The sequence below is a fragment of the Microbulbifer pacificus genome (genome assembly GCF_033723955.1).
In the GTDB taxonomy this organism is placed as follows: Bacteria; Pseudomonadota; Gammaproteobacteria; order Pseudomonadales; family Cellvibrionaceae; genus Microbulbifer; species Microbulbifer pacificus.
Map to the genome: position 1 here is coordinate 745,001 of NZ_CP137555.1, position 230,686 is coordinate 975,686.

At 59.1% G+C, this 230,686-nt stretch carries 208 protein-coding genes, 3 pseudogenes and 1 riboswitch; of the genes and pseudogenes, 79 read left to right on the forward strand and 132 right to left on the reverse strand.

Features of this window, described 5'->3' with window-relative positions:
- Nucleotides 1–187: 187 nt before the first annotated feature.
- The 22 genes from csrA to ffh all read right to left on the reverse strand — a co-directional run bounded on the left by csrA (nt 188) and on the right by ffh (nt 22,051).
- Nucleotides 188–382, reverse strand: a complete 195-nt coding sequence (gene csrA / locus R5R33_RS03360; protein ID WP_318954641.1) for a carbon storage regulator CsrA — start codon at nt 380–382, stop codon at nt 188–190.
- 215 nt (nt 383–597) lie between these two features.
- Nucleotides 598–1,836: an aspartate kinase gene (locus R5R33_RS03365; RefSeq protein WP_318954642.1), complete on the reverse strand. Its 1,239-nt coding sequence runs from the start codon at nt 1,834–1,836 to the stop codon at nt 598–600.
- 157 nt (nt 1,837–1,993) lie between these two features.
- The gene (gene alaS, locus R5R33_RS03370; protein WP_318955687.1) at nt 1,994–4,606 is read right to left on the reverse strand and encodes an alanine--tRNA ligase; all 2,613 of its coding nucleotides are present in this window, start codon (nt 4,604–4,606) and stop codon (nt 1,994–1,996) included.
- Between the two features lie 71 nt (nt 4,607–4,677).
- A complete protein-coding gene (locus tag R5R33_RS03375) occupies nt 4,678–5,040 on the reverse strand; it encodes a histidine triad nucleotide-binding protein (protein ID WP_318954643.1) in 363 nt (120 codons plus the stop codon).
- A 49-nt stretch (nt 5,041–5,089) separates the two neighbouring features.
- On the reverse strand, nt 5,090–5,278 hold the full coding sequence (locus R5R33_RS03380) for a Trm112 family protein (RefSeq protein ID WP_318955688.1): 189 nt from the start codon (nt 5,276–5,278) through the stop codon (nt 5,090–5,092).
- A gap of 137 nt (nt 5,279–5,415) precedes the next feature.
- Nucleotides 5,416–6,276: an alpha/beta hydrolase gene (locus tag R5R33_RS03385; RefSeq protein ID WP_318954644.1), complete on the reverse strand. Its 861-nt coding sequence runs from the start codon at nt 6,274–6,276 to the stop codon at nt 5,416–5,418.
- A gap of 136 nt (nt 6,277–6,412) precedes the next feature.
- A complete protein-coding gene (gene glpK, locus R5R33_RS03390) occupies nt 6,413–7,900 on the reverse strand; it encodes a glycerol kinase GlpK (protein ID WP_318954645.1) in 1,488 nt (495 codons plus the stop codon).
- A gap of 109 nt (nt 7,901–8,009) precedes the next feature.
- Nucleotides 8,010–8,588, reverse strand: coding sequence for a regulatory protein RecX (locus tag R5R33_RS03395; protein WP_318954646.1), 579 nt, complete (start codon nt 8,586–8,588; stop codon nt 8,010–8,012).
- Between the two features lie 2 nt (nt 8,589–8,590).
- Complete coding sequence (gene recA / locus R5R33_RS03400) at nt 8,591–9,622, reverse strand: recombinase RecA (protein ID WP_318954647.1); 1,032 nt, start codon at nt 9,620–9,622, stop codon at nt 8,591–8,593.
- 131 nt (nt 9,623–9,753) lie between these two features.
- Nucleotides 9,754–10,278 carry a CinA family protein gene (locus R5R33_RS03405; protein ID WP_318954648.1) on the reverse strand — a complete coding sequence of 175 codons (525 nt, stop codon included), beginning with the start codon at nt 10,276–10,278 and terminating at the stop codon, nt 9,754–9,756.
- Between the two features lie 30 nt (nt 10,279–10,308).
- Entirely contained in the window at nt 10,309–10,824 is a 516-nt protein-coding gene (locus R5R33_RS03410; RefSeq protein ID WP_318954649.1) for a hypothetical protein, read from the reverse strand.
- A 61-nt stretch (nt 10,825–10,885) separates the two neighbouring features.
- Nucleotides 10,886–11,512, reverse strand: coding sequence for a LysE family translocator (locus R5R33_RS03415; RefSeq protein WP_318954650.1), 627 nt, complete (start codon nt 11,510–11,512; stop codon nt 10,886–10,888).
- A gap of 13 nt (nt 11,513–11,525) precedes the next feature.
- A complete protein-coding gene (locus R5R33_RS03420; RefSeq protein WP_318954651.1) occupies nt 11,526–12,437 on the reverse strand; it encodes a DMT family transporter in 912 nt (303 codons plus the stop codon).
- An 83-nt stretch (nt 12,438–12,520) separates the two neighbouring features.
- Nucleotides 12,521–14,251: a single-stranded-DNA-specific exonuclease RecJ gene (gene recJ, locus R5R33_RS03425; protein ID WP_318954652.1), complete on the reverse strand. Its 1,731-nt coding sequence runs from the start codon at nt 14,249–14,251 to the stop codon at nt 12,521–12,523.
- Nucleotides 14,252–14,338: 87 nt separating this feature from the next.
- Complete coding sequence (gene thrC, locus R5R33_RS03430; protein WP_318954653.1) at nt 14,339–15,730, reverse strand: threonine synthase; 1,392 nt, start codon at nt 15,728–15,730, stop codon at nt 14,339–14,341.
- A 75-nt stretch (nt 15,731–15,805) separates the two neighbouring features.
- The gene (locus R5R33_RS03435; protein WP_404810378.1) at nt 15,806–17,188 is read right to left on the reverse strand and encodes a homoserine dehydrogenase; all 1,383 of its coding nucleotides are present in this window, start codon (nt 17,186–17,188) and stop codon (nt 15,806–15,808) included.
- Nucleotides 17,189–17,409: 221 nt separating this feature from the next.
- Nucleotides 17,410–18,159, reverse strand: a complete 750-nt coding sequence (locus R5R33_RS03440; RefSeq protein WP_318954654.1) for a DsbC family protein — start codon at nt 18,157–18,159, stop codon at nt 17,410–17,412.
- Nucleotides 18,160–18,386: 227 nt separating this feature from the next.
- Complete coding sequence (rplS, locus tag R5R33_RS03445; RefSeq protein ID WP_318954655.1) at nt 18,387–18,737, reverse strand: 50S ribosomal protein L19; 351 nt, start codon at nt 18,735–18,737, stop codon at nt 18,387–18,389.
- 77 nt (nt 18,738–18,814) lie between these two features.
- Nucleotides 18,815–19,582, reverse strand: a complete 768-nt coding sequence (trmD, locus tag R5R33_RS03450; RefSeq protein WP_318954656.1) for a tRNA (guanosine(37)-N1)-methyltransferase TrmD — start codon at nt 19,580–19,582, stop codon at nt 18,815–18,817.
- The gene (rimM, locus tag R5R33_RS03455) at nt 19,582–20,136 is read right to left on the reverse strand and encodes a ribosome maturation factor RimM (RefSeq protein ID WP_318954657.1); all 555 of its coding nucleotides are present in this window, start codon (nt 20,134–20,136) and stop codon (nt 19,582–19,584) included. The genes trmD and rimM overlap by 1 nt, the downstream gene beginning before the upstream one ends.
- Before the next feature lie 36 nt (nt 20,137–20,172).
- A complete protein-coding gene (gene rpsP, locus R5R33_RS03460) occupies nt 20,173–20,412 on the reverse strand; it encodes a 30S ribosomal protein S16 (protein ID WP_318954658.1) in 240 nt (79 codons plus the stop codon).
- 211 nt (nt 20,413–20,623) lie between these two features.
- Nucleotides 20,624–22,051: a signal recognition particle protein gene (gene ffh / locus R5R33_RS03465; protein ID WP_318954659.1), complete on the reverse strand. Its 1,428-nt coding sequence runs from the start codon at nt 22,049–22,051 to the stop codon at nt 20,624–20,626.
- A 150-nt stretch (nt 22,052–22,201) separates the two neighbouring features.
- On the opposite strand from ffh, the gene R5R33_RS03470 reads away from it, so the two are divergent.
- Together R5R33_RS03470 and R5R33_RS03475 are read left to right on the forward strand one after the other, a co-directional pair.
- Nucleotides 22,202–23,005 carry a cytochrome C assembly family protein gene (locus tag R5R33_RS03470; RefSeq protein ID WP_318954660.1) on the forward strand — a complete coding sequence of 268 codons (804 nt, stop codon included), beginning with the start codon at nt 22,202–22,204 and terminating at the stop codon, nt 23,003–23,005.
- Between the two features lie 69 nt (nt 23,006–23,074).
- Entirely contained in the window at nt 23,075–24,346 is a 1,272-nt protein-coding gene (locus R5R33_RS03475) for an HlyC/CorC family transporter (protein ID WP_404810379.1), read from the forward strand.
- Nucleotides 24,347–24,363: 17 nt separating this feature from the next.
- Here the strand turns inward: R5R33_RS03475 and rnhB are convergent, their stop codons facing one another.
- The 15 genes from rnhB to rpsB form a co-directional block, all read right to left on the reverse strand.
- Nucleotides 24,364–24,978 carry a ribonuclease HII gene (gene rnhB / locus R5R33_RS03480; protein ID WP_318954661.1) on the reverse strand — a complete coding sequence of 205 codons (615 nt, stop codon included), beginning with the start codon at nt 24,976–24,978 and terminating at the stop codon, nt 24,364–24,366.
- A 45-nt stretch (nt 24,979–25,023) separates the two neighbouring features.
- On the reverse strand, nt 25,024–26,151 hold the full coding sequence (gene lpxB / locus R5R33_RS03485) for a lipid-A-disaccharide synthase (RefSeq protein ID WP_318955691.1): 1,128 nt from the start codon (nt 26,149–26,151) through the stop codon (nt 25,024–25,026).
- Between the two features lie 38 nt (nt 26,152–26,189).
- A complete protein-coding gene (lpxA, locus tag R5R33_RS03490; protein WP_318954662.1) occupies nt 26,190–26,969 on the reverse strand; it encodes an acyl-ACP--UDP-N-acetylglucosamine O-acyltransferase in 780 nt (259 codons plus the stop codon).
- 85 nt (nt 26,970–27,054) lie between these two features.
- On the reverse strand, nt 27,055–27,492 hold the full coding sequence (fabZ, locus tag R5R33_RS03495) for a 3-hydroxyacyl-ACP dehydratase FabZ (RefSeq protein ID WP_318954663.1): 438 nt from the start codon (nt 27,490–27,492) through the stop codon (nt 27,055–27,057).
- Between the two features lie 91 nt (nt 27,493–27,583).
- The gene (gene lpxD / locus R5R33_RS03500; protein WP_318954664.1) at nt 27,584–28,663 is read right to left on the reverse strand and encodes a UDP-3-O-(3-hydroxymyristoyl)glucosamine N-acyltransferase; all 1,080 of its coding nucleotides are present in this window, start codon (nt 28,661–28,663) and stop codon (nt 27,584–27,586) included.
- Between the two features lie 23 nt (nt 28,664–28,686).
- Nucleotides 28,687–29,202 carry an OmpH family outer membrane protein gene (locus R5R33_RS03505; RefSeq protein ID WP_318954665.1) on the reverse strand — a complete coding sequence of 172 codons (516 nt, stop codon included), beginning with the start codon at nt 29,200–29,202 and terminating at the stop codon, nt 28,687–28,689.
- A 115-nt stretch (nt 29,203–29,317) separates the two neighbouring features.
- On the reverse strand, nt 29,318–31,888 hold the full coding sequence (bamA, locus tag R5R33_RS03510) for an outer membrane protein assembly factor BamA (RefSeq protein WP_318954666.1): 2,571 nt from the start codon (nt 31,886–31,888) through the stop codon (nt 29,318–29,320).
- Between the two features lie 88 nt (nt 31,889–31,976).
- Complete coding sequence (gene rseP, locus R5R33_RS03515) at nt 31,977–33,335, reverse strand: RIP metalloprotease RseP (protein ID WP_318954667.1); 1,359 nt, start codon at nt 33,333–33,335, stop codon at nt 31,977–31,979.
- Between the two features lie 9 nt (nt 33,336–33,344).
- Nucleotides 33,345–34,577: a 1-deoxy-D-xylulose-5-phosphate reductoisomerase gene (ispC, locus tag R5R33_RS03520; protein WP_318954668.1), complete on the reverse strand. Its 1,233-nt coding sequence runs from the start codon at nt 34,575–34,577 to the stop codon at nt 33,345–33,347.
- A gap of 124 nt (nt 34,578–34,701) precedes the next feature.
- Entirely contained in the window at nt 34,702–35,547 is an 846-nt protein-coding gene (locus tag R5R33_RS03525) for a phosphatidate cytidylyltransferase (RefSeq protein ID WP_318954669.1), read from the reverse strand.
- Between the two features lie 90 nt (nt 35,548–35,637).
- Nucleotides 35,638–36,399, reverse strand: a complete 762-nt coding sequence (gene uppS / locus R5R33_RS03530; RefSeq protein ID WP_318954670.1) for a polyprenyl diphosphate synthase — start codon at nt 36,397–36,399, stop codon at nt 35,638–35,640.
- Nucleotides 36,399–36,956: a ribosome recycling factor gene (gene frr / locus R5R33_RS03535; RefSeq protein WP_318954671.1), complete on the reverse strand. Its 558-nt coding sequence runs from the start codon at nt 36,954–36,956 to the stop codon at nt 36,399–36,401. The genes uppS and frr overlap by 1 nt, the downstream gene beginning before the upstream one ends.
- Nucleotides 36,953–37,690, reverse strand: a complete 738-nt coding sequence (pyrH, locus tag R5R33_RS03540; protein ID WP_318954672.1) for a UMP kinase — start codon at nt 37,688–37,690, stop codon at nt 36,953–36,955. Before pyrH ends, frr begins: the two co-directional genes overlap by 4 nt.
- A gap of 290 nt (nt 37,691–37,980) precedes the next feature.
- The gene (gene tsf, locus R5R33_RS03545; protein WP_318954673.1) at nt 37,981–38,844 is read right to left on the reverse strand and encodes a translation elongation factor Ts; all 864 of its coding nucleotides are present in this window, start codon (nt 38,842–38,844) and stop codon (nt 37,981–37,983) included.
- A 121-nt stretch (nt 38,845–38,965) separates the two neighbouring features.
- The gene (rpsB, locus tag R5R33_RS03550) at nt 38,966–39,712 is read right to left on the reverse strand and encodes a 30S ribosomal protein S2 (RefSeq protein WP_318954674.1); all 747 of its coding nucleotides are present in this window, start codon (nt 39,710–39,712) and stop codon (nt 38,966–38,968) included.
- A 445-nt stretch (nt 39,713–40,157) separates the two neighbouring features.
- Here rpsB and map point away from each other — a divergent pair, with 445 nt between their 5' ends.
- From map to R5R33_RS03590, 8 genes are all read left to right on the forward strand, one after another.
- Complete coding sequence (map, locus tag R5R33_RS03555) at nt 40,158–40,928, forward strand: type I methionyl aminopeptidase (protein WP_318954675.1); 771 nt, start codon at nt 40,158–40,160, stop codon at nt 40,926–40,928.
- A gap of 109 nt (nt 40,929–41,037) precedes the next feature.
- The gene (locus tag R5R33_RS03560) at nt 41,038–43,773 is read left to right on the forward strand and encodes a [protein-PII] uridylyltransferase (RefSeq protein WP_318954676.1); all 2,736 of its coding nucleotides are present in this window, start codon (nt 41,038–41,040) and stop codon (nt 43,771–43,773) included.
- A 46-nt stretch (nt 43,774–43,819) separates the two neighbouring features.
- Nucleotides 43,820–44,995 carry a succinyldiaminopimelate transaminase gene (dapC, locus tag R5R33_RS03565; protein WP_318954677.1) on the forward strand — a complete coding sequence of 392 codons (1,176 nt, stop codon included), beginning with the start codon at nt 43,820–43,822 and terminating at the stop codon, nt 44,993–44,995.
- A 34-nt stretch (nt 44,996–45,029) separates the two neighbouring features.
- Nucleotides 45,030–45,698 carry an endonuclease III gene (gene nth / locus R5R33_RS03570; protein ID WP_318954678.1) on the forward strand — a complete coding sequence of 223 codons (669 nt, stop codon included), beginning with the start codon at nt 45,030–45,032 and terminating at the stop codon, nt 45,696–45,698.
- A 36-nt stretch (nt 45,699–45,734) separates the two neighbouring features.
- Nucleotides 45,735–46,082 carry an ArsC family reductase gene (locus R5R33_RS03575; RefSeq protein WP_318954679.1) on the forward strand — a complete coding sequence of 116 codons (348 nt, stop codon included), beginning with the start codon at nt 45,735–45,737 and terminating at the stop codon, nt 46,080–46,082.
- Between the two features lie 53 nt (nt 46,083–46,135).
- On the forward strand, nt 46,136–47,167 hold the full coding sequence (gene dapD, locus R5R33_RS03580; protein ID WP_318954680.1) for a 2,3,4,5-tetrahydropyridine-2,6-dicarboxylate N-succinyltransferase: 1,032 nt from the start codon (nt 46,136–46,138) through the stop codon (nt 47,165–47,167).
- A gap of 82 nt (nt 47,168–47,249) precedes the next feature.
- Nucleotides 47,250–48,380: a succinyl-diaminopimelate desuccinylase gene (gene dapE / locus R5R33_RS03585; protein WP_318954681.1), complete on the forward strand. Its 1,131-nt coding sequence runs from the start codon at nt 47,250–47,252 to the stop codon at nt 48,378–48,380.
- 200 nt (nt 48,381–48,580) lie between these two features.
- The gene (locus R5R33_RS03590; protein ID WP_318954682.1) at nt 48,581–50,068 is read left to right on the forward strand and encodes a DUF4397 domain-containing protein; all 1,488 of its coding nucleotides are present in this window, start codon (nt 48,581–48,583) and stop codon (nt 50,066–50,068) included.
- A gap of 67 nt (nt 50,069–50,135) precedes the next feature.
- Here R5R33_RS03590 and R5R33_RS03595 read toward each other — a convergent pair whose 3' ends face one another.
- The 3 genes from R5R33_RS03595 to R5R33_RS03605 all read right to left on the reverse strand — a co-directional run bounded on the left by R5R33_RS03595 (nt 50,136) and on the right by R5R33_RS03605 (nt 51,858).
- On the reverse strand, nt 50,136–50,513 hold the full coding sequence (locus tag R5R33_RS03595) for a hypothetical protein (protein WP_318954683.1): 378 nt from the start codon (nt 50,511–50,513) through the stop codon (nt 50,136–50,138).
- Nucleotides 50,514–50,520: 7 nt separating this feature from the next.
- Nucleotides 50,521–51,072: a flavodoxin gene (locus R5R33_RS03600; RefSeq protein WP_318954684.1), complete on the reverse strand. Its 552-nt coding sequence runs from the start codon at nt 51,070–51,072 to the stop codon at nt 50,521–50,523.
- A 291-nt stretch (nt 51,073–51,363) separates the two neighbouring features.
- Nucleotides 51,364–51,858, reverse strand: a complete 495-nt coding sequence (locus tag R5R33_RS03605; RefSeq protein ID WP_318954685.1) for a Spy/CpxP family protein refolding chaperone — start codon at nt 51,856–51,858, stop codon at nt 51,364–51,366.
- A gap of 233 nt (nt 51,859–52,091) precedes the next feature.
- On the opposite strand from R5R33_RS03605, the gene R5R33_RS03610 reads away from it, so the two are divergent.
- From R5R33_RS03610 to R5R33_RS03620, 3 genes are all read left to right on the forward strand, one after another.
- Nucleotides 52,092–52,796, forward strand: coding sequence for a response regulator transcription factor (locus tag R5R33_RS03610; RefSeq protein WP_318954686.1), 705 nt, complete (start codon nt 52,092–52,094; stop codon nt 52,794–52,796).
- 4 nt (nt 52,797–52,800) lie between these two features.
- Nucleotides 52,801–54,174, forward strand: a complete 1,374-nt coding sequence (locus R5R33_RS03615; RefSeq protein WP_318954687.1) for an ATP-binding protein — start codon at nt 52,801–52,803, stop codon at nt 54,172–54,174.
- Between the two features lie 170 nt (nt 54,175–54,344).
- Entirely contained in the window at nt 54,345–55,040 is a 696-nt protein-coding gene (locus R5R33_RS03620) for an SRPBCC family protein (RefSeq protein ID WP_318954688.1), read from the forward strand.
- A 311-nt stretch (nt 55,041–55,351) separates the two neighbouring features.
- Here R5R33_RS03620 and rluB read toward each other — a convergent pair.
- The 5 genes and pseudogenes from rluB to R5R33_RS03645 all read right to left on the reverse strand — a co-directional run.
- Nucleotides 55,352–56,197, reverse strand: a pseudogene (gene rluB, locus R5R33_RS03625) (23S rRNA pseudouridine(2605) synthase RluB); the annotation flags it as partial.
- Nucleotides 56,194–57,120 (reverse strand): SMC-Scp complex subunit ScpB, encoded by a 927-nt coding sequence (gene scpB, locus R5R33_RS03630; protein WP_318954689.1) that lies wholly within the window; start codon nt 57,118–57,120, stop codon nt 56,194–56,196. The gene scpB and the pseudogene rluB, both read right to left, overlap by 4 nt.
- 317 nt (nt 57,121–57,437) lie before the next feature.
- Nucleotides 57,438–58,367, reverse strand: a pseudogene (locus R5R33_RS03635) (segregation and condensation protein A); the annotation flags it as partial.
- Between the two features lie 99 nt (nt 58,368–58,466).
- Entirely contained in the window at nt 58,467–59,090 is a 624-nt protein-coding gene (locus R5R33_RS03640) for an L-threonylcarbamoyladenylate synthase (RefSeq protein ID WP_318954690.1), read from the reverse strand.
- A gap of 23 nt (nt 59,091–59,113) precedes the next feature.
- Nucleotides 59,114–60,025 carry a PHP domain-containing protein gene (locus tag R5R33_RS03645; RefSeq protein WP_318954691.1) on the reverse strand — a complete coding sequence of 304 codons (912 nt, stop codon included), beginning with the start codon at nt 60,023–60,025 and terminating at the stop codon, nt 59,114–59,116.
- Nucleotides 60,026–60,334: 309 nt separating this feature from the next.
- On the opposite strand from R5R33_RS03645, the gene R5R33_RS03650 reads away from it, so the two are divergent.
- From R5R33_RS03650 to R5R33_RS03685, 8 genes are all read left to right on the forward strand, one after another.
- On the forward strand, nt 60,335–61,099 hold the full coding sequence (locus tag R5R33_RS03650; RefSeq protein WP_318954692.1) for a VC0807 family protein: 765 nt from the start codon (nt 60,335–60,337) through the stop codon (nt 61,097–61,099).
- A gap of 55 nt (nt 61,100–61,154) precedes the next feature.
- Nucleotides 61,155–61,454: a YciI family protein gene (locus tag R5R33_RS03655; protein WP_318954693.1), complete on the forward strand. Its 300-nt coding sequence runs from the start codon at nt 61,155–61,157 to the stop codon at nt 61,452–61,454.
- Between the two features lie 98 nt (nt 61,455–61,552).
- Nucleotides 61,553–62,236 (forward strand): TIGR04211 family SH3 domain-containing protein, encoded by a 684-nt coding sequence (locus R5R33_RS03660; RefSeq protein ID WP_318954694.1) that lies wholly within the window; start codon nt 61,553–61,555, stop codon nt 62,234–62,236.
- A gap of 150 nt (nt 62,237–62,386) precedes the next feature.
- Entirely contained in the window at nt 62,387–63,022 is a 636-nt protein-coding gene (locus R5R33_RS03665) for a peptidylprolyl isomerase (protein ID WP_404810380.1), read from the forward strand.
- On the forward strand, nt 63,019–63,774 hold the full coding sequence (locus R5R33_RS03670; protein ID WP_318954695.1) for a pyridoxine 5'-phosphate synthase: 756 nt from the start codon (nt 63,019–63,021) through the stop codon (nt 63,772–63,774). Before R5R33_RS03665 ends, R5R33_RS03670 begins: the two co-directional genes overlap by 4 nt.
- Nucleotides 63,775–64,689 carry a Rossmann-like and DUF2520 domain-containing protein gene (locus R5R33_RS03675; RefSeq protein WP_318954696.1) on the forward strand — a complete coding sequence of 305 codons (915 nt, stop codon included), beginning with the start codon at nt 63,775–63,777 and terminating at the stop codon, nt 64,687–64,689.
- Nucleotides 64,686–65,456: a TrmH family RNA methyltransferase gene (locus R5R33_RS03680; protein ID WP_318954697.1), complete on the forward strand. Its 771-nt coding sequence runs from the start codon at nt 64,686–64,688 to the stop codon at nt 65,454–65,456. The genes R5R33_RS03675 and R5R33_RS03680 overlap by 4 nt, the downstream gene beginning before the upstream one ends.
- 318 nt (nt 65,457–65,774) lie before the next feature.
- A complete protein-coding gene (locus R5R33_RS03685; protein ID WP_318954698.1) occupies nt 65,775–66,866 on the forward strand; it encodes an OmpA family protein in 1,092 nt (363 codons plus the stop codon).
- A gap of 596 nt (nt 66,867–67,462) precedes the next feature.
- On the opposite strand, the gene R5R33_RS03690 is transcribed toward R5R33_RS03685, so the two are convergent.
- Genes R5R33_RS03690 through R5R33_RS03705 form a run of 4 tightly spaced genes read right to left on the reverse strand, consistent with a single transcriptional unit; the run spans nt 67,463 to nt 71,935 of the window.
- Complete coding sequence (locus tag R5R33_RS03690; protein WP_318954699.1) at nt 67,463–68,476, reverse strand: ABC transporter ATP-binding protein; 1,014 nt, start codon at nt 68,474–68,476, stop codon at nt 67,463–67,465.
- Entirely contained in the window at nt 68,476–70,011 is a 1,536-nt protein-coding gene (locus R5R33_RS03695; RefSeq protein WP_318954700.1) for an ABC transporter permease, read from the reverse strand. The genes R5R33_RS03690 and R5R33_RS03695 overlap by 1 nt, the downstream gene beginning before the upstream one ends.
- Nucleotides 70,008–71,057: a substrate-binding domain-containing protein gene (locus R5R33_RS03700; protein ID WP_318954701.1), complete on the reverse strand. Its 1,050-nt coding sequence runs from the start codon at nt 71,055–71,057 to the stop codon at nt 70,008–70,010. The genes R5R33_RS03695 and R5R33_RS03700 overlap by 4 nt, the downstream gene beginning before the upstream one ends.
- A gap of 59 nt (nt 71,058–71,116) precedes the next feature.
- Nucleotides 71,117–71,935: a hypothetical protein gene (locus R5R33_RS03705; RefSeq protein ID WP_318954702.1), complete on the reverse strand. Its 819-nt coding sequence runs from the start codon at nt 71,933–71,935 to the stop codon at nt 71,117–71,119.
- A gap of 459 nt (nt 71,936–72,394) precedes the next feature.
- Between R5R33_RS03705 and R5R33_RS03710 the strand changes: the two genes are divergently transcribed.
- Entirely contained in the window at nt 72,395–73,918 is a 1,524-nt protein-coding gene (locus tag R5R33_RS03710) for an adenylate/guanylate cyclase domain-containing protein (protein ID WP_318954703.1), read from the forward strand.
- Nucleotides 73,911–75,005 carry a tetratricopeptide repeat protein gene (locus R5R33_RS03715; RefSeq protein ID WP_318954704.1) on the forward strand — a complete coding sequence of 365 codons (1,095 nt, stop codon included), beginning with the start codon at nt 73,911–73,913 and terminating at the stop codon, nt 75,003–75,005. Before R5R33_RS03710 ends, R5R33_RS03715 begins: the two co-directional genes overlap by 8 nt.
- 21 nt (nt 75,006–75,026) lie before the next feature.
- Here the strand turns inward: R5R33_RS03715 and R5R33_RS03720 are convergent, their stop codons facing one another.
- From R5R33_RS03720 to guaB, 5 genes are all read right to left on the reverse strand, one after another.
- Entirely contained in the window at nt 75,027–77,267 is a 2,241-nt protein-coding gene (locus R5R33_RS03720) for an arginine/lysine/ornithine decarboxylase (RefSeq protein WP_318954705.1), read from the reverse strand.
- A 210-nt stretch (nt 77,268–77,477) separates the two neighbouring features.
- Nucleotides 77,478–78,053 carry an elongation factor P gene (gene efp / locus R5R33_RS03725; RefSeq protein WP_318954706.1) on the reverse strand — a complete coding sequence of 192 codons (576 nt, stop codon included), beginning with the start codon at nt 78,051–78,053 and terminating at the stop codon, nt 77,478–77,480.
- Between the two features lie 34 nt (nt 78,054–78,087).
- On the reverse strand, nt 78,088–79,236 hold the full coding sequence (earP, locus tag R5R33_RS03730; protein ID WP_318954707.1) for an elongation factor P maturation arginine rhamnosyltransferase EarP: 1,149 nt from the start codon (nt 79,234–79,236) through the stop codon (nt 78,088–78,090).
- Nucleotides 79,237–79,267: 31 nt separating this feature from the next.
- The gene (gene guaA / locus R5R33_RS03735; RefSeq protein WP_318954708.1) at nt 79,268–80,845 is read right to left on the reverse strand and encodes a glutamine-hydrolyzing GMP synthase; all 1,578 of its coding nucleotides are present in this window, start codon (nt 80,843–80,845) and stop codon (nt 79,268–79,270) included.
- A 120-nt stretch (nt 80,846–80,965) separates the two neighbouring features.
- The gene (gene guaB, locus R5R33_RS03740) at nt 80,966–82,450 is read right to left on the reverse strand and encodes an IMP dehydrogenase (protein ID WP_318954709.1); all 1,485 of its coding nucleotides are present in this window, start codon (nt 82,448–82,450) and stop codon (nt 80,966–80,968) included.
- 161 nt (nt 82,451–82,611) lie between these two features.
- On the opposite strand from guaB, the gene xseA reads away from it, so the two are divergent.
- Nucleotides 82,612–83,988 (forward strand): exodeoxyribonuclease VII large subunit, encoded by a 1,377-nt coding sequence (gene xseA / locus R5R33_RS03745; RefSeq protein WP_318954710.1) that lies wholly within the window; start codon nt 82,612–82,614, stop codon nt 83,986–83,988.
- 410 nt (nt 83,989–84,398) lie between these two features.
- Nucleotides 84,399–86,069 (forward strand): annotated as a pseudogene (locus R5R33_RS03750) (transporter substrate-binding domain-containing protein); the annotation flags it as partial.
- A 262-nt stretch (nt 86,070–86,331) separates the two neighbouring features.
- On the opposite strand, the gene R5R33_RS03755 reads toward R5R33_RS03750, so the two are convergent.
- Together R5R33_RS03755 and R5R33_RS03760 are read right to left on the reverse strand one after the other, a co-directional pair.
- Nucleotides 86,332–87,309: an NAD(P)H-quinone oxidoreductase gene (locus R5R33_RS03755; protein WP_318955693.1), complete on the reverse strand. Its 978-nt coding sequence runs from the start codon at nt 87,307–87,309 to the stop codon at nt 86,332–86,334.
- Nucleotides 87,310–87,409: 100 nt separating this feature from the next.
- Nucleotides 87,410–89,737, reverse strand: a complete 2,328-nt coding sequence (locus tag R5R33_RS03760; protein WP_318954711.1) for a TonB-dependent receptor — start codon at nt 89,735–89,737, stop codon at nt 87,410–87,412.
- 671 nt (nt 89,738–90,408) lie between these two features.
- Between R5R33_RS03760 and R5R33_RS03765 the strand changes: the two genes are divergently transcribed.
- The gene (locus R5R33_RS03765) at nt 90,409–91,608 is read left to right on the forward strand and encodes an acyl-CoA dehydrogenase family protein (RefSeq protein ID WP_318954712.1); all 1,200 of its coding nucleotides are present in this window, start codon (nt 90,409–90,411) and stop codon (nt 91,606–91,608) included.
- A gap of 15 nt (nt 91,609–91,623) precedes the next feature.
- Nucleotides 91,624–92,733 carry an acyl-CoA dehydrogenase family protein gene (locus R5R33_RS03770; RefSeq protein WP_318954713.1) on the forward strand — a complete coding sequence of 370 codons (1,110 nt, stop codon included), beginning with the start codon at nt 91,624–91,626 and terminating at the stop codon, nt 92,731–92,733.
- A 45-nt stretch (nt 92,734–92,778) separates the two neighbouring features.
- Here R5R33_RS03770 and pdxH read toward each other — a convergent pair whose 3' ends face one another.
- Nucleotides 92,779–93,417, reverse strand: a complete 639-nt coding sequence (gene pdxH, locus R5R33_RS03775; protein ID WP_318955694.1) for a pyridoxamine 5'-phosphate oxidase — start codon at nt 93,415–93,417, stop codon at nt 92,779–92,781.
- A 198-nt stretch (nt 93,418–93,615) separates the two neighbouring features.
- Here pdxH and R5R33_RS03780 point away from each other — a divergent pair, with 198 nt between their 5' ends.
- From R5R33_RS03780 to tdh, 5 genes are all read left to right on the forward strand, one after another.
- The gene (locus R5R33_RS03780) at nt 93,616–95,277 is read left to right on the forward strand and encodes a 5-guanidino-2-oxopentanoate decarboxylase (RefSeq protein ID WP_318954714.1); all 1,662 of its coding nucleotides are present in this window, start codon (nt 93,616–93,618) and stop codon (nt 95,275–95,277) included.
- A 50-nt stretch (nt 95,278–95,327) separates the two neighbouring features.
- Nucleotides 95,328–96,761, forward strand: a complete 1,434-nt coding sequence (locus R5R33_RS03785) for an aldehyde dehydrogenase family protein (protein ID WP_318954715.1) — start codon at nt 95,328–95,330, stop codon at nt 96,759–96,761.
- A gap of 65 nt (nt 96,762–96,826) precedes the next feature.
- A riboswitch (SAM-I-IV-variant riboswitch) is annotated at nt 96,827–96,961 on the forward strand.
- Nucleotides 96,962–97,050: 89 nt separating this feature from the next.
- Nucleotides 97,051–97,266 carry a hypothetical protein gene (locus R5R33_RS03790; protein WP_318954716.1) on the forward strand — a complete coding sequence of 72 codons (216 nt, stop codon included), beginning with the start codon at nt 97,051–97,053 and terminating at the stop codon, nt 97,264–97,266.
- Between the two features lie 73 nt (nt 97,267–97,339).
- On the forward strand, nt 97,340–98,539 hold the full coding sequence (locus R5R33_RS03795) for a glycine C-acetyltransferase (RefSeq protein ID WP_318954717.1): 1,200 nt from the start codon (nt 97,340–97,342) through the stop codon (nt 98,537–98,539).
- A gap of 9 nt (nt 98,540–98,548) precedes the next feature.
- Nucleotides 98,549–99,574, forward strand: coding sequence for an L-threonine 3-dehydrogenase (tdh, locus tag R5R33_RS03800; RefSeq protein ID WP_318954718.1), 1,026 nt, complete (start codon nt 98,549–98,551; stop codon nt 99,572–99,574).
- A 531-nt stretch (nt 99,575–100,105) separates the two neighbouring features.
- On the opposite strand, the gene R5R33_RS03805 is transcribed toward tdh, so the two are convergent.
- Both R5R33_RS03805 and R5R33_RS03810 read right to left on the reverse strand, forming a co-directional pair.
- Nucleotides 100,106–101,347 (reverse strand): cation:proton antiporter, encoded by a 1,242-nt coding sequence (locus R5R33_RS03805; protein WP_318954719.1) that lies wholly within the window; start codon nt 101,345–101,347, stop codon nt 100,106–100,108.
- A 16-nt stretch (nt 101,348–101,363) separates the two neighbouring features.
- The gene (locus R5R33_RS03810; RefSeq protein WP_318954720.1) at nt 101,364–102,908 is read right to left on the reverse strand and encodes an FMN-binding glutamate synthase family protein; all 1,545 of its coding nucleotides are present in this window, start codon (nt 102,906–102,908) and stop codon (nt 101,364–101,366) included.
- A gap of 146 nt (nt 102,909–103,054) precedes the next feature.
- Between R5R33_RS03810 and R5R33_RS03815 the strand changes: the two genes are divergently transcribed.
- A complete protein-coding gene (locus R5R33_RS03815) occupies nt 103,055–104,143 on the forward strand; it encodes a PA0069 family radical SAM protein (RefSeq protein WP_318954721.1) in 1,089 nt (362 codons plus the stop codon).
- Between the two features lie 148 nt (nt 104,144–104,291).
- Here the strand turns inward: R5R33_RS03815 and arsH are convergent, their stop codons facing one another.
- From arsH to R5R33_RS03835, 4 genes are read right to left on the reverse strand one after another with little or no spacing between them, the layout of a single operon-like run.
- The gene (gene arsH, locus R5R33_RS03820; protein ID WP_449843691.1) at nt 104,292–105,008 is read right to left on the reverse strand and encodes an arsenical resistance protein ArsH; all 717 of its coding nucleotides are present in this window, start codon (nt 105,006–105,008) and stop codon (nt 104,292–104,294) included.
- Nucleotides 105,009–105,011: 3 nt separating this feature from the next.
- Nucleotides 105,012–106,031, reverse strand: a complete 1,020-nt coding sequence (gene arsB, locus R5R33_RS03825) for an ACR3 family arsenite efflux transporter (protein WP_318954722.1) — start codon at nt 106,029–106,031, stop codon at nt 105,012–105,014.
- A 2-nt stretch (nt 106,032–106,033) separates the two neighbouring features.
- Nucleotides 106,034–106,507, reverse strand: a complete 474-nt coding sequence (locus tag R5R33_RS03830) for an arsenate reductase ArsC (RefSeq protein ID WP_318954723.1) — start codon at nt 106,505–106,507, stop codon at nt 106,034–106,036.
- 22 nt (nt 106,508–106,529) lie between these two features.
- The gene (locus R5R33_RS03835; protein ID WP_404810393.1) at nt 106,530–106,805 is read right to left on the reverse strand and encodes a metalloregulator ArsR/SmtB family transcription factor; all 276 of its coding nucleotides are present in this window, start codon (nt 106,803–106,805) and stop codon (nt 106,530–106,532) included.
- Between the two features lie 196 nt (nt 106,806–107,001).
- Here R5R33_RS03835 and R5R33_RS03840 point away from each other — a divergent pair, with 196 nt between their 5' ends.
- Nucleotides 107,002–107,283 (forward strand): GIY-YIG nuclease family protein, encoded by a 282-nt coding sequence (locus R5R33_RS03840; protein ID WP_318954724.1) that lies wholly within the window; start codon nt 107,002–107,004, stop codon nt 107,281–107,283.
- Between the two features lie 48 nt (nt 107,284–107,331).
- On the opposite strand, the gene R5R33_RS03845 is transcribed toward R5R33_RS03840, so the two are convergent.
- From R5R33_RS03845 to R5R33_RS03855, 3 genes are read right to left on the reverse strand one after another with little or no spacing between them, the layout of a single operon-like run.
- Complete coding sequence (locus tag R5R33_RS03845) at nt 107,332–108,522, reverse strand: glutathionylspermidine synthase family protein (RefSeq protein ID WP_318954725.1); 1,191 nt, start codon at nt 108,520–108,522, stop codon at nt 107,332–107,334.
- Nucleotides 108,523–108,525: 3 nt separating this feature from the next.
- Nucleotides 108,526–109,122 (reverse strand): DUF1190 domain-containing protein, encoded by a 597-nt coding sequence (locus R5R33_RS03850; RefSeq protein ID WP_318954726.1) that lies wholly within the window; start codon nt 109,120–109,122, stop codon nt 108,526–108,528.
- Nucleotides 109,123–109,141: 19 nt separating this feature from the next.
- A complete protein-coding gene (locus R5R33_RS03855) occupies nt 109,142–109,585 on the reverse strand; it encodes a DUF350 domain-containing protein (RefSeq protein ID WP_318954727.1) in 444 nt (147 codons plus the stop codon).
- Between the two features lie 118 nt (nt 109,586–109,703).
- Here R5R33_RS03855 and R5R33_RS03860 point away from each other — a divergent pair, with 118 nt between their 5' ends.
- From R5R33_RS03860 to R5R33_RS03890, 7 genes are all read left to right on the forward strand, one after another.
- The gene (locus tag R5R33_RS03860) at nt 109,704–110,477 is read left to right on the forward strand and encodes a TSUP family transporter (protein ID WP_318954728.1); all 774 of its coding nucleotides are present in this window, start codon (nt 109,704–109,706) and stop codon (nt 110,475–110,477) included.
- Nucleotides 110,478–110,573: 96 nt separating this feature from the next.
- Entirely contained in the window at nt 110,574–110,894 is a 321-nt protein-coding gene (locus tag R5R33_RS03865) for a DUF3301 domain-containing protein (RefSeq protein ID WP_318954729.1), read from the forward strand.
- A 55-nt stretch (nt 110,895–110,949) separates the two neighbouring features.
- Nucleotides 110,950–111,162, forward strand: a complete 213-nt coding sequence (locus R5R33_RS03870; protein WP_318954730.1) for a DUF1653 domain-containing protein — start codon at nt 110,950–110,952, stop codon at nt 111,160–111,162.
- A gap of 65 nt (nt 111,163–111,227) precedes the next feature.
- Complete coding sequence (locus R5R33_RS03875; RefSeq protein WP_318954731.1) at nt 111,228–112,295, forward strand: saccharopine dehydrogenase family protein; 1,068 nt, start codon at nt 111,228–111,230, stop codon at nt 112,293–112,295.
- A 232-nt stretch (nt 112,296–112,527) separates the two neighbouring features.
- Nucleotides 112,528–113,055: a phosphatase PAP2 family protein gene (locus R5R33_RS03880; protein ID WP_318954732.1), complete on the forward strand. Its 528-nt coding sequence runs from the start codon at nt 112,528–112,530 to the stop codon at nt 113,053–113,055.
- 47 nt (nt 113,056–113,102) lie between these two features.
- The gene (locus R5R33_RS03885) at nt 113,103–114,224 is read left to right on the forward strand and encodes an MJ1255/VC2487 family glycosyltransferase (protein ID WP_318954733.1); all 1,122 of its coding nucleotides are present in this window, start codon (nt 113,103–113,105) and stop codon (nt 114,222–114,224) included.
- 132 nt (nt 114,225–114,356) lie between these two features.
- Complete coding sequence (locus tag R5R33_RS03890; RefSeq protein WP_318954734.1) at nt 114,357–116,165, forward strand: acyl-CoA dehydrogenase; 1,809 nt, start codon at nt 114,357–114,359, stop codon at nt 116,163–116,165.
- 85 nt (nt 116,166–116,250) lie between these two features.
- On the opposite strand, the gene R5R33_RS03895 is transcribed toward R5R33_RS03890, so the two are convergent.
- The gene (locus tag R5R33_RS03895) at nt 116,251–117,762 is read right to left on the reverse strand and encodes a dipeptidase (protein WP_318954735.1); all 1,512 of its coding nucleotides are present in this window, start codon (nt 117,760–117,762) and stop codon (nt 116,251–116,253) included.
- A gap of 266 nt (nt 117,763–118,028) precedes the next feature.
- Between R5R33_RS03895 and R5R33_RS03900 the strand changes: the two genes are divergently transcribed.
- Nucleotides 118,029–118,583: a hypothetical protein gene (locus R5R33_RS03900; protein ID WP_318954736.1), complete on the forward strand. Its 555-nt coding sequence runs from the start codon at nt 118,029–118,031 to the stop codon at nt 118,581–118,583.
- Between the two features lie 579 nt (nt 118,584–119,162).
- On the opposite strand, the gene R5R33_RS03905 is transcribed toward R5R33_RS03900, so the two are convergent.
- From R5R33_RS03905 to R5R33_RS03950, 10 genes are all read right to left on the reverse strand, one after another.
- On the reverse strand, nt 119,163–119,387 hold the full coding sequence (locus tag R5R33_RS03905) for a hypothetical protein (RefSeq protein WP_318954737.1): 225 nt from the start codon (nt 119,385–119,387) through the stop codon (nt 119,163–119,165).
- 147 nt (nt 119,388–119,534) lie between these two features.
- On the reverse strand, nt 119,535–120,035 hold the full coding sequence (locus R5R33_RS03910; protein WP_318954738.1) for a hypothetical protein: 501 nt from the start codon (nt 120,033–120,035) through the stop codon (nt 119,535–119,537).
- An 86-nt stretch (nt 120,036–120,121) separates the two neighbouring features.
- Entirely contained in the window at nt 120,122–120,835 is a 714-nt protein-coding gene (locus R5R33_RS03915) for a polysaccharide deacetylase family protein (RefSeq protein WP_318954739.1), read from the reverse strand.
- 163 nt (nt 120,836–120,998) lie between these two features.
- The gene (locus tag R5R33_RS03920) at nt 120,999–122,378 is read right to left on the reverse strand and encodes an ATP-binding protein (RefSeq protein ID WP_318954740.1); all 1,380 of its coding nucleotides are present in this window, start codon (nt 122,376–122,378) and stop codon (nt 120,999–121,001) included.
- Between the two features lie 4 nt (nt 122,379–122,382).
- Entirely contained in the window at nt 122,383–123,057 is a 675-nt protein-coding gene (locus tag R5R33_RS03925; protein ID WP_318954741.1) for a response regulator transcription factor, read from the reverse strand.
- Nucleotides 123,058–123,103: 46 nt separating this feature from the next.
- Nucleotides 123,104–123,505, reverse strand: a complete 402-nt coding sequence (locus tag R5R33_RS03930; protein WP_318954742.1) for a PepSY domain-containing protein — start codon at nt 123,503–123,505, stop codon at nt 123,104–123,106.
- Between the two features lie 73 nt (nt 123,506–123,578).
- On the reverse strand, nt 123,579–124,160 hold the full coding sequence (locus R5R33_RS03935) for a glycine zipper 2TM domain-containing protein (protein ID WP_318954743.1): 582 nt from the start codon (nt 124,158–124,160) through the stop codon (nt 123,579–123,581).
- 45 nt (nt 124,161–124,205) lie between these two features.
- Nucleotides 124,206–124,463, reverse strand: coding sequence for a cation:dicarboxylate symporter family transporter (locus R5R33_RS03940; RefSeq protein WP_318954744.1), 258 nt, complete (start codon nt 124,461–124,463; stop codon nt 124,206–124,208).
- Between the two features lie 9 nt (nt 124,464–124,472).
- Nucleotides 124,473–124,850 carry a TlpA family protein disulfide reductase gene (locus tag R5R33_RS03945; protein ID WP_318954745.1) on the reverse strand — a complete coding sequence of 126 codons (378 nt, stop codon included), beginning with the start codon at nt 124,848–124,850 and terminating at the stop codon, nt 124,473–124,475.
- 73 nt (nt 124,851–124,923) lie between these two features.
- Nucleotides 124,924–126,285 (reverse strand): YihY family inner membrane protein, encoded by a 1,362-nt coding sequence (locus R5R33_RS03950; protein WP_318954746.1) that lies wholly within the window; start codon nt 126,283–126,285, stop codon nt 124,924–124,926.
- Nucleotides 126,286–126,444: 159 nt separating this feature from the next.
- Here R5R33_RS03950 and arsC point away from each other — a divergent pair, with 159 nt between their 5' ends.
- The 8 genes from arsC to R5R33_RS03990 all read left to right on the forward strand — a co-directional run bounded on the left by arsC (nt 126,445) and on the right by R5R33_RS03990 (nt 134,853).
- Entirely contained in the window at nt 126,445–126,789 is a 345-nt protein-coding gene (gene arsC / locus R5R33_RS03955) for an arsenate reductase (glutaredoxin) (RefSeq protein ID WP_318954747.1), read from the forward strand.
- The gene (gene wrbA / locus R5R33_RS03960; protein WP_318954748.1) at nt 126,789–127,397 is read left to right on the forward strand and encodes an NAD(P)H:quinone oxidoreductase; all 609 of its coding nucleotides are present in this window, start codon (nt 126,789–126,791) and stop codon (nt 127,395–127,397) included. The genes arsC and wrbA overlap by 1 nt, the downstream gene beginning before the upstream one ends.
- 2 nt (nt 127,398–127,399) lie before the next feature.
- Entirely contained in the window at nt 127,400–127,783 is a 384-nt protein-coding gene (locus R5R33_RS03965) for a DUF2069 domain-containing protein (protein ID WP_318954749.1), read from the forward strand.
- A 55-nt stretch (nt 127,784–127,838) separates the two neighbouring features.
- A complete protein-coding gene (gene sppA, locus R5R33_RS03970) occupies nt 127,839–129,707 on the forward strand; it encodes a signal peptide peptidase SppA (RefSeq protein ID WP_318954750.1) in 1,869 nt (622 codons plus the stop codon).
- Between the two features lie 205 nt (nt 129,708–129,912).
- On the forward strand, nt 129,913–130,650 hold the full coding sequence (locus tag R5R33_RS03975) for a glycine zipper 2TM domain-containing protein (RefSeq protein WP_318954751.1): 738 nt from the start codon (nt 129,913–129,915) through the stop codon (nt 130,648–130,650).
- Between the two features lie 282 nt (nt 130,651–130,932).
- Nucleotides 130,933–131,811 carry an HAD-IIB family hydrolase gene (locus R5R33_RS03980; protein ID WP_318954752.1) on the forward strand — a complete coding sequence of 293 codons (879 nt, stop codon included), beginning with the start codon at nt 130,933–130,935 and terminating at the stop codon, nt 131,809–131,811.
- A gap of 10 nt (nt 131,812–131,821) precedes the next feature.
- Nucleotides 131,822–133,045, forward strand: coding sequence for a glycosyltransferase family protein (locus tag R5R33_RS03985; protein ID WP_318954753.1), 1,224 nt, complete (start codon nt 131,822–131,824; stop codon nt 133,043–133,045).
- A 53-nt stretch (nt 133,046–133,098) separates the two neighbouring features.
- Complete coding sequence (locus tag R5R33_RS03990) at nt 133,099–134,853, forward strand: alpha-amylase family glycosyl hydrolase (RefSeq protein WP_318954754.1); 1,755 nt, start codon at nt 133,099–133,101, stop codon at nt 134,851–134,853.
- 4 nt (nt 134,854–134,857) lie between these two features.
- On the opposite strand, the gene R5R33_RS03995 is transcribed toward R5R33_RS03990, so the two are convergent.
- The 21 genes from R5R33_RS03995 to leuC all read right to left on the reverse strand — a co-directional run bounded on the left by R5R33_RS03995 (nt 134,858) and on the right by leuC (nt 161,072).
- A complete protein-coding gene (locus R5R33_RS03995; RefSeq protein WP_318954755.1) occupies nt 134,858–136,051 on the reverse strand; it encodes an MFS transporter in 1,194 nt (397 codons plus the stop codon).
- 41 nt (nt 136,052–136,092) lie between these two features.
- A complete protein-coding gene (locus tag R5R33_RS04000; protein WP_318954756.1) occupies nt 136,093–137,349 on the reverse strand; it encodes an MFS transporter in 1,257 nt (418 codons plus the stop codon).
- Nucleotides 137,350–137,432: 83 nt separating this feature from the next.
- The gene (locus R5R33_RS04005) at nt 137,433–139,502 is read right to left on the reverse strand and encodes a transglutaminase TgpA family protein (RefSeq protein WP_318954757.1); all 2,070 of its coding nucleotides are present in this window, start codon (nt 139,500–139,502) and stop codon (nt 137,433–137,435) included.
- Nucleotides 139,499–140,518, reverse strand: a complete 1,020-nt coding sequence (locus tag R5R33_RS04010) for a DUF58 domain-containing protein (protein WP_318954758.1) — start codon at nt 140,516–140,518, stop codon at nt 139,499–139,501. Before R5R33_RS04010 ends, R5R33_RS04005 begins: the two co-directional genes overlap by 4 nt.
- Before the next feature lie 45 nt (nt 140,519–140,563).
- The gene (locus R5R33_RS04015; RefSeq protein WP_318954759.1) at nt 140,564–141,475 is read right to left on the reverse strand and encodes an AAA family ATPase; all 912 of its coding nucleotides are present in this window, start codon (nt 141,473–141,475) and stop codon (nt 140,564–140,566) included.
- 104 nt (nt 141,476–141,579) lie between these two features.
- Nucleotides 141,580–142,764, reverse strand: a complete 1,185-nt coding sequence (locus tag R5R33_RS04020; RefSeq protein WP_318954760.1) for an O-succinylhomoserine sulfhydrylase — start codon at nt 142,762–142,764, stop codon at nt 141,580–141,582.
- Between the two features lie 143 nt (nt 142,765–142,907).
- The gene (gene purF, locus R5R33_RS04025; protein WP_318954761.1) at nt 142,908–144,395 is read right to left on the reverse strand and encodes an amidophosphoribosyltransferase; all 1,488 of its coding nucleotides are present in this window, start codon (nt 144,393–144,395) and stop codon (nt 142,908–142,910) included.
- 68 nt (nt 144,396–144,463) lie between these two features.
- Complete coding sequence (locus tag R5R33_RS04030; RefSeq protein ID WP_318954762.1) at nt 144,464–144,961, reverse strand: CvpA family protein; 498 nt, start codon at nt 144,959–144,961, stop codon at nt 144,464–144,466.
- Between the two features lie 218 nt (nt 144,962–145,179).
- Nucleotides 145,180–145,893, reverse strand: a complete 714-nt coding sequence (locus R5R33_RS04035; protein WP_318954763.1) for an SPOR domain-containing protein — start codon at nt 145,891–145,893, stop codon at nt 145,180–145,182.
- Nucleotides 145,894–145,929: 36 nt separating this feature from the next.
- Nucleotides 145,930–147,174 (reverse strand): bifunctional tetrahydrofolate synthase/dihydrofolate synthase, encoded by a 1,245-nt coding sequence (gene folC, locus R5R33_RS04040; RefSeq protein WP_318954764.1) that lies wholly within the window; start codon nt 147,172–147,174, stop codon nt 145,930–145,932.
- 102 nt (nt 147,175–147,276) lie between these two features.
- Nucleotides 147,277–148,131 (reverse strand): acetyl-CoA carboxylase, carboxyltransferase subunit beta, encoded by an 855-nt coding sequence (gene accD / locus R5R33_RS04045; RefSeq protein ID WP_318954765.1) that lies wholly within the window; start codon nt 148,129–148,131, stop codon nt 147,277–147,279.
- 201 nt (nt 148,132–148,332) lie between these two features.
- A complete protein-coding gene (trpA, locus tag R5R33_RS04050) occupies nt 148,333–149,142 on the reverse strand; it encodes a tryptophan synthase subunit alpha (RefSeq protein ID WP_318955697.1) in 810 nt (269 codons plus the stop codon).
- 8 nt (nt 149,143–149,150) lie between these two features.
- Nucleotides 149,151–150,371 (reverse strand): tryptophan synthase subunit beta, encoded by a 1,221-nt coding sequence (trpB, locus tag R5R33_RS04055; RefSeq protein ID WP_318954766.1) that lies wholly within the window; start codon nt 150,369–150,371, stop codon nt 149,151–149,153.
- Nucleotides 150,372–150,388: 17 nt separating this feature from the next.
- Nucleotides 150,389–151,024, reverse strand: coding sequence for a phosphoribosylanthranilate isomerase (locus R5R33_RS04060; protein WP_318954767.1), 636 nt, complete (start codon nt 151,022–151,024; stop codon nt 150,389–150,391).
- Nucleotides 151,025–151,173: 149 nt separating this feature from the next.
- A complete protein-coding gene (gene truA / locus R5R33_RS04065; RefSeq protein WP_318954768.1) occupies nt 151,174–152,061 on the reverse strand; it encodes a tRNA pseudouridine(38-40) synthase TruA in 888 nt (295 codons plus the stop codon).
- A gap of 99 nt (nt 152,062–152,160) precedes the next feature.
- Entirely contained in the window at nt 152,161–155,238 is a 3,078-nt protein-coding gene (locus tag R5R33_RS04070; RefSeq protein WP_318954769.1) for a FimV/HubP family polar landmark protein, read from the reverse strand.
- A 299-nt stretch (nt 155,239–155,537) separates the two neighbouring features.
- Nucleotides 155,538–156,533 carry an Asd/ArgC dimerization domain-containing protein gene (locus R5R33_RS04075; protein ID WP_318954770.1) on the reverse strand — a complete coding sequence of 332 codons (996 nt, stop codon included), beginning with the start codon at nt 156,531–156,533 and terminating at the stop codon, nt 155,538–155,540.
- Between the two features lie 146 nt (nt 156,534–156,679).
- On the reverse strand, nt 156,680–157,795 hold the full coding sequence (gene asd / locus R5R33_RS04080) for an aspartate-semialdehyde dehydrogenase (protein WP_318954771.1): 1,116 nt from the start codon (nt 157,793–157,795) through the stop codon (nt 156,680–156,682).
- Nucleotides 157,796–157,874: 79 nt separating this feature from the next.
- On the reverse strand, nt 157,875–158,948 hold the full coding sequence (gene leuB / locus R5R33_RS04085) for a 3-isopropylmalate dehydrogenase (protein ID WP_318954772.1): 1,074 nt from the start codon (nt 158,946–158,948) through the stop codon (nt 157,875–157,877).
- Between the two features lie 28 nt (nt 158,949–158,976).
- The gene (leuD, locus tag R5R33_RS04090; RefSeq protein WP_318954773.1) at nt 158,977–159,624 is read right to left on the reverse strand and encodes a 3-isopropylmalate dehydratase small subunit; all 648 of its coding nucleotides are present in this window, start codon (nt 159,622–159,624) and stop codon (nt 158,977–158,979) included.
- On the reverse strand, nt 159,624–161,072 hold the full coding sequence (gene leuC / locus R5R33_RS04095; protein ID WP_318954774.1) for a 3-isopropylmalate dehydratase large subunit: 1,449 nt from the start codon (nt 161,070–161,072) through the stop codon (nt 159,624–159,626). The genes leuD and leuC overlap by 1 nt, the downstream gene beginning before the upstream one ends.
- 120 nt (nt 161,073–161,192) lie before the next feature.
- Here leuC and R5R33_RS04100 point away from each other — a divergent pair, with 120 nt between their 5' ends.
- The gene (locus tag R5R33_RS04100; RefSeq protein WP_318954775.1) at nt 161,193–162,071 is read left to right on the forward strand and encodes a LysR family transcriptional regulator; all 879 of its coding nucleotides are present in this window, start codon (nt 161,193–161,195) and stop codon (nt 162,069–162,071) included.
- Nucleotides 162,072–162,173: 102 nt separating this feature from the next.
- A complete protein-coding gene (locus tag R5R33_RS04105; protein ID WP_318954776.1) occupies nt 162,174–162,851 on the forward strand; it encodes a TIGR04219 family outer membrane beta-barrel protein in 678 nt (225 codons plus the stop codon).
- A 75-nt stretch (nt 162,852–162,926) separates the two neighbouring features.
- Here R5R33_RS04105 and aroC read toward each other — a convergent pair whose 3' ends face one another.
- A complete protein-coding gene (gene aroC, locus R5R33_RS04110; protein WP_318954777.1) occupies nt 162,927–164,027 on the reverse strand; it encodes a chorismate synthase in 1,101 nt (366 codons plus the stop codon).
- Between the two features lie 138 nt (nt 164,028–164,165).
- On the reverse strand, nt 164,166–165,098 hold the full coding sequence (gene prmB, locus R5R33_RS04115; RefSeq protein WP_318954778.1) for a 50S ribosomal protein L3 N(5)-glutamine methyltransferase: 933 nt from the start codon (nt 165,096–165,098) through the stop codon (nt 164,166–164,168).
- A 183-nt stretch (nt 165,099–165,281) separates the two neighbouring features.
- Between prmB and folE the strand changes: the two genes are divergently transcribed.
- Both folE and R5R33_RS04125 read left to right on the forward strand, forming a co-directional pair.
- Nucleotides 165,282–165,821: a GTP cyclohydrolase I FolE gene (gene folE, locus R5R33_RS04120; protein WP_318954779.1), complete on the forward strand. Its 540-nt coding sequence runs from the start codon at nt 165,282–165,284 to the stop codon at nt 165,819–165,821.
- A gap of 16 nt (nt 165,822–165,837) precedes the next feature.
- Nucleotides 165,838–166,191 (forward strand): 5-carboxymethyl-2-hydroxymuconate Delta-isomerase, encoded by a 354-nt coding sequence (locus R5R33_RS04125; protein WP_318954780.1) that lies wholly within the window; start codon nt 165,838–165,840, stop codon nt 166,189–166,191.
- Between the two features lie 11 nt (nt 166,192–166,202).
- On the opposite strand, the gene R5R33_RS04130 is transcribed toward R5R33_RS04125, so the two are convergent.
- The 8 genes from R5R33_RS04130 to R5R33_RS04165 all read right to left on the reverse strand — a co-directional run bounded on the left by R5R33_RS04130 (nt 166,203) and on the right by R5R33_RS04165 (nt 174,320).
- Nucleotides 166,203–167,066: an alpha/beta fold hydrolase gene (locus R5R33_RS04130; protein ID WP_318954781.1), complete on the reverse strand. Its 864-nt coding sequence runs from the start codon at nt 167,064–167,066 to the stop codon at nt 166,203–166,205.
- A gap of 141 nt (nt 167,067–167,207) precedes the next feature.
- Nucleotides 167,208–167,666 carry a phosphohistidine phosphatase SixA gene (sixA, locus tag R5R33_RS04135; protein ID WP_318954782.1) on the reverse strand — a complete coding sequence of 153 codons (459 nt, stop codon included), beginning with the start codon at nt 167,664–167,666 and terminating at the stop codon, nt 167,208–167,210.
- A 52-nt stretch (nt 167,667–167,718) separates the two neighbouring features.
- Complete coding sequence (locus R5R33_RS04140) at nt 167,719–168,252, reverse strand: DUF4389 domain-containing protein (RefSeq protein ID WP_318954783.1); 534 nt, start codon at nt 168,250–168,252, stop codon at nt 167,719–167,721.
- Nucleotides 168,253–168,359: 107 nt separating this feature from the next.
- Nucleotides 168,360–168,638, reverse strand: a complete 279-nt coding sequence (locus R5R33_RS04145) for a DUF4389 domain-containing protein (RefSeq protein ID WP_318954784.1) — start codon at nt 168,636–168,638, stop codon at nt 168,360–168,362.
- Between the two features lie 14 nt (nt 168,639–168,652).
- Nucleotides 168,653–169,702 carry an NAD(P)H-dependent glycerol-3-phosphate dehydrogenase gene (locus R5R33_RS04150; protein ID WP_318954785.1) on the reverse strand — a complete coding sequence of 350 codons (1,050 nt, stop codon included), beginning with the start codon at nt 169,700–169,702 and terminating at the stop codon, nt 168,653–168,655.
- Between the two features lie 296 nt (nt 169,703–169,998).
- Nucleotides 169,999–171,915, reverse strand: coding sequence for a molecular chaperone HtpG (gene htpG / locus R5R33_RS04155; protein ID WP_318954786.1), 1,917 nt, complete (start codon nt 171,913–171,915; stop codon nt 169,999–170,001).
- Between the two features lie 121 nt (nt 171,916–172,036).
- Nucleotides 172,037–173,299 carry a serine hydrolase domain-containing protein gene (locus tag R5R33_RS04160; RefSeq protein ID WP_318954787.1) on the reverse strand — a complete coding sequence of 421 codons (1,263 nt, stop codon included), beginning with the start codon at nt 173,297–173,299 and terminating at the stop codon, nt 172,037–172,039.
- 418 nt (nt 173,300–173,717) lie between these two features.
- Nucleotides 173,718–174,320 carry a peroxiredoxin gene (locus R5R33_RS04165; RefSeq protein WP_318954788.1) on the reverse strand — a complete coding sequence of 201 codons (603 nt, stop codon included), beginning with the start codon at nt 174,318–174,320 and terminating at the stop codon, nt 173,718–173,720.
- Between the two features lie 371 nt (nt 174,321–174,691).
- On the opposite strand from R5R33_RS04165, the gene R5R33_RS04170 reads away from it, so the two are divergent.
- From R5R33_RS04170 to bfr, 3 genes are all read left to right on the forward strand, one after another.
- Complete coding sequence (locus R5R33_RS04170; protein ID WP_318954789.1) at nt 174,692–174,904, forward strand: bacterioferritin-associated ferredoxin; 213 nt, start codon at nt 174,692–174,694, stop codon at nt 174,902–174,904.
- Between the two features lie 230 nt (nt 174,905–175,134).
- Entirely contained in the window at nt 175,135–176,454 is a 1,320-nt protein-coding gene (locus tag R5R33_RS04175) for a DUF2254 domain-containing protein (RefSeq protein ID WP_318954790.1), read from the forward strand.
- Between the two features lie 300 nt (nt 176,455–176,754).
- On the forward strand, nt 176,755–177,237 hold the full coding sequence (gene bfr / locus R5R33_RS04180) for a bacterioferritin (protein WP_318954791.1): 483 nt from the start codon (nt 176,755–176,757) through the stop codon (nt 177,235–177,237).
- A 103-nt stretch (nt 177,238–177,340) separates the two neighbouring features.
- On the opposite strand, the gene grxD is transcribed toward bfr, so the two are convergent.
- The gene (gene grxD / locus R5R33_RS04185; protein WP_105101507.1) at nt 177,341–177,673 is read right to left on the reverse strand and encodes a Grx4 family monothiol glutaredoxin; all 333 of its coding nucleotides are present in this window, start codon (nt 177,671–177,673) and stop codon (nt 177,341–177,343) included.
- A gap of 232 nt (nt 177,674–177,905) precedes the next feature.
- Between grxD and R5R33_RS04190 the strand changes: the two genes are divergently transcribed.
- From R5R33_RS04190 to R5R33_RS04230, 9 genes are all read left to right on the forward strand, one after another.
- Entirely contained in the window at nt 177,906–179,093 is a 1,188-nt protein-coding gene (locus R5R33_RS04190) for an aspartate aminotransferase family protein (protein ID WP_318954792.1), read from the forward strand.
- A gap of 17 nt (nt 179,094–179,110) precedes the next feature.
- On the forward strand, nt 179,111–180,025 hold the full coding sequence (argF, locus tag R5R33_RS04195; protein ID WP_318954793.1) for an ornithine carbamoyltransferase: 915 nt from the start codon (nt 179,111–179,113) through the stop codon (nt 180,023–180,025).
- 872 nt (nt 180,026–180,897) lie between these two features.
- Nucleotides 180,898–183,846 (forward strand): ribonucleoside-diphosphate reductase subunit alpha, encoded by a 2,949-nt coding sequence (locus R5R33_RS04200; protein WP_318954794.1) that lies wholly within the window; start codon nt 180,898–180,900, stop codon nt 183,844–183,846.
- A 228-nt stretch (nt 183,847–184,074) separates the two neighbouring features.
- Nucleotides 184,075–185,355 carry a ribonucleotide-diphosphate reductase subunit beta gene (locus tag R5R33_RS04205; protein WP_318954795.1) on the forward strand — a complete coding sequence of 427 codons (1,281 nt, stop codon included), beginning with the start codon at nt 184,075–184,077 and terminating at the stop codon, nt 185,353–185,355.
- A 137-nt stretch (nt 185,356–185,492) separates the two neighbouring features.
- Nucleotides 185,493–186,338: a hypothetical protein gene (locus R5R33_RS04210; RefSeq protein WP_318954796.1), complete on the forward strand. Its 846-nt coding sequence runs from the start codon at nt 185,493–185,495 to the stop codon at nt 186,336–186,338.
- Nucleotides 186,339–186,400: 62 nt separating this feature from the next.
- Nucleotides 186,401–187,207 carry an NYN domain-containing protein gene (locus R5R33_RS04215; RefSeq protein WP_318954797.1) on the forward strand — a complete coding sequence of 269 codons (807 nt, stop codon included), beginning with the start codon at nt 186,401–186,403 and terminating at the stop codon, nt 187,205–187,207.
- Nucleotides 187,208–187,616: 409 nt separating this feature from the next.
- On the forward strand, nt 187,617–188,192 hold the full coding sequence (locus R5R33_RS04220) for a hypothetical protein (protein WP_318954798.1): 576 nt from the start codon (nt 187,617–187,619) through the stop codon (nt 188,190–188,192).
- Between the two features lie 88 nt (nt 188,193–188,280).
- Nucleotides 188,281–189,342, forward strand: coding sequence for an oxidoreductase (locus R5R33_RS04225; RefSeq protein ID WP_318954799.1), 1,062 nt, complete (start codon nt 188,281–188,283; stop codon nt 189,340–189,342).
- Between the two features lie 273 nt (nt 189,343–189,615).
- Nucleotides 189,616–190,200, forward strand: a complete 585-nt coding sequence (locus R5R33_RS04230) for a nucleoside deaminase (RefSeq protein WP_318954800.1) — start codon at nt 189,616–189,618, stop codon at nt 190,198–190,200.
- A gap of 91 nt (nt 190,201–190,291) precedes the next feature.
- On the opposite strand, the gene R5R33_RS04235 is transcribed toward R5R33_RS04230, so the two are convergent.
- Nucleotides 190,292–190,900 (reverse strand): MarC family protein, encoded by a 609-nt coding sequence (locus tag R5R33_RS04235; protein ID WP_318955698.1) that lies wholly within the window; start codon nt 190,898–190,900, stop codon nt 190,292–190,294.
- A gap of 189 nt (nt 190,901–191,089) precedes the next feature.
- On the opposite strand from R5R33_RS04235, the gene R5R33_RS04240 reads away from it, so the two are divergent.
- From R5R33_RS04240 to R5R33_RS04265, 6 genes are all read left to right on the forward strand, one after another.
- The gene (locus tag R5R33_RS04240; RefSeq protein WP_318954801.1) at nt 191,090–192,421 is read left to right on the forward strand and encodes an erythromycin esterase family protein; all 1,332 of its coding nucleotides are present in this window, start codon (nt 191,090–191,092) and stop codon (nt 192,419–192,421) included.
- 48 nt (nt 192,422–192,469) lie between these two features.
- A complete protein-coding gene (locus R5R33_RS04245; RefSeq protein ID WP_318954802.1) occupies nt 192,470–193,045 on the forward strand; it encodes a YcxB family protein in 576 nt (191 codons plus the stop codon).
- A 24-nt stretch (nt 193,046–193,069) separates the two neighbouring features.
- The gene (locus R5R33_RS04250) at nt 193,070–193,786 is read left to right on the forward strand and encodes a zinc metallopeptidase (RefSeq protein WP_318954803.1); all 717 of its coding nucleotides are present in this window, start codon (nt 193,070–193,072) and stop codon (nt 193,784–193,786) included.
- A 67-nt stretch (nt 193,787–193,853) separates the two neighbouring features.
- Nucleotides 193,854–194,204 carry a cupin domain-containing protein gene (locus tag R5R33_RS04255; protein ID WP_318954804.1) on the forward strand — a complete coding sequence of 117 codons (351 nt, stop codon included), beginning with the start codon at nt 193,854–193,856 and terminating at the stop codon, nt 194,202–194,204.
- Nucleotides 194,205–194,292: 88 nt separating this feature from the next.
- Nucleotides 194,293–194,829, forward strand: coding sequence for a zf-TFIIB domain-containing protein (locus R5R33_RS04260; protein ID WP_318954805.1), 537 nt, complete (start codon nt 194,293–194,295; stop codon nt 194,827–194,829).
- A gap of 64 nt (nt 194,830–194,893) precedes the next feature.
- Complete coding sequence (locus R5R33_RS04265) at nt 194,894–195,382, forward strand: DinB family protein (RefSeq protein ID WP_318954806.1); 489 nt, start codon at nt 194,894–194,896, stop codon at nt 195,380–195,382.
- 44 nt (nt 195,383–195,426) lie between these two features.
- On the opposite strand, the gene R5R33_RS04270 is transcribed toward R5R33_RS04265, so the two are convergent.
- From R5R33_RS04270 to R5R33_RS04280, 3 genes are all read right to left on the reverse strand, one after another.
- Nucleotides 195,427–195,741 carry an HPF/RaiA family ribosome-associated protein gene (locus tag R5R33_RS04270; RefSeq protein ID WP_318954807.1) on the reverse strand — a complete coding sequence of 105 codons (315 nt, stop codon included), beginning with the start codon at nt 195,739–195,741 and terminating at the stop codon, nt 195,427–195,429.
- Nucleotides 195,742–195,941: 200 nt separating this feature from the next.
- The gene (locus R5R33_RS04275) at nt 195,942–196,460 is read right to left on the reverse strand and encodes a BLUF domain-containing protein (protein WP_318954808.1); all 519 of its coding nucleotides are present in this window, start codon (nt 196,458–196,460) and stop codon (nt 195,942–195,944) included.
- Between the two features lie 87 nt (nt 196,461–196,547).
- The gene (locus tag R5R33_RS04280; protein WP_318954809.1) at nt 196,548–197,462 is read right to left on the reverse strand and encodes a LysR family transcriptional regulator; all 915 of its coding nucleotides are present in this window, start codon (nt 197,460–197,462) and stop codon (nt 196,548–196,550) included.
- Nucleotides 197,463–197,609: 147 nt separating this feature from the next.
- Here R5R33_RS04280 and R5R33_RS04285 point away from each other — a divergent pair, with 147 nt between their 5' ends.
- The 3 genes from R5R33_RS04285 to R5R33_RS04295 all read left to right on the forward strand — a co-directional run bounded on the left by R5R33_RS04285 (nt 197,610) and on the right by R5R33_RS04295 (nt 199,753).
- Nucleotides 197,610–198,101, forward strand: a complete 492-nt coding sequence (locus tag R5R33_RS04285; protein WP_318954810.1) for a DoxX family protein — start codon at nt 197,610–197,612, stop codon at nt 198,099–198,101.
- Nucleotides 198,102–198,164: 63 nt separating this feature from the next.
- Nucleotides 198,165–199,112, forward strand: a complete 948-nt coding sequence (locus R5R33_RS04290) for a glutathione S-transferase family protein (protein ID WP_318954811.1) — start codon at nt 198,165–198,167, stop codon at nt 199,110–199,112.
- A gap of 74 nt (nt 199,113–199,186) precedes the next feature.
- Nucleotides 199,187–199,753 carry an SOUL family heme-binding protein gene (locus R5R33_RS04295; protein WP_318954812.1) on the forward strand — a complete coding sequence of 189 codons (567 nt, stop codon included), beginning with the start codon at nt 199,187–199,189 and terminating at the stop codon, nt 199,751–199,753.
- A 22-nt stretch (nt 199,754–199,775) separates the two neighbouring features.
- Here the strand turns inward: R5R33_RS04295 and R5R33_RS04300 are convergent, their stop codons facing one another.
- Together R5R33_RS04300 and R5R33_RS04305 are read right to left on the reverse strand one after the other, a co-directional pair.
- On the reverse strand, nt 199,776–200,045 hold the full coding sequence (locus R5R33_RS04300; RefSeq protein ID WP_318954813.1) for a high-potential iron-sulfur protein: 270 nt from the start codon (nt 200,043–200,045) through the stop codon (nt 199,776–199,778).
- Between the two features lie 114 nt (nt 200,046–200,159).
- Nucleotides 200,160–200,348, reverse strand: coding sequence for a hypothetical protein (locus R5R33_RS04305; protein WP_318954814.1), 189 nt, complete (start codon nt 200,346–200,348; stop codon nt 200,160–200,162).
- 191 nt (nt 200,349–200,539) lie between these two features.
- Here R5R33_RS04305 and R5R33_RS04310 point away from each other — a divergent pair, with 191 nt between their 5' ends.
- A complete protein-coding gene (locus tag R5R33_RS04310; protein WP_318954815.1) occupies nt 200,540–201,103 on the forward strand; it encodes an NlpC/P60 family protein in 564 nt (187 codons plus the stop codon).
- A gap of 32 nt (nt 201,104–201,135) precedes the next feature.
- Here R5R33_RS04310 and R5R33_RS04315 read toward each other — a convergent pair whose 3' ends face one another.
- Nucleotides 201,136–202,323 carry a PilT/PilU family type 4a pilus ATPase gene (locus tag R5R33_RS04315; protein ID WP_318954816.1) on the reverse strand — a complete coding sequence of 396 codons (1,188 nt, stop codon included), beginning with the start codon at nt 202,321–202,323 and terminating at the stop codon, nt 201,136–201,138.
- 184 nt (nt 202,324–202,507) lie between these two features.
- On the opposite strand from R5R33_RS04315, the gene R5R33_RS04320 reads away from it, so the two are divergent.
- A complete protein-coding gene (locus R5R33_RS04320; protein WP_318954817.1) occupies nt 202,508–203,428 on the forward strand; it encodes a polysaccharide deacetylase family protein in 921 nt (306 codons plus the stop codon).
- Between the two features lie 53 nt (nt 203,429–203,481).
- On the opposite strand, the gene R5R33_RS04325 is transcribed toward R5R33_RS04320, so the two are convergent.
- Nucleotides 203,482–204,306: an alpha/beta fold hydrolase gene (locus R5R33_RS04325; protein WP_318954818.1), complete on the reverse strand. Its 825-nt coding sequence runs from the start codon at nt 204,304–204,306 to the stop codon at nt 203,482–203,484.
- A gap of 185 nt (nt 204,307–204,491) precedes the next feature.
- Between R5R33_RS04325 and R5R33_RS04330 the strand changes: the two genes are divergently transcribed.
- Nucleotides 204,492–204,878, forward strand: a complete 387-nt coding sequence (locus tag R5R33_RS04330; protein WP_318954819.1) for a DUF2750 domain-containing protein — start codon at nt 204,492–204,494, stop codon at nt 204,876–204,878.
- A 53-nt stretch (nt 204,879–204,931) separates the two neighbouring features.
- Here R5R33_RS04330 and R5R33_RS04335 read toward each other — a convergent pair whose 3' ends face one another.
- From R5R33_RS04335 to sdhC, 12 genes are all read right to left on the reverse strand, one after another.
- Nucleotides 204,932–205,897, reverse strand: a complete 966-nt coding sequence (locus tag R5R33_RS04335; RefSeq protein ID WP_318954820.1) for a DUF4862 family protein — start codon at nt 205,895–205,897, stop codon at nt 204,932–204,934.
- Nucleotides 205,898–206,014: 117 nt separating this feature from the next.
- Entirely contained in the window at nt 206,015–206,878 is an 864-nt protein-coding gene (locus R5R33_RS04340; RefSeq protein WP_318954821.1) for a crotonase/enoyl-CoA hydratase family protein, read from the reverse strand.
- Between the two features lie 82 nt (nt 206,879–206,960).
- Complete coding sequence (locus R5R33_RS04345) at nt 206,961–208,004, reverse strand: ChaN family lipoprotein (protein WP_318954822.1); 1,044 nt, start codon at nt 208,002–208,004, stop codon at nt 206,961–206,963.
- A 93-nt stretch (nt 208,005–208,097) separates the two neighbouring features.
- A complete protein-coding gene (gene sucD, locus R5R33_RS04350) occupies nt 208,098–208,970 on the reverse strand; it encodes a succinate--CoA ligase subunit alpha (RefSeq protein WP_318954823.1) in 873 nt (290 codons plus the stop codon).
- Between the two features lie 2 nt (nt 208,971–208,972).
- Nucleotides 208,973–210,139, reverse strand: coding sequence for an ADP-forming succinate--CoA ligase subunit beta (gene sucC, locus R5R33_RS04355; RefSeq protein WP_318954824.1), 1,167 nt, complete (start codon nt 210,137–210,139; stop codon nt 208,973–208,975).
- Between the two features lie 168 nt (nt 210,140–210,307).
- On the reverse strand, nt 210,308–211,750 hold the full coding sequence (gene lpdA / locus R5R33_RS04360; protein WP_318954825.1) for a dihydrolipoyl dehydrogenase: 1,443 nt from the start codon (nt 211,748–211,750) through the stop codon (nt 210,308–210,310).
- A 169-nt stretch (nt 211,751–211,919) separates the two neighbouring features.
- Complete coding sequence (gene odhB, locus R5R33_RS04365; RefSeq protein ID WP_318954826.1) at nt 211,920–213,113, reverse strand: 2-oxoglutarate dehydrogenase complex dihydrolipoyllysine-residue succinyltransferase; 1,194 nt, start codon at nt 213,111–213,113, stop codon at nt 211,920–211,922.
- An 82-nt stretch (nt 213,114–213,195) separates the two neighbouring features.
- Nucleotides 213,196–216,021 (reverse strand): 2-oxoglutarate dehydrogenase E1 component, encoded by a 2,826-nt coding sequence (locus R5R33_RS04370; protein WP_318954827.1) that lies wholly within the window; start codon nt 216,019–216,021, stop codon nt 213,196–213,198.
- A gap of 192 nt (nt 216,022–216,213) precedes the next feature.
- Nucleotides 216,214–216,918 (reverse strand): succinate dehydrogenase iron-sulfur subunit, encoded by a 705-nt coding sequence (locus R5R33_RS04375; RefSeq protein WP_318954828.1) that lies wholly within the window; start codon nt 216,916–216,918, stop codon nt 216,214–216,216.
- A gap of 18 nt (nt 216,919–216,936) precedes the next feature.
- Nucleotides 216,937–218,709 (reverse strand): succinate dehydrogenase flavoprotein subunit, encoded by a 1,773-nt coding sequence (sdhA, locus tag R5R33_RS04380; RefSeq protein WP_318954829.1) that lies wholly within the window; start codon nt 218,707–218,709, stop codon nt 216,937–216,939.
- A gap of 3 nt (nt 218,710–218,712) precedes the next feature.
- The gene (gene sdhD / locus R5R33_RS04385) at nt 218,713–219,081 is read right to left on the reverse strand and encodes a succinate dehydrogenase, hydrophobic membrane anchor protein (protein WP_226705010.1); all 369 of its coding nucleotides are present in this window, start codon (nt 219,079–219,081) and stop codon (nt 218,713–218,715) included.
- Complete coding sequence (gene sdhC, locus R5R33_RS04390; RefSeq protein WP_318954830.1) at nt 219,075–219,449, reverse strand: succinate dehydrogenase, cytochrome b556 subunit; 375 nt, start codon at nt 219,447–219,449, stop codon at nt 219,075–219,077. The genes sdhD and sdhC overlap by 7 nt, the downstream gene beginning before the upstream one ends.
- A gap of 657 nt (nt 219,450–220,106) precedes the next feature.
- On the opposite strand from sdhC, the gene gltA reads away from it, so the two are divergent.
- Complete coding sequence (gene gltA / locus R5R33_RS04395) at nt 220,107–221,396, forward strand: citrate synthase (RefSeq protein WP_318954831.1); 1,290 nt, start codon at nt 220,107–220,109, stop codon at nt 221,394–221,396.
- 138 nt (nt 221,397–221,534) lie between these two features.
- On the opposite strand, the gene R5R33_RS04400 is transcribed toward gltA, so the two are convergent.
- The 3 genes from R5R33_RS04400 to R5R33_RS04410 form a co-directional block, all read right to left on the reverse strand.
- The gene (locus tag R5R33_RS04400) at nt 221,535–225,305 is read right to left on the reverse strand and encodes a S8 family serine peptidase (RefSeq protein ID WP_318954832.1); all 3,771 of its coding nucleotides are present in this window, start codon (nt 225,303–225,305) and stop codon (nt 221,535–221,537) included.
- 406 nt (nt 225,306–225,711) lie between these two features.
- Nucleotides 225,712–227,313 carry a glycosyl hydrolase family 18 protein gene (locus tag R5R33_RS04405; protein ID WP_318954833.1) on the reverse strand — a complete coding sequence of 534 codons (1,602 nt, stop codon included), beginning with the start codon at nt 227,311–227,313 and terminating at the stop codon, nt 225,712–225,714.
- 93 nt (nt 227,314–227,406) lie between these two features.
- On the reverse strand, nt 227,407–230,277 hold the full coding sequence (locus R5R33_RS04410; protein ID WP_318954834.1) for a glycosyl hydrolase family 18 protein: 2,871 nt from the start codon (nt 230,275–230,277) through the stop codon (nt 227,407–227,409).
- Nucleotides 230,278–230,686: the final 409 nt, after the last annotated feature.

The window sequence follows — 230,686 nt, forward strand, 5'->3', positions numbered from 1 at the left end:
GCGATCAAAAACTTTTCTGCTCTTGGCCGCTGAAAGTGGTGGGCATCTTACCAGCGGTCCGACAAAAATCAATGGGGAATCAATAACTTTTTGCAATTTCTTCAGGAGCGACCACAAATTGCACAGACACAAAAAAAGGCCGCCGCAGCGACCTTTTTCTGGATGAGTGCCGCCTAGAAGATCTACTTCAATCGGCGTCACCCTCACTGGGAGTTTGCTTCTCACGCTGAATGCGCTGGTAAATCTCTTCGCGATGAACAGCAACTTCCTTGGGTGCATTGACACCGATCCGCACCTGGTTGCCCTTTACGCCCAACACGGTAACCGTCACATTATCACCAACCATCAGTGTCTCACCGATACGGCGGGTTAAAATCAACATTACCTACTTCTCCTTGATCATCCTGTGATTTGGCACGACCGGTTATCCCTGGCCCGCGCCTGGGGCCATAATAACCCGAGAAAGCTGCAAACCGAGAATCTTGTCCGTCACTTTATTCAGTATTGCCCAGACGTTGAAAATCTCAACAGGTCGCACCAGGCGCCAAACAACCAAATTGCTATGGTCACTGGCACCATCCTTCACTCTAGTTATAGCTATTCCGAAGCCTTGGGCTCAGACAGTTCAAAGGCGCTGTGAAGCGCGCGCACGGCCAACTCCAGGTAGCGCTCGTCGATAATGACTGAAATCTTGATCTCGGAGGTGGTAATCATCTGGATGTTGATGTTGTCATCACCCAGGGCCTCGAACATGCGAGATGCCACATTGGCGTGAGACCGCATACCCACACCCACGATGGAAACCTTGGCGATCTTGTCGTCCGAAACAACTTCGCGGGCGCCCAGCTCCTCGGCCACACGCTCCAGCACCTTGCGCGCCTTGCTTAGATCATTGCGGTGAACGGTAAAGGTGAAGTCAGTGGTACCATCGATCGCGCTGATATTCTGAACAATCACATCCACTTCAATGTTTTCCGCACCGACCGGCGCCAGAATACGACACGCCACTCCGGGGGTATCCGGTACACCGCGGATTGTCAGTTTCGCCTCGTCGCGATTGAAAGCGATGCCGGATACTACTGGCTGTTCCATTTCGTTGTCTTCCTCATCCAGACTAATCAGTGTGCCATCGCCCTCTTCAAACGTAGAGAGCACGCGTAGAGGCACTTTGTACTTCCCGGCAAACTCAACCGCGCGAATCTGCAAAACCTTGGAGCCGAGGCTGGCCATTTCCAGCATTTCCTCAAAGGTGATGCGATCGAGGCGACGAGCGCTATCCACAACCCGGGGATCCGTGGTGTAAACGCCATCGACGTCGGTGTAGATCTGACATTCGGTCGCATTCAATGCTGCTGCCAGAGCAACGCCCGTTGTATCCGAACCTCCGCGACCAAGGGTTGTGATATTGCCCTCATCATCAACCCCCTGGAAACCAGCGACCACAACCACCTTGCCGGAGTCGAGATCGCGACGCATGCGCTCTACATCGATATGCTGAATACGAGCTTTGGTATGGGCGTTATCGGTAAGGATCTTGACCTGTCCGCCAGTGTAAGAGCATGCATCATAGCCGCGCTTCTTCAGCGCCATACTCAGCAGCGCAATGGTTACCTGCTCACCGGTTGAAACCAAGACATCCATCTCGCGAGGATCCGGATGCTCCTGGATCTGTCGCGCCAGGTCGATCAGTCGGTTGGTCTCCCCGCTCATCGCGGAAAGCACCACCACCATATCGTGACCCTGCGCTTTGAAACCGGCCACCTTGTCAGCAACAGCCTCAATGCGCTCAACAGAGCCCACAGAGGTGCCACCATATTTCTGCACGAACAAACTCATCGTTCTAGTGTTCCTTACTACCTAAGTGCGCGGTACCCGACTCGCGCGTGTCGCGCACTTAATCACCAAACCCCGGGCAAATCAACTGCAAAACGGCAATTTACACAGGAGCGAAGCCTGCAATTCCGGGATCGCCAACACAATCGGCTAATTGGTTTCACTTGATATTGTTTTTTACCCATTCGGGCACTGCCTTCAGCAGCTCAGGCAATGCATTGACGTCGACACCGCCACCCTGGGCCATATCCGGACGACCACCGCCCTTACCCCCCAGCTCGCCAGCGGCGAAACGCATCAGATCGCCCGCTGCCAATCGGTCGGTAAGGTCCTTGGTGACCGCGGCAATCAGGGCGACCTTGTCTTCATCGGGAGCAGCCAGTAGCAAAATTCCACTGCCCAGTTTGTTTTTAAGCTGGTCCGCCAGATCTCGCAGCGATTTTGCATCTGCACCTTCAATAGAGGTTGCCAGCAACTTCACGCCGGCAACCTCAACGGCCTGACTCGTTAAATCGCCGCCAGCACCACTGGCGAGCTTGGTTTTCAACTGTGCGAGCTCTTTTTCCAGCTTGCGATTATTGGCAAGCAGCTGCTCCACCTTGTCCGCCAGGTTCTCTGGACGGGCCTTCAATAGAGTTGCCGCGTGATCCAGACGCTGCTGGGCCTGATCGAAAAGCGCCAGTGCGTGAGCACCAGTAACCGCTTCGATTCGGCGCTGCCCGGAAGCAATACCACTCTCTCCAACAATGCGCAGCAAACCGATATCACCGGTGCGCTTTACATGGGTGCCGCCACAAAGCTCAACGGAAAAAGTACCCGCTTCACCACTTTCACCCATCGAGAGTACGCGCACGCTATCGCCATACTTCTCGCCAAACAGTGCCATGGCACCCTTTGCTTTGGCGGTATCGATATCAGTTTCTTCGGTTTCCACCGCTGTATTCGCACGAATCTGGCTATTTACCAGCGCTTCGATCGCGCGCAACTGTTTGATCGTTACCGCTTCGGGATGAGAGAAATCAAAGCGCAGACGCTCGGAATCCACCAGTGACCCTTTCTGGGTGACATGCTCTCCCAGCACCTTGCGCAGTGCTGCATGCAGTAAATGGGTGGCGGAGTGGTTGAGTGCCGTGGACTGACGAACATCCGCGGCCACATCCGCATCGACTTGGTCGCCGACTGCCAGGCTTCCAGAAAGAAGTTTGCCCTGATGCAGGTGGTGGCCGCCGAGCTTGGTGCAGTCGGATACTTCAAAACGGCCGGACGCTGCCTGCAGGTAACCGCTGTCACCTACCTGGCCGCCGGACTCTGCATAAAACGGCGTACGATCCAGAACAACCGCTCCGAACTCCCCTTCCTCAAGACGATCCACCGGCTCCCCGTCTTTGACGATGGCCAGTACTTTGCCAGTGGCAGAAACGCCGTCGTAACCGAGAAACTCGGTTGCGCCCTCAATATTCAGGCTGCCGGTATAGTCCTGCTTGAACTTGCCCGCAGCGCGCGCGCGTTCGCGTTGCGCTTCCATCGCGGTTTCATAGCCAGCCATATCCAGCGTCAGGCCGCGCTCGCGGGCGATATCCTGAGTCAGATCCGTCGGGAAACCGTAGGTATCGTGCAGGGTGAACACCAGATCACCGGGCACTTCGGTGCCTTCGAGGGACTCCAGTGCTTCATCCAGCAGTGCCAGTCCCTTGTCGAGGGTTTTGGCAAATTGCTCTTCTTCTTTGCGCAGGGCGTTTTCAATCACGGATTGCTTCTCGCGCAGTTCCGGGTACGCCTCGCCCATCTCCTGCACCAGCGCCTGCACCAGCTTGTAGAAAAAGATTTCCTGGTGACCGAGCTTGTGTCCGTGGCGAATCGCACGGCGAATAATGCGGCGCAGCACAAATCCGCGACCTTCGTTGGAAGGCATCACGCCATCGGCAATCAGGAAGGAGCAGGAGCGGATGTGGTCGGCAATTACCCGCAGGGATTTTTCTTCGGTATTCGCACAGCCGACAATTTCCCCGGCCGCTTTCAGCAGTGCCTGGAACAGGTCGATTTCGTAGTTGGAATGCACACCCTGCATAACCGCAGCGATACGCTCAAGCCCCATACCGGTATCTACCGAAGGCTTGGGCAGCGGGTGCAATTCGCCATCGGCAGAGCGCTCGAACTGCATGAATACCAGGTTCCAGACCTCGATATAGCGGTCGAGGTCGTCATTATCGGACCCGGGGGGGCCGCCGGGAACATCTTCACCGTGATCGTAGAAAATTTCCGAACTGGGGCCACATGGACCGGTGTCCCCCATTTGCCAGAAGTTGTCTTCATCCAGACGGGAGAAACGGTCGGCGCTGACACCGACTTCTTTCAGCCAGATATCCGCGGCTTCGTCGTCGCTGATATGCACGGTAACCCACAGACGCTCTTCAGGAAGGTTCAGAACCTTGGTCAGAAACTCCCAGGCAAACTGGATAGCTTCGCGCTTGAAATAGTCGCCGAAGCTGAAGTTGCCCAGCATTTCGAAAAAGGTGTGGTGACGTGCGGTGTAGCCGACGTTTTCCAGGTCGTTGTGTTTACCGCCGGCGCGCACACAGCGCTGTGAACTGGTGGCGCGCACATAGGGGCGCGGGTCCTGTCCGAGGAAGGTATCCTTGAACTGCACCATGCCGGCATTGGTGAACAGCAGGGTCGGGTCGTTGCCCGGTACCAGCGAGCTGGAAGCCACCCGGGTGTGCCCCTGCTCGGCAAAGTAGTTGAGAAATGCTTCGCGTATCTGTGCGCTCTTCATCCAGCCAATTTCCACGTCGTCAGTAATAAACACCGGCACCGGTACTCGGTACCATTCATCAAATTCTCTGCTCAGCCCTGCAGATCATCCGCTAGGCCCGCTTCAGGCATCTTGCGCTGAGCCAGCAAATGGATATGCAGGTGGAACACGGTCTGCCCTGCCCCGCGGCCATTGTTGACCACCAGGCGAAAGCCATCTTCCAGCTTGAGTCGCCGCGCCATGTCGGCAGCCACGCACATCAGGTGCCCCAGCAACGGGGCGTGCTCGACGCGCGCGTCAGCGAGGCTGACCAGGGGGGTGCGGGGAATGATCAGCAGGTGCGTCGGCGCCTGGGGCGATCGGTCCTCGATGACGATGCACTGATCGTCTTCATACAACCGCCGTGCCGGCAGCTCGCCGGCCATGATCCGGGTGAACACACTGGCCTCAGCCATCTTCGCCTCCCTGGTGCCGGGCAAGCACCCCGGCAACGTCTCTGCGGAGTTACTTTTCCAGCTTTTCGTCTGCGGTCAGCTGACGCGCTTCAGACTCAAGCATGACCGGGATGCCATCCCGTATCGGATAGGCCAGGCCGCTGGCTTTGCATACCAGTTCCTGGGTTTCTTCGCGGTACTCAAGCGGTGCCTTGCTGACCGGACAGACCAGCAGGCTCAACAGTTTTTTGTCCATGATCCACTCTGCAACGGCCTGAGGCCCGGCAACACCGAGCCTCAGGTCAAAAATGACCGCGTATGGTACAACGCTTTTCGGGGGTTTTCACCGCTGGCGGCAGAATTGCAGCGGCAAGGTAAACAGGGATCTGGCCTGCCTCAAAGGCTGGCCAGATCCCGCAGCGCCGGAGACTCGCGCCGCGACAGGGCATTCAGGTGTCCGACCAGCAGATCGAGCGCCTTGGCGCCATCTTCCGGTTCATTGAATATCTCGTGGTAGGCACCGGGAAAGCTGCACAGACGGTGAACATCGCCCCGCAGGCCATCAAACCAGCGGTAACTGGCGGCTGAATCCACCAGTCTATCCCCTTCCGGCACCAGCAGCAGACAGGGGATTTCAATCGCCTCAGGCTGCGCCAGTAGCTGCTCCCGCATCTGCCGATATCCGGTATACCAGCGGGGCGTTATGCGGCTGTGCACCAGGTCGTCCTTGCGGTATGCGTCGACAACTTCCGAATCGCGACTGATCCACTGCGCTTGCAGACGATTGGACAGCGGCACCCCCGGGCATACTTTCCCCAGCAGGCGCAGCAGGCGCAACTCAAGCCCCGCGGGCTCTTTCGCCCCGACAAAGGCCGGCGCGGACAGCACCAGACTGTCGACCGGGCAGTTCTCCTCCGAGGTCGCGATGCTCGCGCAGGCGATCACTCCCCCCATACTGTGCCCGAGTAAATGAAGTGACAAACCCGCATTCTCGTGCCTGACCAGGCGGATAAACTGGCAGAGGTCCCGGGAGTAATCCGCAAAATCACCAATATCCCCTCGGCGACCGGGGGACTGTCCGTGACCGTAGTGGTCCAGTGCGTAGACACTATAACCGCTGGCATTCAGCGCACTTGCGAACCGCCGGTAGCGACCGCTGTGCTCACCCAGTCCGTGAGACACCACCACCACACCCAACGCATTTTCTACCCACCATCGCCGGTAGTGCAGGCGCAAACCTCTGGACTCAAAATACATGGCGCTCTCCTTTCTTATGGTTATGTACGGATACTGCCACTTCGATGTTATCGAAGTATTTCCGGATCGGTTTTGGGCCAGCCAAACTAAAGGTCAGCCCCTCTCTCATCATTCGTGCTTGCTTTTTCATCCGCCACTAGTCAGGCCGGTAGCTGCGGCAGGCTGCTACTGCCTGGCGCCAGCCATCCAGCAGCCCCCGCCGTTGCAACTCGCCCATTTGCGGCAGGAAATCCTGCTCGATGTCCTGCAACGATGCCGGAAGCTGCTCGCTCCCCCAGATACCGGCCCCGATACCCGCGAGGAGCGCGGCACCTACCGCCGTGGACTCAATCTGCCGAGGCCGCTCGACCCGCAGACGGGAAATATCCGCCTGGAACTGCATAAGGAAATTATTGGCACTGGCGCCACCATCGACACGCAAGCACTGCAACTCCACACCCAATGCCTGCGCCATCAGGCTTGCGAGCTCGTGGCACTGATACGCAATCGACTCCAGGGTTGCCCGCACCAGTTCCGCCCGCCCCGCTCCCCGGGTCAGCCCGAAAACCGACCCGCGCGCGGCCGCATCCCAGTGCGGCGCACCGAGGCCACTGAAGGCCGGCACCAGATAAACACCGCGGGTATCGGGGATGGCCTGGGCGATCTGCTCCGTTTCCGCCGCCTGCTGGATCACGCCCATATCATCCCGCAACCACTGTACCGCCGCGCCACCATTGAATACCGAACCCTCAATCGCGTATTGCGGTTGCCCCGAATGGTCGCAGGCAATGGTTGTCAGTAGCCCCTCGGGTACCAGCGGTCGTCGCTGACCGGCGCTGGCCAGCATAAAGCACCCGGTTCCATAGGTATTCTTAAGGCTGCCGGGGAGGATACAACCCTGACCGAACAGGGCAGCCTGCTGGTCACCGGCAACACCGGCGATGGGCACTTCGGCCCCCAGGAAAGAGTCCGCGGAAGTCTGGGCAAATACACCGGCGGATGGCCTTATTTCCGGCAAAATCGACCGAGGACAATCGAACAGCTCCAGCAGGTCATCGTCCCACTGGCGGCGATCCAGATTGTAGAGCAGGGTTCGACTGGCATTGGTGTGATCGGTGAGGTGCGCTTGACCACCTGTCAGGCGCCAGATCAGCCAACTGTCCACAGTGCCAAAGCAGAGCTGCCCGGCCCTGGCACGGCGGTGCAGCTCCGGCTCGTTGCGAAAAATCCAGTGCAGTTTGCTAGCGGAAAAATACGCGTCGAGCAACAGCCCGGTACTGGCACGCACCATAGACTCGGCACCGGCCTCTTTGAGCCCAGCGCAGATATCCGCGGATCTGCGACACTGCCAGACGATGGCCCGATGTACCGGCAGCCCGGTTTTGCGGTCCCACAACACCGTGGTTTCGCGCTGGTTGGTGATTCCCACTGCCCGCAGGTCTGTCGCGGCAATCCCGGCACGCTGCAGGGCGGCAGCGCAGACTTTGAGCGTAACCTGCCAAATTTCTTCGGCATCGTGCTCAACCCAACCCGGGCGTGGATAGTATTGGGGGAATTCGGAGTAACTGCGGCCGCACAGCCGGCCGTCAGCATCGAAAACAAAGGCGGTGGTACCGGTAGTACCCTGGTCGATAGAGAGGATCATCGCGGCTCGCTTCTGGTTATTCTACAGGCCGGCCATCCCACCTAGGTGGGTGCAAATGGTTCCACGGCCAGTATATACGCTCAACAGAAGCCTGCGTCAGCCCTCTTAACTACCGTTCGCTATGCCGCCCGGCATCCAGCTCCGCTAGTGCATACTGAATCGCATCGGCAAAAAAGCCCCGGTAGGCGAGGTAGCGCTGGCGGCGGGCACGCTCTTTCATCTGTTGCTCCCTCGGCTCGGCCACATCTACAGGTCGGCGGAATTTACGCTGCAGCTGATCCAGAGCAAGCTGAAACCAATCCACTTCCTCCTGTACCTGCTCCATTGCACCCTGTATCAGCGCTGACTCCACACCGCGCAGCTGCAATTCCTGACGGATACGCAGTGGCCCCTGCCCCCGGTGTGCCCGCGAGCGGCAGAATACTTCGGCAAAGCGCCGATCGGACTGGTAATTGAGTTCCTGTAGCCGCGCTAAAAGCCTGTCGAAATCGCCGTTGGGGTACTTGGGCTGCAACTTCCGGCGCAACTCCTGGCAGGAGTGCTCGCGGCGGGAGAGAAGGTCGAGCGCAGCGGTGAACAGCGCCTGGAAGGCTTCGGTGGAACCCACCGGAGATGAAAGACTGGAAGAGGAATCACTCTCCGGCAGCCCGCCATGCGAGCCGCCGGAATCAAACTGCGGAAAAGACAAAATCAGTCTTCCGCGGCTTCCACTGCCGCCGGCTGGGCAGCGCCGGTTTCACCCAGCAGCTGGGCACGCAGCTGGGTTTCGATTTCATTACGGATATCCGTGTTTTCCTTCAGGAATTTGGCCGCATTGGCCTTACCCTGACCAATCTTGTCGCCCTTGTAGCTGTACCAGGCACCGGCTTTATCGATCAGGCCCAGCTTGACGCCATAGTCGATGATCTCGCCCAGCAGGTTGGAACCTTCGCCATACATGATCTGGAACTCCGCCTGTTTAAAGGGCGGCGCCACCTTGTTCTTGACCACTTTTACCCGGGTCTCGTTACCGACGACTTCCTCGCCCTCCTTCACGGAGCCGATGCGACGGATATCGAGGCGCACAGAAGAGTAGAACTTGAGTGCGTTACCACCGGTGGTGGTTTCCGGGGAGCCGAACATCACACCGATCTTCATACGGATCTGGTTAATGAAGATACACAGGGTGTTGGTATTCTTGATGTTACCGGTCAGCTTGCGCAGTGCCTGGGACATCAGGCGCGCCTGCAGACCGACATGGGAGTCGCCCATCTCGCCTTCGATTTCCGCACGCGGGGTCAGCGCCGCCACGGAGTCCACAACCAGCACGTCTACCGCGCCAGAGCGCACCAGCATATCCGCCACTTCCAGCGCCTGTTCACCGGTGTCCGGCTGGGACACGATCAGCTCATCGACATTGACGCCGAGCTTTTCTGCGTAGATCGGGTCCAGCGCGTGTTCCGCATCCACGAAGGCGCAGGTACCACCCTTGCGCTGGGCTTCGGCAATCACCTGCAGGGTGAGCGTGGTTTTACCGGAAGACTCCGGGCCATAGATCTCAACAATACGGCCGCGGGGCAGACCGCCAATACCCAGGGCCACATCCAGGCCCAGTGAGCCGGTGGAAATAGCGGGGATAGGCTCGCGTCCCTTTTCCCCCATGCGCATGACGGTGCCCTTGCCAAACTGGCGCTCGATCTGAGACAGCGCTGCCTGTAATGCCTTGTCTTTGTTGGAATCCATGACCTTTCCCGTGTACGTGAAGATTGGTTATGGGGAGGGAGCTTAGAGAAAAATTACTGTATAAGCAACCAGTAATCCGGAATAGGTGGTTCCCGGTCGGCAAAATCCACCGGGAACGTCTAGAGGGGAAATTATTTGCGATGGGCCTCGGCAATCGACAACAGGCCCCGCAGCGCTTCGGCCACCGTCTGCTCCTGAATCTCACCGCGGGTGCCATGAAAATGCATACAGCGAGCGTCCGCCTGCAACGGCTCCTGCCCCACGCCGTGGGCCCAGGCGATCCAGACGGTTCCCACAGGTTTGTCGTCACTGCCGCCATCCGGCCCGGCAATGCCACTGACGGCAACGGCGAGATTGGCATCCAGTCGGCTCAGCACGCCCACTGCCATCTGCCGCACCACCGGTTCACTGACGGCGCCAAACAGCTCCAGGTCTCGCGGGTCCACCCCGAGAAAATCCCGCTTGATGCGGTCTGCGTATGACACCACGGCCCCATCAAACCAGGCAGATGAACCCGGTACTGACGTGATGGCGGCGGCAACGCCGCCTCCGGTGCAGGACTCCGCAGAGGTCACCCGCCACTTCAGTCGCTGTAACTCACGACCCAACGCTTCTGCCAGACCGTAAATATCGAGATCGAGATCGATATCGACCACCCTATTCCCCCCCGGATCAATCGCTGTGGGTCAGATTTCGCTGCGGCCAGATCCGGTTCCCGGCTTGGGCGCGCAACTGGAAAACTGGTAACTCACATTGCCCACCGGGTCGAACCCCAGTTCCAGCGCGGCATCCAACATGCCCGTGGGTATACGGTGCAGCAGGATGTCACCGGTGGCACCACCGCACACCTGGGGATACATACGATCCGTGCGCACCCCACAGCGGGATTCCACCACCTGGATGCCGCTATCCACCAGCTTGCCGCGGCTCTGCTCAACCGTCAGGCCGCCGCCTTCGCACTGCCTGGTTCCACGGGATTCCATCACCCACAGGGTGTCGGTGACTTGCCCCTGGGGCCCAGCGCTCTGGGGGGATGCCGGCACAGAGGTCTCAGTGCTCACGTCTTCGCTGCTCGAATCTTTGGGCGTCATTTTGCTTTCCACCTTACTCGGCTCCGGGGACCTCGCACCGCGATCATCGCAACCGGTGCAAACCAGTGCAGTGAGTGCCACCATCGCCACCATCCATTTTCCGAAACTCATAGTCTGCTCCTCAGTCTTTTCCCGGTCACCGGCCACTTGCGAAAAATCCGCGCTGGTCCTGTCAGCTTAGCGCGAGCCAAACGCCCACGCCCAGCATCAGGGTTCCAGCCATCCGGTTCATCAACCGCACATTCTCACCCCGATGCAACAGCCGGCTCAAGCTGCGACCACCGCCGGCGTAGATCAGCAGGCAGATGAACTCCAGCAACAAGATAATCGCCAGCAGGATACTCATCTGAGGCAGCAGGGGCTGATCCTGCCGGATAAACGGCGGCAACAGCGCGATAAAAAACGCCCAGCCTTTTGGGTTTGCCACCGCGGTAACAAATCCCTGTGCTATCAGGGAGGTGGCGGACATCACCGGCTGCCCCTGTGCACTCGGCTCTACCAGCACGGCGCGCCCCCTCGCCCGCCACATCTGCACGCCCAGATAGGCGAGATACACGGCGCCGCAATATTTGAACGCCTGGAACGCGGTGGGGTACTTCAGCATAAACGCCGCTATCCCGAGCACCGCTGCGATGGCTACCGTCGCAACGCCGCACAGTTCACCAAGCATCATCCACAGGGTGCGGCGCACCCCGAACGTCATGCCCATGGTGAGCGCCAAGGTCATGCACATCCCCGGGGTGATGGAGACAAAGAAAAACGTGGGAATGAACAGTGCCAGGATGGACCAGTCGATCATAGGTTGTCCGTTTTCAGTGGTGGGCGCCGCTGTGGTTGCCGTAATGACTGACGAACATCCCCGCCAGCATCAATCCGCACCCAATTAGTTCTTTTGCACTCAGCAGCTCATTCAGTAACAGCCACCCTGCGCCGACCGCGAACACCGACTCCAGACTCATGATGACAGTGGCATGGGACGGCGCCGCATTGCGCTGCCCCAGAAGCTGGAAGGTAAAGGCGATGGCAGTGGAAAACACCATCATGTAAGCGATGGGCCAGGCCGCATCCACCGCGGCCTGCAGTGTCGGCTGCTCCACAATCAGTGCGGCCACCGCCGACAGTACACCACATACCAGGAACTGGATCGCCGCCAGGCGCAGCGCATCGTATCGGTGCACCAGATAGTCCGCGGACAATACCTGGATTGCGAACACAAAGGCGCTGGCAAATACCATCAAATCGCCGATCAGCTGCGCCTGCTCGGAAAAATCCGCCAGCCAGTAGAGCCCGAGCAGCGCCAGCGCGACACCACCCCAGGTCCAGCGGTTGGTTTTATGGCCGAGGGACAGGCCAATGATGGGCACCAGCAGCAGGTAAAATCCACTGATAAACCCCGCGCGCCCGGCGGTGGTGTACACCAGGCTCGCCTGCTGCAGTGCCGCTGCGAGGAACAGCCAGAAACCGAGTAGTGCGCCGCCCGGCAAACACTTGCGCCAGCTGTGATGAATGATTGCGCCATCAGACTGCTGCGCTTTCAGGTCCCGCCGGGAAGAAAGCCAGTAGACGATGGGAACCAGCAGCAGTCCGCCGAGGAAAAAGCGCCAGGCATTGAACGCCAGTGGTCCAATATGCTCCATGGCAATTTTCTGCGGAACGAATGCTACGCCCCAGAACAATGCCGCGAGCAGCAACAGTACTTCGGCCTTCGCCTGTTTTTGTTTCATACCGATCATCACCGGCGCACAGAGACACCCTCGCCTCCGTCGCCATTAACAGAAATCCAAAATGGAGGAATCACCGAAATAAATCAGAGCGGAACTATATGGCTGACCATCAATTGCAGTGACTGCCGCCCGCGAAATTCATTGATATCCAGCTTGAACGCCAGCCGCACTCTCTCCACTGGCGCCGGCCAGAATTCCGTGTCGATATTGAAGGCGATGGCATCCAGTGACTGCCGCGGTGCACACGCCGGTGCGACCACCATCTTCAGGTGACGCTCACCCACAATCCGCTGCTGCTGCAACACAAATTCACCATCGAACTCGGGCTCCGGGAAAGCCTGCCCCCAGGGCGCACAGGCCCGCAGCAACGCAGCGGTCTCCATGGTGAACTCCTCTGCGCGCAGCTCGCCATCGGTCTCGATGACCGCTTGCAGCTGCGACGGCGTGAGCCTGCTGCGCACCGCCTGCTCGAAAGCCTCGGTAAAGGCCGGCAGATTTTCCGCGGGAAGACTCAGCCCCGCCGCCATGGCGTGCCCGCCAAATTTGCTGATCAGTTGTGGGTGGGCCGCGGCAACGTCGCTGAGCGCATCGCGAATATGCAAACCTGGAATCGAACGCGCCGAGCCCTTGATCAGGTTGTTGTCACCATCGGCAAAGGCGATCACCGGACGGTGAAATTTTTCCTTGATACGGCTGGCGAGAATACCCACCACCCCCTGGTGCCAGGCCCCGTCGTACAGGCACAGGCTCCAGGGCAGGCCGTCATCTGCCAGTTGCAATTGCTCCAGCGCAGCCATCGCCTCGCGCTGCATACCGGCCTCGATGGCCTTGCGATCGCGGTTGAGCCCGTCCAGCTCCACCGCCAGCTCCCGCGCCTCCTGGGGGTCGCGGGTGAGCAGGCAGCGGATGCCGGTGCTTATATCGTCGAGTCGCCCAGCGGCATTGATCCGCGGGCCGAGGATAAAACCGATATCGGTGGTGGAAAGCCGGCTGCGGTCCCGCCCGGCCACATCCATCAGCGCCTGAATGCCCACCCGGCAGCGGCCGGCGCGAATTCGCGCAATGCCCTGGTGCACCAGTACCCGGTTGTTGTGATCCAGCGGCACCAGGTCGGCAACCGTGCCGAGCGCCACCAGATCCAGATACTCGGCCATATTGGGCGCGGCAATACCGGACTCTTCAAACCAGCCCGATGCCTGCAGCGCGGTCTTGAGCCGGCTGAGCAGGTAGAAAATCACACCCACGCCCGCCAGGTTCTTGCTGGGAAAGTCACAGCCCGGCTGATTCGGATTGACGATGGCATCTGCGTCCGGTAGTTCACTGCCGGGCAGATGGTGATCGGTGACGATGACCTTCAACCCTGCGGCGCGGGCCGCGGCAACACCGTCGATACTGCTGATCCCGTTGTCCACGGTGATCAGCAGCTCCGGCTGATACTCCCGCGCCACCTCGACAATTTCAGGGGTCAGGCCGTAACCGAACTCGAATCGATTCGGCACCAGGAAATCCACTGCTCCGGCGCCGAGCGCGCCCAGCGCGAGTACCGCGAGGGTGCTACTGGTGGCGCCGTCAGCGTCGAAGTCACCCACGATCAGGATTTTTTGCTGCTGACGCACCGCCTCCACCAGTAGGGCGACCGCAGCATCCACCCCGCGCATGGACTCGGGGCTGTGCAGGCGGGCGAGCTGGTGATCGAGCGCCTGGTCGCTATCGACCCCGCGCCCCAACAGTACCCGCTGCAGAATCTCTGGTGTGGAGGAAGTAAAACGGCCAGCGGATAAATCCACTGGCCGTCGTTGAATGATGGTATTCATCGCGTCCGGTCGTTCTCGTTCTTGTCACCGCCGGCGCAGCCGGCAAAGCGCCATTCTAACGCCACACCGGCGCGACTCAACCCGGCCTCAGGCCAGTGCGCGCGAGATGAAATCGTGTACCGCGGAAAGCTCGTTTGGCAGCACTTGCAACCGCTCCTCCCGCTCCAGCAGGTCCTGCATATGGTGGGGCAGCGGCACACTGGTACCCGGCAGCGCCGTGTCGACCGCTTCGGCAAATTTGGCCGGATGCGCGGTGGCGAGGCATACCATCGGCTCGGCATTGGACTTGCGCGCGCGACGCGCAGCTTCCATGCCAATGGCGGTGTGCGGGTCAAGCAGGTACTCGGTGGACTCGAACACCTCGCGGATCACCTCCACCGTGCGCTCGTCGCCAACCCGCTCGGACGAGAACAGGCTGCGGGCCTTTTCCAGGGCGAGTTCATCGAGCTTCATCGGTGCACGGCGATCCGCCAGCAACTCCGCCACCGCAGCGCCGTCGCGGTCATACAGATCAAACAACAGCCGCTCGAAATTACTGGATACCATGATATCCATGCTTGGCGACAGGCTGTGTACCAGCGGTTGTGGCGAGTGGTCGTTGGCACTGATACAGCGGTGCAGGATGTCGTTCGCGTTGGTGGCGATCACCAGCTGGTTGATCGGCAGCCCCATGCCGCGGGCCAGATAGCCGGCGAAGATGTCACCGAAGTTACCGGTGGGTACGGAAAAATTGACCGGGCGGTGCGGACCGCCGAGGCTCAGTGCCGCGTGGAAGTAGTACACGATCTGGGCCATGATTCGCGCCCAGTTGATGGAGTTCACCGCCACAAGGCGTCGGCCATCCGGCAGGAAAGACTGGTCCGCGAAGCTGGCTTTCACCATGTTCTGGCAGTCGTCGAAATTGCCCTCGAGCGCGATATTGAAGACATTGTCCGACAGCACGGTGGTCATCTGCTTGCGCTGCACTTCCGATACCCGGTTGTGCGGGTGCATGATGAAAATGTCGATATTTTCGCAGTGGCGGCAGCCCTCGATCGCCGCAGAACCGGTATCCCCGGATGTCGCTCCGAGCACAACTACCTTTTCCCCGCGCTTTTTCAGCAACAGGTCGAACAGTTGACCGAGAAACTGCAGGGCAAAATCCTTGAACGCCAGCGTCGGCCCCTGAAACAGCTCCATCACCCACTCGTTGTGGCCGGTCTGTACCAGCGGCGCGATGGCGGCGTGACGGAAATTGGCGTAAGCGCGCTCGATGATGCCGCGCATCTCGTCCTCGCTCAGATCCTCAGCGACAAAAGGCCACATGATGCGAAACGCCAGCTCGCAGTAATTCAGGCCCGCCATTTCGGCGATTTCCTGCTGGCTGAATTTGGGCAGGCTTTCCGGCACATACAGGCCGCCATCGCTGGCGAGCCCGGTGAGCACAGTGTCGGCAAAGCTGAGGGACGGCGCGCGGCCGCGAGTACTGATAAATTTCACGGTGACTCTAATTCGACTGGTTCGGAATAAAGGAACACGGCAGGCACATGGCGCCTGCCGTCAGATGACATGCAATCAACCGAGGGATTCGACCCGAATCCGCACGACCGGCGCCTGGATCGTGTCCAGGGCCTCGATCTGGTTGACCGCTTCCTGAAGCTGGGACTCACGGGCGCGACTGGTCAGTAACACCACCGGCACCAGCTCCTCGTCTTCCGCAGGTTCATGCTGGATCAGCGCCTCGATACTGATGCCCTGGTCGCTGCAGATCTTCGCGACCTGGGACATCACCCCCGGCTTGTCGTGGGCCGAGATGCGCATGTAATAACTGGTTTTGGTCTCGCTCATGGGCAGCACGTCGTCCAGGTTGCCCTGGCTGCCCTGAGTCACACCGGCCAGCGGTACCCGCTGATCGGGACGCACATTCAGGGTGCGCGCGACATCCACGATATCCGCGATCACCGCAGAGGCGGTAGCCTCGGCACCGGCACCGGCACCGTAATAAAGGGTGGGACCTACCGCGTCGCCGTAGACCAGCACCGCGTTCATCACCCCATTGACGTTGGCGATAAGACGGCGCTGGGGGATCAGGGTTGGGTGAACCCGCAACTCGACGCCATCTTCGGTGCGACGCGCTATGCCCAAGTGCTTGATGCGATAGCCCAGTTCGTCGGCGTACTGGATGTCTTCCCGGGCAATGCCACTGATACCTTCGGTATACACCTTGTCGAATGCCAGCGGCATACCGAAAGCCAGGGATGCCATGATCACCAGCTTGTGCGCAGCATCTATCCCCTCCACATCGAAGGTGGGATCCGCTTCGGCATAGCCCAGAGCCTGCGCCTGTGACAGTGCCTCCTGGAAGCTGCGGCCCTTCTCGCGCATTTCCGTGAGGATGTAGTTACCGGTGCCATTGATGATCCCCGCCAGCCACTGGATGCGATTGCCAACGAGCCCCTCACGCAGGGATTTGATGATGGGGATACCGCCGGCCACAGCAGCCTCGTAAGCGATCGTCACGCCCTGCTCCGCTGCGGCGGCAAATAGCTCATTGCCGTACTCGGCGATCAGCGCCTTGTTGGCGGTGACCACGTGCTTGCCATTGGCAATTGCGGTCAACACCAGCTCCCTGGCCACAGTGGTCCCGCCGATAAGTTCCACCAGCACATCCACGTCAGGGTTATTTGCCACCTCGAAGATTTCACGGGTGACATCCAGGTGACTGGTATCGCAGTCGGGATTGTCGCGGCGCGCACCAATCTGGACAATTTCGACCTTGCGGCCACAGCGGGCGGCAATTTCTTCGCAATTGCGGGCCATGACGTTGACTGTGCCGCTACCTACGGTCCCCAGACCGCAAATACCGATACGCACTGTGGGCAACGCGCCCTCTATACTGGGTTTTTCCGAGATCTTGGTGGTCGAAGCCTTGGTAGCTTCGTCGGCGAATGCGCTCACAACTTCCCTCCGCGCATGACTGTATTGGAATACTGCGCAATAACTGGCGTATAAATCAAAAAAAGGCCGACAACCATACTGAGATCCTGGGGAAATTGTCAATTAAATTGCGCGCAGCAATCAAACCGACGACCCACCTGCCGATGTCGCGCAAAACTCGCCTGCGACAAATACAAAAAAAGCCGGCAATTGCCGGCCTTTTTCAGGAGTCCGCGAAAGGTTCAGATACCCAATGCCTTGGTCAGGGTATCCGGCGGCAGGTATCCCGGCACTACGGTGCCATCCTCCATAACAATGGTGGGCGTTCCACGAACATCGATGACCTCATTGCCGAGCTTGTACTGGGCAGCCACCGGATTGTCTTTGCACACATTGAGCGGTACATCCTTGCGGTTTTTGAGGTCCGTAAGGGCCTTATTGGGATCATCTGCGCACCAGGCGGTGGCAATCTTTCGATAACCCAGGGAATTCAAGCCGGCGCGAGGGAATGCCAGATAACGCACCTCGATACCGCGGCGATTCAGCTCAGGCACATCGTTGTGCAGCTTACGGCAGTAACCGCAGTCCACATCGGTAAAGACATAGATATGCGCCTTGGTCTCCCCCTTCGGAGAAAACACGATCATATCCTTGAGGTCCTGCTTATCCAGCACTTCCGCGCGCACTCGGCCGCGGCGTTGCTCAGACAGGTTCACCACCTGCTCTGAACCGACCTCAAACAGATCACCAGCGATAAAGTGACCACCATCTTTGGATACGAACAACACGTTTCCGCCATTAACCTCCACCTCGTACAGGCCCGGTACCGGGCTCTCACGCACCTCACCCAGCGCAGCATTGGGGTTTCCAGCGGAGAGCTTGGCCTTGATCTGCTTGGCGACGGCGTCATCCACCGCAGCAAAGGCAACCTGCCCGAGCAACAGGGAGGCCGAGGCAACAAGCGCCGTCAGTGGCTTGGCAAGAAAGGTCATGGTTGGGTGTGCTCCAGATTATTCGATGTTTCGACCGCGACTGCGGATACCAGTTCCAGCCAGTATGGCATCTGCCCCCCGCAATCGGACAACCAAGACGCGTTTTACTACAGACTGGCCCACGGTTCCACACCGGCAGCCAGGCCCGCGCAGCTTTGCCGGCAGCGCCGGTTCCGCGGCATAAAAAAACCGGAGACATGCTCCGGTTTTTCTTGCGCAAGAGAAACTTAGTTGAGCTTCTCTTTGATGCGAGCTGCTTTACCAGTCAGGCTGCGCAGGTAGTACAGCTTGGCCTGGCGAACGTCACCACGACGCTTCACGGCAATGCTCTCTACCAGCGGGCTGTGAGTCTGGAAGGTACGCTCAACGCCAACACCGTGAGAGATTTTGCGCACGGTGAAGGAAGAGTTCAGGCCGCGGTTACGCTTGCCGATTACCACACCTTCAAACGCCTGCAGACGCTCGCGGTTACCTTCTTTAACCTTTACCTGTACCACTACGGTGTCGCCCGGGGCGAACTCAGGCAGCTCGGCTCTCAGCTGTTCTTGTTCCAGCTGCTGGATGATTTTGTTAGTCATTTGGAAGTCTCCAAAAGGGTTTGTGTAGCCTCACGGCTAGATCACCGAATTACTCACGCCTCACGGCGAATCCGATATTAATTCTCGGTCCCGGTCGACGACTCCTGCAGGAACTCATCCAGCAGTTGCGTCTGCTCCGGGGTCAGCGCCAGCTTTTCCAGCAGGTCCGGCCGGCGCTGTTGCGTGCGCCCCAAGGCCTGCTTGAGGCGCCAGCGGCGTATTTTTTCATGGTTGCCGGAAAGCAAAACTTCCGGCACCCGGCTGCCCTGATAGTCTTCAGGACGGGTGTAATGTGGACAGTCCAGCAGCCCCTGAGCGAAGGAATCCTCCACCGCGGACTGGTCGTGCCCAAGAGCCCCGGGAATCAGACGAGTAATGGCATCAACCATCACCATCGCCGCCAGCTCACCACCACTGAGCACATAGTCACCGATCGACCACTCCTCGTCGATCAGGGACTCAACGATGCGCTCGTCGACCCCCTCGTAGCGACCGGCCAGCAATACCAGATTGCCACTTTGCGAAAGGTGCTCCACGCCGCTCTGGTCCAGCTGCCGCCCCTGCGGGGACAGGTAAATCGAACGCGTAGCGCCGGCCTCTTCTGCCCAGCTGCGCGCCTCACGGAGCGCCTGCGACAGAGGTTCCGCCAGCATCACCATACCCGGGCCGCCACCATAGGGGCGATCGTCGACGGTGCGGTGCCTGTCGCAGGTAAAATCCCGCGGGTTCCAGCAGCGCACTTCCAGCAGCCCGTCTTTTACCGCCCGACCACTGATACCGTAATCGGTCAGTGCCGCAAACATCTCCGGAAAGATGCTCACCAGCGCGATACGCTTGGCTGCCATCAAAACTCAGGGTCCCAATCGACGAAAATCACACCGGTTTCAAGATCAACCTTGGTGATGAATTCACCGGGCAGATACGGAATCAGGCGCTCGCGCCCATCCTCACCACCTCGCACCACCATGACATCGTTGGCACCGGTTTCCATCAGCCGCACCACTTCGCCGAAGCGGTATTCGCGACCTTCAAACTGACTGATCACCTGCAGCCCCTGCAGCTGATGCCAGTAATACTCACCGTCTTCCAGTTGTGGCATTTCACTGCCGGCAACCGCGATATCCCGCTGACAGAAAGTGGCCGCGATATCGCGGTCATCCACCCCCTTGATATGCACGACCAGGCCTTTGCCGTGGCGCTTACCCGCATCGATCTCAAGAGGCTGCCAGCTTTCCTGGCCTCCTGCGCCGGGGGCCTGCAGCCACCAGCCGGAAAAATCCAGGATATTCTCCATCGGCTCGGTGTAGGAATGTACCTTCACCCAACCGCGGACACCGTAAACCGCAGTGATACGCCCGACAGTGACCAAATTTTCGTTTACTAGCGAACGCTCAGCCACAGGCATACCCCGGTTTACAGACAGTCAGAATTCGGATCAGGCAGCGTCTTTCAGCAGCTTGCTGACGCGGTCAGACAGCTGAGCGCCCTGGCCTACCCAAAATTCAACGCGCTCGCGATCAACGCGCAGACGCTCTTCCTGACCACGGGCAACCGGGTTGAAGAAGCCAACACGCTCAATGAAACGACCGTCGCGGGATTTGCGGCTGTCAGTCACAGTCAGGTGATAAAAAGGGCGCTTCTTCGCACCGCCACGAGCCAAACGAATGGTTACCATGTAGCTATCCTGTAGTTTCAACACCAACCAGTCACCAGGGGCGACCGGAACATTCCGCCTCACGGCGGTATTACAAATTTTGCCGGGGCAAAAATCTGTTGCTAAATCAATGTTCAGCGACCAAGGGCCAGCTGAAAGGCGGCGTATTCTAATGTACCGATCCCGGTTTGTATAGCGCGAATAAACCCGCCACAGGCCGCCACCCGAACACTTATTTCTTGCGGAAGCCCGGCGGCAGGCCGCCACCGAGACCACCCAATCCACCCATACCGCCGGCGCCACCACCCAGTCCGGGCAGGCCGCCAAGGCCGCCAAGGCCGCGCATCATCTTGCCCATACCGCCGCCCTTCATCTTCTTCATCATCTTGCTCATCTGCTTGTGCTGCTTGAGCAGACGGTTCAGATCCTGAATCTGCGTTCCGGAACCGGCAGTGATACGGCGCTTGCGGGAACCGCTCAACATATCCGGGTTGCGGCGCTCCTCCGGCGTCATAGAGCCAATGATGGCGTCCATGCGGCGAAATTCCTTGCCCATATCCGCCTGCTGCGCCGCCTGGGCGAGACCACCCATTCCGGGAAGCTTGTCCATCAAGGCGCCGAGGCCGCCCATATTCTGCATCTGCTGCAGCTGGTCGCGCAGATCCTCCAGGTCGAAGCCCTTACCCTTCTGCACCTTCTTGACCAGCTTTTCCGCTTTGCTGCGGTCGATTTTCTGCTCCGCCTGCTCGATCAGCGACAGAATGTCGCCCATGCCGAGAATGCGCGATGCAATACGGTCGGGGTGAAAGGTTTCCAGCGCGTCGGTTTTTTCGCCAACACCGATGAATTTGATCGGCTTGCCGGTGACGTGGCGTACCGAGAGCGCAGCACCGCCCCGGGCATCGCCGTCCGCCTTGGTCAACACCACACCGGTCAGCGGCAGCGCATCATTGAAGGCACTGGCGGTATTGACCGCATCCTGGCCGATCATGGCATCGATCACGAACAGTGTTTCCGCCGGCTTCAACTCACTGTGAAGCTCACGAATCTCATCCATCAACTGTTCGTCGATATGCAGGCGACCCGCGGTATCCACGATCAGCACGTCGGCAAACTGCTTGCGAGCGGCGGCGACCGCACCGCGAGCGATATCCACTGGCTTCTGGTCGGGCTCGGAGGGATAGAAAATTGCACCCACCTCACCGGCCAGCGTCTCCAGCTGCTTGATGGCGGCCGGGCGGTAGACGTCCGCACTGACCACCATGACCTTTTTCTTTTCCCGCTCCTGCAAGTATTTCGCGAGCTTGGCCACACTGGTGGTTTTACCGGCACCCTGCAGGCCCGCCATGAGGATGATCGCCGGAGGCTGTACCGCGAGATTCAGCGGCGTGGCCGCCTCCCCCATCACCTTGACCAGCTCGTCCTGCACAATCTTCACGAACTGCTGTCCGGGGTTCAGCGCCTTGCTGACGTCCTGCCCCACCGCTGCAGTGCGCACCTGCTGCACAAAGGCCTTGACCACCGGCAGTGCCACGTCTGCTTCCAGCAGCGCCTTGCGGACCTCCCGTAGTGTGTCGCGGATATTGTCATCCGTCAGGCGCGCCTTGCCCGTAACTTTTTTCAGTGCCGACGACAGACGGTCGCTCAGGTTATCGAACATATCACCTTCTCAAATCGTAAAAGCCTGATGGTCCGGGTGCTACCGGCCCCCAAAAACGCGGCAGTATAGCCCAGCCGGGCTTTCCAGCACAGGCGCGCTGTGACACACTGCCCGCCCGGAACTTCAAGATAAAAACGACGGATCTACCCGATGGCGGCTCTGGCCCACTGGACGGCAATCGCACTTTACATCGCCACTACAGGTGTAGCGGCTGCATCCCTGTCTCGCCAATCCCCGGCTTACCGGCAGCCACTGCTGCTCGTGCTGTTTGCGCTTGCCATCGTCGCCCACGGAGTTTCACTCGCGTTCACCCTCCTTTCTGACCAGGGGTTCCGCTTCGATCTCGCGGCCATGTTGTCGCTGATCACCTGCTGTGTGGCGCTACTGCTGCTGCTCCTTTCGCTGCGACACCGCCTCAACCTGCTGATACTGGCCATCGCCCCGTTGGCGGCACTGGCTGAGATGGCGGCAGTACACGCCTGGGGAGGGGTACCGCCGCGGGCTCAGATTTCTCCAGGCATTGCCGCCCATGCCCTGCTGTCCATTTCCGCCTACTCACTGTTGACGCTGGCCACACTGCAGGCGATCTATCTTTACTGGCTCAACCAGCAGCTGCATAACCACCGCCCGGCGGGCATCAGCCGCATGCTGCCGCCTCTGCAGACCATGGAAAGCCTGCTGTTCGGACTGGTTGCCTTTGGCCAACTGTTGCTCACCGCTTCACTGGTGACCGGTGCATTGTTTGTCGACGATCTGTTCGCGCAGCATCTGGTACACAAAACCATCCTGTCGATCCTCGCCTGGGTTCTCTACAGCATCCTGCTGTGGGGGCACTGGAAAAAAGGCTGGCGCGGCAATACCGCGGTACGCTGGACACTTTCCGCCTTCGCGGTACTGATGCTGGCATTTTTTGGCAGTAAACTCGCACTGGAAGTCATCTTTGCCCGACACTGACCGCGTCAAACTTGCGAGCACTGGCAAACTGTTCCAATATCGCCCTGACCCCATAAAAAGAGTTCTCCCTTGAACGAGATGCCTCCCGGCCTACTGTTTGCACTGATAGGCCTGTTGATAGTTATTTCCGCTTTTTTTTCCAGCTCTGAAACCAGCATGATGGCGCTGAACCGCTACCGCCTGCGCCATCAGGCCAAAAGCGGCCACCGCGGCGCCATGCGCGCCGTGGACATGCTGTCGCGCCCGGACAAATTGATAGGCGCCATCCTGATTGGCAACAATCTGGTCAACATTCTCGCCACAAGTATCACTACAGCACTGTTCATGCGACTCTACGGCGAGGCTGGCGTCGCCTATGCCACCGTAGCCCTTACCTTTGTGGTACTCATATTTGCCGAGGTGACCCCGAAAACCATTGCCGCGCTCCACCCGGAAAAAATCGCATTCCCGGCCAGCGTGATTCTGCGCCCACTGATGTGGCTGATGGCACCTTTCGTATGGTTTGTAGGCAGTATTTCCAACGGTCTCGCACGCCTGGTAGGCGTGGAGGCCGGTAAGGAGTCCGAAGCCGAACACCTGGCACCGGAAGAACTGCGCACCGTGGTATTTGAATCCGGCGCGCTGCTACCCACCAAGCACAAGGGCATGCTGCTGAACGTGCTGGACCTGGATCAGGCCACCGTGGAAGACATCATGATTCCGCGCAACGAGGTTATCGGTATCGACCTCGACAGCTCCGCCGAGCAGATTCTGAAACAGCTGTCGGAGAGCAGTTACACCCGCCTGCCAGTCTACCGCGGTGACATCAATCAAGTGGTGGGCATCCTGCACCTGCGGCGCGCGGCACAGATACTGCGCGACGGACCGGAATCCCTCACCGCGGAAACATTGAAATCCCACCTGGACGAAACCTATTTCGTTCCCGAAGCAACCCCGCTGCCGACACTGCTGATGAACTTTCAGCAGAAGAAGCGCCGCATGGGCCTGGTGGTGGACGAGTATGGCGAAGTGATGGGAATTGTGACCCTGGAAGACCTGCTGGAAGAGATTGTCGGCGACTTTACCGCGAGCTCGGTTCCCAGTGACGACGAGGAAATCGTTGAGCAGGAGGGCGGCTGGTATCTGGTGGACGGCGGCACGTCGATTCGCGAAATCAACCGCACCCTGCACTGGGAACTCCCCACCGACGGCCCAAAAACCTTCAACGGCCTGATCATGGAGCACCTTGAGAGTATTCCAGAGGGCAATATCAGCCTGTATATCCAGAACTATCTGATCGAAATTGTGGAAGTATCCGACAAGATGATTACCAGCGCGCGGATCAGAAAGGCCGGCGGCTGATTCCGAAGAGCCTCTGCTTACACCAGCGCCAGCTGCCGCTGCACCGGCGCAAAACTCTTGCGGTGAATCGGCGTAACCCCCAACTGCGCCAGCGCCTCTATGTGTGCCTTTGTCGGGTAGCCTTTATGGCCGGCAAGGCCATACCCCGGATACTGCTGATCCAATAGCACCATCTCCCGGTCCCGCGTTACCTTGGCAAGAATGGACGCCGCCGCAATTGCGGCCACCCGATCGTCGCCCTTCACCACCGTATCGCAGGCGTAATGCCAGCCGGGCTTGCGATTTCCATCCACCAACACAAATTCAGGTTGCAGCGACAACTGCTCAACCGCACGCTTCATTGCCAACATGCTCGCATGCAGGATATTAATCTGGTCGATTTCCTCAACCGTCGCGCGGGCGATGGCAAAACTCAGCGCTTTTTCGCGGATCTCGTCAAACAAGGCCTCGCGTTTTTTTTCACTGAGTTTTTTCGAGTCCGCCAGCCCCGCAACCGGGTTTTGCGGGTCCAGGATCACCGCCGCGGCCACAACATCACCCGCCAGCGGCCCGCGCCCGACTTCATCGACGCCGGCGAGCAGTGTACCGGTATACGAGCATACGTAAGGAGGCAGTGTAGAGCTGGATTTCATGGGGATTCTATTCGTAACGGGAAAGATAGATTCGTCGGAAAAAAATTAACTATGCAGCAATTTACATACGGCATCCGCGGCTTTTTCCGACGCGTCGCGGCGCAGCTGCTGGTGCAGCTCAGTAAACGCTCTTCTCAGGCGATCACCGAGTAGTGGATCGTCAAAATAATTCAGCAGCGCCGCGCCCAGTGCTTCCGGCGTGGCGTCATTCTGGAGAATTTCCGGTACCAGTTCGCGCTGGGCCAGCAGGTTCGGCAGGGAAACCCAGGGGGTGTGTAGCATGCGCGAGAAAATCGCATAGGTGAGCGACGCCATTTTATAGGCCACCACCATGGGCTTATTCATCAGCATGGTTTCAAGGGTAGCCGTACCGGAAGCAATCAGCACCGCATCTGCGGCAGCCAGCGCCTGCTGGGAATTGCCATCCAGAACGGTTACGGGAAGCGCATCGATACCCGGCAGCTGCGTCAGTTGCTGCTCGATTTGCACCTTGCGATCCGGGCTCGCCGCCGGCAATACGAACTTCAGGTTTGGGCGGCGCTGGTAACACCAGAGTGCCGCCTGTAGAAATAGCGGCCCCAACAACCGGACCTCACCGCCGCGACTGCCCGGCAGCAGCGCCACAACCTCATCCTGCGGGGAGAATCCGAGCGCCTGCCTCGCTGCCAGAACATCCACATCCAGGGGAATCTCATCCGCTAGCGGATGGCCGACGAACGTGACCGGCACCTGGTGCTCGCGATAAAAATCCGCCTCGAACGGCAACAGGGTGAGCATGTGATCCACCGCGCGGGCGATTTTTTTGATGCGCCCCTGTCGCCAGGCCCATACCGATGGGCTGACATAATGCACAGTGGGAATACCGGCAGAGCGCAGCGCCTCTTCCAGCCCCAGATTGAAGTCTGGCGAATCAATGCCGATGAAAACATCGGGCGGGTCCGCGAGAAAATTCTCGCGCAGGGTACGGCGGATCCGCAGCAGCTCCGGCAGCCGCTTCAACGGCTCCACCAGCCCCATGACGGACAGGCGGTCCATCGGGAACATGGATTCTGCACCCAGTGCCTGCATGCGTGGACCGGCAATACCGCGAACTTCCACCGCAGAAAAACGCTTTTTGAGCGCTGCAATCAGGCCCGCACCGAGAATATCTCCCGAAGCTTCGCCCGCCAGCATACCGACACGCAGTGTGCGCGCTTCCACTAACGACGCCCTCAACGAACGATGCCGCGGGTCGAATTTTGCAGGGAGTCGATCCACGGCTGGATTGCCGCCGACTCCTGGCGCAACTGCAGCAGTGACTCCAACGCCTCATCGGTGGTCAAACCGCGGCGGTAAACAATCTTGTAAGCACGGTTGATCAGCGCGATGTCCTCGCGGCTGAATCCCCGACGGCGCAGGCCTTCGGCGTTGATGGTCTTGGCCTCTGCGGGATTGCCAGTCACCATCACATAGGCCGGCACGTCCTTGCCGACACCACAACCCATACCGGTAAACGCGTGTTCGCCGATGCTGCAGTGCTGGTGGACAAGGGTGTATCCACTGAGGATTGCCCAGTCCCCTACCTGCACATGGCCGGCAAGTGCCACGTTGTTGACGAGAATGGTGTTATTGCCGATCACACTGTCGTGGCCGATATGGGCATAAGCCATCAGCAGATTGCCATTGCCGATCGTGGTCTCACCGCGGTCCTGAACCGTACCGCGATGAATCGTGACCCCCTCGCGAATCACATTGTCATCACCAATCACCAGCGTGGTCGGCTCGCCCTGATACTTCTTGTCCGGGGTATCCTGCCCCACAGTGGCAAACTGGTATATGCGGTTGTTTTTACCCAGCCTGGTCGGCCCGCTGAGCACAACGTGAGAGGCGATGTCACAACCATCGCCGATCTCCACACCCGGTCCAATTACGCTGTAAGGGCCGATTTGCACGCCTTCGCCAATTTTTGCCGAGTCATCGACAATGGCGGTCGGGTGAATCCTGGTCTGCATTCCGTGGTTTTCTCCTCACCGGTTCGGGCTACGCAAAGAATTCAGATTACGGTTCATTGCGCCCCCGTCATTCACTCGCTGTGGTTCAGATTTTCTTTACCGCACACAGAATATCCGCGGAGGCTGCGAGCTCACCGTCAACGCTGGCCTTTCCGGCAAACTTCCAGATGCCTCGACGCTCGGAAATCACTTCAGACTCCAGCTGCAGGCGATCACCCGGGACGACCTGGCGCTTGAAACGCACATTGTCGATGCCTGCAAACAGGTACAGGTAACCATCTTCGGGCTTCTGCCCGAGGGTTTTAAAGCCGAGAATACCGGACACCTGGGCCAGCGCCTCCACGATCATCACGCCGGGAAAAATCGGCATTTCCGGAAAGTGGCCATTGAACACCTCCTCATTGATAGAGATGTTCTTATAGCCTTTGATCGACTTACCCTTTTCCAGCTCGACAACGCGGTCCACCAGAAGAAAAGGATAGCGGTGCGGAAGATATTGACGAATTTCCTGTACGTCCATCATGACGAATTGTCCCCAGAAACCACTTCGGGGCGTCGAACGCCCCGAATTTGCTTAAAAAATCTGACTGATTGAAATCGGCAAGGTGCGGAATCTATTCCAGATCACCTCGCGGCGTATTGTCTGTCACCTGTCCAAGACTAGCTGCAAATGCTTTTTCGAGCTCGCTCAGGCGACGGGCCATCTGGTCCAACTGCCCGAAACGCACCGCATTTCGACGCCACGAGCGACTATCGGAAAACGGCGTACCACTGGAGTAGGAACCGGCCTCATCTATGGATTTGGTCACCAGCGAGCGGGCGGTAACGTGACTGCGATCGGCGATGGTGACGTGACCGACAATACCGGCGCCGCCGGCAATGGTGCAGTGTTTGCCGATGACCGCACTGCCAGCCACCGCGGAACAAGCAGCCATGGCTGTATAGTCACCGATTTGCACATTGTGCGCGATTTGCACCATGTTGTCGATCTTGACCCCACGGCCAATTACTGTGTTGCCAAGCGCTCCACGGTCGATGCAAGTACAGGCTCCGATCTCTACCTCGTCGGCAATTTCGACGCCTCCCAGCTGATGGATTTTGGTCCACCGCCCCTGGCTCGGCGCGAAACCGAAGCCATCGGCGCCGATCACCGTGTTGCTGTGCACGCTACAGTCGGCACCGATATAGCAGCCATGATAGATGACGACATTGGGAAAAAGCCGTGAACGAGCACCGATTTCACTGCCCTCGCCCACCACACAGCCAGCTCCGATCACGGCGTGCTCGGCAACCTTGGCATGGGCCTCGATGACAGCAGCGGGGCCGATATACGCCGTAGAGTGTACTTCCGCACTGGGATGCACAGAGGCGCTCGCGTCCACACCGGCGGCATATTGCGGGGTTTTGTCGTAAATCGCAGTCGCAAGGGCAAACGCGTGATACGGATTTGCCACCACCAGCGCGGTTACCGGGCAAGTGGCCGCCAGCTCTTCCGTCACCAGCACGGCACAGGCCCTGGTGTCAGCGAGAAACCGCCGGTAATTGGCGCTGGCGAGAAAACTGACTTCGTTTTCACAGGCGTCCTGCAGGGTGTTGAGACCGGCAGGGACCTGATCACCACGGGCACCAGGCGCCAGGCGCAACTGGGCGCCCAGCGTTTCAGCCAACTGAGCCAGCGTTGGCTGCTCGTTCATGGATTTGGTCACTTTTCGGAAAATTACTTCGCGGCGTTCAGGCGCTTGACCAGCTCTTCGGTCAGGTTGGCATCAGTACCTGCATATACCGCCGCGCTGGCGTCCAGTACCAGATCCAGCTTGCGCTCTTTGATAACAGCTTCCAGCGCTTCCTTGGCCTTCGGCAGCAGGTCTTTTTGCAGATCCTGGACAGCCTGCCCTTCCATTGCGCGCAGCTTTTTCACTGCGGTTTCGAAATCAGAGCGCTTGAAATTCATCTTGCGTTGTTCCTCGGCCTTTTTTTCTTCAGACCAGGTCACGCCATTTTTCTGCGCGTCTTCCGCCATTTTCTGCACTTCCGCGCGGATGCTTTCCGCGCTGTTTTGCAGCTGGGAGTACTCGGAGCTGGTCTTCAGTGCATTGATTTTCGCAGTCGCCTTTTCGGTACTCATGATGGCAGCCTGGATATTCACTACGGCAACTTTGGTTTGCGCAGACGCAGCACCGGCAAACAGCAGACCCGCCAAAATAATTGCAGTGGCTTTAACAAATTTGAACACGTTTATTCTCCGTAACTCGGTAAATTTCAGGTGCCCCTTAAGGCACACATTATTATCAAAAACAGCCTGCCGCCCCGCACAAAACCCCAAACGGGAGCGGCGACATACCCTCTATTTAGAAACTGTTGCCCAGCGAGAACTGGAACACTTCCACATCGTCGTCCTCGTTTTCACGCAGCGCCTTGGAAAGGCTGAAGGTGAGCGGACCAAATCCGGTAATCCAGGTCAGGCCAATACCGGCAGAGACGTTAAGGTAATCGACGTCAATATCGTAACAGTTAAGTTGGGTAGCGCCACAGCTGCTGCTGAAAACGTTACCCGCATCGATAAAGAATGCCGACTGCATTGAGCGCTGATCTTTCACGAACGGAATCGGGAAAATCACTTCCGCACTGCCTTCCACCAGAATATTGCCACCGAATGGATCGGGACGGCGACCGGAGGACTCCGTCACCAGTTCTCCGGTATCGGTATTCAATACATAACACCGCTTGGTGACACTGCCTTCAGCATCCACCGCACAGCTCACGTAGTCATAGAACTCCGCCGGAGTGGAGCGCGGCCCAAGGGTGTTGCGCTCGAAACCGCGCACCGAGCCGAAACCACCGCCGTAGAAGTTTTCAAAGAACGGCAGGACGTCAGTATCGCCATAGCCATCGGCGTAGCCGAGTCGGGTGCGCAGACGCAGAGTGAAATCCTTGGTCAGCGGGCGGAAATACTGTGCGGTATAGATGAATTTGTAGTATTCGAGGTCACCACCGGGCAGCGCGATCTCCATGGATGCTTGCTGCGAAGCACCGCGGGTGGCAAGAATGCCACGGTTAAGCGTCGAGCGCGCGTACGACGTGGTCAGTGACCAGGTATCAAACGCGTCGCCGTACAGATCGACGAAACCATCGTAATTCATATTCAGCAAGTTCGGACCCAACTCGCTGCTCAGATCCAGCGCTTCACCCGCCTCCACGGCTGCAGCAAGCTCTTCAGAAATGGTGGTGAGATCACCGAGATCGACCTCACCAGTCACACCGCTGATCGGACGCGGGCTGGCGATGATTTCCTGAACCGAGCTACTACCGGTGCTCAGCTCCAGATGGTTGAAGCCCACATTCAGGCCAATACGGGAGATTTCAGAAATCGGATAACCGAAGCTCAGTCCCGCACCATAGGTGGTGGTGTTGTAGCTGGACAGGTTGATCTCAGAGTAGTCGCGCTCCTGGTAGAACACGTTGAAACCGCGGCTGACACCGTCCGGCGTGAAGTAAGGATCGGTATAGGAAAAATTCACCACGGTCTGGTAACGGGAGGTATTCACCGCGAAGCCGACGGATTTACCGGTGCCAAGCCAGTTGTTTTCCTGAACGTTGGCGCCCAGTACCAGGCCGCTGCCCTGGGCGTAACCTACGGTACCGCCGATGGAGCCGGAAGGTTGCTCTTCTACGGTGTATTCCACGTCAATCTGGTCGGACGTACCCGGGACCTCAGTGGTTTCCACCTGTACTTCCTTGAAGTATCCGAGACGTTCGAGGCGCACCTTGGACTGCTCGATACGCGCCGAGGATGCCGAGGCGGATTCCATCTGCCGCATTTCCCGGCGCAGTACGTCGTCAGAGGTACGGGTGTTACCGCGGAAATTGATGCGGCGCACATAGGCACGCTTGCCCGGGTCGATAAAGAACGTAACCTTAACGGTTTTGTCTTCTTCATTGGCTTCGGGCATACCGTTCACTTCCGCAAAGGTATAGCCCTCATTCCCCAGTCGCTTGGTAATATAGTCGGAGGTGGTGGTCATCAGGACCTGGGAAAAAGTCTGCCCCTTGCGCACCAGCAACAGGCGGCGGATCTCCTCCTCGGAGACTACCGGATCACCGGCCAGCTCCACATCGGACACCGTGTATACATCACCCTCGGTGATATTGACGGTGATGAAAACGCTTTTCTTGTCCGGGCTCAGCGACACCTGGGTGGAGTCGATCTTGAACTCAAGATAGCCGCGGTCGAGATAATAGGACTCCAACCGCTCGAGGTCGCCGGTCAGTTTCTCGCGGGAGTATTTGTCGTCACTGTTCAGCCACGACAGCCAGCCGGTGGTCTGCAGTTCGAAAATTTCGCCCAGCTCGTCATCGGAAAACGCCTGGTTGCCGACCACGTTGATGTGCTTGATCGCTGCAACAGAGCCCTCGTCCACCACAACTTTCAGTTCAACCTGGTTGCGCGGTAGCTCTTTCACTTCGGTTTTCACACTGGCACCGTAGCGGCCCTGGGCCACGTACTGGCGCTGAAGCTCCTGCGCCAGGCCTTCCAGCGTTGCGCGCTTGAAAATCTGACCTTCGGCAAGACCGTTGTCGTTCATCCCCTTCAACAGGTCTTCGGTCTTGATCGCCTTGTTGCCGGTGATTTCAATCTTGGAGATAGCCGGACGCTCGCGCACGGTGATAACCAGTACACCGTTCTCACGACCGATCTGGATATCCTGAAAGTATCCAGTACGGAACAGCGCACGGGTCGCACTCTGGATTTCCACGCTTTCAACCTGATCGCCCACCCGTACAGGCAGTGCAGCGAACACGGTACCGGCGGAAACCCGCTGCAGGCCCTCTACGCGAATATCGTTGACCACAAACGACTGCGCGTAGGCGGTAATTGGCAGTGCCAGGCCGAGCGAAGCCGCTTTCAGGAAATTTTTCATCTACTAATTCCGAGTTTTTATTCGCAATTCCAGCCGGGCCTCGGGCCCGTTCAATTCTGTTGTGCCGTCAGGCACCCAAATCAGACATCTAAAGTCGAAGAATGTCGTTGTAAAGGGCCAGCGCCATGATCCCCAGCACCATGGCCATTCCCACCTGCAGGCCGATCATCTGCACCCGCTCGGATACCGGCGAGCCCTTGATGGCTTCGATACCGTAGTAAAGCAGGTGCCCGCCATCCAGAACCGGGATGGGCAGCAGGTTCAGCACGCCGAGACTGATACTCAGCAATGCCAGCAATGACAGGAATGACTGCCAACCGGCGTTCGCCGAGGTGCCGGCCACTTTAGCAATGGTGATTGGGCCACTCAAGTTGCGGGTCGAGAGCTGCCCGAACAGCAGTTTTTTCAGGCTGTCGAGAGTGAACAGCGTCTTGCTCCAGGTTTCCTCGAGCCCCTTTTCAAACGCACTCAATACGCCGTAGTGGTAGCGACGCACCTTGTCTTCCGGCCAGGAAGCACCGACCGGCGCCACACCAACGCGACCGATCTGCTCACCGTTGTCCAGTTTGACCAGGTCGGGCGTGACGGTGAGTACCTGCTCCGCTCCGTCCCGCAGTACTGTTATCTGCACCGGCTGCTGCGGGTGCGCCTTGATGTAACCGGTCCAGTCGTCCCAGGTGTCGAATTCGCGCCCGTCGGTCGCCACAATTTCATCGCCGACCTGCAAGCCGCCCTGCTCCGCGGGACTGCCGGGCATAACCTGGGACAGTTTCATACTGGCTTCAGGCACCCACAGTGAAACGCCGATTTCCTCCAGCGGGTCAGGCACCTCCTGGCCCGCCAGCCAGCGGTCGATATCCGCATACATGTGGTATTCCAGGGAAGAATCCGGATAGCGCACGGTAAACTTGATATCGCCGGTATCCCCGAGGCGATTGGCCAGGCGCCAGTTCAGGGCCTGCCAGGTAGGTGTGGAGTGATCATCGACCGAGACAATTTCCTGCCCCTGCTCGAGGCCGGCAACCGCAGCCAGACTACCCGGCTCCACTTTGCCGACCACCGGCACCGGCCCGGAAGTACCACCGAGGAAAACACCCCAGAACAGCACAATCGCGAGAAGAAAGTTGGCAACAGGGCCCGCCGCGGCAATGGCCATACGCGCCCATACACTCTTGCGGTTAAACGCGCGATCCAGCTCTTGCGGCGCCACCACGCCTTCGCGCTCGTCGAGCATCTTGACGTAGCCGCCGAGGGGTATTGCAGAAATAGTGAACTCGGTGCCGTGGCGATCGTAGCGGGAAAACAGGCGACGGCCGAAGCCGACGGAAAAACGCAGCACCTTGACCCCGCACCAGCGCGCCACAATAAAGTGGCCGAACTCGTGAAAGCTCACCAGGACACCGAGGGCTACCAGAGCCCAGACTGCAGTCTGTAAGAAATCTAGCATGGGGTCAGTTTACATTGATCTCGTTTGCGGGCGCGCAGCACCCGTACGGGCGCCATACAGTTCTTCCAACACCTCTACTGCCCGTTCACGAGCACTCTGATCAGCCAGTTCGACTGCATCCAGGCCCGTCAGTTCAACCACTTCCGTGGTTTTCATCACCTTTTCGATGAGCCGGGCGATCCCGGTGAACGGCAATATGCCGGAGAGGAAGGCATCTACGGCAACTTCATTGGCGGCATTCAACGTAGTCGGCGCACTGCCGCCGACTTCCATCGCTTCCCGCGCCAGACGCAGACAAGGAAAACGCGACTCGTCCGGAGCCTCGAAATCGAGCCGCCCCTGAGCAATCAGGTCCAGTGCGGCAACGCCGCTGTCGATACGCTCTGGAAAGGCCAGTGCGTGGGCGATCGGCGTGCGCATATCGGGGTTACCCATTTGCGCCAGCAGCGAGCCATCCCGGTACTGCACCATCGAGTGCACGATACTTTGCGGGTGCACCACCACCTGAATATCCGCCGGTGTGGCGTGGAAAAGATAGCAGGCTTCGATGAACTCCAGTCCCTTGTTCATCATGGTGGCGGAATCCACGGAAATCTTGCGCCCCATGGACCAGTTCGGGTGCTTGCACGCCTGCTCCGGCGTCACCGAATCCAGCGCCGCAAGGTCTGTGGTGCGGAAAGGGCCACCGGAACCGGTCAGCAGTATACGCTCGACCCCCGAGCCGTCCAGGCTTTCGCAGGGATAGGGAAGGCACTGGAAAATGGCGTTGTGTTCGCTGTCGATGGGCAGCAACTGCGCGCCACTTTCCGCCAGCGCGGCCATAAACAGCGGCCCTGCCATCACCAGGGATTCCTTGTTCGCCAACAGCACCTTCTTGCCGGCGTGCACCGCCGCCAGTGTCGGTTTGAGGCCGGCGGCCCCCACGATCGCGGCCATCACTACCGCGACTTCATCGTCCGCCGCCACCCGGCACAGAGCCTCGATACCCCACAGTACCTCGGTGGTGAGATTGTCGGCTTGCAACGCCTGTCGCAGCTGCGCTGCCTTTTCCTGGTCCAGCACCACCGCATAGCGCGGGGAAAAACGCCGACATTGCTGCGCCAGTTCATCGACGCGGTCGCGGGCGGTAAGCGCGAATACAGAATACTTTTGCGGATGACGCGCCAGTACATCCAGGGTACTGACACCGATGGAGCCGGTGGACCCGAGCACACAGACAGGTTGTGGGGTCGTGGAATACATTGAACGAATTACCTCTGCGGCGCCGAAGCACACCGCAGCAAGCGGGTGTCGGAGCCGATTCTCGTCAGCAGTATTGATAGCGGGCGATTGATTGACAATGGATCGCGCGGTTTACGGGTCGTCACTACAGATACTTGTGCAGCTCGCTGGCCAGCGCCGCCATGGTGAATACCGGCAGGGCTGCTGTGAGACTGTCGAGTCGATCCAGGATGCCACCGTGCCCCGGCAAAATCCGGCTGCTGTCCTTGATACCACGGTGGCGCTTGAACATGCTCTCTACCAGGTCACCGATCACCGATGCCAGCGCAGTTACCAGCACACCGACGGTAAACAGCGTGGTGTTTTTCGCTGGCAGTTCAAACGCATAGGAAACCAGCAGCGCCAGAACCAGACAGGCCGCGAGGCCGCCAAAAAATCCCTCCCAGGATTTGCCCGGGCTCACCTCGCGGGCGAGCTTGTGTTTGCCGTACTTGCGGCCGACAAAATAAGCCCCGACATCCGCGGCGACCACGATCGCCACCACGAACAGCACCAACCAGGCGCCGTGTTCGAGCCCCTGCAGGATAACCACCGACAGCCACGCGGGAACCAGTACCACCAGGCCGATCAGGCCGCGGGCCCAGCGATTGCCCCACAGCATCGCACTGGCGGGATACCCCTGCACCCACAAAAATGCGAGCGCCCACCAACCACAGGCCACCACCAGAATCTGGCGCGCGCGGTCAACATCGGGGCTTGAGAAATCAAAATTGAAAACGTAACTGGCAGTGCCGACGAGCGCGGCGCCGAGGGCACCGAGGAATACAAACCGCAGCGCGCGATTCAGATTGGAAAGGTTTGCCCACTCCCAACCACCCAAAAGGATGATCGCCGCCACCACGATGGCGAACCACTGCATGGGCACGAAGAACAGCAGCCCGAGGAACAGAGCAACCAACACCAGCGCGGTAATTATTCTTTGTTTTAGCACCGTTTAACCCTTGATCAGTTCAATCTGGCAACCGGTAGAGCGCACCTGCCGCATCCATCGCAAACGTATGTTTCACATTTGCTATCGCAATCAGGCCTGCGCTTCCAGTCCATCTTCACTGCGGCCACCGTAACGGCGATCGCGCTGGCGGAAAGCCGCTATGGCCTCATCCAGCTCTTCGACCCCGAAATCCGGCCACAGCGTATCGGTAAAATAAAATTCACTATAGGCGGCTTGCCAGAGGATAAAGTTGCTGATGCGTTGCTCCCCACTGGAGCGGATCAGCAGATCCACCGGCGGGAGATCCGCCAGTTGCACCCGCTCTGCAAGCGCCGCCTCGTCTATAGATTCCACGGAGCGGCGACCACTGGCCACCTCTTCTGCCAGCGCGCGGGCAGCCTGGGCGATATCCCATTGGCCGCCGTAATCTGCAGCAATCACCAGCGTGCCCTGCTCGCCGCCCCGGGTCATCGCTTCGGCTTCCGCAATGGCCCGCTGCAGCCGCGGCGAGAACCGGTCGCGACGACCGATCACCCGCAACTCGACCCCTTGCTCCTGCATCCGCCGCGCTTCGCGCCGCAGATAGGAGTGAAACAGGGTCATCAGCAACTCCACCTCTTTCGGTGGACGCTGCCAGTTCTCACTGGAAAATGCGAACAGGGTGAGCGCCTCCACACCGCGCTCTTTGCAGGCCTCGATCAGATCGCGGATCCGCTCGACACCCGCCTTGTGCCCGGCAGACGGCGACAGCCCCTTGCGTGCGGCCCAGCGACCATTGCCATCCATGATTATGGCAATATGGCGCGGTCCCGCAGGTTCCCGTCCCGTCACATCCGTACCGCTCACAGACATCAGATTTCCATCAGATCCTTTTCTTTTGCCGCCAGCGCTTTCTCCACTTCGGCAACGTACTTGTCGGTCAGCTTCTGAATCTCGTCTCCTGCGCGGCGCTCATCGTCCTCGGAGATTTCTTTGTCTTTTTCCAGAGCCTTCACTTCCGCCAGCGCATCGCGGCGCACGTTGCGGATGGCGACACGCGCGTTCTCCGCTTCACCCTTGGCCTGGCGAATGAAGTTTTTGCGGGTCTCTTCCGTCAGCATCGGCATCGGGATACGGATCACACTGCCAGCGGTGCTCGGGTTCAGGCCGAGGTCGGACTTCATGATCGCTTTTTCGATGTCCGGCACCAGGTTCTTTTCCCACGGGGTTACGGACAGGGTACGCGCGTCTTCCACGGTGACGTTGGCCACTTGCGACAGCGGGGTATCTGAGCCGTAGTAGGAAACCATAACACCATCGAGGATGCTCGGGTGTGCGCGGCCGGTACGGATCTTGTTGAAGTTGCTTCCCAGCGCTTCGATGGATTTTTTCATGCGCCCTTCGGCGTCTTTTTTGATGTCGTTGATCACTGATTCACATCCTCTTCAATAAGTGTGCCCTCTTCGCCGCCCACAACGATGTTCAGCAGTGCGCCGGTCTTGTCCATCCGGAATACGCGCACAGGCAGATTGTGTTCGCGGCAGAGGCAGATTGCCGTTAAATCCATAACCCCGAGCTTCTTGTCGAGCACCTCATCGTAGGTGAGGCGGTCGTAGCGGGTGGCATCGGGCACCAGTTTCGGGTCGGCGGAGTAGACGCCGTCCACCTTGGTGGCCTTCAATACCAGCTCGGCGTCAATCTCGATCCCCCGCAGACAGGCGGCGGAGTCGGTAGTGAAAAACGGGTTACCGGTACCGGCGGCAAAAATCAGCACTTCGCCCCGCTCCAGGTAGCGAATGGCGGCGCGACGATCGTAGTGGTCGACAATACCGCTCATCTGGATCGCGGACATGACCCGCGAGGAAATATTCGAGCGCTCCAGTGCATCGCGCAGCGCCAGCGCATTCATGACCGTAGCCAGCATACCCATGTGGTCACCGGTCACACGGTCGAGTCCGGCAGCATTCAGCGCCGCGCCGCGGAACAGGTTGCCACCGCCGACCACCAGGCCGACCTGCACACCTATGCCCACCAGCTGGCCGATCTCCAGCGCCATCTTGTCCAGTACTTTGGGGCTGATTCCAAACCCCTGTTCGCCCATCAGCTCTTCTCCGCTGAGCTTTAACAGGATTCGCTTGTACTTACGGTCTTTAATACCTGGCATCCCTTGTTCCTCAACTGTCACGGGCTAAATTCTGGGTTGAGACGCAAATCCTGTTCCGATTCACGCCCGCCGAACATTACAACAAATTCGGCGCTTTACCTATGGCTTTGCCGAGCGCGCAGGTCACTGAACTTTAGATTCGGCCGCTCGCGCAACCAATCGTTCAATTTGCAACCAGTACATTTACGACAAGCCAGATACCAGCGCGGGGTGTCCCGGTGCCATTCTGATGAACACACCGGGAACACCCCGCTGGTGCCAGCGACTCACAGTCGCCGGCAATCAAGGCATCAGGAGCTGGATTTGACCTGCGCAGCTACTTCCGCTGCGAAGTCCACCACTTCCTTCTCGATACCTTCGCCTACTTCGAAGCGCACAAAGCCCAGAACATCCGCGCCCGCGTCCTTGGCCAGCTTGCCAACGGTCACGTCCGGGTTCTTGACGAAGGGCTGCTCAACCAGGCTGTTTTCCTTCAGGAACTTGTTGATACGGCCGCCCATCATCTTCTCGACGATTTCGGCAGGCTTGCCAGCCATATCCGGCTGCGCCTTGATGATTTCCTTCTCTTTCTCAACCACTTCCGGAGACATGTCTTCCGGCTTCACAACCTGCGGGTTGGACGCGGTTACGTGCATGGCGATGTCGCGCGCGAGCTCCACGTTGGCGCCACTCAGGGCAACCAGAACCGCGAGGCGGTTGTTGGAGTGTACGTAGGCGCCCACAACCGGAGCTTCTACCAGCTGAATGCGACGCACACCGATGTTTTCACCGATTTTCTGTACCAGCGCTTCGCGGTCAGCTTCCAGCGCGCCTTCCATCAGCGCAGCTACGTCCTGCTGACGCTCGGCAAATGCCTTGTCCACAACCTTGGCAACAAAGCCCAGGAAGTTGTCGTCGCGGGCAACGAAGTCGGTTTCGGAGTTCACTTCAACCAGAACACCGTAGCTGCCGTCTTCGGCAACTTTGGCAGCAACAACGCCGTCGGCGGCGGTGCGGCCAGCTTTCTTGGCGGCCTTCAGGCCAGATGCCTTGCGCAGGTCGTCGATCGCTTTTTCGATGTCACCATCGGCTTCGGTCAGTGCTTTTTTGCACTCCATCATCGGCAGACCGGTGCGCTCGCGCAGTTCTTTTACCATTGACGCGGTAATCGCCATGATTCAATCCTCGGGTTCAGATTCAAATTCTTTGATGGATTTGAAAAAAAGGGGCCGGATAAGAGGCCCCTTTTCCCTGCAGCGTAACTCAGATTTGTTACACCGCCAGTAGCCTTGCGGCTTATTGCGCAGCGGCTTGGTCGTCGCCGGCTTCGACGTACTCGCTCGGAGCAGCGTTGCCACCCGCATTCGCAGCACCGGCCAGTACGGCGTCGGCTACGGCAGTGGTGTACAGCTTGATCGCGCGGATGGCGTCGTCGTTACCCGGGATAATGTAGTCAACACCTTCCGGGCTGCTGTTGGTATCCACGATACCAATAACAGGAATACCCAGCTTGTTGGCTTCCTGAATCGCGATGCGCTCGTGGTCAACGTCGATCACGAACAGCGCATCCGGCAGACCGCCCATGTCCTTGATACCACCGATGGAGCGCTCGAGCTTCTCCATGGCACGGGTACGCATCAGAGCTTCTTTCTTGGTCAGCTTCTCGAAGGTGCCGTCCTGGGACTGGGCTTCCAGATCGCGGAAACGCTTGATGGAAGCGCGGATGGTTTTGTAGTTGGTGAGCATACCACCCAGCCAGCGGTTGCTGACGTAAGGCTGACCTGCACGCTCCGCCTGCTCCTGAATGGACTTCTGCGCAGCGCGCTTGGTACCAACGAACAGAACCTTCTTCTTCTGCGCAGCCATACCCTTGATGATCTGCAGCGCTTCGTTGAAGGCCGGAACAGTGTGCTCCAGGTTGATGATGTGAATCTTGTTGCGGGCACCAAAGATGTATTGACCCATCTTCGGGTTCCAGTAGCGAGTCTGGTGACCAAAGTGGACACCAGCCTGCAGCATATCGCGCATGCTGACTTGCGGCATAATAAACCTCAATTTTCAGACGGAAGCGGCGGATTTAACGAAATTCCGGCCATTTCCCGGGTTGCATCCTCCATATACCCCATTCACCAATCCCCGCCAGCAGCCGAAGCCGTGACCGCGGAGACACCCAGGCGAATGTGCCGGTACATGTGCGGCGTTTGTATGGAATCAGGCACCGGGTGCCTATTCCAGATGATAGTTTTCGCTCGGGACATGCCCAAAGCGGCGCGCTTTATACCACATCCCCCCGATCGCTGGAAGCGCAAACACCGCCAGGAACCGTCCGTCGCCCCACGGAATCCAGCCGCTTATACCATAGCAGCGGCGCTCTGATGCCGCCGGGCGGCAATTCCGCTACAATACCGCGCCGCAACCGGCGGCCGGACGCAACGGCCCCGGGCAAGACACATCGACCGAGCAACGAACGAGTTACCTGGAAAGCTTCATGACCAATGCCGTAAAGACACCGGAACAGATCGCCAAAATGCGCACCGCGGGCCGCCTGGCCGCAGAAGTACTGGAGATGATCGGCGAATATGTGGTCCCCGGCGTCACCACCGAGGAGCTTGACCAACGCTGCCATGACTATATCGTCAACGTACAGCAGGCCATCCCCGCCTGCCTCGGCTACCGCGGCTTCCCGAAATCCATCTGCACGTCGGTGAATGAAGTCATCTGCCACGGCATCCCGGCAGAATCCAAGGTGCTGAAGAAGGGCGATATCATCAATATCGATGTGACCGTGATCAAGGATGGCTGGTACGGCGACACCTCCAAGATGTACTTTGTTGGAACCCCCGCCCCCCATGCTGAACGCCTGGTCAAGGTCACCCAGGAGTGCCTGTACAAGGCCATCGAAATCGTGCGCCCCGGTACCACCCTCGGCGATATCGGCCATGTGATCCAGCAGCACGCCGAGAGCAACTATTACTCGGTGGTAAAGGACTTCTGCGGTCACGGTATTGGCGAGGTCTTCCACGAGGACCCGCAGATCCTGCACTACGGCAAGCCCGGTACCGGACAGGTGCTGGAAGAAGGCATGACCTTCACCATCGAACCCATGATCAATGCCGGCAAGCCCGGCAGCCGCGTGCTGCGTGACGGCTGGACTGCCGTGACCGTAGACCGCCGTCTGTCCGCCCAGTGGGAGCACACCATGGTGGTCACCGGCACTGGCGTTGAGATCCTGACCGCGCGCAAGGAGGAGTCTTTCTAAGCCACCTCGCACATCGAGGCGGCACAACCGCGCGAACATGGCCTGAAGCGGCCAGGGAAGGAACAACCGGTACAGTGAAGAGCCCTGTGCCGAACCGGAATCTATATCGATGAATTCCATGCAGCTGGCCCAGATCCCGCATTTTGAAAAGCCCCTGTTTTTCTTCGACCAGTCGCGCTTCCGCCGCGACCTCGAAGAGGGCGCGCGCCCGCGCCTGGAAATCTTCCGCGACGCGGTAGGCGCCGCCAATACCCAGATGGCCAGGCGCTTTCGCGAGGGTGAGGACGTACGCACCCTGGTCTACGAGCGCGCCCTGTTCGTCGACTGCCTGCTGCACTACGCCTGGTACCAGTACCAGTGGCCGCAGAACATCGCCCTGCTGGCGGTGGGCGGCTACGGCCGCGGCGAGCTCCATCCCAAATCCGATATCGATCTGCTGATCCTGAGCGACGACAAGCCAGACGCCGCCGCAATCGACAATATCGAGCGTCTTGTCGCCTTCCTGTGGGACCTGAAACTGGATATCGGCCACTCTGTGCGCACCATCGAGCACTGCGTGGAAATGGCCGCAGCGGATATCACCGTCGCCACCAACCTGCTGGAATGTCGCACTGTGGTCGGCAACCCCGCCCTGTGTGAGGCGCTGACCGAGCGCATGACGCCGGATGACCTGTGGCCGGCGGACAAATTCTTCCAGGCGAAATTTGAAGAGCAGGAGGAGCGCCACCGCAAGCAGCGCGGTGCCGAATACAACCTCGAACCCAATATCAAGAACGCGCCGGGCGGCCTGCGGGATATTCAGACCATTAACTGGGTTGCCAAGCGCTATTTCCAGGTGCGCACCCTGAAGCAGCTGCAGGGCAAGGGCTTTTTCACCGAGCAGGAATTCGCGATCCTGCAGTCCGGTGAAGACTTCCTGTGGCGGGTGCGCTACGGCCTGCACCTGCTGGCGGGCCGCCCGGAAGAGCGGCTGTTGTTTGACTACCAGCGCGAGCTGGCGCGGGAGTTCGGCTACAAGGACAACGAGTCGCACCTTGCGGTCGAGCAGTTCATGCACACCTACTACCGCATCGTGATGGCACTGCGGGAGCTGAATGACGTGCTGCTGCAGTTCCTCGACGAGGTGATCCTGCAACGTGGCAAGCACCTTCCGGTAACCCCCATCAACGAGCGCTTCCAGTTGCGCGGCAACACCATCGAAGCGACGGTGACCCGCACCTTCACCGAGAACCCCTCGGCGCTGATGGAAATCTTCGTGCTGATGGCGAAAAACCCGGAAATTCACGGGGTGCGCGCGTCCACCATCCGCCTGATCCGCGAGCATCGCCACCTGATCGACGACCAGTTCCGCGCCGACCCCACCAACGCGCGCCTGTTTATGCAGCTGCTGCGCAGCCCCCGCGGCCTGTCCACCCAGCTCACACGCATGACCCGCTACGGGATTCTCGGCCGCTACCTGCCGGAGTTCGGCCGCGTCACCGGGCAGATGCAACACGACCTGTTCCATATCTACACCGTGGACGCCCACACCCTGCAGGTGGTGCGCAACATGCGCAGCTTCCGCGGCGATGACGCCTGGGAGAAATTCCCGCTGGCGGCGGAAATCCTGTCGCGCATGCGCAAGCCGGAGCTGCTGTATATCGCCGGCCTGTACCACGATATCGCCAAGGGCCGCGGCGGCGACCACTCCAAACTGGGAGTGGTAGACGCGGAAGCCTTCTGCCAGCGCCACGATCTCTCCGCCCGCGACACTCGCCTGGTGTGCTGGCTGGTGGAAAAACACTTGTTGATGAGTGCGGTGTCGCAGAAGCAGGACATTACCGATCCGGAAGTGGTGCACGCGTTTGCCGCCGAAGTGGGCGACCGCGAGCACCTGGATTACCTCTATGCGCTGACCGTGGCAGACATCAACGCCACCAACCCCGACCTGTGGAACAGCTGGCGCGCCAGCCTGATGCGCCAGCTGTACCAGTACACCCAGCGCGCCCTGCGCCGCGGACTGGAAAACCCAATCGACCGCGACGAAATTTATGAGGAAACCCAGGCCCAGGCGCGCAATATGCTGCGCGCCATGGGGATTCCCAGCAACGCGGTGGAAGACATCTGGTGTGAAATGGGTGAGGACTATTTCGTGCGCGAGAGCGCCGACAACATCACCTGGCACACCGCCGCCATCTACCAGCTGCAGAAAGACCCGCAGCGCGACGCCGACAGCGACACCTTGGTACTGACACGCAACTCCGGGCCGGGCGAGCACGACGGCGCTACCGAAGTGTTCGTCTACACCCCGGACAGGCCCAACGTCTTCGCCGCGGTGGTGACCGGTCTCGACATGCTGAACCTGAACATTCACGATGCGCGCCTGTACAGCTCAGCCGGTGGCTACACCCTGGATACCTTCTACGTGCTGGACGAATACGGGCAGCCGCTGCTGGACGAACCCCAGCGCCTGGAACAGATCCGCAACACCCTGCAGAAAGAGCTGAAGCTGGTGGAGGACTACTCCAAGGTCATCAAGCGCCGCACCCCGCGCCGCCTGAAAATGTTCCACCTGCCGAGCCAGGCCCACATTTCCACCGAGCCGGAAGATACCTACAGCACGCTGGAAATCACCAGTGCCGACCGTCCCGGCCTGCTGGCGCGTATCGCGAGGATTTTTATTACCCACGATCTGCGCCTGCACAACGCCAAGATTTCCACCCTGGGCGAACGGGTCGAGGATATTTTCCATATCACCGATGCCGACGACGAGCCACTCACGGACCCGGCACTGATCGAACTGCTGGAACAGGCCATCTGCCAGGAGCTGGACGCGCATCAGGCGACGCTGCCACCACAACCGTAATTGGCGAGCCGCTAACGAACACAAGCGAATAAACAGACTCAAGATTATGAATCCGAATTTGCAACAGCTGCAGCCCTACCCTTTTGCCAAGCTGGCAAAATTGAAAGCGGGCATTGAGGGCCCGGCGGAGCTCGCCCACATCGCGCTGTCCATCGGCGAGCCCAAGCACACACCGCCAGCCTTTGTGCGCGACGAACTGATCGACAACCTCGACAAGCTCGCCGCCTATCCGCTCACCAAGGGCATAGACCCACTGCGGGAAACCATCGCCCACTGGCTGTGTAATCGCTTTCAGTTGTCAACGCTGTGTGCCGACTCCCAGGTGATCCCGGTCAACGGCACCCGCGAAGCGCTGTTCGCCTTTGCCCAGGCCGTCGTCTCGCCGGGCTCCACGGTGCTGATGCCGAACCCGTTCTACCAGATCTACGAGGGCGCTGCGTTTCTCGCCGGCGCCACGCCGCACTTTATCAACTGCAGTGTGGAAACCGGCTTCAAGCCGGATTTCGCTTCCGTACCGGAATCGGCCTGGGCATCCTGCGACCTGCTCTACCTGTGCACCCCCGGCAATCCCACCGGTGCGCTGCTGGATCTCGACGACCTGAAACAACTGATTGCGCTCGCGGACAAATACGATTTCACCATCGCCTCCGATGAGTGCTATTCCGAGCTTTATTTCGACGAGGGCAACCCGCCTGCGGGCCTGCTGCAGGCCTGCGCGGAACTCGGCCGCCACGACTACCGCCGCTGCGTGGTCTTCCACAGCCTGTCCAAGCGCTCGAACCTGCCGGGGCTGCGCTCTGGTTTCGTCGCCGGCGACGGCGAGATCCTGGAAAACTTCCTGCTGTACCGCACCTACCACGGCTGTGCCATGCCGGTGCCCACCCAGTACGCGTCCATCGCCGCGTGGCAGGACGAGCAGCACGTGAAGGAAAACCGTGAACTCTACCGGCGCAAGTTTGACGCGGTACTGGAGATTCTCGACGGCTGCCTGGATGTCCAGAAACCGGAAGCGAGCTTTTACCTCTGGCCCAAAGTGGGCGACGGCGAGACCTTTGCCCGCGAACTGTTTCGCCAACAGCACATCACCGTACTGCCCGGCGCCTACCTGGCCCGCGAGACCAACGGTGTGAATCCCGGTGCCGAATATGTGCGCATGGCGCTCGTCGCCACCCTGGATGAGTGTATTGAAGCAGCGAAGCGCATCCGCAGCTTCTGTCGGTAACTAATCTGTAGAAGCCTGCCAGCAGGCGAACAATATGATGGTAAAAAACCTACTCAAACAGGAACGGGTGGACTACATCCAGAATCGGCTCGAGGAACTCTATCCGGAGACGCCGGTCCCCCTCGACCACTTCGATGCCTACTCCCTGCTAATAGCGGTTCTGCTGTCCGCGCAGTGTACCGACGAGCGGGTAAACCAGGTGACCCCGGGACTGTGGAAGCTCGCGGATAATCCCCACGACATGGCGCAGGTGCCGGTGGAGAAAATCCGCGAGGCGATCCGCCCCTGCGGCCTGTCGCCGCAAAAATCAAAGGCGATCCAGAAGCTCTCGGAAATTCTGGTGAACCAGTACCACGGCAAGGTACCGGAAAATATGGCGGCACTGGAAACATTGCCGGGCGTGGGACACAAAACCGCGAGCGTGGTGATGTCCCAGGCCTTCGGTCACCCGGCCTTTCCGGTGGACACCCACATCCACCGCCTGGCCCAGCGTTGGGGGCTCACCTCTGGCAAAAACGTGGTGCAGACGGAAAAGGATCTGAAGCGGCTGTTCCCGGAAGACAAGTGGAACAAACTGCACCTGCAGATCATTTTTTACGGCCGTGAATTCTGTTCTGCACGCGGCTGCGATGGCACCGTGTGCGAGATCTGCACCACCTGCTACCCAGCGCGCAAGAATCCGAAAAAAGTCAAAAAGGCCTGATGCGGCCCGCTTACTGAGAACCTCACAGGAAATACGATGATTACCCTTTACGGCATCAAGAACTGCGACACCGTAAAAAAGGCCCGCAAGTGGCTGGATGAACACAAGGTGGAATACGCTTTCCACGACTTCCGCGAAGACGGTATGCACAGTGTGCCGCTGGCGGACTGGCTGAGGGAATTTGGCTGGGAGCAGGTGTTGAACCGCCGCTCCACCAGCTGGCGCGAATTGAGCGAGGCACAGAAAAATGTGCTCGACGATGCAAGCGCCGAAGCCCTGGCCAATGAAACACCCACACTGATCAAACGCCCGGTAATGACCAGGGGCGGAAGCACCCTGTTTGGCTTCAAAGCCGACAGCTACGCTGCGTTCACCAAATCGTAAACGCACCCGAGCGCTTTACCGAAAAAATCCAGATTAAGGAAAAGGAAACCAACATGAGTAACTTGTTCAGCATCGGCTTCGGTGTAGGCACCTGTAATGACAAGGGCGAGTGGCTGGAAGTGTATTTCCCCCAGCCCATGCTTTACCCCTCTGAAGAAGTAGCCAAAGCGGTTACCGGTGTTCTCGACATCACCGGCGGCAACGTCGCCGTGGCGCTGGAAGAAGCGCAGCTGCAACCGCTGGCAAACCAGCTGGAAAACGCGGGCTCTGCCGAACAGGCCGCCATTCTGCGCCAGTTCGCCACCAGCCAGCGCCCGCTGGTTGCGGTGGTACTGCACAGCGACGACGCGCCGCAGTCTGTACCCGAGTCCTACCTGAAACTGCACCTGCTGTCGCACCGTCTGGTAAAACCCCACGGCACCAAGCTGGATGGTATTTTCGGTCAGCTGCCGAACGTCGCCTGGACCAACAAGGGCGCCATCGACCTCGCCGAACTGCCGGCTCGCCAGCTGGAAGCGCGCCTCCAGGGCGAACTGCTGGAAGTTTCCTGCGTGGACAAGTTCCCCAAAATGACCAACTACGTGGTGCCCAAGGGCGTGCGTATCGCGCACACCGCGCGTGTGCGTCTGGGTGCTTACCTGGGCGAAGGCACCACCATCATGCACGAGGGCTTCGTGAACTTTAACGCGGGCACCGAAGGCCCGGGCATGATCGAAGGGCGCATTTCTGCCGGCGTTTTCGTGGGTGCCGGTTCTGACCTCGGCGGCGGCTGCTCCACCATGGGCACCCTGTCCGGCGGCGGCAACATTGTGATCTCCCTCGGCGAAGGCTGCCTGCTCGGTGCCAACTCCGGCACCGGCATTCCGCTGGGCGACCGCTGCACCATTGAATCTGGCCTGTACATCACCGCCGGCACCAAGGTCGCCGTTCTGGATGACAAGGGCGCGGTGGTTGAATCGGTAAAAGCGCGCGATCTGGCGGGCAAGTCAGACCTGCTGTTCCGTCGCAACTCCGCGACCGGCGCGGTTGAGTGCCTGACCAACAAGAGCGCCATTGAATTGAATGCCGAGTTGCACAGCAACTGATTCAATTGCTTACCGGGCCCGCACTTGCAGGGCCCGGCAACCCTCCCAAAAAATTCCGGAACCCCCACCTGGTTATCCCCGCATGACTCCGACAGTAGAACTCACCTGCGACCTGATCCGTCGTCAATCCGTTACTCCCGAAGACGCGGGCTGCATGGAACTGATGCTCGAGCGCCTGGAAAAAATCGGCTTCAAAACCGATCACCTGCGCTTTGGCGATACCGATAACTTCTGGTCCGTACGCGGCGAAGAAGGCCCGCTGTTTGCCTTCGCCGGCCACACCGACGTGGTACCGACCGGCCCCGCAGCCAACTGGCAAAACCCGCCGTTCGAACCCCAAATCATCGACGGTATGCTCTACGGCCGCGGCGCCGCCGACATGAAAGGCTCACTGGCCGCGATGGTTGTGGCTTGCGAAGAATTCGTCGCCGTACACCCGGACCACAAAGGACGCATCGCATTCCTGATCACCAGCGACGAAGAAGGCCCGGCCAAACACGGCACCGTGAAAGTGGTGGAATGGCTGGAAGCGCGCAATGAAAAAATCACCTGGTGCCTGGTCGGTGAGCCCTCGAGCACTACACTCGCCGGCGACGTGATCAAGAACGGGCGCCGCGGATCGCTCGGTCTCGAGCTCACCGTATTCGGTGTTCAGGGCCACGTGGCCTACCCGCATCTGGCGGAAAACCCGGTGCACAAACTCGCTCCCGCACTCGCCGAATTGGTCGCGGAAGAATGGGACCAGGGCAACGACTTTTTCCCGGCCACCAGTTTCCAGGTTTCCAATATCAATGGCGGCACCGGTGCCACGAATGTGATACCCGGGGACGTGAATGTCGTGTGCAACTGGCGTTTCTCCACCGAGACCACCGCCGAAGATCTGGAGCGCCGCGCGCGCGCCATTTTTGACAAGCACGGACTCAAGTACGAAGCCAATTTCAACCTTTCCGGCCAACCTTTTCTCACCGCAGAGGGGCCGCTGGTAGAGTCCGCCCAGGCCGCCATCCGCAAGGTTACCGGCCGCGAAACCGAACTCTCCACCGCCGGCGGCACCTCCGACGGTCGTTTTATCGCACCCACCGGTGCGCAGGTTGTGGAACTCGGTCCGGTAAATGCCACCATCCACAAGGTGGATGAGTGCGTGAAAGCCGAAGACCTGGACCTGGTGAAAGATATGTATCGGGAAATTCTCGCCGGCCTGCTGGCGAAGTAAACCGCCGCTGCAATAGTTTTCAGTACGCCAAAGCCGTCCGACATTTGTTTTTCTGCAAAATCGGACGGCAACTCATCTCTCCCTGCTCCCACCGTCTTTACACACACTTTTAAACAGTCTCAAAACACTTCTTGACGCCTGTTAAGCATATTGACTGCTAGGTTACGCGAGATTTTTTCGCATAATAATCCGGAGAAAATATGCTTTCTGATCACTGGAAAAAACCGTTCCTGGTATATGTGCTTCTTCTGTCGGGGTTGCTCACAGCCTGTTCCGACAGCGGGAGCAGTGATGACGAAGACGATGAGGACTCGGCACAGAATCCCATCATCGGCGCGTTCAATGCTGTACCTGACCTGGACAAAATTACCCTGTTCACTTCTGACGACGATGAGGAATACAGTTGGGGAACACTCTCATACGGTAGCAGCGTTACCTCCAGCACCTCCAAAGGCACACTGGGCGTGCGGGCGGAAGTGATTCTACCGACAGATGACACCACGGCCTGCGCGGGCGATGCGGATGAAAACGGAGTCAAAGACGATGACGAGTGCACGGAAATTGCCTCGACCTCGATTGCCGTCGCCAACGACACCGATTATCTGGTTGCGCTATACGGCAATTACGGAAACATCCAGTTTCTTCAGTACAGTAAACCGCTGCACGTTTTTGACACCGAAGATGAAGACGAAGATGGTGACGCAGAAGACGAAAACCTGGAAATCTGGTTTTTCCATCTGGCACAGGGACTCGGTAAGGTTGATGTATACCTTGAGGCGCCGGGGACCAATCTTTCTCCGGTTCAGGTAAAGGGCACACTCTCCCGTAAAGGTTCCTTCGACGGCCTGGTTGATGAGGGCGACTATGTCATCACCCTGACCGAGGTTGGCAACCCGGAGAACGTACTGTTTATTTCAGACTCGTTCACACTGAGCGCCCAGACTCGCGTTGGCTTTGCCATTCGCGACGGTGCCGGGGAAGGCACTTCCCCGGTTAAAGTCACCCTTTTCCGCGACCAGAACAAAACCCTGATCAATCGCAACGCGACTACAGAATTGCGCTTTGCCCATGCGGTGCCAGAAGGCGAGGATATCGATGTCTACATCGACGACGAATTTGAGCAGACGTTTGTCACTGGCCTGGCCTTCGAAAAAAACTCCGCTTATCGCGAAATCAGTAAAAGCCAGCTCACCAATCTGTCGGTGGATGTAACGCCCACTGCCAACCCCGGTGTATATCTCGCACGCAAAGAACTGGATCTGGCCCAGGGCGACCGCTCAACCTACTACTTCGTTGGCAAGTCTTACGACTGGAATGGTGTGAAGCTGACAGAAAATGTGCGGCGTCTGGCCACCCACGCCAAACTGCGACTGATCAATGGTTCCACCGCGTCCTATGATTACTATCTTGTCGACGGGGATGAAAATATTTCCTCACTTTATGCGGATGAGACTCTGGATTACCGGGAAAACAGCGGCTGGGTGACCTATAACCCGGGAACCTATAATCTGGTGGTCGCCCTGGACGGCACCGACACTGTTGTCTACTCCGCCAACATCCAGCTCGAGGCGAATGGTATTTACAATCTGGTGACCACCATAAATGCGGCAGATCCCAACGCTGCTGATGTGGTTTTCTTTGATGATTTCGCCAGTTCCGAAACTGGAGCCGAAGCTCAGGTTGAGTAAGGGATCAATCCAATAAAAAAACGCGGCTTAGAGCCGCGTTTTTTATCGATCTTTAACTGGTGCAGGATCAGTGCAGCCTGCCGTGGCGTGTCACCGCTGCGGGCGGCTCGTGCACGTCGTAGCCGTGCGCCATCACAAAATAGTACAGCACCTGCTCTTCGCCATCGGCCTCTGCCATCAGGTCGAAGATCACCTCATCTTTATCCCCGGGCGTAATACGCACAGAACTGACCAGATCCGGCTCGATAAACACCTCGCCAACGAGACGCTTGCCCTTTACCAGCTGCACCAGCAGCGTGTTGGGGTTCTCGTGGGTGAAGCGCCAGAAGAAATCGTCGTGGTCATAGAGAATGGAATCCGGCGTACCCGCGCGCAGAATGCAGTTGCAGTGATCCGCGAGCCAGGGCCAGAAGTCCTGCAGTGAAAGGGTATCGGGTTGGGACATGGCGACATCAATCCTCAAGCAGCGCAACACTGTCGGCGCCGCCTTCCAGGCCGAACTCTTCGGCAATCTGCTCGCACCAGTCGTTTAGACGCGCACAGGTCATCTCTTCCTGCTGGTCCTCGTCGATGGCGAGACCGACAAAAATATTCTGCCCGGGTACCTGAGCCTTGGAGGCCTCAAATTCGTAACCCGCGGTGGGCCAATGGCCGACGATGGTGGCTCCGCTGGCGACGATGACGTCGTGCAGCATACCCATGGCATCGAGGAAGTAATCGCCGTAGCCGAACTGGTCTCCCAGCCCAAACAGCGCCACGGTTTTGCCACTGAAATCGATTTCCTTGACGTCTTCCCAGAAATCTTCCCAATCAGACTGGATCTGGCCGAAGTCCCAGGTGGGGATGCCGAATATCAGCTGCTCATAACCCTGGATTTCGAGCTGGGTAACGTCGGCGATATCGTGCAGGTCTACCCGATCCTCGCCCAGGCGGGCAACGATGCGGTGGGCAATGCTTTCTGTGTTGCCTTCGTCACTTCCGTAAAACAGGCCGATCTTGCTCACACTCACTCCTCAACTGTCCGGGGCTTTCTGATCCGGGGCTCACTAAAACGGGTCCGGAGGTGGCCCGGTGGGCGGGCATTTTCCCAACAATAAGCAAGTACAGCAAGGCGCGAGGGAATGAAGCGGTAGGCTGGAAGGTAGGTACAAAAAAGCCCCTGCAAATACAGGGGCATCAAGGGATGGTCAGCCGGCTGTCGGGGTGGGGCCAGGGTTAGCCGCCGGCAGGCCAAGGATTTCTGACGTGAGGGGGAGATGTGCGGCCAGCACATGGTGCTGACCGGATAGACACAATCATTCTTCGCTCTGCTTGTCCTTCCAGCGCTGCATACGCTTCTCGTGACGCGCCTCGCGCTTGGCCTTGAGCTCTTCCAGCTTGGTCTTCTGCTCGGGCGTAAGAATGGCTTCAAACTGCAGACGCTGCTCGTGCATACCCTGCATCTTTTTCACTTCGAGCTGGCCGAGCTTTGTGCCCAGGCTGTCGAGGGTCGCCTGATCGGCACCGGACTCGATAGCATCGCGCAGCTGCTGGTGAACTTCGCGCATCGCTTCGCGATCCGCCTTGCGGGTTTCTTTGTTGGCCTCACGGTTGGCCTTCAGCTGGGCCAGCTGGCCTTCGGTCAGATCCAGCTCATCCGCCAGACGCTCAAACATGGGCCCCTTATCAAAATCGCCCATATGGTGACCGCGAGGGCCGTGGTCGCCATCGGGGAAGGCCATGACCATGCCGGAAGTGGCCAGCGCGCTGCCGATGATCAGACTACCTGCAAGTGCTTTCCATTTGTTCATAACATTCATCCTCTCAGTGATGGTGTATGGAGTTATCGCCAGGCGATAGGCTCTGTTTGGGTGTTTTCCGATTCGGTAAGTGCATACTAGGCTCCCCCACTGTAAACAGGGGATAAGTGCGGTAAACATTTGTTAAGAACGGTAAAACACGCAAAACCTTCCCCCTGTGCAGCATCGCCATGCGCATATAATCCCCTCACACCGAATGCTATGAAATGGATGACGGAGGCCCCATGAGCCATATCCTGCTGGTCGACGACGACACCGAACTCACCGAACTGCTGGAGGAGTTCCTGCGCGGAGAGGGTTTTGACGTAACCGTCGCCAACGACGGCGGCCGCGGCCTGGAGCTCGCTCGCAGCCAACCTTTCGATGCACTGGTCCTGGACGTGATGCTGCCGATCCACAATGGCTTTGATGTGCTGCGCAAGCTGCGGGAGGACGCCGCCAACCCCGGGCACTCGCTGCCGGTGGTGATGCTGACGGCCAAGGGCGATACCGTTGACCGAATTGTCGGCCTGGAAATGGGCGCCGACGATTACCTGCCCAAGCCCTGCAACCCGCGGGAACTGGCGGCGCGGCTGCGAGCCATATTGCGCCGTGGCCGCACCGAGGCGGGCAGCACAGAAGACAATCTCAGCAGTGGCCCGCTGCGCCTGCTGCCCCGTGAGCACCAGTGCCTCTGGGACAATCGGGGAGTAAATCTGACCGGCGCGGAATTTTCCGTACTGAAGGTACTGGTGGAACACGCCGGCGAGGTGGTCAGCAAGGAGGTGCTGACGGAGCAGGCCCTCGGGCGCAAACTCATGCCCTACGACCGCTCCATCGACGTGCATGTCAGCAACATTCGCAAGAAGCTGGCGGAACAGGGCGCCAGCCGTGAACTGATCATCAATATCCGCGGTGCCGGATATATGCTCACCGGCAGTCTGGGCTGAACCCATGAGCAGTCTTTTCGGCAGGGTCTTCCTCGGCGCCTGGCTCACCGCAGTGATCATGGTGCTGGCCGCGGTCTATATCACCCACTTTCGGGAATTCGGCGATCCGCGGCAAAAAGATCGCTGGGACGGCCCAGAGTTATATGGGGAAATTAACCACAACCTGCGGATTGCCCGGCGCACTGGCTCCGAGCACTTCACCCGCTGGCTGGAGCGGCAGCCGGAAAAGGTGCAGCAGCGGATCTACGCCATCGACAGCTATGGAATGGAGATACTTGGACGCCCCATTCCCCGGTCCATGGCCCCCATGTTCGCGTCCCTCAACTTCCGCAACCACGAAACCCGCGGAATGGTGGACAAGAAACCCAGCATAGGTTCCTTTATGCCACTGCGCGGCGGCGAGAGCCTGCGGGTGGTGTTTATCGCCGGCAAGAGCAAGGAAGAAATGTTACTGCGGTTTATCCTGCGCAGTTTCTGGCCGATTCTGGTCCTCACCACCCTGGCATCCGGTCTCGCCTGCTACCTGCTCGCCCGCTACCTGAGCAAGCCTCTGGACAATCTGCGCACCGCCACCAGGCGGGTGGCCGCCGGCGACCTCAGCTACCGGATATCCCCCACTATCGGCGGCCACAGCCGTGAACTGGGTGAGCTGGCAGCGGACTTCGACTCAATGACCGCACAACTGCAGGAATCCATGGCGGAACAGCGCCGTCTGATCAAGGACGTATCCCACGAACTGCGCTCACCGCTGGCGCGGCTGCAGGTGGCGCTGGGTATTGCACGACAGAAGAATATAGAGGCGCTCGACCCGGAGCTGGACAAGATCGGCAAGGCCGCGGATTACCTGGAAGACATCATTGGCGACATATTGTCGCTGCCAGTGAGTGGCGGCGACGAGCGCGCCCTGGACGATGTGGTAGAGATCAACAGCCTGCTCACCGCGCTGACCGACGACCTGAAGGACGAGGCAGCGGAAAAGCAGGTGCGTTTCGACGTGCGCAGCGACGACCACGAGCTGTTGGTGGCCACCCGCGGCAGTTCGCTGACCGCGGCACTGGAAAATATCCTGCGCAATGCCATCAAGTACAGCCCGGCGGGCGGCCACATATCTGTCCATGTGCGTCCGCAGGATCAATGCTGCGAAATACAGGTCACCGACAGTGGCAACGGCGTGCCGGAATCGGAGCTGGAAGCGATTTTCCGCCCCTTCTACCGCACCGACGAGGCGCGCAGTCGTGAAAGTGGCGGCTTCGGCCTTGGCCTCGCCATTGCCCAGCGCACCGTGGCACAGCACAGCGGCCGCATCCGCGCGTTCAACGCAGCCAATGCCGGCCTCGCTGTTTGTGTCACGCTGCCACTGCTGGATGCCAGTTTCTGAGTGGGTCGGACTTTTATCCCATTTTTAACCGCACTGGCGAAGCCACATACCAACAAGTACACTCGATAGCGATGTAAAACCCGGCGCCGGAGCTGCCCGCACAGTTCCGGCCCGCCCTGCCCGCAGGCAGACCGACAATAACGGGGTCATTGCAAAGGGGAACGAGTGCCATGCGCTGGTTACTGTACATTCTGGTTTTTCTCGCACTGCTGGTACTCGCCGGCTTTCTGTTTCCGCGGGTGGCGACCACCGAGCGCAGCGTCTATATCGCCGAGCCGCCGCAAGTGGTGTTTCCGCACCTGAACAACTTCCGCAACTTCAACCAGTGGTCCCCCTGGTACCAGCTGGATCCACAGGCCGAGTACACCTACGAGGGCTTTCCGGAAGGCAATGGCGCGGTGATGAAATGGCACAGCGACAATCCCAGCGTGGGTAATGGTTCCCAGACCATCACCGCCAGCGAACCTTACTCCCATATCGCCATGGATCTGGATTTTGGCGCTCAGGGCAAGGCGAAATCCGAATTCAAGCTGCAACCCCAGGGCAGTGGCACCAACGTGACCTGGTCCTTTTCCTCTGAAATGGGCGGCAGCCCGGTCGCCCGCTGGATGGGACTGTTGGTGGCGAAAATGGTGGGCAAGTCCTACGAAGAGGGGCTGCAGAAACTAAAGACCGTGGTGGAATCGCAAGACGGACCCGCAGGCTCTCCCAGCACCGAAGACGCGGTACCTGCGGGCCCAGGCACCATCGAGCCAGAGGAGATAGATCCGGGGATGGAAAACGAGATCATCGAGGAAGATGAGATCGAGGAACCGGATACGGACGGAGATGCTCTGGAAGAGTTCGAGAAAGAAGAACAGCCCTGAGCGCTAATACAGCGCCGCAACAAATACCCAATCAGAAAAGGCAGCCGCAGCTGCCTTTTCTTTTTTCAGGAAGTGAATTCACGCCGCTACTTGCGCGATCCCGGTCCCTGGCGAGAGCGCCCGCTGGTGCTGCGGGCACCGCCATTTTTCGCTGGTGTACCGCCTTTTGCAGGCCCTTTTTTCACCGGAGCGCCCTTGAGCGGAGCACCTTTAGCCTGTGTACCTTTCGCCGGTACGCCTTTTCCCGGTGCACTTTTTGCCGCTGCACTTTTGCCCGCCGTCGCGGTACCGGCTGCGGGTTTCAGCGGCGCACGGCTGGGCGCCGCCGTTGGCGCCTTGCGCAGCTTGCGCCGCTGACGCTGCAGATTCTCTTTTTCCGCCTGGGTCAGCGGGCGCTGGCCCAGCTTCGGCAATCCGGCGGTGATGCACAGATCGTCGATTTCCTTCGGTTCCATTTCGATCCACTGGCCCACACGCACGTGGGAGGGAATGAACACGCTGCCATAGCGCACGCGTTTCAGGCGGCTTACGCGCACCCCCTGGGACTCCCACAGGCGGCGCACCTCCCGGTTGCGCCCTTCCATCACCACACAGTAGAACCAGCGGTTGCTACCCTCACCGCCGCTCTCGACGATATCGGTGAAGCGGGCCTCACCGTCGTCCAGCATCACCCCTTTCACCAGGCGCTTCTTCATCTCATCGTCCACCTGGCCCTGGATACGCACCAGATATTCGCGGTCGATCACCGAAGAAGGATGCATCAGCTTGTTGGCCAGTTCACCGCTGTTGGTAAACAGCAGCAGGCCACTGGTGTTGAAGTCCAGTCGGCCGACGGAAATCCAGCGCCCACTGCCGAGCCGCGGCAGGCTGTCGTACACCGTGGGACGGCCTTCCGGGTCGTGGCGGGAACAGATTTCACCAATGGGTTTGTTGTACAGGATGACCCGCAGGCGGTTCTCATCACCGCCGGCAATGCGTTTGCCGTCGAACTCTACGCGGTCGTCGTCGGTTACCCGCTCGCCCAGTCCGGCCACTTCACCATTGACGGTGACGCGACCTGCTTCGATGGCCCGCTCCATTTCACGGCGCGAACCGAGGCCCGCCCGGGCCAGTACTTTTTGCAGTTTTTCGCCCGCTGGCGCTGCGTCTTGACTCATGAATTGAGATTTTCCGGGGATTTGTTGTCTTCTTCATCCAGGGCTTCAGGCTCTGGATGGTCTGGGGTTGCCAGCGCCGCAGCACCGGTCTCCGGGTCGATGTCGCCCCCATCGCTGTGCGGTTCAGCATCGTCTGCGCTCTCCACAGCTTCCGGGGCTTCAGTTTCTTCAGCGTAGCTTTCCGCCGCTGTATCGACCTCGGCTTCTATTTCAGTCTCTACCAGTTCGTTATCTAGTGCTTCCTTTTCCGATCCCACTTCAGGATCACTTTCGGTTTCCGCGACAGCATCGGCTTCTTCTGAAACCTGCTCCTCTGCGGACGCCTGCTCTGCCCCTTCATCATCGGTACCGCTAGGGTCGATACCCAGATCCAGGGCTGCAGTCAGGCTTTCAATATCGCGGATTTCCGCCAGTGTAGGCAGGTCATCCAGACTCTTCAGGTTGAAATAGTCGAGGAATTCGCGGGTGGTGGCATAGAGCGATGGTTTGCCAGGCACGTCCCGCTGCCCCACCACTTTGATCCAGCCGCGATCGGCGAGGCTGCGTACGATCTGGGAGCTGACCGCAACGCCGCGGATTTCCTCGATATCGCCGCGGGTAATCGGCTGGCGATAGGCAATGATGGCCAGGGTCTCCAGGGTCGCGCGGGAGTACCTCTGCGGTTTCTCTTCCCACAATTTGTTGACCCAGGGGGCCAGGTCTTCCGGTACCTGGAATCGCCAGCCACTGGCGACCTGACGCAGCTCATAGCCGCGCCCCTCACAGCGCTGACTGATCTGCTCCAGCGCTTCGCGCAGCTGGGTGCGCTCCGGCTGCTCATCTTCCTCAAACAGGGCGAGCAGGCGGTCTTCCGACATCGGCTGGGCCGCGGCCAGCAGCGCGCCTTCCACGATCCGGCAGAGTAATTCCGGGGTAATGCTCATGGTCTGGTGTTCACTCGCTTTCAGCTAAACAGCGACGGCGCTGCAGCCGTTTCTGCTTCTGTTTCGTGTTCTGCAGATTCGTGTTCTGCCGGTTCTTGTGGTGATTTCAGAGAGTCGCCCTCCGCGGTCTCGAAGAAATCCGCTTCAGTGCCACTTTTCACCGGCACTTCGCCCTCTTCCTCGCCGCCGAGGTCATCTTCTGCGTCCAAGTCATCGCGATCAAAGGCGGCTTCGTCGGCAAAGTCATCACTGGCAAAGTCGTCATCGCCAAAGTCACCATCGTCGGCAAGGTCGACGTCGTCGGATGGCTTCTGGACTTCCCCGCGGGAGCGCACGTGAATCGCGCCGAAGGCCTCGTTCTGCACCAGTTCCACCAGGGACTCCTTGACCAGCTCCATCACCGCCAGGAACGTCACTACCACACCCAGTCGGCCCTCTTCGACGCGAAACAGGGCGACGAAGGGCACAAACTGACGGTGGCGGATCTTGTCCAGCACCTGAGTCATACGCTCCCGGGTGGAGAGCTTTTCCCGCTCCACCTGGTGGCTTTCGAACATGTCGGCGCGGCGCAGTACGTCGGACAGGGCCAGCAGTACCTCTTTCAGGTCCACTTCCGGCTCCGGTCGAGTGAGCTTGCGATCCGGGCCGGTGGCGCTGGCCTGATGGATATCACGGCCCATGCGCGGCAGTTCGTCCATATCCTCTGCGGCGGTCTTGAAGCGCTCGTACTCCTGCAAACGGCGAATCAGCGCGGCGCGAGGGTCTTCCCCCTCCTCTTCCTCCGCCTCCGGCGGGCGCGGCAGCAACATGCGCGACTTGATCTCCGCCAGCATGGCGGCCATCACCAGATACTCCGCGGCGAGCTCAAAGCGCATGGAGGTCATCATTTCCACGTAGGACATGTACTGGCGGGTGATGTCGGCCACGTTGATCTCGAGGATGTCGAGATTCTGGCGGCGGATCAGGTACAGCAGCAGGTCCAGCGGCCCCTCAAAAGCTTCGAGAATGACTTCGAGGGCGTCCGGCGGGATATACAGATCGCTGGGCAGGTCGGTAAACGCCTTGCCCGCAACCATGGCAAAGGGCATCTCCCCCTGGCGGGGGCCGGCAGCCGCCTCGGCACCAGTGACCTGCTCTTGCGTATCCCCGGTTGCGGCGGGCTCCTCGTCGAGCAATTCCACCGTATAGGTAACGCTCACCGCAGGTGCTGCGTCCAAATCGGTCACAGCCGCTGCAGATTTCTCCACATCGACTTCGCCGGTCGCGACAGCGATCGTTTCTTCTATGTCGTCACTGGACACACTACAGTCCTAAGCCAAAACCAAACGGGCGATTATACATCAGCGTCAGCCGAGAATTTCATCAATTGCACCACAGCCCTGGCGCACCAGTACCGGTTCGTCGCCGGTCAGGTCCACCACGGTGGTGGCCTCAAGGCCACAGAAGCCGCCGTCGATAACCAATTCCACCTGGTGCTCCAGGATGTCGCGGATATCGTAGGGGTCGGTGAGCGGCTGGTCGTCGCCGGGCATAATCAGGCTGCAGCTCATCAATGGCTCGCCAAGAGCACTGATCAGCCCCTGCACGATAGCGTTGTCCGGCACCCGCAGGCCGATGGTCTTGCGCTTGGCATGCGCCAGACGCCGCGGCACTTCCGAGGTCGCGGGCATAATAAAGGTGTAGGGGCCCGGGGTATGGTTCTTCAGCAGGCGGAACATCTGGTTGTCCACCTTGGCGTAGTTGGCGAGCTCCGACAGGTCACGGCACATCAGGGTAAAGTTGTGGTCCTTGTCGAGCTGCCGCAGGACGCGAATGCGCTCCACCGCCATTTTTTCCCCCAGGCGGCAGCCGATGGCGTAGGCGGAGTCCGTAGGGAAAACGATCACGCCGCCGGAAGAAACGATTTCCGCAGCCTGATTGATCAGACGCGCCTGCGGGTTATCCGGATGAATCTGGAAGAACTGCGCCACTCTTACCCCCTGAAACAGATAAATCATTGATCTTGTGTGGCGCCAGTTTGCCACAGATTCCATACTGGCTCGACGCCCGCCGGCAGGCGCGCACTACCCAGTGCACGCCAGGGCTGGTCCGGCTGGTGAAAGTCGCTGCCGAGGGAGGCCAGCAGTCGCCCACCGGTACCTCCGACCTCGCCAACCCGCTCCAGCAGCGAGAGGATTTCCCGGGTCTGCACAGGGTTCTGCTGTCCGCACACCACTTCCACCGCATCGCCGCCCCCATCCTGGAATTCGCCCAACAGCGACTGCAAGCGGGTGCGGGTGAGACCGTACTTGAGGGGGTGAGCCAGCACCGCGGCACCGCCGGCGGCGTGGATACTGGCAATGGTGTCGACCATATCGGGCCACACCACCGCCACATCGCCGGCCTTGCCGGCACCGAGATAGCGCTTGAACGCCTTGGCTTCATCCGGCAGATGCCCGGCCTCCACCAGCCAGCGGGCAAAATGAGGGCGACCGATAACGCCATCTCCGGCATGCTGCCTGGCCCCCTCCAGGGCACCGGAAAAACCGCGTTTTTCCAGCCGCGCGCCGATCTCCACCGCGCGCGCGTGGCGCAACCTGTCGCGTGCCGCAATGGCATCGGCGATGGCGGTGGACGCCGGGTCTATATTGAGCCCGACGATATGCACCACACGCCGCCCCCAGCAGGCCGTGAGTTCGATACCCGGCAACAGGGTTACCCCCTCCTTCACCGCGGCGGCATGCGCTTCCGCGAAGCCCGCAACGGTGTCGTGGTCGGTGAGCGCCAACAGCGTCACACCTGCAGATTTCGCCCTCGACACCAGCGCTTCAGGGCTTAAAATACCGTCCGACGCGGTACTGTGGCAGTGCAGGTCTACCTGACCGGTTACTGTCTCATCGGTCAGCTGGGGTAGCGAGTGTGCCATTTCAGAGTCCATACTCAGCATTCATTGTTGGTTGTCCGCTGATTCGAAAACCGCGTTCTGGAAAGTGCGTAATTAATGGAACATTTCACCTGTTTCCCGGACTGTTTGCCAAAACAGTACCCGGCGATAACATTGAGGGAACTGTCGTGAAAAACCGCTGTCGTAGGTTCGATATTACGATTTCGACAGCCTATTGTTACGCACCGGACCGGCTCACCGGTTTCAGGGATAAGGCCCCGCGAACGGGGAACCACTATCGCCACTGACAGCTGTACCGTCAGCCAGCGGGCATTATCACCGGAACAGACAATGACTGATACCAAGCAAATCCATACCAGCCAGTCGGAGCAGACTCCGTTGGCGGCAGTAGACACCGACAAGTCAGAGACCAAGCCGCAGAAAGAGAGCCTGCTGGCCAATCTGCTGCTCAATATCATTATTCCCACGTTGATCCTGACCAAACTGTCCGGGGATAACTGGCTCGGAACCAAATGGGCCATTGTGGTCGCACTGGCATTTCCGCTGATCTACGGTCTGCGCGACCTGCAGCGCTCCGGCAAGGTGAACTTCTTCTCTGCCCTCGGCATCCTCAGCATCCTGCTGACCGGCGGTATGAGCCTGCTGGAGCTCGAAGCCAAGTACATTGCCATCAAGGAAGCGGCAATTCCGGGCCTGCTGGGCATCGCTACAATCGCCAGTATTTACACCCGCTGGCCACTGGTGCGCACCCTGGTCTACAACGACCGCATTCTCGATACTCGCAAGATTGCCCACAGCCTCGCAGCCCGCGGTACCGAAACCGCGTTTGACCGCACCCTGTTGCAGGCATCGTGGATGATTTCCGGGTCTTTTTTCCTTTCTTCAGCGCTGAATTACATCCTCGCGGAAGTGCTGCTGAAAAGCCCGCCCGGCACCGAAGCCTTCAATGAAGAACTGGGCAAAATGACCGCTCTCAGCTTTCCGGTAATCGCCCTGCCCGCCACCGTCATCCTGATGCTGGTGCTGGTATTCCTGTTTCGCCGCATCGGCAAACTGACGGGGCTGACACTGGAAGAAATCCTGGTACAGCAGTAATCGCGTCCTCACCTTTGAATTCATAAAAACAGAACACAGGAAACAGAATCCGCCTATGTGGTATGCCATCATCAGCCAGGACGTTGAAAACAGTCTGCCCCTGCGCCAGTCCGCCCGCCCGCAACATATCGCGCGTCTTAATGACCTCAAGGACCAGGGTCGCCTGCTGATTGCCGGTCCGCACCCGGCCATCGACAGTGAAGACCCCGGCGAGGCGGGATTTACCGGCAGTCTGGTGGTAGCGGATTTTGCGTCACTGGAGGATGCCAAAGCCTGGGCGGACGCCGACCCCTATGTGGCCGCAGGCGTTTACGCAGCGGTCACGGTCAAGCCCTACAAACTGGTTTTGCCCTGATCCAAATTCCCTGAACCAAAGGTGATACGGCGCTAGTGCCAATCGCCAATCGATTTACCGACACGATAACTATTATCCGTACCGATTTATCCCAGACCATGAACAAACTCTGTAACACCTTCGCCGCCGCCCTGATCGCTCTCGGCGCCAGCCACACCCAAGCCATCAGCTCCGACCGCTACATCACTGACCAGGTGCATGTGCCCATGCGCTCGGGCCAGGGCAATGAATTCCGCATCCTGCACAGCGGACTGCCGAGTGGCACCAAGCTGACCCTGCTGGAAGACTCTCCGGATACCGGTTGGGCCAGGGTGCGCACACCCGGCGGAGAAGAGGGTTGGGTGCGCCGCCAGTATCTCGAGAGCGAGCCGGTAGCGAAAATCAAATTGGCACAGGCAGAAGCGCGCCTGCAACATGTCGAGAGCCTGCAGGGGGATCTCGGCGGAGAAGTGCGCCGCCTGGAAGATACCAACAACAAACTGAGCGCCGATCTGCAGGCCACTCAGGAGCGTGCCGATACCCTGGCGCGGGAACTGAAAGAGCTGAAATCCCTGTCTGCGGATGCCGTGGCCCTTAACCAGCGCCATCAAAAACTGCTCAATCAGCACGAGCTGCTGAAACAACAGCAGACCATGGACAAGGCCGAAATCCAACGCCTGGCCAGCAGCGAAACCCGCAAGTGGTACATGTACGGCGCACTCTCCGTACTGATGGGCGCGTTCCTGGCAATGATTGCGCCGCACTTCCGCCCGCGCAAGCGACACTCCGAGTGGGCCAACTGATTCCCACCCCTATGTTCCCGTCCCCATGAGCAGCGGTTAGAATCCCAAAACCGGCTCACAAGGCCCGGTCAGCGACCGGGCCTTTTTGTTTTGGCGGCCACAAATTCAAAAAATCTGCACAGAAAAAATAGTTATACAGGGATTACCGATATGAAACGCCTGTCGATGCTCCAATCACTCGCCGCCACACTGCTGCTCTGCCTGTCTGGATTTGCTGCAGCCCTCAGTGAAAACCCCCGGGTCGTATTGGAAACCGATCTCGGTAACGTGGAGCTGGTGCTGTACGCGGACAAGGCGCCGAAGACCGTGGAGAATTTCCTCGCCTACATCGACAGCGGCTTTTATAACGGCACCATCTTCCATCGCGTCATTCCCGGCTTTATGGCCCAGGGTGGAGGCTACACCTTCGATTTCCAGGAAAAGCCCACGCTCGAACCGGTGATAAACGAATCGGCCAACGGCCTTTCCAATGCTCGCGGCACCATTGCCATGGCGCGCACCAATGATCCCGACAGCGCCACCTCCCAGTTCTTTATCAATCTGGTGGACAACAGCCGCCTCGACGGCAGCGCCGCAAAACCCGGTTACACCGTATTTGGCAAGGTACTGCTGGGCATGAGTGTGGTGCAGCAGATCGCCGCCGAGCCCCGCGGCCAATATGCCAGCTTCCCCGATGCCCCCAACACCCCAGTGCGTATACTGAAAGCCAGACGGGTTGACGGCGGCAACGACGCTGCCGCCAACGCCAACAGCGAAACCGACAGCACCGGAGGCAACAGCCAGTGATTGCTCTCAGCGTCAATCTCAACAAGATCGCCCTGATCCGCAATTCCCGCGAAGGCAACTACCCGGATGTGGTCGCCCACGGTCGCACCTGCCTCGACGCAGGTGCGCACGGAATCACCGTGCATCCGCGCCCCGACCAGCGGCATATTCGCCCACAGGACGTGCGCGATCTCTCCACCCTGTGCGCCAGCCGCAAGGTCGAATTCAATGTCGAGGGCAACCCTTTTGCGGGCGTCATGGGCAGCTACCCCGGATTGCTGCCACTGGTACTGGAAACCCGCCCACAACAGTGCACCCTGGTGCCGGATAGCGATGACCAGCTCACCTCCGATCACGGCTTTGACCTGACCCGCGACGGTGCGCGACTTGAGCCCATCATCCGCCAACTGCGCGACGCAGGAATTCGCGTCAGCCTGTTTATGGACCCAGACAAGACCCAGATCGGCCTCGCCAAAGAAGTGGGAGCGGATCGCATCGAACTCTACACCGGCCCCTACGCAGAGGCGGTGAGCCGGCAGAGTCCGGAACTGGAAAGCATTTTCGCCGCCCACTGCGCCGCCGCTGAGCACGCCCTGTACCTGGGGCTCGGCGTGAATGCCGGACACGACCTGAACCTGATCAACCTGCCCCGCTATCGCACCCTGCCGGGCCTGCAGGAAGTCTCCATCGGCCACGCACTGACCGTCGACGCCATCAGCATGGGCATGGCCAATGCGGTAGCGGCCTACGTCAACTGCCTGGCGGGCAAGTAATTGCAGGCGCCGGAAATTCCCACCCTGAATATCATTGGCGCCGGCCACCTCGGCCGCACCCTGGCGTGCCTGTGGCACCGACGCGGGGTGTTTGCCATCGGCGGCATCTGCAACCGCAGCGTCGAGAGCAGTGCCGCGGCGCGGGAATTTATTGGCGCCGGTACCGCCGCCGAAAGCCTTGATACCATGCCACCGGCAGGCCTCTGGCTAATCGCGGTGCCCGATGACCAGATTGTCAGCACCGCGCAAAAACTTGCATCGTATTTGCCTTCGGACCGACAAACGCTGGTGTTCCACTGCAGCGGCGCCCTGCCCGCCAGTGCGCTTGCCTCCTGCACACACGCAACCCTTGCGAGCGCGCACCCGGTACACAGTTTTGCCGACCCGCAGCGTTCGCTGGAGGACTTACCGGGTGCAACCGTGGCCCTGGAGGGGGACATTGACGGCATGCAGCGGTTAGAGTCCGCCTTCCGCGCCCTGGATTGCCCCTGCATTCCCCTTAGCCCGGAACAGAAGGTGCTGTACCACACTGGCTCGGTGATGGCCTGCAACTACCTCACCGTATTGCTGGACCTCAGCTTGCAGACGTTCGCCGCCGCCGGCATCGACGGCGCAACCGCAAAGCAGCTGCTGGCGCCCATCGTGTTGCAGACTGCCAACAACAATTTCGCCCTCGGTCCCGAGCGCGCCCTCACCGGCCCACTGGTGCGTGGGGACGTCGAGACCGTGACACGCCAGCTCCAGACCCTGGAAAAACTGGCGCAAATTAACCCCGGTACCGCCGCACTGGCAGAGACCTATCGCACCCTCGGAAAGGCGGCACTGCCACTGGCAAAACGCGCCGGTCTGAGCGACACTGCGCGCCGCCAAATGTCCGACCTCCTCACCGCCAATCCCGACGACAAAGTATCGTGACCGACTCCCCCGAATACCTGAAAAAACGCGCATTCTTTGACAGCCTGCTCACCATCTACGGACGCAAGCCGGTGCTTGAAGCGCTGGAAGACAGCAGCCTGCCAGTGCACAAGCTGCATCTGGCCGACAGCAATCGCAAGGATCAGCTGATCAGCCGTATCGAGCAGCTGGCGGCGGAGCGGCAGATTGAAATCGCGCACTGCGACAGAAAGGCACTCTCGCGCATTTCCAAAAATGCCAAGCAGGATCAGGGCGTGGCGCTGGATCTGGCGCTGCCCAAATACGGTGACGCGGAAACCTTCCTCAAGGAAAACCGCAAACAGCATTATGAATTACTGGCCCTGGACGGCATCACCAACCCGCAGAATCTGGGTATGATCATCCGCTCTGCCTGCGCCGGTGGTATCGACGGCCTGATCCTGCCGCGCAAGGGCTGCGCGCAGATCGACCCGCTGGTGATCAAGGCCAGCGTTGGCACTTTGTTCAAAACCAGAATTCTGCGCTGCGACCAGCTGGCGCCGGTGCTGAAAAAATTCTCTGAACAGGGTGCGCGCGTGTGCGCCCTCTCCTCTCACGCCAGCGATACCCTCCGCACCATCGACGACCGGGAACCGACCATTTTCGTGCTCGGCAACGAAACCCACGGCGTGAGCCCCGCGGTAGAAAACGCGTGCACCCATCGCCTGCGCATCCCGATGCAAAATGGTGTTGAAAGCCTGAACGTCGCCATTACCGCCGCGCTGATCAGTTTTCGACACCAGTACTAAGCGCTGCGCCGGTGGGAATTTCCGCCGCTCAGCCGCTCCTATCGCGACAATCTCAGCAACAGAAAAATTCACGCGCCATTAATTGCATTTTTCGGCGCGCAACCGCTGGAAAAGTCGCCGAGATCAACTAATAAGTAACGGGTATAACAACGGATTATCCAATCCGGTCATGAAAGTTGTGCGCAAGTACCAACTCGGTCAATTCGCTCGCACGAAATTCCAGTTTTTGACACGCGCTTCAGACTCCAAGCTGAAAAATCAAAGCACCGAATGAATAAACCTAAACATCCAAGGATGCTATTTATGCCTTTGAATTCCATGCCAATCAAAATAACACTGGGCGTCGCACTGGCCGCCTCCCTGGTCGCCAGCGCTCAGGTGATGGCACAGGAAGACCGCTACGTCGACGTTATGCCATTCCTCACCCGCGTCGACTCGGAACGCAATACCGAACGCCAGGCCGGCGGCCTGCGCGCACTCTACGGTTTTCAATCCAGCGGCAACTGGTTTACAGAAGTGCAGCTTTTCGGCACCCAGCTGAACGATGACGACAACAACTTCCTGCCACCCGCGACGGTGCCGGACCCCTATGTCTATACCGGCCAGCTGGTCCCCAGCAGTGATAACGACCTGACCGGTCTCGGCGTCGACGTCGTCTACAGCTTTGGTGGGCGCAACGGTTATACACCCTTCGTGCTCGGCGGCTGGGGTGCGTCCAACAACAGCACCAAATTCGACTATGGCCTGCAGGAAACCAATGCCTTCATCAACGTCGGCGCGGGCTTTACCACCGGCGCCATCAGTGAAAGCGGGCTAAAAATCCGCGCGGAAGTGCGCTACCTGCGCGACTTCTTTGCCAATGATTTTAACGACTGGCAATTTGGCTTTGGCCTCAGTATCCCGCTGAGCCAGCCGCCCGCACCCGCCCCGGTGGTAGTGGCTCCACCGCCCGAACCCGAGCCGGAAATAGTAAATAAAGACAGTGATGGTGATGGCGTACTGGATCAGAACGATCGCTGCCCCAATACCCTGGCGGGCGCCAAGGTGGACGAGTATGGCTGTGTGATCAAAGACCAGACCATAACCCTGGAAAACATCCAGTTCGAGTTCAACTCGGCCAAACTTACCCCACGTGCGGAGACCTCCCTGAACAAGGTGGTGCAGTCCCTGCGCGACCAGCCCAACACCCAGGTGGAAGTGGCCGGCCATACCGATAGCCAGGGTAACGACAGCTACAACTTGCGCCTTTCCGGCCTGCGCGCGGAATCTGTGCGACGCTACCTGGTCGAACATGGTATCGACGCCGCCCGCATCACCGCCCGCGGCTACGGGGAAACCCAGCCCGTCGCCTCCAATGCAACGGATGCGGGGCGGGCCCAAAACCGCCGAGTGGAACTCACCTTCCGCTGAGTCAGGCCAATTCTTCCGGAGGTGGTGCCTGCAACGGGCGAAAGTCACTTCCGGAGGGAAAAACCAGAATGACCTGGGGGCAAAAACTCCCGGGTAGCACAAAAGCCGGCACACGCCGGCTTTTTTTATTCACAATCCACAGAATCTGTGGATATGTCTGTGAGCAACCAACGGGAAAACGCCGCCAGCCCCCATCATCTGGTGAGATCTCGGAGTGAAGAAAATTTAACCAAAAACATTTTTTCCTTATAAATCAGAAACTTGCAATTAACTTCAAAACAACCTTGACAAATTTCGGTTGTAACTGAAGCGTAAGATTCGTTCACCCTTCGCTGTGGAAAGCTTTTTCGCATAGCCCTTATGGGCTACTGAATTTAGTGCCAGAAGCAGGAGAAGTGGTGGCAGATGGCGGATTGCACAGCAATAGGACAGGACTTGCACACAGCCTGTGCGTGCGCACTAGCCTGGCGCCCTGGCTGACCAATCAGCCGGAGAACACATCGGCACACCGACGTGAAATTGAACGCGGTAGAGGGGGGCAGGAGCGGGCAATCACAACCCGCTCCGAACAGCTTGCCTGGATGACGGCAGCAGGCTCAGCGCTTGCGGGCAAACGCCGCCAGCGGGTGTGTGGTCGTGATGGCCATCTGTACCCGGTCGCCGGGTTTGCCGTGCACTTCGTGACTGGTCCTTACCCGCAGCTGGGCGCCCCCCTCCACCGTCACCGCGTAGAGGCGGGAGCAGCCCTCGTAGCGCACCCAGTCGATCACGCCATTGCCGATGGCGGACGGCACCAGCGAAAGGTCGTCTGGACGCAAAAGCAGGTCCACCTCTCCTTCGGCAGCATCGATTGGAATTGCGGGCGCCGGGCCGAGTACGGTGGACACCTGGTGCCCGTGCAACTCGCCGGGAAGGAAGCTAGCCTCGCCGAGAAAGCCGGCCACAAAACGGCTGGCGGGCTCGGCGAAACACATTTCGGGGGTATCGAGCTGTTCGAGCACGCCGCCATTGAGGATACCGACGCGATCGCCTACGGAGAGCGCCTCTTCCTGATCGTGGGTCACCCAGATAGCGGGGACACCGGCAGCCTTGAGGGCCTCGCGGATCTCCCAGCGCAGATTGTCTTTGAGAGCCGCGTCCAGGTTCGACAGGGGCTCATCCAACAGCACGAACGCCGGCTCGTGGGCCAGGGTCCGCGCCAGCGCCACCCGCTGTTTCTGCCCGCCGGACAGGCGTGCAGGTTTCGCATGGCGGAACTTGTCCAGCCCCAACAGGTTCAGCCAGTGGTCCGCCAGTGCGGTATTGGTCAGGCGGAAGCAGACGTTCTGCTCTACCGTAAGATGCGGAAACAGTGCGAAGTCCTGGAACACCATGCCCACATTGCGCTTTTCCGGCGGCACTGGTTTTTTCGCGCTGGCACACCAGTTTCCCAGCGCAATCTCCCCCTCGGAAATGGGGATCAGCCCCGCCAGCGCCTGCAGAATCGTAGTTTTGCCACAGCCAGTGGGGCCCACCAGCATCAGGACTTCATCCTCCGCCAGAGCCAGATTCAGATTTTTCACGACGGCGGTGGTGCCGTAATGTACCGACAGATTGCTAACCTTCAGCATCAGGAATGTGGGGTCTCAGTAACATCAAATTCGGCCCGGCGCTCGCCGGACAACATCAGCGCGAGCCCCAGTGCGGACATCAGCACCAGCAGCAAGCCGGGAATGGCGGCGCGACCAAAATACCCCGCTTCGTACACCCGCCACAAGTAGGTGGCCAGGGTTTCAAAACCGGTGGGGCCCAGCATCAAAGTCGCCGGCAGTTCGCGCATGGCTTCGAGAAACACCAGAGCGGCACCGGCCACCATGCCGCGCACCGTGAGCGGCAATGTAATGCGCTGGAAAGCCTCGCGGGGACTCGCCCCCAGAACTCGCGCCGCCCTCACCAGACTCGGGTCCAGCCCCTCAGCCGTGGAACGCACCGAGCTCACCGCCAGCGGCAGGAAACGCAGCACGTAAGCGAGCACCAACAATCCCAGGGTCTGGTACAGGAACGGCAGCTGCAGGCCGACATAAACCAGCGCCGTGCCCATCACGATGCCGGGCACACCAAACCCGAAATAGGTCATGCGCTCCATCAGGCGCCCGGCGCGACCGGCAATCGCCGCGTGCGCCACCGGAACCGCCAGCACCACCGCGAAAATCGCCGCCAGGAATGAGGCGTGCGCGGAATTCCATGCGTAACTAAACTCGAACCCCTCGGTGCCCTCACGGGCCAGCCAGATCCCAAACACGCCCAGCGGCAGCATAATGGCCAGCACCAAAATCGGCACCACCGACAGCGCGATCGCCAATTGCTGCCCCCGCCCCGGCCAGATGGTGAGATGGCGCCCGGGTCTTTCGCGGCTGCCGCGCACCCGGGATTCCAGAAACAGCACCAGGCCGACAATCACCAGTAACTGCAGCGACAGCATCGCCGCCTGGCTCAGGCCAAATGCGTTGTACTCGACAAAAATCACACGGGTGAAAGTATCCAGGCGCATGATTGCCGGGGTACCGAAATCCGACAGGGTGTACAGCGCCACTAACAAACCGCCAGCGGCGATACCGGTAACGACGCGAGGCAGTACCACCCGCCACAGGCTCACGCCGAGGGTCATACCCAGGGTGCGGGCCGCATTTACCAGGCTGGCATCCAGGCTGAGCAGTGAGGCCCGGGTAGTGAGCATCACGAACGGATAGGAATAGAGGATCATCACCAGGGTCGCGCCGGGCAGCCCATCGACGGATGGTACCGGCAGGCCCAGCAAATTCTCGATCTCCCCGCCGCGACCGAATGCCGCGTAGAGGGTAAAGGCACCGATATAGCTGGGAATCGCCAATGGGGCGGCCAGCAGAATCAGCCACAGCCTGCGCCACGGCATCTGCACATAGGCCGTCAGCAGCGCCAGCGGAACACCGATCACAACCGACCCGAGCACGGTGAACAGCATCAACAGCAGCGTGTTGCTGAGAACCGTGAGGTTGTGTGCATCAAACAACTGCACCTCATCCGAGGCGAGACCGAACAGTACACCCACCGGCACCAGCGCCATCAGTGCAATGACCAGGGCCAGCGGATAGGACGCCGGCCAGCGCAGCAGAGAACTTGGCGTCATAGAACGCCGACGCTGCGCATCAGGTTGAGTGTCGGGCGCAGGTCAGCCAACTGGGTGAGATCCACCTTCGGCGGAGAAACACTGCTGAGGGGCACCAGGCCTTCCGGCGGCTTCACGCCACTGACCAGCGGTATTTCAAAGGCTTCGGTAGCGAGGTACGACTGCACTTCCCGGGACAGCAGGTAGCGGATGAAATTGATCGGCAGATCGCCCTGGCTCAGCGCTACCACTCCGCCCGCATTGACCAGGCAGCCGGCGTCGTTTTTGGTGAACGCCAGATCTACCTTGGCATCGGGTTTGCCGCTCTTCAGGCGCAGGGTGTAATAGTGATTGGCGAGGCCAACATCCACTTCGCCCCGCTCCACCCCCATCACCACGCCCAGCTCGCCGGCGTAGGTCTTGGCACGCCGGTTAACACCACGCAGCCAGTCGGCCGTGGCCTTGTCCCCTTCCAGCAGGCGCATGGCCGTCAGGAATGACTGGAAAGCAGCATAAGCGGGCGCCCAGCCCACGGACAGATTGCTGTCGGGCAGCGCCATGATGCTGTCTGGAATCTGATCGGCGGTGAAGCGGCCGGTATAGTAAGGCAGGGTACGAATACGACCGGTGACCGGTGCCCACTGGGGATACTGGAAGCCCGGCATGAGCTGCCCAGTAAGATTTGCCGGCAGCGCGCGCGCGAGCCCCGCATCCGCCACCTGACCGACGGCACCGGAGTCAACCGCCCAGAACAGATCGGCACGGCGCACTCCGGCCTTGGCCTCGGCCACAATGGTATTGGCCAGGGCAGAGGTAACACCGCGGCGGATTTTCAGGTTCAGCTTTGGATTGCGCTTCTCGATTGCCGCGAGGACATTTTCATAGAGCCCTCCCTCCCCGGTTCCCAGATAGAGGGTCAGATCCCCCTCCAGTTTGGGCAATTGCTCTACGGAGACGGCGTTTTCCACGGAGTTGGCCATGGGACTCGCAGCCAGAGCGCGGGCTGCCGGCAGACAACCCAGCGCGCCAACCGCAGCCAAGCTATGCAAAAAAGCTCTGCGCTGCACGGTTATTCCTTACTGAATATAAAGAGCGGAACCGGCAACATACCGATGCCGGCAATTCCTTAAAATACGTCTTTACGTTTCTTTTCTGCTTCCTGCAGCAGGCTTTTCGCCTTGTCCAGTTTGGCCTGCATGGATTCCACCACCTTGCGCACATCGTCCACGCTGGTTTTGCTGTTAAGCGCCTGGGGCAGAGTCACGTTGAAATCTTTTTCCAGGTCTTCCACCAGCGCGGCGTCCTGTTCGATCAGCGCACCTTCAACGCCTTCAAATCGGTGCAGATAGGTGTCGTGCACGATGGAAGTCGCTGCATCTGGCAGTTTTTCCGCGTACTTGGCCACCACGCGATCCAGGCGGTGTTTGATGTCGTCCAGTATCTCCGGCATGGTGGTGGGTTCAACTTCGGTGGTCTGCACCTTGGCCAGCAGTCCCTTTTCCTGATACTGAGAGGCGAGCTTCACCGCCCCCAGTCCCTGCCACAGGGCCTGGTTCAGCTTGGCTTGTTCCTCGCGCACCTTGGCAATGGGGGCGCCGGCTTCAATGGCCTGCTTCACACCGAAGATGCCCTGCCAGATACTGGCGTATACCGGCACATAGTTGGTTTCGATGGCGGAGTGGAAATCAACACCTTCCCAGTATTCCACCATAACTTTGGTGTCGGTGGCCTTCTGCCCTTTCTTCTCGTAGGTGTCGACCACTTCGCCAAATTTTGCGACCAGCCAGTTCACCTCCTCGGAATAAGAATTCAGGTGCCCCTTAAGATCATTCACGTGGTCGCCGATAGCGCCATTGGCGGATACCTGACCGGCCACCAACACTGCACACAGGCCAATAGCGAGGCCCAGCACGCGATGTTTCCGTACACGGTTTAGAGATTGCATAGTCACTCCTGATATCTGACTCACGCAAATGATACTTATTATCAAAAACTAGTAAAGCACCATTGTATTAAGCAGTGTTAACGCCTCGCTATCCACGCCCACATGAGCGTCAGGCCATACAGATACCGCAGGGCTGACGGGAATTTCCGGGAAACTGGATCAGTGGGCTTTTGTTACTGCGAGTGCTGGAGGAAACGATAATCTATTCACCATTTCCAATGCGGCAGGATGCTACCAGTCCGGGGCGGGCATTTCACCTACTTCCGCCCCGTGCCGCCTGCAAAGGCCCATCACCTGGTACTTTGCGGGTCTGTCGAACCATGAATGTGTTGCGCCGGATGGCACAACTACCAGTCCGATGTCTTATACCTGCCCAAGAGCTGGTATAGTCTCCCCTCTATAGTTTCCTTCTCTCACGCCCGACTACCGGTGACTTCTGACCCATGAAGAGCAGCTCCGTTGATCACTAAGGCCAAAGCCAAACTGCGGCACGCAGCCAGCGGTCTACAAGCGTGTGTGATCCGGTTGTTGCCCCGCCATGTCCCCATTGCCTTCAAATTGGCACTGGTCATGACCCTGTTGCTGGTACTGGGGATGGCGAGCCTCGGTCTGTTTATCAGCGACAACCAGAACCAGCTGATCCGCACCCAGCTGCACGACTTCGGCAATACCATGGCGCAGCAGCTGGCGAAACTGGCCAGCGAGCCGATTCTGTCGGAAAACAACCTGAACCTGCGCATGCTGACCACCAACCTGGGCCAGGATGAAAAAATCCTTGGCGCAGGGATCTACGCGCATAACGGAGAATTGCTGTCGAGCACTGGCATCCAGCCGCGCCTGAGCAACACCTTCTTTGAATCGGCGGAGGTTATCGCCAGCCCGTGGTTCCGACATACCGCAGACGGGTCCGCGGAACGCCTGATCAGCTTTATCGCTCCCGCCAATTACCAGGGTGTCCGGGTCGGCTCGGTGGTGGTCACTCTGTCGGCATCGCAAATGGACCAGGCTGCAGCCAGTGCCCGCAACGCCATTGTCTACGCCACCCTGGCGATGACCGTCCTGGCCTCCCTGTTGGCCTATTGGCTGAGCCGCCGCCTGTCACTTCCGATCCATCACTTGATGGAAGCCACCCGCGCTATCGACCGCGGCGACCTGGCGATCCGGATCGATCAGCGACGCAACGACGAAATCGGCTTTTTGTTCGAAGGCTTCAACAACATGGCCGCCGGATTGCTGAAGAAATCCCAGGTCGAACAGGTCTTTTCCCGCTATGTGTCGAAAAGCGTTGCCGACAAGGTACTCGCCAATCTCGACGAGGTTCGATTGGTGGATCGCCCGATTGAGGCGACGGTGTTATTTGCCGATATCACCGGTTTCACCGCGATGTCGGAACAACTGCAACCGAGCCAGGTTTCCGAACTGCTCAACGAATACTTCTCGTACATTTCGCGCGCCTGCTCGCTATACCACGGCGTGGTGGACAAGTTTATCGGCGACTGTGCGATGCTGGTGTTCGGCGTACTGGAAGACGATACCGACCACGCATTCAATGCCGTCAGTTGTGCGGTCTTGATTCAGCAACTGGCCGCGCAGTTGAACGAGCAGCGCCGCGCCGACGGCCGGCCCGAGGTGCATTTCCGCATTGGGATCAATTGCGGCGCCATGTTGGCAGGCAATCTGGGTTCCGACGAGCGGATGGAATACACCGTGGTTGGTGACGCCGTCAATTTGGCCTCCCGTCTGTGTAGTGAGGCGGAGCCGGACCAGATCATTATTCGTCAACAGCTGTTTACCATGCTGCAGCCGCGCATCATCGCGCATGCAGGACAGACACTACCGATCCGCGGCAAATCCGCGCCGATACAGATCTACTCGGTGGAGAACATCCACAGTAGTGATCACCCCCTGCTAGAGGCCAATCTCCGCAAAGTGCTGAGTCCACAGGCCACCCAATCGCCGCAACGAGCCGTCGGGCATGCGTGATCTCCGGTTACCATTTCTGTGGTTTTTGCTGTTGCTACTGCTGCCGGCGTGTAGCGTGATGCCAACACCGCAACCGGCACTGGAAGGTTTTCCAACGGAAACTCTACATCAGGTCCGCCAACAGTCGACGGAACTCGAACGACTGCAAAGCCTGAATGCCGTAACCCCCGCGCAACAGCAACAAATCCAGCAATTGCGCAGTGACTTGCAGCAGTTCGCGCGCAACGTAATCAGCAGCGCAAGCAGCATGGCGCAAAAAGACGACTGGCACGGTGCCGCACAGCTATTGCAAGGTGCCCTGCGCTGGTTGCCAGACAGTCAGTTGCTCACTAACGCGCAGCAGCAACTGGAGGCACAGCGCCAGTTACGCGAAGAGCGGGTGCGAATGGAGCTGGCTATCCACCGCGGTGAGCAGTTGCTGAAAGATGCCGAGGGCTACCGGAAACTGCAGCAGCTACAGGGCCCCGGCCTGATGAATTGGGTGGAAGTGAAAAACTACTACCGCAAACGCAGTGAATCGGCGCAGGCGCTCCAGCAACATTCCCAGCGCGCACTGGCACGGGGGGACTATGCGCTGGCTCAGCGCGCGCTGAAGATTACCCTCGAGCTCTACGGCGACGAACTTCAGCACGATACCGAGCGCCGCGAAAAAATCCAACGCGACCTGGCCATAGCCAGTCGCCGTCTCAGCCAATCGAAAACACAATCCGCAAACACCATCTCCGAAGCCTCCGCCGACAAAGTGGCCGAGGCGCCCTACACGGTAGTGCAACAGGCACTGGACGCCGGCGATCTGACCAGCGCACGGCAACATCTGGATCAATTACGACAGCAGTCGCCACAGGAACCACAATTACCGCACCTGGAAGCGCAGTTCCAGGCGCAGTTGAATAGCCGCATTGAAACCGCGCTCAAGCGGGGGAATGATTTATACAGTCAGGGCAAGATTGAACGGGCCCTGGCCGTCTGGCGCGAAGCCAGTACCCTGGCCCCGGAAAATGTCGAACTGCTGGCCAACATCGCACGGGCAGAAAAGGTTCTGGAAAACCTGCGCGCGCTGTCGGTACCCGCCAGCGCCACACCTTAGGCTCTCCCCCTAGATTCTCCCTCAGTCCTTCACGCAATCCACGCAGTAGCGCGCCTTGCCGTCCTTCATTTCCTTCACCAGCCCGTGGCAATCGGTTTCGAAGCCGGGGAACTGCTCATTGAAGGTACGCGCAAAGCGCAGGTAGTTGACGATGGTGCGGTTAAAGCGCTCACCCGGAATCAGCAGGGGGATGCCGGGCGGGTAAGGGGTCACCAGCATGGCGGTGATACGGCCTTCCAGCTCCTCGATATCCACCCGCTCCACTTCCCGGTGTGCCATTTTTGCCCACGCCTCGCCCGGGCGCATCGCCGGCACCATAGTGCTCAGATACATTTCGGTGGTCAGGCGGGCGACGTCGTGTTGTGCATACACATTGTGAATGGCGTTACACAGATCGCGCAGCCCCCACCCTTCATAGTGTTTGTTCTTGGCCAGAAACTCGGGCATGCAGCGCCACAGCGGGCTGTTGCTGTCGTAACAGTCCTTGAACTGCTGCAGTTCGGTGACCAGAGTGTTCCAGCGGCCCTTGGTAATGCCGATGGTGAACATGATAAAGAACGAGTACAGGCCGCACTTCTCGACGATGATGCCGTGTTCGGACAGGTACTTGGTGAGGATGGCCGCAGGAATACCCCAGTCATCAAAATTGCCGTCCAGGTCCAGCCCGGGGGTGACGATGGTTGCCTTGATCGGGTCGAGCATATTGAAGCCCTCGGCCAGATCGCCGAAACCGTGCCAGTTGTCGCCGGCCCGCAGCATCCAGTCCTCGCGCTCACCCATGCCCTCTTCAGCGATATGGTCCGGGCCCCAGACCTTGAACCACCAGTCGCTGCCCCACTCCTCGTCCACCTTGCGCATGGCGCGGCGGAATTCCATGGCCTCGGTGATGGACTCCTCCACCAGCGCGGTGCCCCCCGGCGGCTCCATCATCGCCGCCGCCACATCGCAGGAGGCGATGATCGCGTACTGCGGCGAGGTGGAGGTGTGCATCAGGTAGGCTTCGTTGAACAGGTCCTTGTCAAGCTGGCGGCTCTCGGAATCCTGCACCAGGATCTGCGACGCCTGGGAAATACCCGCGAGCAGCTTGTGGGTGCTCTGGGTGGAAAACACCAGTGATTCCTTGCAGCGTACGCGGCCCTCACCGATGGCGTGGTAGTCACCGTAGAAATCGTGGAACGCAGCGTGCGGCAGCCAAGCCTCGTCAAAGTGCAGGGTGTCGATCTTGCCGTCCAGCGCGTCCTTGATCTCTTCCACGTTGTACAGGACACCGTCATAGGTGCTCTGGGTAATGGTCAGTACCCGTGGCTTCGCGCCTTTGTCAGTAATAAACGGGTTCTGGGCGATCTTCTGCTGGATATTCTCCCAGTCGAATTCACTGCGCGGAATCGGGCCGATGATGCCGAAGTTGTTGCGGGTCGGCATCAGGAAGATCGGGATAGCCCCGGTCATGATGATGGAGTGCAGGATCGACTTGTGACAGTTGCGGTCGACCACCACGATATCACCGGGCGCCACCGTGGAGTTCCACACAATCTTGTTGGAGGTGGAGGTACCGTTGGTGACGAAAAACAGGTGATCCGCGTGGCTGATACGCGCAGCGTTGCGCTCACTGGCGGCGATCGGTCCGGTGTGGTCCAGCAGCTGGCCCAACTCGTCCACCGCATTACACACGTCGGCGCGCAGCATGTTCTCGCCAAAGAACTGGTGGAACATATGCCCGACCGGGCTCTTCAGGAACGCCACGCCACCGGAGTGGCCCGGGCAGTGCCAGGAATAGGAGCCGTCGGAGGCGTAATGCACCAGCGCGCGGAAAAACGGCGGCGCCAGGTTGTCCAGATAGGCACGGGCCTCACGTACCACGTAGCGGGCGATGAACTCGGGAGTGTCCTCGAACATGTGAATAAAGCCGTGCATCTCCCGCAGGATGTCGTTCGGCAGGTGGTGGGAGGTGCGCGTCTCACCGTAGAGGAAGATCGGGATGTCGGCGTTGCGGAAGCGCAGCTCCGCCACAAACGCGCGCAGCCGGGTCAGGGTTTCTTCCTGGTTGGCTTCGCTGAACTCATCGTCGTCGATGGAGAGGATGTAGCAGGAAGCCCTACTCTGCTGCTGCACAAAAGAAGTCAGGTCGCCGTAACTGGTGACCCCAAGCACCTCCATTCCCTCTGCCTCGATCGCGGTCACCAGCGAGCGGATGCCGAAACCGGACGAATTTTCCGAGCGAAAATCCTCGTCGATTACGATGATGGGGAACTGGAAGCGCATGCGTTCTCTCCGGATGAGATGTTATAGGGGGACTGGCCTCAAATTTTGCGGCGGCACTTTAGTCTTGTGAACTGGTACTGTCTATATGCATTCTGCGACGCCGCCCACATTGTAGTGGGACTTAATCTCCTGCACCTTGCCGAATTTCGCACGAGCAGGCAACAAAAAGCCCGGCGCATGGCCGGGCTTTTTGTGGCAGCGAGGAGGGCCTTAGGCCGTCGGCGCCTGGGTGCGGTTCTTGTAGGAACCGTCGCGGGTGTCGATTTCGATCCAGTCGTCGATTTCGCAGAAGTCTGCCACCTTGACTTCGGTGCCGTTGCGCAGCTTGGCCGGCTTCATGACTTTGCCGGAAGTGTCGCCACGGGCGGAGTTTTCGGTGTAGGTGATCTGGCGCACGATGGTGGTCGGCAGGTCGACGGAAATGACCTTGCCATCGAAGAACACGGCTTCACAGATGTCGCTCATGCCTTCTTCGATGAACGGCAGGACACTTTCCAGGTCTTCGGCACGCAGCTCGTAGGAGTTGTACTCCGGATCCATGAAGACGTAGTCCTCACCGTTGATATAGGAAAGGGTCACTTCCTTGCGGTCGAGGATGACCGGCTCCATCTTGTCGTCGGCCTTGTACACGGTCTCGGTCTTGGAGCCGTTGATCAGGTTCTTCAGCTTCATCTTGACGATGGCGCTGTTGCGGCCGGACTTGGTGAATTCGGCCTTCTGGATCAGCCAGGGGTGGCCGTCGATCAGGGCCACACTGTTGGCCTTCATTTCTTGTGCGGTTTTCATAGGAGTATCCGGAATAGGGATGGGGATACCTTTTTCAGGTGGCGCATGATAGCCATTTTCCGGAAAAACGCACTAGTGCCGATGCAAGATCTGGCCGTAAGACCTGCTCGTCGCACCAGTCACCGGCATAACGGGAATGTTCTTCTATGTGTGCTTGGGCCTGCACCCAAGCCGCACCCATGTCTCCCTGCCCATTCCAGGCGTGCCACAAGCTTTTTTGCGCATCCGCCGCTTGCGGCGAAAGGCCAGCACAGTACAGGTCGAGAAAGGCATCCAGCTTGTCCCAGTGGGCACCTTCCTCCTGCTGGTAGATATGCCAGAGCAGCGGCCGCCCGGCCCATTGCGCCCGCACGAACGAATCCTCGCCGCGCACCGCATTGAAATCACAGCTCCACAGCAACCGGTCGTAATCGTGCTGACTCAGGAATGGCAGCAACTGCACCTGCAGGTTACCGCGCTGCCAGCGACTACCTGGTTCAGTATCCGCGACCCCGAGCCAGCGGCACAGATCGCCCTCGATACGCCCGTGCGGCACCAGCAACAGCGTCGGCCGTGTATCGACCGCCAGGGCGTCAAGCCAATCGGCCAGTGCCGCATTCTCGTAGGCGAACAGGGAAATCAGGCGGGCGTCATCCGCCGGCGTTACGCCTATCTGCGCGAGAAAGTCCCGACGCGCGTTAGGTACTGCCTGGAACGCGCGCCGCCGCGTCAGCAAATCGCGCTCCCGCAACAGGCCGCCGGTACCTTCGGTAAAGCCAGGGAAAAAGAAGAACTTCTGCAGACCACCGGCTTGCGGTGACGGCAGGACGTGGCAGCCGGCGACCCATGCCTCGGCACTGAGGTACTCGAGGTTCAGCCACAAAGGCTTGCGCTCCCCCACTGCCATGGCCTCGATATAACTTGCCGGCAGGTTACAGGCAAAGGCCTCGATCACTACATCAGCCACCTCAACCTGCGGGAAGTCCTGGGACCAGTGGCAAACCTCCACCCCATCGATGCGTTGCGAGGACAAGGAGGCATCGGCGGTCGGACAAAGGCGCAGAAAGGCGGCCGGCTCATCGACCCACAAGCGCACCGCCTGGTCGTGCTCGGCAGCCAGTTGCCGAGCCAAGCGCCAGGTCACCCCGATATCGCCGTAGTTGTCGACGACGCAGCAGAAAATGTCCCAGCGTTTGCTCATCATCGGCAAAAGCCGAAATACCAGCTAGTGCGGATTATTCCCACTCAATGGTGGCAGGCGGCTTGCTGGAAACGTCGTAAGTCACCCGCGAAATGTGTTCGATCTCGTTGATGATGCGGTTGGAGACCTTCTCGATCAGATCGTAGGGCAGATGCGCCCAGCGTGCGGTCATGAAGTCCACGGTTTCCACCGCACGCAATGCCACCACGTACTCATAGCGACGGCCGTCGCCCACCACGCCCACGGATTTGACCGGCAGGAACACCACAAACGCCTGGCTGGTTTTGTGGTACCAGTCCGCTTTGTGCAGCTCCTCGATAAAGATCGCATCCGCTTCGCGCAGGATATCCGCGTACTCTTTTTTCACTTCGCCGAGGATGCGCACGCCGAGGCCCGGGCCCGGGAAGGGGTGGCGGTAGACCATGTCGTAGGGCAGGCCCAGCTCGAGGCCGATCTTGCGCACTTCGTCCTTGAACAGTTCACGCAGCGGCTCCACCAGTTCAAACGCCATGTCTTCCGGCAGGCCACCCACATTGTGGTGAGACTTGATCACGTGTGCCTTGCCGGTCTTGGCGGCGGCGGACTCGATCACGTCCGGGTAGATGGTGCCCTGGGCCAGAAATTTAACGTTCTGCAGGGCGGAGGCTTCCTTGTCGAAAATTTCGATAAAGGTGTTGCCGATAATCTTGCGCTTGGCTTCCGGCTCGTCGACACCGGCGAGGCGGGACAGGAATGCCTCTTCCGCATCAGAACGAATCACGCGCACACCCATGTTGTCGGCGAACATCTGCATGACCTGGTCGCCTTCGTTTTTGCGCAGCAGGCCGTTGTCCACGAATACACAGGTCAGCTGGTCACCGATCGCCCGGTGCAGCAGTGCCGCTACCACGGAGCTGTCGACACCGCCGGACAGGCCCAGCAGTACTTTGGAGCTGCCTACCTGCGCGCGCACCTTGGCGATGGAGTCCTCGATGATGTTTTCCGGGGTCCACAGCTTTTCACAGCCGCACAGCTCGATGACGAAGTGTTCGTAAATGCGGGTGCCCTGCAGGGTGTGGGTTACTTCCGGATGGAACTGCACACCGAAGAAATTCTTTTCCGCGTGGTACATGCCGGCGATCGGGCAGGACGGGGTGGAAGCCATCAGCTCGAAGCCCTGCGGCATTTTCACCACCTTGTCGCCGTGGCTCATCCACACGTCCAGCAGCGCCTTGCCGCTATCGTCCAGGTGGTCCTTGATGTCGTGCAGCAGCGCGGATTTCCCTTCCACGGTGACCTGCGCGTAACCGAATTCGCGCACGTTGCTGCCCTCCACTGCGCCACCCAGCTGGTGCGCCATGGTCTGCATGCCGTAGCAGATACCCAATACTGGTACGCCCAGCTCGAACACCGCCTGCGGCGCGCGCGGGGAGCCCTCTTCCGGCACGGATTCCGGGCCACCGGCAAGGATGATGCCCTTGGGCGCGTACTCGCGGATTTCCTCGTCGCTCATGTCGAAGGCGCGGATTTCGGAAAATACCCCCAGTTCGCGCACGCGGCGGGCGATCAGCTGGGTGTACTGGGAACCGAAGTCGAGGATCAGGATTCGGCTGGAATGGATATCTTGGCTCATGGCTTACTCGTAACGGTTTTATAAACGGCAAACGGACCATGAGAGGTCCGTTTGCGGTTCACTTTAAAGTGCACTTCTAGTCTTTTGGCCGGGACAGGGTCCCGGCAGGGAGTCGTTCTATCAGCGGCCGCCCACGGGGTAGTTCGGCGCTTCCTTGGTGATCTGCACGTCGTGTACGTGGGACTCGCCCATACCCGCGGCGGTTACCCGTACAAACTGCGGTTTGGTGCGCATGGTTTCCATGTCCAGGCTACCGGTGTAACCCATGGCGGAGCGCAGGCCACCCATCATCTGATGCACGATGGCGGAAATCGGGCCCTTGTAAGGCACGCGACCTTCGATACCTTCCGGTACCAGTTTTTCCGCGCCCTTGCTGGCGTCCTGGAAATAGCGGTCGGAAGAGCCCTGGGTGCGGGACATGGCACCGAGGGAGCCCATACCGCGGTAGGACTTGTAGGTACGGCCCTGATACAACTCGACTTCACCCGGCGCCTCTTCGGTACCGGCGAACATGGAGCCCATCATCACAGCGTAGGCACCGGCGGCAACCGCCTTGGAAATATCGCCCGAGAAGCGGATACCACCGTCGGCAATCAGCGGCACGCCTGTGCCTTCCAGCGCCTTCGCCACTTCGGCAATGGCGGAAACCTGGGGTACACCGATACCGGTCACGATACGGGTGGTACAGATGGAACCGGGGCCGATGCCCACTTTGACCGCATCCGCACCGGCTTCCGCCAGGGCAATCGCGGCTTCGCCGGTGGCGATGTTGCCGCCGATCACGTCCACCTGCGGGTGCATTTCCTTGATGCGACGCACGCGGTCGATCACATTCTTGCTGTGGCCGTGAGCGGTATCCACCACCAGTACGTCCACGCCAGCTTCCACCAGCGCCGCAACGCGATCGTCGGTGTCCGGGCTGGTGCCGACTGACGCGCCCACACGCAGGCGGCCGTCACTGTCTTTGCAGGAGTTCGGGTACTTTTCGGCCTTGTTGTAGTCCTTGACGGTAATCAGGCCCTTGAGGTCGAAATTGTCGTTCACCACCAGCACTTTTTCGATGCGGTGCTTGTGCAGCAGTTCGCGCACTTCTGACGGGGCAGCACCTTCATCACAGGTCACCAGGCGCTCTTTCGGCGTCATAATGCTGGCCACGGAAACGTCCAGATTGGTCTGGAAGCGCACGTCGCGGCTGGTGACGATGCCCACCAGGCTACCTTTATCCATCACCGGCACGCCGGAAATATTGTGGTGGGTGGTGAGCGCGATCAGCTCGCGCACGGTGGCGTCGGCTTCGATGGTAATGGGATCTTTCACCACACCGGCCTCGAATTTTTTCACCGCACGCACTTCCAGAGCCTGTTCCTCGATGGACATGCTCTTGTGGATAATGCCGATACCGCCTTCCTGCGCCAGCGCAATGGCCAGGCGCGACTCGGTCACGGTATCCATCGCAGCGGACACCAGCGGAATATTCAGGGTGATATTGCGAGACAACTTGGTCTTCAGGGAAACATCCTTGGCCGTGACCTCGGAGTAACCGGGCACAAGCAGGACGTCATCAAAGGTGAGGGCTTCGCGCGCAATGCGCAGGGATTCAGACATGGACACTCAAACCTCAAACTGAGCGGGAATGGGTATCGGCGCGATTATAGCCGCATCGTTCTCGGAAACAAAAGACTATTTACTCAGGATTGGCAAATCTCTTTACCTCCGCCGGCTTCCCTGCAATATTGGCCGCCCAGATCGCACTGCATGAGAACGAAATGCCTGATTTCCCGCCCGGAGCATACTCCCCACCCTCCTCCCCGCAGTCGCCGCTGCCCACCGACGGCAGGCCCGTTCTCTCCGTCAGCGAACTCAACCGGGAAGTTAAGCACCTGCTGGAAGGCAGTGTGCCGCTGCTGTGGGTGAGCGGGGAAATCTCCAACTTTGCCGCACCCAGTTCCGGGCACTGGTATTTCACCCTGAAGGACGCCCGCGCCCAGGTGCGCTGCGCCATGTTCCGCGGCCGCAACCAGATGGTCAGATTCAGACCAGCCAACGGTCGCGAAGTGCTGGCGCGCGCTCGCGTCAGTCTTTATGAAGGCCGCGGCGAGTTCCAGCTGATCATCGAACACCTCGAGGAGGCCGGATTCGGCGCCCTGATGCGCCAGCTGGAGGAGCTGAAAGCCAAACTGCAGGCGGAGGGACTGTTCGACCTGGCACGCAAGAAGCCCCTGCCCCATCTGCCCGCCACCATTGGCATCATCACGTCTCCCACCGGCGCCGCGGTGCGGGACATGATCCAGGTGCTGGGACGGCGCTATCCCGCCGCCAAGATCGAATTGATCCCGGTCGCGGTACAGGGCCAGGGTTCCGCACAGCAGATCGCACGCGCCATCGAGCTAGCCGGCCGCCTGCAGCGCCACGACCTGCTGATTGTGGGGCGCGGTGGCGGCTCGCTGGAAGATTTGTGGTCCTTCAATGAAGAGATCGTCGCGCGCGCGCTGGCCGCCTGCCCCATCCCCACTATCTCCGCAGTGGGCCACGAAACCGATACCACCATCGCCGACCTGGTGGCGGATGTGCGCGCGCCGACCCCCTCCGCCGCGGCGGAAATCGCCAGCGCCAACGCCGCGGCGCTAACCGAAGAAATAGACACTATCCGCTCGCGCCTGACCCGCGCCATGCATCTGCAGTTGCGCCACCTGCGCCAGCAGGTCCAGTTGGTAGGCAATCGCATCCGTCACCCACGGGAGCAACTGCAGAACCGCGCCCAGCGCCTCGACCACCTGGAAATGCGTTTGCACAGTGCCATACGCACTCGCACCACAGGCAATGCCCAGCGCCTCGCCCAACTGGAGCGCGCACTTGCCCAGGTTCACCCCCGCCACCGCATCGAGCGCGCACAGGTGCAACTCGCACAGCAGACCCAGCGCCTGCAGAAATCCGCGCTGGCGCTGCTGCAGCACAAGCGGGAGCAGGTGGCGCACGCCGGCCAGCTGTTGCACAGCGTCAGTCCGCTGGCGGTACTGGAGCGCGGCTATGCCATTGTCCAGGATGACAGGAAACAGGTCATCCGGCGCGCTCAGGACACCCGGTCGGGGCAAAGGATCCATGCCAGGCTCGCCGAAGGGGAAATTACCGCGGTTATCGAATAAATACCGCACATTTTTCCCTGCACCACCAACCCGCCCGCCTGCACCCTAGGATTGCGCAATCGCTTTTTGCGCAGCGAGCGGAGTAATCCATGGTCGAAAATCGCTCCAGGCTGTTCCTGCTGTCCACCGCCATCCTCGCTGCACTCGCGCTGTTTTTCAGCGCTGGGTGCGACAAAAAACAGGAAGAAATGAAACCGGATGAAATGGGCACCGGCAGAACTGAACAAGCCGCACCCAAGGAATCACCGAAGGAATACAGAAAAGAGCGCGACGTCCGCTTCGAGAATTACTCCGAATCCGGTGATCTAAAGGCACTCAGAAAACGCGGTATCATTCGCTTTGTCACCCTCGCCACCAGTGAAGACGATCTGCTCCCCCGCGCCACCATCGTCACCCAGCTGCACTATGAAATGGCACAAGACCTGGCCGAAACACTCAAGCTCGAACCCCACTGGATAGCCGCAGCCTCACCCGAACAAGCGCTGCAACTGATCAAGGACGGGCGTGCCGATATATTCACCGGCAACCTAACTCGCACCGAGGAGCGCGCCCAGAATTTTGATTTAACCGAGACGATCACCAAGTCCCGCCAACAACTGGCAACCGGGGTAGACGGACCCGACATCGACCATCCGAACAAGCTCAGCGATATTGTCATTGTCATTATGGAGGGAAGCACTTACGTAGCTACCGCCAAGGCGCTACAGGAAAAAATTCCCAACGCCACAATAGAAATGCGGGCACTGCGACCTGACGATTCCATTGACCGACTGATTGACAACATCAACCAGCGCAAGAACGTCATCACCATCATTGACAGTTCTATTTTGCAAGGGTTGCTGAACTACCGCAGCGATATGAAATCCGGCGCCTTTGTCAGCGATGAAGAAGACATCGTGTGGGCCATGCGCAAGGACTCGCCGGAACTCAAACTGCGTGTCAACAATTTTCTCACCAAGAAAATGGTTTCCGCACCTGTCGACAGAAAATCCGACTGGGCATCGATCAAAAAATCCAAGGTAATCCGCTTTCTTACCTACAACGGCCCCACCAGCTACTTCATGTGGAAGGGAACGCTGATGGGGTTTGATTACGACCTGGCAAAAAAATTTGCCGCCAAGCACGACCTTGAACTGCAACTGATTGTAGTGCCTCACGACCAGACATTGATCGAGTGGCTCAAGGCCGGGCGCGGTGATTTTGCCGGAGCGTCCATCACCATTACCGACGAGCGCAAGGCTCAGGGTGTGGAATTCAGCACACCGTATATGGAAGTGGCGGAACAGGTACTGAGCAACAGCGGCAAGCCGCCCATCAAGAGCCTGCAGGATCTGAATGGGCGCACCCTGACACTGCGCGCCTTCTCGATTTTCGAAGAAATCGCCAAAGGTCTGCAGCAGAGTGGTATTCAGGTAAAAATCGAGCTCGCGGCGCCCGAAATAAGTTATGGGCGCATCATCAACATGGTTGCCGAGGGTGAAGCCGAAGCCACCATCGTGGATGCCAGTGCGGCGGAGATGGGCGCGGCACTGCGCGAAGAACTGGTACTGGGCCCTGTGGTCAGCGACCCACTTCCCCAGGGGTGGATGGTGCTGAGGGGCAATGAATCGCTGCTGAAAAAAATCAACGATTTTTTAACCGACTTTAAAAATTCGGATGGGTACACCAAGAAAGTCGATTTCTATTTCAAGCCGAATAAGAGGGTCAGTGACAAGTTGCTGGCGCGACTAAAACCCGGGAAGGACATTTCACCGTATGACAAACTGGTCAAAGATTCCGCCAGAAAACACGAATTCGACTGGCGACTGATCGTGGCCCAGATGTGGCAGGAAAGCAGCTTTAATCCGAAAGCGGAATCCCCGGTGGGCGCCCAGGGGCTGCTACAGGTAATGCCGCGCACGGCGGAAGAAATCGGCTATCCGCCACCGCTGTTTGAACCGCAACGCGGGATTGAAGCCGGCGTTAAATACCTGGGCTGGATTCGCGAGCGTTTTTCCCCGGATGTCAGCCTGCAAAACCGACTGTGGTTTTCCCTCGCCGCCTACAACGCCGGTATCGGCCACCTGTACGACGCGCAAAGGGTGGCAAAAAAACTCGGGCTCAATCCCGATATCTGGTTTGACAATGTGGAAGTGGGCATGCTCCGGCTATCGGAGCCGAACTATTTCAAGCACGCGCGCTATGGCTTTGCGCGCGGTGCGGAACCGGTGCAGTATGTTCGCAACATCAGCAAACTGTATCGCGCCTACACCGATATCGCGTCCGGGGAGGTAGCATTGCTGCGTCTGCTATACCATCCGCAGACCGCAAAGCTCATACACAACAATGCACCGGTTCCGCCCTTCAGACCTCCAGTACAATCTTGCCAATATGGCTACTGGACTCCATCAGACGGTGCGCCGCCGCAACCTCTGCCAGTGGAAACGTTGCCGCAATCTGCGGACGGATTTTGCCCGCCACAATAAGGGGCCACACCTGCGCCTCCAGATCCTGTGCTATCGCCGCCTTCACTTCCGCTGGCTGCGGGCGCAGGGTGGAACCGGTCAGCGTCAGGCGCTTCAGCATTACCGGCAGCATATTGACCTCGACCTTGGCGCCGGCGAGGAATGCGATATTGACGATGCGGCCATCGCGGGCCGCGCACTGGATGTTGCGGTCGACATAGTCGCCGCCGACCATGTCGAGAATCACATCCGCGCCCTTGCCGTTGGTGGCCGCCAGCACCTCCGCCACAAAATCCTGTTCGCGATAATTGATCGCGCGCTCGGCGCCGAGCGTTTCGCAGGCCGCGCATTTTTCCGCGCTGCCGGCTGTGGCAAATACCCGCACCCCCAAGTTTGCGGCGATCTGGATGGCCGCGGTTCCAATACCGGAGGAGCCGCCGTGTACCAGCAACACCTCGCCCTGCTTGAGGCGCGCGCGGTGCACCAGGTTACTCCACACGGTGAAAAACGTTTCCGGCAGCGCTGCTGCCTCCACGGCATTCAACCCTTGCGGTATCGGCAGGCACTGGCCTGCGGGAGCGAGCGCGAATTCCGCATAGCCTCCGCCATTGGTCAGCGCACACACCCGGTCCCCCACCTGCCAGCGACTTACACCCTCGCCCACCGCGACAATTTCACCGGCTACTTCGAGCCCGAGTACCGGTGACGCCCCCGGCGGCGGCGGGTAAAAACCCGCGCGCTGCACCACATCCGGGCGATTCACCCCGGCGGCGGCGACGCGGATCAGAACCTCACCGGTACCGGCCACTGGCGCATCGCCCTCAGCGAGTTGCATTTTTTCCGGGCCACCGTATTCCGGCAGGTCGATGTAGCGCATGGTGTTCCACCTTCTTTCCATGTTTTGAAGTGCTGAATCCTACAACAAAAAAGGCCCGGCAGAGCCGGGCCAATCAAGACTGGCGGAGGTGATTTAACGTTTAGATTTCGTAGTTCAGTTCGATACCGACGATGCGCCCGCGGTTGAGCGGGGTAAAGCTGGCGCCTGGCCCCATCACGAACGGACCGAGTGCGGTCGGCAGCTGGGTATCGTTGCCCTCACTGACCTCATCCAGCATGTTCTTGCCAAACAGTGCAACGCGATAGTTGCCGCCGTCCGGCTCGATACCGATGCTGAAGTCCACCATTTCCACTTCACTCAGCATGCCGCGGTTGTTGTCGGTATAGGCGGAGGCATCGCGATGGTTGTAGTTGATGCGCGATGTTAGTGCGCCCCAGCTGCCAATTTGCAGGTCGTGTACCATGCCCACACCGTAGGTCCAGGGCGCGAGACGCGGGATCTCCAGCGCGTAATCCGCACTGTCCACCACGCCATCACCGCTGATATCCAGCCACACATCATCGTATTCGCCATCTACGTAGCCCACATTCATGGTCAGCAGCAGGTTGTCGGTGGCCGCCGCCATCATCTCGAACTCGGCGCCGCGGATGGTGGCGTTGGCGGTGTTGCGGATCAGCTGTGCCACACCGGCGGTTTCGCTCGGCAGGTTCACCTCACGCTGCATATCGTCAATGGTGTTGTGGAATAGCGCCATATTGGTTTTCACGCGTCCATCCAGCCACTGCATCTTGGCGCCCAGCTCGAAGCTGTTCTGCTCTTCCTGGTCGGTCGGGCCCGGCTCTTCCCCGGGTACGGTGTTACGCATGTTGTAACCACCGCTGCGGAAGCCCTTGGTCCACACCGCATAAGTCTGGGCAGTATCGCTCATTACCCACTGCAGGCCGACTTTCGGGGTGAATGCACTCCACTTTTCACTGTCATTGAATTCGTAGGTACCACAGCCGCTCATGTCGCAACCATTGTTTTGCTGGATCGCGGCGATCTGTACGTCCTTCTCCTCCCAGGAGTAGCGCCCGCCCAGGGTCAGTACCCAGGCTTCATTCAGGTCGATATCCGCCTGGGTGAAAACGCCCTTGGCCTCGTGATCCTGCATGCCGCCGCCAATATGCATCTGCGGGAACAGCTGATCGTAGGGAGGACCGAGAGCAGCCAGCGCGCCGAGAATCTGGCGTCCTTCCATGTATTCCAGATCCTGGCTGAACCAGTACAGGCCGGAAGTGACGGAAGTGGAGCCGAAACGACCGGAATAGCGCAGTTCGTTACTGATCTGGCTCTGGTCAATCACACTGCTGGAGTGGAACAGTGGCAGCGGCGTGGAATCGATGTCGCCGTCACCGGCGGTCTCATAATCCCGCCACGCCAGCACGTTGGTGATGGTGCCGTTGCCGAAAGCCACTTCCCGGTTGTATTCGGCGATGGCCTGGCTCCAGTCGGTTTCCGCATAGCCCTCTTCGTCGATGGCGATCTCGAAGGAACCCTTGCTATTGTCCCAGTCGGTCACACCAACGGATGCCGCCAGCGCCTTGGCGCCTTCACCATGGTTGATACCGGTAATACCATCCGCATCCACATGACCTTTTTCCAGGCGCACGATCAGATCGGCGCTCTCACCCAGGTCGACGGTGAAGCTCGGGCGTACAAACCAGGTGGTGGAAGCACCGAAGTTGTCATTGCCGGTTGCCTTGTTTTCGAACCAGCCCTGGTCGTCGCTGTAGTAGGCAGTCAGGCGTCCGTTGACGCTATCGCTGATCTTGCCGGAGACGGTGCCCGCCAGATTCGACTCTTTCTGCGCGGTGGTGGAGAAGCGCACCTTGCTGGTGAACTCCTCGGTGGGCTTGGCGGTTTTCACCACGACCGCGCCACCGGTGACGTTGCGGCCAAACAGCAGTCCCTGCGGACCGCGCAGCACCTCGATGCCCTCCAGATCAAACAGATCCAGAATCACACCGGCGTTGATACCCATGTACATCCCGTCCACAAAAACGCCCACTGTGGGGTCGATGGAGGGAATGGAGCTGTTTACACCGAGACCGCGCACGGTGAAGTTGGCGGTGCTTTTGATGGTACCGGCATCGTCCATTTGCACATTGGGCATTTTGAACGCCAGGCTTTCCAGATCGCGGGTCTGCAGGGCTTCCAGCTGGTCGCCGGAATAGGCCGTGGCGGCGACAGGAACATCCTGCAGACGCTCCGCATCGCCCCGCTTGCGGGCAACTACCTGCACCTCTTCCAGCAGGGTGTTAATGGAATTTTCCGATTTTTCCGCAGCCTGGGCCGAGCCCACGCCGCAGGCCAGCGACATGGCAGCGACGGAGCAGGCTGAGGCCAGCAACAGATTCCGGCCCTTGCCATTGGCGTTAATCAGTCGAAAGGATTTAGGGGTGAAAGCGTCAGTTGGGCTTCCCATGTTTTCTCTCCATTGCACCGAGTTATTTTTATGTATTTTCCAGCAACAGAACTTTCGCTATCGGTACGGCTTTCTCGCAACGTCGAACCCACTTACTGTTCAGCGATGATCCGATCAGCAACCGCGCTGTCTTGCGTCGACCCCCCATGTCTGGTGTCGACGGTGGAAAGACTACTAGAGGTTTTTCCGTTACAAAAGTTTATTTTTTGAGTAATTCATTCTAGTAATCCCCGAAGCGGTAAACCGAAGCCGCGGAAATATTCCAGAAATAAATGACTCCGACGTCAGGCTGGAGGATACAGCAAATCTGTTTCCAAAATTCTCCGCTTCCCCGCCGCAGTAGCAGTCTCGGGAACCAGTGATTCCATTGGTAACAGCCTTCCTGAGCTTGTCACGTTGCACCAAGAAAGAACCACTATTGGCTACGCAAATGGGCCTCTAGCTGATTGCCAGTGTGTGGCTCCCGCCTACCCCGCGCCATAACCTCTTCGGTAATGTTGCAGTTATCTGTCAGACACCTTTCATCCCCACGCCATTTCCCTGCCCCTCTGGCGCTCGCCCGGCATTACCTCGGCGGTAGTGGCGCGCCCCCACTACCGGGCGCACCCTCGTCCGGATCGAGTATCAAAAAAGTCAGTATCGAATCGATAGTAAACGGGGGTAATCCGATCGTGAATAACGAGTACACGCAGGCAGAACAGGCGTTCAGGGACGAGGTCAGGCAGTTTCTCAGCGAGAACTTGCCAGAAGATATTCGCAGGAAGGTTCTGCTGGGAATGCACCTGACGAAAGAAGACTGTGTGCGCTGGCAAAAAATTCTCTACCGCAGAGGCTGGGCTGCAGCGAACTGGCCGACGAAGCACGGCGGCACAGGCTGGAGCGCCACCCAGAAAAGTATTTTTGAAACCGAGTGCGCCCTGGCCGGCGCTCCGGAAGTGGTGCCCTTTGGATTGAAGATGGTGGCTCCGGTCATCTTTACCTTTGGCAGCGAACAACAGAAACAGCGCTTTTTGCCGGATATTCTGGCCAGCAACGTATGGTGGTGCCAGGGCTATTCAGAACCCAACGCGGGGTCCGATCTGGCCTCGCTTAAGACTACTGCCTACCGCGATGGCGATCACTACGTGGTGAACGGCACCAAGACCTGGACGACGCTGGCTCACTACGCGGACTGGATTTTCTGCCTGGTGCGCACCGGTGGCTCACAGGGAAAAAACCAGACCGCCATCAGCTTCCTGTTGATCGATATGCACACCCCGGGAATTACCCTGTCGCCGATCCTGACCCTGGACGGCTACCGTGAGGTGAACGAGGTGCACTTCGACAATGTGCGCGTACCGGTGGAAAACCGTATCGGCGAAGAGGGCCAGGGCTGGACCTATGCCAAGGTGCTACTCACCCACGAGCGCACCAACATTGCCCGCGTGGCCCACTCCCGCTGCCAGCTGCAGCGCGCCCGGGAACTTGCCGGTGCAACACCGGATGGCGACACCACCCTGATGGAGAACCCGGTATTCGCACATAAGTTCGCCGAGATCGAGATTGAGCTCCTGGCCCTGGAGTACACGGAGCTGCGCACCCTCGACGCCGTGCGCACCGGACAGGCCCCGGGGCCGGAGTCCTCCATCCTCAAGATCAGGGGCACGGAGCTCGCACAGAGTATTGACGAGTTGCATGCGGAGATCGCCGCCTGCGGCGGACTGCCGTACCTTCCCTGGCAACTGGAAGAAGATTTTGACGGTGAAAGGGTAGCAACAGACGCCGCGATCAACAGCTGGTTGCGCTACTTCAACAACCGCAAATCATCCATTTACGGTGGCAGTAACGAAATCCAGAAAAACATTATCTGCAAGGCCGTACTGGGCCTGTAACCGGAGGACGTAGAGATGGACTTTTCCTTCAGCGAGGAACAACAACTGCTGCGCGACAGCGTGACCCGGTTTATCCGACAGGACTACGACTTCGACACACGCCGGAAAACCGTCACCAGCAGCGACCCCTTCAATCGCCAGTACTGGCAGACATTTGCCGAACTTGGCTGGCTGCTGGTGCCATTTTGCGAGGAGGACGGCGGCCTCGGCGGCTCGGCGGTCGACCTCATGGTGGTGATGGAGGAATTCGGAAAGGGCATGGTGGTAGAGCCGCTGCTGGCGAGCGCCATTCTCGCCGGCGGACTGATCGCCGAAACCGGCAGTGCCCCGCAGAAAAGCGACTGGCTGCTTCCGCTGATGGAAGGAAATTTGCAGCTGGCCTTTGCATTTTCCGAAGCTCAGGGTCGCTATGATCTGGGCAATCTGGCCACAGCGGCTGAAGACCACGGAGACAGCTTCATCCTGCGCGGCCACAAGACCGTGGTGCTCAACGGCGGCGCCGCCGAGTTACTGGCAGTTTCCGTGCGGACGACCGGAGGGGTGAGCCTGCTGATGGTGGACGCCAGCACACCCGGAATCACCCGCAACAGCTACAAAACCGTAGATGGCCATAACGCGGCAGAAATTTATTTCGACAGCGTACAGGTGCCCCGCGCCAACCTGCTGGGCGGCGAAGGTGAAGCCCTGCCGGCGATCGAAAAAATCGTCGACCGCGCAACCTTCGCCATCTGCGCCGAAGCGGTGGGCGCAATGGAAAGCGCGCTGCATAAGACGGTGGAGTACACCAAGACCCGCAAGCAGTTCGGAGTTCCCATCTCCAGCTTTCAGGCGCTACAGCACCGCATGGCGGATATGTTTATCGAGTGCCAGCAGGCGCGCTCGATTTTAATGATGGCGGCGATGCAGCTGGATGCGGGCAACGGTGTTGCCCCGAAAGCGGTTTCTGCGGCCAAAAGCCGCATCGGCAAGGCCGCCCGCAAGGTGGGACAGGAAGCGGTGCAGATTCACGGTGGCATCGGTGTCACCGACGAACTGGATGTGGCGCACCTGTTCAAACGTCTTACCAGTATCCAGTATCTGTTCGGCAGTACCGACTACCACACCCAGCGGTTTATGCGTGCCTGAACCCGCCTGCGCCTTTGGCGACCGAAGGGCAGAGCCGTCAGCGGCTTAAGGACTAAGCCGCTCGATTTGCCATTCGCCATCGCCCATGTCGCGGTAGACGAAGCGGTCGTGCAGCCGTGAGGCCCTGCCCTGCCAGAACTCTACCGCGTGAGGAACAACCCGGTAGCCGCCCCAGAATTCCGGCCGCGGTACATCCTGGCCTTCAAAATTTTTACTAAACGCCTCGAAACTGTCTTCCAGCACCTGGCGGGAGGTGATGGCGTCGCTCTGGTGCGAGGCCCAGGCGGCGATCTGGCTATCCCGGGGACGGGTGCTGAAATAGGCATCCGCCTCCGCATCCTCCACCTGCTGCGCCTCGCCGCGCACAATTACCTGTCGCTCCAGAAAGTGCCAGGGAAACAGCAGGGAAACCTTGGGATTGGCCGTGATGTCCCACGCCTTCTGGCTTTTCAGATTGGTGAAAAAAACAAATCCGCGCTCATCGAATCCTTTCAACAGCACGATGCGCTGTGACGGTTGGCCACTCGCATCCGCGGTGCTGAGGCACATGGCACTGGGATCGGAGACATCCGCCTTCACCAGCTCTTCCAGCCAAACGTGAAACTGGCGGATAGGGTCTGCCGCCAGGTCACTGCGCTGCAGGCCACCCTGCAGATACTCCCGTCGCCACTGGTCAATTTCCATCGCTGTCATACCACGGTTTCCTTTCAAAACGTCATCTTTCGATATTACGCGCAAGTTTACGCAGTTGCGTGCCAATTCCCAATTCGCGCAATTTTCTCTTTTTCGGCCCGCAACTACACTCAATTTTCCGGCGTATTTCCGCCTTGAGACGCAGAGTCTGCTGGCGCTTGCAGCCGCGGATAGCCGCGGATAGGCTCCGTGCAAATTTCAATAACGCTCAAAGGTTTTGCCGCCATGCAAGTTACGCAACCGCAACACCCGAACCCAAGCTGCGCGCAGGTACTGATGCACCTGTTGCGCCAGTATCAAGTCGACACGGTATTCGGCATTCCCGGCGTACACACCATCGAACTCTACCGCGGTCTGCCGGGCAGCGGCCTGATCCATATCACGCCGCGCCACGAACAGGGCGCCGCATTTATGGCGGATGGCTACGCCCGCGCCAGTGGCAAACCGGGCGTTTGCTTCCTGATCACCGGGCCTGGTGTCACCAACGCCGCTACCGCCATGGCGCAGGCATTTTCCGATTCGATCCCCATGCTGGTGATCAGTGCGGTAAACCGCCGCGAGGATCTCGGCACCGGCCGTGGTCGCCTGCACGAACTGCCACACCAGCAGGATGTGACACGCGGCTTCTGTGTGTGGCAGCACTCACTGACCTGCGCCGAACAACTGCCGGAAGTACTGGCGCGCGCATTTCAGGTGATGCACGCACCGCGTCCGGGGCCGGTGCATATCGAAATCCCCATCGACCTGTTCCCCGCCCCCATGCAGAAACCACTTGCGGACTACCGCGCGGTCAAGCCCGCCACCCTGCCTGCCGCCCCGGCTGACACCATTGCCACCGCAGCCAGGTGGCTGGCGGAAGCGAAGTCCCCGGTGATCCTGCTGGGTGGCGGCGCCCAGGCCGCGGGTAAAGAGGTGACGGCACTGGCGGAACAACTGGCGGCGCCGGTATTCCTGTCCCTCGCCGCCAAGGGCATCGTCGACGAGCGCCACCCTCTGTGCGGCGGTGCCAACCTCAGCTTTACCAATGTGCGCGAGCGCGTTGAAATCGCAGACGTGGTACTGGCCGTCGCCACGGAACTGGCGGAAACCGATCGCAACCTGGTGCGCGAGAACTACCATTTCAACGGCAAACTGATCCGCGTGGATCTGGACCCGGCGCAACTGGTGTGCAATGCGAATCCCGACCTCGCGATCTGTGCCGACGCAAAAGCCACCCTCGGGCAGCTCGTGGATGCGCTGCCGGCAGCAAATAGTGAGCGCCAGCGGCACACCGCCGCGGAAGTAGAAGACCTGTTGCGCGGCTGCCGCAGTGAGTGGTGGCCCGGCTCCGAAGGCCGCTTCCCCTGGGTGCGGGCACTGCGCGAGGCATTGCCGGAAAACGGGATTCTCGTCAGTGACTCCACCCAGCTCGCATACAACACCAACCATGCCCTGGGGCTGTACCAGCCGCGCAGCCATATCACCTGCACCACCGGTTACGGCACCCTGGGCTTCGCCCTGCCCGCCGCCATTGGTGCCGCACTGGCGAGCAAGCGCCCGGTAGTCGGCCTGATTGGCGATGGCGGCATCATGTTCACCCTCGGTGAACTGGCGGCGGCGGTGGAGCAGCGACTGCCGCTGCCGATTCTGGTGTGGAACAACAGCGGCTACGGTGAGATCCGGGATTTCATGGATCAGGCCGCCGTGGCGCGGGAAGGCGTCAATCTGCGCGCGCCAGACTTCGTCGCCCTCGCCCGCGCCTTCGGCGCCGACGGCTGCCGCATCGACAAGCCGGAGCAACTGGGACCGGCAGTGGCCGAGGCGTTCGCGCGCCAGGGACCGACCCTGATCGAAATTACCGCACCGGCATAAACTGACATTTCACTTTAATAAACGACAACGAATAACACGGCGGAGCAACCATGACAGACCTGAAATCCCTGCCCACACACAAGCTCTATATCAATGGCGAGTGGCGCGACTCCAAAGGCGGCAACCTGCACGCGGTCATCAATCCGGCCACCGAGGAAGTCGTGTGCGAAGTGATTCAGGGCACCCTGGAGGACGTGGACGACGCGGTGGCCGCGGCAAAATCCGCGTTCAAGGAATGGCGCCACAGCCGCGCCGCCAAACGCCAGGCCCTGCTGCACGCCATTGCCGACGGTATGGAAGCGCGCAAGCCGGACCTGATCGCCGCGGTATCCCAGGCGCTCGGCTGCCCGCCCCACATCACCGAGTGGCTGCATATCGATGGTCCCATCTATGCCATGCGCTACTTCGCGGACCGCGCCGCGGTCATGGAAGAGACCGAGACGGCCGGCCACTCGCTGGTGCTGAAAGAGCCCGTCGGCGTGTGCGGGTTTATCACCCCCTGGAACTACCCCCTGCACCAGTTTGTGGGCAAGGTGGCACCGGCACTGGCGGCGGGTTGCACCATGGTCCAGAAGCCATCGGAAATCACTCCGCTGCAGGACTATGTCATGGCGGAAATCATCGACGCCGCCGGCCTGCCGCCAGGAGTGTTCAATCTGGTCCCGGGGGCCGGCCCGGTTGTCGGCGCCGCACTCTCCAGTCACGTGGATATCGATATGGTGTCGTTCACCGGCTCCACCCGTGCCGGTATCGAGGTGGCGAGAGCCGCGGCACCAACGGTCAAACGGGTAACCCAGGAGCTGGGCGGCAAGTCGCCGTTTATCATCACCCCCGAGGCAGACCTGGAGGCCGCAGTGCGCTGGGGCTGCGAGGACGTGTTCATCAATAGCGGACAGACCTGCACAGCGCTCACCCGCATGCTGGTGCCCGCGGAGCGCTACGAGGAAGCGGTTGCCATCGCGAAAAAAGTCGCGGAAGAAGTGGCCATGGGCACCGATGAAAATGCCTTTATGGGCCCGCTCTCCTCTGCCCGCCAGCGCGACATCGTGCGCGGTTATATCAAGAAAGGTATCGACGAAGGCGCTCGCCTGGTCACCGGCGGCGCGGATACACCGGAGGGCTTCACCACAGGCTTTTACGTGAAACCCACGGTATTTGCCGACGTCGACAACGATATGGCCATCGCCCGCGAGGAAATCTTCGGCCCGGTCACCTGCCTGATTCCGTACCGCGACATGAACGAGGCGATCGCCATCGCCAACGACACCCAGTACGGCCTTTCCAGCGGCGTGTGGGCGAAGGATGCCGAAGCGGCGATGCCCATCGTGCGCCTACTGGAGGCGGGGCTCTGCTTCGTCAACGGCGGCGAGTTCAATTACGACGCTCCCTTCGGCGGTGTGAAGCGATCCGGCAATGGGCGCGAATTTGGCAATGCCGGCCTGGACGAGTTTATTGAACTGAAATCCGTGCAGCTCCCCGCATAAAAAACTGACGCGCCGCCTTTATCGGCGGCGCTGTTGACTGCCCGTTCCCCCCTCGCTATCTTTGCCCCCGACATCAAGAGAGTGGCTGACGCCAACGCCAACCTGCCTACCGGGGCAAGGTGGTTTCTCTTCACGGAATGTACATTTTGCGTACAGCTGTGTAGGGGATGGGGCTCTTGCTGGCAACCGAGAATATCGGCCCAGCTGTGCAATCCAACCGGGATGCGATTTGTTTGCAGACAGATCGCCTCTTCCGCCGTCAGCCCTCCACTATTTTTTTGGAGGGAACATGTCCGAATTCAAGCTTTCCAGCACCGACGTTATCGAAATCCAGATTGCCCCCCAGCGCAGCCGTACGGCAGTCCGGGCAGTCAAACGCAGCGATCGACTACTGCTGTGGCAACTCTTGTTCGACTCGACGGAAGATGCGCTGGCCTTCGCCACCCATTGCCGAGCCAGCGACGTACCAGTCACAGCCCACAAAGCCTGTGAACTGGCCGTGTGACCACTAGACTTGTGCCACGAAATGCACCAGTCGAGCAAATCCCCATATCACCAAGGGAGCCAATAACAACGCCATGTCCAAGCCCGAGCAATTCTTCCAGCACCTGCGCGACGAACTGAAACAGATCGAAGCCGACGGCCTCTACAAGCGCGAGCGCATCATCACCTCGCAGCAGGCCGCAGAGATCCAGGTCAACAACGATACCCAGGTGCTGAACTTCTGCGCCAACAACTACCTCGGGCTCGCCAACCACCCGGACCTGATCCAGGCCGCCAAAGAAGGCCTCGATCAGTACGGTTTCGGCATGGCTTCCGTGCGCTTTATCTGCGGCACCCAGGACATCCATAAGGCACTGGAATTCCAGCTGTCGGAATTCCTGCGCACCGAAGACACCATCCTCTATACCTCCTGCTTCGATGCCAACGGCGGCCTGTTCGAAACCCTGCTGGGCCCGGAAGACGCGATCATTTCCGACGCGCTGAACCACGCCTCCATTATTGACGGCGTGCGCCTGTGCAAGGCCAAGCGCTTCCGCTACGCCAACAACGACCTGGCGGACCTGGAAGAACAATTGAAGGCGGCCGATGCCGCTGGCGCCAAAACCAAACTGATTGCCACCGACGGCGTCTTTTCCATGGACGGTGTCATCGCCAACCTGAAAGGCATTTGCGATCTGGCGGACAAATACAATGCGCTGGTAATGGTGGACGACTCCCACGCGGTGGGTTTCCTCGGCGAACACGGCCGCGGCACTCACGAATACTGCGACGTGATCGATCGCGTCGACATTATTACCGGCACCCTGGGCAAGGCCCTCGGCGGTGCTTCCGGCGGCTTCACTTCCGGTCGCAAGGAAGTCATCGATTTGCTGCGCCAGCGTTCACGCCCCTACCTGTTCTCCAACTCGGTGGCGCCTGCGATCGTGACCGCGTCTCTGAAAGTGCTGGACATGCTGATCGAAGGCGGCGAACTGCGCAAACAACTGCAGGACAACTCGGCCTATTTCCGCAAGCGTATGACCGAAGCGGGCTTCACCCTCGCAGGTGCCGACCACGCGATTATTCCGGTGATGATCGGCGATGCCGCGCTTGCGCAGAAGATGGCAAACAAAATGCTGGAAAAAGGTATTTACGTGGTGGGCTTCTTCTACCCGGTAGTACCGAAAGGCCAGGCCCGTATCCGTACCCAGATGTCCGCCGCGCACACCCGTGAGCAACTGGACCGCTGTATTGATGCATTTATTGAAGTCGGCAAAGAGCTGGAAATTATTTAAGTAGTAAACATGAAAGCACTATCCAAACTCCATTCAAAGCCCGGAATCTGGATGACCGATGTCGAGATCCCGGAGCCAGGTCACAACGACCTGCTGATCAAGATCCGCAAGACCGCCATCTGCGGTACCGATATGCACATCTATCACTGGGACGAGTGGTCGCAGAAGACCATTCCGGTACCCATGGTGGTGGGCCACGAGTATGTGGGCGAAGTGGTGGGCATGGGCCAGGAAGTGGCCGGCTTTAAAGTGGGCGATAGGGTTAGTGGCGAAGGCCACATCACCTGCGGCCACTGCCGTAACTGCCGCGCCGGCCGCCGCCACCTGTGCCGCAACACCTACGGTGTTGGCGTAAACCGCCAGGGCTCTTTCGCAGAATACCTGGTAATTCCGGCGCTGAACGCGTTCAAGATCCCGGACAATATTTCCGACGAGCTGGCTTCTATTTTCGACCCGTTCGGCAACGCGGTGCACACCGCACTGTCGTTTGATCTGGTCGGTGAAGATGTGCTGATCACCGGCGCCGGCCCCATCGGCATCATGGCGGCAGCGGTTGCCCGCCACGTGGGCGCGCGCCATGTGGTAATCACTGACATCAACGATTACCGCCTGGAACTGGCCAAGAAAATGGGTGCGACCCGCACCGTAAATGTGGGCCGTGAAAAGCTGCCGGACGTGATGAAAGAAATCGGCATGACCGAAGGTTTCGACGTGGGCCTGGAGATGTCCGGTGTTGCCGTGGCCTTCCGCGATATGCTGTCGTCCATGAACCACGGCGGCAAAATTGCGATGCTGGGCATTCCCCCGGGTGAGATGGCGATCGACTGGAGCCAGGTGATTTTCAAGGGCCTGATCCTGAAAGGCATCTACGGCCGCGAGATGTTCGAGACCTGGTACAAAATGGCGAGCCTGATCCAATCTGGCCTCGACCTCTCTCCGATCATTACCCATCAGTTTTCGGTGGATGATTACCAGAAAGGCTTTGAAACCATGGGTTCCGGTGAGTCAGGCAAGGTTATCCTGAACTGGCAGTGATGGTTACCGCTGGCTTCGGGGTAAAGCTCTGAAGCTGGCATTGTGGCGGACAAGCGCTGGGTATTCGTTTTCAAAACCGCTGTGAATACATCCCTGTACGCTGCGTCAGCGACGTCCCTGTCGCTGACGCTTTTGAAAACGAATCCCCAGCACTCGCCCTTCAACTCAAAGCTTTGCACTCCGATTTGACCGACTATATTCAAGCTTACGAAGCGCTGTTGCCTGATTTTAAGGCTAGGTGCCGGGGGAGGCATTTCGAAAGCGTCGCAAACAGGGACGTTTGCGACGCAGCGTACAGGGATGTATTCACAGCGGTTTCGAAATGCCTCCCCCGGTGGCTGGCCGCCCAAGCTTCAGAACAGAGCACCTCAAAATTCACAGGATTTAAACGAGTGATAAGAGTAATCGGCGTACTCCTCTTCGCCCTGCTGCTGTTGGCAATCGCAGCTCACCTGTTTTACTCCCGCAAAGCGAGAGAAGAAGAAACCGGATGTTTGCCAACATTTCCCATTCACCACGTCGCAAGAACCTTTACGACTCCATCTTCCGGATCAAGCGCGTACTCGTAGTCCCCTGCACCAGCAGCGAAAACAACACCACGCCGAATACCATCGCCTGCACCGTCGACCAGTAAGGCAACTCCGTCGGCAGCGACAGCACCAGCGCCGCTGAAATCACCCCGCGCAATCCACCCCAGCTCAAGATCAACCGCCAGCTGTGAGTGATCGGCGGTCCCACATAGCGTGCCAATGGCGCAACCAGAAACACCGCCAGGCCGCGTGCACCGATCGCCGCAACAATGGCGACAATCATCGCCAGCCAGTGCTGCGCAAACATATCGAATGAAATCACCAGCCCCATGATCACGAAGATCAGTGCGTGAAATAGCAGCCCAAGCCACTCCCAGGTGGGTGCCGCATGGGCGAGATAGGTTTCCTGTTGTTCCCTTAAGCAGGCGCGGGCAACGATCGCACAGATCATCACCGAGAGAATACCGGACACGCCGACCACGTGTTCCGCCAGGTAAAAACTGCCGAAGGCCGCCAGCACCAGCACCACCAGTGCCGCGCCCGCAGAGCGGAGAAACAGAATCACGATGGCGGTCAGCAGACCGCAAATAGTCCCCACCGCCAGACCGCCGAAGAACACCGCGACGAAATACAGTGCAAAACTGCCCGCACCATTGATCGACTCGCCGGTGGCAACCGCCCCTTCCATGGCGCTGTGGGTGGCGATGCCGACAACGAGGGAGAACAGCAGTATCGCCAGCGCATCGTTGAACAGGCTCTCCCCTTCCACCAGCGTGAGTAATTCATCATTGGCTCCGGTCCGGCGCAGGCGGCAAACAATCGCGACCGGATCCGTGGCGGCGAGTATTGAGCCGGTGAGCAGTGCGGCGAGCCAGGGAAAGTCATTGGGCTGGTGCACTCCGAAATACACCAGCGCTGCGGTGATCAGGATGCAAATAGGCACGCCCACCATGGCCAGCAGCAGTGCAGGCCCCAGCCAGCGGAACAGGATATCCGGGTCGATCTTCCACGCGGACTGGAACATCAGTACCGGCAGTATGATGAAAAACACCAGCTGGTGAATATTTTCCGCGCGCAGGCCGGTGTTGTAATCGAACACCGGTAGCAGTATTCCAGCGAGCACACCGGCGATCAGACAGCCGAGGGTGTCATCCCGCTTTAGCAGTCGTGCAATGCCGAGTCCCGCGACGGCGGCCAGGGCCATATACAGCCCCTGCCCTACCAGTGTGGTGACGCCATCCATGGTGCTCTCCCGCCCGTTAGTTAACACCGCGATCGGAAGCGATCACGGATTTGGGTTTGACCTCCGGCACAAGTTCATTGAGCGGCATTGGCACGCCGCGTTCGCTGATCACTTCCACGTGGGCGCGGCGCAGCAGGCGCGGTTCCGGCACGCCACAGGAGTGAGCGATGGTGCCCACCTCGTATTCCATGTTGCGCGCGTAGTGATACACGCGCTCCGCCTTGTCCATCGGATCCAGCCCCTGCTGCAGGTCGGGATTGTGGGTAGTGACACCGGTGGGACAGGTGTTTTTGTTGCACTGCATCGCCTGGATACAGCCGAGGGCAAACATAAAGCCGCGCCCGCAGTTGACGAAGTCCGCGCCCATGGCCAGTGCCCAGGCCACCATGGAAGGGGTCAGCAGTTTGCCGGCGCAGATAATCTTGATGCGCTCGCGCAGGCCGTACTGGGTAATCAGGTCCACCACCAGGGGCAGGCTGCGGTTCAGTGGCAGGCCCATGTAGTCCATCAGGCTCTGCGGCGCCGCGCCGCTGCCGCCGTCGGCGCTGTCGATATTGATAAAGTCCGGCGCGGATTCGATACCGCGCCGCTGGATCGCTTCGCAAAGGTCGTGCAGCCAATCGCTGACGCCGATCACGCACTTGAAGCCTACGGGTTTGCCGGTGACCTCGCGGATATGGTTCACCATATCCAGCAGACCATCCACATCGCGGATTTCCGGGTGCCCATTGGGGCTGATGGAATCCATCCCCGCGGGAATACCGCGCACATGGGCAATTTCCGGCGTGACCTTGATACCCGGCAGTATCCCGCCCTTGCCGGGCTTGGCGCCCTGGGAGAGCTTCAGCTCGAACATTTTCACCTGTTCGAGGGCCGCCACTTCTTTCAGTTTTTCGTCCGACAGGTTGCCCTCGGCGTCCCGCACTCCGTATTTGGCGGTGCCGATCTGGAACACGATGTCGCAACCGCCGGACAGGTGATGGGAGGAGAGACCACCTTCACCGGTGTTCATCCAGATACCCGCCTTGGCCGCCCCCTTCGACAGCGCCGTGACCGCCGGTACCGACAGCGCGCCGAAACTCATGCCGGAAATATTGAAAATGGAGCGGGTGGTATAGGGCTTGCGGGCCACGCCCTCGCCCAGGGTCACTTCCCGCGGCGGCACCGCGTCCTTGCTGAGGGTGGGAAACGGGTGATTGAGGAAGACGATGTCGCCGGGCTGGTTGAGCGGCCTGGTGGAACCAAACGCGACGGTGGAATCCACGTTTTTCGCCGCCCGGTACACCCAACTGCGCTGGGCGCGGTTGAACGGCATCTCCTCACGATCGAGGGAAAAGAAGTACTGGCGAAAAAATTCGCCCAGGTGCTCGAACTGGTAGCGGAAACGCCCCAGCACCGGGAAGTTGCGCCGGATCGCCTGTTTGGTCTGGCTCACGTCTGACAGGTACATGTAGGCGACGTACAGCACCAGCACCACCAGCCCGAAGGCAAACAACATCGAAAACAGCTGCAACACCGTGACCGCAAACCCTTTAATTGCGGCTACTGCCTGAAGATCCATTCCCTAGCCCCTGTTCTGCTCGTTTAAAAGGCGGAGACCAAAACCGAGCAGTCATTGTATGCGCAGGCTCGCGCTATTGCACACTCCCGCCCCCGACAATAAACTGTACAAACATACAGTTACCCAGCCTCCAACAGAGCTTTGCCGTGGCCAATGACGCCCCCACCAATCCCACACGCCTGTACAAGGGCCGCGGCGCCATCAGCAATCTGGCGGGGCGCTTCGTGGATCAGGTCAGCAGCCGCGAGAGCGACGGCTGGGAACTGGAGCTGGAACCGCTGCAACGGATAGAAACCCTGGCGATCGAGGAGAAGGCGAAATCCATTATCGCCACCAACAATTCCCCGGACATTCCGTTCAGCCAGTCCATCAATGCCTACCGCGGCTGTGAGCACGGTTGCATCTACTGCTATGCCCGCCCGGCCCACGCCTATATGGACCTGTCACCGGGACTCGATTTTGAAACCAGGCTGTTTTACAAACCCAATGCTTCTGAGCTGCTGGAACAGGCGCTGCGCAAAAAGGGCTACCAGTGCAGCCCCATCGCCATGGGTACCAATACCGACCCCTACCAGCCGCTGGAAAAAGACAAGCAGATCACCCGCCAGCTACTGGAAACGCTGCAGCGCCACCGCCACCCGCTGACCATCGTCACCAAGAGCCAGCTGATCCTGCGCGACCTGCCGATCCTCGCGGAGATGGCCCAGGACAATCTGGTGCACGTGGCCATCAGTGTGACCACACTCGACAATGACCTGAAACGCAAACTGGAACCGCGCACCGCTGGCCCGGCCGCGCGCCTGCGCACCATCGAGGCGCTGAGCAACGCGGGGATTCCCACCGCGGTGATGGCGGCGCCGATGATTCCCGCGATCAACGATTCAGAACTGGAGAAGATTCTCACAGGCGCCAGTGACGCCGGCGCCATTCAGGCGGCCTACATCCTGCTGCGCCTGCCGTTTGAGGTGGCACCACTGTTCCGCCAGTGGCTGGCCGAGCACTACCCGGAGCGGGCGGCCCATGTGATGAGTCTGGTGCAGCAGAGCCGCGGGGGAAAAGACAACCAGAGCGAATTCGGCGAGCGCCAGCGCGGCACCGGGGTGTTTGCGCAGCTGTTGCGGCAGAGATTCAAGATCCACTGCCGCAAACTGGGGCTGAATGAGAGAAAACTGGCACTGGACTGCAGCCACTTCACCCTGCCGCCCCAAACGGGGGACCAGCAGAGTCTTTTTTAGGGAATTTCTGAAAAGCTACTGCGCGTGAGTCTGGCGGCGTCCGGCGGTGCTCAAAATGCTCATGTATCAAAAATACATTCCGCTTTCTGCGCTCCGGCAGCCACCGCCAGCCTCCCGCTCGTTACGTTTTTCAGAGATCCCCTAGCAATCACATCGAGCGCTGATCGATCCGCTTGCGGAATTCCTCGGCACTTTCCTTGCGCTCGGAGTAGCGGTCCACCAGGTAGTCAGCGCGATCGCGCAGCAGCAGAGTGAACTTCACCAGCTCTTCCATCACATCCACCACCCGATCGTACAGGGACGATGGCTTCATGCGATCGTTGTCGTCGAACTCCAGCCAGGCCTTGGGTATCGAGGACTGGTTGGGGATGGTGAACATCCGCATCCAGCGCCCCAGCACACGCATCTGGTTGACCGCATTGAACGACTGCGAGCCGCCACTGACCTGCATCACCGCCAGAGTCTTGCCCTGGGTGGGGCGGATGCCCTGTATCGCCAGCGGGATCCAGTCTATCTGCGCCTTCATGATACCGGTCATGGCACCGTGACGCTCCGGGCTGCACCACACCATGCCGTCACACCACTGGGCCAGCGCGCGAAGCTCCTGCACCTTGGGATGATCCTCTGCTGCATCGTCCGGCAGCGGCAAACCGCTCGGATTGAAGGTGCGGGTTTCCGCACCAAAGAATTCCAGGATCCGCGCGGCCTCTTCCGCCGCCAGGCGGCTGAACGAGCGCTGTCGCAGGGAGCCATACAGCAACAGGATTTTAGGCGGTGCCGGTGTCCGCTCGACGGAGAAAAGTTTCTGCTCGTCGATCGGTTGCAGGCATTCGGCATCGATGTTCGGCAAATCGTTCAAGGACACAGCTCACTCCTCAAAGTAGTGGCGGGTTTTGTTGGCAAACGCCACCAGGCTCAGCATCACCGGCACTTCCACCAGCACCCCCACCACCGTCGCCAGTGCGGCACCGGAGTTGAGGCCAAACAGGGAAATGGCCACCGCAACCGCCAGCTCGAAAAAATTCGAAGTGGCGATCATGCAACCCGGCGCGGCGATATTGTGCGGCAGCTTCATCGCACGGGCAGCGCCATAGGAAACCGCAAAAATACCGTAGGTCTGGATCAGCAGCGGAATTGCGATCAGCACAATGGCCAGCGGTTTGGTGAGAATGGTTTCCGCCTGGAACCCGAACAGCAGCACCACCGTCGCCAACAGGCCGGCAATGGAAATGGGTTTCACGGTTGCCAAGAAGTGGTTCAGGCGCGAGTGATCCGAGCGTGAGTCCAGATGCGCTCGGGTAAGAATACCGGCAATCAGCGGTATCACCACATACAGCAGCACCGACAGCAACAGCGTATCCCAGGGCACCGTCACGTCACTCACACCCAGCAAAAATGCGGCGAGGGGCGCAAACGCAAAAATCATGATGACGTCGTTCACCGACACCTGCACCAGCGTGTAGTTGGCATCGCCGCGGGTCAGCTGGCTCCACACGAACACCATCGCGGTACACGGGGCGACACCCAGCAGGATCATGCCGGCGATATATTCTGTGGCCGTCTGCGGGTCCACCAGATCGGCAAAAATCACCCGGAAAAACAACCAGCCGAGGGCCGCCATGGTGAAGGGCTTGACCAGCCAGTTCATCACCAGGGTGAGGAACAGACCCTTGGGTTTTTTACGGATGTCGCGGATAGAGGAGAAATCCACCTGCACCATCATCGGGTAGATCATCAACCAGATAAAAATCGCCACGGGGATATTTACATGGGCCACTTCCAGTGAGGCAAACCACTGGAACAATCCCGGGAACACCGTGCCGAGCAGCACACCGGCGACGATGCAAAGCGCCACCCATACGGAAAGATACCGTTCAAAAAGGCCCACGGTTATTGCACCTCTGCGATGTTCATCAATTTTTCCTGTAGCGCTTCCCGTGAAAGATCGTTCAGATCCAGCGACAGCAGCCGTTGCACGCGCCGCTCGATAGTTGTCATCACCGCATAGAACGCATCACGAACCTCTTCTTCGCTGCCGTCCAGTTTAGAGGGATCCGGCAACCCCCAGTGCACCTTAACGGTATCGCCGAACCACACAGGGCAGGTCTCACTGGCGGCACTGTCGCACACCGTCACCACGATATCCGGCTGATCCACTGCAAACGCATCCCAGGACTGGCTGCGCAATCCCGCTGTATCGATTCCCTTTTCCTTGAGGTAACGGAGCGAAAGCGGGTGTACCTCACCACTGGGTTGGCTGCCCGCGCTGAACGCCTGAATACGCCCCTGCCCCAGGTGATTGGTTATCGCCTCGCTCAGGATGCTGCGGCAGCGATTGTGGGTACAGATATACAGAATCTTCATTCATCCATCTCGTGAGTTGTTTTCAGCAACAGGCCGGGCGATCGGGCATCGCCTGGAGGTTATTGCGCAATAAGGTTAATCGCTCGGACTCGGCATTGGCCGCCGCGTTACACGCGGATGCCGCCCACGCTGGCAGCTGCGGGTGAATGGCGTAGTAGACCCACTGGCCACGCCGGGTATCCTGCAGCAGCCCGCAGTTGCGCAACTGCGCCAGATGCCGGGAAATCTTCGGCTGGGACTCCCCCAGCGCCGCCACCAGCTCACATACGCACAGCTCGCCCTCCGCCTGCATCAGCATCACCAGCTGCAGACGGGTCTCGTCCGCCAGACATTTGAACAATTGCACAGGGGTTATCACACGGCCTCCCAGGCATCGGGTTGAGTGGCGGGCATTATATATGGATATGCACATATGTAAATTTAATGGCGCGTTCGTACTGCCCCAGGCTGGTACAATTCGCATTACTGCGATTCCTCCCCAGCAAAGGTGAAAAGTGTCCGACTGGTTTGTCTACCTGATCCGCACCCGCTCCGGCAGTCTCTATACTGGCATCACCCGGGACGTGGCGCGCCGATTCGACGAGCACAGCAGCGGTGGCCCCAAAGCGGCCAAGGCGCTGCGCGGGCGCGGCCCGCTGAAACTGGAATTCCACCAGGCGGTGGCGGGTAAATCAGAAGCGCTGAAACTGGAGCTTGCGATCAAGAAATGGCCGAAGGCACGGAAAGAGGCATTGATTGCAGGCCGGTTCGAGCTGCCAATTGACCAACCGGCGTAAGCGGCAGGGCAGGCTTTTTCCGCCTGCCGTGCTACTTGCTTAACCCCATCAGTCCAGAATGATGTGCGGCAGGAAACGGGAGGAATCCTTGGTAATCAGGGTCGCATCCTCGCGAATGCAGATGCCCGCTGCGCTATCGCCCACCACCCAGCTTCCTATCATGGTGTAGGCATCCGCATTGCGATACTCATCGCGGAATTTTGGCAGCGCATGCAATGCCTGGCGGATATAGCGCCCATCGGCATAGGGACCGGCCGCGGAAATCTGCTCGCCACCCGTGGTGATCAGGTCCACGTTGGCGCCCTCGCGGGAGAACAGGGGTTTGCGCACCCAGCCGGCCGCCATCGGCTCACTGCTGGCGGTTTCAAAAAACGCGGGCAGCAAGTTGGGGTGATCGGGGTAGCGCGCCCACAGCAGCGGCAGAATGCCCTTGTTGGACAACAGCATTTTCCACGCGGGCTCGACCATCTGGGTATTACCGTCGGTAACGGCGCGGGCAAATTCTTCCTGCACCATGAATTCCCAGGGATACAGTTTGAACAGCCCTCTTATTGGCTCGCCGTCCATGTCGACAAACTGTTGACTCCCGTCTTTTGCATCACCAATAACGCCGATATCTTCCAGCGCGATATAGCGCACATTCTTTCCTGCCTGCGCAGCGATATCCATCAGATAATTGACGGTGCCGCGGTCTTCGGCGTTGTCACGTACGCTGGTGAAATAGAACGGGGTCGGTAATTCCAGCTGGATAAACGCCTGCTCGATCTTGTCCTGCAGGGAATTAAACTGATCCGCACGTCCGGGCAAGACGCCGTTGCGGATCTGGTCTTCCAGCCAGACCCACTGGAAAAAACCGGTTTCAAACAGCGATGTCGGGGTGTCGTAATTGAGTTCGAGCAGTTTCGCCGGGCCAGTGCCGTCGTACACCAGATCCATACGGCCGTACAGATGCGGTTCGCCACTATTCCAGGAGTTCCACACATAGCTCCAGTAATCCCGCGGGATATTGAGCTGGGTGAGCATCTCTTCGCTGCGGGTGATATCCCCCACCATATCCATCACCATCTGGTGCAGCTCTTCGGTGGGTGCCTCCAGATCTTCCTCAATCTGCTGCAGACTGAATTGGTAATAGGCGGTTTCATCCCAGTAGGGCTCACCGTCGAAGGTGTGGAAATCGAACCCGACTTCTTCCGCATAGTCGCGCCAGTTAGCGCGCTCGGTAATATTGATGCGCTGCACGGGTTAGCTGCCAAAACTGCTGCGCGTGGCCGCCTGCTGCCCGAAACCACCGCGGCGCACCAACCTGCCGGCCTGGGGTTGAACCTGCGAAGGCTTGAAGGAGACGGGACCAACACCTTTCGCCACCGGTCTGTTGGTGGCGGTACGGAACGTATTGCGGTCATCACGGGATTTATACAGGGGCTGCGTAGGCACGCTGCTGCCCGCACCGGCGGCGGTGGGTTGCTGCATATTCGCTCCCCCCGGTTGCTGCGTATTCGCCCCCCCGCGATTCATCATCTGTCCGGCGAGATACCCCATCATCATCGGCATAAAGAAACTGCCACCGGAGGCGGTCTGCTGCGGCGCGGTCTCACACTTGCCCTCACCGAAATCCGCTTCGCACTCTTGCTTGTTTACGTATTTCGGCGCGACCTGCGGATGCAATGCCTTGGCCGCGGCGAAGTCGGCTTCGCACTGCTCTGTGCTATTCCAGCCGCCGGCACTGCACTCATCCGGATTGCTGTACACCATGCCCTGCACTTCTTTTTCACAACCGGCAATCAGTAGTGTGGCGACAGGAACCGTCAATACCAGAGCGGCTTTTTTACTGCGTTTCATCGTTTGCTTCCTGTAAAAATTAATAGCTCATACATGCGGCGTTGATCAGACCGACCGCGATGGCGACCGTAGCGGCAAAAATGCCGGAGGCCATCTCACCGTTGTCGATGCGTTCGGACAGTTGTTTAAGCACCATTCGCAACACCACAAACGTGAGGGCCTGGACAATCAGTGCAACAGCACCCCAGACGGCGCAATCCAGCAGGGACAGGGAATTGGTAATGGCGCTGGATAGCGGCAAGGCAAAACCGATAATCGCCCCGCCAAACGCCAACGCCGCCGCGGAATTGTTCGCGCGGATCAATGCCATCTCTGCGTGCGGCGTCATCCACGTATAAATACGCACAAAGATAAGCACCAGGACTATCGCCACGGCGAAATAGGCCAGGAAAGGGGGAATACCGTTTAACGATGACAGTGTAGTGGCAAGCATGACCGAGTCCTTGATGAGGTAAGCAGGCAATAGCGAATAAAAAAACCGCCGGATTCTGACATAAAACAGGGGGTGGCTCTATCTGGCGATCCCTGCTGATACAATGCGCGCCACAGCCGTCCTCCCCCCACCCTACACAAGGTACCCCATGGAACTTACCCTCACCCTGCTTCTGGTGTTGTTTGCCGTCGCCATGCTGGCGGGCTGGGTGGATACGCTCGCCGGCGGCGGCGGATTGTTGACCCTGCCGGCACTGCTGCTGACGGGTGTGCCGCCGGTAACGGCGCTGGCGACCAACAAAAGCCAGGCGGTCATCGGTACCCTGACCGCAACCGCCACCCTGTTTGCCAAGGGGCACCTGCGCGAGCGCAAGCTGATCCTGCCGGTTGCCACCGCAGCACTCGGTGCGGCGCTGGGTACCTGGTTGATCCAGCGCGTCGACACCAGCTGGCTCAGCTGGGTAATCCCGGTTCTGCTGCTCGGTGTGGCCCTGTATGTCTGGCTGACGCCGCACATGGGCAAAAGTGACAGTCACCCCAGATTGAGTGAAAAGCAGTGGGCGTGTACCTGTGCCCCGACGGTCGGGTTTTATGACGGCGCCTTCGGGCCGGGTACCGGTACCTTTTTCGCCGCCGCGGGAGTGGCCTTTCGCGGCCAGACACTGCTGACCGCCACCATTCGCGCAAAGCTGTTCAACCTGACCACCAATGTGGTTTCCGTTGCGCTGTTTGCCGCCGCGGGCAAGGTAATCTGGACCATCGCCGCCACCATGATGGCGGGACAGGTCATCGGGGCCTTTATCGGCAGCCACACCATGCTCGCGGGCGGCACCCGGCTGATACGCCCGCTGGTGATCACCATGTGTGTGCTGATGTCCGTGAGCCAGATCGCCCAGCACCTGAATCTGTTGAATCTGTCCTAACCGGCAGACCATCCTCTGGTATTGAGAATCACGCCGGGCATAGCCCCGCCGCTGGTGGTATTCTTGCGCGCTCGACAGAAAACTAACTGAAACCCTATGTATTACTCACTTGGCGACTTGTTCTGGCTGTTCCTGCTGATCCTGGCAGCCTGGTATTTCTGGGCCGGCATGGCTGCCAAGGACCGGGTGCGCCGCATCGTTAAGGCGCACTGTGCCGAGACCGGGGTCCAGCTGCTGGACGATACCGTAATGCTGGTGCGCACCCGTCTGAAGCGGGACAAAAGCGGCCAGGTGCGGCTGCTGCGCCAGTACGAATTTGAGTTCACCTCCACCGGCGAGCGCCGCTACAGCGGCATTGCGGTGTTGCACGGGCAGCGGGTCAACCAGATCCAGCTGTCGCCCTTTCATATGGCCTGACCACCGTGCATCTGGCCTGACTTTTCCCTTCAGGAATACCCATCCAGGAACATCCATGCAGAAAGGCATATACCGTCACTACAAAGGCAACCTTTACCATTTGCTGGAAATCGCCACCCACTCTGAAACCGGGGAACAATTGGCGATCTATCGCGCTCTGTATGATGATTTCGGCGTATGGGCGCGCCCGCTGGCGATGTTCGCAGAAACCGTCGAAAAAGACGGGGTGATCGTGCCCCGTTTCGCGCTGGAAAAGCCGCTTAACTGAATCCCCCTATACAAACTCGGTTCCGGTACAACAAGGTCCCAGAGACCACACAATAAGGACAACAGGTGAACAACAAGCAGATCCTGATTTACGGCGCCTACGGCTATACCGGGGAATTGATTGCCCGCAAGGCGGTGGCCCGGGGCCTGAAACCCATTCTGTCCGGTCGCAGTGCGGCAAAGCTGCAGCCGCTGGCCAATGAGCTGGGGCTCGCCGCTATCGCCATCAGTCTCGACGACGAAGACGTGCTGGCGCGAACCCTGCGGGATGTGGCGGTGGTCATCCACTGTGCCGGCCCCTTCTCCGCCACCGCAGAACCGATGATGCGCGCCTGCATCAAAAGCGGTACCCATTACCAGGACATCACCGGAGAGATGGCGGTGTACCAGCAGGCGCATGCGCTGGATGCAGAGGCGAAAGCCGCAGGGGTGGTGCTCTGCCCCGGTACCGGTTTTGATGTGATCCCCACCGACTGCCTGGCGATGGCACTGCACAAGGCCATGACCAGCGCCACCCACCTGACCCTGGGGTTCGACTCCGACTCGGGACTCAGTCCGGGCACCGCCAAGACGTCCATCGAGAGCCTGGGCGTGGGCGGCGCGGTGCGCCGCAACGGCAAGATCGAGGTGATTCCCCACGGCGAACTGACGCGCAAGATCAACTTCGGCCGCGGTGAAAAGTTTGCCGTGGCCATCCCTTGGGGCGACGTGGCCACCGCCTACTACTCCACCGAGATCCCGAATATCGAGGTCTACATACCCATGAGTCCGCGGCGGGCGAAAAAAATGCAGGGGCTGAACAAGTTTCGCTGGCTGCTGCGCATGCAGTGGATGCAGAAGTGGCTGAAAGGCAAGGTGGACAAGAGTGTGCGCGGGCCGACCGAGAACCAGCGCGCCGAGCAGAAAACCTGGGTGTGGGGCGAGGTGCGCAACGACCGCCGCGGCGAGCGCCGGGTGGGCCGCGTGGTCACGGCCAACGGTTACGATGTGACCGTGTACGGCTCACTGGCGGTCATGGAGTACCTGCTCGATTACAAGGGCGAGGGCGGCTATTTCACCCCATCAAAACTCTGCGGTCACCAGCTGGTGGAAAAACTGCCGGGCTCCGGTGCCATCAAGATCGGAATTGATTAAGCCCGAGTGTGTTCCCTGGCGGCAAGGCGCCAGGGCGAGCACTTCGAATCGCTGTAAATACATCCATGTACGCTCCGTCGGCGACGTCCTGTCGCCGACGGTTCGAATTACTCGCCCTGGCACCTTGCCTTCGCCCAGAACTATCGACACTTAAGCACCCCCAAAATAAGATTTCACGGATCTGACACATTTCGGTCAAGTCCGCGCAACATTGGCTTCGTACTTTTAGGGCATGCGAAGCCTACCTATCACACTTAAAACGGTCGATGTCTCCCTGGTTCTGCGCATGGCGCAGCGGGCGACGCGACCGGCATCGCGCAGGAACTACCTGCTTCTCTCTCGCTCTGCTGACGGCTGGCTGTACCTGCTGTCACCACTGCTGGTGGCGATCATCGACATGGTGGCGGCACTCGAGTTTCTCTACACCTGCGGCGCGGCCTTCGCCGTTGAGCGTTCGCTCTACTGGACCATCAAAAACACCACCAAGCGCAACCGCCCGCCGGATGCCATCCCGGGGCTGCGCTCCATCGTCGTCGCCAACGACCGCTTCAGCCTGCCCTCCGGCCACACCTCCGGCGCCTTCCTGTTCGTGACTATGCTGAGCCAATGCCTGAACCCGCTGTGGGCGCTGGGTTACTTCTGGGCCGCGGGCGTCGGCACGTCGCGGGTGGGACTCGGTGTGCACTTCCCCACCGACGTGTGTGCCGGTGCGCTGCTCGGCACCAGCGTGGGCTTTGCCCTCAGCGGCGCACTGCTGTAAGCGGTCATTCCAATAATTATCTTTCCTCGGCTCTACGGAGAAGCACCTTGAAAATACTCTACGGCGTTCAGGGCACCGGCAACGGCCATATCTCCCGCGCGCGCGCCATGGCCGAGGCCTTCCGGCAGTTTCCGGGGCTGGAAGTCCAGTGGCTGTTCAGCGGCCGTCCACCGGAAAAGCTGTTTGCCATGGAGGCCTTCGGCGAATTCTGGTGGCGCGAGGGCCTGACCTTTGTGCACAGGGCAGGAAAGATCGACCAGATCGCCACCGCAAAGCAGCTGAACCTCAGTCGTTTATTGGAAGATATCCGCGAACTGCCGGTACAGGACTTCGACCTGGTGATCAGCGATTTCGAACCGGTCACCGCCTGGGCGGCGAAGAAGCGCAAGTGCCCGAGCCTGGGACTGGGTCACCAGTACGCGTTCGACTTCGCCATCCCCGCTCCGCGCTTCGGCTGGACCGCACGTGCCATCATGAAAATGTTTGCCCCTGTGCAGGTGAGTCTCGGCATGCACTGGCACCACTTCGGCCACCCGATATTGCCACCGATCGCGCAAGCGCACGGCCAAGCCGATACGGCACAACAGGATCACGTGCTGGTGTACCTGCCGTTTGAACACGCGGAATCACTGCTGCACCAGCTTGCGCAACTACCCCACACCTTCATCGTGTACGGATTGCCAACCGAGCTGCCGGCGGCAGACAACATTGTGTTGAAGGCGCCCTCGGTGCAAGGCTTCCGCGAGGATGTGGCCAGTGCCCGCGCGGTGATCTGCAACAGCGGCTTTGAACTGATCGCGGAAACCCTCACTCTCGGCAAGCCCATCCTATCGCGTCCGCTAAAAGGACAGTTCGAGCAAGAGGCCAATGCCATGGCCCTCACCCAGCTGCAACTGGCCAAAGTCGTGGAAAAGATGGATGCCCTTACCATCGGCCGCTGGCTACAGGAGCAACCGCGCGGCGTGCATATTGACTGGCCGGATGTGGCCGACTCCATCGTGCAGTGGATCGCCGATGACCGGAGCGAAAGTCAACAACAGCTGTCATCGCGCCTGTGGGCCAACGTCATCCCCGGCCGCACGGGTGCCGGCAGTAAAGGCAGCGCCGCCCCTCATCCCATCCGGCCGGCACAGGAAATGGACGGCATCAAGGGTGGCGAGAGCACCTGAAAGCAGCGGACTTTCCCGGCGGTGGTCGCTGCCCAGCAAATTGATCAGTGGCCATTACCTGATAAGTCATTGCCGTCACCACATCCACTGCCTACCCTGATCCGCTTCCTATAAAACTGAGGCGGAGTGGTTATGAGCGAGCAGTATCTGGTAGACCGGGATATCGAATTCCTGCTGTACGAATTTCTCGACACCGAGGCCCTGCTGCAACGCCCCCGCTACCGTGAACATTCCCGGGAAGTCTTCGACGCGACTCTGGGTACTGCAAAGACCATCGCGGAAAAATACTTCGCCAATCACTACACCAAGGGCGATGCCTGTGAGCCCACCTTCGATGGCGAAAACGTCACCCTGGTGGAAGAAACCCACAAGGCCTGGAACGCTTTTGCCGAGGCCGGCTTCCTCGCCGCCCACTACGATTTTGACGAGGGCGGCATGCAACTGCCGGAGGTGATCCTGCGCAGCGCCATGGCCTACATCAACGCCGCCAACGTGGGCAGCGCGGCCTACCCCTTCCTCACCCTGGGCGCGGCCAACCTGGTGCACAGTTTCGCCAGTGAAGAACTGAAAAACCGCTATCTGCCACCGATGATGGACGGCCGCTACGCCGGCACCATGGCATTGACCGAACCGGACCAGGGCTCGGCGCTTGCGGACATCCGCACCACCGCGACACCGGCGGAAGACGGCAGTTACCGTCTGCGCGGACAGAAAATGTTTATCTCCGGCGGCGACCAGCCGATTACGGAAAATATCGTGCACTTGGTGCTGGCACGCATCAAGGATGCGCCGCCCGGGGTTAAAGGTATTTCCCTGTTCCTGGTGCCGAAATTCATCCCCGCCAGTGACGTCAGCGAAGCCACCCGCAACGATGTGCAGCTCGCAGGGCTGCTGCACAAGATGGGCTACCGCAATACCACGTCCACGGTATTGAGTTTTGGTGAAAATGGCGGCGCCATCGGCTACCTGATCGGCGAACCCCACAAGGGCCTGAGTTACATGTTCCAGATGATGAACGAGGCCCGTATCGGCGTTGGCACCGGCGCTGCGGTACTGGGTTACCGTGGCTACCGGCACGCGCTGCAGTATGCAAAGGAGCGCCCCCAGGGTCGCCTGCCCTCCAACCGCGACCCGCAGTCAAAGCAGGTACCCATCATCCAGCATGCCGATGTACGTCGTATGCTGTTGATGCAGAAAAGCTACGTCGAAGGCGGTCTCGCGCTCTGCCTCTACGCCTCCTCCCTGTTTGAGGATGCACACAGCGCGGAGTCCGAAAGCGAGCGGCAACAGGCCGCAGAGCTGCTGGACCTGCTCACCCCCATCGTAAAATCCTGGCCGTCCAGGTACTGCCTCAAGGCCAACGATCTGGCGATTCAGGTGCTCGGCGGTTCCGGCTATATCCGCGAGTACCCCCTCGAACAGCTGTACCGCGACAACCGCCTGAACCCGATCCACGAAGGTACCGAGGGCATCCAGGCCATGGACCTGCTGGGACGCAAAGTACCGGCAAAAGGGCTCGCCGGTTACAAGATCCTCGCCGGGGAAATCGGCAAAACCATCGCCGCCTGTAGCGGGGATGCAGAGCTGCTAGTACTGGCGCAGTGTCTCGGCGACAGCCTCACCCGCCTCAACGGCACCACCGAAAATCTGCTGGGGAAATTGGCTACGGACGCCGACCTCGGCCTCGCCAACGCCGCACTGTATCTCGATGCCTTCGGCCGCGTGGTGGTGAGCTGGATCTGGCTGCGCCAGGCCCTGATCGCATCGCAGAAGCTCAGCACCGGCAGCGCGCTCAGTGACGAAGAGGAGAATTTCTACCGCGGCAAGCTGCAGGCCGCGCGCTTCTATATCCAGTGGGAACTACCGGAAATCGGCCCGCAGCTGGCGCTGCTCGACACGGGCAACCGCGTGCCGTTTGATATGCAGCGGGACTGGTTCTGAGCCGACCTCGCAGAAATAGCAGCAATTAAAAAAGGGACTGAAAATTCAGTCCCTTTTTCTTAGAGAAAACGCCGTGGCGAAAGATCTACAGATTCGAAATCTCGATCATCATCGCCGTGTACATTTTCAGGTTCAGGCGCATCTGATCCACGCTGATGAACTCATGCTCTGAATGACCGGTATAGGCCTTGTCCGGCATTGACGGGCCGAAGCTCACCGCATTGGGCAGCAGCTTGGCATTGGTGGAGCCGCCGATGGCTACCGGGCCTGCGTCCGCGATACCGGTGAAGTGACGGAATACCTGCAGCAGCGGTTCTACTTGCGGCGCATTATCCGCGCGGTAGGGCTCGCCCAGATGCACGCCCACATCGGCCATCTGGATACCGGTTTTCTTCTGCCAGCTGTCGATGGCGCTGTGGATCTGTTGATCCAGCAGCTCGGCAGTCTTGCCGGTGGGACGGCGCAGGTTCAGGTGGCTGGTCAGCCCCTTGTCGGTGACTTTTACCATGGTCAGGGCGCCGGTCATCGGTCCCATGAAGTCATCGCTGTAGGCGATATCGCCAAACTGCTCGGCGGTGATGCCGGTGCCAATCAGGTCGTTGATGTAGCGCACCGTGGCACCGGCGGCGTTGGCCGGCCAATCGTAATTACCCAACGCATCCGCCAGGAAGGCAATGGCATTGATACCGTGTTGCGGTTCGGAACTGTGGGTGGCCACGCCGCGGGCAGTGATTTCCAGCACGCCGTCCTTATGCGCGAACTCGAACTTCACCTGCGGGTTATTTGCCGCGCGGGCGCGAATAGACTTTTCCAGAGCTGCGCTCGGGTTGACGATACTGGCATGGGCCTCGTCCGGCACCTGGCTGCCAAAATAGCCGCCGTGGAAGTCGCTCAGGTAAGGCTTGTTCTTGTCCGCCACCGGTACCTCGGCAAAGGTCGCGCGGATTTCACTCCAGCCCTTCTCTGCCGTCACCACCGGGTAATCCGCGTCGATGGTGATGTTGTAGGTAGGCATGTCGTAATCTTTCAGGAACGCCTGCAGGGGCGCCCAGTCAGATTCCTCACCCAGGTAGACAATCAGTTCCACGCGCCGCTGCATGGGCACGCCCTTGTCCTTGATCGCCTTCATCGCATAAAGCGCGGTGGCGATCGCACCCTTGTCGTCCTCGCTGCCGCGGGCGATCAGCTTGCCCGGCTCGCTGGTGCGATCCAGCTCGAACGGGCTCTTCTGCCACTTGGCCGGATTGGCCGGCTGCACATCGCCGTGGGTGACAATACCGATCTTCTCCTCACCCTGGCCCAGTGCCACGATCACCACGTAGCCGTGGTCCTGGCACTCCAGCCCCAGCCCCTTGGCCGTGTCGCACAGGGAGCTTTTGAAACCGGTGAACTCGGGGTTCTGCTCCAGCGGCAGGTCTTCCCGCGCCACCGTCTTGAACTGCACCAACTCGGCGAGGGTGTCGGTCATCGCCGCTTCGTAGCGTTCCACCGCATAGTCCGCGGTGTTCTGTGCCACCGGCGAAACATTTGCCACCGCGGCCAGCGGACAGAGCAACAGCGGAACCGCAATCCGCGCAATATTGGATCGGAATTTCACAGGGCACTCCATAGTTGAAAGGAAAGGGTTCAGGGAAAAGAGGTCGGAGAAAGGTCGCATTGTACCCTCCCACCGGCGCCAAATCCCGCCCAGCGCGGCGCGGCGACGGCCAGCTGCGATCTACCGATGATTATGTCCGGCAAGCCCGGGTAAGACACGGGCCCAGAAAGTACCGAGATGCGCAACTGCTTGCCGGCTGATGGCCATCCCAGAAAAAGGGTTCTACCTTCAGTTATTCATACGCTGACGTTTAAGGGTGGTTGGAGATGACGGTCGAGATTGGCAACAATTTCACCAGGGGAACAGAAGCATTCCGCTTTCATGCGCGGGCCAAACTGTTTCTTGAGGGTTTTGGTTTTCAACTTGTGAGCGACCCATCTGCGATATCAAGCCCTTACCAGCAAACCCGGGCGATATACAGTTCCAGGTCGGGGCTGTTTATCGGTATTTGGTTTGAACCTGCGGATAGCAATTCCGCATGTATTAACTTCGGAAGAAGATGGTCGGCAGACAAGGTGGGCTTCGCGTTATCAAACTTTTATTCAAAGTTCGTCGCAAAATATGATTTTGACTTACCAGAGCTATATCAACTCGGCTATGGAGATCAGATAGATAAAACAATCCTCCAAGTCAGTGATGATATTGAGCGCACGTTAGTGCCTGTATTGGAAGAAATTGACTTGGACACACTAGTCAAACTGGAAGAAGCACCTGGCGGAGCCCAGGAGTGGGCCAGAGGGTGGTTCGGCACCTACTTGGGCGACCATGTCGAAATAAGTAAATTTGATGCGAATTTTCTTCGCCGCGGCCACAAGGTGTAATTGGCAGTGAAATAAATGGGGTCAGATCAACACTTTGGCATCACACACCTTCGACTGAATTAATACCATAAAGATGATCTACCCCCATTTATTCAACCCCATTTAATAACCATTTGTTTTCTCAACAGTACCAATCTATTCTCGAACTGGTTTCAATTGTGCATTTTCCAAGATGGCTTTCCATTTGAAAAACAGTAAGCCTGATGTCATTAAAAACCAAAGCACACCAAAAACAACAACTTCAAACTTTAAAGATAAAGCATTTCTAATTGCAAAATAGTTAAATATTACATATGCACTTATTAACAAAAAAAGCTTAACCCTGCATACACCGGCGTGAGAGAAAAAAGTCAACTCTAACGATTCCTCTTCCCCCAACAATCAGTATCCAAGGAGGGCGTGCAAGCCACTCCCCATCAAAGGTCCACCCATATAATTCTTGTTTATATACAGCACCACACCCAATACAGGCGTAAGAATTAAAAAAGCCAACCCTCTCATAATACCCCGCCAAAACATATCAATCGACTAGAATACCGGGGACCTGCCAAGCCGACCCTTTTATCCTTTCCCGCCATCTTATTTTTTCTTGCCTGAAACAGAAAAAGCATCAAAAAATTTCCGAAACACCCACCCTATAACAGCATAAAATATGATCATTACCGAAAAAAACACCCACTTGGGAACCTGTTGACCTTTAGCATCGTAGCAACTTGAAATCAAATCGCTCACGCAGGCAAATAATACTAATGCTAAAGCCAACAAAGCGACTGAAACGATTTTATTTTTTACCTTTTTCGTCACAGTCCTGAGCCGCCATTAACAATTCAAAAATCACATCCCGCCCCCTTTACGCATATTTGACGCAGCAGCGCCATTCCAAGTATTGGCATGCAAGGGCACAGTCAAACTGAAACGAAAAACAAATGGGGCCACCCAATTATTAAAATATCACTCCAACGAAACAAATACCGGATGCTCAGGAACAATTAACACTTTACCAATGGTGTCAATATCATCTATGTTGCCAACCTTCCGATAGCCATTTTCAGAACTACAACTCAACCTGGAATATTTTTTCTGCAATTCCCCTCCGCCGTATTCAACACCTGACATATCAACCCATCCATCATTAGTTTCCCGCAATTTGTATATTGGCAAACGGAGAGTTGGCACTTTGGAAATAACATTCCATTTACCAGAATCGGCACTCAAGACCAGCAAGGTACAACCTCCGCTCCCGCACCAGTCACCAGTTAAAAAAACAAGAGCCTCATCATCACCATCATTATTTAAATCTTCGAAACCAATAGAGTACACAGTCCCGGAAGCAACGCCGTACTCTTTTAATGAATTAGCCACCTCAACATCACGACCTTTATCACCTGCGTTATTCTTTGCAACAAGGGAGGCGAATAAAAATATACATATAAACACAGATAAAATACGCATCAGAAAAATCCCATCAACGCTAGCACATTGCTTCCATAGTTAACGTCGGACTGACCCTGCACCAGCCCCACATTCCCGCACAAAAATTACAACTGCTGCCGCGCCTGCTCCTGTTTCAGTTGCGCCACTGCTTCCTGCATCGTAGCCACCCAATAGCGGTCCGGGTGTGCCGCCAGGTGGTCCAGCAGCGCGCGATGTGACTCGGACGAAACGCTAATGTAATCACCGCCCACGCCGTGAAACATAAAGCTCACCAGGCTGCGGCCTTCCCGCGCCGCTTCCACTACGGCGATCAGTTCCTCTGCGGTTTTTTCGGCACCGTCGAAGGACGCCAACCGGTAAAAGTCGCCATCACTTATCGGATGCTGGCCGTCCGCGGAAAACAGCCGCGCCGCCGGCACCAGTTTTTTCAACTCCGGTATCACGTCCTCACCGCCCGCGGTCATGTCGCCGCAGGGATAGGCGAAGGTGTGCTGTTCCCGACCATCAATGGCCTTGAGCATACTGTTGGTGGCCTGTACCTCGTCCACAAACTGTTCCAGGGTGTACTGATCCAGGTCCTGCCAGGGTTTGACCCAGCTGCGATTGGACAGGGATTTGCGGCAGGGGTGGTAAAGCATGTGGTTGCCGAGCTCGTGCCCATGCTGGGCGGCACGGCGCCACTCGTGCAGGCGCATTCGGATGGAGGGACGCGCACCGCTGAGGTAAAAAGTTCCGGGAAGTTTGCGCTCGTTCAGCTGCGGAATAGCGATATCGAGGTGGGAGTCCAGGGCATCGTCGTAGGTGAGGACCACAGCCACTTCGGCACCGCCAGGCCAGGGAGAATGCTTTTCGGTGGCAATCGCGGGCGCGATTAATATCCATGCGAAAATCGCGAGCAATACGGACTTTCGAGCGCGGAGAAACCTCCTGAGTGGTCGAAAAAACATAAAACATCCCTTTTTATTTTTGCGTTTTATCCGGTTACAGCGCGACCCGCAGGGTGAGGCCTCCGAGATCTGCATCATCCCGTTCGGGCGGTGGCACTATGGCAATCTTGCCGTGGTAACTCTCCACAATATCCACCACAACCGCAAGGCCGATGCCCTGCCCCTGCTGTTGCTGGTCCGCGCGCACTCCACGCTGGACCACCTGTCGCCACTGCTCCTCAGTGAGCCCCGGACCGTTGTCGGCGATGATCATTTCCAGCCCGCGCTGGTCACCGGTGTTGGCAATTTTTGCCAGCAGCTTGCCGCCGCCGTATTTGTAACCGTTGTCCAGCAGGTTGCCGAGCATTTCCATCAGGTCGCCCTCGTCGCCGTAGAACAGCACCGCGTCGTCACACAGCAACTCTGCATCCACGTGCTTGTGGCGGTACACCTTGTCCAGCGCGGTGAGCAGTTTCTCCGCGATGGGCTGCACTGCCACCCCGCGCAGGATGGATTTGGGTGAGCCGGCCACCGCGCGCTTCAGCTGGTAACTGATGATGCCGTCCATGCGCTGCACCTGTTCCGCCAGCGCCGCCTGTGCGGACTGCGGGTCGGACGCCAGGTCCATGCCTTTCAATACCGCCAGTGGGGTTTTCAGGCTGTGGGCGAGATCGCCGAGGGTATGGCGGGTTTTATCCCGCTGGCGGCGCTCGTTTTCGATCAGCAGGTTGAGGTTATCGGTGAGCGGTACCAGCTCCCGCGGGAAGTTGCCCTGCAGGGTGTCACTGCCACCCTGCTGCATCTCCTGCAGCGCGCGAGTCACACCGCGCAGCGGCGCCAGCCCCCAGCGCAGCACCAGCAGTTGTACCGCAATCAGCGCCAGCGCACCGATACCCAGCCAGCGCCACAGGGTATCGCTGAACTGTTCGACCTGTGCGTGCAGCGGCGCCGCATCTTCCAGAATGACGAAGGTGAATAGCAGTTCCCTGTCCTCCAGTGCCCAGGCGATGCCCTGGCGGAAACTGCTGTAGCGGGTGGCAATTCCCGGCAAGCGGATCTCGGCAAACGCCTGCTGCCCCTGGCGCAGCGGCAGCGGCAGCGGCATGGCGGAAAAATTGGGCAGGCTGACGGCGGACTGGGAGCGCCAGATCACCCGGCCGCGGGCATCCATCACCGCGCCGATCAGGCCGGAATCCGGCTGGTTGAAGCGCTGTTCACCAAGATTGAACGGCAAGTGCAGGCCGTCGCCATCCGGCTCCGCCACCACCAGCATGGTATAGATATACGCCTGTAGCTCGCGCGCCTTGGCCTCATCCAGGGAGGTGCGGTAGGCCCGCTCGAGCACCCCGGAGAGCACCACCAGAAATACCAGCAGTACTAGGGTGGCCATCAGCGAGAGACGGCCCGACAGGGAGTGCAGCCAGCGAGTAAGCAATGATTCAGCTCACCGCGGAAAAGCGATAGCCGCGCCCGCGCAGGGTCTCGATGGGTTTCACCCCGCCGGCAGCATCCAGTTTCTTGCGCAGGCGGCCGATAAACACCTCGATCACGTTGCTGTCGCGGTCGCAGTCCTGCTCGTAGATGTGTTCGGTAAGAGTGGTTTTCGACACCACTTCATCCGGGTGCAGCATCAGGTACTCGAGCACCTTGTACTCGAAGGAAGTGAGTTCCAGCTCACTGCCGGAGACCTTAACCCGCTGGGCACTGGTGTCCAGCTCGATGGGGCCGGCATTGATGGTGGGAGAGGAAAACCCTGCGGAGCGGCGCACCAGGGCATTCAGTCGCGCCAGCAGTTCCTCGGTGTGGAACGGCTTGGTGAGATAGTCGTCGCCGCCCGCTTCCAGGCCGCGCACCCGCTCCTGCCAGTGGCCTCGCGCGGTGAGGATCAGGATCGGAAAATGACGCCCTTCCTTGCGCAGGGTTTCGATCACGGCAATACCGTCAATTTTCGGCAGGCCGAGATCCATTACCGCCACGTCGTAGGGGTACTCGCGCCCGAGGTACAGGGCCTCTTCGCCGTCCGGGGCTTCGTCCACGGTGTAACCGGCCTTGCGCAGGGATGTCGCCAGCTGTTCCCGCAGGGCGAATTCGTCTTCCACCAGCAGTGCGCGCATAAAAATTCCTCTATTGCTTTTGTGTGGAGCGCCAACCCAGCCAGCGTCAGCCGGAGATCTGTCCGGTCTCTTTATCCACGTACACCACATAGACCTGGCTTTTGTCGGAAAGTCCCTTGACCCGATACATGGTGCGGCCGTTGCGCTGCACTTCGCTGATTGCCAGGATCTTGCCACCGTAGCGGCGCTTTACCAGGGACGCCGCCTGATCGCGGGAAATCCCCTTGTTCTGCACGCGGACGGCAGCCAGCGGCTCCACCTTGCCGGCGTGGCGCTCAAGCTGGATCCGCGGCAGCGGATTCCGCTCCACATGGTGTCCTCCAACCTGCACACCACCGACTGCGGGCCCAGCGTACAACGGCGCGGCCAGCAGTGCCGCCAGCAGGCCGGTCACCAGTAGCATCGCCGCCTTTACCTTTGCGGCCCTGGGGGTAGCGGGAAGTATCACAATGCAGCTCCTGTTATTCCGAAAGCAGTGACCCGTGAATACCGGTGACTTTCTGTGATTTCCGTCATTGCCATCACAGTACCGGCGTCACATCTACGCGAACCCGGATTCTATCCCCAGGATGCTGGTTGGTGCGAATCAGAAATATCTGGCCGTTGTACTGGTAGTTCACATCGTAACCTACCAGCTCCCGGCGGGTGCTGACCTGATCCACCACCTGGCAGCGCTGTTCGGTGCCGTACTGTACCGGCGCGCTACCGCGACTGACGGCATTGCCGATCATCGCACCGACGGCAGCACCGGCCACCATACCGGCACCCTTGTTGCCAGAGTGATAGTGGCCGTGGCGGCCCCAGCCGTGACGGTAGCCGCGGGCGGCATCGCGGCCGACGGCTGCGCCGATCAGGCCACCGATGATGGTGCCGGCGGGGGACGGCTGTTGATAGGCAACGGTCTGGTCCCAGCACTGGGTGCGGGGCTCCACCACCTGGATGTCGTTGTAAATTGGGGTCACGGAAGTGACGGGGGCGTAATCATAGCCATCGTTCGGGTAGTAACCGCTATCGCCGGCGGCGACCTGGGCACTTACACCCAGCAGGCAGGCGGAGAGGCCGATCAGCCCCAGCTGTTTGCGAAGAATATGAATCTTGATCATGTTACGTGCTCCCTGAGACCCGGATCGGGCGTCTTTCTCTGGTTTTTACAACCTATGGGAGCACTTTAGGGCGGGTTGCCTGAATCTTTCCTGAACTGGGGGGAACTTTTGGCCCGCCATACACGGATGTCGGTGGCTCAGGCCGGCGCGGCCGTTCTGGCCGATGGTCGCGCCAAAGGACGCGGAGAAGCTGGCGATGGCGGGGGAAACTTTCAGCTCGTCGATCTGGGTGTCCACATTCAGCGGGATGATCGCCGCACTGGAGCGGGAACTGAAAGCGAACACCAGCGGCAGCACGTTCACCGCTAACGTTTATTGCTGTACTTGCGCCACGGCCGCGGCAAGTGATTCCGCCGTTTGCGGGCCTACCAGGGTGCGCCGCCACTGACCGCTGGCGTCGATGATAAATGTGGAGGGCAGTACTTGCGGCACGGGCTGGCCCCAGCGGCCTTCCGGGGCGTTGGCCAGCAAAGGGAATTCGATGGCAAATTTCTCCGCCTGCTGCTTAACCTGCCCCGCCGGCAGCTGATCGAAATTGATCCCGAGCACCATGACTTTGTCACCGTGCGCGCGATAAAAGGCATTCAGCTCGGGGATTTCCAACCGGCATGGCGCACACCATTCGGCCCAGTAGTTCACCAGCAGAATCTTGCCCTCGGTGTGCAGAGATTTACCGTCGATAGACTGCAAGCCGCCGCTGCGGCTTTCACACCCGCCAACCAAAAACGCGGTGAGCAACAGCAGGATGAACGGGGCAAAACGATTAAGAGCTGGTGGTGCGGCTCGAAGATTTGGCGCGGGCATTGCGGCTGCTTCCTTTGCTGGCAGGCTTGTTATCGTTGCTGTTATTTTCCGGTGCGGGCAACTCCCTGGTTTCCGCTAGCGGCTCCACGGACTTCTCCAGCAGCTCCTTCGCCATGGACTCACGAAACAGATCCCCGAGACTCTGGGAGAGATGCGCGTGTGAGAAATCGCGCGCTTCACGGAAGCGCGCATCGACGTCGCGATACCAAGGGCGCACCTGCAGTTCGCGGTGGCCGCTCTCCGGCAGCGGCGCCGGGTGCAGCCAGTCGAGCATCTGCTCGAGGGTGACGGAGTCCAGATCCCGCACCAGCACATGTTCGTTGCGGTCGGTCTGCGCGATCACCTTGTTGGCTTGCAGGATTTCGCGGATACGCCGCCACTGTGCGGGGCGGATGCCCGCGCGGGAAATATCCTGCTCGCTCACCGGCAGGCCCTTCTGGTAATTGCTGAAAAATTTCGACATCAGCACCAGCGTTGCCACCAGATCGGAATAATTGCGCCCCTGCGCGGCGGCGTGGTACGCGGACAGGGTCCGCACCAGCACACAGCCCGCCAGCACAATCATCCACATGGTGTAGATCCAGATCAGAAACATCGGCACAAACGCAAAGGCACCGTAAATCGCCTGCACCGAGCTGCGCGACACGATCAACCCGAACAGGTACTTGGCCGCCTCAAACGCTATCGCGGTAATCACACCACCGGCGAGCCCGTGGCGCAGTGGCACCCGGCAATTGGGTACCGCCACAAACAGCAGGGTGAAGGCGATGGCAGTAAAAATGAAAGGCAGCACCCGCAACACACTCGGCAACAGGCCGAGACTGTCGTTCTGGGCGAGTACCTTTTGCGAAAACAGGTAGGTCGTGGCCGCCATGCCCGCGCCCAGCAGGATCGGCCCCAGGCTCAAAATGGCCCAGTACAACAGGAAACTGGAAACCCCCTTGCGCCCCCTGGGAATATCCCAGATGGCATTGAAGGTGGTCTCGATGTTTTTCAGCAGGAAACCCGCGGTGAGCAGCAGCATGGCGATACCCGCACCGGTCAATCGCTGGGCCTGCACGGAAAAGTTGTTGATGTACTCCTGCACCTCGCGACCGCTCTCCGGCACGAAGTGGGAAAAGATCTGTTGCTGGATTTTGTTCTCGAGCCCGGCAAAATCCGGAAACAGCGACAGCATGGCGTAGCTCACTGTCACCAGCGGCACTATCGCAAACAGCGTCATATAGGTAAGCGCGGCGGCGTTCTGCCGGCAGTTTTTTTCGTTGAATACCGTCCACAATGAGGTAAAGAAGCGACGCCAGCGATGCACCATTTCAGTCATGGGTCTTCTCAGTTTGTTATATAGCGGCCACCCCAGGAATTTCCGATGAATCCTGCGGGGAAAACCGGTCAATTTGTCCAGAAAGTACGCCATACCTCAGCGTAGACGACCAACAGCAGGCTGTTAGAATACGCCAAACCTTAACAGGATACCCCTTCGATGTGGACGATCTACCATAACCCCCGCTGTTCAAAATCCCGCCAGACCCTGCAGCTGCTGCAGGAAAACCAGATTGAACCGGACGTGGTGCTCTACCTGGAAACCCCGCCGGATGCCGCCACCCTGAAATCCCTGCTGAAAAAACTCGGCATCAGTGCCCGCGACCTGCTGCGCAAGGGTGAAGACGCGTACAAGGAACTGAACCTCGGCGACGCCAGCCTGGAAGAAGACGCGTTGATCGCCGCCATGGTGGCACACCCGAAACTGATCGAGCGCCCGATTGTGGTCAAAGGCGAGACCGCCGTACTGGGCCGACCGCCGGAAAATGTGCTGGAGCTTCTGTGATGGATTCTGCGATGGCCTCCGAGCCCTACGTGCTCATCCTGTATTACAGCCGCAGCGGCGCCACCGCCAAAATGGCCGCGGAACTGGCCCGCGGTGTGGAAGAAGCCGGTATCAGCGCCCGCCTGCGCACCGTGCCGCCGGTCTCCCCGGACACCGAAGCCAGCCTGCCGCCGGTGCCCGACAGCGGCGCGCCCTACTGCACCGCCGATGACCTGCGCCACTGTGCCGGCCTGCTGCTCGGCAGTCCCACCCGCTTTGGCAATATGGCCGCGCCGCTGCGATATTTCCTCGACCAGACCAGTGATATGTGGCTCGACGGCAGCCTTACCGGCAAACCCGCCGCCGTCTTCACATCCACCGGCAGCCTGCACGGCGGCCAGGAGAGCACCCTCATCTCGATGATGCTGCCACTGCTGCATCACGGCATGCTTATCGCCGGCATCCCCTATTCCGAAGCCGCGCTCATGCACACCACCACCGGTGGCACCCCCTACGGAGCCTCTCACTGGGCCAGTGGCAACAACGGCGAACTGAGCAACGACGAAACCACCCTGTGCCGCGCCCTCGGCGCCCGCGTCGGCAAACTTGCGCAGAAGCTGGGAGATTGAACGTGGCGAAAAAAACCAAGGTAATCGACACCGCACAAGTAGCGCGCAAACTGGAAATTGCCAGAACGCTCAACTGGGTCTGCTACGCCGGCCTGCTGGTACTGTTCGCGGTATGGAACCTGTTTCTGGACGGCTCCGTGAAATGGTGGCTGCTGCAGACCGTCCCCTTGCTGCTGGTTCTGCCGGGCATGTGGAAGCGCCAACAGCGCAGCTATTTGTGGCTGTGTTTTATCCTGCTGCTGTACATCACCGCCGGTATCGTCGACGTAATGATGCCTACACGCGGCTGGCAGCATGGCGTGCTGACCGCCCTGAGCCTTATCCTGTTTGTTTCCGCGATGATGACCAGCCGCTGGCAGGTGCAATTGCAGAACGCCCAGTATTAAAACAGACCGATAACAAGCCAGAATTAAAAAAGACCGACAACAAGGAGTTTCAGGTTTGACTGAATCAACACCTCGCCGCGGACCAATCCGCCGCATCTTCGGCGCCATCGGCGGTGCCATTACCTGGCTGCGCCGGGTGTTTACCAACCTGCTGTTCCTGTTGTTGCTGCTGTTTATCGGCATGGCAATTTTCGGTGGTGAAGAGCGCATCACCGTTCCCCAGGGCGGCGCACTCAAGGTCGCCCCAAGCGGATTCCTGGTGGATGAGCTGACCCAGCCCAGCGGCGTTCCGGCGTTTATCGGCGGCCCATCTGCGCCACAGGAAACCCGTGTCAAAGACCTGGTCGACGCCATCGACCACGCCGCCGGTGACACCCGCATCGCCGCACTGGTACTGGAACTCGACTACCTCGGTGGTGCCAGCCTCAGCAAACTCGAAGAAGTCGGCGAGGCCATCCAGCGCTTCAAAGCCAGCGAAAAGCCTGTCTATGCCATCGGCGACAACTTCACCCAGGGGCAGTATTTCCTCGCCAGCTATGCCGACAAGGTGTACATGAACCCCATGGGGTCGCTGCTGCTCACCGGCTTCGGCAGCTATCGCAACTACTACAAGAGCGCGCTCGACAAACTGAAGGTCAATTTCCACGTCTTCCGCGTGGGGGATTACAAAGACTTTATCGAGCCCTACACCCGCGATGACATGTCCCCCGCCTCCCGGGAAAACAACAGCCGCTGGCTGCACCAGCTGTGGAGTGAGTACACCGAACAGGTCACCGGCCTGCGCAACCTGCCGCCGGAATCCATCGACAACTACATTGCCGACATGCCCAATCAATTGCGCGCCGAAGGCGGCAGCTGGGCCGATGCCGCGCTGGCCAACAAGTTCGTCGACAAACTGCTCAGCCGCCGCGCCGCCATCGCCGAAGTGCAGGAACTGGTGGGTGTCGACGACGCCGACAAGACCCAGTACAAGTCCATCGACGTCATGGATTACCTGCGCCACACCAAGCTGGCGAACCTGCCGGACCCACGTCAGCACAATGACAAGATCGGCCTGATCAGTGCCGCCGGCGCCATCCTCGACGGCGACGCGCCCGCGGGCGAGATCGGCAGCAATACCCTCGGCAAGTTGATTGCCGAAGCGCGGGAAAAGAAGGTCAAAGCCTTGGTACTGCGCATCGACAGCCCCGGTGGCTCGGCCTTCGCCTCCGAAGCCATCCGCCAGGAACTGCTCGCAACCCGCGAGGCCGGCATTCCGGTGATCATTTCCATGGGCAGTGTCGCGGCCTCCGGCGGCTACTGGATTGCCGCCGGCGGTGACCGCATCTGGGCATCCCCCTCCACCATCACCGGTTCCATCGGCGTGTTCGGCGCCTTCCCCACCTTCGAGGAATCCCTCGAACACCTGGGCGTGTATAACGACGGCGTCGGTACCACCGCGCTGGCGGGCACCATGCGCATCGACCGCGCACTGCCGGAAGCCGCCGCGGACATCCTGCAGCAGGGCGTGGAGCACACCTACACGCAGTTCCTGCAGCTGGTAGCGGCAGCCCGCAACAGCACCCCACAGGAAATTCACAAGCTCGCCCAGGGGCAGGTGTGGACCGGCCGCATGGCCCACGAACTGGGGCTGGTGGATGAACTGGGCAACCTGAAGGACGCCATTGCCGACGCCGCGCAGATCGCCAAGCTGGACAAATACGACGTAGTGGAAATCCAGCGTGAACTGACCCCGAGCGAAAAACTGATGCGCGCCCTGGCAGAAAACGTCGACGCGAAAATCGCCGCAAGTGTGGAGCAGAACCTGCCGCTGGGCGCCTGGTTCAGCAGCCTGCAGCCGGCACTGCAGCCGCTGAAGGAGCTGAAAACCTTCAAAGACCCCCGCGCGCTATACGTACGCTGCATGAGCTGTGTAGCGCCCTGATTCCTCCATACCCGTGCCCGTTGGTCGCAATTCCTGCGTGCTAGCGGGCGCCTCTCCTGCCCTGCCCCTCGGTATCCCCACATTCCTCCACCTTTTGTGATCAGGAACGTAGACCGATTCACTTACGGTTCAGAAGGCGATTGATAGTATTCACGCCATAACGGAAACCATATCAAAAGTAAGTAACCGTCACGGGAACCGAACAATGAAAGCACTCTCTACCGCCGTCGCCGCCCTGCTGTGTGGCAGCCTGTCGATGTCACTGTATGCCGATCCGCCCGAAGGCCGCGGCTGGAAGAAGCACGACAAGCACCACAAACACGAGCAGAAAGAAGTGTATTGGGACGGTAACTGCCGGGTCGAACGCAAGTGGAACGACCGCGGCGATTACAAAGAGGAGCGCACCTGCCGGGCCCCGCGCTACGCAGATAACCACCATCACCACGACGGCGGCGTACGTGTTGTGGTCCTGCCACCGTGGTTCAACCAGCAGGTGCAGGAACCGGAGTACCGTCCGGAATGGCGCCCCACCGCGCAGACATCGGGTACCAGCTGTGGCAATAACAAGGTGAGCAGCGTGCTCGGCGGCCTCATCGGCGGCGTGATCGGCCACCAGGTCGGCAGTGGTCGCGGCAACACTGCGGCGACTATCGGCGGCGCCATCGCCGGTGTGCTGATTGGCGGCGAAGTGGGCCGCCGTATGGACCAGAGCAACCAGGCCTGTATCGCCCAGGCGCTGGAATTCGCCCCCGAGGGCGAAAGCATCAGCTGGCAGAATGCGCAGGGCGGTGAAAACTACACCGTGGTCCCTGGCGCGGTTGAACAGCGTGGCGATCAATATTGCCGCTCTTACACCGCGGGCTATGACGTCAGCGGGGATTCCCGCAGCACCCAGGCGGTCGCCTGTCGCCAACCGAATGGAACCTGGGTTCGCGCCAACTGATGTAAACCCTGTGCCGCCGGCCCAGCGCCGGCGGCATATCGCGCTCGCGATTTACCCCCACAGAACATCCCAACCGACAGGCGCACCAGCTTGGTGCAACACTTTCGCTCCCGCCCAATCCGCTCCCCACATTGAAGCGCTAAAGCACAAAGCGGGCGCCAATCCGACCTGCGCAGGCACCGCCGTGGCTCACTTTTCCGCGACTGGCACTATTTTTGGATTAGCTAACGATAACGACGCACACATTTACAGCGTCGACAGTGAATCAACACACGGATAAGAATGACGAAAGTAATGCAGCCTCGGGCGCAATGGCTTGTCGCCACCGACCTGGACGGCACACTTCTCGACCACTACAGCTATTCCCACAGCGCCGCAGACCGCACCCTGCAGCAGCTGGAAGCCGCCGGTATCCCGGTCATTCTGAACAGCAGTAAAACCCGCGATGAAATGCTGGCACTGCGGGACTCCCTGCACAACCGCCACCCGTTCATCAGCGAAAATGGCTCGGCGATCTTTATTCCCCAGGGCTATTTCCCGGAGAGACCGGAATGCGCCCGCGATGAGTTGGGTTACTGGGTGCTGGAGCCCGGTGCAACCCGCCGCAGTATTCTCGATTTCCTCCGCCACGACAGCGACAGCTATAGCGCGCCCTACCTCAATTTTGCCAACGCCTCCGCGGCAGAAATTGTCGCCGCCACCGGGCTCACCCTCGCGCAAGCGGAAAAGGCCAACCGGCGGGATTACTCCGAGCCGCTGCTGTGGCAGGGTGACGAAACGCAGAAACACGCATTTATTGAGCGCGCCAACGCCGCCGGGTTCGCGACCCTGCAAGGCGGACGCTTCCTGCATCTTCTGGGACAGACCGACAAGGGTGCTGCGACGACGTTGCTTAAACAGATCTACCAGCACTACAGCGAGCGCACGTGTTGCCTCATTGCCAGCGGCGACGGTCCCAACGACCTCGACATGCTGAGCGTCGCGGACATCGCCATTATCGTGCGCTCACCCGCACACCCACCGCCCCATCCATCAAAACAATTGGCACACCACCCCGATGTCATCATCAGCCGCAACATCGGCCCCCAGGGCTGGGCGGAGGCGATACAGGAAATTTTCTCCCGTCCTGAGCAGAGCGGGTATTTATCGAACGCAAAATAGGAAGCACAACGTGACCGACTTTTTCCAGAATGGCGACATCACGACCCTGCACAACCTGTCCAACCGCAGCCTCGAAGATATGGAAGCGGACCTGATCCGCTTTTCGCAACAGCGCCCCATGTCACTGCTGCTGCCCTCGCTCTACTCGGAACTCGAAGGCGAGGCGCTGCCGCGAATTCTCGAAATTCTCGCCGAAGTACCCTACCTCTCGGAGATCGTAATCGGCCTCGACCGCGCCGATGAATCCCAGTACCGCGATGCGCTCAAACAGTTCAGTGTACTGCCGCAGCATGTGCGGGTGCTGTGGAACGACGGCCCGCGCCTGCGCGAACTGGACGCACAGCTGCAGCGCGACGGCCTCGCCCCCAAAGAGGCTGGCAAGGGCCGCAACGTTTGGTATTGCCTCGGCTACATCCTCGCCTCCCGCCGCGGTGAGGCCATCGCGCTGCACGACTGTGACATCGTCACCTACGACCGCATGATGCTGGCGCGCCTGTTCTACCCGGTGGCCAACCCCAACTTCAATTACGAATTCTGCAAAGGCTATTACTCCCGGGTAGCCAACGGAAAAATCAACGGTCGCGTGTGCCGTTTGCTGGTTACGCCACTGATCCGCACCCTGAAAAAAATCTACGGCCACACCGCATACCTCGAGTACATGGACAGCTTCCGCTACTCCCTCGCCGGGGAGTTTTCCTTCCGCCGCGATGTAATCAACGACCTGCGCATTCCCAGCGACTGGGGGCTGGAAATTGGCGTACTGTCGGAGATGCACCGCAACTATTCCACCAACCGACTGTGCCAGGTGGACATCGCCCACGCCTACGACCACAAACACCAGGACGTGTCCTTCGATGACGAGCACGGTGGCCTGTCGAAAATGTCCATCGATATCGCCAAATCCTTTTTTCGCAAACTGGCCACCCAGGGCACGGTGTTCTCCTCGGAGACCTTCCGCAGTATCAAGGCCACTTACTTTCGCGTTGCGCTGGATTTTGTCGAGACCTATCGCAACGACGCCATCATCAATGGCCTGAATTTTGATATCCATAAGGAAGAACAGACCGTGGAGCTGTTCGCCAGCAACCTGGTGAAGGCGGGACAGGCATTTCTGGAGAACCCGATGGAAACGCCGTTCATTCCCAGCTGGAACCGCATTACCAGTGCGGAGCCGGAATTCCTGAAACAGCTGAAGCAGGCCGTGGAAGCGGACTACGAGGAATACAACGTCTGACCCACGCACATTCACCAATCGCAGAATAAATTTGGCTCGGACCGGGGGAAACCATGCACCAGAGCAGCGCACCACTGCCCATCAGGGAGATACTCCAGCAGAAGGTGGTGGACCACCTCAAATTCATTTACCCGCAGCTGGAAGTTGAGCCCATCGCCAATGAGCTGGCTCGACTCATGCGCCTGGACGAGGACTGCCAGAGTCCGCTGGCCCACAAAAACCTGTGGGACCAGACGGATATCGCGGTCATCACCTACGGCAACAGTATCCTCAACGACAACCAGCCGCCGCTGAAAACCTTGCACCATTTTCTGCAGTCGCATTTCCCGATGCTGATCAACACGGTGCACATACTGCCGTTTTTCCCCTACACCAGTGACGATGGTTTTGCGGTCTCCGCCTACAAGCAGGTGGACCCGAGCCTGGGAGACTGGAGTGATATCCTGCGCATCAGCACGGACTTTCACCTGATGGCGGATCTGGTCATCAACCACTGTTCCGCCCAGCACGACTGGTTTATCAACTACCAGCAGGGCGCCGATCCCGGCAGTGATTTTTTTGTGGAGATGGACCCGGAGGAGGATCTCAGCAAGGTGGTGCGCCCGCGGATTACCCCACTGCTGCGCGCCACCACCACCCCCACCGGCACCAAGCATGTCTGGTGCACCTTCGGTCACGACCAGATAGATCTCAATTTCGCCAATCCAAAAGTGCTGGCGAAAATCGTCGATATCATCCGCCTTTATCTGGATATGGGCGTGCGGATTTTCCGCCTGGATGCGGTGGCGTTCATCTGGAAAAAGCTCGGCACCAACTGCCTGAACCTGGCGGAGACCCACGAGATCGTGCGCCTGCTGCGCACCCTGATCGAACATGCCAACCCCAACGCGGTGATCATTACCGAAACCAATATCCCCAACCGGGAAAACCTGTCGTATTTCGGCAACGCCAACGAGGCGCACTGCATTTACAACTTCTCGCTGCCGCCACTGCTGGTCAACACACTGGTTACCGGCAACTGCCGCTACCTGAAAAACTGGTTGATGGGCATGCCGCCGGCCCAGAACGGCACTACTTATTTCAATTTCATTGCGTCGCACGACGGCATCGGCCTGCGCCCGGTGGAGGGATTGCTGGATGACAGTGAGCAGCAGGCGCTGATCCAGACCATGGAGAATTTCGGCGGGCAGATTTCCTGGCGCGCGCTGGATGACGGCAGCAACAAACCCTACGAGATCAATATTTCACTGATCGATGCGCTCAAGGGCACCACCGCGGGGGAGGACGAATGGCAGCTGCAGCGCTTTGTCTGCGCCCATGCCATCATGCTGGCACTGGAGGGAATTCCCGCGTTTTACCTGCACAGCCTGGTGGGCACCACCAACGACTACGAGCGCATGAAGGAGCATGGCCACAACCGCGCGATCAATCGCCGCCAGTGGCAGGAACAGGAGCTTAACGAGAAGCTGGCAGACCCAGACAGCCATCACCATACGGTCTTCCAGCAATTGCGCCGGCTGATCCAGTTGCGCCGGGAGCAACCCGCGTTTCACCCCAACGCCACCCAGTTCACCCTGCACCTGGGAGATCAGATCTTCGCCTTCTGGCGCCAGAGCCAGGACCGCCGCCAGAGCATCTTCTGCCTCAACAACATCTCCGACCAGACGCAGACGGTATCCCTGAATGCCATCAATCTGATCGGCACCGACCAGTGGAAGGACCTGGTCAGCAACGCCATATTCGACGATATGCTGGCAACCTTGACGCTAAATCCCTATCAAACCCTGTGGATCAGTAATCGCTGGTAAGGCGTCAGGCCGCGGCTTCAGGTGCAGGCACCCTGCCCCAGCGTACTTCATTGCCCGCCTGGGGCAGCGCCGGAATATTCTGCGCGAGCAGCAGCGAACCTGCGGCCATGGCGGCGCCACACCAGAACACCGCCGCCGGCGACACCAGCCACATCAGGCCAAACGCCACCGGGATGATTACCGCGGCAATGTGATTGATGGTGAAGCTCACCGCCGCGGAGGAGGCGATATCCCGCTCGTCGACGATTTTCTGGAAGTAGGTCTTGATGGCGATGGCCATGGAGAAGAACAGGTGATCGACGATATAGAGCGCCGCCGCTGCGGTGGCCGTCTCCACCAGTGCATAGCCACCGAACACGATGATCAATCCCACGTATTCCAGCGTCAGCGCGCGGCGCTCGCCAAAACGCACGATAAAACGGCCGATTTTTGGTGCCAAGTACAGGTTCAGCAGGTGATTGGCGATAAACAGCTGGGCCACTTCCGCCACGCTGTAACCGAATTTTTCCACCATCAGAAAACCGGCGAACACCACGAAGATCTGGCGGCGCGCACCACCCATGAAGGTGAGTGCGTAGTACAGCCAGTAGCGCTTGCGCAGGATGATTTTCTTGTGCTGTACATGGGGCTGGGGAAAGGCGGGAAACGCGAACCACAGTGCCGCCACCAGTGCCATGGTGATACCGCCGCCGATCAGGTAAATCCAGGCGTAGTCCAGCTGCAGTTTTTCCGCCGCCAGCCACACCAGCCCGTAGGCCGCAAGCGAGGCAAAGGACCCGGCGGCCATAATGCGCCCGAGCCAGATGGCCGAGGTCTCTTTCGGCAGCCACTGCAGTGCCAGCGAGGTTTTCAGCGCTTCGTAATAGTGGAATCCCACAGACATCAACAGTGTGGTGCACAGCAACCCAATGGTGGACGGGAAGTAGCCGGTGATCGCCACCCCGGCGCCGGTGGCGATCAGCGAAATAAACGCAAGCCTCTGTTCCCGCACCAGCAACAACACAAACACCACGGTAAACGCGAGAAAGCCGGGGATTTCCCGCACACTCTGCAACAGCCCGATTTCCGCGCCGGTAAAGTTCGCGCGCTCGATCACAAAATTGTTCAGCAGTGCCTGCCATACGCCGAAGGAAAGCGGCATGGCCAGCGCCAGCAGCAACAGCAGGATTTCCGGGCGGCGCCATTGAAAGGAATTCATCATGGGATTCAGAGCTCGGCCAAGGGTTGTGTGTGAGAGTCTTATTCCGGGGTACTCGTCGTGCCACCGTGGAATTTCAGTCCGCGCAGCGCACCGCTGTACCAGGCAAGCGCAAATGCCAACAGGCTGAAGATACCCGCCCACAGCAGGGTGGTGAGCGGCGCGGAAAATTCACTGATCACCCCCGCGGCCAGTGCGCCGATGGCCGCGGAGCCGAACAGGGACAACTGGTAAATGGAGATGATGCGGCTGCGCACCTGCTCCGGCGCCAGCAACTGGACAATGGCGCGCCCGAGTCCGGCGGAGGCCGCAGCCACCGCACCCCAGCAGGCGCACAACAGCATCAAGCCGAAAGGCGTGGGGCCAAAGCTGATGGCGATCAGCAGCGCGGCGCTGTACAGCAGGCACATCAATACCCCGCGCCCGGGCTGATTACCCTGGCCGCGCCGCAACATGGCTACGGTGGCAACCACCGTTCCCACCACGAACGCAATCTGCAGCGTGGCGTAGTAGCTGGCACCGCGGTCGTAGCTGTCTGCCATCAATGGCAGCACCACCAGAAACACACCGATATGCACCAGGCCGTTGAACCCCACCAGCAGTACCAGCTCGAGAATTGCACGGCTCTTGCGCACTTCCGCAAACCCTTCCAGCAGCGCTGAGGGCAGCTTCTGCGAGGCCTGTCGCGGAGCGGGTCCGGAGTGACGCATGGAGAAAAAAAACAGTGCGGCAATGCCGAGGGTACACACCTGGATCAGTAGCAACGGCTCCGCGCCCCAGTGGTCAAAGCGACTGGCCAGCAACATCCCCACCGCCTGCCCGCCGTACTGGGCGAGCATCATCCAGGTCACGGTGTTCTGCACCCGCGCCTCGCTCAACTTGCCGGCGCCATCTCCCGGCTTGCGCGCACAGCGCTGCACCAGATTGTCCCGCGCCGGCTGCAGAAAAGCGGTACATACGCCGAGACTGACGCCGTAGGCGAGCAACAGCAGCAGGGTTGGCACCCGCTGCAGCAGCCAGATCGCCAGCAGTGCGTGACACAGGGCGAGCCCGGCACAGGACAGCGCCGCCACCCGCGCAGAGTCGAAGCGGTCGGCGAGAGCGCCGCCAAACAGCAGAAAAACCAGGTTCGGCAGCAGTACCGACGCCTGTACCCAGCCCAGCTGCAGGGCCGGCAGATCCATCAGCGAAACCGCAATCCACGGCAGCAGGATCACCTGCAGGCCGGTGGCCAGGGAGGTGCCGCTGTAGCCGAGAAGGAAGGTTCGCAGTCGTGCCGCCAGTGCGGGAAATACCATTACAGAATCCGGAAACGGGTTAGCGCGCTATCGCCAGTGCGGCGTTGCGAGCGGCCGAGGTCCGCTCGAAGCGGGCGCTATTGTCACACAGTTTGCGCGACTGCGGGGCGGGCCCGTCGCATGGGCCAGAAGCCCCGCAACAGGCGACGCAGCTGCCGTTCGGCCGCGGCACTGTCGCCATAGGCGGCGCGTTCATAGGCCAGGGTGATCTGGCGGGCCATGGGACCGAGGCGTGGCACTTCCCGCTCGATGCGGCGGGCGAAGTCCCCCGGTGCCTCACCGGGATTGCGGGCAACGCCGGCGCGTGCCATGCGCTGGCAGAAGCGCAGATAGAGCCGGCTCGCCGCCGGCAGCGCAGGGCCGCGGCTGCTGAGATGCAGCCACAGCAGCAGCGCCAATAGCGCCAAAACCACCGGGATACCCAGCAGCAGCGCCAGGCGCATCGGCGACACCTCGCCGAGCAGCCTTGTCAGCAGTCCCTGCTGCCGTTCCCGATCAAAACTCACCACCGTCTGGTACCAGCGGTAATTCACCATGTCCCACTGCAGGCGCAGGCGGGTGACGAAGGCAATCTTGTGCAGGGGCAGCAGTGCGTCCTGCATGAATTCCTCGGCGGCAGCACTCCGCAGCCCGTCGCGGATACGCTCCGGCGCCACCGCCGCAGTGGGGTCTACCCGGACCCAGCCGCGGCCCGGCAGCCAGATTTCCGCCCAGGCGTGGGCGTCGTACTGCCGCACCAGCAGATATTCCTGCTGCTCCACCCACTCACCGCCCTGGTAGCCGGCCACCACCCGCGCCGGCACCCCGGCCGCGCGCATGGTGAACACGTAACTGCTGGCAAAGTGCTCGCAGAAACCCTCGCGGGTGGCGAACAGGAATTCGTCCACACTGTCGCCACCGAGCGGAGGTGGGCGCAGGGTATAGGTGAAACTGCGGTGGTAGAGATCCAGCAGCGCCGCAGAAATCTGCTCGGCACTCATACCCTCGTCCAGGCGCGCCCGTGCCCAGGACCGCGCCTGCGGGTTACCGGAGCTCGGCAACTGCAGGTGGCGGCGAAGTTCCGCGCTGCTCAGTGGCTCGCTGCGGGCGAGGCTTTCCCGCGGCCACGAGCGCACGTCATAGGCGAGACGAGTGCTCACGGGCAGTCGGTATAGCAGCGTATCGTCCGCGGTGGCACGCACTCCCTTGGTTTCGGAATGGGGTCTGGCCAGCGCGAACAGCCAGGGGGTGTGGCTCGCCTCCTGAATCACCTGATAGCGATAACGCGGGCCCACCGCCGGCAGTGTGTGCTCACTTTCCGGTGCGTCGCCGTAATCCTGCGGGCGACCGCTGCGCCCGCGGCGCCAGCTGCCATAGCCCTGCCCGGAATCCGGTTCACTCCAGCGGCGCCCGTCGAAGTGGGTATACACCAACCCGCGCCAGTAGCGCTGCTCCGGGGGCGGCAGCGGTCCGTCAAAGGCAATACGCAGGGCGGGCTTGTCGGATTTCGACAGCTCGCTGAAATCCCCCGGGCTCATGGAATCGCTGATCCCGGTGGAGGCCTTGGCGCTGTTCTGCGGTACCGCCCACAGTGGACCGAGGCGCGGCATCACCACAAACAGGATCAGCATCACCGGCACCGCCTGCGCCAATAGCTTCAGCGACAGGCCCAGCGCCCGCCCGGGCCGCGCACTGCCCCTGCCCTGCTGCGCCGCCAACGCCGCGGTGATCAGCACCACACACAGCATGCCGTAGAGGGCAAACGGAATGGTCTGCTCGAACACGAACAGGGTGGCGGCGAGGAAATATGCCAGCATCAGGCTCAGCAGCGCGTCGCGCCGGCTGACCAGCTCGATGTTTTTCAGGGTGAACGACACCGCGAGCAGCGCCACCATGGGCTCCAGCGCAAACCAGCGACGGTAAGTGAGCGCCAGCCCCACAATCGCCAGCGACACCGCCAGCATTTTTACCAGGCGCCCGGGTATTTCGCGGCGACCGCGAAATACTTCGAGACGCCAGTAGACCGCCGCGGTCCAGGCGCCCAGCAGCCACAGCGGCAAATGGGAGAAATGGGGTAACAACACCGCCAGTTGCACGGCAAAGATCCACAGCAGACTCTCGCGCGGCAGCAGGGAATTGAGCTGGCTGTGGCCGTGATCGAAAGCGGGGCTCACTCGCGCACCCCCTGTATCGGGAACAGCGCCAGCAGGCCGAGCAGATGGGCTTTGTGCGCAGCGCCGAGATTCGGCGCCACACTCTGGCCCGGCAGACGCAGGCCGTAGGGTAGCTGGGCGCGCTCCGCCTCCAGTATCCAGGCGCAGAGATTGCTGAGGCGGGTTTCCACGTCGCGCCCCGCCAGCAGGTCCCAGTCGAGCCACAGGCGCACATCGCTGCCGGAGGCGTACTCCTTGCTGTAGAGATCGCGGCCACCGGCGTACTGCTTCCAGGCCACATGCCGCAGGGAATCACCGGGCTGATAGTGCTTGAGGCCGGCAAAGTCGTCACCACTCGCGGAGTGTGCAATCTCCTGTTCGCCATCACCGGCACTCGCCCCCAGCGGCAGTGGACCGGCGGATTTCGGCTGCGGGTAGACCAGGAACTCCACGTCCAGGTCCACCCAGCTCCAGCAGCGGAACAGTCCGAGCGGGAAACGGCTCTCCACCAGAATGCGCGGTGCGCGCACCCGGCCGCGCCGTACCAGTGGCAGGTCGAGGCGGATCTCGCGCCCGTCGCGCCCCTCGATCACGTCCAGCACCACGCCCTCCTCCGGCGGCCACGCAAGCCTGACCCGTTCGTGATGGCGCTTGCCGGTTTTAGTGAGGCCGAAGCGCGCCTCGCCGTAATCACCCGCGAACGCAGGTGCGGTTTCAAGCAATTGCAGTTTCAGGCCGGAAAGGTTGGCAAAGGTATGCACCGGCAACACGATGAAAAGACCAACCAGCAGAAATGTCAGGGCAAACACCAGGTTGTTTTCGTAGTTGGTGCCGAGCAGCCACAACAGCGCGATCAACAGCAGGAAGCCCATGCCGGCGAGGGTGGGAATGACGAAAAGTTTGCGGTGGTTGAGGATAACGCTGGTTGCCGCGGGAGCACGACGATCGAGCCAGCGAAGCCAGCGTGTGTGGAACAGACGCGGCCACGGCTTAGCGTTGTTAGCAGCGTCGCGGCTGGCGGATATTTTCCCGAGCACTCTACTTACACCCTGTTATCTGCCCATCCTGCACGCCGCCCGACGTCAGGCGGCGATGATGTCCACCTGGTGCATCATGCGCTCCACCAGTTGCGCGCCGTCGCCGCCATCACTCTGCAAGCGGTGACCTGCCACCGCCGGCAGTACCGCCTGCAGGTCCTCCGGCAACAGGTGACCGCGATTGTGAATCAGTGCCCAGGCGCGGGCGGCGTGCAGCAGCGCCAGGGCGCCGCGCGGCGACAGGCCGACGGCGCACTCGGGACTGTGACGACTGTGCTGCACCAGGCGCTCCAGGTAATCCAGCAGGGATTCCGACGCCTTCACTTGCCCCACAAGGGACTGCAGTTTGCGCAGTCCCTCACTGTTGATGCGCGGCTTGAGCTGGGCGAGCTGAGCACGCGGATCAATGCCCTGGAACAACGCGCGCTCGGCTTCCCTGGTGGGGTAGCCGAGACTGATACGCATCAGGAAGCGGTCGAGCTGGGATTCGGGCAGTACGAAGGTGCCGGACTGCTGCAGAGGATTCTGGGTGGCGATGACGAAGAAGGGTTCCGGTAGCGGACGGGTTTCACCATCGATACTGACCTGACGCTCTTCCATGGCCTCCAGCAGTGCGCTCTGGGTTTTGGGAGAGCTGCGGTTGATTTCGTCTGCCAGTAAAAGCTGACTGAAAACGGGACCTTCGTGAAAACGGAACTGCCCGGATTCGCGCTCAAAAACACTGACGCCGAGGATATCCGCCGGCAGCATGTCGCTGGTGAACTGGACCCGCTTGTAGGAGAGACCCAGGACCTGGGCAAGCGCGTGGGCCAAAGTTGTCTTGCCCATGCCCGGCAGATCTTCGATCAGCAGGTGGCCGCGGGCCAGCAGACAGGCCAGTGCGAGTTTTACCTGATGTTCCTTGCCCAGTAGGACTTTGCCGATATCGGCGACGATGGCGGAGATAATTTTTTGCACGGCAAATCCATTACTGCTCGGTTTTTCTTCACTGGCTATTAATGATAGGCCCGCAGTAAGCGGGCACTATCCAATTCGTCACATTCCACGCCATTGTGTCTGCTTTACGCGAGTGACGACAAGCCTCGCGCCAGATCGGCCTTGAGGTCTTCGACATTTTCCAGGCCCACAGAAATACGGATCAAATTTTCCGTAATCCCCGCGCGCACCTTGTCTTCTTCGCTCAAACGGCCGTGCGTAGTGGTGGCCGGGTGGACGATGGTGCTCTTGGCGTCGCCGAGATTGGCGGTGACGGAGAAGATCTTGCACGCATCGATCACCTTCCACGCCGCCTCACGCCCGCCCGCAACGGTAAAGCTGAACACGGCACCGAAGCCGCTTTGCTGGGCGGCGGCGAGCTGGTGGTTGGGGTGGCTGGGAAGGCCCGCGAAGTTGACCTTTTCCACCTGCGGCTGTTCGTTCAGCCACCACGCGATATCCAGCGCGCTGTTGCAGTGGGCCTGCATCCGCAGCTTCAGGGTCTCCAGACCTTTCAGGAAAACCCAAGCGTTGAACGGACTCATACTGGGGCCACAGGTGCGCAGGAAGATGACGACCTCATCCATCACGGCTTTTTTGCCGACGACCACGCCACCGACACAGCGGCCCTGGCCATCGAGGAATTTGGTGGCGGAGTGCACCACGATGTCGGCGCCGAGCTCCAGCGGACGCTGCAGCGCCGGGGTACAGAAACAGTTATCCACCACCAGCTGCGCGCCAGCGCTGTGGGCGAGATCGGCCATGGCGCGGATATCCGCGACTTCGCACAGTGGGTTGGACGGGGTTTCCATAAACAGCAGTCTGGTGTCGCCATCCAGCGCGTCTTTCCAGGCCTGCAGGTCGGTGAGATCGACAAAGGTAACCTTGACGCCGAACTTGACCATATAGCGGGTAAACAGTGCGGTGGTAGTGCCGAACACACTGCGGGAGCAGATCACCCTGTCACCGCTTTTCAGCAGCGCCATACACAGGCTCAGGATAGCGGCCATACCGCTGGACGTGGCAACCGCAGCTTCTCCGCCTTCCATCGCGGCGATACGCTGTTCGAACATGCGCACGGTGGGATTGGTGTAACGCGAGTAGACGTTGCCGGGAGATTCCCCGGTAAAGCGCGCGGCGGCTTCTGCCGCGGAGGGAAAGACGTAACTGGAAGTGGTGTAGATGGGCTCTGAATGCTCGCCTTCCGCCGACCGGCTCTGGCCTGCTCGTACTGCCAGAGTTTCCAGTGCGTAGCCGTCGTCTTCAAACATGGATTAACCGTCCCGGGCCTGTGTGATTAGAGCCGGTCATCTTACCCCATGAACAAGTACAGCGCTGAAGAGAAAAAAGAGCCGAAAACAATTCGGCCCACCGATTGGTGGGCCGAATTTTAGTGAGACAGTACGCTCGGAAGTTACATCGGGCTTTGCTTGCCCTTGCTCTCCTTGGCGTTGTCATTACGTGCGGTGTGCAGGCTGTGGAGATATTCCTCGGTTACGTCGCCGGTGATGTACTCGCCGTCGAACACCGAATTTTCAAACTGCTTGATCTCGGTATTGCCTTCGCCGGAGGAAACAATCAGATCCGGCAGATCCTGGTAAATCAGCCAGTCCGCACCGATTTCCTCACGAATTTCTTCGGTGGTGCGACCGTGGGCGACCAGTTCGGTAGCAGACGGCATATCGATACCGTACACGTTCGGGTATTTCACCGCCGGCGCTGCCGATGCGAAATACACCTTGTTGGCACCGGCATCGCGCGCCATCTGGATAATCTGCTTGCAGGTAGTACCGCGCACAATGGAGTCGTCCACCAGCAGCACATTCTTGCCGCGGAATTCCAGCTCGATCGGGTTCAGTTTCTGGCGTACAGACTTCTTGCGCTGCTTCTGGCCCGGCATGATGAAGGTACGGCCGATGTAGCGGTTCTTCACCAGACCTTCACGGAATTTCACCCCCAGACGGTGTGCCACCATCTGGCCCGCGGAGCGGGAGGAATCCGGAATCGGGATGACCACGTCGATATCGTGATCCGGGCGCTCGCGCAGGATTTTCTCGGCGAGGTGCTCGCCCTGACGCAGACGCGCCTTGTGCACGGAAACGCCATCCATGATGGAGTCCGGACGGGCAAAGTACACATGCTCGAAAATACACGGGCGCAGCTGCGGGTTTTCCGCGCACTGCTCGGAATGCAGGGTGCCGTCCAGCTCGATGTACAGACATTCACCCGGCGCCACATCGCGCACCAGGGTGTAACCCAGTACGTCGAGAGCCACGGATTCGGAGGCCACCATATATTCGGTGCCCTGATCGGTTTCACGCTTGCCGTAGACCAGCGGGCGGATGCCGTTGGGGTCGCGGAACGCCACCACACCGTAGCCCACGATCATCGCCACACAGGCGTAGCCGCCGCGCACGCGTTTGTGCACTGCGCGCATCGCGGTGAAGATGTCTTCGGCCTTGGGCTGGAGTTTGTGCTGTTTGTGCAGCTCGTGAGCAAACACGTTGAGCAGGACTTCGGAATCGGAGTCGGTATTGATGTGGCGCAGGTCCTGCTGGAAGATCTCCTCGCTCACCTCTTTCACATTGGTGAGGTTGCCATTGTGGGCCATGGCGATGCCGTAAGGGGAATTGACGTAGAACGGCTGCGCCAGCGCCGGGCCGGAGCTGCCAGCGGTCGGGTAGCGCACATGGCCGATACCGAAGTTGCCGGTGAGGCGCTGCATATGGCGCGCGCGGAACACATCCCGCACCAGGCCATTTGCCTTCTGCTGGTTCAGGCGGTCGCCATCACAGGTGACGATACCCGCGGCATCCTGGCCCCGGTGCTGCAGCATGGTGAGCGCGTCATACAACTGCAGATTGACGTCACTCTTGCCAACGATTCCAACGATGCCACACATACTTCAGATAACCCCAGTCGTTTCGAAATGGTCAAGGTGATCGTGTGCTGCCTCCTGCAGACCTACGATCAATCAAATTGCCCTGCGAAGAAATCCTTGATCGCGCCTGCCGCTTCGCGCGCGCGATCCTCAAATGTGAGAAAGCGAGGTACTAGCGTCGATTCCTGCCACCATTTGTCCTCATTCACCGGCGCCAGCGCCGGGGCGAAGATCAGCAGTGCCATCACTACAATGCAGCCGCGAAACAGACCGAACACCATACCCAGTAGCCTATCGGTTCCGGAAAGGCCGGTGGCCTCCACGAACGCGGACAGGGTCATATTCAGGCCGGCACCGGCCAGCAGGGTAGCGATGAACAGAATGGCAAAGGCGGCAATGGCCTGCAGTGACGGTGTATCGACAAGGTTGGAGAGGAGTGGTGCCAGCTGGTCACGGAACATCATCGCCACCACGAATGCGGCCACCCAGGTGAGCAGCGACAGGACTTCGCGCACGAAGCCTCGGCCCAAGCCGATCAGCGTGGAAATGGCGACAATTGCCAGAATGGTCCAGTCAGCCCAATTCATTCAACCCTACCTGCTACGCGGCGGCCGCCGCGAAGAGCGCGCATTCTAACTTACCGACCCGGGCCAGTGAAGCAGTTCACCAAATCCTGTGAATTTGGATGGACCCTTGTATTTGAATGAAATGGCGCGGACTGTCGGGTCAATGCTCCACACGGCCAAAGTCGCAGGGAGCTGCGCAAGGGACAGAATAGTAGGATTCGCAGGGCAACCTCGCGGTATCAGGCCCGATAGCGAAGAATGAGCGTTTCCGCCTTCAGCAGTTTGTCCAGTTTCTGCTTGTCTGACTGGGCATCCGTGCGACTGAGTTTGGGGCCCACGAAGACCCGCACAAAGCGCCCCTTGGGGGTATCGACCGCACGGGTGTAAGCGCGAAAACCGGCGTCCAGCAGTTTGCCGCGCACGCGCTCGGCACTGTCGACATCTTTGTACGCCGCCACCTGGATGACCCACCCCTCCGGCAGGCCCTTGTCGTCCAGCTGGGTTTCCTCCGCCGGCAGCTGCGGCTGTTTGTCTGCGGCAGGCTTGTTTGCGGCCAGCGCCTGCGCGGCACTGTCTTTTGCAGTGGGCGCGGGTTGCGCGGCAACGTTCGCCTCAGGCTCCAGCGGTTCCGGCTCCAGGGAAATCTGCTCCGGATCCGGGGCCGGGGCTTTCTGCTCGACATATTCCGGCTGGAAAACCTCGTTGACCGGCGGCGCCGGATCGATGTTTGCCACCGGCTCGGGCTCGGAAATCGTGATGGGCTTGATATCCGGCGCCGGCGGAATCTGGCTGGTCACATCCACATAGCGGGCACCCTCGCGATCAAACAGGCTGGGCAGGAAGATCACCGCCAGCGCCACCAGCACCAGCGCGCCCACAATACGCTGCTTGACCCCGTCATTCAGGCGCCGGCGGGGGGAAGCGGAGTAGGAGTCATTGTCGCGACTGGCCATGCTGGTGTTCTCTCAATGTTCTGGTGCGAGCTGCCGCTACCCGGTAACGGTCAAGGCTTCCGCAACGGTAAAGAAAGAACCGAATACAAGCAACCTGTCATCCCTGTCCAGCGCCGCCGCGGCGCGCGACAACTGCCCCGCCACCGGCTCGCACCGCTCCTCAATCCGGCCCGAATCAACGCCGCCAGCGGCGAGCCCCGCCAGCAGTTGCTCCGCACCCGCCGCGCGCGGGTTGCCCGGCAGCAGCGCCGGATACCAGTGATCAATGTGCCCGGCCAGCGGCTCGATCAGCCCGCCAATATCCTTGTCTGCCATCACCGCCACCAGCGCCAGGGTGCGCCCCCGCACCGGGTGACGGTCCAGCCAGTCCGCCAGATACTCTGCCGCCGCCGGGTTGTGGCCCACATCCAGCACCAGCTGGTGCCCCTGCCACTCCAGCGACTGGCAGCGCCCCGGCATGCGCAGGTTTTCCAGAACCTCGAACACCTGATCTGCCCCCGGCAGCTCACCGGCGATGGCCAGTGCGGTCAAGGCCGCGGCCACACTGGCCGGCGGCAGGCGCAATTCCGGCAGGCCGATGTCCAGTTCAGGCTCCGCATGCAGCTGGAAATCATTGCCCACCAGGGAGAACTGGTGGCCGATAAAGAAGCTCTCACATTCAAGGTTGCGCGCCGCATCCACCACCGACGCCGGCGGCTTCGGGTCCGCGCACACAAACGTCTTGCCTGCACGCAAAATACCCGCCTTCTCGCGCCCGATCACCTCGCGGTCGCTGCCGAGCCAGGCCTCGTGATCCACCGCCACACTGGTGATGATCGCAATGTCCGCATCCACCAGGTTCACCGCATCCAGGCGCCCACCGAGCCCCACTTCGAGCAGCGCGAATTCCACATCCGCCCGCTTGAACAACCAGAACGCCGCCAGCGTGGTGAACTCGAAATAGGTCAGACTGGTCTCTCCCCGCGCCCGCTCCACCGCCTCGAACGCCTCGATCAGTGCCTTGTCGGCTACCTCTTCCCCACCGATTCGCACCCGCTCATTGAAGCGCAGCAGGTGGGGCGAGCTGTAGGCACCCACGGTGTGGTCGCCGGCGAGCAGCAGCGCCTCCATGGTGCGCACGCAACTCCCCTTGCCATTGGTGCCACCGACCGTGATGACCCGACGCGCGGGCGTATCCACGTCGAGGGCGCGGGCAACGGAAGAGACGCGCTCCAGGCCGAGTTCAATTTCAGTGGGGTGCAGTTTTTCCAGGCGTGCGAGCCAGGACTGAAGGTCGCGCATAGTAAGAGTGATGCGTTTGTGAAAGGTGTGGGGATTTTAGTCGCGAATGCGGGTAGGAACGAGCCCCGCACTCGGCGGGGCCCGAAGGGACTGAAGCTCAGATCAGTTGTTGGTGAGCTTGCCCAGCAGACGGCTCACGGTATTGCGCATATCGTGGCGCGGAATGATCATGTCGATGGCACCGTGCTCCAGCAGGAACTCCGCGCGCTGGAAACCTTTCGGCAACTTCTGGCGAATGGTCTGCTCGATGATGTTCGGGCCGGCGAAACCGGCGCGGGCACCCGGCTCTGCGGCATTGATATCGCCGAGCAGCGCCAGCGACGCGGAAACACCGCCGTATACCGGGTCGGTCATGATGGAGACGTAGGGCACGCCTGCCATACGCAGCTTTTCCAGCACCGCAGAGGTCTTCGCCATCTGCATCAGGGAGATCAGTGCCTCCTGCATGCGCGCACCACCAGTGGCCGAGAAGCACACCAGGGGAATCCGCTCTTCCAGTGCGCGCTGGGCCGCGCGGGTGAACTTCTCGCCCACCACATAGCCCATGGAACCGCCGTGGAACGCGAACTCGAACGCCACCGCGACCAGCGACTTGCCTTCCAGCAGGCCCTGCATGGCGATCAGCGCATCCTTTTCACCGGTGGCCTTCTGCGCCTGGGTCAGGCGGTCCTTGTACTTTTTCACGTCCTTGAACTTGAGGCGGTCCACCGGCTCCACTTCCGTGGCCAGCTCTTCGCGGTGGTCCTTGTCCAGGAACATATCCAGGCGCCGGCGCGCGCCGATGCGGAAGTGATGATCACACTTCGGGCAGACGTCGAGATTGCGCTCCAGTTCGGGTAGATACAGGGTGGAGTCGCACTTCACGCACTTCTTCCACACCCCTTCCGGCACCTTGCTGGCACCGGTACGGCGCTCGGTGCGGATCACCGAGGGAACAATTTTTTCTAACCAGCTCATTCTGTTTCCAAAATCCGATACTTGCTGAATTCGTTTATTGCCGGGACTGAGCGCCCGTCACCCCTATCACATGGGGGGCAAGGATAAATGACCGACAATTCCAAAACCGCGAATTAAACCACTTTAAAAAAAATTGCACTTGGCCAGATAAGCCGCCTACTCCGGCTTTCTGGCCAATGACAAAAACGCAGGGCCGATGCCTCAGGCATCCAGCGCCGCACGCATCTCCGACACCAGCGCACCAAGGCGGTCCTTGGCGGCGGCGTCGGCGGATTCGCCCACCGCAGACACCAGCACACTGCCCACCACCGCACCGTCGCCATCGGCGCTCACCGCCTTTGCGGAGGCGCCATCCTTGATACCGAAGCCCACACACAGGGGCAGATCGGTATGGCGGCGGATACGCGCGAGATTTGCGCGTACGGAGTCGAGATCCAGGTGCCCGGCACCGGTGACCCCTTTCAGGGAAACATAGTAGACAAATCCGCTGGCGAGGCGCGTGATCTCGGCGATACGCTCATCACTGGTGGTGGGCGTGAGCAGGAAGATATTGCACAGATTGCGCGCCTTCAGCAGCTCGTTCAGCGGTCCGGCCTCTTCCGCAGGAATATCCACCGTCAAGGCACCGTCACCACCGGCTTCTTTGAGGGCATCGGCAAAGGCTTCCGTACCCATTCTTACGATCGGGTTGGCGTAGCCCATCAGAATCACCGGGGTCTCGGTATCCTTTTCGCGGAATTCCTTCACCAGCGCCAGGCACTTGCGCAGGGAGGTCTTCTGCTCCAGCGCGCGCTCGTGCCCTTTCTGGATGACCGGCCCCTCGGCCATGGGGTCTGAGAACGGCACACCCAGCTCGATCAGGTCGGAACCACTGGCCACGAGCTGGTGCATCAGGGCCACGGTATTCTCCAGACCGCCGTCGCCGGCGACGATGTAGGTCACCAGCGCCTTGCGGCCCTCGCTGCGCAGTTTGGCAAAGCGGCGATCAATTCTGTTTGCTTCAGTCACGATGCCACTCCTTAAACCTTGATGCCGTCGATGGCGGCGACGGTGAAGATATCCTTGTCGCCGCGACCGGAGAGGTTCACCACAATGTTCTGGTCCGGCCGCATGGAGGCCGCGAGTTTCAGGCCATAGGCCACCGCGTGGCTGGACTCCAGCGCCGGGATAATACCCTCGGTGCGCGTCAGCTTGCGGAAGGCGGCGAGGGCTTCATCGTCGTTGATGGCGACATAGTCCACCCGGCCAATATCTTTCAACCAGGAGTGCTCCGGGCCAACACCGGGATAATCGAGGCCGGCGGATACCGAGTGGGTCTCGATGATCTGGCCGTCGTCATCTTCCATCAGGTAGGTGCGGTTGCCGTGCAGGATACCGGGTATGCCCTTGTTCAGGGGTGCAGCGTGGCGACCGGTTTCAATGCCATCACCACCCGCCTCGACGCCGTACATTTTTACCGATTCGTCGGCGAGGAAGGGGTGAAACAGGCCAATGGCATTGGAGCCACCGCCCACACAGGCCACCAGCGCATCCGGCAACTGGCCGAACTGCTCCAGGCTTTGACGGCGCGCTTCGCGCCCGATCACGGAGTTGAAATCCCGCACCAGCTGCGGATAGGGGTGCGGGCCGGCCACGGTGCCGATGATGTAGAAGGTGTCGTCCACATTGGTAACCCAGTCGCGCATGGCTTCGTTCATGGCGTCTTTCAGGGTCTTGGAGCCGGACTCCACGGGGATCACTTCGGCACCTAGCAGCTTCATGCGATATACATTGGGGGACTGACGCTTGACGTCTTCCGCGCCCATGTAGACTGCGCACTTGAGCCCGAGGCGCGCCGCCACGGTGGCAGTGGCCACACCGTGCTGACCGGCACCGGTTTCGGCGATCACCCGGGATTTGCCGCTGTGCTTGGCCAGCAGCGCCTGGCCAACGGTGTTGTTTACCTTGTGCGCACCGGTGTGGTTAAGGTCTTCGCGCTTGAGCCAGATACGTGCGCCGCCGGCGTCTGCGGTCAGGCGCTCCGCCAGATACAGCGGCGAGGGGCGACCCACATAATGTGCCAGGTCGTAGTCGAACGCGGCCTGAAATTCCGGATCGTTTTTCAGCCGCTGATACATCTCCTGCAGCTCGTCCAGCGCGCTGATCAGGGTTTCGGAAACAAAACGTCCGCCGAATTCGCCGAAGTGCCCGCGGGCATCCGGATAGGCCCCGTAATCGATGGGGGAAGTCGTTTTACTCACTGCTCAAACTCCTTGTGTCAATTCTGTACCAGCGGCTCTGCAAGCCTGGCCCGGGCGGCGCGAATAAAGGCCCGCACCCTGGCGGCATCTTTGCGCCCGGGTGACCTCTCCACGCCGCCACTCACGTCCACCGCCTGCGGCCTTGCGGTATCAATGGCCCCAGCCACATTTTCCGGCGTGAGTCCGCCGGCGAGGATAATCTGGCGACCGCTGTCCTGAGGTACCCGCTGCCAATCGAAGGTATCGCCGGTACCACCGGGAACACCCTTGCGGTAGGCATCGAGCAAAATGCCGCGGGCGTCGGGAAAGGCCGCCATGGCCTCCACCGGGTTCAGTTCCGGCTTCATGCGCAGCGCCTTGATATAGGGGCGGTGAAACTGTCGGCAATAGGGCGCGTTTTCGTCGCCGTGAAACTGCAGCAGATTGAGGGGAACCTGGGCCAGTACCCCTTCCACCTGCTCCGGGTGCGCATCCACAAACAGGCCGGTGAGCACCACAAATGGTGATACGGCGCGGGCGATTTCCGCCGCCTGCTCGAGGGTCACATTGCGGGGACTTGGGGGATAAAAAACCAGTCCAAGAGCATCCGCACCGGCTTCCACCGCGAGAATGGCATCTTCAATACTGGTAATTCCGCAGATCTTTACGCGCATAATCCATACACCGCTGGCACTGCCAGCTGGCGTCCGGTCACGAAACGCCACGAATCCCGTGCGCTGGCAGCAGAGAAAATCGGAGAGCCCGGGATACTAGCAGATCGGGGGAGTGGGCGAAACGCGAGCGTCACTCCCGCAGAGGGTTGTCAACCGGCGCCGCCAATCGCACCCAGCGGCAACGGCACCAGCAGCGGCCCCGGTTCAGCGCGCGGCAGGGTGAATGTTTCCGGATAGCCTACGTCCACCAGATACAAACCGTGGGGAGGCGCGGTAACACCGGCCGCTGTTCGATCGCGCGCTTCCAGCACTTCCCGTACCCACTCGGGTTTGCGGTCGCCGCGCCCCACCGCCATCAAGACGCCGGTGATGTTACGCACCATATGATGCAGGAAGGCGGTCGCGCTGACCTCGAGCACAATCAGTGGGCCGACACGGCCGATATCCAGCTTGACCAGCCGACGCACCGGCGACTTCGCCTGACATTGCGCGGCGCGATAACTGCTGAAGTCGTGCTCACCGATAAGATACTGCGCGCCCTCGCGCATAGCGTCGATGTCCAGCTCGCGGTCCGTCCAGGTTACCTCATTCACCGACTGCGCCGAGCGCGTGGTCGCGCTGTGAATCAGATAGCGATAGGTCCGGTTGCGCGCAGAAAAACGTGCGTGAAACTGCGCCGGCACCTCCTGCGCCCAGTGCACCCGCACATCAAACGGCATCTGTGTATTGACCCCGTGCACCCACGCCTTCCACGGGCGAACCGCGTGGGTATCGAAATGAATCACCTGGCCGGTTGCATGCACACCGGCATCCGTGCGCCCGGCACACACCAGGGTGACGGGTTCGGCCGCCACTTTCGACAGTGCCTTTTCCAGGGTCTCCTGGACGGTCAATGGATCGTGGCTCTGCTTCTGGAATCCCCGCAACCGGGAACCGCAGTACTCGACGCCAAGCGCAATCCGCCGCAGCCCCGGCGGCAGGGACTCGCCTGCCGGCACCTCACCATTGGCCTTGTATTGGTAAATCTTGTTCATCATGCAGCGGATTTCACACCTGCGCGGAAAAAGAAAGACCCCGCGTAAAGCGGGGTCAAAGTGTTGTCGCTGTAGACAGCGTGAATAAATCGTCGGGCGATATCAGCGCATGCGCTCGAGCATGTCTTTGGCACGCTGCTGATGTTCGCCGGCGGCCTCTTCCACCACCTCACCCAGAATCTCGCGAGCACCATCTTTGTCGCCCATATCCAGGTAGGCCTGGGCCAGCTCCAGCTTGGTGCTGACTTCATCACTGCCTTCCAGCAAGTTCAGCTCCGAATCGAGATCGCTCTCCAGATTAAAGCCCAGATCGCTCAGCGCCTCCTCATCGGCGGCGGCCGCCGCCACCGGCTGCATCTGGCTCGCAGATTCCTGGGCAACCGCAACGTCCCGGTCCCCCTCCAACTCCATTTCATCCAGGTCACCGAAGTCACCCAGTTCCCCGAGGTCGATGCCATCGAGGTCGATGGAGTCCAGATCCAGACCGTCCAGATTGCCTTCGTCACCGGAGAGCTCAATGGTTTCGCTCGCCGACTCTGCCACGCTGCCAGTGAAATCTTCTTCGTCCAGCGCCAGCTCGTCCTCGTCATCCATCGGCGTCAGGTCCAGCTCGAAGTCGAGACCACCGTCTTCCAGTGCAGGCTCTGATTTGGCGGCAGCCACGGGCTGTTTCGCCTCACCGTCAAAGTCGGATTCCAGGTCCAGGCCGTCGAGGCCGTCAAGACCTTCCAGTCCACCCAGCTCGTCCAGACTGTCGAGGTCCAGCTCGCCGTCGGCGATCAGATCGTCGAATTCCAGATCACTGCCCACCGCAGCCTGCGCTTTCGGCTCGGGCTCGGCACCGGCGTCCAGATCAAACTCGAACGCGGGCTCGTCTTTACCGGTAATTTCAAGCGCGGGCTCACCCAGCTCAAGATCACCGCCGAAATCACTTTCCAGATCGTCACCCAGATCCAGGTCCAGGGAGAACGTATCGTCGCTGGTTTCTGCAGTTTGCGGCGCAGCTGCAAAACCGTCGTCGTCGAGATCCAGCGACAGCTCATCCAGCAGCCCGAAGTCTTCGTCGTCTTGCGCAGCACCTGCTACAGCTACCGAGCCAGCATCTTTGCCCACGGAAAATTCGTCGAGGTCGTCGAAGCTCGCCTCGAGATCGAAGCTCGCACCATCAAATTCCGCACTCATGTCATCGAGTTGCGCCGCCTCGAGGGACTCACTGGAGAAATTCATCTCCGGGGCATCAAACGGACCGATACCGGGAATGGTGTCGCGCAGGCGCGCGGCGCGGTCCGCCGCCGGGCCATCGCTGTAACCCAGCAACTGGCGGTAGTGATCGTCAAACTGCTCGGCATTCTTTTGCTGGGCGTAGACTTCCAGCAGCATCAGGCGCGCTTCGACGTTAGCGGGAGCCGATTTGAGCCCTGTCAGCAGTTTGGCTTCGGCCTCCTGGTATTGCCCCAGGGACAGGTGGATCTCCGCCTCGGCAACGGGGTCGTCGGTTTCCACTTCGCCCAACTGATCCAGATCAAAACTTTCGCCGCCTTCCAACTCTTCCACGGCGGCAAGGTTGTCATCATCTTCGGCAAATTCCTGAGTTTCCGCCTGCGCGCGCTCCGCGGCCATCTCTGCCTCAACCTGGCGGATAGCCTCCTCTTCCTCGCGGCGACGACGCCAGGTGAAGAAGCCGAACAGCGCCACCAGCAGCGCACCGATACCGGCACCAATGGGAACGATGTTTTCCATCAAGCGTTCGACCAGCGTCGGCTCTGCGCGGGTCTGCACCACTACGCGATTGCGCGCACTGTCGTCTTCCGCAGTCTCTTCGGCAACAGCGTTTTGATTTTCGGTCGCCGGCACAGCGTCAACGCTTTCGGTTTCTGCGCCAGTTTCAGCGGATATTTCCTCGGCACCGGCTTCAGTGTCGCTGCTCTCGAGCGACTGCCCGGCGGCAGTCTGCACCGCCTGCAACTCTTCATTGGAAACCTCGACCATGCGCTCCATGGTGTCGATCTGCTCGTTGAGCTCGCCAATGCGATCCTGCAGTTCGGAGTTTTCCAGACGGGACTTGTCGAGTTCCTCTTCGCTCACCGCCAGCTCGCCCTCGAGGGCCTCGCTTTCACCGGTGCCGCTGCCGGAGCCGGACAGTACGGATTCGTTGTCGCCAGGTGCCGCCAGGGACACGCGGCCTTCCAGCGCATCGCTCTCGACGGACTCTTCCGCCACCGCGCGGCCGTCCAGCGGTGCGCCGGTAACATCGGCATCACCAACCCGCTCACGCCAGGCATCGTTCTGGGTCGCCACCTGGGTGACCGCTTCAGAGCGAGTCAGGCTGCGCACCTCATCGTTGGTGGGCAGGCGCAGTACCGCACCTTTCTTGAGCAGGTTGATATTGTTGTTAATGAACGCCTCAGGGTTGAGGCGTTGGATCGCCAGCATGGTCTGCTGGACGGAAACCTCACGGGTTTCGCGGCTGTCGCGAGCGATTTCCCACAGGGTTTTGTTGGCTTCCACCGGACCGTAAACGCGGCTGCCGGAACTGGCGGAGGTCTCTGCCTGCGGTTCGGCGTATTGCTCGGTGGGCGCTTCGTACACCGGTTGTGCAGGTTCGGTAACCGGGGTCTCCTGCGGTGCCTGGTATTCGGGTTCGGGCTGCTCCACCGGCACCTGCACCGGCTGCGGTTGGCGCTGGACGGCAGGCTGCACCGGTTTCTGTACCGGCGGATCGCGGCGCACTTGCTGGCGCTCGCGCTCGGCCGCCTGTACTGGCTGGGAAGCGGTATTGGTGGAGAAGGCCGGCAGGTCCATCAGCAGGGTGTATTCCCGCAGCAGACGGCCGCTGGGCCAGCGGGTTTCTACCAGAAAATTCAGGAAGGGTTCGCGGATCGGCGCACGGCTGGAGATACGCACCACCGGCTCGCCATTGGAATAATCGACGCTGAACTGCAGTTCATCGAGCAGGTAGGCACGGTCCACGCCGGCGCGCTCGAAATCGTCGGAACTGGCCAGGCGTACCTTGATTTCATTTTCACCAAGGCCGCGGGTCTGCAGCAGTTTGATTTCCGCATTGAGAGGTTGGTTGAGGGTGGAGTTCAGTTTGATCTCACCCAGACCGAGCGCCAGAGCCCCATTGCCTCCCAGTGCGCTGACCAGACCAACTGCAAGTGCCAGCTTTTGCACACGCATAACCGATTCCCTTTATTTTTAGAATCACTCCGGAATCTGTTTGTTAATCAACCAAAGAGCCTGAAACAGAAACCGGATTGCGCGGCAATCCGCGCATTTTTTAATCAAAAGAACCAGTGCTCAGACACCAGGCTCTATTCTCTGGCGAAACTCTCCAGCGAAAGAGTCGCCCCCCGAAAAAGACTTTGCCCGTCGGGTTTCTACTCACATATTTTCGGCACTGCCCCCATGCAACACCGGGTCCCGAGTGCGGGTAATGTTAAGAAGAAACCTTCAGAAAGGCCGCTAAGTATTAAATATCAATGGGTTTTTAGCAACAAGTGGACAATCTGTACACAGTTAATTGCGACGTCTTTCCTCAAATTGTCAGATGCTGCACAAAAATTAACCCACGCCGGACCGAGTAGCCCGGAGCGCAGTCGTCCGATCAGGGTATTTTCACTACCCACCGCGTCCTGTGCCGACGGGCGCTCGCGCATTTCCAAGCGCGCGCCGTTGGTCAGCAGGCCGCGCACGGTTTCAAGCGCTGCCGGGCCCTCGAGCTGCACACTGAGATTCGCCAGCTGGCCGTGAAACACCGACGCCGTGTTAATCGTGGCATCCAGCGCAACGGACTCGCCCAGCAGGCGACGCAGTTCGAGCACCAGCGCCAGTTCGCTGACACTGTGGCCGCTTTCCAGCAGTGCTTCGGCAGAGCTCAGGTGATTGAACGCGAGGCGCTGCCCGGTGGCTTCATCCACCTCCGGTTCCTGGCCGTTGAACAGGCGCGCGGTCTGCGCCGCGGCGGCATCCACACTGGCCTTGCCGAGAGCGGACACCGGTTGAATCAGCACCACCTCCACGGATTTCAGTTGCGATTTCAACGGAAACAGCGCCTCCGCCACCATCGCCGCACCAGCACCCGGCACCGCCACCACTTTGCGCTCGACAGACTGCAGTTCCGCGGCATTCAGCAGCGGATGAATCAGGGCGACGGATTCATCACCGCGGCTGATCCCCGCGGCATCCACCACCCAGGCTCCCGCATCTTCCGCCTTGGTCATTGCCGCAACGGCGGCTTCACCGCCGCTCAGCAACAGCACCACCTGATCGGCGGTAAACGCAAACTCACTCAGGGGCACCACCGGAATGCTGCGATTGGCGAACACCTGCGGATCGGCCTCCGCCTCGTCCGCCACCACCAGCTTCAGCTGCGCGGGCGTTACCGTATTACGCTCCTCGAGAATTTCCAGCAGCGCATCAAAGGGCGCACTGCCGACGCCAAAGACCACCAGTTCCCGGTTGGATTCTGTCATTTCTGTACTCACGTTCTGACTCGACTGCATTTAGGCCGGTTCGGCGATAAATTCGGCAGTCTGAAAATGCGGGGGATTATACCCGCGGAGCGGGTGGGGGGAAGCCGCCCCGCGAATGGGGGCGGCGAATTGCGCGAAATGAATGCTTACAGCTTGCCGAGCAGGATCAGCAGCATGCGACGCAGCGGTTCGGCGGCGCCCCACAACAGCTGGTCGCCGACGGTGAACGCGTTCAGGTATTCACCGCCCATACTCAACTTGCGCAGACGACCGACCGGGATTTCCAACTTGCCGGTCACCGCAGTGGGCGTCAGTTCCTGCACGGTAATGGCGCGGTCGTTCGGCACCACTTTTACCCAGTCATTGGCGGAAGCGATCAGCTGTTCGATTTCTGCCAGTGGCACGTCTTTTTTCAGCTTCACGGTAAACGCCTGGCTGTGGCAGCGCATGGCGCCGATACGCACGCAGGTGCCATCTACCGGAACAGCGGCACTGGTACCGAGAATCTTGTTGGCCTCTACCTGCGCTTTCCACTCTTCACGACTCTGGCCATTTTCCAGCTGGGTATCGATCCACGGCAGCAGGCTGCCGGCGAGGGGCGCGCCGAACTCGGCAGTGGGGAAATCGCTGCCGCGCATGGTTTCCACAACCTTGCGGTCGATATCAAGAATCGCGCTGGCGGGGTCCGCCAGTTCCGCGGCGACGCCGTCGCGAATCGCGCCCATCTGGGAAATCAGTTCGCGCATATTCTTGGCGCCGGCGCCGCTGGCGGCCTGGTAAGTCATGGAGGTAACCCACTCCACCAGGCCCGCCTTGAACAGGCCACCCAGGCCCATCAGCATCAGGCTGACGGTACAGTTGCCGCCGATGTAATTTTTAACCCCGGATTCAATACCGCGGTCGATCACGTCGCGGTTTACCGGGTCCAGTACGATGATCGCATCGTCATCCATGCGCAGGCTGGAGGCCGCGTCGATCCAGTAGCCATTCCAGCCTTTTTCACGCAGTTTGCCGAACACTTCCTTGGTGTAGTCGCCTCCCTGGCAGCTGACGATCGCATCCAGCTCCGCCAGCGCTTCCAGATCGTAGGCGTCCTTTAATGGGGCGATTTCCTTGCCAATTTCCGGCGCTTTGCCACCGGCATTGGAGGTGGAAAAAAATACCGGCTCGGCGATATGCGCGAAGTCGTTTTCTTCCAGCATGCGACCCATAAGAACGGAGCCGACCATACCGCGCCAGCCTACGAATCCTACCTTGTTCATTTCATTACCTTGTCAAATCGATGAGAGTTCAGGTCCCGGCTCCAGCCGGGACAGCGCGAGATATTTAAAGGATACCGTCTCAGAAAGCGGCTACCACGGCTGCGCCCATTTCCGCAGTGGAGACCTTCTTGCAACCGTCGGTGTAGATGTCGGCGGTGCGCAAACCCTGATCCAGTACCTTGCTCACTGCCGCTTCGATGGCATCTGCAGCCTCGCCCATATCCAGCGAGTAACGCAGCATCATCGCCGCAGAGAGAATGGTGGCCAGCGGGTTGGCAATGCCCTGCCCGGCGATATCCGGCGCACTGCCGTGGCAGGGCTCATACAGGCCGAAACCGGATTCGTTCAGCGAGGCGGAGGGCAGCATGCCGATGGAGCCGGTAAGCATGGCGGCGGCGTCGGACAGAATGTCGCCGAACATATTGCCGGTTACCATCACATCGAACTGCTTGGGCGCGCGCACCAGCTGCATCGCCGCGTTGTCCACGTACATGTGGGACAGTTCCACATCCGGATATTCCGGAGCCAGGCGATCCAGCACTTCGCGCCACAGTACGGTGACTTCCAGTACGTTGGCCTTGTCGACGGAGCACAGTTTGCCGCCGCGTTTCTGCGCGGCTTCGAACGCCGTACGCGCGATACGCTCGATTTCCGACTCTTTATACACGTAGGTATTGAAGCCCTGCTTCTCGCCATTTTCCAGCGTGCGAATACCGCGGGGCTCACCGAAATAAATACCGCCGGTGAGCTCGCGCACGATCAGGATATCCAGACCGGAAACCACTTCCGGTTTCAGCGAAGAGGCATCTGCCAGTTGCGGATACAGAATGGCCGGACGCAGGTTGGCGTACAGGCCGAGGCCACTGCGAATTTTCAGCAGGCCTTTTTCCGGGCGGATGGCGCGATCCAGCTTGTCCCACTTGGGGCCACCCACGGCACCCAGCAGCACCGCATCGCAAGCACCGGCACGCGCCAGCTCGGCATCGGTCAGCGGCTCGCCATGTGTGTCGATGGAAGCACCACCGATCAGACCTTCGGCAAACTCCAGTCCCAGGCCAAATTTTTCGTCCGCGGTTTTCAGTACCGCAACCGCCTGCTCAATGATTTCCGGGCCGATACCATCGCCCGGGAGGATCATGATTTTCTTGCTCATTGTTTTTCCTAAATCACTTCTCTCGCGGTTACTTCACCGCGTCAAACAACCAGGGCGCCTGCTCGCGACGCTTTGCTTCATAGGCGCGGATATCGTCCGCATCTTCCAGCGTCAGACCGATATCATCGAGGCCATTCAGCAGGCAGTGCTTGCGGAACGCATCTACCTCGAAATCGATGGTTTCGCCGTTCGGTTTGACGATCTGCTGCTTTTCAAGATCGATGGTCAGCGCATGCCCTTCCTGCGCATACATTTCCTGGAACAACTCCTCGACAATTTCTTCCGCCACCACGATCGGCAACAGGCCATTTTTAAAGCAGTTGTTAAAGAAAATATCCGCAAAACTCGGTGCAATCACCGCGCGGAAGCCGTAGTCATCCAGCGCCCACGGCGCGTGTTCACGGCTGGATCCACAGCCAAAATTCTTGCGCGCGAGCAGAATAGAGGCACCCTGGTAACGCGGATGATTCAATGGAAAATCCGGGTTGATCGGGCGGTTGCTGCAATCTTGCCCCGGCTGTCCTTCATCCAGGTAACGCAGCTCATCGAACAGGTTCGGTCCAAAGCCGGTGCGCTTGATCGACTTCAGGAACTGCTTCGGAATAATCAGATCCGTGTCCACATTGGCGCGATCCATCGGCGCAACGGTGCCCACGTGCTTGGTAAAAGCCTTCATCACACGGCCTCCTTCTGAAATTCGCGCACATCAACAAAATGCCCGGCAATTGCCGCAGCCGCCGCCATGCTAGGGCTTACCAGGTGGGTACGACCACCGTAGCCCTGACGGCCTTCAAAGTTGCGGTTGGAGGTTGAAGCGCAGTGCTCGCCGGCACCCAGCTTGTCAGCATTCATCGCCAGGCACATGGAGCAGGAGGGCTCGCGCCACTCGAAGCCCGCTTCGATAAATACCTTGTCGAGCCCCTCTTTTTCGGCCTGTGCCTTCACAGACTGGGAACCCGGCACTACCAAAACCTGTTTCACGCTGTCGGCTTTCTTGTGGCCCTTGGCCACTTCCGCTGCCGCGCGCAAATCCTCGATACGGGAGTTGGTGCAGGAACCGATAAATACGCGGTCCAGGTTGATATCGGTAATTTTCTGGCCGGCGGTCAGGCCCATATATTCCAGCGCGCGCTCGATACCGGCTTTTTTGGTCGCATCGCTTTCATCTGCCGGATTCGGTACCAGCGCATTGACCGATGACACCATTTCCGGGGAAGTGCCCCAGCTCACCTGCGGCTCGATCTCTTCCGCTTTCAGCTCGACGACGGCGTCAAAGTGCGCGCCGTCATCGGAGTGCAGACGGCTCCAGTTTGCCACTGCCATGTCCCACTGCTCGCCCTTGGGGGCGTAGGGTTTGCCTTTCACATAGTCCAGCGTGGTCTGGTCGACCGCCACCATGCCGGCGCGTGCACCCGCTTCGATGGCCATGTTGCATACGGTCATGCGGCCTTCCATGGACAGGGAGCGGATCGCCGAACCACCGAACTCGATGGCATAGCCGGTACCGCCGGCGGTGCCGATCTTGCCGATGATCGCCAGTACCACATCTTTCGCGGTCACGCCCGGGCCGAGCTCGCCGTCCACGCGCACCAGCATGTTCTTCATCTTTTTCTGGATCAGACACTGGGTGGCCATCACGTGCTCCACCTCGGAAGTGCCGATACCGTGGGCCAGTGCACCCAGTGCGCCGTGGGTAGAGGTGTGGGAATCGCCACACACCACGGTCATGCCCGGCAGGGTCGCGCCGGTCTCCGGACCAATCACATGCACGATGCCCTGGCCGGGATCATTGATACCGAACTCGACGATGCCGAAGTCCTTGCAGTTCTCATCCAGGGTCTTGACCTGAATCCGGGACACTTCGTCCTGGATTCCTTCGATACCACCGGCGCGCTCTGCGGCGTCGGAAGGCACGTTGTGGTCGGGTGTGGCCACCACGGAATCGGTACGCCACGGCTTGCGACCCGCCAGACGCAGGCCTTCAAACGCCTGCGGCGAGGTCACCTCGTGAATCAGGTGGCGATCGATGTAAATCAGCGCGGTGCCGTCATCGCGGCTTTTGACAAGGTGGTCTTCCCACAGCTTGTCGTAGAGAGTCTGTTTTTTATTCTCAGGGTGGCCCATAGCCCCATCTCCTCTATGGATAACATGCCGGAGTCTAGGGGGGGCATTGAATAACATCAATTTATATTTATTATATGGCGCATTCGTTTTTGGAATACACCACCAGGCAGGCGGACATCTATGGAAATTCAGTGGCTTAGGGCTTTCCTGGCTATCGCCGAACAGGGCTCCGTGTCCGAAGCGGCGGAACATATGCACCTGACCCAGCCGGCGGTGAGCAAACGCCTCGCTTCCCTGGAACAGCAACTGGGCGCCCCGCTGTTCGACCGCATCGGCCGCCGCCTGCAGCTCACTAACGCCGGCCGCGCCCTGCTGCCCCGCGCCCGCCATATCCTGAACGAAGTGAGCGATGCAGAACGGGAGCTCAGGAGCCTCGGCGAAACCATCGGCGGCAGCCTGCGCATCGCCACCAGCCACCACGTCGGGCTGCACCACCTGCCGCCGGTATTGAAAGACTTCAGTACCCGTTATCCGGACGTCGCCCTGGATATCGACTTCGTCGATTCGGAACAGGCGTACGAGGCGCTGATGGCCGGCGAATACGAACTCGCTGTGGTCACCCTTGCACTGAAGGACTACCCCAGCCTCAATGCCCAGATCATCTGGCCGGACCCCTGCGTGGTGGTCGCGGCGCCGGACCACCCGCTGGCGCAGATGCCGGAGCTGGACCTGGTGGCGCTCGCCCAGTACCCGGCAATTCTGCCGGACATGAACACCTACACCGGGCGCCTGATCAAGCGCGAGTTCGATGCCCACGGCCTCAAACTCACCGCCAAGCTCGCCACTAATTTCCTGGAAACCATCAAGATGATGGCGGGCGTCGGCCTCGGCTGGAGCGTGCTGCCAAAAACCCTGGTGGATGAAACCCTCGCGGAACTGCCCATGCCGCAACTGAGCATCGTGCGCAATCTGGGTATCATCTATCACCGCAACCGCACCCTCAGCAACGCCGCCAATGCGCTACAGCAGCTGCTGTTCAAGGAGGCCCGGGGGCTTTAAATCTCCCGTAAACGTAAAGAAATCTCAAAATCGACAACTGGTCAGGGAAACTTCACGTAAACCCGTTAGAATGCGCGGCAGAATCTAACGGGAGAGACTCCAATGAAAAAAATAACTCTGGCTATCTGCGCCGCCCTGGCTTCCGCCGGTGCCAGCGCCGACACCATTCTCGGTTTTGATGCCACTGCCGGCGTGTGGATGCCTGCATACAGCGGCGACCTGAACAACGTGCTGAACGGCGACAACCTGAAGGAAGATAACAACACCTTCCTGCAGGTTGCACTGGAACACCCGATCCCACTGGTACCGAACATCCTGGTATCACACACCCAGATTGAATCCGAGTTTGACGGCATCAACAGCAATCTGGACCTGAGCCACACCGACGCCACCCTGTACTACGAAATTTTGGACAACTGGGTGAACCTGGACCTGGGCCTGACCGCGCGCAACTTCGACGGCGCTCTGGACGTGATGGGCTTCAGCGGCGAAACCATCACTCTCGACTTTGCCGGCACCCTGCCGATGGTTTACGGCATGGCCCGCTTTGACCTGCCGTTTACCGGCTGGTCCATCATTGCCCAGGGCAATGGCATTGAATATGACGGTGACAAGATCACCGACCTGACCGCAAAAATCCGCTGGGACTTCGTGCCCGCGCTGGATTTCGCCGTGGAAGCCGGTTACCGCGCCATGTCCATCGACGCCCCGGAACTGGACGACCTGGAACCGAACCTGGAAATCAAAGGCCCCTACCTGGGTCTGAGCCTGCACCTGTAATTTCAGGCGGGCCAACAAAAAAGGCGGGGCGCTGTTGGCGCTCCGCCTTTTTTTATGCCGGTGATTCCGCTCGTGTTAGTTGGGCTCGCCCGCGGGAATCTTGAGGCCAAATTCCACATCCCCATTCTGCCCGCGCTGGCGCAGTACATGATCCATCAGCACGATCGCCATCATCGCCTCCGCGATGGGGGTTGCGCGGATGCCCACACAGGGATCGTGACGGCCGGTGGTGACCACCTCGATGGGGTTGCCATTGATATCCAGGCTCTTGCCGGGAATTCGCAGGCTGGAGGTGGGCTTCAGCGCGATATGCGCGATGATTTCCTGGCCGCTGGAAATGCCCCCCAGAATGCCGCCGGCATTATTAGACAGGAAACCGTCCTGGGTAATTTCGTCGCGGTGCTCGGTGCCCTTTTGCGCTACAGAATCGAAACCCGCGCCGATCTCCACACCTTTCACCGCGTTGATACTCATCAGCGCATGGGCGAGATCCGCATCCAGGCGGTCGAAAATCGGCTCACCGAGGCCGGCGGGAACGCCACTCGCATGCACGGAGATGCGCGCACCGATGGAGTTGCCCTCCTTGATCAGCGCCTGCATGTACGCCTCCATCTCCGGCACCTTGCTGGCGTCCGGGCAGAAGAAGGGGTTTTCACCGACCTGGGACCAGTCCAGTGTTTCCACCTTGATGGGCCCCAGCTGCGAAAGGTAGCCGCGCACTTCAATACCGAACTGCTGTTTCAGCCACTTCTTGGCAATAGCACCGGCAGCGACGCGCATCGCGGTCTCGCGCGCGGAAGAGCGGCCACCACCGCGATAATCGCGCAGGCCATATTTGGCCCAGTAGGTGTAATCCGCGTGGGCCGGGCGAATCTGCTCGGAAATATTGGCGTAGTCTTTGGAGCGCTGGTCGGTGTTCTCGATCAGCAGACCGATAGGTGTACCGGTGGTTTTGCCTTCAAACACACCGGACAGGATTTTGACTTCATCCGCCTCGCGGCGCTGGGTGGTGTAGCGGGAGGTACCGGGCTTGCGACGATCCAGCTCCAGCTGGATTTCCTCGGCGGAAATTTCCAGCCCGGGAGGGCAACCATCGACGATACAGCCCAGCGCCGGGCCGTGGCTCTCGCCAAAAGTGGTGACACAGAACAGCTTGCCAAAAGTGTTGCCCGACATACCCGGTATTCCCTACCCCAGTGAATTATTCGATTTCTCTCGACGATAATTAGTCAACGAAAGCCGCGCATTATAAAGGATTCCCACTTCGGCGGGACGCTCAATTAGTCACACACGTAACCACCGCGGAGAGACAAACTAGCCGTTGGTGCCCACCTCAAACATCGGGCGATAGGCCAGCAGGTCTTCTCGGCTCAATATGAAAATCCCGTGTCCGCCGTCTTCGAGCTCGGGCCACAAAAATGGCACATTCGGAAACGCGGCCTCCAGGGCTTCCCAGCTATTACCCACTTCGCAAACCAGAATCCCCTCCGGTTGCAGATAGTCGGGAGCTTCCAGCAGCAGGCGGCGGGTGAAGTCGAGGCCGTCGTCTCCGGAACCGAGTGCCAACCCCGGCTCCGCGTGATATTCCGCCGGCATTTCCGCCAGATCCCGCGCATCCACATAGGGAGGGTTACTCACGATCAAGTCGTAGCTACAGCCTGCCAGCCCAGCAAACAGATCCGACTGCACCGCGCGCACCTGCTCATTCAGGTCGTGGCGATTGATATTGATCTGCGCCACTTCAATCGCATCCGCGGAGATATCGCTGACATCCACCCGCGCATCCATAAAGGTCTCTGCACAGGCAATGCCGATACAACCGCTGCCGCAGCAGAGATCCAGAATCGCCAGCGGCTCCTCGATTAGCCAGGGCTCGAAACGCTGGCGGATCAGCTCGCCGATGGGCGAGCGCGGTATCAACACCCGCTCGTCCACATAAAACGGCATATCGCAGAACCACGCCTCATGGGTGATATAGGGCGCAGGCAGGCGCTGGTTGATGCGCTTCTCCAGCACATCCATCACCTGGTTACGCTCGTCCATGGTCAGGCGCGCAGCGAGAATCTCCGGCTTGCTGTCCATCGGTAAATGCAGGGCGTGGGTGACCAGCAGGACAGCCTCATCCCAGGCGTTGTCGGTGCCGTGACCGAACCAGAGCTCGGATTCCGTGAAGCGGCTGGCACCCCAGCGGATGTAATCCAGAATCGACTGCAATTCCTGCAAATTGGACTCACGTTTCTCTATCATTGGCGAAATTCCTCAATTCCCTGCGCATTGGTTTTTGCTGCTTTACTACCGTTGCACAAAGGCTTAGGGTAGCGCACCCTCTGGAGCCCCCAGAATACGGCCACTCTTGTCACAACAGCCTGGCCACAAGCGGTGCCAAGCGCGCACCGATGTCGCTGCGGGCGAGACGCTGGAAGCATACTGATGAAAGAACACTACGCACACATCCTTGAAGCCATTGGCGAAGACCTGGAACGCCCGGGCCTGAAAGACACCCCGCTGCGCGCGGCCAAGGCCATGCAATACCTTACCCGCGGCTATCAGCAGACGGTGGAAGAAGTCGTGAACGAGGCGCTCTTCCCGTCCGACTGCAGCGAGATGGTACTGGTCAAAGATATCGAGCTCTACTCACTGTGCGAGCACCACCTGCTGCCGTTTATCGGCAAGGCCCACGTGGCCTACATTCCCGACGGCAAGGTGCTGGGGCTGTCGAAAGTGGCGCGCATTGTAGACATGTTTGCCCGTCGTTTGCAGATTCAGGAACAGCTTACGGTGGAAATCGCCGAGACCATCCAGCGCGTGACCGGTGCTGCGGGCGTGGGCGTGATCATTGAAGCGAAGCACATGTGCATGATGATGCGCGGAGTGGAAAAGCAGAACTCGGTGATGAAAACCTCCGCCATGCTCGGTTCCTTCCGCAGTCAGCAGGCCACCCGCAACGAGTTCCTGTCCCTGATCCGTTAACGAGGAGAGTCCGGCAATGCCTCATCTGGTGATCGAATATTCCCAACAACTGGAAGACACCATTTCCATTGCAACTCTGGTGAAAAATGGTCAGCAGGCCATGAACGGCACCGGGCTCTTCAATGCCAGCGCCATCAAGACCCGCGCGGTACCCTATCGGGATTTCGTGCTGGGCAATGACGAAGCTGGCAACAAGACGTTTATCCACGCGGAAGTGCGGATTCTCGAAGGCCGCACCACCGAACAGAAAGAAGCCCTGAGCGCGGCCATCTTCAACAGCCTGTGCGAATCCGCGCCGGAAGTACCGGAAATTTCCGTGGAAGTGCGGGATATGCAGAAGGCCAGCTACTCCAAGCGGGTCCCCTTCTAACCACCTCTCTCCTAGTCTTTCGCTTCTAGAAACGGCAGAAACCAGCGGGCAATCGCCTCGGCACTTTCCTCCATGTGCAGATGGTGCCCGCCGGGAAATTCCCGAATTTCCATATTGGGTACCAGTTCGGCAATGGGGCGGATACGCTCGATCATGCCCTGAATACCGTCTTTGCCCAGTGCCAGGAGAATCGGCATGGTGGCACGGGACAGAAACGCCATCACCTGCGCCTCGTTCAGCTTTGCCAGCGAGCTCGCCAGCAACTGCGGATCATTGCTCCAGGTATAGCCGCCTTCACAGGCACGCACGCCGCGCTCCACCAAAGCGCGCGCGGCACCGTCGCTCAGCTTGAACAACCCGTTCTTGCGCGCCGCGGTGGCCACATCCAGCGAATCGAATACCTTGCTGGAGCGGTTGCGGTAACGCGCGCGCTGCTCGATACCCTTGCGCAGGGTATCCGGAGCTTCTTCATCACTAGTAGGCGGCGGCACCAGACCGTCGATCAGAGCGAGGCGGTCAATGCGCTCGGGAAAGGTGGCCGCGGCGATGGTGCCGATAACCGCGCCGCGGGAGTGCGCCAGTACGGAGAAGTGCTGCCAGCCGAGGACATCCGCCATCCCCAGCACGTCCTCGATTTCCGTCCACACGGTGTAATTGGCATCGCGGTGACGGTGATAACTTTGCCCGTGTCCGGCCATATCCACCGCTACCAGGTTGAGACTCTGCAGATGGGGCGCCATGGCGTCGAAACTGGCGCAGTTGTCCAGCCAGCCGTGCAGCGCCAATACCGGCACGCCATCCGGATTACCCCACTGGCGCGCGGCGATGGTGTTGCCCTGGAGATCCAGGGTAATTTCTCGGGGGGACGGGCTCATGACAGCAACTTCCGGTGAATGAGCACATCATGCTGACAGCGCGCCGGCAGCGACTCAATGGCCACAAAGGTCAGACTCCATGGCCACTTTTTGCCACGGAACCAGCACTTGAGAAGCAAATCGTCTGGCCGTGCTTATGCACTACGGCTTGTGCTGCAGCCACTCGAGGTCCGCGCAGTCGCGGGCCCACACTTCGGCACTCAGGCAGGCAAGGCTCGACGTACCCATCGGGTGTTCATCACCGGTGCCACAAAGGCCGTTGACCAGGCTGCCCACCAGTGGCTGATGGCTGACCAACAGCAGTGGAAAAATATCTTCATCCGCCTCGGCCAACGCATTCAGCAGATCATCCACAGGGGTATCCCCGGTGAGCAACTCCTGGATTTCCACCTCGCGCTCGAAGGTTTCCGCCACGATCTTGGCAGTCTGACGGGTGCGCACAAAGGGGCTCGACCAAATGGTTTTCACCTGGGCCAGCTCCGAGGCGCGCTCCTTGCACACCGCAGCCACATCATCGCGCCCTTCATCGGTGAGTGCGCGGGTTTCATCGCTCTTACTGTACGGCTCGGCGCGGCCGTGACGCATGACAAGCAACAGCACTACGTTCTCCCGTCAAATCCTTGCAGCCAATCTGGTGAACACACACCCGGGTTTACTTGTCACCGGGGGACTTTTCGGCATCCGAGGGGGTGTCGCTGCCGAGCTCGATGACGGTTTCATCGTCCGCCTGGTCTTGCCCGGCATTCGCAGCCTTGGTTTCTGGTTTTTCTGCGGTTTTGGCGGTTGCCGTTTTGCTGTCCGCCTCGTCCACTTCCTCAAACTCGGCGATGACGTCTACATCGTCTTCACTGCCAATAATCTCGCCGTCGAATTCCTCGGCGCTTTCATAGGTGGAGAGGTCCTCTTCCTCGGACTCCGGCCACTCGGAAAACGGAAAGGGTTTCTCTTCCGTGTTGTAGATCAGGAACTGCAGGCTCTGGTAGATGTAGGTTGAAATCTGGTCGCCGAGGCGGCGCAGATTGTCATTGGCACCACCGGTAAAAATAGCGAACAGGAATTGCGCAATAACCACGGCCAGCATCACAAAGCCGGCCACTTCCAGCAGCACCGCAAACAGCACCATGTAAATCAAGCGCAGCCACTGGTTGGTCGAGGTCAGGTTTTTTTTCAGTTCTTCGTTGCTCATTGGGCGATCACCATTCCGTTGTTGGGCACCACTATCATTATTGACCGGCCGCCAGGGCCGGCGTCGGGGAAAACGCTGTCAGGAAAAAACTATAGTCCGGAATCGCTTCAGGACTGCGGCCACTCCGAGAAGGGAAAGGGCTTTTCTTCGGTGTTGTAAATCAGGAACTGCAGGGTCTGGTAAATATAAGATGCAATCTGATTGCCGAGCTGGCGCAGATTGTCGTTCGGGCCGCCAGTAATAATGGCGAAAAAAAACTGCAGCACGATGGTAGCCAGCATCACCACACCGGCCACTTCCAGCAGGATCGCAAACAGCACCATAAACACCAGCCGTAGCCAGTGCTCGGAAGAGGTCAGGTTGTGCTTGATCTGTTCGTTATTCATCTATTTTTCCATCTTCAGGGTTTGGCCGAATAGGCCACATCAAAGGTCTGCTCCCCGGACATCAGCTCGCGGATCACCGTGGGGATGGGGGTACCTTCAAATAATATGGCGTGAATGGCGGAAACCAAGGGCATGTAGACACCCAGTTCATCCGCCTTGGCCTTGATCAGGCGCACCGTGTTGACACCCTCCGCCACCTGGCCGATCTCGGTGAGCGCTTCGTCTAGCGTCCTGCCCTTGCCCACCAGGTAACCCACCCGGTAGTTGCGACTCAGGTCGGACGAGCAGGTGAGGATCAGGTCGCCGACACCGGCGAGGCCGATAAAGGTCATCGGGTCCGCACCCACCGCCTCGGCAAAGCGCATCATTTCCGCCAGCGCCCGGGTAATCAACAGGCTGGTGGTGTTCTGCCCGCGGCCCAGGGCTACGGCCATTCCGGTGACAATGGCATAGATGTTTTTCAGCGCGCCGGCGAGTTCCACCCCGAATACGTCATTGCTGGAATAGACCCGGAAGGTCTGGGAGTGCAGTACCTTCTGGATGGTGGTGCAGAGGGTTTCGTCCTCACTGGCAATCACCGTGGCGGTGTAGTGGCCGGCGACAATTTCCTTGGCGAAATTGGGGCCGCTCAGCACTCCCACGCGCATCCCCTCGGTTTCCTCCAGCAGGATATCGCTCATCAGGTCAAAGCTGTCGCGCTCGACGCCCTTGGTAAGGGAGATCAGCATGGTAGCGGGTGCCAGTATTGGCGCGGCGCGGTGAATCACCTCGCGGAAAGAGCTACTGGGAATGGCGACAAACACGATCTGGCAGCCGCACACCGCGGCCTCCAGGTCACTGGTGACCTTCAGGTCCGGGTGCAGGGCAACGCCCGGCAGGTAGTACTGGTTTTCCCGGTTGGCCATGCAGGCCTCGGCGCGCTCCGGGTCGCGCATCCACTGCCGGGTATCGTGGCCGTTGCCGGCGACAATATTGGCAATGGCGGTGCCGAAGCTGCCACCGCCGAGAATGGCAATGGAGTAACGGGATTCAGGGGCGTTTGAGGATACGTCTTTCTGAGTCATAACGCTCTGTGGCTTTTGCTGTGCAGCGGGGGATTATACGGAGCCTGGTGCCGGCACCCAACGACCGGTTAAAAAATTGGTCGCTTTTGCCAAGTTCACCCGAAGTTACCGCTGTTTTAACACCAATTCGTGCAAAAAACCGGCGAGAGGACCATTGAATAGCAAATCAGATAGCAACTATAGCGCAGCGCCAACGACTGTAGCGCAGTGGCGAGTGCGCGATGGACATCGGGAAATGAAAGGCGGGGGATATACCGGCCGGGCAGAGTACCCGGCCGGTTCGCAACGTCAGGAACTCAGCGGTTGAGCTCCAGCAGCAGCGTGTTCAGGCGGCGCACGTAGTCCGCCGGGTCTTCCAGCTGGTTGCCAGCGGCCAGGTTGGCCTGATCCATCAGGATATTGGTGAGATCCGCAAAGCGATCCTCATCCTGCTCCTGGTCAAGGCGCTGTACCAGCGGGTGACTGGGGTTCAGCTCGAAAATCGGCTTGGCATCCGGCAGCGCCTGTCCGGCCTGCTCCAGGATACGGCGCATCTGCATTCCCATATCGTTGTCGCTGGCCACCAGACACGCGGGGGAATCCACCAGGCGGGTGGTAGCGCGCACGTCTTCCACGCGGCTCTCCAGTACTTCCTTGACCCGCTCCACCAGCGCGCCGGCCTCTTTCTCGACCTTCTCGCGCTCGGCCTTGTCGTCGGCGTTTTCCGCGTCGCCCAGATCCAGTGCACCCTTGGCCACATCCTGGAACTGCTTGCCGTCAAACTCGCGCATGTGGCCAACGAACCACTCGTCCACCTGGTCGGTGAGTAGCAGCACCTCAATGCCTTTCTTGCGGAATACTTCCAGATAGGGCGAAGACTTGGCGGTGGCGAAGTTATCTGCACACACATAGTAGATGTGCTTCTGGCCGTCCTTCATGCGGCCCACATAGTCTTCCAGCGACTGGTCCTGCTTGGCGCTGTCGGTGTGGGTGGTGGAGAAGCGCAGCAGCTTGGCGATCTTGTCCTTGTTGGCAAAATCTTCCGCCGGCCCCTCTTTCATCACGGAACCGAACAGCTCCCAGAACTTCTGGTACTCGTCGCCGTCCTTGCTCGCCAGCTTGTCCAACATGTCCAGCACACGCTTGGTGAGCGCACTCTTGATGGCGTCGGTGTTCTGGTCTTTCTGCAGGATTTCGCGGGACACGTTCAGCGGCAGATCGTTGGAGTCCAGTACCCCTTTGACGAAGCGCAGGTACAGCGGCAGGAACTGCTCCGCGTCGTCCATGATGAAGGTGCGCTGCACATACAGCTTCAGGCCGCGGGCGGCATCGCGCTGATACAGGTCGAACGGCGCACGGGCGGGAATGTACAGCAGGCTGGTGTAATCCAGTTTGCCTTCCACACGGTTGTGACTCCAGGTGAGCGGATCGTCAAAATCGTGGGAGATGTGCTTGTAGAATTCCTTGTACTCCTCGGACTTCAGTTCGGAGCGCGGACGGGTCCACAGCGCCTGGGCGGCGTTGACCGCTTCAAATTCCGGCGCCTTGTCGTCTTTCTTGTCCGCATCATCCCCGAAGTTGTGCTCTTCTTTCAGCATCTCCACCGGGATGGCGATATGGTCGGAATACTTCTTGATGATGGTGCGCAGGCGCCAGCCGTCGGCGTACTCCTGGGCTTCATCCTTCAGGTGCAGCACCACGCGGGTACCGCGGTTCGGCCACTCCACATTTTCCACCGCGTACTCGGCCTCGCCGCTGCACTCCCAGTGTACGCCCTGGCTGGCGTCGACACCGGCGCGACGGGTGAACACGTCCACCTTGTCGGCGACGATAAATGCGGAGTAGAAGCCCACCCCGAACTGGCCGATCAGGTGCGCGTCCTTCTTCTGGTCGCCGGAGAGGTTCTGCATGAAATTTGCAGTGCCGGAACGGGCGATGGTGCCGAGGTTCTCGATCACCTCATCGCGGCTCATACCGATACCGTTGTCGGTAATACTGAGGGTGCGGGCATCCTTGTCGAACTCGATGCGGATGCGCAAATCCGGGTCTTCTTCCAGCAACTCGGGCTTGGAGAGCGCTTCAAAGCGCAGCTTGTCGGCGGCGTCGGATGCGTTGGAAACCAGCTCGCGCAGGAAAATCTCCTTGTTGGAGTAGAGCGAGTGGATCATCAGGTGCAGCAGCTGCTTGGCTTCGGTCTGGAAACCGTGGCGTTCTTTATGCGCCTCTACAGTCATGAGTCAGTTCTCCCCTAAATCAGATCAATCACAAGACAGGGGATATTGGGCCGACCGGCACCTTTTCAAGCGCCGGCCGGAGGGAGAGAGGGGGAAAATCGGGACGGGAGCGGAAATCCGGTTACTTTTTCGCGGTCGCAGAAGCCTGCACCAGCTTGCTGCGGCCGGTGATATCACCGATGAATTGGCCGGTAAGGTCGGCGATCACGCGGGATTCTGCGTTCATCAGAATCGCGATGCCCACCTTGCGTTTTTCCGAATAGGCCACCGCCGCGCGGAAGCCCGCCACCCAACCGCCGTGAAACACGATGCGATCGTCGCCCACGGTATACAGGCGCCAGCCGAGACCGTAACCAGCGTGGTCGATATAGTCACGCCAGACCCGGTGCTGCATATGGCGCCGGGTTTCTACCCGCTCGGTGGTGAGATCGGCGATCACATCCTTCGACAGCACCTCCGGGTAGTAGCCCATCTGCGCCTTAAGCCACTGGGCCATATCGCTGATACTGGCGTTGACACCCGCCGCCGGCGCCGCCAGGTAGTACTCCTTTTCTACCTTTACGGGGCGCCAGCCGCTGCCGGTCTGCACATGGGGCGCGGCACGGTTGCCCGTCGCCATAAAGGCCTCCCAACCAAGGGACGCATCTTCCATCTGCAGGGGAACAAAGAACCGGTCCTTGAGCTGGCGGCTATAGGGAACGCCGGTGGCTTTCTGGATCACGTCCTCAATCAGACTGAACAGCACATTCTGGTAGCCGTAGCATTTGCCCGGCTCACAGTTGGGGTCGATGGTGGCGAACATCGGCAGGATCTTGGACAGCGGCCGATTGTCCTCCAGATAGTTGTCGTAGGCGTTGGGAGTCAGCCCCGAGGAGTGGCTCAGCAGGTGCTGAACCTGCAGTTTCATGGACAGCGCCGGGGTCTTGAAGCTGAGCTCCGGTACGTAGCGCACCACCTTGTCGCCCCAGTTGAACTTGTGCTCGTGCTCGAGCACCGCGGCCATGCTGGCGGCAAAGGTTTTGGAGACTGACGCCAGGCGAAACACCGTGTGCCTGGTCACCGTTTCCTGCTTGCCCTTGACCCGGACACCGTAGGTGTCCATGGCCACCACCTGATCGTGATCGACGATCACATAGGCGGCGCCAGGAATACCGTGCTGCTGCAGCATCTCGCGGAAGTAGCGGTCGAACTCCTCGGCACTGGCCTCAACGCTCTTGCTGACCGATTTGCTACTTTCGCGCGCGGACTTGTCCCCGCGCGCAGCATCCGCTGCGGTCGCGGAATGCGCCACCAACAGCATGGACAGGAACGCCAGCGACGACAGCCGTTTGCCCACAGCTGCCTGAAATGCGCCTCGGATACGGTTGGAAATGCCCTGAATCACCTTGAATACACCATGTGTCTACTGCAGACCGCCGCGACAGCGCCAGACCCTGTATTCCGGGTTCACCCCGAGGGTTGGCGGATAACAGCTCTGCCGGGTGTTGTGGGAAAACCTGTATTAAGACTAGCAGCCCGCGCAATAATTCTCGGACCTTCCCGCTATCTTGCCTCAATCGGCCACTCGCGCAGCCGTCCCGCTAACCTGTGTCGCTCAGTGCGGGCATTGTAATAAAACTGGAACAAGCGCGCACATTAGCCGATTTTTCCCACGGCTTCATCCTGTCTGCGCGTCAGATTTTCAGGGGCCCAAATCAGAGCGCCAAAATGGCAGGCATAAAAAAACCGCCTCGCGGCGGTTTTTTTATAAGGGAGAACAATATTGCCTCCCTCAGTCAGAGCTTCGCAGCTCGCAGACAGCCTTACAGCTTGTCAGCGTTCTCGCTCAGGTAAGCAGCAACGCCCGCCGGAGAGGCGTTCATGCCTTTGTCGCCTTCCTGCCAGCCAGCCGGGCAAACTTCGCCGTGCTCCTGGTGGAACGCCAGCGCGTCAACCATGCGCAGCATCTCGTCAACGTTACGGCCCAGCGGCAGATCGTTAACTACCTGGTGACGAACAACGCCTTCCTCGTCGATCAGGAAGGAACCACGGAAAGCTACACCGCCTTCGGACTCAACGTCGTAGGCCTGGCAGATTTCGTGCTTCACGTCGGCAACCAGGGCGTATTTAACCGCGCCGATGCCGCCGTCGTTTACTGGGGTGTTACGCCAGGCGTTGTGGGAGAACTGGGAGTCGATGGAAACACCGATCACCTCAACACCACGCTTCTGGAACTCCGCATAGCGGTGATCGAAAGCGATCAGCTCGGACGGACATACAAAGGTGAAGTCCAGCGGATAGAAGAAGATAACCGCTTTTTTGCCTTTGATGGCGTCAGACAGAGTGAAAGTGTCAACGATCTCGCCGTTGCCCAGTACCGCAGCCGCAGTGAAATCCGGAGCGGGCTTGCCTACTAATACAGCCATGAGAACCTCCTCAGTGAGATGAGTGATTAAAGTTGTGGGAGTGCTCAATTTATAACCGGGAGCTATAAATTGATAAAAGATTGATAGTGGGCCGCTATCTTACACAGGGCTTTATGCCAGTCCCATTAAATTTTTATATAAATGCGATAGCTGGCGCCCCTCGCAATTTTGGCAAATTTTCCTCCGCACCCGGTCAAATTCCCGTCGACTTTCCGGTCAACACGAATGGCCACACCGTCCTACCGAACAGACATCCACCAACTAGAATACTTTCTGAACAACCGAACAATCTGATTGACACTTATTCTCATTACCAATAAGATCCCTGCTCCGTTCGATAAACGATCGTTTTTGCGCCAGGGTTTACCGCAATGTACGTATGTATCTGTAAAGGCATCACCGACAGCCAGATCAAAGAAGCCGTGTACGATGGCTCCACTTCGGTCAAAGCCCTGCGCCGTCATCTGGGCGTGTCCTCTCAGTGTGGCCGCTGTGCCGAGCTGACCCAGGAGATCATCGACGAGACCATGGCCGGTGGCGTAATGGCTTCCGCCAACAGCGCCCTCTTCTATTCCGCGAGCTAATTTCCTCGGCAACGCCCGAGGCGGGCCACTTCCGGCGCCCGCCACTACCAGCCCCTCAATACCAGCCCTTCCCTTCGCACTCTTTATATATCGTTTTTCATTGCCGCCCCGTCTGACAGCCACCCGCTGTCGCATTTTATCCCCACCTCTGCAGACCGCCCCCAGTGTCAGCTACTAGGCTTTTATGGGCCCTGATTCGTCTTTGCTTGAATGCCTGACTGCGGAGAGCCATGAAACAGCAGCTGCTGCACCTGTCGGAACGCCTGCGCGCCAGTTTCTGGCTGGTTCCGGCCGTGATGATGGCGTCCGCTATCCTGCTCGCCCACGGCTTGCTGTCCCTGGACCAGATGCTGGACATCAAACACCTGCCCGGCTTCCGCTGGCTGGAGCTTCGCGACCGCGAAAGCGCCCGCGCCCTGCTCTCGACCATTGCCGGCAGCACCATTACCGTTGCCGGCACCGTGTTCTCCATTACCACCGTCGCCCTGACCCTGGCCGCCAACCAGTTTGGGCCGCACCTGGTGCGCAACTTCATCCGCGATCGCGGCACCCAGATTTCCCTCGGTATTTTCCTCTCCACCTTTGTGTATGCGCTGATGGTGATGCGCGGTATCCAGGCCGGCAAAGGCAGTGGCGAGAACCAGAGTCTGGCGGTGAGCATGGCGATCCTGCTGGCACTTATTGCGATCGCCTACCTGATCTATTTCATTCACAACGTGGCGCAGTCGATTCAGGTCGACAACATCACCTTCAATATCAACAGGGAATTCCGCCAGGCGCTGGCACAGATCTACCCAACCGAAGAAAGTCGCGATCCGCGCAATACCCGCTCCGATCCGCGCGACCTCAACCTGGGTGACAACTGCCTGCATGTGCCGACTCAGCAGGGTGGCTATGTGCAATTGATTGACCGGGAAAAACTGCTGCGCTGGGCAGAGCGCAATAATTGCTGCGTCAAGCTCGAGTGCCACCCCGGGACTTACCTCAATCACTGGAGCTGTATGGCGCGAATTTTCGAACCGCCGCGGGAAAAGGACACCGAAGAGATCGCGGCAGCGATTCGCGGCGCCATTACCATCGGCTCGCAGCCCACCGCGGAGCAGGACATTATTTTTTCCATCCGCCAGCTGGCACAGATTGCGGTGCGCGCGCTCTCTCCCGGCGTCAACGATCCGTTTACCGCCTACTCCTGCATCGACCGTTTGATCGACGGTATCGGCGTGGTACTGCAGCGGCCGCCGTTGCCCAACTGTTTTCACGACGACAACCAGCGGCTGCGGCTGGTGACCACAGAACTCGATTTTGCCGATGTACTCGCAGCCGCACTGGATGAAATTCGCGAATATGGCCGCCAGAGTGCGGTGGTGATGCACCACCTGCTGGATGCGCTCTACGAACTCGCGGAAATATGCAACCGCGAGGCGGATAAACGCGCATTCAAACACTGCCTCGAGCGCCTCGCAGAAGACTGCGAAAATCAGATTGACGACAAATTCGATATCGCCGCCATAACGCGCAAAATTGCCGAAGTGCGCAACCGGCTCAGCTGAGACTGGCAGCCCCGGTTTTATGCACACACCACATGCATTCTTAACGGCAATTATTCTCATTGCATTTTTATGCCGTTTTCCCGTTAATTTTCGTGCTTTTTACCGGCGAGATTCCCGAACATCCGCGCTTGACTTGCGTTTTTGCGCGACGCAAACTCACTTCGCAAACCCGTAGCGGCCCTACAATTAGGGAGAACAAAGGGACGTCTTAAATTCGACAGGATTTATCCGAGACACCCGGCGCGTAATCCGGATCACAGTGATTAATAAAATGTCCCTTCAGGGCAAAAGGAGATAGCAATGAAAGGCGATCCCAAAGTCATCGAACATTTGAACAAGGCACTGGGCAATGAGCTGATTGCCATTAACCAGTACTTCCTGCACTCGCGCATGTTCAAAGACTGGGGCCTGAAGGAACTGGCGGACAAGGAATACCACGAATCCATCGACGAGATGAAACACGCCGACTGGCTGGTTGAGCGGATTCTGTTCCTTGAAGGCATTCCCAACCTGCAACACCTGGGCAAACTGCTGATCGGTGAAAACACCCAGGAAATGCTCAAGTGCGACCTGAAGCTGGAGCAAAAGGCCATTCCGGAACTGCGCGATGGCATCGCCTACTGTGAGTCCGTGCGCGACTACGGCAGCCGCGAATTGCTGCAGCGTATCCTCGACTCCGAGGAAGAACACGTCGACTGGCTGGAAACCCAGCTGGGCCTGATCGAAAAAGTGGGCATTCAGAATTACCTGCAGTCGCAGATGGAAAAAGCCTCCGAGGACTGATTCCACTGCAAACAGGCTGGATAAAAAATCCGGGCACAAAAAAACCGCGAACTTTCGCGGTTTTTTTGTGCCCCCGGAAACGAGTCCCGGGTAACAGTAACGATTACTCGCCCTGTTCTGCGCCCTTGGCCGCTTCTTCGATCAGGGTCTTCAGCTCGCCGTTCTCATACATTTCCATGATGATGTCGCAGCCGCCGATCAGCTCGCCCTTCACCCACAGCTGCGGGAAGGTCGGCCAGTTGGCGTACTTGGGCAGCTCCTGACGGATGTCCGGGTTAGCCAGGATATCCACATAGGCAAAACGCTGACCGCAGGCCATGATCGCCTGGGATGCGCGCATGGAGAATCCGCACTGGGGCGCGTTGGGGCTGCCTTTCATATAAAGCAGAATGTCGTTGTCGGCGATCTGCTGCTTGATGTTTTCCAGAGTATCCATAATGGAAGCTAACCTCGGGTTGGGAAATGTCCGACGCGGGCCGCACCCGGCGTCAATCCGTCGTGAAAGCGCGCATTGTACCTGATTCCTTTTTGCGCGCACGCACTGCTGGTTCCGCAGCGCGGCTGTGCTAGTATTGCCGGCTTTCCGGGGAAATTGCTGCCAGAGCATGCCTTCGACGCATTTTCTGCGGTTTCCCTTTCTTTGGCCCACCGACAGAGGAGATATCTCAGTGGCCACTCCCGCACTTATGCAGAACTACGGTAATAGAACCCTGACCCTGGTCAGAGGTGAAGGCAATTACGTGTGGGACGATGCAGGCCGACGTTATCTCGACGCACTCTCCGGCATTGCCGTGTGTGGCCTCGGCCACTGCCACCCCGCGGTCACCGAAGCAATTCAGGACCAGGCGGCAACGCTGTTGCACGCGTCCAATCTGTACAACCTCCCGCCCCAGGAGAAACTGGCGGACAAGCTGGTCACCCTGTCCGGTATGGACAATGTGTTTTTCTCCAACTCCGGCGCGGAGGCCAATGAGGCGGCCATCAAGCTGGCGCGCAAGCTCGGCAACGAGCGCGGTCTCGCCATCCCGAAAATTGTGGTGACCGAGGGGGCATTCCACGGCCGCACCCTCGCCACCCTCACCGCCACCGGCAACCCCAAGGTACAGCAGGGTTTTGCCCCGCTGCCCGAGGGTTTCCTGCGGGTTCCTTATAACGACGCCGCCGCCATCGAGAAGCTCGCCGCCGAGCACAGCGACATCGTCGCCATCCTGGTGGAGCCGGTGCAGGGCGAAGGCGGTATCCGCATCCCCGATGCCGACTACCTGCCGCGCCTGCGCGCCCTGTGCGACCAGCACGACTGGCTGCTGATGCTGGACGAGATCCAGACCGCCAACGGTCGCAGCGGCAAGCTGTTCGCCTACCAGCACTACGCCGACCTGCTGCCGGATGTGGTCACCACCGCCAAGGGCCTCGGCAACGGCGTGCCCATCGGCGCGTGCCTGGCCCGCGGCAAGGCGGCGGAACTGTTCACCGCCGGCAGCCACGGTTCCACCTTCGGCGGCAACCCGCTGGCCTGCCGCGCCGGTATCGCGGTGCTGGAGACCCTGGAAAACGAGTGGTTGATCGAGCGCGCCGCCAAGCTGGGCAGCGACCTGGTGGAACAACTCAAGACCGAACTGGCGGGCTGCGCTCAGGTTAAGGAAGTGCGCGGCCTCGGCCTGCTGGTGGGTATCGAGCTGGATCGCCCCTGCGCAGAGCTGGTGGATATGGCCCGCGCCAAGGACCTGCTGATCAATGTCACTTCAGGCAATGTGGTGCGCCTGCTGCCGCCGCTGACCCTGAGCGATGCCGAGTGCAGCCAGATCGCCACTACCGTCGCCGCACTGGTGCGCGACTTCGCCGCCAAGGCCGACTGAATTTGGAGAAATAAAACATGGCAGTCAGACACTTTCTCACCCTCCTCGACCTGAGTAAGGAAGAATTGCGCGCGGTCATCCACCGCGCCATCGAGCTCAAGGCCCTGCGCAACCAGGGCATAACCATCGAGCCCTTCCGCAACAAGGTGCTGGGGATGATTTTTGAAAAGGCCTCCACCCGCACCCGGGTCTCGTTCGAGGCCGGCATGGCGCAGATGGGCGGCCACGCCCTGTTCCTGTCCCCGCGCGACACCCAGCTGGGCCGCGGCGAGCCGATCGAAGACAGCGCGCGCGTCATCTCGCGCATGGTGGACATGGTGATGATCCGCACCTTCGGCCACGACATCCTCGAGCGCTTCGCTGAGTTCAGTAAGGTGCCGGTGATCAACGCCCTGTCCGACAGCTACCACCCCTGCCAGCTGCTGGCGGACCTGCAGACCTATGTCGAGCACCGCGGTAGCCCGGAGGGCAAGGTGGTGGCCTGGGTGGGAGATGGCAACAACATGTGCAGCTCCTATATCAGCGCTGCGCGCCAGTTCGATTTCGAACTGCGTATTGCCTGCCCCGAGGGTTACGACCCGGACCCGGCCGTCGTCGCCGCCGCCAGCGACCGCGTCACTATCGTGCGCAAGCCGCAGGATGCAGTGCGCGGTGCCGACTGGGTTGCCACCGATGTGTGGGCCTCCATGGGCCAGGAAGACGAGCAGCGCATTCGCATGAAGGCGTTCGAGGGCTTCCTGGTGGACCACGAGCTGATGAGCCACGCCAACCGCGACGCCGTGTTCATGCACTGCCTGCCCGCACACCGTGGCGAGGAAGTGAGCGGCGAGCTGCTGGAAGACGAGAAGATCTCCGTGGTGTGGGACGAGGCGGAAAACCGCCTGCACGCCCAGAAGGCGCTGATGGAATTCCTGCTGGAGCACAGCAACTGATATCCACCAACCTTCGACAAAATAAAGGGGCGCCGTGTGTGACTGGCGCCCCTTTTTTCGTTTACCCTACTGTCTCGCGACAGAGCACATTTGTCAGGATTGTCCAGATCAAATTTTGATCTTTTTGCGCCACTTTGCTCAGGGATTAATCAGGCCCAAATTATTATTGCCACGCTTAATTTGGGACCCCGTTACTATTAAAAAATATTCTTAGAAAAACCGCGCAGTCGCCCGAACTGATCACTTTTTATACCCGCCCAATAACGGCGGGCGTTGCAGGCTGGGGATAAATACCGCCGCACCGCCTACCCACAAATTATCCACAAGTAACCCCAAAGTTATCCGCCTTGAATTGGGCACCCAATCGCATTATCTTGTTGGTCATTCGAGATCGAACCCCAATATATTGGGTTTCACGGTGGAATCACCCACAAGAAACCCCAGGGAATGCGGCGCAGGATGCCCGAACCCCACCACAACATATTGTGTTCGACCTCTATCGCACCAACTAGGCCAGGCCTGATACAGGCCGCACAGGGCTCCGGAGCGGTGGATAAGTGTTTGCCGGCAGCACAGCCGCAAACCTCTACCGGGCAATCCGGCACAGGGTGCCCCTGAGTTTCAGACACAGAATCAAGCTGTACCCCACAAGAGTTACCCGCGCGGTGCCGAGGCATCGTCGTCACTGCTTGTGCCTGTGTAAATTGAAGGGTGTGCGAGCGGCATCGCGTTAACGCGCACAGCCAGCACAGAAAAGCGCGATACGCGCGCAAAAAATTAGAAAGAATTTTCGGCCACAAGCCGGCTAAAAAAACCAAAAGCAACACCGGGCAAGTCACACTCGACGCGCACACAAAACTATGGAGAATTTCATGCACACAGAGACAGGGCGCTCTCAGTCTGCGCCTAACGGCACTACCAAGGATTCGGTATCAGATCAGGCCAGCAGCAACACCACACTGGCTGCCACTGCCCCCGGTCAGATCCGCGTCATCAAGCGTAACGGCACCGTTGTGCCCTACGCCGACAGCAAAATCTCCGTAGCTGTAACCAAGGCATTCCTCGCCGTCGAAGGTGGCACCGCTGCCGCCTCCAGCCGCATCCACGAGCGCGTCGCCGATCTGGTTTCCCACATCAGCGCCACCTTCAAGCGCCGCATGCCGTCTGGTGGCACCATTCATATCGAGGAAATCCAGGACCAGGTAGAACTGGAACTGATGCGCGCCGGTGAGCACAAGATCGCCCGCGACTACGTGCTCTACCGCGAAGAGCACGCGCGCCTGCGCAAAGAAAAAGAACAGCAGAAAGCCGCCAGCGCCCAGTCCGCCGATACTCACCCGAGCATCCGCGTAAAAATGGAAGACGGTTCCCTGGTTGCCCTGGACATGGAGCGCCTGCGCACCATCGTCAGCGAAGCCTGTGAAGGCCTGACCGACGTCGACGGCGAGCTGATCCTGCGCGAAGCACTGAAAAACCTGTACGACGGCGTTTCCGAAACCGACATCAACACCGCGCTGGTGATCACCGCGCGTACCCTGGTTGAGCAAGAGCCGAACTACACCTACGCCACCGCGTTCCTGCTGCTGGACAAACTGCGCGCCGAAGCCCTGCGCTTCCTCGGCGTGGCCGAGTCCGCCACCCAGCAGGAAATGAAGAGCCTGTACAAGCCGGCGCTGTCCGCGTACGTGGCCAAAGGTATCGAGCTGGAACTGCTGGATCCGGCACTGGCCAGCTTCGACCTGGACATGCTGGGCGACGCCATCAAGCCCGAGTGCGATCACCAGTTCAGCTACCTCGGCCTGCAGACCCTGTACGACCGCTACTTCCTGCACTCCGACGAAATCCGTTTCGAACTGCCGCAGATTTTCTTCATGCGCGTCGCCATGGGCCTCGCCATCAATGAGGAAAACCCGAACGAACGCGCGGTTGAGTTCTACAACCTGCTGAGCTCTTTCGACTACATGAGCTCCACCCCGACCCTGTTCAACGCCGGTACCCTGCGCCCGCAGCTGTCCTCATGCTACCTGACCACCGTGCCGGACGACCTGCACGGTATCTACGGTGCCATCCAGGACAACGCCATGCTGTCCAAGTGGGCAGGCGGCCTGGGCAACGACTGGACGCCGGTGCGCTCACTGGGTTCTTACATCAAAGGCACCAACGGCAAGTCCCAGGGTGTTGTGCCCTTCCTGAAAGTGGCCAACGACACTGCGGTCGCCGTAAACCAGGGTGGCAAGCGCAAGGGAGCCGTGTGTGCGTACTTGGAAACCTGGCACCTGGACATCGAGGAATTCCTCGAGCTGCGCAAGAACACCGGTGACGACCGTCGCCGTACCCACGACATGAACACCGCCAACTGGGTGCCGGACCTGTTCATGAAGCGTGTGTTCGAAGACAAGGAGTGGACCCTTTTCTCTCCGGCGGACTGCCCCGACCTGCACGACCTGTTCGGCGACAAGTTCGAAGCGCGCTACAACCACTACGAGCAGATGGTTGCAGAAGGCAAACTGAAGCTGCACAAAAAAGTGCGCGCGCTCGACCTGTGGCGCAAGATGCTGGGCATGCTGTTTGAAACCGGCCACCCCTGGATCACCTTCAAGGACGCCTGTAACCTGCGCAGCCCGCAGCAGCACGCCGGTGTGGTACACAGCTCCAACCTGTGCACCGAGATCACCCTGAACACCAAGGCGAACGACGAAATCGCAGTATGTAACCTGGGCTCCGTAAACCTGTCCCAGCACATCGGCGAAGACGGCAAGCTCGACCAGGCAAAACTGGCCAGCACCGTGAAGACCGCCGTGCGCATGCTCGACAACGTGATCGACATTAACTACTACGCCGTGGAAACCGCGCGTCAGTCCAACATGCGCCACCGTCCGGTGGGCCTGGGTCTGATGGGCTTCCAGGACGCGCTGTACAAAGCCGGCATCTCCTACTCCAGCGATGAAGCCGTAGCCTTCGCCGACACCACCATGGAAGCGATCAGCTACTACGCGATCGGAGCCTCCAGCGACCTGGCGGCCGAGCGCGGCAGCTACTCCAGCTACGAAGGTTCTCTGTGGAGCCAGGGCATCCTGCCGATCGACTCCATCGAAATCCTGGCCAAGAACCGCGGCGAGCAGTTCATCGACCAGGACACCAGCTCCACCATGGACTGGAACGTGGTGCGCGAGAAAGTCGCGAGCCAGGGCATGCGCAACTCCAACGTGATGGCCATCGCCCCGACCGCGACCATCGCCAACATTACCGGCGTATCCCAGTCCATCGAGCCCACGTACCAGAACCTGTACGTGAAATCGAACCTGTCCGGCGAATTCACCGTGGTGAACCCGTACCTGGTACACGACCTGAAAGCCCGCGGCCTGTGGGACAAGGTGATGGTCAACGACCTGAAGTACTACGAGGGCTCCGTGCAGAAGATCGACCGTATCCCGGCCGACCTGAAAGCCAAGTACGCCACCGCGTTTGAAGTGGAGCCGCGCTGGATCGTGGACGCCGCCAGCCGCCGCCAGAAGTGGATCGATCAGGCCCAGTCCCTGAACCTCTACATCGCCGGCGCCAACGGCAAGAAACTGGACCTGACCTACCGCATGGCGTGGTACCGCGGCCTGAAAACCACCTACTACTTGCGCGCACTGGCTGCCACCTCCACGGAGAAATCCACCGTGACCACCGGCACCCTGAACGCCGTGAGTGCCGGTGGCGCACCGGCCGCCAACGCCGCACCAGCTCCGAAAGCGAAAGCTGAGGAAATGGTCGCACCGGCCGCCGTGCCCAAGGCCTGCTCTCTGGACGATCCGGATTGCGAAGCCTGCCAGTAAGCGCTGGTTGATTGTTTGCAAAGACTCTCGGGGGAGAGCACCGCGTAGGCCGATCCATAAAGTGGAAAAGCCGCGCAACCAAGACCATAAGCGCCGCCCCGGCACCGGGTTCATTACTCAACCAAAGAGTAATAGCCCGGTCCGGGTGCAAGGCGCAAAACACACCGAATGAATAGGCCCTGCCGGCAAAGTCGGCACGGCAATTGCTCAGGAAAGATAGGGGGAATCATGCTCAGCTGGGACGATTTCGACTCACAAGGCAAAAAAGAATCCAAAAAGCCCGAACCGCAACCGGTGCCGGGTGCACTGCAATCCGAGCAGCAGGCAGTCACCGAACACGGCGCTGCCTTCCATACAGACAGCGCCAGCAGTGCCCCGGCACCGACCGCGGCCCAGACCAGTTCTTCCAGCGCCACGTCCGCTGTGGAAGCCGCCCGCGCCGCCGTAGCCGATCTCGACCCGGCACCCGGCCTGGAAGAACTGGAAATGGGCGCAGCCCGTATCCAGGTAGACGAGAAGCGCATCATCAACTGCCGCGCCGACCTCAACCAGCTGGTACCGTTCAAGTACGACTGGGCCTGGCAGAAATACCTCGACGGCTGCGCCAACCACTGGATGCCGCAAGAAGTAAACATGAACAAAGACGTCTCCATGTGGAAAGACCCCAACGGTCTGACCGCCGACGAGCGTCGCATCGTGGAATACTCCCTGGGTTACTTCTCCACCGCCGACTCCCTGGTAGCCAACAACCTGGTGCTGGCCATCTACCGCCACATCACCAACCCGGAGTGCCGCCAGTACATCCTGCGCCAGTCCTTTGAAGAAGCCATCCACACCCACGCCTACCAGTACTGTGTAGAGTCCCTGGGCATGGACGAAGGCGAAGTCTTCAACATGTACCGCGAAGTGCCGAGCGTCGCCAAGAAAGCCGCCTGGAGCCTCGCGCACACCGGCTCCATCAGCGACCCGAACTTCAAGACCGGCACCGTCGAGAAAGACCAGGAGCTGCTGCGCAACCTGATCGCGTTTTACGCGGTCACCGAAGGCATCTTCTTCTACTGTGGTTTCACCCAGATCCTGTCCATGGGTCGCCGCAACAAGATGACCGGCGTTGCCGAGCAGTTCCAGTACATCCTGCGCGACGAGTCCATGCACCTGAACTTCGGCATCGACGTAATCAACCAGATCAAACTGGAAAACCCGCACCTGTGGACCGAAGAGTTCAAGCAGGAAGTGACCCAGATGATCCTGGAAGGTATGGAACTGGAAGTGGCCTACGCCCGCGACACCATGCCCCGCGGCGTACTCGGCATGAACGCGGCCATGATGGAGGAATACCTCCACTTCATCGCCAACCGTCGCCTGAGCCAGCTGGGCCTGAAAGAACAGTTCCCCGGCGCCCAGAACCCCTTCCCCTGGATGTCCGAGATCATGGACCTGCGCAAGGAGAAGAACTTCTTCGAAACACGGGTTATCGAATACCAGACCGGCGGTGCACTGCAGTGGTAAACCACTAAATAGGCATCGACTGTAGAAAAGGATTTACTACAACAAAGAGTCGCTCACAGGAAGAGAGGTATTGAAGCGGGCGAAAGCCCGCTTTTTTTTCGCCCAAAAAACTGTACAGCATTACGCTAATTTGAAACATGAAAAAACTTCTGAGATTTGATCCGAACAAGAGCTTCATTGAGCTACCTATTGTATGGATCACCGTAGGTTTCATATCATTGACATCTGCAATATTTGTGTTTTTGATTGCCAAAAATGGGCACTACGAACCAAACTTAAACGCCCGTGGATTCAACTTTTTCCTGTCTGAATTCAAATTCCCTCTCGGCACACTGGCATTAATAATACCAATAGTAGCCCTACTTTCTGCAAACCATAGGTCAGAGCAAACGAAGGCTCAGATTTATGCCACGAACTCACAAAATTTATTCACAAACTACTACAAACATATAGAAGAGTTTGAAAAATACATCTCAAAACACGAAAACTTAAAAGAAAGTATCCAAAACCCTCGAAAACTTCATAAAAAAATATATCCCAATGCTCGCTTTGGGGAAACACACATCTCCAATGAAGTAACAAACGAAATAGAAAAAAAATCAGCAGCCATCATTGATACAATGCTCCAGTTCTCCACTGGCCACAGAGGTACACAGAACGACTCAATCTTCGATCTGAACGCAAAAATTGACGAATTTGCCAACGATTTCCATATCACCTTTAATTTCAAAAACGGAAAGATATTCAGCCACGAAGGAATGACAATATCATTACCGGAGCTGGATTTGAGATATCTATTTATAAGGGCCCAAAGAGTTGCTCAACTAATTGAAACTCTGCTCACATTTGACACAGAATTCGAATCTCCAATAGGCCTACGAAATATTCTAAATATTGACATCAAAGGTGTACCATCATACAAAATAAACGATTCAGTTAACGCGCCGCCGTTTGAACTCCCAGAACTATCAAAAGAATATTGATAAATTGCCCACTGACAGGCTCAAAATTAAGACATTCTTCACATTGCAGGATCATTCACGGAATGAAAGACCTTGATGACCACAAAAAAATCGCCGTCCTGATCGACGCGGACAATGCCCAATACTCCAAGGTTAAGGCCATCTTGGATGAAATCTCTGCGCACGGACATATTGTGATCAAGCGTGCCTACGGCGACTGGTCGAGCGACAACCTGAAAAACTGGAAGAAATCCCTGAACGAACTGGCAATCCAGCCGGTCCAGCAATTTGCCTACACCACCGGCAAGAACTCCACCGATGCGTCGATGATCATCGATGCCATGGACCTGCTCTACTCTAAGCGCTTCGATGCCTTCGCGCTGGTCTCCAGCGACAGTGATTTCACCAAGCTGGCTTCGCGCCTGCGGGAAGACGAGCTGTTTGTGTTTGGCGTCGGCGAGCGCAAGACCCCTATATCTTTCCGCAACTCATGTGATGACTTTATCTTCACCGAGAACCTGGGTGGCGACGAGTCCACGCAGGAAAAGACTGCGGGCAAGCCTAAAGAACTGGAGTCGAAGAAGACTCTCAATGATCCTGCCGAACTGATTCCATTACTCACCAGAGCCTGGGAGCAGTTTCAGGACGACAGCGGCTGGGCCAATGCGTCCGCCGCAGGCAGCTTCCTAAAGCGGTCCATGCCTGACTTCGACCCGAGATCTTATGGGGCCTCCAAATTCTGGCAGTTGCTAGATAGCCTGAAAGGAAAGTTGGATATTGCCAAGAAAGAAGGCAACCAGATTTCGTATCGTGTGAGCCTCCCGAAGGCCAAAGCAAAGAGTAAACCCCAAGGCCAAACCGTCGCTCCGAGAGAAGAAGAACATGCATGAGATAAAGGCTAACCTATACCCCTGCAAGCACTGCAGTGAATCCGGGACCTGCACCACCGGCAAGGATGGCTCAAGCTGCCACGCCTGTGCCAAAGTACATGAGTTAAGTAAGAATCAAAGTTACTTCGGCCTATCTTGCGCAAGCTGTAACGGTATAGGTCAAGCCGAACCAAAAACCGAACGCATCAACAAAAGAATTAAGCCCGTACTAGCGCTTGGCACGGTTTTTCTTCTGTTAGTCTTCATTTTCACTCTCGCACTCTTCAAGAACCCTCACTTCCCCGAATTTTTGGCGTTTTCAGGTACTCTCATTGGCAGCATCACTGCCTTTTACTACACGCATTTAAAAAGCTCTTAGCGAAACACGAAAGGAATCGATTCAAAAAGAAAAACAAGTAACGGGAAAGTCATGATTCGTTATTTATCAGTCACCGTTATGCTTTTGTTCGCTGCAGACACTTATGCATGTAGCCCCGCTTTCCCGTGGGCGCTGGTCGAAAATGAAGGAATGACACTCGAAGAGGCGGAGGTTGCCGGGTCTGACGCTGTTTTTCATGGGTTCCTGAAAGAAGCCAGAACAACAGCACTCTCTGATTCAGATTTCGAGGGCGAAAGGCATTATATTTTTCACGTTATCGAACGGTTCAAAGGCAATATCAGCGCTCAGCAACGCATCGAGGTCGTCCAATCACGAGGCTACTGTAGTTTCCCCCTCCAGTTCGATCGGGAGTACCTAGTTTATTTGGAAATCGGAGAGGACGGATATTATCGCCTGGGAAACGCAGGCACATATATCTTGGATGAAAAAACACTGGATTTGAGTAGGCCGGGCGACAAGGCTGAGTATGAAACATTACAGAGCATTGGTGATGCGGCTGATTATACAATCAAATCCACGTTCGATGATGGTTCCCCAGAAGTCCTAACACTCAGCAAAGAAAAGCAGCTGGACAAAATAAGAGCCATTGCTCGCCGGGTGCGTTAACTTCGCGAATTTCCAAACTAAAATCTATGGGCACCTCTCGACACTAAGGAACTGCCCCCCGGGGAATAAGGAGTGAGCCGCTATTACCATGCCCACCACCACCGAAATCAAAACCGCCATCATCGGCTACGGCTTTTCCGCCACCACCTTCCACCTGCCGTTTATCCTGAATCTGCCGCCATTTCGCTTCACGGCGGTCAGCACCTCGAAGGGCGAACAGGTGCGGCAGCAGCATCCCGACGTGGCCGTTTATTCCGATGCAGAAACTCTGCTGACGAAAAGCGATGCCGACCTGGTGATCATCACCGCCCCCAACGACGTTCACTTTGCGCTGGCCAAGCGCGTCCTGCAGCAGGGTAAACACGTGGTGATGGAAAAGCCGTTCGTGACCCGCGTCGAACAGGGCGAGGAACTGATCGTGCTGGCGCGGCAACAGCAGCGGGTGCTGAGTGTGTACCACAACCGCCGCTGGGACGGTGACTTCCTCACGGTGCAGAAGTTGATCGCCGAGGGCCGCCTGGGCACGGTGCGCTATTTTGAAAGCCATTTCGACCGCTTTCGCCCCGAGGTGCGCAAGCGCTGGCGCGAGTCTGCGGTGGAAGGTGGCGGTATTCTGTTCGACCTCGGGCCGCACCTGATCGACCAGGCACTGCAGCTGTTTGGGCTGCCCACGGCCATCACCGCGCAGGTACGCACACTGCGCCCACAGGCGGAGGTCGATGACTTTTTCCACCTCACCCTGCACTACCCCGACCGGCTCGCGGTGCTGCGCAGTAGCCCGTTCTGTGCGTCACCGAACCTGCGCTTTGAGGTGCAGGGCACGGCCGGTAGCTATGTAAAGCACGGCCTCGACCCGCAGGAGGATCGTCTCAAGGCCGGCCTGCTACCAGTAACCGCAAACTGGGGCCACGAAGCCTCCGAGCAATACGGCCAGCTGTACGCCGCCGACGGCCATACCTTGGTCACCACCGAGACCGGCGGCTACCAGCACTATTTCCAGCAGCTGGCACAAGCCATTCTCGAGGGCGGCGAAGTCCCGGTGCGTGCCGAACACGCCCTCGACAATATCCGCCTGATCCAACTGGCCCTGCAGAGCAGTGCGAGTGGGCAAACAATCGCGGTAGATGGCAGCGAGTGGTCACTTAGCTAGTCGCCCACGAGTCCCGTATTGTTCGGGATCATGAACCACGGGGTTGATCGTTGAACTCCGGGTTACTGAAAGAATCATGGTCGAAATACCCGCGGCATGCCGGCCATCCCGATGGGCGGCGGCCGGGATCCGATCATTGCGCCCTTCTTCCCGCCCTTCTGGGCGCATGTTCCGATCACTTCCCTACTCTGGCTGTCCCTTCAGCGGGCGTCTAGCCTAATACATCTACCCGGTTTACAGCCCCGCTACAGGTCGACTTCCCGAGAGTGAAATATGAAGGCCCTTTTCGACAAGCAGACAGCGAAGAGTGATGAAGTTTTACGAGCGATCGCCCATATGCCGACCGGGAGCCTGGATGTTTTGATGGACGCAGAGTTTGCACTTGGGCTGTCAGATGCCGACTTAATGCGCATTGCGGTGTTTCTTGCAGAAAAGAGCTATGCCGAGGGCGGCTGCCCGATTGGTGCGGTCATCATTGATAACTCTACAAGGAAAATCCTGGGGAAAGGGCATAACACGCTTGTCCAGGAGAACCACCCCTACAACCACGGTGAAACTAGCGCTATCCGGGATGCCGGTCGAACCGACTTTAGCAGGACAACCCTTCTTACCAGCCTGAGCCCCTGCGATGTCTGCGCGACGTTAATTTATATGAGGGGGTTCCGTCGCGTGGTGGTAGGCGATGTCACCAATGCCGCGGGCAACGCAAAGTTTTTGCAGAAACAGGGTATTCACGTGGATATCCTGGAGGACCGGGACGGTATAGAGCTTTACGATCGCTTCCGGTCTGAAAAGCCTGACCAGGAGCTGGAAGATTGGCAGGGCCTGAGCGCCGTGAAACATCGGCACAAAAAATAAATATATGGATTTTCCTGTCGCGGGGTGATGGCACGCCACCTCTCCTGGCGGGACACACAAAAACAAGGGCGGTGGTCATCTCACCTATAAATTATCCGCCCGCAAAAAATGCCTTGATTCCGGTGAGGCCGAACTGAAACCCCATGGCAATCACGATAAGCCCCATCATGCCGGCCATCAGGTTATGCAGGAAGCTGTTGCCAGTTCCCTGGCCACTCAACCTGCTTGTCAGCAGGAGAACCAGCCACAGCGCCAACACCGCAATTGCCGCCCCGGCGATGGCGGTAACCGGCAGCGCGGTGCCGGAGTGATTGACGGAAAGCGTGATGATGCCGGTGATGGTACCCGGGCTTGCCGCAAACAGGATCAGTGGCGTCAGCGACTGCGACTGGGTGCCCGCAACCGGCGCAGCCTGTGGCGCCTGCCCGGTGCTGGCGCGCACCATCGAAAAACCCATCCACGCCAACACCAAACCGCCGGCCACCTGGAATACATCCAGGGATATCCCGAACACCTTCAGCAACCTGGCGCCGATCAGCGCAAACGTGATCAGGATGACCAGTACGGCAATGCTTGCCTTGGTGGCACTGGCCGCCCGCGCGGCGGACGACTGCCCGGCGCCGATTTGCGACAACATCAGTGCGCACACCACCGGGTTGATCAGGGACAGCAGTGTGACCGCCGCCTGAATCACCTTCATCGAGCTCACAATATCTCCCCTATTTCCGCTCCGGTCCTCCGTTGCGACCACGCGCCGGATATCAGAAATATAATCGACATTCCCGCGATCGCCGCCACCGCGCGGTGGTCACCCTACACTTTCGTTTAGCGGGCTCCGTATCGTCTGCAGCCACAGCTTTTTTTACGCGATTAGGAAAGGGGTACATCTATGGCCGATTCCCGCTCGTCACTGGCATCGATTCACCACCACGCCCTGCCGCTGAACGGCAACTTCGGCGACTACGATGCTCTGCTGGAAAAAGCCGCCAGTCGCCAGTTCATACTGCTGGGTGAGGCGAGTCACGGTACCCATGACTTTTATGCGGCGCGGGCCGAGATTACCCGGCGCATGATTCAGGAGCAGGGTCTCGATGCGGTGATCGTCGAGGGGGACTGGCCCGATGTCTATCGCATCAACCGCTTTGTGCGCGGGCTGGATGGCGACGCCAGCGCGCGCCAGGCGCTGGGGGATTTCGAGCGCTTTCCGCTGTGGATGTGGCGCAATACGGTGATAGAGTCGTTTATCCAGTGGCTGCATGACTGGAATGCCCAAAGACCCAGAGAGCAGCAGACCGGCGTTTACGGCATGGATCTGTACAGCATGTACCGCTCCGCCGATGCCGTGGTGTCCTACCTCGACAAGGTCGACCCGGAAGCTGCGGAGCGCGCGCGCGACCGCTATGCCTGCATGAACCACCACGGCGACCCGCAACGCTACGGCTATACCGCCGCTATGGGCATCAGTGAATCCTGCCAGCACAAGGCGGTGGAGCAGGTGCTGGAAATGATGCAGGCCCGCAACCAGTGGCTGCAACAGGGTGGTATCCTCGCCGAAGACGAGCAGTTTTATGCGGAGCGCAATGCGCATGTGGTGCAGCATGCGGAAGCCTATTACCGCGGCATGTTTTCCACCCGCGTGAACACCTGGAACCTGCGCGACGAACACATGGTGGACACCCTGCTGGCACTGCGACGGCATATCGAGCGGCAGCGGGGTCGACCGGCGCGCATCGCGGTGTGGGCACACAACTCGCACCTCGGCGATGCGCGGGCCACGGAAGCAGTGCGGCGCGGGGAACTGAATGTCGGCCAGCTGGTGCGCGAGAAAACCGATGGCGAGGCTTTACTGGTAGGATTCACCACTTACACCGGACATGTGACTGCAGCGCAACAGTGGGGCGACCCTGCCGACCACCGCTGGGTACGACCGGCACTGGAAAACAGTGTCGAGGCACTGTTTCATGAGAGCGGGCTTGGCCGTTTTTATCTCGACATGAGCCAGTTGCAGGGCGATGCCCTGCGCGAGCCGCTGCTGGAACGAGCCATCGGTGTGATTTATCGGCCGGAGACGGAGCGCGTAAGCCACTATTTCCATGTGGATATCCGAGATCAGTTCGATGTAGTGTTTCACCTGGATGAGACCACCGCCCTCGAACCCCTGGATCTCACTGAGGGCTGGGACGAGCAGGAGCCGCCCGAGACCTGGCCGTTCGGTATATAAACTGCCGACGCCGATTGAGCAGTCCGTCAGGATTGGGGAGGCCCGCAAATGACCAATCTACAATCATTGGCGGAAGGTATAACCTCAGACCTGACAACCCACCAAAAGCAACAAGTGGCTCACGTGCAACCATTTAATACCCAATTTACGTTATCCCGAGAATACCTTGCCGAGTGTTTCGACCAGTCTTTACCCTACGGAAAAAGTGCCAAGCCCAACTATCTGTTCCCGGTAATACTTTTTGCGGCTGGTGCAGGGTTACTGTTGTTCACCGAACAACCTAAAGTCGTCAGTTACATGCTGATCGCGTTAGCGATTCTGGAGCTGCTGCATATTCGCTTCCGGCGAGCCTGGTGGTTAACACGGCAGATGTGGGGAAAAGGTGCCGGTGCCGAAGTGAATTTAACCATAGATGAAGATGGTATCCAGACACAGAACGCCTATGCGCAAACAGCACTGTTGTGGTCTGATATCGAGCGCGTTACTGAAACCGATTTGGGACTGATTCTGGTGGCCAAATCCGGCAGCCGGCAGTACTTATCCAAATCGCTGTTTACTGCGGATTTGGTGGCCGAGATTATTGCTAAAGCCAATGGGGAAGCTGAATCTATTCCAAAAGGATAAGCCCCAGCTTTGTAAGCGACTGCCTTGCAGGTTTTGACCGACACTACCGTACCGTTAAAAATGATCTATCTAATAATCACCCTAGCCATCGCCGCACTGATCGCCGGACCGCAGTTGTGGGTACGTTATGTGCTGTGGCGGCATTCCACTGAAATTGGCGATATGCCGGGATCCGGGTCCGAACTGGCGCAACACTTGATCGAGCGGTTCAAGCTGGAGGGGGTGAAGGTCATCAAGGCCGAGCCGGACCAAAACTATTACTCCCCTGCCGAGAAAATCGTCGCGCTCAGCCCCGAGATCTACCACGGAAAATCCGTTACCGCCGTGGCCGTGGCCGCACATGAAATCGGCCATGCCATTCAGTTCTGCAAAGAGGAACCCGTTTCCAAGCTGCGGGACCGCTACCTGCGCCGGGCCCTTCAGATCAAACGCGTTGGTGCCTCGATTCTGGTTTTTGCACCAATTCTTACATTCGCGGTAAAGACACCAGCCATTGCGCTGTGGATGGGCGCAATCGCGGTGATCACCATGCTCTCCTCCGCACTCATGTATGTGGCCATATTGCCGGAAGAGTACGATGCCAGCTTTAACAAAGCCCTACCGATACTCAAAGAAGGCTACCTTCCAGAGCACCTGATAGGTTCCGCCAGAAGTGTACTCAAGGCCGCCGCCCTGACCTATGTGGCAGCCGCCTTGCTGGACGTCCTCAGGTTATGGCGCTGGATCAGGTTTATCCGATAAGAACGAGCGGCCATGAACATAATGGATAGCCCCAGGAGTGCAAAGATGGGGACGAGCAAGTAAAACAATGATTCGAAATTTTCTCACCTGTGAAAAAGAGATTGCCGAAAATAGCCACGATGGTATCGGCCAGATCGAAATACAAAAGGTGTTCCGGCGTAAGGACTTTTCCGGTGCCTGGGACTTTGCCCTGCGCGTGATCATGCCACCCAACTCATCGATGGGATTACACGAGCACGGCGAGGATGAAGAAATGTATATCATCCTGAAGGGCAGTGGTTTAATGGCCATCGAAGATCAGGAGCACCGGGTATCCACCGGCGATATGATCCTGAATCGCCCGGGAGGCAGGCACGGCCTGCTCAATGACGGAGCCGAAGAAATAGAACTGCTGATTATTCAGGCAAGCATGAAGTAAACATGCATCCATACAGATGCCAGCTCGCACACGGCAATTACCCCAATTACCCTCACTGAATTCAGCTACATAACTATCAGGAGTGCCAATGCACTGTCCCAAATGTAAACATCAGTTTCTGAAACCCACCAAGATTGAGGAAGGACTGCCTGTAATGGGCTGTCCCAAGTGCGAAGGCGCACTTCTGCCACTACTTTACTATCGGGACTGGTCAGAAAGGGTAAGCGCCGATCCCGAGGAACCTACGCAACAAAACGAACTCTCCACGGATTCCGATACCAAAACCGCCATCAACTGCCCGAAATGCAGCAGATTGATGACCAAGTACTCGGTGGCGGGATCGTTGGATACTCGACTGGATCTGTGCGGCAATTGTGACGAGGCCTGGCTGGATGGCGGCGAATGGCAACTGCTCAAGTCGATGGAACTGGGAAACAAGTTGCCAAGTGTGTTCACCGAGCAGTGGCAGAGAAAGGTACGATCGGAAAAAACAGAAATAGACCGAGTCAATCGCTTGAAGAAAGTGGTTGGCGAATCTGACACTGAAAGAGCAGTTGAAATAAAAACCTGGCTTAAAAGTAATAAAAACAAAGCCACAATTCTACATTTTCTCGGCACCGACTAATTAGCCTCCGAAAAGGCATTTGAGTTACCGGTAGTGACCGCTGCTGACGATCAAGGAAAGAATGATGCAGAATAAATTTCGCTACAAGGCCTGGGCGAATGAGGAGCTACTGGAGCTCATCAGCCAGATCAACAAGGAAGAACATCCGGAACAGTGGACAATGGCTGTGCGCCTTCTCAACCACACCCATGTGGTGGACAGGATTTTTATTGCCCATCTGCAACGGGAAAGCCACAGCTATACCGCGACCAACACGCAGGAAACCCCGACCATCGCGGAGCTCAATGCCAGTATCCGGGGTACCGACCATTGGCTGATCAACTTTGCCAGTGAGTTTGACCGGTCCCAAGACAACAGGATCATCAACTTTATGTTTACTGACAGCGACCGCGGGAGTATGTCAGTCCGAGAGATCCTGGATCATCTGATTATTCATGGGGTCTACCACCGGGGCAATGTCGGCATGTTACTGACCGCCTGCGGCATAAACCGGCCAGGCGATACTTTTACACGGTTTTTGCATTTGAACGAACCCGAGAGGAGATCGCGGTAAGAAAACCCGCCACCGACATGTCCACTGCTCCCAGGTTCGCGTAATTACCTTCCCAGCCGACCAAACTCGCTCTCTAACATGCTTTCCATTTTTCTAGCGGCTCCCGTAACCGCCTGGTCAAGTGTTGTCGCACTGTCGTTGACCGCAACAGGCTGCATACCAGCAACCCGGACTTCCAGCATACAGTGTGTCTCCATGATATCCCCATGGTCCGCACTGCGTTTTTCACCCAAGTGCACTTCCATGCGTGTGATCTTTTCCGTGAAATGTTTCAATATGCGTTCGAGGATCTCGCGGGTGTGTTCTTCAAGCGACTCATTACCTTCAATCGTCCTGTCGGTATTGACCTGGATTTTCATAGCAACTGCCCTATAGCTTGCACATGCACTGAGCGCATGGCGTCAGCGGCAACAGTGAGTGCTGGTGTTGGGTGAGAGATGAATTCAGTATGGCACGGTGCAGTCCTTACTCGTTCAGAATCGTCCGCCAAGTACTTGGATGTCACGCGCTGACGCAGGGAAATCGGATGGAGTCGGGTGACGCAAAGACATACCGCCTGCTACTTTGCTACAGATCTTCTACCCCAAAACGAAAGCAGCCCCCCTGGTCGGAACCAGCCGCGCTTCTTCCCGCCATCCGCGGCATCGCCACTGCGCTGCTGGTGAAACAATTTGATCAGTGCCTCGGCTTCTTCTTCCTGAAACTGCAGCGGCGCAAAGTGCGGATAGCCGCGGCTCCTCACAAACTCTCGCACGGCTTGCTCCACGGGAACGTACTTCATGGACCAGTCGGCAAACAGGCGATGGGGTATGGTCTTCAGGGACAGGATGGTCACGTCGCGGTGGCGCGGATCGGCGGCGATGCGCTGGTAGGTCTGGTTGACCGCCTTGCGGTCGCCTTCCAGTGCTTGGAAAAAATAACCATCACCGAAATACAGCACGCCACCAATATTTTCATGACTGTTATTGCGGCGGCTCTGCATCAGGATTCGGGCTACCGACGGTTCAACCCCCTGCTTGACCGGTGCGGGCTTAAACGCCGCCTGGCTGGCGTACACCAACCGGATTAATTCACTCATAACAGCTGCCCACTGGGTTGCGGATGTAGTCGCCTTCATACGCAGTGATGCCGCATCCGGATCATTTGTTGCCGCGGGCAGCAGCGCTCATTCGTCAAAGTCATCCCAGTAGGGCGGATCACCAAAATAACTGCTGATGAATTCGATGAATACTTTGAGTTTTGTAGCCAGCAGTTTCCTGTGCGGGTAGACGGCGTAAAGTCCGAGTGGCTCCGGCTCAAATTCCCGCAGAATCGCAGTGAGCTTGCCCGCTTTGATCGCGTCGCCGACGATGAACGTCGGCTGCAACACATAGCCCTGTCCGGCAATCGCGGCCTGCATCAGGATCTCGCCATTGTTGCTCGCGAGGCTTGCAGCGGCGATTGCACTACTTCTTTTCAGCGCGAGCATCAGTCGCGACTCGGCGGGGCTGGGTTCCAGATAGCTATAGCGCAGGTAGTGCTCCAGGCGTAAATCCTCCGGGGTTTCAGGTACGCCTTCCCGCTGTAGGTAGTCCGGCGATGCGCATACCACCAGTCGTATCGGTGCCAGGCGCCGGGCAATGAGCGAAGAGCTCTTCAGCTTGCCGATACGCAGCGCTACATCAAAACCCTCTTCCACTACGTCCACCTTGCGATCGTTGAGCTGTAGTTCCATACCGACCGCCGGGTGCGCCTTCTTAAAGTCGCCGATCAACGGCGCCAGGTGGCGGGTGGCAAAGGTAACCGGGGCGCTGATACGCAGCTGCCCCTGGGCCTCGCTCTGCATCTCGCCCAGCTGGCTCTCCATGTCCGTCAGGCTTTCCAGTATCTGCTGGGCGAACTGGTAGCACTGCTGCCCCTCCTCCGTCAGGCGCACGCGCCGCGTGGTGCGGTTGAACAGGCGCACCTTCAGGTGCTCCTCCAGCTGCGACACGTACTTACTGACCAGCTGGTTCGACAGGTTCAGTTTGTCCGCGGCGTTTTTAAAGCCGCCTTCGTCGGCGACCGCTACAAAGGCGGTTAATGCGCTAATCCGGTCCATGGGTTATGCCCAGCTCGATTACCAACATTGCGTTGATAGTAGACCAACAAAGCACGCGTTTATAGGTCACAACGTTGTGATTAGACTGATTTCCAAGCTGGTGAGGTTTGTACACCAGGCCCAAACCCAACAATGTGGAGAACGGTTATGAACACTCAATTGATCAACAAGGTTTTGAACTCAAACGCTGGACTGGGCGCGCTGGTATTGCGTGTGCCGGTCGGCGCCATCCTGGCAGCCCACGGTGCACAGAAGCTGTTTGGCTGGTTTGGCGGCTACGGCCTTGAGGGTACCGGCCAGTGGATGGCTAGCATCGGCCTGGAGCCCGGCTACCTGATGGCCCTGCTGGCGGGCAGCGCGGAATTCTTTGGCGGACTGGCGCTGGTGCTCGGCCTGTTGACCCGCCCTGCTGCCGCCGTGAGTGCGGTCACCATGCTGGTGGCGATCTTCAGCGCCCATATCAGCAACGGTTTCTTCCTGAGCAACAACGGTTACGAATACGCACTGGCGCTGTTCGGCGCGACTCTGGCCCTGGCCATCCAGGGTGGTGGTGCCTACGCCGTGGATAACGGCCTCAGCACCATTCTGGCTGACGGTAGCAACCGGGATGCCGTGTTACCCGCGGGTCGTGCAGCCTAACCGGCACAAGTCGTCTTTCGCCCCCAGCCGGGGGCGAAATTCTTTTTCAGACGAGGTGACAAGATGTTAGTGAGCGGAGCCTGGAAGGAAAACTGGCAGCCGGTGCAGCAGGCGGACGATGACGGCCGCTTTATTCGGCAAACCTCCTCCTTCCGCAACTGGGTGACCGTCGAAGGGTCGGCGGGTGTGACCGGTAGCGCCGGATTCAAGGCGGAAGCCGGTCGCTACCATTTGTATGTGGCGTATATCTGCCCCTGGGCGAGCCGCGCGCTGATGGCGAGAGAGTTGAAGGGCCTGGCGGATGTAGTCAGTGTTTCCGTGGTCAACCCGGTGCTGACCGATCAGGGCTGGGCCTTCGGCGGCTTTGTCGGCAGCGACGCCGATGAGCTGAACGGCGCGCGCTATATGCACGAACTCTACACCCACGCCGACCCGACTTTCACCGGGCGCGCCACGGTGCCGGTGCTGTGGGATAAGCACACCGGAACTATCGTCAACAACGAGTCCGCGGATATTGTGCGCATGCTCAACAGTGCGTTCAGCCAAATTCACGATTCCGGGCCCGACCTGTATCCAGCCGCACTGGAAGCGGAAATCAACGTGTTGAACAGTTACCTGTACAGCGAACTGAACAACGGCGTGTACCAGGCCGGTTTTGCCACTACCCAATTTGCCTACAGAGAGGCCTATACCCGCGTATTCGCGGCGCTGGATGCAATGGAATCCCGGCTTGCCGATGGCCGCCAGTATCTATTCGGGGATGCGTTTACCGAGTCTGACATTCGCCTGTTTGTGACCCTGGTGCGCTTTGATGCCGCCTACTACAGCCTGTTCAAGTGCAACCGCAATTCGATCAGAGAGATGCCGAATCTGCACCGCTATATGCACCGGATTCTGTCCCTTGAAGGGATAAGCGATACGGTCAGGTTGGAGCACATCAAAGCGGGCTACTATTCGATTAAGGCACTCAACCCCACGGGTATTGTTCCGGAGGGGCCGGGTAGTCTTTAACACGGCAAATGGCTGACCGAAAAATGGCGAGATGTTTCCTGGGTCTTTTGCTGGCAATGCTGGCGGGATTTGCGATGGCAATTGAAGAACCGGCGTATACCGTCACCGAGCAAGCGGCTCCCTTCGAGCTGCGCACTTATGCGCCCAGGATTGTGGCAGAAGTGGTGGTGTCGGGTTCCATGGACCAGGCGTCGAGTGCGGGGTTTCGCCTGCTGGCCAACTACATATTTGGCAACAACAGCGCGAGTGGCGGTGGCAATGCGAAAATCCAGATGACCGCGCCGGTGGGTATCGAGCCGCGCTCGGAGAAGATCAACATGACGGCGCCGGTGAGTATGCAGGAAAGTGACGGGCGCTGGCGCGTCACCTTTGCCATGCCCGCCAGTTACACCATGGAAACCCTGCCGCGCCCCAACAATGCCGCGGTGACGCTGCGGGAAATTCCGGAAACACGCGTTGCGGTCATCCGCTTCTCCGGAGTTGCCAGTGAGCAGAAGGTCGCCGAGAAAACTTCGGAGCTGCTGACCTGGCTCAGTGAAAAAGGTTTATCGCCCACCGGCAATCGAGAACTTGCGCGCTACAACCCACCGTGGACACTGCCATTCCTGCGTAGGAACGAGATTATGGTGGAGTATCAGTAAACAGACCGAATAAGCCGGCAACCTATTTCTTGCCGCTGAACAGGCTGCACCAGCCGTCGGGGCTGATGGGACCTTCCACCACCTGGCAGCCGTCGGGTGCGGTGAAGAACTGGCAGTCTCCGCACTTCTGGCCGTCCTTGGGTGAATCCTGATATTGCACCGACGATTTCGGGGCCTTGCTCTGGGCGAGCGCGCGGTCGGTGGCGATCAGCGTTACGGGTAGCAGCAGCGTGGCGCAGGTCGCCAGCTTGAGAAACTTGCGTCGTGAATAATCCTGATCCCGTTTGCACATGCTTTGCTTACCTCAGCAGTTCGGGGATTAAGAAAAATGCATTTCTGCCTTTCAGATTAGTTCGGGAATACAGATCGGATGAATTTTAGGTGACCCGAAAGTATCGATGACATTTCAAGAGTGCGATTCGATACGCCCGACTTCCCGCTTGATTTCATCGAGAATCATCTGCCGCGCGGTGGGTTCATCTACATCGGGGATATCCCACTCCATTGCCCTGAGATATTTATCCACCAGGTGCACCACGTCTTTGTCCAGCGCCTTGCGGTGCTTCTCCATCTCGATCTGTTCCATCGACGCCATAAGGGCACCCCATTAACCTGTGATTCACCACAAGAATAGACGCTATTTTCATCCCGTACCGATCATTTTTTAGCCAGAACACAGTTCAGCGGTCATTCAGTTAAAAGCCGTACGATAGCGCGATAGCCAAAAATCAAAATCGGCCGTCCAGTCTCCGACGGCATTTGCTGTGATTGCATTGCCGTGCCCAAATGAATAAAAGACTGCTGTTGCCCATTCTGTTCGCGATCGCCACAACCGCCGGGTGCAGCATGGCGCCCTATCAGCATTCGTCGGACGATGGCGCATCGTCGTCGGCACACTCCTCGCAGCAGCCCAATCAGCAACCCATACAAGCGCAATCAAAACAAGCCACTCAGGTACCGTATTCGGATTTGGTCAAGGCCAGCCTGTACCGACAGCACCGCGAATGGAAAGGTACCCGCTATCAGCTCGGCGGCATGAGCAAGCGCGGTATCGACTGCTCGGCACTGGTGTACCTGACCTATCGCGACCATATGGGTATCCAGCTGCCGCGCACCACGGAGCTACAGGCGCTGGAAGGCAGGGAAATCAAGCGCGACGACCTGCGCGCGGGAGACCTGGTATTTTTCAGGACCGGCCGCCGCGGGCGGCATGTGGGGATTTATATCGAGGACGGCAAGTTCTTCCACGCCTCCGCATCGAAAGGCGTCACCATTTCTCATATGGCCGATTACTACTGGAAAAACCGCTACTGGCGGGCGCGCAGGCTGGATCTGACAGACGGCAAGTAACCGCCGCCCGTCTTCACACCAGTGCAAGTGGATCAGTACTGGAAGGCTTCCTCTTCTTCCGCATCCAGCGACTCCAGGGACAACTCAAAACCGGTTGCGGTTTTCAGCACACCACTGCGTTCGCCCTCGGCTTCCGAGGCCGGCGCCTTCGGCTTCTTGCCCTCCTCATAGAGTTTGATACGCAGACGCAGGTTGTTGGCGGAGTCCGCATTGCGGATCGCGTCATCGAGGCTGATACGGCCTTCCACATAGAGTTTGAACAGCGCCCCGTCAAACGTCTGCATGCCGAGGTTTTCCGAGCGCTCCATGATCTCCTTGATGGAGTGAAACTCGCCCTTGAGAATCAGCTCGTTGATGGTCTGGGTACCCAGCAGAATTTCCACTGCCGCGCAGCGCTTGCCTTCGACCGTGGGGACCAGACGCTGGGAAACAAACGCACGGATATTCTGCGACAGCGACATCAGCAGCTGCGGGCGGCGCTCTTCCGGAAAGAAGTTCACAATCCGGTCCAATGCCTGGTTGGCGTTGTTGGCATGCAGGGTGGAAATCGCCAGATGGCCGGTTTCCGCAAACGCGATCGCGTGCTCCATGGTTTCGCGGTCGCGAATTTCGCCGATCAGAATGACATCCGGTGCCTGACGCAGGGTGTTCTTCAGTGCGGCGTGGAAGCTGCGGGTATCGACTCCTACCTCACGCTGGTTGATCACACTCTTCTTGTGCCGGTGCACATATTCGACCGGGTCTTCGATGGTAATGATGTGACCACCGCTGTTGGTATTGCGGTGGTCGATCAGTGCCGCCAGCGAGGTGGATTTACCAGAGCCGGTACCGCCGACAAACAGCACCAGTCCGCGCTTCGCCATCACCACGTCTTTGAGAATCGGCGGCAACTTCAGATCGTCAAATTTCGGGATCTCGGTGACAATGTTGCGCGCAACAATCGAGACCTGGTTGCGCTGCCAGAAGATGTTGATCCGGAAACGCCCCACATTGGGGATGGTCATGGCCAGGTTCATTTCCAGATCGCGCCGGAACTCCTCCTGCTGGGCCTCATCCATGATTTCCATGGCGATCTTCTCGATCTCCCCGGGAGCCAGCGGCTCTTTACCCAGGGGCTTCAGTACGCCCTGGAATTTCGCGCATGGCGGCGCACCGGTGCTGAGATAAAGGTCTGAGCCATCATTTTTGGCAAGTACGCGAAGGTAGCCGGTAAAATCCATTGATACAGTTCCTGTTGGCGCGTAAATCTTCGTTCGCAGAGCTTATCCAAAACAGGACTGCCGGCACAGCAAATAAATGTGAACCAGTTATCAAAAATAAGGTGACAGGGTTAACGGATGCTTACCCCGCCAAAATCCGTTTCCATGCATCGCAACATAAAAATCCAGGAATAACTCGAAAGCCATGCGCTACCTTTTAACCGCTCTACTTCTAGTCACCACGGTTTCCACCCAAGCCAAAGAAGTGGCATTTACCTTCGACGATGCCCCGAGAAAAGCCACTGGATATTTTGACGGCCCCACGCGCGCGAAAACACTTCTGCAGGAACTGGAAGAACACAAGGTCGGCACGGTGGCCTTCTTCGCGAATACCAGTGATCTCTCGGGAGAGAAACTGCAGCGACTGCATACCTATGGCAATGCCGGTCATATCATTGCCAACCACAGCCATACCCATCCGAACTTCAACCAGACCAGCCTGCAGGACTACATCGACGATGTGGCTGAGGCCGATAAAATCCTCGGTACTTTTCCCACCTTCAGGAAGTGGTTTCGTTTTCCCTACCTGCGCGAAGGAGATACCCCAGCCAAGCGCGATGGTATGCGCCAATACCTGCAGCAGAATGGCTATACCAATGCCTACATCACGCTGAACAACTACGACTGGCATATCGAGGTCCTGTTCCAGGAAGCAGTGACCAAGGGCATCGCCGTTGATCTGGAAAAGTTGCGCCGTTTCTATGTGGATACCCTGATCGCCGGAATCGAGTATTACGATCAGATGGCGGTCCAACATATGGGCCGCTCGCCCAAGCATGTGCTCCTGCTGCACGAAATGGATATCACTGCGCTGTTTGTCGGCGACCTGGCCGATGCATTGCGACAAAGGGGCTGGGACATTATTTCCCCGGTGGAGGCCTATACCGACGATCTCGCCAGCTACCGCACGCCTTCGGTGATGAAATACAACGCGGGCAGAATCGGCGAGATCGCCTATGACAAGGGGCAGAAATCTGGTCTCTGGCACGAGACCCTGAACGAAGACTACCTGCGAGAGCTCTTCAAGACGGAGGTGCTGACAGCAGATACCGCCGAAAAATTTTAATTAGTAGCGCTGGCATAATCCGCTTCAGGTTTATGTCAGCGCAAACCCAAAAATCAGCTCTGGATGAATTCCAATATGTCGTTATTGATTTCATCCGCATGCGTCGTTGCCATCCCGTGGGAATACCCCTTGTACACTTTCAGGGTGGCGTTCTTGATGATCTCAGCGGACTTGATCGCGGAGGCGTTGATTGGCACCACCTGGTCGTCGTCACCGTGCATCACCAGTGTGGGAACCTCGATCTTTTTCAGGTCCTCGGTGAAATCGGTTTCTGAAAACGCCTTGATGCCGTGGTAGTGCGCCAGCGCACTGCCCATCATTCCCTGCCGCCACCAGTTCTCGATCATGCCCTGTGAAACCTTGGCGCCGTCGCGATTGAAACCATAGAACGGGCCACTGGCCACATCCAGGTAGAACTGCGCGCGATTGGCCGCAAGGTGCGCGCGGAAGTCATCAAATACCTCGATTGGTGTACCTTCCGGATTGGAGGCACTTTTCACCATAACCGGCGGCACCGCGCCGATCATCACCAGCTTGTCCACCCTGCCCTTGCCATAGCGCGCCACGTAGGCCGCCGCCTCGCCACCGCCGGTGGAGTGCCCGATATGCACCGCATCACTCAACCCCAGGTGCTCGGTGACCGCAGCGACATCCAATGCGTAGTGGTTCATGTCATGCCCGCTGTCGATCTGGCTGGAGCGCCCGTGCCCCCGTCGATCGTGGGCGACCACGCGGAACCCCTGGTGCACGAAAAACAGCATCTGCGCATCCCAGTCGTCTGCACATAACGGCCAGCCGTGGTGGAACACAATGGGTTGCCCGGAGCCCCAATCCTTGTAGTAAATCTTTGCGCCATCCTTGGTGGTGATTGTCGGCATTGCCTGCTCCTGAGCGGTCGTTACGGGGTTTACGGAAATCACTGAGTCGATCTTCGCAGACTAGCAGAGGCCGGAGTGTGCACATTTCATCTTGACCATCCCATACAGAGAAAGCATTGGGACACGACGCCGGAGTAGCGTAACCTTAGCGGGAATGAGACCCGCTACTGAGAGTTACCCAAGCGATGAGCAATGACGACCTGAAAGCCATCCTCGAAATGGACGATGAATCCCGCTATGACTATTTCATTGGAATGGTTGGCGAAGAGCGGGAGGTGTGGATTCTGGTGAACGATGACGAGCAGTTCCTGAAGCTGCACAGCGACGACCAGGACGCGGTGGAGTATCTGCCACTGTGGCCGCTGGAGGCGTTCGCAGAAGAGTACGCCAAGGGCGAGACCGGCCTTAAGCCCCGCGGTATCCCCCTGCCCCAGTTCCTCAACCGCTGGCTGCCGGGATTGGGCAAGGACGGGATTTCCGTAGGGGTATTCCCCGGCGCCGATGACAGTGTGTGGATCATCGAGGCCGGGGAACTGGAGCAAGACCTGCGGGACGAACTCGCGCAATTCTGAACAAGCGGGCGCAATGCCCGCTTTTTTGTGCGCAATAAATCAGAAGTAATCGATTAGCCGGCCGCGCGCTGCAGCATGTTCAGCGCGCTTTCGATATAGGCGAGTCGCCCAGCGGTATCCAGGGATTCCGGGCGCACCCCGATCTTGATGCCCATATAGTCGAGCGCCTGCGGGTCCGCGGCTTCCAAGCAGCGGCGGAACTCCACCTCGTTGAGCATGGAGCACGGTTCAAACGCACCGGAACTGGCCTCCCCCGCGGGCGGCATATGGGTGTCCTGCCAGCTGCCGTAGGGCCCTTCTGCGCCGGAGACACCGGAGAACATCAGCCCTTTCAACAGCCCGGCCGCGCGCGCGGCCTCAATGTGCCGCACCGGTCCATCCACGCTGCGCGCCTCCAGCGCCGAGCGGCCCCAGTTGATGCACAGGCCAATTTGGCTACCGGTTTTACGGTTTACTGCGGTGATGGCTTCAATCTCGGATTCGATCGTCAGGAAGCCCTTGGACGGCACCTTGCCTTCAACCTTGGTATCGCAGTGTTCGATCACCAGGGCGGCGCCATCCCAGTCCCAGGACACCATCTCTTCCAGCGACGCGACCAGTGCCGCCACATCCGGGCGCACACCCTCTGCCGGGCGCGGAGCGGTGTGGAGCATCATCACCTGCACCGCCTGCCGCCCCAGGTGGCGGTTGAGCTTGAGGATGGCCTGCCGCGCCTGTTGGTAAAACGCCAGCGCCGCCTGCCGGCCCGCTTCCGCGCTGGAGGCGATGCCGAAGCTCGCATCCTCTCCCAGGCACCCCATCACCCCCGGGATACCGGTAAACACGAAATCCCAACCCGGATCTACGTTTGCCAGAAACCACGTGTCGTCCTGCCCGTGCAGCGTACCGGTAAACGGATGCTCCAGCCCGCGAACCCCTAGGAGCGCCTTCAGGCCGTTGAAGTAGGCCGTCTGGACCTCCGGGTCCCAGGATTGTGTCACCGGGGCCGTCGCATAGGCGCCCACGTAAAAACCCGTCATCGTGTTTCCTTTTTCGTTGTATGAATGCAACCAGCGTTAGCGGCTTGGTCCATCCAGTAAAATACTGTGATCTCAGGCGCCGGCCCACAGGTCATCCGCAGCAGCCGTTCTTTTTCCTTATTGATCAAACAGCGGGGCTATCGGCCATACCTCATCAAACGCGGGCTGGGTCTTCTGTGACTTTGCGATGAAGGATTTCATCATATCGTCCTGGCGAAACATGCCCGACTGCCATGTGGCCATATAGCGCAGGCTGTCTTCCACCGAGTGATCCCGGCTGTAGTTCAGCATCTCCTTGCAGCCCACGACCGCCAGCGGGGAGTTCGCCGCAATCTGTGCGGCAATTTCCATCACAGCCGCGATCAGCGCTTCTTGATTCGCAAATACCTTGTTCACCAGCCCCATAGCATGCGCTTCACTGGCACTGAATTTACGCCCGGTGTACGCCAGCTCGCGCACCATTCCCTGTGAAACCAGTTTGGGGAAACGCTGCAAGGTACCCACATCCGCGGTCATGCCCAGCTCGGTTTCCTTGATGGTGAAAAACGCATCCTCTGATGCGTAACGGCAATCTGCCGCGCACACCATGTCCAGCGCGCCACCGATGCAGCCGCCATGAATGGCAACCAGTACCGGGATCCTGGATTTCTCCAACGAGCTAAGGCTGTCCTGCAGCTGCATCACCACGCGCCGCAGGTTCTCGCCCATGCGCCCGGGATCCCCGGTCATGGGTACCGCATTCGGGTCGGAAAATACCGAGAGATCCATCCCGGCAGAAAAGTGCTTGCCGGTGGATGAAATAACGATCACCCGCGCGAGCGATTCCCCGTCGATTTTTCCAATCAGCTCCGGCAACTCTTTCCAGAATGCCTTGTTCATGGTGTTCATCTGATCGGGACGCGACAGCTGCACATGGGCAATATGGTCGGCGATCGACACGTTGAAACAGGAATATTCGAATTGAGTTCCATGGTCGGCCATTGGAAATCTCCGCTTTTGATGTATAAAAATTTACTGTTTGGATGCTCTGCGCTAGAACAATGGGGGCTATCCGCGATACGGATTATTTACAGCTCTCGCCCTTCTCTCTCGCCTTTTCGAACATCTCCTTGCGCACTTTCTTCATGTAATCGCTATTCACAAACTCTTTCGGCTGTGGATTGAGCAGGTAATAAAAATCATCATCTCGCTCGTTGATCGGCTTCTCGCTTTGCGACGCAACGAACTCATCCAGGTGGATCGGCGTGATCACGCTCATGTTCAACGCCGGCAGCAGTCGCTTGAGGGCAGCCACCGTTCCCAGGTGGTCCTCGCTGTGGAAACTACCGTTAATATGCACAACCTGTGTGCCCGGCGATTGCTCCAAGGCGCCAGCAATGGACTCAGCCATGGTGTTGTCCCTGGTGATTTGCCCCAGGTACGCCTGACGCTGGTGCTGGCTGGGGCTATCCGGGGAACCGCCCATCAGGCCATAAAATTTTTCGCTATAGCCCGGAATTTCCGCAAACGGCTGTTTGGCGATATACGCTTTTTCCGTCTGATCGAGTTTCTCGATATAGCCTTCGGCCTGCCGTCCTATACAGCGCACAATATCCCCTGAGGCATTCGCGGCAATGACCGGGATGGCATTTTGCTTGGCATATTCAACCAGCGGCCGATAACTGCCCAGGTAGTTCTTCCAGGCCGGTGCTTCATCAACCAGATATTTCTCGCCAATGGTGCCCGCAATATAGTCATTCAGGATGGCCTGCTGATCGCGGTTGAACATTTCCAAGCTGAGGACGGTTTGACGGTTAGCGGCCAGGTTGCGCCGATGCAGCGCAGCCAAAACCTGCATTTCAAGCAGGTGAGATGCCTGATTGCCGTGGTATTCACCGATAAACACCACATCTTCTTTTTGCAGTTCGGAAACCATCTGCAGAAGTGTTTGCGCTCGACCGCGGTGATTCAGTAACTGGTAGTCATACGCCGTGGGAAGCTGTCCGTCGAAGGGCGCCGCGGTAACGTCGCCACCGGCGCTGAAGGCACATCCCGTGAGGGATGAAAAAACAGCCAAACAGGACAGCAAAGTAATTTTTCTTATCATGGAATTCACCGAGGAGGTCACTTGCCGAAGCGGTAAGTTACTTTACACGCCTGCGGGCAAAAAAAAAGCGGCCCCTCACGGGGCCGCCTTTTTCAGCAACTAGAAACTATCGGCTTACCAGCCAGTAATTTCCTTCAGTGCGTCGCCAATCTGCGCCAGGGAGCGAACGGTTTTCACACCGGCGTCTTCCAGAGCAGCAAATTTCTCGTCGGCAGTGCCTTTACCACCGGAGATGATCGCACCAGCGTGGCCCATGCGCTTACCGGGAGGAGCAGTTACACCAGCGATGTAGGAAACAACCGGCTTGGTGACGTTTGCTTTGATGTAAGCAGCCGCTTCTTCTTCAGCGGAGCCGCCGATCTCACCGATCATTACGATCGCTTCGGTCTGCGGGTCGTTCTGGAACATTTCCAGAATGTCGATGAAGTTGGAGCCCGGGATGGGGTCGCCACCGATGCCCACGCAGGTGGACTGGCCGAAGCCGTAGTCGGTAGTCTGCTTAACAGCTTCATAGGTCAGGGTGCCAGAGCGGGAAACGATGCCCACTTTGCCCGGCAGGTGGATGTGACCCGGCATGATGCCGATTTTGCACTCACCGGGAGTGATCACGCCCGGGCAGTTCGGGCCGATCAGGCGTACGCCCAGCTCGTCACATTTAACCTTGGCATCCAGCATGTCCATGGTAGGAATGCCTTCGGTGATGCACACGATCAGCTTGATGCCGCCGTTGGCAGCTTCCAGGATGGAATCTTTACAGAAAGGCGCCGGAACGTAGATTACGGACGCTTCTGCACCGGTAGCTTCAACCGCTTCTTTCACGGTGTCGAATACCGGCAGGCCCAGGTGAGTCTGGCCGCCTTTACCCGGAGTTACACCACCAACCATTTTGGTGCCGTAAGCAATCGCTTGCTCGGAGTGGAAAGTACCCTGGGAGCCGGTGAAGCCCTGGCAGATTACTTTGGTGTCTTTGTTAATCAATACGGACATGATTATTTACCCTCCGCGGCTTTTACTACCTGCTGAGCAGCATCGGTCAGGCTGGTAGCTGCGATGATGTTCAGGCCGCTTTCGCTCAGTACCTTGGCACCCAGGTCGGCGTTGTTACCTTCAAGGCGCACAACAACCGGCACTTTTACGCCGACTTCTTTCACTGCGCCGATCACGCCTTCTGCGATCATGTCGCAGCGCACGATGCCGCCGAAGATGTTGATCAGAACTGCCTTCACGTTCTCGTCAGACAGGATGATCTTGAACGCTTCGATAACGCGCTCTTTGGTTGCGCCGCCGCCAACGTCCAGGAAGTTGGCCGGCTTGCCGCCGTGCAGGTTAACGATGTCCATGGTGCCCATGGCCAGACCGGCACCGTTCACCATGCAGCCGATGTTGCCATCGAGCGCTACGTAGTTCAGGTCCCACTTGGCAGCGTGTGCTTCACGAGCGTCGTCCTGAGACGGGTCGTGCATTTCACGCAGGTCCGGGTGACGGTACAGCGCGTTGCTGTCGATCACGATCTTGGCATCCAGACAGTGCAGGTTCTTCTCTGGGGTGATTACCAGCGGGTTGATTTCCAGCAGGGCCAGATCTTTTTCTTTGAACATCTTGGCGAGGCCCAGGAAGATCTTGGTGAACTGCTTGATCTGGTCGCCTTCGAGGCCCAGTTTGAATGCCAGCTCACGCGCCTGGTAAGGCTGAGCGCCTACCAGTGGGTCGATGATGGCTTTCAGGATTTTTTCCGGAGTCTCTTCCGCTACTTTCTCGATCTCAACGCCGCCTTCGGTGGAGGCCATGAAAACGATGCGACGGGTAGCACGGTCAAGGACCGCACCCAGGTACAGTTCCTGGTCGATGTCGGTGCAGCTTTCTACCAGAATACGGGAAACCGGCTGACCTTTTTCGTCTGTCTGATAAGTTACCAGGTTGTTGCCCAGCCACTTCTTGGCGAATTCTTCGATTTCTGCCTTGGAGTCCACCAGCTTAACGCCGCCCGCTTTACCGCGGCCACCGGCGTGTACCTGGGCCTTAACAACCCACTTGTTTCCGCCGATTACGTCTGCTGCCGCTGCTGCTGCTGCCGGGGTTTCCGCTGCAATGCCTTTGGAAACCGGCAATCCGTATGCTGCAAACAGTTGTTTGCCCTGATACTCATGCAAGTTCATAGTCAATACCAATTCACATTTGAAATGTGTTTACCAATTGCAGATTGCTCTGCACCTTTAGACAGAATCCTGAAGCTGCCGATGTTTTCAAAAAAACGTTACAAATTCAGGGTTCTGAAATGAAACCGGGGCGGAAGTTTCAGTTTCCGCCCCGACATCGCGAATCGCTTACTTGCGCTTTTTACGGTTGGCGATATGAATCGCGTGGCCGTTCACCGCAAGTGCCGCTTCCTTCACGGTTTCAGACAGGGTCGGGTGACCGAATACGGTCATGCCGATGTCTTCCGCACTGGAACCGAATTCCATCGCAATCGCCACCTGCTGCACCAGATCGGCAGCAGACGGGCCAACAATGTGGGCGCCCAGTACGCGATCGGTTTCTGCATGCGCGATAATTTTTACCATACCCGCAGTTTCGTTCGCGGCGACTGCACGACCGGAAGCAACAAACGGGAAAACACCGATATTGTAGGGTTCGCCGTCCGCTTTAACCTGCTCTTCGGTACGACCTACCGCGGCAATTTCCGGGTGGGTGTAGATCACGTTCGGGATCACGTCGTAGTTCATCATCGGCTTCTGGCCAGCGATGCGCTCGGCAACCACAACGCCTTCTTCTGAGGCCTTGTGCGCCAGCATCGGGCCGCGCACCACGTCACCTACCGCCCATACGCCCGGTGCAGAAGTCATGCACAGGTCGTTAACGTAGATGAAGCCGCGCTCGTCCAGTTTTACACCGGCGTCTTCAGACAACAGGCCTTCGGTGAACGGGCGACGGCCCACGCACACGATCAGCTTGTCGAAAGTTTCCTGATGCTCGTTACCTTCCTTGTCCTGGTAGGTAACGACAACTTCCTTGCCCTTTACTTCACTGCCGGTTACGCGACAGGACAGGCGAATATCCAGACCCTGTTTTTTCAGGATCTTCTGGGATTCCTTGGCGATCTGCTGGTCCATGATGGCCAGGAAGCTGTCGAGGGCTTCCAGCACAACCACGTCGGCACCCAGACGGTTCCATACGGAGCCCAGTTCCAGGCCGATTACACCCGCGCCGATTACGCCCAGGCGCTTCGGTACGTCGGTGAATTCCAGTGCACCGGTGGAGTCGACGATGATTTTGTTGTCTACCGGCGCCGGCGGAATGTTCACCGGAACAGAGCCGGAAGCCAGGATCACGTTCTCGGCTTCGTAGACGGTGACGTTGCCGTCTTTATCGGTAACTTCCACTTTCTTGCCAGCCAGCAGCTTGCCGGTACCCTGGATGGAGGTCACTTTGTTGGCCATGAACAGACCGGCGATACCGCCAGACATCTGCTTCACCACGCCGTCTTTGCGCTCGATCATTTTCTTGACGTCGATCTTGACCTTGCCGGTTTCAATACCGTGCACGTCGAGAGCGTCTTTCGCTTCGTGGTATTTCCAGGAGCTGTCCAGCAGCGCCTTGGAGGGGATACAGCCCACGTTCAGACAAGTACCACCGTTGATGGTCTTGCCTTCTTTGTTGACCCATTTTTCAACACAGGCAGTTTTCAGACCCAGCTGCGCTGCGCGGATTGCGGCCACATAACCGCCGGGGCCAGAGCCGATTACGATTACGTCAAATTTTTCTGACATGGTCTGTTCCAAATTTGAGTGGATTCAACGGATGCGGATTTTTACCGCAAAACCGGGGATCTGCCCGGTATTCCCTGAGGCGGTCTTGTTGCCGCTGATGCCAGACGGGCTGGCTCATTCATTAGGGCGACCGCCAGTGCAGTCGCCCCATCTCCAATATTCGAACCGCTTACACTTCCAGCAGGATGCGCGCCGGGTCTTCGATCATTTCCTTGATCGCTACCAGGAAGCCAACCGCTTCCTTGCCGTCGATCAGGCGGTGGTCGTAAGACAGAGCCAGGTACATCATCGGCAGGATTTCTACCTTGCCGTTTACCGCCATCGGGCGATCCTGGATCTTGTGCATACCGAGGATGGCGGTTTGCGGCGGGTTCAGGATCGGGGTGGACAGCAGGGAACCGAACACACCACCGTTGGTGATGGTGAAGGTACCGCCGGTCATCTCTTCGATGGACAGCTTGCCGTCGCGCGCACGCAGGCCCATGTCACGGATGTTGTTTTCGATATCCGCGATACCCATGTTCTCGGCGCCGCGCAGGATCGGTACTACCAGGCCTTTCGGCGAGGAAACCGCTACACCGATGTCCTGGTAGCCGTGGTAAACGATATCGTCACCGTCGATGGACGCGTTCACCGCGGAGTAACGCTTCAGCGCTTCCACAGCGGCTTTTACGAAGAAGCCCATGAAACCCAGGCGGGTGCCGTTGTGGGTCTTCTCGAACAGGTCCTTGTAGTTCGCACGCAGATCCATGATCGGCTTCATGTTCACTTCGTTGAAGGTAGTGAGCATGGCGGTGGACTGGGACGCATCCAGCAGACGCTCGGCGATGCGCTTGCGCATACGGGTCATCGGTACGCGCTTCTCGACGCGCTCGCCCGGTGCAACCACAACCTGCGCAGCCGCAGCCGGAGCAGCAGCAGCTGCCGGTGCGGAGCCCGCTTTCATCACGTCTTCTTTCAGCACGCGACCGCCTTTACCGCTGCCTTCAACGCCGGCCAGGTCAACGCCTTTCTCGGCGGCCATTTTCTTGGCAGACGGCATGGCAATTTTTTCAGCACTGGCGGCAGCCGGCGCTGCCGCTGGTGCTTCCGCGGCGGGTGCTGCTGCAGCAGTGCTGCCAGCGGCGCCTTCGGTCAGAATGGCAATCACTTCGTTGGACAGGATGGTCTCACCCTCGCCCTTGATGATTTCACTGAGGACGCCGTCTGCCGGCGCAACAACTTCCAGCACCACTTTGTCGGTTTCAATATCCACGATCAGTTCATCGCGGGACACGGCTTCACCCGGTTGTTTGTGCCAGGTGGCAACAGTGCCGTCCTGAACGGATTCCGGGAAAGTTGGCGCTTTAATCTCGATGGTCATTGTTCCTGTTTCCTGAGATTGCTCTGGGGTGCCGGAGAAACCAGATTCTCATCGACACCCTGCTCTTCGTTGTACTGCTGCCTTAGATGACAGTCAGCGCCTCGTTGATGAACTTGTTCTGTTCTTCCAGGTGCGTGGACATGTAGCCCGCCGCCGGTGCGGCAGATGCCGCGCGACCGACGTATTCCAGTTCCAGCTTCGGATGCGCCTCTTTCAACAGGCGACGCAGGTGATGCTGGCTGGAGTACCAGGCGCCCTGGTTCATCGGTTCTTCCTGACACCAGGCCACACTCTCGATGTTCTTGAATGCGGACACAGCGGCCAGGAATTCGTCGTCCGGGAACGGGTACAGCTGTTCGATACGAACGAATGCCACGTCCTCCTGCTCGCGCTCCATGCGCGCTTCCAGCAGATGGTAGTAAACCTTGCCGGAACAAAGGATCAGTCGTTTCACCTTGGCGGGATCGACACCCTGATCCTGGATCACATTGTGGAACTTGCCGTTGGCCAGCTCGTCCAGGGTGGAGGTAGCCAGCTTGTGACGCAGAATCCACTTCGGGCTCATGATCACCAGCGGGCGGCGCATCGGGCGGATTGCCTGACGACGCAGCAGGTGGAAAATCTGCGCCGGAGTGGTGGCGTTACACACCTGGATATTGTGCTCGGCACACAGCTGCATGAAGCGCTCGAGACGCGCGGAGGAGTGCTCCGGGCCCTGGCCTTCATAGCCGTGCGGCAGCAGCATCACCAGGCCGCACATACGGCCCCACTTGTGCTCACCGGAAGTGATGAACTGGTCGATCACCACCTGGGCACCGTTGGCGAAGTCGCCGAACTGGGCTTCCCACACCACCAGGGATTTCGGGGTGGTGGTGGCGTAGCCGTATTCGAACGCCAGAACCGCTTCCTCGGACAGCAGCGAGTCGTACATATCGAAACGCGGCTGGCCCTCGAACATGTGCTTCAGCGGGGTGTAGCTCTGGCCGTCTTTCTGGCTGTGCAGCACTGCGTGGCGGTGGGAGAAGGTACCGCGACCAACGTCTTCACCGGTGAAGCGGATCATGTAGCCCTGCTCCAGCAGCGTGCCGTACGCCAGGGTCTCTGCCATGCCCCAGTTGAGTTCCAGACCACCACCGGCCATCTTGCGACGGTCTTCGTAGATCTTGGCCACCTGGCGCTGCATCACGATGCCGTCCGGCACCGTGGTCATACGGCTGGCCACATCTTTCAGCTTGGTCAGCGGGAAGCTGGTGTCGCCTTCCACGGTCCACTCGTGGTTCAGGTACGGAGACCAGTCCACGAACATGGAGGAATCCGGTTCTTTCACGAGGCCGGTGGCCACGTCTTCGCCGCGGTCCAGCTTATCGCGGTATTCATTTGCCAGCGCGTCCGCCGCGTCCTTGTCCAGGATTGCTTCCGCCACCAGCTTTTCCGCGTACAGGGTACGGGTGGACTTCTGCTTGCGGATCGCCTGGTACATCAGCGGCTGGGTGCCGGAGGGGTCGTCGGTCTCGTTGTGGCCGCGACGGCGGTAGCACACGAGGTCGATGACGATGTCTTTCTTGAATTCGTAGCGGTAATCGACCGCCAGCAGACCGGCCAGCACCACCGCTTCCGGATCGTCGCCGTTCACGTGCAGTACCGGGGCGTCGATCATCTTCGCCACATCGGTACAGTACTCGGTGGAGCGGGCGTCTTCGCGCTTGCTGGTGGTGAAGCCCACCTGGTTGTTGAGCACCAGGTGAATGGAACCGCCGGTGTAGTAACCGCGGGTCTGGGACATCTGCAGGGTTTCCTGCACTACGCCCTGACCAGCGAACGCCGCATCACCGTGGATGTTGATCGGCATCACCTTCTCGCCGGTGGCATCGCCGCGGCGGTCCTGACGAGCGCGCACGGAGCCCACCACTACCGGCGCACAGATTTCCAGGTGCGAGGGGTTGAAGGCCAGCGCCAGGTGCACTTCGCCACCGGGGGTCATCACGTTGGAAGAGAAGCCCTGGTGGTACTTAACGTCACCGGAGGTGTCGAGGGTTCTCTTGCCTTCGAACTCTTCGAACAGGTCCGCCGGGTTTTTACCCAGGATGTTGACCAGGGTGTTCAGACGGCCGCGGTGGGCCATACCGATCACCACTTCCTTCACACCGTAGGTACCGGAGCGACGGATCAGCGCGTCCATCAGCGGAATCAGGCTCTCACCACCTTCCACACCGAAGCGCTTGGTACCCGGATATTTGGAGTCCAGGTGACGCTCGAGACCTTCCGCGGCAGACAGGCGCTGCAGAATCTCGACGCGGATGTCGTTGCCGAAGCTGGGTTTGGACTGGCTGCGCTCGAGGCGCTGCTGGAACCACTGCTGCTCGTCCAGGTTGGACAGGTGCATGATCTCCGCACCTAGGGTGCCGCAGTAGGTTTTCTCCAGGCCTTGAACGATTTCGCGCAGGGTGGCTTCTTCCTTGCCGAAGAACAGGTCGCCGGTCTGGAAGGTGGTATCGAAATCGCCCTCGGTGAGGCCGTGGTAATTCAGTTGCAGATCCGGCACCTGCTCGCGCGCCATCAAGCCCAGCGGGTCGAGGGTGGCCTTCTTGTGGCCGCGGTGGCGGTAGGAGTTGATCAGCTGCAGAACTTTGATCTGCTTGCGCTCGTGCTCAATATTCACTGAGCCGGCGCCGGGGGCGGACAGCGGGCGGGTACGGTGTTTCGCCAACAGCTCGAAATGCTGACGAATGGCAGCATGCGAGACATCGCCACCATTTACGCGCGGCAGGCTGTCAAAGTAACTGCGCCATTCTTCCGGTACACCACTGGGGTCGTGCAGATAGGTCTCGTACAGGTCTTCCACGTATCCGGCGTTACCACCGGAGATGTGCGAAGTCCGCCAGAGCTCCTCCATAGTGCTTTCGTGCATTAATGCCTACCTCAATTGACGACGCGCACCCTTGAAATTCCGCGCCGCTCTTTCCTGTCTTTTCACTCACAAAAGGGGAGGCGCTGATAAGACACCTCCCCTTTTTCGTATAGGCCTGACACCTGCGCTGCTGTCGGCCTAATTGTGATTATTTTTGGTGGGTAACCCACACCCCCGTAAACGGGGCATTCGCTATACGGCGCGGGTTATCAGCATATTGCGGATGTGGCCGATGGCCCGAGTGGGGTTCAGACCCTTCGGACACACGTTCACACAGTTCTGGATACCGTGGCAGCGGAACACGCTGAAGGGATCATCCAGTTTGCCGAGGCGCTCGTCGGTCGCGGTATCGCGGCTGTCCGCCAGGAAGCGGTAAGCCTGCAGCAGGCCCGCGGGGCCGATGAACTTGTCGGGATTCCACCAGAAAGACGGACACGCAGTGGAACAGCAGGCGCAGAGAATACACTCGTACAGGCCATCCAGCTTTTCACGCTCTTCCGGTGTCTGCAGGCGCTCGATGGCCGGAGCCGGGGAGCTGTTCTGCAGGTAAGGTTCGATCTTCTTGTACTGGGTGTAGAACTGCTCCATATCCACCACCAGGTCGCGGATCACCGGCAGGCCGGGCAGCGGACGCAGTACCAGCTTGCCCTTGGGGGCAGCCTGGGAGATCGGCATGACACAGGCAAGGCCATTCTTGCCGGAAATATTCATACCGTCGGAACCACACACACCCTCACGGCAGGAGCGACGGAATGCCAGCGACGGATCCTGGGCCTTCAACAGCTCCAGTACGTCCAGCACCATCAGGTCCTTGCCCTGAGTGTCCAGTTCGTAATCCTGCATGTAGGGTGCAGAATCGGTTTCCGGGTTGTAACGGTAGATGCTTACTTTCAACATTTTCTTTCCGCTCCCGAATTAATAGGTACGCGCTTTCGGCTCGAAAGCTGGCACGGTGTTGGGCGCAAAGTTAACCGCACGCTTGCCCACACGCTTCTCCGCCGGGAAGAACATGGAGTGGCACAGCCAGTTTTCGTCGTCGCGCTCCTGGAAGTCTTCGCGGGCGTGGGCGCCGCGGCTCTCGGTGCGGACTTCCGCAGCGATCGCGGTGGCTTCTGCCACTTCCAGCAGGTTTTGCAACTCCAGCGCTTCGATACGCGCGGTGTTGAACGCGCGGGACTTGTCGTCCAGGCGCACGTTGGCGATGCGCTCGCGCAGGTTTTCCAGTTTCTTCACGCCCTCGGCCATGTAATCGCCGCGACGGAATACACCGAAGTGGTTCTGCATCACGTTCTGCAGCTCGGTGCGCAGATCAGCCGCTTTCTCACCGTTGTTGGTGGTTTCCAGACGGTTGAGGCGAGACATCGCCGCTTCGATATCGGAATCGCTCGCTTCGCGGGCTTCGATACCTTCGCGCAGGGCCTTCTCGATGAACAGGCCGGAAGCGCGACCGAACACCACCAGGTCCAGCAGGGAGTTGCCGCCCAGGCGGTTGGCGCCGTGTACGGATACACACGCAACTTCACCACAGGCGAAGAGGCCTTCAACGACCTGGTCGTTACCGGAGGCGTCCTGGGTCAGGGCCTGGCCGTGAATGTTGGTCGGGATACCGCCCATCATGTAGTGACAGGTCGGAACAACCGGGATCGGCGCCTTGACCGGGTCCACGTGGGCAAAGGTCTTGGCCAGTTCACAGATGCCCGGCAGGCGGCTGTGCAACAGTTCTTCTCCCAGGTGATCCAGCTTCAGGAACACGTGGTCGGCATTCGGACCGGCACCGCGGCCGTCGAGGATTTCCAGCACCATGGAGCGGGCAACCACGTCGCGGGACGCCAGGTCTTTGGCGTTGGGCGCGTAGCGCTCCATGAAACGCTCGCCGTCCTTGTTGATCAGGTAGCCGCCTTCACCGCGACAACCTTCGGTGACCAGTACCCCGGCACCGGCGATACCGGTGGGGTGGAACTGCCACATTTCAATATCCTGCACCGGCACACCCGCGCGCAGGGCCATGCCCACGCCGTCACCGGTGTTGATGTGCGCGTTGGTGGTGGACGCGAAAATACGGCCGGCGCCACCGGTAGCGAGCACGGTCGCCTTGGATTTGATGAATACCACTTCGCCATCTTCAATACAGATGGCGATAACACCCACAACCGCGCCGTCCTGGTTCTTCACCAGGTCTACCGCGAACCACTCGTTCAGGAAAACGGTATTGTGCTTGACGTTGTTCTGATACAGGGTGTGCAGCAGGGCGTGACCGGTACGGTCCGCTGCCGCGCAGGTGCGCGCAGCCTGGCCGCCGCGGCCGTAGTCCTTGGACTGGCCACCGAACGGACGCTGGTAGATGCGGCCTTCTTTGGTACGGGAGAACGGCAGACCCATGTGCTCCAGTTCGAACACGGCTTCCGGGCCTACAGAACACATGTACTCGATCGCGTCCTGGTCACCGATATAGTCGGAGCCCTTGACGGTGTCGTACATGTGCCAGCGCCAATCGTCGTTGGGGTCATCGCTGGCAATCGCACAGGTGATACCGCCCTGGGCAGATACCGTGTGCGAACGGGTCGGGAATACTTTGGTGATCACCGCAGTCTTGAAACCGGACTGGGCCATCTGCAGCGCAGCGCGCATACCCGCGCCGCCGCCGCCAACTACGATACCGTCAAAGGTAATTGTTCGCATATTCGACATGTCTTACACACCCCACAGAATTTCAATGCCCCACACCGCGTAGAACACGGCTACAGCGCCCAACAGCACCTCTACCAGAATGCGCAGTACGGTAGCTTTGCCACCCATCATGCGGTTGGTGAGGTAGTCGGTTACCACGGACCAGAGACCGATCCAGGCGTGAGCAATTGTGGAGATCAGAGCGACCAGGCTGAAAACGCGGACCCAGCGCTGCTCGAACAGAGCAGACCAGCTGGCGTAGCCGAAATCTTTGGAGAGAAAAATGAACCCAACAATAAAGAGGGTATAAGCCACCAGCACTACGGCACTGATGCGCTGAATGAACCAGTCGTACAGACCGCTACGACCGAAACCTGTAACTGCCTTTACCATATCAGGACCCCCGCCAGCAGAATGAGCACAACAGAAAGTACCAGCACGATGATCGCACCGCGGCGGCCACCCTCCAGGCTCTCACCAATGCCCATATCCATGATCAGGTGACGCACACCGGCGATCAGGTGATAAATGAGTGCAGCGAGTGAAGCCCACAGAACGAGCTTTGCCGGAACACTGGTAAAAAACTCTGCTACTTTGTGGAAACCCTGCTCAGATTCCAGACTGGAGTCCAGCATGCACAGAAGAAGTGCAACCACAGCGAAGAGCACCACACCGGAAACACGGTGCAGAATAGAAACCAACGCTGGTGCAGGGAGCTTGATAGTAGAAATGTCTAAATTGACAGGTCTGTTTTTTTTCACAGGAAAAACACCTTGTTGCCCTGAAAGACGGGGCGCCCGTTAATTTTGTGTGGCTCGGGCGAGCTTGCTGATCACTCGTTACACAACCCGTAGAGATCTTGTACAAAGTGGCCTTACCACGGCGCAAGCCGCGCGGATTATAGGCATTCAAAATTCAAAACACAACGAACCACGGCCCCTTGGGGACGGCTTTATAACAGTAGCAATCCGCGCCACACCACCGACCAAGGTATGAATCGCCTATTTCATCCTCCCGGTGGCCGAGCCGAATTTACACGCCATAACCCCAGCCCCTACAGGCAAATTCCCTGCCACCTGGGCAGAGTACAACAGATCCTGCGGCGTGCGATGCGACCAGTCCATCCGATTTGGTTTGACAATTTCAGGCGCGGCACTTAAGTTTGGCCGCGCTCAAAAGCCCGCTAGCCCCATATCCGCGTCCGGATGCCGCCAAAGAAGGCCCTCCGAGCCCGCAGAATCCGGCACTTTCCGGGTTTTGCCTGTGCACAGACAACGCTGTGATACGCCTTGCCATAAAAAGGTGATCACAGATGAGCGCGGAGCGCGCCCCTCCCGGGCCGTTAAATCCCTGAAGCAATTCAGTGATTTGTGTGGAAATAAAAAAGCTGGCAACAGAATAGTTTTTAGGAGTCCACAATGTCCGACAAGAAAGCTCAACTCACGGTCGACGGTATCGACGCCTCTCTCGACCTGCCGGTCTATTCCGGTACCGTCGGTCCCGACGTTGTCGATATCAGCAGCCTGGCAAGCAAAGGTCTGTTTACGTTCGACCCGGGCTTTATGTCCACTGCCTCCTGCGAGTCCAAGATCACCTATATCGACGGCGCCAAGGGTGTACTGCTGCACCGCGGCTACCCCATCGAGCAGCTGGCGGAAAAATCCGACTACCTGGAAACCTGCTACCTGCTGATGAACGGTGAACTGCCCACCGTCGAGCAGAAGAAGGAATACGTCAGCGGCATCATGAACCACACCATGGTCCATGAATCCCTGGTCAACTTCTTCAAGGGCTTCCGTTACGACGCCCACCCGATGGCCATGATGTGTGGCGTTGTCGGCGCCCTCGCCTCTTTCTACCACGACTCCCTCGACATCACCGACCCCGAACACCGCAAGATCTCCGCTGACCGCCTGATCGCCAAGATGCCGACCCTGGCCGCCATGTGCTACAAGCACAGCAAGGGCCAGCCGTTCATGTATCCGGACAACAGCCTCAGCTACTCCGAGAACTTCCTGCACATGATGTTCGGCACCCCTTGTGAGCCTAGCAAGATCGACCCGATTGTGGCCAAGGCCATGGACGTGATCTTCCTGCTGCACGCGGACCACGAGCAGAATGCTTCTACCTCCACCGTGCGTCTGGCCGGCTCCTCCGGCGCCAACCCCTTCGCCTGTATCTCCTCCGGTATCGCTACCCTGTGGGGACCGGCGCACGGCGGTGCCAACGAAGCGGTTCTGAACATGCTGGAAGAGATCGGTGACGAGAGCCGTATCGACGAATACGTCGCCAAGGCCAAGGACAAGAACGATCCGTTCCGCCTGATGGGCTTCGGCCACCGCGTATACAAGAACTTCGACCCGCGCTCCCGCGTCATGCAGGGCATCTGCGACGAAGTACTGGGCGCCATGGGTGCCGAGAACGATCCGCTGCTGCGCATCGCCAAGAAGCTCGAGAAGATCGCTCTGGAAGACGAGTACTTCGTTGAGAAGAAACTCTACCCGAACGTGGACTTCTACTCCGGCATCATCATGAAGGCCATCGGTATCCCCACCGACATGTTCACCGTGATTTTCGCCACCGGCCGCACCGCGGGCTGGATCGCGCACTGGAACGAGATGATCTCCAACCCGTACAAGATCGGCCGTCCGCGTCAGCTGTACACCGGCTACCCCTCGCGCGACTACGTTGCTCCCCAAGACCGTTAATTCGGACTCTGCCAGAGCACAAAAAAACCCGGCACTCGCCGGGTTTTTTTGTGCCTCAATTTTCTGCCGGCGTAAAAAAAACCGCTAACAGCCGGGCTGCTAGCGGTTTTTAATCATGTGCTCGTTACGGGTTACCCGTTACCGAAGCATGTAGGTACGCATGGTGACCTGCTCGGTGTGACTGCCCTCGCTGCCGGTCATGCTGACCCGCAGGTGCACAAACTCGCCGGCTTCGGCGTCATTGGGGACAGTTGCCACCCACTCGCCGCCCACCTGCTTGATCTCCGCATCCACCCAGTTGCTGGATGAGAACTTGTCGCTAACCGGGCAGTAGACATAGGCGGGAACATCGCTCAGCACACATTCCTGCCCGTAACCGTACTGCAGGGAAACGGAAGCCAGATCGACTTCGCCGAGTCTGTCCATCACCGCCGACAGCTTGATCTCCATCGGCTCGCCGGCCGGCGCAGAGTTCATGGTGTCCACCGGAAGGTCGACTACCGGCACCAGGATTGGCTGTGCCCCCTGCTTAGCGCTGTCAGTAGCGAAGCTGTATTTGCCCTGATAGAAGGAGCCGAGCTTATCCTTGACCGGGGAACGCTCGCCGACACCGCGCGGGTAGTAACGGATCTCCAGCCCGATTTCGGTGGCAGCGTCCGGAACCGTGAGGATGCCACCATCGAGGTACTGGGACTGCCCATTGACGGTAATACCATAGGCACCCATCCCGTTATATCCACCGGTTGCATCGTGGCCAGACGCATCACCGAATGCGGGGATGCTGAATTGCAGCGTGTTGGTGGAGCGGTAGGCAATCGGGGAGCCGCTGGTCAGCAGGGTACCGCCACGCGGTCCCTTGAACCAGCTGGTGCGCTCCTCGCCACCCGCGGTCATCAGGCGCGGGCCATCGAAGTAGCCACCGTTAGTGCTGAGTTGCTGATGCGGCATGACAATATTTGTCCAGGCATTTTTGCTGGTCGCGGTGTAGAACTCCTCACGCTCCACCGGAGCCATGATCATCTGCGGGCTGCCGGTAGAGTAAAACTCACCGGTGCTGTTGGTCATGCCCATCACGTCGGTCCACACCGGCGCTTCACTGCCTTGCGCGTGATAACTGGCGGTGATTTTGTACATCTGGTCTTCGTGGATACGCACCAGCCCGCCATCAATATGACCATCGGTGATGTGATTGATGGAGTAGGCGTAGGGCGTACGCTCTGCCGCAATACCGGACCAGCTGACACGGTTGTTCCCAGCCTCCACTTCCGCGTGAAGACGCGCGCCCTGCTCGGCGCTCAGCATCACCACCGGGATTTTCGGAGTACCGGAAATGCTGGTTTTATAGCGTCCACTGGTGCCCGGGCGATAGCCAATCACACCGATAGCGCCGTATTTCATGGCGTTTGCCACCATGTACGAGGTCAGGTAATAGGGGTTGGAAATCAACGCGATTTTTCCGTCCAGATCAAACTGCGTCCAATCGGTGGTGTAACCCGCGTCACCCACCGGAACGAGTTCCGCACTGCCTTCACCGTGGAAGCCGAGCGCCAGCCCCTGGTTTACATAATCCAGCACTTCACCGTTTTGCATTTTCATTACGGTTTCCGGCGCGATGGCACGGGTGGTAACGAAGGAGCGGAAGCGGTCGTCGTGACCCTGGGACCAGGAATAGAAGTCCTTGACGTAATCCGGGGCCAGCTCGATCGCCGCCAGCTTGGCCTGCTTGGCATCGTCCAGTGCGTAGGTGAAACCGAAGGAATAGCCCTGTGGTGCCAGTGGTTTGTCGGCTTTGAATTCCACTTTTTCCGCAGTGCGAGCGTCGAAGTCGATATGGGAATCGCTCGCTACCTTGCGGCGCAGCACGGCCATCTGCGCGGCGGATTCCACCAGGCCACCGAAGGCGCTATCGGTGTCGTAGGTCATGATATTGGCAACGATGCTGTAATCGCCTTCCGGCACATTAACGCTCGCAATACCGTTGTTAATCGCAACGTACTGGCCCCAGTCATCCTCCTCGTTCATCAGATAGATTTTAGACGGAGAGGTTGCGGGTTTACCGCGGTGATCGGTAACGCTAAAGCTCAGCTTGACCTTGGGCTGGTCAATCCAGAACGAAACCGGCACGGTAATACGTTCGTCGCTGTTACCGGTGTCGGTGCCAACAATGCGACCGGTGATCGCACCGTAGGCGCCACTGCGCAGCCCCACCTCCGGATCTACCCATACCGGAACCTGAACAGAACTGTTGGCAGGCACGGTAATGGATTTCACCCCCAGGCCCGCCAGGGTTGCGGGCAGTTCGGTGGAACCGTCCTCACCGATCAGGTCCAGCTTCAGCTTGTAGGTGCGGGCCTTGTCACTGAGGTTTTCCAGGGTCACCGAGGTCTCGGTGAATTTGTAATTCGGCGCACCGCTGAAAAAGCCGAGTTCGGCATTGGGCTCTGCCACCACCGCCTGTACCACGGCTTCATTGACGTCCATGGGACCTGCGCCCTGCTCCAGCACATGGGCATCGCTCAGAGCCACGGAAGAGGTGAGCACTTTTTTCAGCTGGCGGGGAGAGAGTTCAGGGCGCGCCTGTTTGAGAATGGCCGCACCACCGGATACGTGCGGCGCGGCCATGGAGGTGCCAGACATCGCAACGTAGCCAGACTCACCAAAACCACCGGCTGCGGCGGCAACCACTTCGACGCCCTGGGAGGCAATATCCGGTTTGGCGGAGTGACCGTCGGGAGACGGACCGCGGGAAGAGAAAACCGCAGTCTGGTTTTCGCGGTCAATGGCGGCAACGGTCAGCGCGCTGGGGGCACATCCGGGAGAGCCGACGGTTTCGCGGGTAAAACTGTTGCCCGCGGAAATTACGAACAGCGCCTTGTCACTCAGGGCCTCGACCAGCTCCACCATGGGACCGCTGCAGGTGGTCGCACTACCGCCGAGAGACATGCTCACCACATCGGCACCCTGATTTACCGCCCACAGCATGCCGTTCATGATGCCGGTGGTGGAACCGCCGCCGGTATTGCCCAGCACCTTGCCGATAATCAACTTGGTGCCCGGCGCCATGCCGGTCCAGAGCCCGTTTGACTCATGGCCGGTGCCGGCAATGGTGGTGGCAACGTGGGTGCCGTGGCCATTCAGGTCGTCCACGCCATTGCGCGCGTAAGTGAAATCCTTGGCGGCCACTACCTGGCCGGCGAGATCGGCATGCTCTACGTCGTAACCGGTATCCAGTACCGCAACCGTGACACCTTCACCGCTGAAGTTGGCTGCGTAAGTACCGCGTGCGCCGGTCAGCGGCACGGTTGGAATGAGGGCTGCGGATACGGAAGTCTTGTGCGCGTGCAGCACGGCGTCCAGCCAGACGCCTTCAACACGGCTGTCGGCGGTCAACTTCGACCAGAGTTCCGCAGCCTTGTCCTTTTCAATACCGAAGCTCGCGCTGTCGATGATTTCGATTTCACCGGTCAGGGACATACCGTCGAGCACTTCCGGCGTCGCCGCGCCGGCCAGAATTCCGTCGGTGTATTCGACGATGACCGGCAGCTTGCTGGTGGATCCGTCGTCATAGCCACTCTGGAACAGCTTGTTGATATTGAACAGCTCCAGATCCACCGCTTTTGCGTCTACCAGTGCCCGCGCCTTCGCCGGTACTACATAGACGTCGCTTCCATACTGGTAAATGCTGGTGATGGCTTCGGTACCGTCTTCCCCGAGAAGCCGGATACCCGCCAGCTCCCCGTCATTTTTGACCACGGCGGAAACTTTATCCCCGGTAATCAGGGTAAAGGTCACTTCTCCGGGCGAAGTTTCTGCACTCAGCTCCTGAGCGATACCCGGCACTGCCCCGAGACCGCCGGAAAGAGCGAGAACCGCCGCAGCGATGCGGCGCATTCCGAATACTTTCTTCATAGGGTTTCTCAAATTTATTGGATTATTTTTTTGATCACAGCCGAAAAAAACCGCGATGTCCGCGGGTTAAAGATGTGAAGTGTATTTATGGTTTTTCCGGAGCCAGGTCATGGCGGCCCCATACGGTTCAACACTCCACAAGTGTTACAAACTTGCAGTGCCCAAAACTTGGAGCCAATTCGCACTGAAGCTGGCGTTTTGTAACACTCTGTAACAGTCGGGTTTGTAGCCGTACGCAAATGGGGCAACCGCGTGCGAACTGAACAATGGCTGCACCATTTCAGTGAATCCGTATGGCGAGCGAAATTTGACGGGGAAAAATTTGGAGGGGTTAAGAAAAAAATACCGGGCAACGAATAGTCGCTGCCCGGCATTTTGTATTGCCGTTATTTGATAACGGAAAATGTTAAGGCAGGTTGTGTACGTGACTGCCGACAGGGCCCGAGAAGATGCCGCCGTCATTCATGTCCCAGTTGATGGACCAGGTCATCACACCGTTGAAGGTGGGGTAAGCCTGGCTCGGGGTCAGGGTGGCGCAGTTCAGCTGCTGGGTCAGGCAGTCCAGCGCACGGTTGATATCCGCAGTGGTGGCAAAGCCACTGCCGGCGGCTTTCGGGCCGGAAGGCAGTGCCAGGCCGACCTGATCCGGACGCAGCCCTTCAAAGAAGCCCGCGCTGCCGTAACCGAGCGGGAAGCCCTCGATCAGCATCAGCGCGGACGACACCATCATGTCCACCGAGCCCGCCGCATAGGCCGAGCCATTGTAGGGTGTGGAGAGACCGCCGTTGTTGTACAGCTGCACGTGCAGCAGATCCAGCTCATTGCGCAGCTGGTCGATCATCGGCAGGTAGGCACCCCAGATACCGGTGTAGGACACATAGCCGCCCTGCACATAGGGATGCTCCGGTGCCATGGACAGGTACATATTGGGATAGCTCTGCTTCAGCTGCTTGACCGCCGTCACCATGTTCTGGATCACCGGTGCACCGTGCATGACGCCAGCGCCGGATTCCAGGTCAATGTCGATGCCGTCAAAGCCGTACTCGTCGATGATTGCCGCTGTGCTGTTGACGAAGTTGGCCACGTTGCTGTCGGTATTCAGGGTAACGGTGCCTTTCTCACCGCCGAAAGACAGGATCACAATCTTGCCGGCGGCGCGTTTGGCGGCGACGTCGGCAATAAACTGCTGCTTGTCGAGACCCGCATCGAGAGTGAACGCAACGCTGCCGTTGCCCGCATCCTCCGCGAAGGCCACCACAATCACATCCCACACATCGGACACTTCAGCAATGCGGTACAGACCGGAACCGTTGTTGAAATTGTGCCAGTAACCCACCAGTGCGTGCTTTGGCAGCAGGCCGCTGTTACCTCCTGAAGAGCTGCCGCCAGAAGAACTGCCGGAGGAACCGCTGCCGGAAGAGGAGCCGGAAGAAGAGCTGGAACCGCTGCTGCTGGAAGAGGAGCTGGAGGAGCCGCAGTCACCTACCTGGCTCCACGCATCCTGCCAGTGGGCGCCGACGCCGGGCTCATAGGCCCAGGCGGCACTTGAAGAGCACCAGCCGGCAATATTGCACTGGAATTCCAGCCCCACATTCTGCACCTGCTGGCCGGCCGCATAGCTGGTACCGGCAACATACTGCAGTGAAGTGCAGGAACCGCCGCCGGATCCACCGCCTGAACTGGAGGAGGAAGACGAGCTGGACGAGGAGCTCGAAGAGGATGAACTGGAGGAGCTCGAGGAGGAACTGGAAGAACTGGACGAGGAGCTGGAGGAACTGCCGTCACAGGCGCCATCGTATTTCCAGTAAGCCCAGGTGCCGGAGTTGGTGGCCGGATTGTTGTTCTGGGTCCAGTAGTTGGCCGTATAGCCGTTACCCAGATGCTGAACGGCGTTGCCGCCCACATAGATCGCACTGCTCTCCCAGTTGGGGCGCGCACTGCAATCTACGGCAGCGGCCTCCATGGAAAGCAGTCCCAGGGCGACAATGCCCAACAGACTTTTTTTCATGTTGAATTCCTTTATTCGCGTTATTAGTTCGGAACAAAAAGAAAGGAAAAAGACAGAGGGCGCGATTGCGCCCTCTGTTGTTTGCATTACTGCTTAGTTGCAGGTTGCGGGTCCGATTGCCACCCACACGCTGTTCACGCCGGGCTCGTCGCCCTGGGTCCACCACTGGGCACGGTAACGCGTGCCTTCGTGGTTCACTTCGGCACCACCGCTGTAGGCAGTGCTGGTATTCCACGGGGTTTCCACGCTGCTGAACAGTTTCCAGTCGGCGGAAGTGAATCCCGGCTCCTGCTGGGTCCAGTACTTGGCTTCCCACACCAGATCCTGATGGCTCACCTTGTTGCCACCGAGATAGGTGCTGCCGGATTGCCAGGCGGGGTAGCTGCCGGCGTTCGGATCGGTGGCGCTGCACTCGTTGTCGTCCGGTACGTTGGTCACGGTAACCGGGACAGTCGCACTCGCGCTGTCGATGCCATCGCTGACGGTGACGGTCAGATCGAACACAGAGTCCGCACTCACCTGGGGGGCGGTGATGGCAATGGAGGCTCCGGTGCCTGTGGCCATGCCGGACCAGGTGTAGCTCAGCACATCGCCGTCGGCATCGGTACCGGTGGCGGCTACGGTGAAGCTTTCCCCTTCAACGACAGTGATCGCACCCGGCAGGGTCACTTCCGGCGCGGTGTTGTCGGGCAACAGGAAGATGCTGACCTGATCCGGGGTATCGTCACTCAGGGCGCCGTCGCTTACGCTCAGCTCGAACACCAGCTCTTCTTCGGCGCTCACCTGCGCGGCGGAGAAGCTCGGGTTAACCGCCGTCGCGCTGCTCAGGGTAACGGGGGTACCGCTGAGCTGGGTCCAGCTGTAGCTCAGCGAATCACCATCGGGATCGCTGGAGCCACTGCCGTTCAGGGTGACGGTAGACGGAGTTACCACCATCTGGTCGGCACCGGCATTGGCGCTGGGGGCACGGTTTTGTTGGGGGGCCACGACGGTCACTGTCACCAGGTCGGTGTCGCTGGCAAGACTTGGATCGGTGACGGTCAGCTCAAACACCAGTTCCGCATCGGCAGTAACGCTCGGCGCGGTGAAGCTGGCAGACGCGCTGGTGGCGTTCTGCAGGCTAACCGCGGGACCGGATACCTGGGTCCAGCTGTAGGTCAGCGGGTCGCCGTCTGGGTCACTGGAGGTACTGCCATTCAGGGTCACCACGGCATCGCTGTCCACGCTCTGGTCGCCACCGGCACGCGCGATCGGGGAGCGATTGCCCGGGCCGTCGCCATGGCCAAGGCTCTCGTGCATGGCGTTGAGGATGTCACCGTTGTCCGCGTCGATCTCCCAGGAGAACAGACCGGCCAGGCCTTTGGACTGCACGTAGGCGCCCTTGGCCAGTACCGAGCGGTGGTTGTCATAGGTGATCAGGTCGCCGGTATCCGGCTTGAAGATGTAGGGTGCTTCGGCAGTCGCGTCGTAGTACTCCTGCCACTGTCCGGTGGCAAGGCGCGCAACGATGTCGCGGTAGTCCACCACACCCGCTTCCCAGGTGCCGGCTACCTTGCCGGTAGCGGTGCCGGTCATATGGTCACTGCCGGTCCAGCCGGAAACACCAGTCCAGCCGCGGCCGTACATGGCGGCACCAACGACGAGTTTGCCCGGATCAACCCCGAGGCCGAGCAAATTCTGGATGCCGTTGTCGGTGGTGTAATCGGTATCCGGTCGCCATGCCGGCGCGTACAGTGCGGTCTGGTGACCAAGGACATCATTGCTCCAACCGCCGTAGAAGTCGTAGGTCATCACGAAGAAGTAGTCCATGTACTGCTGAACCGCGAGGTAGTCCACATCTTCGATCTTGTCAGAGCCGGCACCGATGGCAGAGGTCAGCTCGTACTCGCGACCGGTATCCTGCTCAACCCTGTCCAGCATCGCGCGCAGGTCGCGCATCAACAGGCGATAGGTTTCACCGTCGGTCGCAGCATCACCCAGGCTCGGGTTGGCGCCCTGGCCGCCCGGATATTCCCAGTCGATATCCACACCGTCGAAGAATTTCCAGGTGCGGATAAATTCTTCCACCGAGTCCACGAAGGTTTTGCGCTTGGCCGCATCGCCGAAGAAGTAGAAGGGATCGGACAGGGTCCAGCCGCCGATGGACGGCAGGATTTTCAGGTGCGGGTAGGCCTGCTTCAGTGCCATCAACTGGCCGAAGTTACCCTTGTAGGGATCGGAATAGGTCTGTCCGTTCTGGGATTTCTGCACTGCGGCAAATGGATCGTGCAGCGATACTTTGAAGTCTTCACGGCCGGAGCAGGAACGCTGCAGTGCGGCAAAGCTGCCTTCAATTTCTTTCAGGCTGTCATTGATACCGTCGCCACCACAGATCGGCACAAAGCCGTAAATGATGTGGGTCAGGTTGTAGGCCGGGATCATGTCCACAGAGAACTTGCGCCCGTAAACGCCCCACTCCACGAAGTAGGTACCCACCACGGAACCGCTGGTGTTGGTGTACGGCTGATTGTTTTCACCCGCAGTGAGGGTGATCGGATCCAGGTGACTGCCGTCGGTATCGGCAACCACAATGTCGACTGCAGCGGAAGTCGCGCAACCGTCGTCATTGCACAGGGCAACCTGCAGCTGGTACTGGCCACCATCGGCGACTTGCAGAGTGGCACTGCCAGTCTGGGTGGCGCCGCCGCTGATGCTCTGCTCGAGCACTACCTGGCCATTCAGCAGGTACTGGGCAGAGGTTGCGGCATCACCGGACCATTTGGACCAGGCAACCGGAACTTCCGCATAGTCGTTGATGGTGATCAGCTGCTCGTAGGCAGTGGCTGCATCGTCCACTTCGATGACGGCGAAGCTGGTTTCCATCCAGTCGATGGTGGGGGCGCCGGGTGCGGCGATGGCGGAGGAACTGGCAAGGCCGAGTGCTAACAGTGCGCGGCGCCAGTGGCTGGGTGTGAGCCCTTTCATTGATTTTCACCTTGTCGTTATCTTTTATTAATCAGGATCGATATCAATGAGGGCAGCGGAGTGTGTGTTCCGTCTTACCTCAACGGGCTTCGCTGCCCCCGATTGAACGGCATTCAGCTACATCTCCATGCCGGTACTTCTTGTCTGTTTCGTCGAACAGGTACCTCTGGTGCCCGTCTGTGGCCCGGGCCAATGACACCGCTGTCATTTTTAATAAAAATATGACAGCGGTGTCATCAGGCTTTCACGATACTCTGCCTCCGATAGCCTTGACCAGCCCCCTGAGGCAGTCTTGAGAGGTGAGTCACACAGGATGATGTGATTCTGGCGCAATAGTTTGCGTATGGCCCGGCGCTGACGCGCTTCACCAGCGCTGAATGAATTTCGCAGCCCCAAAAGAAAAGCGGCC

Excerpts from the sequence above, each read along its gene's own strand:
- R5R33_RS03685 (WP_318954698.1), top strand. The coding sequence starts at position 65,775 with ATGCCAATCAAAATAACACTGGGCGTCGCACTGGCCGCCTCCCTGGTC.
- R5R33_RS04240 (WP_318954801.1), top strand. The coding sequence starts at position 191,090 with ATGGCCGATTCCCGCTCGTCACTGGCATCGATTCACCACCACGCCCTG.
- nth (WP_318954678.1), top strand. The coding sequence starts at position 45,030 with ATGATGGTAAAAAACCTACTCAAACAGGAACGGGTGGACTACATCCAG.
- R5R33_RS03615 (WP_318954687.1), top strand. The coding sequence starts at position 52,801 with ATGAGCAGTCTTTTCGGCAGGGTCTTCCTCGGCGCCTGGCTCACCGCA.
- recJ (WP_318954652.1), bottom strand. The coding sequence starts at position 14,251 with ATGAATACCATCATTCAACGACGGCCAGTGGATTTATCCGCTGGCCGT.
- R5R33_RS04060 (WP_318954767.1), bottom strand. The coding sequence starts at position 151,024 with ATGCGCGTAAAGATCTGCGGAATTACCAGTATTGAAGATGCCATTCTC.
- wrbA (WP_318954748.1), top strand. The coding sequence starts at position 126,789 with ATGGATTCTGCGATGGCCTCCGAGCCCTACGTGCTCATCCTGTATTAC.
- R5R33_RS04035 (WP_318954763.1), bottom strand. The coding sequence starts at position 145,893 with ATGGCCAGTCGCGACAATGACTCCTACTCCGCTTCCCCCCGCCGGCGC.
- R5R33_RS03440 (WP_318954654.1), bottom strand. The coding sequence starts at position 18,159 with ATGACCTTTCTTGCCAAGCCACTGACGGCGCTTGTTGCCTCGGCCTCC.
- R5R33_RS04000 (WP_318954756.1), bottom strand. The coding sequence starts at position 137,349 with ATGGTATTTCCCGCACTGGCGGCACGACTGCGAACCTTCCTTCTCGGC.
- R5R33_RS03620 (WP_318954688.1), top strand. The coding sequence starts at position 54,345 with ATGCGCTGGTTACTGTACATTCTGGTTTTTCTCGCACTGCTGGTACTC.
- R5R33_RS03655 (WP_318954693.1), top strand. The coding sequence starts at position 61,155 with ATGTGGTATGCCATCATCAGCCAGGACGTTGAAAACAGTCTGCCCCTG.
- scpB (WP_318954689.1), bottom strand. The coding sequence starts at position 57,120 with ATGAGCATTACCCCGGAATTACTCTGCCGGATCGTGGAAGGCGCGCTG.
- R5R33_RS03870 (WP_318954730.1), top strand. The coding sequence starts at position 110,950 with ATGCAGAAAGGCATATACCGTCACTACAAAGGCAACCTTTACCATTTG.
- R5R33_RS03715 (WP_318954704.1), top strand. The coding sequence starts at position 73,911 with ATGCGTGATCTCCGGTTACCATTTCTGTGGTTTTTGCTGTTGCTACTG.
- R5R33_RS03770 (WP_318954713.1), top strand. The coding sequence starts at position 91,624 with ATGGACTTTTCCTTCAGCGAGGAACAACAACTGCTGCGCGACAGCGTG.
- R5R33_RS04105 (WP_318954776.1), top strand. The coding sequence starts at position 162,174 with ATGAAAAAAATAACTCTGGCTATCTGCGCCGCCCTGGCTTCCGCCGGT.
- lpxD (WP_318954664.1), bottom strand. The coding sequence starts at position 28,663 with ATGAACGAGCAGCCAACGCTGGCTCAGTTGGCTGAAACGCTGGGCGCC.
- R5R33_RS04165 (WP_318954788.1), bottom strand. The coding sequence starts at position 174,320 with ATGGCTGTATTAGTAGGCAAGCCCGCTCCGGATTTCACTGCGGCTGCG.
- R5R33_RS04200 (WP_318954794.1), top strand. The coding sequence starts at position 180,898 with ATGCACACAGAGACAGGGCGCTCTCAGTCTGCGCCTAACGGCACTACC.
- tdh (WP_318954718.1), top strand. The coding sequence starts at position 98,549 with ATGAAAGCACTATCCAAACTCCATTCAAAGCCCGGAATCTGGATGACC.
- rpsP (WP_318954658.1), bottom strand. The coding sequence starts at position 20,412 with ATGGTAACCATTCGTTTGGCTCGTGGCGGTGCGAAGAAGCGCCCTTTT.
- R5R33_RS04225 (WP_318954799.1), top strand. The coding sequence starts at position 188,281 with ATGCCCACCACCACCGAAATCAAAACCGCCATCATCGGCTACGGCTTT.
- uppS (WP_318954670.1), bottom strand. The coding sequence starts at position 36,399 with ATGTCTGTGAGCGGTACGGATGTGACGGGACGGGAACCTGCGGGACCG.
- pdxH (WP_318955694.1), bottom strand. The coding sequence starts at position 93,417 with ATGGAAATTGACCAGTGGCGACGGGAGTATCTGCAGGGTGGCCTGCAG.
- R5R33_RS03690 (WP_318954699.1), bottom strand. The coding sequence starts at position 68,476 with ATGCTGAAGGTTAGCAATCTGTCGGTACATTACGGCACCACCGCCGTC.
- leuC (WP_318954774.1), bottom strand. The coding sequence starts at position 161,072 with ATGGGCCACCCTGAGAATAAAAAACAGACTCTCTACGACAAGCTGTGG.
- R5R33_RS03605 (WP_318954685.1), bottom strand. The coding sequence starts at position 51,858 with ATGAACAAATGGAAAGCACTTGCAGGTAGTCTGATCATCGGCAGCGCG.
- R5R33_RS04205 (WP_318954795.1), top strand. The coding sequence starts at position 184,075 with ATGCTCAGCTGGGACGATTTCGACTCACAAGGCAAAAAAGAATCCAAA.
- aroC (WP_318954777.1), bottom strand. The coding sequence starts at position 164,027 with ATGTCGGGCAACACTTTTGGCAAGCTGTTCTGTGTCACCACTTTTGGC.
- guaA (WP_318954708.1), bottom strand. The coding sequence starts at position 80,845 with ATGAGCCAAGATATCCATTCCAGCCGAATCCTGATCCTCGACTTCGGT.
- R5R33_RS03865 (WP_318954729.1), top strand. The coding sequence starts at position 110,574 with ATGTATTACTCACTTGGCGACTTGTTCTGGCTGTTCCTGCTGATCCTG.
- tsf (WP_318954673.1), bottom strand. The coding sequence starts at position 38,844 with ATGGCGATTACCGCGTCAATGGTAAAAGAACTGCGCGAGCGCACCGGT.
- sdhD (WP_226705010.1), bottom strand. The coding sequence starts at position 219,081 with ATGGTAAAGGCAGTTACAGGTTTCGGTCGTAGCGGTCTGTACGACTGG.
- R5R33_RS03650 (WP_318954692.1), top strand. The coding sequence starts at position 60,335 with ATGACTGATACCAAGCAAATCCATACCAGCCAGTCGGAGCAGACTCCG.
- map (WP_318954675.1), top strand. The coding sequence starts at position 40,158 with ATGACCAATGCCGTAAAGACACCGGAACAGATCGCCAAAATGCGCACC.
- pyrH (WP_318954672.1), bottom strand. The coding sequence starts at position 37,690 with ATGCCAGGTATTAAAGACCGTAAGTACAAGCGAATCCTGTTAAAGCTC.
- dapD (WP_318954680.1), top strand. The coding sequence starts at position 46,136 with ATGAGTAACTTGTTCAGCATCGGCTTCGGTGTAGGCACCTGTAATGAC.
- purF (WP_318954761.1), bottom strand. The coding sequence starts at position 144,395 with ATGTGTGGCATCGTTGGAATCGTTGGCAAGAGTGACGTCAATCTGCAG.
- R5R33_RS04140 (WP_318954783.1), bottom strand. The coding sequence starts at position 168,252 with ATGAGCAACGAAGAACTGAAAAAAAACCTGACCTCGACCAACCAGTGG.
- R5R33_RS04220 (WP_318954798.1), top strand. The coding sequence starts at position 187,617 with ATGATTCGTTATTTATCAGTCACCGTTATGCTTTTGTTCGCTGCAGAC.
- R5R33_RS04335 (WP_318954820.1), bottom strand. The coding sequence starts at position 205,897 with ATGACGGGTTTTTACGTGGGCGCCTATGCGACGGCCCCGGTGACACAA.
- asd (WP_318954771.1), bottom strand. The coding sequence starts at position 157,795 with ATGAACAAGGTAGGATTCGTAGGCTGGCGCGGTATGGTCGGCTCCGTT.
- csrA (WP_318954641.1), bottom strand. The coding sequence starts at position 382 with ATGTTGATTTTAACCCGCCGTATCGGTGAGACACTGATGGTTGGTGAT.
- dapC (WP_318954677.1), top strand. The coding sequence starts at position 43,820 with ATGAATCCGAATTTGCAACAGCTGCAGCCCTACCCTTTTGCCAAGCTG.
- R5R33_RS03890 (WP_318954734.1), top strand. The coding sequence starts at position 114,357 with ATGAGCGAGCAGTATCTGGTAGACCGGGATATCGAATTCCTGCTGTAC.
- R5R33_RS03785 (WP_318954715.1), top strand. The coding sequence starts at position 95,328 with ATGACAGACCTGAAATCCCTGCCCACACACAAGCTCTATATCAATGGC.
- R5R33_RS03470 (WP_318954660.1), top strand. The coding sequence starts at position 22,202 with ATGGCGGCTCTGGCCCACTGGACGGCAATCGCACTTTACATCGCCACT.
- fabZ (WP_318954663.1), bottom strand. The coding sequence starts at position 27,492 with ATGATGGACGTACAGGAAATTCGTCAATATCTTCCGCACCGCTATCCT.
- truA (WP_318954768.1), bottom strand. The coding sequence starts at position 152,061 with ATGATGAACAAGATTTACCAATACAAGGCCAATGGTGAGGTGCCGGCA.
- R5R33_RS03830 (WP_318954723.1), bottom strand. The coding sequence starts at position 106,507 with ATGAAGATTCTGTATATCTGTACCCACAATCGCTGCCGCAGCATCCTG.
- R5R33_RS03975 (WP_318954751.1), top strand. The coding sequence starts at position 129,913 with ATGAAAGCACTCTCTACCGCCGTCGCCGCCCTGCTGTGTGGCAGCCTG.
- efp (WP_318954706.1), bottom strand. The coding sequence starts at position 78,053 with ATGAAAACCGCACAAGAAATGAAGGCCAACAGTGTGGCCCTGATCGAC.
- R5R33_RS04070 (WP_318954769.1), bottom strand. The coding sequence starts at position 155,238 with ATGCGTGTGCAAAAGCTGGCACTTGCAGTTGGTCTGGTCAGCGCACTG.
- R5R33_RS04030 (WP_318954762.1), bottom strand. The coding sequence starts at position 144,961 with ATGAATTGGGCTGACTGGACCATTCTGGCAATTGTCGCCATTTCCACG.
- R5R33_RS03850 (WP_318954726.1), bottom strand. The coding sequence starts at position 109,122 with ATGAAACGCAGTAAAAAAGCCGCTCTGGTATTGACGGTTCCTGTCGCC.
- R5R33_RS04405 (WP_318954833.1), bottom strand. The coding sequence starts at position 227,313 with ATGAAAAAAAGTCTGTTGGGCATTGTCGCCCTGGGACTGCTTTCCATG.
- R5R33_RS04295 (WP_318954812.1), top strand. The coding sequence starts at position 199,187 with ATGGCAATTGAAGAACCGGCGTATACCGTCACCGAGCAAGCGGCTCCC.
- dapE (WP_318954681.1), top strand. The coding sequence starts at position 47,250 with ATGACTCCGACAGTAGAACTCACCTGCGACCTGATCCGTCGTCAATCC.
- R5R33_RS03995 (WP_318954755.1), bottom strand. The coding sequence starts at position 136,051 with ATGAATTCCTTTCAATGGCGCCGCCCGGAAATCCTGCTGTTGCTGCTG.
- lpxA (WP_318954662.1), bottom strand. The coding sequence starts at position 26,969 with ATGCAGACCAGGATTCACCCGACCGCCATTGTCGATGACTCGGCAAAA.
- rpsB (WP_318954674.1), bottom strand. The coding sequence starts at position 39,712 with ATGCCGCAAGTCAGCATGCGCGATATGCTGCAGGCTGGTGTCCACTTT.
- R5R33_RS03560 (WP_318954676.1), top strand. The coding sequence starts at position 41,038 with ATGAATTCCATGCAGCTGGCCCAGATCCCGCATTTTGAAAAGCCCCTG.
- R5R33_RS03810 (WP_318954720.1), bottom strand. The coding sequence starts at position 102,908 with ATGGATCTTCAGGCAGTAGCCGCAATTAAAGGGTTTGCGGTCACGGTG.
- R5R33_RS03575 (WP_318954679.1), top strand. The coding sequence starts at position 45,735 with ATGATTACCCTTTACGGCATCAAGAACTGCGACACCGTAAAAAAGGCC.
- R5R33_RS04340 (WP_318954821.1), bottom strand. The coding sequence starts at position 206,878 with ATGGCCGACCATGGAACTCAATTCGAATATTCCTGTTTCAACGTGTCG.
- R5R33_RS03805 (WP_318954719.1), bottom strand. The coding sequence starts at position 101,347 with ATGGATGGCGTCACCACACTGGTAGGGCAGGGGCTGTATATGGCCCTG.
- R5R33_RS04130 (WP_318954781.1), bottom strand. The coding sequence starts at position 167,066 with ATGAGCCCGTCCCCCCGAGAAATTACCCTGGATCTCCAGGGCAACACC.
- R5R33_RS03925 (WP_318954741.1), bottom strand. The coding sequence starts at position 123,057 with ATGCGCGCACTGCTGGTGGAAGACGAATTCGCCCTGCGGGAACAGCTG.
- R5R33_RS03660 (WP_318954694.1), top strand. The coding sequence starts at position 61,553 with ATGAACAAACTCTGTAACACCTTCGCCGCCGCCCTGATCGCTCTCGGC.
- R5R33_RS04290 (WP_318954811.1), top strand. The coding sequence starts at position 198,165 with ATGTTAGTGAGCGGAGCCTGGAAGGAAAACTGGCAGCCGGTGCAGCAG.
- R5R33_RS03720 (WP_318954705.1), bottom strand. The coding sequence starts at position 77,267 with ATGCGCTTCCAGTTCCCCATCATCGTAATCGACGAGGATTTTCGCTCG.
- odhB (WP_318954826.1), bottom strand. The coding sequence starts at position 213,113 with ATGACCATCGAGATTAAAGCGCCAACTTTCCCGGAATCCGTTCAGGAC.
- prmB (WP_318954778.1), bottom strand. The coding sequence starts at position 165,098 with ATGATAGAGAAACGTGAGTCCAATTTGCAGGAATTGCAGTCGATTCTG.
- R5R33_RS04215 (WP_318954797.1), top strand. The coding sequence starts at position 186,401 with ATGAAAGACCTTGATGACCACAAAAAAATCGCCGTCCTGATCGACGCG.
- guaB (WP_318954709.1), bottom strand. The coding sequence starts at position 82,450 with ATGTCTGAATCCCTGCGCATTGCGCGCGAAGCCCTCACCTTTGATGAC.
- gltA (WP_318954831.1), top strand. The coding sequence starts at position 220,107 with ATGTCCGACAAGAAAGCTCAACTCACGGTCGACGGTATCGACGCCTCT.
- R5R33_RS04170 (WP_318954789.1), top strand. The coding sequence starts at position 174,692 with ATGTACGTATGTATCTGTAAAGGCATCACCGACAGCCAGATCAAAGAA.
- glpK (WP_318954645.1), bottom strand. The coding sequence starts at position 7,900 with ATGATCCTCTCTATCGACCAGGGTACTACCGGTACCACCGCCTTTGTT.
- R5R33_RS03880 (WP_318954732.1), top strand. The coding sequence starts at position 112,528 with ATGCGAAGCCTACCTATCACACTTAAAACGGTCGATGTCTCCCTGGTT.
- R5R33_RS03950 (WP_318954746.1), bottom strand. The coding sequence starts at position 126,285 with ATGACTGAAATGGTGCATCGCTGGCGTCGCTTCTTTACCTCATTGTGG.
- R5R33_RS03980 (WP_318954752.1), top strand. The coding sequence starts at position 130,933 with ATGACGAAAGTAATGCAGCCTCGGGCGCAATGGCTTGTCGCCACCGAC.
- arsC (WP_318954747.1), top strand. The coding sequence starts at position 126,445 with ATGTGGACGATCTACCATAACCCCCGCTGTTCAAAATCCCGCCAGACC.
- R5R33_RS03900 (WP_318954736.1), top strand. The coding sequence starts at position 118,029 with ATGACGGTCGAGATTGGCAACAATTTCACCAGGGGAACAGAAGCATTC.
- R5R33_RS03790 (WP_318954716.1), top strand. The coding sequence starts at position 97,051 with ATGTCCGAATTCAAGCTTTCCAGCACCGACGTTATCGAAATCCAGATT.
- R5R33_RS04100 (WP_318954775.1), top strand. The coding sequence starts at position 161,193 with ATGGAAATTCAGTGGCTTAGGGCTTTCCTGGCTATCGCCGAACAGGGC.
- xseA (WP_318954710.1), top strand. The coding sequence starts at position 82,612 with ATGCCTGATTTCCCGCCCGGAGCATACTCCCCACCCTCCTCCCCGCAG.
- R5R33_RS04310 (WP_318954815.1), top strand. The coding sequence starts at position 200,540 with ATGAATAAAAGACTGCTGTTGCCCATTCTGTTCGCGATCGCCACAACC.
- bamA (WP_318954666.1), bottom strand. The coding sequence starts at position 31,888 with ATGAAAAATTTCCTGAAAGCGGCTTCGCTCGGCCTGGCACTGCCAATT.
- R5R33_RS03910 (WP_318954738.1), bottom strand. The coding sequence starts at position 120,035 with ATGCGTATTTTATCTGTGTTTATATGTATATTTTTATTCGCCTCCCTT.
- argF (WP_318954793.1), top strand. The coding sequence starts at position 179,111 with ATGGCAGTCAGACACTTTCTCACCCTCCTCGACCTGAGTAAGGAAGAA.
- leuD (WP_318954773.1), bottom strand. The coding sequence starts at position 159,624 with ATGAAGGCTTTTACCAAGCACGTGGGCACCGTTGCGCCGATGGATCGC.
- rnhB (WP_318954661.1), bottom strand. The coding sequence starts at position 24,978 with ATGAAATCCAGCTCTACACTGCCTCCTTACGTATGCTCGTATACCGGT.
- R5R33_RS04125 (WP_318954780.1), top strand. The coding sequence starts at position 165,838 with ATGCCTCATCTGGTGATCGAATATTCCCAACAACTGGAAGACACCATT.
- R5R33_RS04075 (WP_318954770.1), bottom strand. The coding sequence starts at position 156,533 with ATGACAGAATCCAACCGGGAACTGGTGGTCTTTGGCGTCGGCAGTGCG.
- R5R33_RS04255 (WP_318954804.1), top strand. The coding sequence starts at position 193,854 with ATGATTCGAAATTTTCTCACCTGTGAAAAAGAGATTGCCGAAAATAGC.
- R5R33_RS03665 (WP_404810380.1), top strand. The coding sequence starts at position 62,387 with ATGAAACGCCTGTCGATGCTCCAATCACTCGCCGCCACACTGCTGCTC.
- R5R33_RS03365 (WP_318954642.1), bottom strand. The coding sequence starts at position 1,836 with ATGAGTTTGTTCGTGCAGAAATATGGTGGCACCTCTGTGGGCTCTGTT.
- htpG (WP_318954786.1), bottom strand. The coding sequence starts at position 171,915 with ATGACTGTAGAGGCGCATAAAGAACGCCACGGTTTCCAGACCGAAGCC.
- R5R33_RS03795 (WP_318954717.1), top strand. The coding sequence starts at position 97,340 with ATGTCCAAGCCCGAGCAATTCTTCCAGCACCTGCGCGACGAACTGAAA.
- bfr (WP_318954791.1), top strand. The coding sequence starts at position 176,755 with ATGAAAGGCGATCCCAAAGTCATCGAACATTTGAACAAGGCACTGGGC.
- R5R33_RS04245 (WP_318954802.1), top strand. The coding sequence starts at position 192,470 with ATGACCAATCTACAATCATTGGCGGAAGGTATAACCTCAGACCTGACA.
- sdhA (WP_318954829.1), bottom strand. The coding sequence starts at position 218,709 with ATGTCGAATATGCGAACAATTACCTTTGACGGTATCGTAGTTGGCGGC.
- R5R33_RS03760 (WP_318954711.1), bottom strand. The coding sequence starts at position 89,737 with ATGGGAAGCCCAACTGACGCTTTCACCCCTAAATCCTTTCGACTGATT.
- folE (WP_318954779.1), top strand. The coding sequence starts at position 165,282 with ATGAAAGAACACTACGCACACATCCTTGAAGCCATTGGCGAAGACCTG.
- R5R33_RS04320 (WP_318954817.1), top strand. The coding sequence starts at position 202,508 with ATGCGCTACCTTTTAACCGCTCTACTTCTAGTCACCACGGTTTCCACC.
- R5R33_RS04285 (WP_318954810.1), top strand. The coding sequence starts at position 197,610 with ATGAACACTCAATTGATCAACAAGGTTTTGAACTCAAACGCTGGACTG.
- alaS (WP_318955687.1), bottom strand. The coding sequence starts at position 4,606 with ATGAAGAGCGCACAGATACGCGAAGCATTTCTCAACTACTTTGCCGAG.
- R5R33_RS04370 (WP_318954827.1), bottom strand. The coding sequence starts at position 216,021 with ATGCACGAAAGCACTATGGAGGAGCTCTGGCGGACTTCGCACATCTCC.
- R5R33_RS04260 (WP_318954805.1), top strand. The coding sequence starts at position 194,293 with ATGCACTGTCCCAAATGTAAACATCAGTTTCTGAAACCCACCAAGATT.
- lpdA (WP_318954825.1), bottom strand. The coding sequence starts at position 211,750 with ATGTCAGAAAAATTTGACGTAATCGTAATCGGCTCTGGCCCCGGCGGT.
- rseP (WP_318954667.1), bottom strand. The coding sequence starts at position 33,335 with ATGCTAGATTTCTTACAGACTGCAGTCTGGGCTCTGGTAGCCCTCGGT.
- folC (WP_318954764.1), bottom strand. The coding sequence starts at position 147,174 with ATGCGCGACCTTCAGTCCTGGCTCGCACGCCTGGAAAAACTGCACCCC.
- R5R33_RS04270 (WP_318954807.1), bottom strand. The coding sequence starts at position 195,741 with ATGAAAATCCAGGTCAATACCGACAGGACGATTGAAGGTAATGAGTCG.
- R5R33_RS03695 (WP_318954700.1), bottom strand. The coding sequence starts at position 70,011 with ATGACGCCAAGTTCTCTGCTGCGCTGGCCGGCGTCCTATCCGCTGGCC.
- R5R33_RS04280 (WP_318954809.1), bottom strand. The coding sequence starts at position 197,462 with ATGGACCGGATTAGCGCATTAACCGCCTTTGTAGCGGTCGCCGACGAA.
- R5R33_RS03990 (WP_318954754.1), top strand. The coding sequence starts at position 133,099 with ATGCACCAGAGCAGCGCACCACTGCCCATCAGGGAGATACTCCAGCAG.
- R5R33_RS03705 (WP_318954702.1), bottom strand. The coding sequence starts at position 71,935 with ATGCAATCTCTAAACCGTGTACGGAAACATCGCGTGCTGGGCCTCGCT.
- R5R33_RS03415 (WP_318954650.1), bottom strand. The coding sequence starts at position 11,512 with ATGATCGACTGGTCCATCCTGGCACTGTTCATTCCCACGTTTTTCTTT.
- R5R33_RS03420 (WP_318954651.1), bottom strand. The coding sequence starts at position 12,437 with ATGAAACAAAAACAGGCGAAGGCCGAAGTACTGTTGCTGCTCGCGGCA.
- trmD (WP_318954656.1), bottom strand. The coding sequence starts at position 19,582 with ATGGCAGCCAAGCGTATCGCGCTGGTGAGCATCTTTCCGGAGATGTTT.
- R5R33_RS03375 (WP_318954643.1), bottom strand. The coding sequence starts at position 5,040 with ATGGCTGAGGCCAGTGTGTTCACCCGGATCATGGCCGGCGAGCTGCCG.
- ispC (WP_318954668.1), bottom strand. The coding sequence starts at position 34,577 with ATGTATTCCACGACCCCACAACCTGTCTGTGTGCTCGGGTCCACCGGC.
- R5R33_RS03860 (WP_318954728.1), top strand. The coding sequence starts at position 109,704 with ATGGAACTTACCCTCACCCTGCTTCTGGTGTTGTTTGCCGTCGCCATG.
- R5R33_RS04175 (WP_318954790.1), top strand. The coding sequence starts at position 175,135 with ATGAAACAGCAGCTGCTGCACCTGTCGGAACGCCTGCGCGCCAGTTTC.
- R5R33_RS04375 (WP_318954828.1), bottom strand. The coding sequence starts at position 216,918 with ATGTTGAAAGTAAGCATCTACCGTTACAACCCGGAAACCGATTCTGCA.
- R5R33_RS04410 (WP_318954834.1), bottom strand. The coding sequence starts at position 230,277 with ATGAAAGGGCTCACACCCAGCCACTGGCGCCGCGCACTGTTAGCACTC.
- R5R33_RS03935 (WP_318954743.1), bottom strand. The coding sequence starts at position 124,160 with ATGATCAAGATTCATATTCTTCGCAAACAGCTGGGGCTGATCGGCCTC.
- R5R33_RS03645 (WP_318954691.1), bottom strand. The coding sequence starts at position 60,025 with ATGGCACACTCGCTACCCCAGCTGACCGATGAGACAGTAACCGGTCAG.
- recA (WP_318954647.1), bottom strand. The coding sequence starts at position 9,622 with ATGGATTCCAACAAAGACAAGGCATTACAGGCAGCGCTGTCTCAGATC.
- ffh (WP_318954659.1), bottom strand. The coding sequence starts at position 22,051 with ATGTTCGATAACCTGAGCGACCGTCTGTCGTCGGCACTGAAAAAAGTT.
- R5R33_RS04305 (WP_318954814.1), bottom strand. The coding sequence starts at position 200,348 with ATGGCGTCGATGGAACAGATCGAGATGGAGAAGCACCGCAAGGCGCTG.
- R5R33_RS03385 (WP_318954644.1), bottom strand. The coding sequence starts at position 6,276 with ATGTATTTTGAGTCCAGAGGTTTGCGCCTGCACTACCGGCGATGGTGG.
- grxD (WP_105101507.1), bottom strand. The coding sequence starts at position 177,673 with ATGGATACTCTGGAAAACATCAAGCAGCAGATCGCCGACAACGACATT.
- R5R33_RS04275 (WP_318954808.1), bottom strand. The coding sequence starts at position 196,460 with ATGAGTGAATTAATCCGGTTGGTGTACGCCAGCCAGGCGGCGTTTAAG.
- R5R33_RS03595 (WP_318954683.1), bottom strand. The coding sequence starts at position 50,513 with ATGTCCCAACCCGATACCCTTTCACTGCAGGACTTCTGGCCCTGGCTC.
- R5R33_RS03835 (WP_404810393.1), bottom strand. The coding sequence starts at position 106,805 with ATGCTGATGCAGGCGGAGGGCGAGCTGTGCGTATGTGAGCTGGTGGCG.
- R5R33_RS04325 (WP_318954818.1), bottom strand. The coding sequence starts at position 204,306 with ATGCCGACAATCACCACCAAGGATGGCGCAAAGATTTACTACAAGGAT.
- sucD (WP_318954823.1), bottom strand. The coding sequence starts at position 208,970 with ATGTCCGTATTGATTAACAAAGACACCAAAGTAATCTGCCAGGGCTTC.
- accD (WP_318954765.1), bottom strand. The coding sequence starts at position 148,131 with ATGAGCTGGTTAGAAAAAATTGTTCCCTCGGTGATCCGCACCGAGCGC.
- lpxB (WP_318955691.1), bottom strand. The coding sequence starts at position 26,151 with ATGCTGGCGGGCGAAGCTTCGGGAGATATTCTCGGTGCGGGCCTGATT.
- R5R33_RS03755 (WP_318955693.1), bottom strand. The coding sequence starts at position 87,309 with ATGCGCTACATCGACCTGCCGGAATACGGTGGCCCGGAAAAAATGCAA.
- R5R33_RS04145 (WP_318954784.1), bottom strand. The coding sequence starts at position 168,638 with ATGAATAACGAACAGATCAAGCACAACCTGACCTCTTCCGAGCACTGG.
- R5R33_RS04400 (WP_318954832.1), bottom strand. The coding sequence starts at position 225,305 with ATGAAGAAAGTATTCGGAATGCGCCGCATCGCTGCGGCGGTTCTCGCT.
- R5R33_RS04330 (WP_318954819.1), top strand. The coding sequence starts at position 204,492 with ATGAGCAATGACGACCTGAAAGCCATCCTCGAAATGGACGATGAATCC.
- rplS (WP_318954655.1), bottom strand. The coding sequence starts at position 18,737 with ATGACTAACAAAATCATCCAGCAGCTGGAACAAGAACAGCTGAGAGCC.
- R5R33_RS04265 (WP_318954806.1), top strand. The coding sequence starts at position 194,894 with ATGCAGAATAAATTTCGCTACAAGGCCTGGGCGAATGAGGAGCTACTG.
- R5R33_RS04300 (WP_318954813.1), bottom strand. The coding sequence starts at position 200,045 with ATGTGCAAACGGGATCAGGATTATTCACGACGCAAGTTTCTCAAGCTG.
- R5R33_RS04230 (WP_318954800.1), top strand. The coding sequence starts at position 189,616 with ATGAAGGCCCTTTTCGACAAGCAGACAGCGAAGAGTGATGAAGTTTTA.
- R5R33_RS04020 (WP_318954760.1), bottom strand. The coding sequence starts at position 142,764 with ATGTTTGAAGACGACGGCTACGCACTGGAAACTCTGGCAGTACGAGCA.
- R5R33_RS04235 (WP_318955698.1), bottom strand. The coding sequence starts at position 190,900 with ATGAAGGTGATTCAGGCGGCGGTCACACTGCTGTCCCTGATCAACCCG.
- R5R33_RS04150 (WP_318954785.1), bottom strand. The coding sequence starts at position 169,702 with ATGACTCAGAAAGACGTATCCTCAAACGCCCCTGAATCCCGTTACTCC.
- earP (WP_318954707.1), bottom strand. The coding sequence starts at position 79,236 with ATGATGAGCAAACGCTGGGACATTTTCTGCTGCGTCGTCGACAACTAC.
- R5R33_RS04315 (WP_318954816.1), bottom strand. The coding sequence starts at position 202,323 with ATGGATTTTACCGGCTACCTTCGCGTACTTGCCAAAAATGATGGCTCA.
- leuB (WP_318954772.1), bottom strand. The coding sequence starts at position 158,948 with ATGAGCAAGAAAATCATGATCCTCCCGGGCGATGGTATCGGCCCGGAA.
- R5R33_RS03610 (WP_318954686.1), top strand. The coding sequence starts at position 52,092 with ATGAGCCATATCCTGCTGGTCGACGACGACACCGAACTCACCGAACTG.
- R5R33_RS03410 (WP_318954649.1), bottom strand. The coding sequence starts at position 10,824 with ATGAGTTTCGGAAAATGGATGGTGGCGATGGTGGCACTCACTGCACTG.
- sucC (WP_318954824.1), bottom strand. The coding sequence starts at position 210,139 with ATGAACTTGCATGAGTATCAGGGCAAACAACTGTTTGCAGCATACGGA.
- R5R33_RS04210 (WP_318954796.1), top strand. The coding sequence starts at position 185,493 with ATGAAAAAACTTCTGAGATTTGATCCGAACAAGAGCTTCATTGAGCTA.
- R5R33_RS03590 (WP_318954682.1), top strand. The coding sequence starts at position 48,581 with ATGCTTTCTGATCACTGGAAAAAACCGTTCCTGGTATATGTGCTTCTT.